Annotated in this window: 227 protein-coding genes, 1 tRNA gene and 4 pseudogenes (2 of these 232 only partly in view); 93 read left to right on the plus strand and 139 right to left on the minus strand. The window is 65.7% G+C overall.

Annotated elements, in window-relative coordinates:
* The 8 genes from addA to ahcY all read right to left on the minus strand — a co-directional run.
* On the minus strand, positions 1 to 1819 hold the 5' portion of the coding sequence (addA, locus tag MU856_RS12310) for a double-strand break repair helicase AddA (RefSeq protein WP_263587679.1). The gene continues 1649 nt to the left of window position 1, outside the view; the window shows 1819 of its 3468 coding nt (coding positions 1-1819); its start codon is at positions 1817 to 1819; its stop codon lies off the left edge, out of view.
* Positions 1816 to 4776 (minus strand): double-strand break repair protein AddB, encoded by a 2961-nt coding sequence (addB, locus tag MU856_RS12315; protein ID WP_263587680.1) that lies wholly within the window; start codon positions 4774 to 4776, stop codon positions 1816 to 1818. Before addB ends, addA begins: the two co-directional genes overlap by 4 nt.
* 124 nt (positions 4777 to 4900) lie before the next feature.
* Positions 4901 to 5620: a nucleotidyltransferase family protein gene (locus MU856_RS12320; protein WP_186402609.1), complete on the minus strand. Its 720-nt coding sequence runs from the start codon at positions 5618 to 5620 to the stop codon at positions 4901 to 4903.
* Between the two features lie 4 nt (positions 5621 to 5624).
* Positions 5625 to 6617 (minus strand): aminoglycoside phosphotransferase family protein, encoded by a 993-nt coding sequence (locus tag MU856_RS12325; protein WP_263587681.1) that lies wholly within the window; start codon positions 6615 to 6617, stop codon positions 5625 to 5627.
* Positions 6602 to 7051 (minus strand): tRNA (adenosine(37)-N6)-threonylcarbamoyltransferase complex ATPase subunit type 1 TsaE, encoded by a 450-nt coding sequence (tsaE, locus tag MU856_RS12330; RefSeq protein WP_062900655.1) that lies wholly within the window; start codon positions 7049 to 7051, stop codon positions 6602 to 6604. The genes MU856_RS12325 and tsaE overlap by 16 nt, the downstream gene beginning before the upstream one ends.
* A complete protein-coding gene (locus MU856_RS12335; RefSeq protein ID WP_409372277.1) occupies positions 7048 to 9396 on the minus strand; it encodes a PAS-domain containing protein in 2349 nt (782 codons plus the stop codon). The genes tsaE and MU856_RS12335 overlap by 4 nt, the downstream gene beginning before the upstream one ends.
* A 188-nt stretch (positions 9397 to 9584) precedes the next feature.
* Positions 9585 to 12662: a TonB-dependent receptor domain-containing protein gene (locus tag MU856_RS12340; RefSeq protein ID WP_263587682.1), complete on the minus strand. Its 3078-nt coding sequence runs from the start codon at positions 12660 to 12662 to the stop codon at positions 9585 to 9587.
* 158 nt (positions 12663 to 12820) lie between these two features.
* Positions 12821 to 14257 (minus strand): adenosylhomocysteinase, encoded by a 1437-nt coding sequence (gene ahcY, locus MU856_RS12345; protein ID WP_409372288.1) that lies wholly within the window; start codon positions 14255 to 14257, stop codon positions 12821 to 12823.
* A 432-nt stretch (positions 14258 to 14689) separates the two neighbouring features.
* Here ahcY and MU856_RS12350 point away from each other — a divergent pair, with 432 nt between their 5' ends.
* Positions 14690 to 15085: a hypothetical protein gene (locus tag MU856_RS12350; RefSeq protein ID WP_062900658.1), complete on the plus strand. Its 396-nt coding sequence runs from the start codon at positions 14690 to 14692 to the stop codon at positions 15083 to 15085.
* 25 nt (positions 15086 to 15110) lie between these two features.
* On the opposite strand, the gene MU856_RS12355 is transcribed toward MU856_RS12350, so the two are convergent.
* Complete coding sequence (locus MU856_RS12355) at positions 15111 to 15725, minus strand: YqgE/AlgH family protein (RefSeq protein ID WP_186402606.1); 615 nt, start codon at positions 15723 to 15725, stop codon at positions 15111 to 15113.
* A gap of 112 nt (positions 15726 to 15837) precedes the next feature.
* Between MU856_RS12355 and MU856_RS12360 the strand changes: the two genes are divergently transcribed.
* The 3 genes from MU856_RS12360 (at position 15838) to MU856_RS12370 (ending at position 18660) form a co-directional block, all read left to right on the plus strand.
* A complete protein-coding gene (locus tag MU856_RS12360) occupies positions 15838 to 16320 on the plus strand; it encodes a peroxiredoxin (protein ID WP_003040485.1) in 483 nt (160 codons plus the stop codon).
* Between the two features lie 85 nt (positions 16321 to 16405).
* Entirely contained in the window at positions 16406 to 17890 is a 1485-nt protein-coding gene (locus MU856_RS12365) for an AMP nucleosidase (RefSeq protein ID WP_003040488.1), read from the plus strand.
* Positions 17887 to 18660, plus strand: a complete 774-nt coding sequence (locus tag MU856_RS12370) for an SDR family NAD(P)-dependent oxidoreductase (RefSeq protein WP_062900659.1) — start codon at positions 17887 to 17889, stop codon at positions 18658 to 18660. Before MU856_RS12365 ends, MU856_RS12370 begins: the two co-directional genes overlap by 4 nt.
* 6 nt (positions 18661 to 18666) lie before the next feature.
* Here MU856_RS12370 and MU856_RS12375 read toward each other — a convergent pair whose 3' ends face one another.
* Complete coding sequence (locus tag MU856_RS12375; protein ID WP_062900660.1) at positions 18667 to 19149, minus strand: SRPBCC family protein; 483 nt, start codon at positions 19147 to 19149, stop codon at positions 18667 to 18669.
* A 48-nt stretch (positions 19150 to 19197) separates the two neighbouring features.
* Here MU856_RS12375 and MU856_RS12380 point away from each other — a divergent pair, with 48 nt between their 5' ends.
* Complete coding sequence (locus MU856_RS12380; RefSeq protein ID WP_062900661.1) at positions 19198 to 19524, plus strand: ArsR/SmtB family transcription factor; 327 nt, start codon at positions 19198 to 19200, stop codon at positions 19522 to 19524.
* A 46-nt stretch (positions 19525 to 19570) separates the two neighbouring features.
* Here the strand turns inward: MU856_RS12380 and MU856_RS12385 are convergent, their stop codons facing one another.
* Positions 19571 to 20677, minus strand: a complete 1107-nt coding sequence (locus MU856_RS12385) for a fatty acid desaturase family protein (RefSeq protein ID WP_263587683.1) — start codon at positions 20675 to 20677, stop codon at positions 19571 to 19573.
* Positions 20678 to 20795: 118 nt separating this feature from the next.
* Between MU856_RS12385 and MU856_RS12390 the strand changes: the two genes are divergently transcribed.
* The 4 genes from MU856_RS12390 (at position 20796) to MU856_RS12405 (ending at position 25640) form a co-directional block, all read left to right on the plus strand.
* Positions 20796 to 21965, plus strand: a complete 1170-nt coding sequence (locus MU856_RS12390) for a hypothetical protein (protein ID WP_062900663.1) — start codon at positions 20796 to 20798, stop codon at positions 21963 to 21965.
* Between the two features lie 80 nt (positions 21966 to 22045).
* Positions 22046 to 23482, plus strand: coding sequence for a DUF1800 domain-containing protein (locus MU856_RS12395; RefSeq protein ID WP_263587684.1), 1437 nt, complete (start codon positions 22046 to 22048; stop codon positions 23480 to 23482).
* Positions 23483 to 23485: 3 nt separating this feature from the next.
* Positions 23486 to 24619, plus strand: a complete 1134-nt coding sequence (locus MU856_RS12400; protein ID WP_062900665.1) for a DUF1501 domain-containing protein — start codon at positions 23486 to 23488, stop codon at positions 24617 to 24619.
* A gap of 94 nt (positions 24620 to 24713) precedes the next feature.
* Positions 24714 to 25640, plus strand: a complete 927-nt coding sequence (locus MU856_RS12405; RefSeq protein ID WP_263587685.1) for a class II glutamine amidotransferase — start codon at positions 24714 to 24716, stop codon at positions 25638 to 25640.
* Positions 25641 to 25643: 3 nt separating this feature from the next.
* Here the strand turns inward: MU856_RS12405 and MU856_RS12410 are convergent, their stop codons facing one another.
* The 8 genes from MU856_RS12410 to MU856_RS12445 all read right to left on the minus strand — a co-directional run bounded on the left by MU856_RS12410 (position 25644) and on the right by MU856_RS12445 (position 33495).
* Positions 25644 to 26636 (minus strand): cyclic nucleotide-binding domain-containing protein, encoded by a 993-nt coding sequence (locus MU856_RS12410; RefSeq protein ID WP_186402600.1) that lies wholly within the window; start codon positions 26634 to 26636, stop codon positions 25644 to 25646.
* Positions 26633 to 27403 (minus strand): exodeoxyribonuclease III, encoded by a 771-nt coding sequence (gene xth, locus MU856_RS12415; protein WP_062900668.1) that lies wholly within the window; start codon positions 27401 to 27403, stop codon positions 26633 to 26635. Before xth ends, MU856_RS12410 begins: the two co-directional genes overlap by 4 nt.
* 39 nt (positions 27404 to 27442) lie before the next feature.
* On the minus strand, positions 27443 to 27784 hold the full coding sequence (gene erpA / locus MU856_RS12420) for an iron-sulfur cluster insertion protein ErpA (protein WP_040589381.1): 342 nt from the start codon (positions 27782 to 27784) through the stop codon (positions 27443 to 27445).
* Positions 27785 to 27874: 90 nt separating this feature from the next.
* Positions 27875 to 28504: a M23 family metallopeptidase gene (locus tag MU856_RS12425; RefSeq protein ID WP_003040511.1), complete on the minus strand. Its 630-nt coding sequence runs from the start codon at positions 28502 to 28504 to the stop codon at positions 27875 to 27877.
* Positions 28505 to 28688: 184 nt separating this feature from the next.
* Entirely contained in the window at positions 28689 to 29480 is a 792-nt protein-coding gene (locus tag MU856_RS12430; protein ID WP_263587686.1) for a ferritin-like domain-containing protein, read from the minus strand.
* Positions 29480 to 29947: a peroxiredoxin gene (locus tag MU856_RS12435; RefSeq protein ID WP_186402598.1), complete on the minus strand. Its 468-nt coding sequence runs from the start codon at positions 29945 to 29947 to the stop codon at positions 29480 to 29482. The genes MU856_RS12430 and MU856_RS12435 overlap by 1 nt, the downstream gene beginning before the upstream one ends.
* Complete coding sequence (locus tag MU856_RS12440) at positions 29944 to 32646, minus strand: bifunctional [glutamine synthetase] adenylyltransferase/[glutamine synthetase]-adenylyl-L-tyrosine phosphorylase (protein ID WP_062900671.1); 2703 nt, start codon at positions 32644 to 32646, stop codon at positions 29944 to 29946. The genes MU856_RS12435 and MU856_RS12440 overlap by 4 nt, the downstream gene beginning before the upstream one ends.
* A gap of 54 nt (positions 32647 to 32700) precedes the next feature.
* Positions 32701 to 33495, minus strand: coding sequence for a response regulator (locus MU856_RS12445; RefSeq protein ID WP_062900672.1), 795 nt, complete (start codon positions 33493 to 33495; stop codon positions 32701 to 32703).
* A gap of 211 nt (positions 33496 to 33706) precedes the next feature.
* On the opposite strand from MU856_RS12445, the gene MU856_RS12450 reads away from it, so the two are divergent.
* A complete protein-coding gene (locus MU856_RS12450) occupies positions 33707 to 33877 on the plus strand; it encodes a NepR family anti-sigma factor (protein ID WP_156000915.1) in 171 nt (56 codons plus the stop codon).
* Between the two features lie 4 nt (positions 33878 to 33881).
* On the opposite strand, the gene tgt is transcribed toward MU856_RS12450, so the two are convergent.
* The 8 genes from tgt to MU856_RS12490 form a co-directional block, all read right to left on the minus strand.
* Positions 33882 to 35006, minus strand: coding sequence for a tRNA guanosine(34) transglycosylase Tgt (gene tgt / locus MU856_RS12455; RefSeq protein ID WP_062900673.1), 1125 nt, complete (start codon positions 35004 to 35006; stop codon positions 33882 to 33884).
* Positions 35007 to 35095: 89 nt separating this feature from the next.
* Positions 35096 to 35584, minus strand: coding sequence for a hemerythrin domain-containing protein (locus MU856_RS12460; protein WP_003040526.1), 489 nt, complete (start codon positions 35582 to 35584; stop codon positions 35096 to 35098).
* 64 nt (positions 35585 to 35648) lie between these two features.
* A complete protein-coding gene (locus MU856_RS12465; protein WP_263587687.1) occupies positions 35649 to 37832 on the minus strand; it encodes a putative bifunctional diguanylate cyclase/phosphodiesterase in 2184 nt (727 codons plus the stop codon).
* A 104-nt stretch (positions 37833 to 37936) separates the two neighbouring features.
* Positions 37937 to 38962: a tRNA preQ1(34) S-adenosylmethionine ribosyltransferase-isomerase QueA gene (gene queA / locus MU856_RS12470; RefSeq protein WP_186402595.1), complete on the minus strand. Its 1026-nt coding sequence runs from the start codon at positions 38960 to 38962 to the stop codon at positions 37937 to 37939.
* 25 nt (positions 38963 to 38987) lie between these two features.
* On the minus strand, positions 38988 to 39734 hold the full coding sequence (locus tag MU856_RS12475) for a peptidylprolyl isomerase (RefSeq protein ID WP_263587688.1): 747 nt from the start codon (positions 39732 to 39734) through the stop codon (positions 38988 to 38990).
* 98 nt (positions 39735 to 39832) lie between these two features.
* Positions 39833 to 40339, minus strand: coding sequence for a pantetheine-phosphate adenylyltransferase (gene coaD / locus MU856_RS12480; RefSeq protein ID WP_003040543.1), 507 nt, complete (start codon positions 40337 to 40339; stop codon positions 39833 to 39835).
* The gene (locus MU856_RS12485) at positions 40339 to 41238 is read right to left on the minus strand and encodes a polyprenyl synthetase family protein (protein WP_062900676.1); all 900 of its coding nucleotides are present in this window, start codon (positions 41236 to 41238) and stop codon (positions 40339 to 40341) included. Before MU856_RS12485 ends, coaD begins: the two co-directional genes overlap by 1 nt.
* Before the next feature lie 27 nt (positions 41239 to 41265).
* Positions 41266 to 41529, minus strand: coding sequence for an exodeoxyribonuclease VII small subunit (locus tag MU856_RS12490; protein WP_058813173.1), 264 nt, complete (start codon positions 41527 to 41529; stop codon positions 41266 to 41268).
* A 73-nt stretch (positions 41530 to 41602) separates the two neighbouring features.
* Between MU856_RS12490 and MU856_RS12495 the strand changes: the two genes are divergently transcribed.
* The 5 genes from MU856_RS12495 (at position 41603) to MU856_RS12515 (ending at position 46319) form a co-directional block, all read left to right on the plus strand.
* Positions 41603 to 42274, plus strand: a complete 672-nt coding sequence (locus MU856_RS12495; protein ID WP_263587689.1) for a hypothetical protein — start codon at positions 41603 to 41605, stop codon at positions 42272 to 42274.
* On the plus strand, positions 42271 to 42684 hold the full coding sequence (locus MU856_RS12500; protein ID WP_062900678.1) for a DUF2177 family protein: 414 nt from the start codon (positions 42271 to 42273) through the stop codon (positions 42682 to 42684). The genes MU856_RS12495 and MU856_RS12500 overlap by 4 nt, the downstream gene beginning before the upstream one ends.
* A 132-nt stretch (positions 42685 to 42816) precedes the next feature.
* Positions 42817 to 43113: a hypothetical protein gene (locus tag MU856_RS12505; RefSeq protein ID WP_263587690.1), complete on the plus strand. Its 297-nt coding sequence runs from the start codon at positions 42817 to 42819 to the stop codon at positions 43111 to 43113.
* A gap of 83 nt (positions 43114 to 43196) precedes the next feature.
* Positions 43197 to 45452 carry a phosphoribosylformylglycinamidine synthase subunit PurL gene (purL, locus tag MU856_RS12510; protein WP_186402593.1) on the plus strand — a complete coding sequence of 752 codons (2256 nt, stop codon included), beginning with the start codon at positions 43197 to 43199 and terminating at the stop codon, positions 45450 to 45452.
* A 126-nt stretch (positions 45453 to 45578) separates the two neighbouring features.
* Positions 45579 to 46319: a DUF72 domain-containing protein gene (locus MU856_RS12515; protein ID WP_186402592.1), complete on the plus strand. Its 741-nt coding sequence runs from the start codon at positions 45579 to 45581 to the stop codon at positions 46317 to 46319.
* A 17-nt stretch (positions 46320 to 46336) separates the two neighbouring features.
* On the opposite strand, the gene MU856_RS12520 is transcribed toward MU856_RS12515, so the two are convergent.
* A complete protein-coding gene (locus MU856_RS12520) occupies positions 46337 to 47155 on the minus strand; it encodes a Coq4 family protein (RefSeq protein ID WP_062900682.1) in 819 nt (272 codons plus the stop codon).
* A gap of 151 nt (positions 47156 to 47306) precedes the next feature.
* Between MU856_RS12520 and MU856_RS12525 the strand changes: the two genes are divergently transcribed.
* Positions 47307 to 48560, plus strand: a complete 1254-nt coding sequence (locus tag MU856_RS12525) for a DUF418 domain-containing protein (protein WP_263587691.1) — start codon at positions 47307 to 47309, stop codon at positions 48558 to 48560.
* Here MU856_RS12525 and MU856_RS12530 read toward each other — a convergent pair.
* The 6 genes from MU856_RS12530 to panB form a co-directional block, all read right to left on the minus strand.
* A complete protein-coding gene (locus tag MU856_RS12530) occupies positions 48553 to 48951 on the minus strand; it encodes an Hpt domain-containing protein (RefSeq protein WP_186402590.1) in 399 nt (132 codons plus the stop codon). The two genes, MU856_RS12525 and MU856_RS12530, sit on opposite strands and share 8 nt — an antisense overlap.
* A 116-nt stretch (positions 48952 to 49067) precedes the next feature.
* On the minus strand, positions 49068 to 49307 hold the full coding sequence (locus tag MU856_RS12535) for a sulfurtransferase TusA family protein (protein WP_263587692.1): 240 nt from the start codon (positions 49305 to 49307) through the stop codon (positions 49068 to 49070).
* Positions 49297 to 50673: a ribosome biogenesis GTPase Der gene (gene der, locus MU856_RS12540; protein ID WP_003040578.1), complete on the minus strand. Its 1377-nt coding sequence runs from the start codon at positions 50671 to 50673 to the stop codon at positions 49297 to 49299. The genes MU856_RS12535 and der overlap by 11 nt, the downstream gene beginning before the upstream one ends.
* A 44-nt stretch (positions 50674 to 50717) precedes the next feature.
* Positions 50718 to 52052: a PQQ-binding-like beta-propeller repeat protein gene (locus MU856_RS12545; RefSeq protein ID WP_058813132.1), complete on the minus strand. Its 1335-nt coding sequence runs from the start codon at positions 52050 to 52052 to the stop codon at positions 50718 to 50720.
* Position 52053: 1 nt separating this feature from the next.
* Positions 52054 to 52836: a hypothetical protein gene (locus MU856_RS12550; protein WP_263587693.1), complete on the minus strand. Its 783-nt coding sequence runs from the start codon at positions 52834 to 52836 to the stop codon at positions 52054 to 52056.
* A gap of 124 nt (positions 52837 to 52960) precedes the next feature.
* Entirely contained in the window at positions 52961 to 53827 is an 867-nt protein-coding gene (gene panB, locus MU856_RS12555) for a 3-methyl-2-oxobutanoate hydroxymethyltransferase (protein ID WP_003040587.1), read from the minus strand.
* 127 nt (positions 53828 to 53954) lie between these two features.
* Between panB and MU856_RS12560 the strand changes: the two genes are divergently transcribed.
* The 3 genes from MU856_RS12560 to MU856_RS12570 all read left to right on the plus strand — a co-directional run bounded on the left by MU856_RS12560 (position 53955) and on the right by MU856_RS12570 (position 55083).
* Complete coding sequence (locus MU856_RS12560; RefSeq protein ID WP_062900686.1) at positions 53955 to 54377, plus strand: hypothetical protein; 423 nt, start codon at positions 53955 to 53957, stop codon at positions 54375 to 54377.
* Positions 54378 to 54443: 66 nt separating this feature from the next.
* Positions 54444 to 54869 carry a DUF2178 domain-containing protein gene (locus MU856_RS12565; protein WP_263587694.1) on the plus strand — a complete coding sequence of 142 codons (426 nt, stop codon included), beginning with the start codon at positions 54444 to 54446 and terminating at the stop codon, positions 54867 to 54869.
* Entirely contained in the window at positions 54862 to 55083 is a 222-nt protein-coding gene (locus MU856_RS12570; RefSeq protein WP_040589196.1) for a helix-turn-helix transcriptional regulator, read from the plus strand. Before MU856_RS12565 ends, MU856_RS12570 begins: the two co-directional genes overlap by 8 nt.
* A gap of 80 nt (positions 55084 to 55163) precedes the next feature.
* Here the strand turns inward: MU856_RS12570 and MU856_RS12575 are convergent, their stop codons facing one another.
* From MU856_RS12575 to MU856_RS12590, 4 genes are read right to left on the minus strand one after another with little or no spacing between them, the layout of a single operon-like run.
* On the minus strand, positions 55164 to 56108 hold the full coding sequence (locus tag MU856_RS12575) for an aldo/keto reductase (RefSeq protein ID WP_062900687.1): 945 nt from the start codon (positions 56106 to 56108) through the stop codon (positions 55164 to 55166).
* On the minus strand, positions 56105 to 57178 hold the full coding sequence (locus MU856_RS12580) for a glycerophosphodiester phosphodiesterase (protein WP_062900688.1): 1074 nt from the start codon (positions 57176 to 57178) through the stop codon (positions 56105 to 56107). Before MU856_RS12580 ends, MU856_RS12575 begins: the two co-directional genes overlap by 4 nt.
* Positions 57175 to 57525 carry an ArsC family reductase gene (locus MU856_RS12585; protein ID WP_062900689.1) on the minus strand — a complete coding sequence of 117 codons (351 nt, stop codon included), beginning with the start codon at positions 57523 to 57525 and terminating at the stop codon, positions 57175 to 57177. The genes MU856_RS12580 and MU856_RS12585 overlap by 4 nt, the downstream gene beginning before the upstream one ends.
* Positions 57526 to 57532: 7 nt before the next feature.
* Positions 57533 to 58207, minus strand: a complete 675-nt coding sequence (locus MU856_RS12590) for a cyclic nucleotide-binding domain-containing protein (protein ID WP_062900690.1) — start codon at positions 58205 to 58207, stop codon at positions 57533 to 57535.
* A 257-nt stretch (positions 58208 to 58464) separates the two neighbouring features.
* Here MU856_RS12590 and MU856_RS12595 point away from each other — a divergent pair, with 257 nt between their 5' ends.
* On the plus strand, positions 58465 to 59838 hold the full coding sequence (locus tag MU856_RS12595) for a class II 3-deoxy-7-phosphoheptulonate synthase (RefSeq protein WP_263587695.1): 1374 nt from the start codon (positions 58465 to 58467) through the stop codon (positions 59836 to 59838).
* On the plus strand, positions 59835 to 60005 hold the full coding sequence (locus tag MU856_RS12600; protein ID WP_003040612.1) for a hypothetical protein: 171 nt from the start codon (positions 59835 to 59837) through the stop codon (positions 60003 to 60005). The genes MU856_RS12595 and MU856_RS12600 overlap by 4 nt, the downstream gene beginning before the upstream one ends.
* A 26-nt stretch (positions 60006 to 60031) precedes the next feature.
* On the opposite strand, the gene MU856_RS12605 is transcribed toward MU856_RS12600, so the two are convergent.
* Both MU856_RS12605 and MU856_RS12610 read right to left on the minus strand, forming a co-directional pair.
* Positions 60032 to 61531, minus strand: coding sequence for a M28 family peptidase (locus MU856_RS12605; protein ID WP_234178544.1), 1500 nt, complete (start codon positions 61529 to 61531; stop codon positions 60032 to 60034).
* An 82-nt stretch (positions 61532 to 61613) separates the two neighbouring features.
* Positions 61614 to 62426: an HpcH/HpaI aldolase/citrate lyase family protein gene (locus MU856_RS12610; protein ID WP_062900693.1), complete on the minus strand. Its 813-nt coding sequence runs from the start codon at positions 62424 to 62426 to the stop codon at positions 61614 to 61616.
* A gap of 72 nt (positions 62427 to 62498) precedes the next feature.
* On the opposite strand from MU856_RS12610, the gene MU856_RS12615 reads away from it, so the two are divergent.
* Positions 62499 to 63419, plus strand: coding sequence for an SPFH domain-containing protein (locus tag MU856_RS12615; protein WP_217372657.1), 921 nt, complete (start codon positions 62499 to 62501; stop codon positions 63417 to 63419).
* 1 nt (position 63420) lies between these two features.
* Positions 63421 to 63867, plus strand: coding sequence for an NfeD family protein (locus MU856_RS12620; protein ID WP_217372658.1), 447 nt, complete (start codon positions 63421 to 63423; stop codon positions 63865 to 63867).
* 97 nt (positions 63868 to 63964) lie between these two features.
* Here MU856_RS12620 and MU856_RS12625 read toward each other — a convergent pair whose 3' ends face one another.
* From MU856_RS12625 to MU856_RS12635, 3 genes are all read right to left on the minus strand, one after another.
* Positions 63965 to 64495, minus strand: coding sequence for a GNAT family N-acetyltransferase (locus MU856_RS12625; RefSeq protein ID WP_217372659.1), 531 nt, complete (start codon positions 64493 to 64495; stop codon positions 63965 to 63967).
* Positions 64496 to 64526: 31 nt separating this feature from the next.
* The gene (locus MU856_RS12630) at positions 64527 to 65087 is read right to left on the minus strand and encodes a hypothetical protein (protein WP_062900696.1); all 561 of its coding nucleotides are present in this window, start codon (positions 65085 to 65087) and stop codon (positions 64527 to 64529) included.
* A 148-nt stretch (positions 65088 to 65235) separates the two neighbouring features.
* A complete protein-coding gene (locus MU856_RS12635; protein WP_263587696.1) occupies positions 65236 to 66129 on the minus strand; it encodes a metal-dependent hydrolase in 894 nt (297 codons plus the stop codon).
* 122 nt (positions 66130 to 66251) lie between these two features.
* Between MU856_RS12635 and MU856_RS12640 the strand changes: the two genes are divergently transcribed.
* The 4 genes from MU856_RS12640 to MU856_RS12655 all read left to right on the plus strand — a co-directional run bounded on the left by MU856_RS12640 (position 66252) and on the right by MU856_RS12655 (position 71879).
* The gene (locus MU856_RS12640) at positions 66252 to 66815 is read left to right on the plus strand and encodes a TetR/AcrR family transcriptional regulator (RefSeq protein WP_062764005.1); all 564 of its coding nucleotides are present in this window, start codon (positions 66252 to 66254) and stop codon (positions 66813 to 66815) included.
* Between the two features lie 124 nt (positions 66816 to 66939).
* Positions 66940 to 67590 (plus strand): ATP-dependent Clp protease proteolytic subunit, encoded by a 651-nt coding sequence (locus MU856_RS12645; protein ID WP_003040638.1) that lies wholly within the window; start codon positions 66940 to 66942, stop codon positions 67588 to 67590.
* Positions 67591 to 67757: 167 nt separating this feature from the next.
* Positions 67758 to 69026, plus strand: a complete 1269-nt coding sequence (clpX, locus tag MU856_RS12650; RefSeq protein ID WP_003040640.1) for an ATP-dependent Clp protease ATP-binding subunit ClpX — start codon at positions 67758 to 67760, stop codon at positions 69024 to 69026.
* 282 nt (positions 69027 to 69308) lie between these two features.
* On the plus strand, positions 69309 to 71879 hold the full coding sequence (locus MU856_RS12655) for a TonB-dependent receptor (RefSeq protein ID WP_263587697.1): 2571 nt from the start codon (positions 69309 to 69311) through the stop codon (positions 71877 to 71879).
* Between the two features lie 113 nt (positions 71880 to 71992).
* Here the strand turns inward: MU856_RS12655 and MU856_RS12660 are convergent, their stop codons facing one another.
* The 10 genes from MU856_RS12660 to MU856_RS12705 all read right to left on the minus strand — a co-directional run bounded on the left by MU856_RS12660 (position 71993) and on the right by MU856_RS12705 (position 75614).
* A complete protein-coding gene (locus MU856_RS12660; protein WP_062900699.1) occupies positions 71993 to 72403 on the minus strand; it encodes a SufE family protein in 411 nt (136 codons plus the stop codon).
* A 138-nt stretch (positions 72404 to 72541) separates the two neighbouring features.
* On the minus strand, positions 72542 to 72796 hold the full coding sequence (locus MU856_RS12665; protein ID WP_003040645.1) for a hypothetical protein: 255 nt from the start codon (positions 72794 to 72796) through the stop codon (positions 72542 to 72544).
* Positions 72797 to 72819: 23 nt separating this feature from the next.
* Positions 72820 to 73089, minus strand: coding sequence for a hypothetical protein (locus MU856_RS12670; RefSeq protein ID WP_263587698.1), 270 nt, complete (start codon positions 73087 to 73089; stop codon positions 72820 to 72822).
* Between the two features lie 28 nt (positions 73090 to 73117).
* Complete coding sequence (locus MU856_RS12675) at positions 73118 to 73366, minus strand: hypothetical protein (protein WP_003040649.1); 249 nt, start codon at positions 73364 to 73366, stop codon at positions 73118 to 73120.
* Between the two features lie 16 nt (positions 73367 to 73382).
* Complete coding sequence (locus MU856_RS12680) at positions 73383 to 73703, minus strand: hypothetical protein (protein WP_003040652.1); 321 nt, start codon at positions 73701 to 73703, stop codon at positions 73383 to 73385.
* 11 nt (positions 73704 to 73714) lie between these two features.
* The gene (locus MU856_RS12685) at positions 73715 to 74014 is read right to left on the minus strand and encodes a hypothetical protein (protein WP_003040654.1); all 300 of its coding nucleotides are present in this window, start codon (positions 74012 to 74014) and stop codon (positions 73715 to 73717) included.
* Positions 74015 to 74055: 41 nt separating this feature from the next.
* Entirely contained in the window at positions 74056 to 74436 is a 381-nt protein-coding gene (gene pspC, locus MU856_RS12690; protein WP_003040655.1) for an envelope stress response membrane protein PspC, read from the minus strand.
* Position 74437: 1 nt separating this feature from the next.
* On the minus strand, positions 74438 to 74713 hold the full coding sequence (pspB, locus tag MU856_RS12695; protein WP_003040657.1) for an envelope stress response membrane protein PspB: 276 nt from the start codon (positions 74711 to 74713) through the stop codon (positions 74438 to 74440).
* A 12-nt stretch (positions 74714 to 74725) separates the two neighbouring features.
* Positions 74726 to 75388, minus strand: coding sequence for a phage shock protein PspA (pspA, locus tag MU856_RS12700; RefSeq protein WP_003040658.1), 663 nt, complete (start codon positions 75386 to 75388; stop codon positions 74726 to 74728).
* Between the two features lie 85 nt (positions 75389 to 75473).
* Positions 75474 to 75614, minus strand: a complete 141-nt coding sequence (locus tag MU856_RS12705) for a hypothetical protein (RefSeq protein ID WP_156000919.1) — start codon at positions 75612 to 75614, stop codon at positions 75474 to 75476.
* A gap of 176 nt (positions 75615 to 75790) precedes the next feature.
* Here MU856_RS12705 and pspF point away from each other — a divergent pair, with 176 nt between their 5' ends.
* Positions 75791 to 76834: a phage shock protein operon transcriptional activator gene (gene pspF / locus MU856_RS12710; protein WP_062900701.1), complete on the plus strand. Its 1044-nt coding sequence runs from the start codon at positions 75791 to 75793 to the stop codon at positions 76832 to 76834.
* A 1-nt stretch (position 76835) separates the two neighbouring features.
* Here the strand turns inward: pspF and MU856_RS12715 are convergent, their stop codons facing one another.
* Positions 76836 to 77351, minus strand: a complete 516-nt coding sequence (locus MU856_RS12715) for a hypothetical protein (protein WP_062900702.1) — start codon at positions 77349 to 77351, stop codon at positions 76836 to 76838.
* Between the two features lie 226 nt (positions 77352 to 77577).
* On the opposite strand from MU856_RS12715, the gene rplU reads away from it, so the two are divergent.
* The 3 genes from rplU (at position 77578) to MU856_RS12730 (ending at position 79212) form a co-directional block, all read left to right on the plus strand.
* Entirely contained in the window at positions 77578 to 78048 is a 471-nt protein-coding gene (gene rplU / locus MU856_RS12720) for a 50S ribosomal protein L21 (protein WP_062900703.1), read from the plus strand.
* A gap of 47 nt (positions 78049 to 78095) precedes the next feature.
* Entirely contained in the window at positions 78096 to 78365 is a 270-nt protein-coding gene (gene rpmA / locus MU856_RS12725) for a 50S ribosomal protein L27 (protein WP_003040665.1), read from the plus strand.
* Between the two features lie 250 nt (positions 78366 to 78615).
* Positions 78616 to 79212: a GNAT family N-acetyltransferase gene (locus MU856_RS12730; RefSeq protein WP_003040668.1), complete on the plus strand. Its 597-nt coding sequence runs from the start codon at positions 78616 to 78618 to the stop codon at positions 79210 to 79212.
* An 18-nt stretch (positions 79213 to 79230) separates the two neighbouring features.
* Here MU856_RS12730 and MU856_RS12735 read toward each other — a convergent pair whose 3' ends face one another.
* Both MU856_RS12735 and MU856_RS12740 read right to left on the minus strand, forming a co-directional pair.
* A complete protein-coding gene (locus tag MU856_RS12735; protein WP_062900704.1) occupies positions 79231 to 79713 on the minus strand; it encodes a hypothetical protein in 483 nt (160 codons plus the stop codon).
* Positions 79714 to 79719: 6 nt separating this feature from the next.
* Positions 79720 to 80271, minus strand: a complete 552-nt coding sequence (locus MU856_RS12740) for a copper chaperone PCu(A)C (RefSeq protein ID WP_062900705.1) — start codon at positions 80269 to 80271, stop codon at positions 79720 to 79722.
* 163 nt (positions 80272 to 80434) lie between these two features.
* Between MU856_RS12740 and dnaK the strand changes: the two genes are divergently transcribed.
* Positions 80435 to 82339: a molecular chaperone DnaK gene (gene dnaK, locus MU856_RS12745; RefSeq protein ID WP_062900706.1), complete on the plus strand. Its 1905-nt coding sequence runs from the start codon at positions 80435 to 80437 to the stop codon at positions 82337 to 82339.
* 59 nt (positions 82340 to 82398) lie between these two features.
* Positions 82399 to 83535 (plus strand): molecular chaperone DnaJ, encoded by a 1137-nt coding sequence (gene dnaJ, locus MU856_RS12750; RefSeq protein WP_062900707.1) that lies wholly within the window; start codon positions 82399 to 82401, stop codon positions 83533 to 83535.
* Between the two features lie 118 nt (positions 83536 to 83653).
* Here dnaJ and MU856_RS12755 read toward each other — a convergent pair whose 3' ends face one another.
* On the minus strand, positions 83654 to 85963 hold the full coding sequence (locus MU856_RS12755) for a patatin-like protein (protein WP_062900708.1): 2310 nt from the start codon (positions 85961 to 85963) through the stop codon (positions 83654 to 83656).
* Between the two features lie 179 nt (positions 85964 to 86142).
* Here MU856_RS12755 and MU856_RS12760 point away from each other — a divergent pair, with 179 nt between their 5' ends.
* A complete protein-coding gene (locus MU856_RS12760) occupies positions 86143 to 87636 on the plus strand; it encodes a CpaF family protein (RefSeq protein WP_003040680.1) in 1494 nt (497 codons plus the stop codon).
* A 28-nt stretch (positions 87637 to 87664) separates the two neighbouring features.
* Here the strand turns inward: MU856_RS12760 and MU856_RS12765 are convergent, their stop codons facing one another.
* On the minus strand, positions 87665 to 87850 hold the full coding sequence (locus MU856_RS12765; RefSeq protein WP_217372662.1) for a hypothetical protein: 186 nt from the start codon (positions 87848 to 87850) through the stop codon (positions 87665 to 87667).
* A 55-nt stretch (positions 87851 to 87905) separates the two neighbouring features.
* On the opposite strand from MU856_RS12765, the gene MU856_RS12770 reads away from it, so the two are divergent.
* Complete coding sequence (locus MU856_RS12770; RefSeq protein ID WP_263587699.1) at positions 87906 to 88748, plus strand: class I SAM-dependent methyltransferase; 843 nt, start codon at positions 87906 to 87908, stop codon at positions 88746 to 88748.
* A complete protein-coding gene (gene aat, locus MU856_RS12775; RefSeq protein WP_217373569.1) occupies positions 88745 to 89518 on the plus strand; it encodes a leucyl/phenylalanyl-tRNA--protein transferase in 774 nt (257 codons plus the stop codon). Before MU856_RS12770 ends, aat begins: the two co-directional genes overlap by 4 nt.
* 35 nt (positions 89519 to 89553) lie before the next feature.
* Here aat and MU856_RS12780 read toward each other — a convergent pair.
* The 4 genes and pseudogenes from MU856_RS12780 to MU856_RS12795 all read right to left on the minus strand — a co-directional run.
* Positions 89554 to 89790: pseudogene (locus MU856_RS12780) on the minus strand (DUF2155 domain-containing protein); the annotation flags it as partial.
* A 170-nt stretch (positions 89791 to 89960) separates the two neighbouring features.
* The gene (locus MU856_RS12785) at positions 89961 to 90347 is read right to left on the minus strand and encodes an NADH:ubiquinone oxidoreductase subunit NDUFA12 (protein WP_003040693.1); all 387 of its coding nucleotides are present in this window, start codon (positions 90345 to 90347) and stop codon (positions 89961 to 89963) included.
* 82 nt (positions 90348 to 90429) lie between these two features.
* The gene (locus tag MU856_RS12790; protein WP_062902980.1) at positions 90430 to 90894 is read right to left on the minus strand and encodes a DUF192 domain-containing protein; all 465 of its coding nucleotides are present in this window, start codon (positions 90892 to 90894) and stop codon (positions 90430 to 90432) included.
* Between the two features lie 74 nt (positions 90895 to 90968).
* Positions 90969 to 91541, minus strand: coding sequence for a RecX family transcriptional regulator (locus MU856_RS12795; protein ID WP_186402568.1), 573 nt, complete (start codon positions 91539 to 91541; stop codon positions 90969 to 90971).
* Between the two features lie 182 nt (positions 91542 to 91723).
* Between MU856_RS12795 and MU856_RS12800 the strand changes: the two genes are divergently transcribed.
* The 3 genes from MU856_RS12800 (at position 91724) to MU856_RS12810 (ending at position 96721) form a co-directional block, all read left to right on the plus strand.
* The gene (locus tag MU856_RS12800) at positions 91724 to 93475 is read left to right on the plus strand and encodes a fatty acyl-AMP ligase (protein WP_263587700.1); all 1752 of its coding nucleotides are present in this window, start codon (positions 91724 to 91726) and stop codon (positions 93473 to 93475) included.
* A 106-nt stretch (positions 93476 to 93581) separates the two neighbouring features.
* Positions 93582 to 95936 (plus strand): putative bifunctional diguanylate cyclase/phosphodiesterase, encoded by a 2355-nt coding sequence (locus tag MU856_RS12805; RefSeq protein WP_263587701.1) that lies wholly within the window; start codon positions 93582 to 93584, stop codon positions 95934 to 95936.
* 221 nt (positions 95937 to 96157) lie between these two features.
* Positions 96158 to 96721 carry a CHAP domain-containing protein gene (locus tag MU856_RS12810; protein ID WP_003040706.1) on the plus strand — a complete coding sequence of 188 codons (564 nt, stop codon included), beginning with the start codon at positions 96158 to 96160 and terminating at the stop codon, positions 96719 to 96721.
* A 110-nt stretch (positions 96722 to 96831) separates the two neighbouring features.
* Here MU856_RS12810 and MU856_RS12815 read toward each other — a convergent pair whose 3' ends face one another.
* The gene (locus tag MU856_RS12815; protein ID WP_003040709.1) at positions 96832 to 97101 is read right to left on the minus strand and encodes a DUF3297 family protein; all 270 of its coding nucleotides are present in this window, start codon (positions 97099 to 97101) and stop codon (positions 96832 to 96834) included.
* Between the two features lie 321 nt (positions 97102 to 97422).
* Between MU856_RS12815 and MU856_RS12820 the strand changes: the two genes are divergently transcribed.
* Positions 97423 to 98355 (plus strand): hypothetical protein, encoded by a 933-nt coding sequence (locus MU856_RS12820; protein ID WP_202988365.1) that lies wholly within the window; start codon positions 97423 to 97425, stop codon positions 98353 to 98355.
* A gap of 8 nt (positions 98356 to 98363) precedes the next feature.
* Positions 98364 to 100004: a ShlB/FhaC/HecB family hemolysin secretion/activation protein gene (locus MU856_RS12825; RefSeq protein ID WP_263587702.1), complete on the plus strand. Its 1641-nt coding sequence runs from the start codon at positions 98364 to 98366 to the stop codon at positions 100002 to 100004.
* Positions 100005 to 100013: 9 nt separating this feature from the next.
* Here the strand turns inward: MU856_RS12825 and MU856_RS12830 are convergent, their stop codons facing one another.
* The gene (locus MU856_RS12830) at positions 100014 to 100481 is read right to left on the minus strand and encodes a hemerythrin domain-containing protein (RefSeq protein ID WP_082819801.1); all 468 of its coding nucleotides are present in this window, start codon (positions 100479 to 100481) and stop codon (positions 100014 to 100016) included.
* A gap of 107 nt (positions 100482 to 100588) precedes the next feature.
* Here MU856_RS12830 and MU856_RS12835 point away from each other — a divergent pair.
* Together MU856_RS12835 and MU856_RS12840 are read left to right on the plus strand one after the other, a co-directional pair.
* Positions 100589 to 101370, plus strand: a pseudogene (locus MU856_RS12835) (IS5 family transposase).
* Positions 101371 to 101526: 156 nt separating this feature from the next.
* On the plus strand, positions 101527 to 102255 hold the full coding sequence (locus tag MU856_RS12840) for an enoyl-CoA hydratase/isomerase family protein (protein WP_263587703.1): 729 nt from the start codon (positions 101527 to 101529) through the stop codon (positions 102253 to 102255).
* Positions 102256 to 102480: 225 nt separating this feature from the next.
* Here MU856_RS12840 and MU856_RS12845 read toward each other — a convergent pair whose 3' ends face one another.
* Both MU856_RS12845 and MU856_RS12850 read right to left on the minus strand, forming a co-directional pair.
* On the minus strand, positions 102481 to 102684 hold the full coding sequence (locus MU856_RS12845) for a hypothetical protein (RefSeq protein ID WP_186402564.1): 204 nt from the start codon (positions 102682 to 102684) through the stop codon (positions 102481 to 102483).
* A 127-nt stretch (positions 102685 to 102811) separates the two neighbouring features.
* Complete coding sequence (locus tag MU856_RS12850) at positions 102812 to 103276, minus strand: hypothetical protein (protein WP_263587704.1); 465 nt, start codon at positions 103274 to 103276, stop codon at positions 102812 to 102814.
* 126 nt (positions 103277 to 103402) lie between these two features.
* On the opposite strand from MU856_RS12850, the gene MU856_RS12855 reads away from it, so the two are divergent.
* Positions 103403 to 103897: a GNAT family N-acetyltransferase gene (locus tag MU856_RS12855; protein ID WP_263587705.1), complete on the plus strand. Its 495-nt coding sequence runs from the start codon at positions 103403 to 103405 to the stop codon at positions 103895 to 103897.
* Here the strand turns inward: MU856_RS12855 and MU856_RS12860 are convergent.
* From MU856_RS12860 to MU856_RS12870, 3 genes are all read right to left on the minus strand, one after another.
* Entirely contained in the window at positions 103886 to 105004 is a 1119-nt protein-coding gene (locus MU856_RS12860; protein WP_263587706.1) for a S41 family peptidase, read from the minus strand. The two genes, MU856_RS12855 and MU856_RS12860, sit on opposite strands and share 12 nt — an antisense overlap.
* Positions 105005 to 105109: 105 nt before the next feature.
* Positions 105110 to 105310 (minus strand): hypothetical protein, encoded by a 201-nt coding sequence (locus tag MU856_RS12865; RefSeq protein ID WP_062900721.1) that lies wholly within the window; start codon positions 105308 to 105310, stop codon positions 105110 to 105112.
* A 51-nt stretch (positions 105311 to 105361) separates the two neighbouring features.
* The gene (locus MU856_RS12870) at positions 105362 to 106498 is read right to left on the minus strand and encodes an acyltransferase family protein (RefSeq protein WP_263587707.1); all 1137 of its coding nucleotides are present in this window, start codon (positions 106496 to 106498) and stop codon (positions 105362 to 105364) included.
* A 90-nt stretch (positions 106499 to 106588) separates the two neighbouring features.
* On the opposite strand from MU856_RS12870, the gene MU856_RS12875 reads away from it, so the two are divergent.
* Complete coding sequence (locus MU856_RS12875) at positions 106589 to 107440, plus strand: LytTR family DNA-binding domain-containing protein (protein WP_062900723.1); 852 nt, start codon at positions 106589 to 106591, stop codon at positions 107438 to 107440.
* A 6-nt stretch (positions 107441 to 107446) separates the two neighbouring features.
* On the opposite strand, the gene MU856_RS12880 is transcribed toward MU856_RS12875, so the two are convergent.
* Positions 107447 to 108964 (minus strand): acyl-CoA carboxylase subunit beta, encoded by a 1518-nt coding sequence (locus MU856_RS12880; RefSeq protein WP_263587708.1) that lies wholly within the window; start codon positions 108962 to 108964, stop codon positions 107447 to 107449.
* Positions 108965 to 109034: 70 nt separating this feature from the next.
* Between MU856_RS12880 and MU856_RS12885 the strand changes: the two genes are divergently transcribed.
* From MU856_RS12885 to MU856_RS12900, 4 genes are all read left to right on the plus strand, one after another.
* On the plus strand, positions 109035 to 109538 hold the full coding sequence (locus MU856_RS12885) for a thioredoxin family protein (protein ID WP_263587709.1): 504 nt from the start codon (positions 109035 to 109037) through the stop codon (positions 109536 to 109538).
* The gene (locus tag MU856_RS12890) at positions 109538 to 110317 is read left to right on the plus strand and encodes an SDR family NAD(P)-dependent oxidoreductase (protein WP_062900726.1); all 780 of its coding nucleotides are present in this window, start codon (positions 109538 to 109540) and stop codon (positions 110315 to 110317) included. The genes MU856_RS12885 and MU856_RS12890 overlap by 1 nt, the downstream gene beginning before the upstream one ends.
* Before the next feature lie 112 nt (positions 110318 to 110429).
* Positions 110430 to 112028 carry a S10 family peptidase gene (locus MU856_RS12895; protein ID WP_263587710.1) on the plus strand — a complete coding sequence of 533 codons (1599 nt, stop codon included), beginning with the start codon at positions 110430 to 110432 and terminating at the stop codon, positions 112026 to 112028.
* Between the two features lie 159 nt (positions 112029 to 112187).
* Positions 112188 to 113093, plus strand: coding sequence for a DMT family transporter (locus tag MU856_RS12900; protein WP_263587711.1), 906 nt, complete (start codon positions 112188 to 112190; stop codon positions 113091 to 113093).
* On the opposite strand, the gene MU856_RS12905 is transcribed toward MU856_RS12900, so the two are convergent.
* The gene (locus MU856_RS12905) at positions 113090 to 114046 is read right to left on the minus strand and encodes an L-threonylcarbamoyladenylate synthase (RefSeq protein ID WP_263587712.1); all 957 of its coding nucleotides are present in this window, start codon (positions 114044 to 114046) and stop codon (positions 113090 to 113092) included. The genes MU856_RS12900 and MU856_RS12905 overlap by 4 nt on opposite strands.
* 53 nt (positions 114047 to 114099) lie before the next feature.
* Here MU856_RS12905 and MU856_RS12910 point away from each other — a divergent pair, with 53 nt between their 5' ends.
* The 6 genes from MU856_RS12910 (at position 114100) to MU856_RS12935 (ending at position 122733) form a co-directional block, all read left to right on the plus strand.
* Positions 114100 to 115842, plus strand: a complete 1743-nt coding sequence (locus MU856_RS12910; RefSeq protein WP_263587713.1) for an acyl-CoA dehydrogenase — start codon at positions 114100 to 114102, stop codon at positions 115840 to 115842.
* Between the two features lie 113 nt (positions 115843 to 115955).
* Positions 115956 to 118247, plus strand: coding sequence for an EAL domain-containing protein (locus tag MU856_RS12915; RefSeq protein ID WP_263587714.1), 2292 nt, complete (start codon positions 115956 to 115958; stop codon positions 118245 to 118247).
* 668 nt (positions 118248 to 118915) lie between these two features.
* Positions 118916 to 120871 carry a ribonucleoside-diphosphate reductase subunit alpha gene (locus MU856_RS12920; RefSeq protein ID WP_062900732.1) on the plus strand — a complete coding sequence of 652 codons (1956 nt, stop codon included), beginning with the start codon at positions 118916 to 118918 and terminating at the stop codon, positions 120869 to 120871.
* A 12-nt stretch (positions 120872 to 120883) separates the two neighbouring features.
* Complete coding sequence (locus tag MU856_RS12925; RefSeq protein WP_062900733.1) at positions 120884 to 121273, plus strand: hypothetical protein; 390 nt, start codon at positions 120884 to 120886, stop codon at positions 121271 to 121273.
* 31 nt (positions 121274 to 121304) lie between these two features.
* Positions 121305 to 122366: a ribonucleotide-diphosphate reductase subunit beta gene (locus tag MU856_RS12930; RefSeq protein ID WP_062900734.1), complete on the plus strand. Its 1062-nt coding sequence runs from the start codon at positions 121305 to 121307 to the stop codon at positions 122364 to 122366.
* Positions 122367 to 122502: 136 nt separating this feature from the next.
* Complete coding sequence (locus MU856_RS12935) at positions 122503 to 122733, plus strand: hypothetical protein (protein WP_003038743.1); 231 nt, start codon at positions 122503 to 122505, stop codon at positions 122731 to 122733.
* A gap of 153 nt (positions 122734 to 122886) precedes the next feature.
* Here MU856_RS12935 and MU856_RS12940 read toward each other — a convergent pair whose 3' ends face one another.
* On the minus strand, positions 122887 to 123393 hold the full coding sequence (locus tag MU856_RS12940) for a hypothetical protein (protein WP_234178538.1): 507 nt from the start codon (positions 123391 to 123393) through the stop codon (positions 122887 to 122889).
* Positions 123394 to 123707: 314 nt separating this feature from the next.
* Between MU856_RS12940 and MU856_RS12945 the strand changes: the two genes are divergently transcribed.
* The 5 genes from MU856_RS12945 to MU856_RS12965 all read left to right on the plus strand — a co-directional run bounded on the left by MU856_RS12945 (position 123708) and on the right by MU856_RS12965 (position 125896).
* Positions 123708 to 124277 carry a DUF4440 domain-containing protein gene (locus MU856_RS12945; protein WP_062900737.1) on the plus strand — a complete coding sequence of 190 codons (570 nt, stop codon included), beginning with the start codon at positions 123708 to 123710 and terminating at the stop codon, positions 124275 to 124277.
* Between the two features lie 120 nt (positions 124278 to 124397).
* Positions 124398 to 124547 (plus strand): hypothetical protein, encoded by a 150-nt coding sequence (locus MU856_RS12950; RefSeq protein WP_263587715.1) that lies wholly within the window; start codon positions 124398 to 124400, stop codon positions 124545 to 124547.
* Positions 124548 to 124684: 137 nt separating this feature from the next.
* Positions 124685 to 125137: a hypothetical protein gene (locus tag MU856_RS12955; protein WP_263587716.1), complete on the plus strand. Its 453-nt coding sequence runs from the start codon at positions 124685 to 124687 to the stop codon at positions 125135 to 125137.
* Positions 125138 to 125309: 172 nt separating this feature from the next.
* Positions 125310 to 125558, plus strand: coding sequence for a YdcH family protein (locus MU856_RS12960; protein ID WP_062900739.1), 249 nt, complete (start codon positions 125310 to 125312; stop codon positions 125556 to 125558).
* Positions 125555 to 125896 (plus strand): TraR/DksA family transcriptional regulator, encoded by a 342-nt coding sequence (locus MU856_RS12965; RefSeq protein WP_263587717.1) that lies wholly within the window; start codon positions 125555 to 125557, stop codon positions 125894 to 125896. The genes MU856_RS12960 and MU856_RS12965 overlap by 4 nt, the downstream gene beginning before the upstream one ends.
* 97 nt (positions 125897 to 125993) lie before the next feature.
* Here MU856_RS12965 and MU856_RS12970 read toward each other — a convergent pair whose 3' ends face one another.
* Positions 125994 to 126251 carry a DUF2171 domain-containing protein gene (locus tag MU856_RS12970; RefSeq protein ID WP_062900741.1) on the minus strand — a complete coding sequence of 86 codons (258 nt, stop codon included), beginning with the start codon at positions 126249 to 126251 and terminating at the stop codon, positions 125994 to 125996.
* Positions 126252 to 126405: 154 nt separating this feature from the next.
* Here MU856_RS12970 and MU856_RS12975 point away from each other — a divergent pair, with 154 nt between their 5' ends.
* On the plus strand, positions 126406 to 127080 hold the full coding sequence (locus tag MU856_RS12975; protein ID WP_263587718.1) for a hypothetical protein: 675 nt from the start codon (positions 126406 to 126408) through the stop codon (positions 127078 to 127080).
* On the opposite strand, the pseudogene MU856_RS12980 reads toward MU856_RS12975, so the two are convergent.
* Positions 127077 to 127325 (minus strand): annotated as a pseudogene (locus MU856_RS12980) (thermonuclease family protein); the annotation flags it as partial. The gene MU856_RS12975 and the pseudogene MU856_RS12980 sit on opposite strands and share 4 nt — an antisense overlap.
* Positions 127326 to 127340: 15 nt before the next feature.
* The gene (locus MU856_RS12985; RefSeq protein WP_263587719.1) at positions 127341 to 127706 is read right to left on the minus strand and encodes a hypothetical protein; all 366 of its coding nucleotides are present in this window, start codon (positions 127704 to 127706) and stop codon (positions 127341 to 127343) included.
* Positions 127707 to 127971: 265 nt separating this feature from the next.
* On the opposite strand from MU856_RS12985, the gene MU856_RS12990 reads away from it, so the two are divergent.
* Positions 127972 to 128553: a DsrE family protein gene (locus MU856_RS12990; protein ID WP_186402972.1), complete on the plus strand. Its 582-nt coding sequence runs from the start codon at positions 127972 to 127974 to the stop codon at positions 128551 to 128553.
* 12 nt (positions 128554 to 128565) lie between these two features.
* Here the strand turns inward: MU856_RS12990 and MU856_RS12995 are convergent, their stop codons facing one another.
* The 5 genes from MU856_RS12995 to mnmA form a co-directional block, all read right to left on the minus strand.
* Positions 128566 to 128868: a hypothetical protein gene (locus tag MU856_RS12995; RefSeq protein ID WP_062900747.1), complete on the minus strand. Its 303-nt coding sequence runs from the start codon at positions 128866 to 128868 to the stop codon at positions 128566 to 128568.
* An 88-nt stretch (positions 128869 to 128956) separates the two neighbouring features.
* A complete protein-coding gene (locus MU856_RS13000; RefSeq protein WP_186402971.1) occupies positions 128957 to 129655 on the minus strand; it encodes a DsbA family oxidoreductase in 699 nt (232 codons plus the stop codon).
* A gap of 34 nt (positions 129656 to 129689) precedes the next feature.
* The gene (locus MU856_RS13005; protein ID WP_186402970.1) at positions 129690 to 129830 is read right to left on the minus strand and encodes a hypothetical protein; all 141 of its coding nucleotides are present in this window, start codon (positions 129828 to 129830) and stop codon (positions 129690 to 129692) included.
* A 106-nt stretch (positions 129831 to 129936) separates the two neighbouring features.
* A complete protein-coding gene (locus MU856_RS13010) occupies positions 129937 to 130353 on the minus strand; it encodes a hypothetical protein (RefSeq protein ID WP_062900749.1) in 417 nt (138 codons plus the stop codon).
* Between the two features lie 57 nt (positions 130354 to 130410).
* Positions 130411 to 131553, minus strand: a complete 1143-nt coding sequence (gene mnmA / locus MU856_RS13015; protein WP_412072791.1) for a tRNA 2-thiouridine(34) synthase MnmA — start codon at positions 131551 to 131553, stop codon at positions 130411 to 130413.
* 144 nt (positions 131554 to 131697) lie between these two features.
* On the opposite strand from mnmA, the gene MU856_RS13020 reads away from it, so the two are divergent.
* The 3 genes from MU856_RS13020 to MU856_RS13030 all read left to right on the plus strand — a co-directional run bounded on the left by MU856_RS13020 (position 131698) and on the right by MU856_RS13030 (position 132843).
* Positions 131698 to 132081, plus strand: coding sequence for a hypothetical protein (locus MU856_RS13020; RefSeq protein WP_062769927.1), 384 nt, complete (start codon positions 131698 to 131700; stop codon positions 132079 to 132081).
* Positions 132082 to 132083: 2 nt separating this feature from the next.
* Entirely contained in the window at positions 132084 to 132383 is a 300-nt protein-coding gene (locus MU856_RS13025) for a DUF1153 domain-containing protein (protein WP_003038785.1), read from the plus strand.
* 184 nt (positions 132384 to 132567) lie between these two features.
* Entirely contained in the window at positions 132568 to 132843 is a 276-nt protein-coding gene (locus MU856_RS13030; RefSeq protein ID WP_062900750.1) for a hypothetical protein, read from the plus strand.
* 240 nt (positions 132844 to 133083) lie between these two features.
* Here the strand turns inward: MU856_RS13030 and MU856_RS13035 are convergent, their stop codons facing one another.
* Positions 133084 to 133710, minus strand: coding sequence for a GNAT family N-acetyltransferase (locus tag MU856_RS13035; protein WP_062900751.1), 627 nt, complete (start codon positions 133708 to 133710; stop codon positions 133084 to 133086).
* Positions 133711 to 133890: 180 nt separating this feature from the next.
* On the opposite strand from MU856_RS13035, the gene MU856_RS13040 reads away from it, so the two are divergent.
* Entirely contained in the window at positions 133891 to 134241 is a 351-nt protein-coding gene (locus MU856_RS13040) for a helix-turn-helix domain-containing protein (protein ID WP_186402968.1), read from the plus strand.
* Positions 134242 to 134250: 9 nt separating this feature from the next.
* Here the strand turns inward: MU856_RS13040 and lepA are convergent, their stop codons facing one another.
* The 3 genes from lepA to MU856_RS13055 form a co-directional block, all read right to left on the minus strand.
* Positions 134251 to 136074 carry a translation elongation factor 4 gene (lepA, locus tag MU856_RS13045; RefSeq protein ID WP_263587720.1) on the minus strand — a complete coding sequence of 608 codons (1824 nt, stop codon included), beginning with the start codon at positions 136072 to 136074 and terminating at the stop codon, positions 134251 to 134253.
* A gap of 375 nt (positions 136075 to 136449) precedes the next feature.
* Entirely contained in the window at positions 136450 to 137376 is a 927-nt protein-coding gene (locus MU856_RS13050) for a hypothetical protein (protein WP_062900753.1), read from the minus strand.
* 45 nt (positions 137377 to 137421) lie between these two features.
* Positions 137422 to 138645, minus strand: coding sequence for a TIGR04063 family PEP-CTERM/XrtA system glycosyltransferase (locus MU856_RS13055; protein WP_062902982.1), 1224 nt, complete (start codon positions 138643 to 138645; stop codon positions 137422 to 137424).
* A gap of 104 nt (positions 138646 to 138749) precedes the next feature.
* Between MU856_RS13055 and MU856_RS13060 the strand changes: the two genes are divergently transcribed.
* The 9 genes from MU856_RS13060 to MU856_RS13100 all read left to right on the plus strand — a co-directional run bounded on the left by MU856_RS13060 (position 138750) and on the right by MU856_RS13100 (position 146395).
* Entirely contained in the window at positions 138750 to 138935 is a 186-nt protein-coding gene (locus MU856_RS13060; protein WP_003038799.1) for a hypothetical protein, read from the plus strand.
* Positions 138928 to 140286, plus strand: a complete 1359-nt coding sequence (locus MU856_RS13065) for a putative O-glycosylation ligase, exosortase A system-associated (RefSeq protein ID WP_062900754.1) — start codon at positions 138928 to 138930, stop codon at positions 140284 to 140286. Before MU856_RS13060 ends, MU856_RS13065 begins: the two co-directional genes overlap by 8 nt.
* A complete protein-coding gene (locus MU856_RS13070) occupies positions 140283 to 141410 on the plus strand; it encodes an acyltransferase family protein (RefSeq protein ID WP_062900755.1) in 1128 nt (375 codons plus the stop codon). Before MU856_RS13065 ends, MU856_RS13070 begins: the two co-directional genes overlap by 4 nt.
* Before the next feature lie 58 nt (positions 141411 to 141468).
* Positions 141469 to 142491, plus strand: coding sequence for a DNA topoisomerase IB (locus tag MU856_RS13075; protein ID WP_062900756.1), 1023 nt, complete (start codon positions 141469 to 141471; stop codon positions 142489 to 142491).
* 33 nt (positions 142492 to 142524) lie between these two features.
* A complete protein-coding gene (locus MU856_RS13080; RefSeq protein WP_062900757.1) occupies positions 142525 to 143676 on the plus strand; it encodes a mechanosensitive ion channel family protein in 1152 nt (383 codons plus the stop codon).
* 95 nt (positions 143677 to 143771) lie between these two features.
* Positions 143772 to 144230 (plus strand): MaoC family dehydratase, encoded by a 459-nt coding sequence (locus MU856_RS13085; protein ID WP_082813397.1) that lies wholly within the window; start codon positions 143772 to 143774, stop codon positions 144228 to 144230.
* 70 nt (positions 144231 to 144300) lie between these two features.
* Positions 144301 to 145482, plus strand: a complete 1182-nt coding sequence (locus tag MU856_RS13090) for an acetyl-CoA C-acyltransferase (protein ID WP_003038814.1) — start codon at positions 144301 to 144303, stop codon at positions 145480 to 145482.
* Position 145483: 1 nt separating this feature from the next.
* Entirely contained in the window at positions 145484 to 146068 is a 585-nt protein-coding gene (locus tag MU856_RS13095) for a carboxymuconolactone decarboxylase family protein (protein ID WP_263587721.1), read from the plus strand.
* A 36-nt stretch (positions 146069 to 146104) separates the two neighbouring features.
* A complete protein-coding gene (locus MU856_RS13100) occupies positions 146105 to 146395 on the plus strand; it encodes a putative quinol monooxygenase (RefSeq protein WP_062900759.1) in 291 nt (96 codons plus the stop codon).
* A gap of 619 nt (positions 146396 to 147014) precedes the next feature.
* On the opposite strand, the gene MU856_RS13105 is transcribed toward MU856_RS13100, so the two are convergent.
* Genes MU856_RS13105 through argH form a run of 4 tightly spaced genes read right to left on the minus strand, consistent with a single transcriptional unit; the run spans position 147015 to position 150728 of the window.
* The gene (locus tag MU856_RS13105; protein ID WP_062900761.1) at positions 147015 to 147791 is read right to left on the minus strand and encodes a bifunctional precorrin-2 dehydrogenase/sirohydrochlorin ferrochelatase; all 777 of its coding nucleotides are present in this window, start codon (positions 147789 to 147791) and stop codon (positions 147015 to 147017) included.
* Complete coding sequence (gene lysA, locus MU856_RS13110) at positions 147791 to 149050, minus strand: diaminopimelate decarboxylase (protein ID WP_263587722.1); 1260 nt, start codon at positions 149048 to 149050, stop codon at positions 147791 to 147793. Before lysA ends, MU856_RS13105 begins: the two co-directional genes overlap by 1 nt.
* Positions 149051 to 149066: 16 nt before the next feature.
* On the minus strand, positions 149067 to 149327 hold the full coding sequence (locus MU856_RS13115) for a hypothetical protein (protein ID WP_062900763.1): 261 nt from the start codon (positions 149325 to 149327) through the stop codon (positions 149067 to 149069).
* 3 nt (positions 149328 to 149330) lie between these two features.
* The gene (gene argH, locus MU856_RS13120; protein WP_234178532.1) at positions 149331 to 150728 is read right to left on the minus strand and encodes an argininosuccinate lyase; all 1398 of its coding nucleotides are present in this window, start codon (positions 150726 to 150728) and stop codon (positions 149331 to 149333) included.
* On the opposite strand from argH, the pseudogene MU856_RS13125 reads away from it, so the two are divergent.
* Positions 150700 to 151230, plus strand: a pseudogene (locus tag MU856_RS13125) (TlpA family protein disulfide reductase); the annotation flags it as partial. The gene argH and the pseudogene MU856_RS13125 sit on opposite strands and share 29 nt — an antisense overlap.
* A gap of 156 nt (positions 151231 to 151386) precedes the next feature.
* Here MU856_RS13125 and MU856_RS13130 read toward each other — a convergent pair.
* The 11 genes from MU856_RS13130 to zwf form a co-directional block, all read right to left on the minus strand.
* Positions 151387 to 151725, minus strand: a complete 339-nt coding sequence (locus MU856_RS13130) for a hypothetical protein (RefSeq protein ID WP_082819802.1) — start codon at positions 151723 to 151725, stop codon at positions 151387 to 151389.
* Positions 151726 to 151903: 178 nt separating this feature from the next.
* On the minus strand, positions 151904 to 152905 hold the full coding sequence (locus MU856_RS13135) for an NAD(P)H-dependent glycerol-3-phosphate dehydrogenase (RefSeq protein WP_062900767.1): 1002 nt from the start codon (positions 152903 to 152905) through the stop codon (positions 151904 to 151906).
* A 147-nt stretch (positions 152906 to 153052) separates the two neighbouring features.
* A complete protein-coding gene (locus tag MU856_RS13140) occupies positions 153053 to 153988 on the minus strand; it encodes an alpha/beta fold hydrolase (protein WP_062900768.1) in 936 nt (311 codons plus the stop codon).
* A gap of 33 nt (positions 153989 to 154021) precedes the next feature.
* Entirely contained in the window at positions 154022 to 154864 is an 843-nt protein-coding gene (locus tag MU856_RS13145) for an alpha/beta hydrolase (protein ID WP_062900769.1), read from the minus strand.
* A gap of 2 nt (positions 154865 to 154866) precedes the next feature.
* Positions 154867 to 156315 carry a DUF3336 domain-containing protein gene (locus MU856_RS13150; protein WP_062900770.1) on the minus strand — a complete coding sequence of 483 codons (1449 nt, stop codon included), beginning with the start codon at positions 156313 to 156315 and terminating at the stop codon, positions 154867 to 154869.
* A 147-nt stretch (positions 156316 to 156462) separates the two neighbouring features.
* Positions 156463 to 158022 (minus strand): wax ester/triacylglycerol synthase family O-acyltransferase, encoded by a 1560-nt coding sequence (locus tag MU856_RS13155; RefSeq protein ID WP_234178528.1) that lies wholly within the window; start codon positions 158020 to 158022, stop codon positions 156463 to 156465.
* A 140-nt stretch (positions 158023 to 158162) separates the two neighbouring features.
* On the minus strand, positions 158163 to 160514 hold the full coding sequence (locus MU856_RS13160; protein WP_263587724.1) for a glycerol-3-phosphate 1-O-acyltransferase: 2352 nt from the start codon (positions 160512 to 160514) through the stop codon (positions 158163 to 158165).
* A 109-nt stretch (positions 160515 to 160623) separates the two neighbouring features.
* Positions 160624 to 162162 (minus strand): HAD-IB family hydrolase, encoded by a 1539-nt coding sequence (locus tag MU856_RS13165; protein WP_234178525.1) that lies wholly within the window; start codon positions 162160 to 162162, stop codon positions 160624 to 160626.
* 87 nt (positions 162163 to 162249) lie between these two features.
* Positions 162250 to 162873: a bifunctional 4-hydroxy-2-oxoglutarate aldolase/2-dehydro-3-deoxy-phosphogluconate aldolase gene (eda, locus tag MU856_RS13170; protein WP_186402966.1), complete on the minus strand. Its 624-nt coding sequence runs from the start codon at positions 162871 to 162873 to the stop codon at positions 162250 to 162252.
* 104 nt (positions 162874 to 162977) lie between these two features.
* A complete protein-coding gene (edd, locus tag MU856_RS13175) occupies positions 162978 to 164819 on the minus strand; it encodes a phosphogluconate dehydratase (RefSeq protein ID WP_062900775.1) in 1842 nt (613 codons plus the stop codon).
* Positions 164820 to 164830: 11 nt separating this feature from the next.
* The gene (gene zwf / locus MU856_RS13180; RefSeq protein WP_260834173.1) at positions 164831 to 166234 is read right to left on the minus strand and encodes a glucose-6-phosphate dehydrogenase; all 1404 of its coding nucleotides are present in this window, start codon (positions 166232 to 166234) and stop codon (positions 164831 to 164833) included.
* A gap of 187 nt (positions 166235 to 166421) precedes the next feature.
* On the opposite strand from zwf, the gene glpD reads away from it, so the two are divergent.
* On the plus strand, positions 166422 to 167942 hold the full coding sequence (gene glpD, locus MU856_RS13185) for a glycerol-3-phosphate dehydrogenase (RefSeq protein WP_062900776.1): 1521 nt from the start codon (positions 166422 to 166424) through the stop codon (positions 167940 to 167942).
* Positions 167943 to 167954: 12 nt separating this feature from the next.
* Here glpD and MU856_RS13190 read toward each other — a convergent pair whose 3' ends face one another.
* On the minus strand, positions 167955 to 168701 hold the full coding sequence (locus MU856_RS13190) for an SDR family oxidoreductase (RefSeq protein ID WP_263587725.1): 747 nt from the start codon (positions 168699 to 168701) through the stop codon (positions 167955 to 167957).
* Positions 168702 to 168795: 94 nt separating this feature from the next.
* Here MU856_RS13190 and MU856_RS13195 point away from each other — a divergent pair, with 94 nt between their 5' ends.
* Positions 168796 to 169704 (plus strand): AraC family transcriptional regulator, encoded by a 909-nt coding sequence (locus tag MU856_RS13195; protein WP_062900778.1) that lies wholly within the window; start codon positions 168796 to 168798, stop codon positions 169702 to 169704.
* On the opposite strand, the gene MU856_RS13200 is transcribed toward MU856_RS13195, so the two are convergent.
* From MU856_RS13200 to MU856_RS13225, 6 genes are all read right to left on the minus strand, one after another.
* On the minus strand, positions 169701 to 169829 hold the full coding sequence (locus tag MU856_RS13200; RefSeq protein WP_260834170.1) for a hypothetical protein: 129 nt from the start codon (positions 169827 to 169829) through the stop codon (positions 169701 to 169703). The two genes, MU856_RS13195 and MU856_RS13200, sit on opposite strands and share 4 nt — an antisense overlap.
* Positions 169830 to 169924: 95 nt before the next feature.
* Positions 169925 to 171508 carry an alkyl hydroperoxide reductase subunit F gene (ahpF, locus tag MU856_RS13205; RefSeq protein WP_263587726.1) on the minus strand — a complete coding sequence of 528 codons (1584 nt, stop codon included), beginning with the start codon at positions 171506 to 171508 and terminating at the stop codon, positions 169925 to 169927.
* A 136-nt stretch (positions 171509 to 171644) separates the two neighbouring features.
* Positions 171645 to 172208 carry an alkyl hydroperoxide reductase subunit C gene (ahpC, locus tag MU856_RS13210; protein ID WP_062769850.1) on the minus strand — a complete coding sequence of 188 codons (564 nt, stop codon included), beginning with the start codon at positions 172206 to 172208 and terminating at the stop codon, positions 171645 to 171647.
* 152 nt (positions 172209 to 172360) lie between these two features.
* A complete protein-coding gene (locus tag MU856_RS13215; RefSeq protein ID WP_062900780.1) occupies positions 172361 to 173080 on the minus strand; it encodes an anti-sigma factor family protein in 720 nt (239 codons plus the stop codon).
* A complete protein-coding gene (locus MU856_RS13220) occupies positions 173073 to 173624 on the minus strand; it encodes a sigma-70 family RNA polymerase sigma factor (protein WP_062900781.1) in 552 nt (183 codons plus the stop codon). Before MU856_RS13220 ends, MU856_RS13215 begins: the two co-directional genes overlap by 8 nt.
* A gap of 9 nt (positions 173625 to 173633) precedes the next feature.
* On the minus strand, positions 173634 to 174848 hold the full coding sequence (locus tag MU856_RS13225) for a glycosyltransferase family 4 protein (protein WP_263587727.1): 1215 nt from the start codon (positions 174846 to 174848) through the stop codon (positions 173634 to 173636).
* A gap of 83 nt (positions 174849 to 174931) precedes the next feature.
* Here MU856_RS13225 and MU856_RS13230 point away from each other — a divergent pair, with 83 nt between their 5' ends.
* On the plus strand, positions 174932 to 175258 hold the full coding sequence (locus MU856_RS13230) for a DUF423 domain-containing protein (RefSeq protein ID WP_062900783.1): 327 nt from the start codon (positions 174932 to 174934) through the stop codon (positions 175256 to 175258).
* A gap of 62 nt (positions 175259 to 175320) precedes the next feature.
* On the opposite strand, the gene MU856_RS13235 is transcribed toward MU856_RS13230, so the two are convergent.
* Positions 175321 to 176925 carry a carboxylesterase/lipase family protein gene (locus tag MU856_RS13235; protein WP_263587728.1) on the minus strand — a complete coding sequence of 535 codons (1605 nt, stop codon included), beginning with the start codon at positions 176923 to 176925 and terminating at the stop codon, positions 175321 to 175323.
* A 169-nt stretch (positions 176926 to 177094) separates the two neighbouring features.
* Between MU856_RS13235 and MU856_RS13240 the strand changes: the two genes are divergently transcribed.
* Complete coding sequence (locus MU856_RS13240) at positions 177095 to 178390, plus strand: PA domain-containing protein (RefSeq protein ID WP_263587729.1); 1296 nt, start codon at positions 177095 to 177097, stop codon at positions 178388 to 178390.
* 9 nt (positions 178391 to 178399) lie between these two features.
* Here the strand turns inward: MU856_RS13240 and MU856_RS13245 are convergent, their stop codons facing one another.
* The 8 genes from MU856_RS13245 to MU856_RS13280 all read right to left on the minus strand — a co-directional run bounded on the left by MU856_RS13245 (position 178400) and on the right by MU856_RS13280 (position 189277).
* Positions 178400 to 179725 carry a glycoside hydrolase family 1 protein gene (locus tag MU856_RS13245; protein WP_263587730.1) on the minus strand — a complete coding sequence of 442 codons (1326 nt, stop codon included), beginning with the start codon at positions 179723 to 179725 and terminating at the stop codon, positions 178400 to 178402.
* Positions 179722 to 181386, minus strand: coding sequence for an MFS transporter (locus MU856_RS13250; protein ID WP_062900787.1), 1665 nt, complete (start codon positions 181384 to 181386; stop codon positions 179722 to 179724). Before MU856_RS13250 ends, MU856_RS13245 begins: the two co-directional genes overlap by 4 nt.
* A gap of 70 nt (positions 181387 to 181456) precedes the next feature.
* Positions 181457 to 182356, minus strand: a complete 900-nt coding sequence (locus MU856_RS13255; protein ID WP_062900788.1) for an SDR family NAD(P)-dependent oxidoreductase — start codon at positions 182354 to 182356, stop codon at positions 181457 to 181459.
* A gap of 93 nt (positions 182357 to 182449) precedes the next feature.
* The gene (locus tag MU856_RS13260) at positions 182450 to 183142 is read right to left on the minus strand and encodes a TetR/AcrR family transcriptional regulator (RefSeq protein WP_082820024.1); all 693 of its coding nucleotides are present in this window, start codon (positions 183140 to 183142) and stop codon (positions 182450 to 182452) included.
* 48 nt (positions 183143 to 183190) lie between these two features.
* Positions 183191 to 184750 carry an AMP-binding protein gene (locus MU856_RS13265; RefSeq protein WP_062902985.1) on the minus strand — a complete coding sequence of 520 codons (1560 nt, stop codon included), beginning with the start codon at positions 184748 to 184750 and terminating at the stop codon, positions 183191 to 183193.
* Positions 184747 to 186387 carry a carboxylesterase/lipase family protein gene (locus MU856_RS13270; protein ID WP_062900789.1) on the minus strand — a complete coding sequence of 547 codons (1641 nt, stop codon included), beginning with the start codon at positions 186385 to 186387 and terminating at the stop codon, positions 184747 to 184749. Before MU856_RS13270 ends, MU856_RS13265 begins: the two co-directional genes overlap by 4 nt.
* Before the next feature lie 23 nt (positions 186388 to 186410).
* A complete protein-coding gene (locus MU856_RS13275) occupies positions 186411 to 188711 on the minus strand; it encodes a TonB-dependent receptor (protein ID WP_263587731.1) in 2301 nt (766 codons plus the stop codon).
* 489 nt (positions 188712 to 189200) lie between these two features.
* Positions 189201 to 189277: transfer RNA gene (locus MU856_RS13280), tRNA-Arg, on the minus strand.
* A 72-nt stretch (positions 189278 to 189349) separates the two neighbouring features.
* On the opposite strand from MU856_RS13280, the gene MU856_RS13285 reads away from it, so the two are divergent.
* Positions 189350 to 190096, plus strand: coding sequence for a queuosine precursor transporter (locus tag MU856_RS13285; protein WP_062901866.1), 747 nt, complete (start codon positions 189350 to 189352; stop codon positions 190094 to 190096).
* 5 nt (positions 190097 to 190101) lie between these two features.
* A complete protein-coding gene (locus tag MU856_RS13290) occupies positions 190102 to 190491 on the plus strand; it encodes a hypothetical protein (RefSeq protein WP_263587732.1) in 390 nt (129 codons plus the stop codon).
* Here the strand turns inward: MU856_RS13290 and purQ are convergent.
* Entirely contained in the window at positions 190453 to 191118 is a 666-nt protein-coding gene (purQ, locus tag MU856_RS13295) for a phosphoribosylformylglycinamidine synthase subunit PurQ (RefSeq protein WP_062768115.1), read from the minus strand. The genes MU856_RS13290 and purQ overlap by 39 nt on opposite strands.
* A 22-nt stretch (positions 191119 to 191140) precedes the next feature.
* Positions 191141 to 191371, minus strand: coding sequence for a phosphoribosylformylglycinamidine synthase subunit PurS (gene purS / locus MU856_RS13300; protein ID WP_058812514.1), 231 nt, complete (start codon positions 191369 to 191371; stop codon positions 191141 to 191143).
* Between the two features lie 197 nt (positions 191372 to 191568).
* On the opposite strand from purS, the gene MU856_RS13305 reads away from it, so the two are divergent.
* The 3 genes from MU856_RS13305 (at position 191569) to MU856_RS13315 (ending at position 192960) form a co-directional block, all read left to right on the plus strand.
* A complete protein-coding gene (locus MU856_RS13305; protein ID WP_263587733.1) occupies positions 191569 to 191742 on the plus strand; it encodes a bacterioferritin-associated ferredoxin in 174 nt (57 codons plus the stop codon).
* A 99-nt stretch (positions 191743 to 191841) separates the two neighbouring features.
* The gene (bfr, locus tag MU856_RS13310) at positions 191842 to 192324 is read left to right on the plus strand and encodes a bacterioferritin (protein WP_003049525.1); all 483 of its coding nucleotides are present in this window, start codon (positions 191842 to 191844) and stop codon (positions 192322 to 192324) included.
* A 204-nt stretch (positions 192325 to 192528) separates the two neighbouring features.
* The gene (locus MU856_RS13315; RefSeq protein WP_263587734.1) at positions 192529 to 192960 is read left to right on the plus strand and encodes an addiction module antidote protein; all 432 of its coding nucleotides are present in this window, start codon (positions 192529 to 192531) and stop codon (positions 192958 to 192960) included.
* A gap of 63 nt (positions 192961 to 193023) precedes the next feature.
* On the opposite strand, the gene MU856_RS13320 is transcribed toward MU856_RS13315, so the two are convergent.
* From MU856_RS13320 to MU856_RS13350, 7 genes are read right to left on the minus strand one after another with little or no spacing between them, the layout of a single operon-like run.
* On the minus strand, positions 193024 to 193617 hold the full coding sequence (locus MU856_RS13320) for a VOC family protein (protein WP_058812516.1): 594 nt from the start codon (positions 193615 to 193617) through the stop codon (positions 193024 to 193026).
* 19 nt (positions 193618 to 193636) lie between these two features.
* Positions 193637 to 194260 carry a glutathione S-transferase family protein gene (locus MU856_RS13325; protein ID WP_263587735.1) on the minus strand — a complete coding sequence of 208 codons (624 nt, stop codon included), beginning with the start codon at positions 194258 to 194260 and terminating at the stop codon, positions 193637 to 193639.
* A gap of 42 nt (positions 194261 to 194302) precedes the next feature.
* Positions 194303 to 195217, minus strand: a complete 915-nt coding sequence (locus tag MU856_RS13330; protein WP_263587736.1) for an SMP-30/gluconolactonase/LRE family protein — start codon at positions 195215 to 195217, stop codon at positions 194303 to 194305.
* Entirely contained in the window at positions 195214 to 195861 is a 648-nt protein-coding gene (locus MU856_RS13335) for a carboxymuconolactone decarboxylase family protein (RefSeq protein WP_058812518.1), read from the minus strand. Before MU856_RS13335 ends, MU856_RS13330 begins: the two co-directional genes overlap by 4 nt.
* A 12-nt stretch (positions 195862 to 195873) precedes the next feature.
* On the minus strand, positions 195874 to 196269 hold the full coding sequence (locus MU856_RS13340) for a nuclear transport factor 2 family protein (RefSeq protein ID WP_058812519.1): 396 nt from the start codon (positions 196267 to 196269) through the stop codon (positions 195874 to 195876).
* Between the two features lie 10 nt (positions 196270 to 196279).
* On the minus strand, positions 196280 to 197167 hold the full coding sequence (locus MU856_RS13345) for an SDR family NAD(P)-dependent oxidoreductase (RefSeq protein ID WP_263587737.1): 888 nt from the start codon (positions 197165 to 197167) through the stop codon (positions 196280 to 196282).
* Positions 197164 to 198459, minus strand: coding sequence for a spinster family MFS transporter (locus tag MU856_RS13350; RefSeq protein ID WP_062901859.1), 1296 nt, complete (start codon positions 198457 to 198459; stop codon positions 197164 to 197166). Before MU856_RS13350 ends, MU856_RS13345 begins: the two co-directional genes overlap by 4 nt.
* Positions 198460 to 198563: 104 nt before the next feature.
* Between MU856_RS13350 and MU856_RS13355 the strand changes: the two genes are divergently transcribed.
* Positions 198564 to 199331 (plus strand): SDR family NAD(P)-dependent oxidoreductase, encoded by a 768-nt coding sequence (locus MU856_RS13355; RefSeq protein ID WP_062901858.1) that lies wholly within the window; start codon positions 198564 to 198566, stop codon positions 199329 to 199331.
* A 60-nt stretch (positions 199332 to 199391) separates the two neighbouring features.
* Here the strand turns inward: MU856_RS13355 and MU856_RS13360 are convergent, their stop codons facing one another.
* Genes MU856_RS13360 through MU856_RS13370 form a run of 3 tightly spaced genes read right to left on the minus strand, consistent with a single transcriptional unit; the run spans position 199392 to position 202869 of the window.
* A complete protein-coding gene (locus MU856_RS13360) occupies positions 199392 to 200102 on the minus strand; it encodes a glutathione S-transferase N-terminal domain-containing protein (protein ID WP_003049501.1) in 711 nt (236 codons plus the stop codon).
* Positions 200099 to 200596 (minus strand): nuclear transport factor 2 family protein, encoded by a 498-nt coding sequence (locus MU856_RS13365; RefSeq protein WP_062901857.1) that lies wholly within the window; start codon positions 200594 to 200596, stop codon positions 200099 to 200101. Before MU856_RS13365 ends, MU856_RS13360 begins: the two co-directional genes overlap by 4 nt.
* Positions 200597 to 200625: 29 nt before the next feature.
* On the minus strand, positions 200626 to 202869 hold the full coding sequence (locus tag MU856_RS13370) for a TonB-dependent receptor (protein WP_263587738.1): 2244 nt from the start codon (positions 202867 to 202869) through the stop codon (positions 200626 to 200628).
* Positions 202870 to 202993: 124 nt separating this feature from the next.
* Between MU856_RS13370 and MU856_RS13375 the strand changes: the two genes are divergently transcribed.
* A complete protein-coding gene (locus MU856_RS13375; RefSeq protein ID WP_186402955.1) occupies positions 202994 to 203491 on the plus strand; it encodes a DUF3237 domain-containing protein in 498 nt (165 codons plus the stop codon).
* A gap of 29 nt (positions 203492 to 203520) precedes the next feature.
* Here the strand turns inward: MU856_RS13375 and MU856_RS13380 are convergent, their stop codons facing one another.
* Complete coding sequence (locus tag MU856_RS13380) at positions 203521 to 205086, minus strand: long-chain-fatty-acid--CoA ligase (protein ID WP_217372683.1); 1566 nt, start codon at positions 205084 to 205086, stop codon at positions 203521 to 203523.
* Here MU856_RS13380 and MU856_RS13385 point away from each other — a divergent pair.
* The gene (locus tag MU856_RS13385; RefSeq protein ID WP_409574542.1) at positions 205067 to 206224 is read left to right on the plus strand and encodes a 5-methyltetrahydropteroyltriglutamate--homocysteine methyltransferase; all 1158 of its coding nucleotides are present in this window, start codon (positions 205067 to 205069) and stop codon (positions 206222 to 206224) included. The genes MU856_RS13380 and MU856_RS13385 overlap by 20 nt on opposite strands.
* Before the next feature lie 110 nt (positions 206225 to 206334).
* Here MU856_RS13385 and MU856_RS13390 read toward each other — a convergent pair whose 3' ends face one another.
* From MU856_RS13390 to MU856_RS13415, 6 genes are all read right to left on the minus strand, one after another.
* Entirely contained in the window at positions 206335 to 207027 is a 693-nt protein-coding gene (locus MU856_RS13390) for an alpha/beta fold hydrolase (protein ID WP_263587739.1), read from the minus strand.
* 111 nt (positions 207028 to 207138) lie between these two features.
* Positions 207139 to 208059 (minus strand): NAD(P)-dependent oxidoreductase, encoded by a 921-nt coding sequence (locus MU856_RS13395; protein ID WP_062901851.1) that lies wholly within the window; start codon positions 208057 to 208059, stop codon positions 207139 to 207141.
* Positions 208056 to 209354, minus strand: a complete 1299-nt coding sequence (gene eno, locus MU856_RS13400; RefSeq protein WP_062901850.1) for a phosphopyruvate hydratase — start codon at positions 209352 to 209354, stop codon at positions 208056 to 208058. Before eno ends, MU856_RS13395 begins: the two co-directional genes overlap by 4 nt.
* Positions 209351 to 210331 (minus strand): phosphotransferase family protein, encoded by a 981-nt coding sequence (locus tag MU856_RS13405; RefSeq protein ID WP_263587740.1) that lies wholly within the window; start codon positions 210329 to 210331, stop codon positions 209351 to 209353. The genes eno and MU856_RS13405 overlap by 4 nt, the downstream gene beginning before the upstream one ends.
* Positions 210332 to 211459, minus strand: coding sequence for an alpha/beta hydrolase (locus tag MU856_RS13410; protein WP_062901848.1), 1128 nt, complete (start codon positions 211457 to 211459; stop codon positions 210332 to 210334).
* A 123-nt stretch (positions 211460 to 211582) separates the two neighbouring features.
* Positions 211583 to 213241 carry a long-chain-fatty-acid--CoA ligase gene (locus MU856_RS13415; protein WP_234178514.1) on the minus strand — a complete coding sequence of 553 codons (1659 nt, stop codon included), beginning with the start codon at positions 213239 to 213241 and terminating at the stop codon, positions 211583 to 211585.
* A 127-nt stretch (positions 213242 to 213368) separates the two neighbouring features.
* Between MU856_RS13415 and MU856_RS13420 the strand changes: the two genes are divergently transcribed.
* The gene (locus MU856_RS13420; protein WP_186402950.1) at positions 213369 to 213806 is read left to right on the plus strand and encodes a MarR family winged helix-turn-helix transcriptional regulator; all 438 of its coding nucleotides are present in this window, start codon (positions 213369 to 213371) and stop codon (positions 213804 to 213806) included.
* 2 nt (positions 213807 to 213808) lie between these two features.
* On the opposite strand, the gene MU856_RS13425 is transcribed toward MU856_RS13420, so the two are convergent.
* Together MU856_RS13425 and MU856_RS13430 are read right to left on the minus strand one after the other, a co-directional pair.
* Positions 213809 to 214384: an NADPH-dependent FMN reductase gene (locus tag MU856_RS13425; RefSeq protein ID WP_263587741.1), complete on the minus strand. Its 576-nt coding sequence runs from the start codon at positions 214382 to 214384 to the stop codon at positions 213809 to 213811.
* A gap of 74 nt (positions 214385 to 214458) precedes the next feature.
* Positions 214459 to 214965 carry a MarR family winged helix-turn-helix transcriptional regulator gene (locus MU856_RS13430; RefSeq protein WP_003049460.1) on the minus strand — a complete coding sequence of 169 codons (507 nt, stop codon included), beginning with the start codon at positions 214963 to 214965 and terminating at the stop codon, positions 214459 to 214461.
* A 131-nt stretch (positions 214966 to 215096) separates the two neighbouring features.
* On the opposite strand from MU856_RS13430, the gene leuD reads away from it, so the two are divergent.
* Entirely contained in the window at positions 215097 to 215675 is a 579-nt protein-coding gene (gene leuD, locus MU856_RS13435; protein ID WP_186402948.1) for a 3-isopropylmalate dehydratase small subunit, read from the plus strand.
* Here the strand turns inward: leuD and leuC are convergent.
* Positions 215672 to 217099: a 3-isopropylmalate dehydratase large subunit gene (gene leuC / locus MU856_RS13440; protein WP_263587742.1), complete on the minus strand. Its 1428-nt coding sequence runs from the start codon at positions 217097 to 217099 to the stop codon at positions 215672 to 215674. The two genes, leuD and leuC, sit on opposite strands and share 4 nt — an antisense overlap.
* Positions 217100 to 217506: 407 nt before the next feature.
* Between leuC and MU856_RS13445 the strand changes: the two genes are divergently transcribed.
* The 3 genes from MU856_RS13445 (at position 217507) to MU856_RS13455 (ending at position 222481) form a co-directional block, all read left to right on the plus strand.
* Entirely contained in the window at positions 217507 to 219783 is a 2277-nt protein-coding gene (locus MU856_RS13445; RefSeq protein WP_217372684.1) for a TonB-dependent receptor, read from the plus strand.
* Between the two features lie 76 nt (positions 219784 to 219859).
* A complete protein-coding gene (locus tag MU856_RS13450; protein WP_263587743.1) occupies positions 219860 to 221560 on the plus strand; it encodes a sulfatase-like hydrolase/transferase in 1701 nt (566 codons plus the stop codon).
* 12 nt (positions 221561 to 221572) lie between these two features.
* A complete protein-coding gene (locus tag MU856_RS13455; RefSeq protein ID WP_186402944.1) occupies positions 221573 to 222481 on the plus strand; it encodes an EamA family transporter in 909 nt (302 codons plus the stop codon).
* 1 nt (position 222482) lies between these two features.
* Here MU856_RS13455 and MU856_RS13460 read toward each other — a convergent pair whose 3' ends face one another.
* Together MU856_RS13460 and hutC are read right to left on the minus strand one after the other, a co-directional pair.
* Complete coding sequence (locus MU856_RS13460; RefSeq protein WP_263587744.1) at positions 222483 to 223571, minus strand: alpha/beta fold hydrolase; 1089 nt, start codon at positions 223569 to 223571, stop codon at positions 222483 to 222485.
* A 12-nt stretch (positions 223572 to 223583) separates the two neighbouring features.
* Positions 223584 to 223945, minus strand: partial view of a histidine utilization repressor gene (gene hutC, locus MU856_RS13465; protein ID WP_217372685.1) — the 3' portion only. Its footprint extends 343 nt past the window's final position; 362 of the gene's 705 nt are visible here — the last part of the coding sequence; its start codon lies beyond the right edge, outside the window; it ends in the stop codon at positions 223584 to 223586.

A 223945-nucleotide genomic window follows, 5' to 3' on the forward strand; every position in this document is an offset into this window, starting at 1 on the left:
TCTGAAGCCGCGCGACGATCCGCGCCGCCAGATCGCGGCGCCGGCGTACGAGGATCATGATATCGCCGGGCGCCACGGGGCGGCCATCCTTGCCGTTCGCGATCCAGTCCTGCACCTCGCCCGCGATCGCCTTGGCCAACCGCATCGAGGCAGGATCGGAGGCGGGGGCGCTGCCGTCCCCCTCGTCCCCGCCGTCCTCCGCGGCTGCGGCATCGATCGCCTTGCCGACGGGCAGCGGCGCCCAGAGTTCGACCTGGCCGGCCTGCGCGCTTCGAAACGGACGGTGTGGCGGCTCTTCGCCGTCGAGTCCCATCGCTATCGTCCCGCCGTCGCCGAGCCAGCGGTCGACGACGTCGAGCACCGCGGGCGTCGAGCGATAGTTGGAAACGAGATCGACCTGGCGGAAGGGCTGGCCGCCGATCTCGCCCATCGCGTGGAACATGTCGCGCGCGTTCGCGAACGCCCTGGGGTCGGTGCCCTGAAAGCCGAAGATCGCCTGCTTGCGGTCGCCGACCGTGAACAGCGTCCGCAGCCGGTCGTCCTTCGCGCTGACGCCCGCGAAAAACTCTTCGGCGAGCGACAGGACAATGCCCCACTGGCGCATGTTCGTATCCTGCGCCTCATCGACGAGGATATGGTCGGTGCGCTGATCGAGCTTGAAGCGCACCCATTCGCCGAAGCTGCTGACACGCAGCAGCGTCCCGGCGAGCGTGATGAGATCGTCGAAATCGGCAAGACCCGCATCGCGCTTGGCGAGCGCATAGGCTTCGGCAAAGCGCGCGCCAAGCTTCCACCCCGCCGCAAGATCGTCGGCGACGCGCATCGCGGTCGCCGTCGCGCGCAGCCGCCCGGCGGCATCGACGATGCGCACCGCGCTATCGGCACAATCGGTCATCCGGCCCTTATCGCCCGCAAAATCGGCGCGCAGCTCGCCCTTGCCGGTCAGGAAACAGCCGAGCAGTTCGTCGAGCATCGCGGTGCGCGCCGAGGCCTCGGCGATGAGCCAGCCGACCATCTTGTCCGAACAAGCCTCGCCGGTCTTGGTACCCCACGCCGCCCCGCTGGTCGCGACCGCCTTGATATCGGCGTCGGAAATCGCCCCGCCTGCAATTTCGGCAGCGAGCCACGCATCGGGATCGCCGCCCGGCAGGTCGAACGCCGCGCGCAGATCCTGCGCCGCGGGCGGCAACGCGGCGCGCGGGCCACCGAAGACCGCGGCGCAGCTCGACAGGAAGGCAAGCGCGGATTCCTGCCCCAGCCGCCGCGACAGCATCGCCGCAACCGCCCGCAGCGCCTCGCGGTCGGGATCATGCTCGAGCAGATCGCCGAGTATCTGCCGCTTCAGCGCCGCTGCTTCATCTTCCTCGATAGCGCGAAAGCCGGGAAGCAGCTTTGCCTCGAGCGGAAAGCTGGCGAGCAGGGTCTGGCAGAAGCTGTGGATCGTCTGGACGCGGATCGCGCCGCCGGGGCTGTCGATCACTGTCGCGAACAGCGACCGCGCGCGCGTCATCAGCCCCGGCCGCTCCCAGTCGAGCCCCAGCGCGTGGAGATCGAGCCGCAGATCGCCGTCGCTCATCCGCACCCAGGTCGCGAGCCGTTCGTGGATGCGGTGCGCCATTTCGGCAGCGCCCGCCTTGGTGAAGGTGATGCACAGGATCGCCTGCGGCGAAACGCCGTCCAGCATCAGCCGCAGCACGCGCGCCGACAGCACCTGCGTCTTGCCGGTCCCCGCCGATGCGCCGAGCCAGACATGGCTTTCGGGATCGGCGGCGGCGCCCTGCCGCGGGTCGAGGATGGCGAGGCCGGCGCTCTTGCTCACAGCCCGTCCTCCCCGCGCCCGAACCATTCGTCGCGGCGCATGAGCTGGTCAAAATCGCCATAGCCGCGGCCCTCGCCGGGCAAGAAGGGCGCGTCGCCGAGCAAATAATCGCGCGCCAGCCGGGTCAGCGTGTCGGCGGCATGGTCGATCGCCGCCTCGGCGGTCTTGAGCGTGCTGCGCGGGCCATAGCTGTTCGAAATCCGCCCCGCACCGTCGGCGCGGCGATCGGGACGCAAGCTCCAATATTCGAGCGCCACGACGGGGGCGGCATCGATACCCTCCATCGCCCCTTCGCGCGCAAGCAGGCCGAGCAGCCCGAGCTGATTGTCGAGCCCGTCGGCGGCGGCCTGCGCGCTCGGCGCGCCGACCGATTTATAATCGATGATGGCAAGGCCATCGGGGCCGCGGTCGATGCGGTCGGCCTTGCCATGCAGCGTGATGCCGTCGTCGGTCCGTTCGCCCCGCGCCTCGACTGCGACCGGCTTGCGCTCGGCCTCCCAAACCTGCTCCGCAGCCCAGCGCAGCGCGGGTGCGATACGCGGCAGCCAGAAGGCGCGCGCAAGCCCGTCGAGCGCGGGATCGGCGGCGAGCGCGGCCAGTTCTGCCTCGAACGCGTCGCGCGTGGCGCCGCCGCGCACCCAATCCTCGAACAATTTATGCACTCGCGTGCCGCGCCAGCGCGGATCGGGAGCGGCGCTCAATGGATCGAGCGCCGAAAGGCCGAGCATCCGGTCGGCATAAAAGGCAAAGGGATCGCGCGCGAGCTTGTCGACGCCGGTGACGCTGATCCGGCGCGGACGGTCGGCAGCGGGCGGCTGCGGCGCCGGACGACCGGCGGGCTGCGCGCCGCCCGGCGGCAGGTCGATTTCGGCGGCAAGGCGCGTGAGCGGCACCCCGCCCGGTGCGGGTTCGGGAAGCTCGCCCGCAAGCGCCGCGAGCCGCAGCCAGAAGCGCGAGGCGACGGCGGGATCGCCGCCGCTGCGCTGCGCGCGCGTGACGACGATCTTTCCGCCTCCGAGCGCGCCCACGAAATCATGCGCCGCCATCCCCTGCTGCCGTTCGGGCGCGGCAAGACCGAGCAGACGGCGGATACCGGGCGCGAGCCACGGGTCGGGTTGCGTCGCGGCGGGCCAGCGCCCTTCGTCGAGTCCGCCGAGAATCATCAGGTCGGCCCGCTGCAACCGCGCCTCAAGCAAGCCCCAGATGAACAGGCGCGGATGCCCGCCATAGGGCGGACGCACGCTCGCTTGCCCAAGCAATTGCCCGAGCATCGCGGGAAAATCGGCAGGATCGACAAGCGCCGGCCCGGCGCCGCGCGCCAGCGCCCACTGGTCGAACAGTTCGGCGAGCATCCGGCCCGCCGGCCCCGCCCACACCGCGTCGCCCGCCAGCCATTCGGCAGCGCGCTGCAACGCCGCGAGCAGGTCGGCGGGCGGCGCCGGCCCGGCACCAAAGGGCACGAGCGCGGCGGCGAGTTCGGTCGAAACACGCGTCCACCAGGGCGCCATCTGGACCACAATGGCATGACCGCGCGCCTTGGGATCGGCAGCGCGCGCCGCAATGCGCGCGCTCACCCCGTCCCATCCCGGAAGCAGTCCGGGCTCACGCAGCGTCAGGTCGAGCCGCCGCACCTCGTCGAGCCACATGGTGCGCTCCCCTCCCGCACGCACGAGCGGATGGCCGAGCAGCGCCACCAACGCGACCGGATCGAAGGCGGCAGCCAGGTCGGCAAGCAGCAGCAACAGCGCGCCCGGCGCGGTGCGCGACAGCGGTTGGCCGGCGCTGTCATCGACACTGATGCCCCAGCGCGTCAGCGCGGCGGCGACGCGCTCGGCGAGCGCGCGGTCGGGGGTTAGGAGGGCGGCCGTGCGCCCCGGCGTCTCGATCGCCTCGCGCATCAGCAGGGCGATTCCCTGCGCCTCCTGCCCGTCGTCGGCGAAGACGGCGCCCGACAGGCCGGCAACCGCCGCCGACAGATCGCCCGCCGCCTGCCACTGGGTGCTGTAGTCCGCGGGCGCGAAGAGCAGCGACGCGAAGGGCGTCCGCGCTTCGGGGCCATCGTGCGGCGATGCGGCATCCCATGGCTGCACTTCATCACGAGCAACGCCCATGCGATCGAGCAGCAGCTTCAGATGATATTGCGGATGCGTTTCGAGCGGGCGCCGATCGTCATCCGCATCGGGCCGCGTCGGGCCGAGCGCATCCCATTCATCCGCCGCCATCACCTGATCGAGCCCGGGCAGCACGACCATGCCGCGCGTCATATCGGCCACGGTGCGGAGCAACCGCGCGATGGCAGGAGCAGCGGTGGTAACGCCCGCCGCGACGACGAAGCGCGCCGGCGGCGCCGCACGCCATCCCGCGGCAACGCGATCGAGAAGCAAGTTGCGGCGCGCCGCGCGGTCGATCGCGCCGGTCCTGGCAAGCGTGGCCGGCCATTCATCGACCAGCAGCCGCAGTCGCGATAGCGACGCCCGCCAATGGTCGGCAAAGGCGCCGAGATCGAGGTCGACGAGCGCCGAAACCGGCACCTCTTCATAATGAAGCTGGTCGATCACGCGGCCGAGTCCGTCGGCAAGCTGGAACGCCGCCGCGCCGGTGATTGCCGGTTCGCCCGGCGGCGTATGCCGCTCGATGAGTTCGGCGAGCAGCAGGCGCCGGTGCAGCGGATCGATAGCAGGCGGCAGCGGATCGTCGTCGATCGCATCGAGCGACAGCGCGACCGATTCGTCGAGATCGGTATCGCCGATCACCGCCAGCCGCGGCATGAGAAGCCCCTGCCCGCCCGCGCGGACGAACGCCGCCTGCACCGCGCTGCGCGCCCGATTGCTCGGCAGCAGGATCAGGCCGTGCGCCAATCCCAGCGCGCCGTCGTCGAAGCGCGCGATTACCCCGGCGGCGAGCGCGTCGGCGAAGGCCCGATGAATCGGGATGGAATAGAGGGTGGGTTTGGACATCTCCGTCATTGCGAGCGCAGCGAAGCAATCCAAGGCGGCTTACGCAAGCTCTGGATTGCTTCGCGCAGTTCGTCCCGAGCGCCTGCAAAGCAGTCGAAGGGCTCGAAATGGCTGCGGAAAGGAATCAAACCTCGCTCAGCGCCGCTTCGGTCGGTGCAATGCTGGCGGGGGTGCCGACGTCGAACCATTGCCCCATGTGCGACAGGCCATAAAGCCGCCCCGCCGCGATCGCGCGGTCCCACAACAGGTTCGTCGAAAAGGGCCCTTCGGGTGCGCCAACGAGCAGGCGCGGCGAAATGAGCTGGATTCCGGTATAGACGAAAGGCGCGACACGGCCGGGCTTGCGCCGCGACAGCTTGCCGCCCGGGTCCATGTGAAAATCGCCCTTGCCACCGTGTCCCGTCGCACTCGCCTGACGGATTACGAGGAGCAGCGCATCCATCCGATCGCCGTCCCAGTGGCGCGCCAGATTACGGATGCTGTCCTGCGGCCCGTCGGTCCAGATATTGTCGCTGTTGACGACCAGGATCGGATCGCCCTTGAGCAGCGGCAGCGCCTTGACCATGCCGCCACCGGTTTCGAGCAGTTCGCCGCGCTCGTCCGAAACCGCCAGGGTAAAGGATCGCTTCTGCTTTGCGAGATGCGCCTCGAGCGCGTCGGCGAGATAATGGACGTTGACGACGACATGGCCGATCCCCGCCGCCTCGATCCGGTCGAGGCTATGGTCGATCAGCGGCTTGCCGGCCACGCGCACCAGCGGCTTGGGCCGCGTCGCGGTGAGCGGGCGCATCCGCTTGCCGATCCCCGCAGCCATCACCATCGCGCTTTCGATCGTCGCGCTCATGCCGTCACTCGCTCCACGCCGCCGCGCGCTTGGCGGCGGGCACATTGTCGTCGAACCATTTTTTGACCGGTGCGAGCACCGGATGCGCAAGGTCGCGTTCGAGCAGACCCCACATGCGCGGCTGGAACTGGCGGTATCCGGGCTTGCCGTCGCGCTTCCACAAGCGCACGAAAACGCCCAGGATGCGCGTGTTGCGCTGCGCCGCGAGCGCCCAATAGGCAGCGCGGAACGCCGTGCCCTGTCCCGTCGCAGCGACATAGCGATCGAGCATTGCCGCCTCGACCATCGGGGTCACGTCGCGGCGCGCGTCCTCGAGCACCGAGGCAAGGTCATAGGCGGGATGGCCGACCAGCGCGTCCTGAAAATCGAGCAGGCCGAAATGTGCAATGCCGCTGCGTCCATCGACGAGCATGATATTTTCAGCATGAAAGTCGCGCAGTACGGTGACACGCGGCAAGCCGTCCTGCTCGACGGGCGCCAGCGCCGCCTGCCACGCCGCGCGAAATCCGTCGCGATCGACGGCAAGGTCCAGCGCGGGGCAGTACCAGTCGGTGAACAGCATCACCTCGTCCAGCCATTGTTCGATGCCGTGGACGGGCAGCCCCGGCATCGCGGGGCGCGCGTGCAGATGGACGAGCAGGTCGGTGACCCCGGCGTAGAATTCGGCCTCCGCCGCCGGGCGCGCGTCGAGCGTTTCGCGCAGCCGCACGTCGCCGAAATCCTCGATCAGCAGCAGGCCCCGCGCCAGATCGCGGGCGAGGATCGCGGGCGCGGTCATCCCCTGTTCGCACAGCCATTCGGCGACCGCGATGAAGGGGCGCGGGTCTTCGTGCGGCGGCGGCGCATCCATCAGCACCGCCTGCCGCCCCTCTCCGACAACGCGGAAATAGCGGCGGAACGAGGCATCGCCCGCGAGCGGCAGAATGCGGGCATCGCCCCAGCCATGCGCGGCAAGAAAGGCGGGCGCATGGTCGGGCGGAATCATCTGAGCGGCCATCGCGCTTCCCAAGCGGGCGGCACCGCCGCTGTCAAGACGCGCGCATCGCCCCCTCCCGAAATCGTCAGCGCCAGCGCGTCGGGCCATGCCTGGGCGCCCAATCGTTCGGGCCATTCGATCAGCAGCGCGCCGTCGTAGAGATAATCGTCGAGGCCGAGTTCGATCAGTTCATCCTCTCCGTCGATGCGATAGAGATCGACATGCGCGATCGGCAGATCGACTTCGGGCGGGGCGTAGGGTTGGACGATCGCGAAGGTCGGGCTCGGCGCCTCGCCCGCCAGACCGCGCGCTTTGAGCATCGCGCGCGCCAGCGTCGTCTTGCCCGCGCCGAGGTCGCCCGACAACAGCACGACATCGCCGGGCCTCAGCGCGGCGCCGATGGCGGCACCGATGCGATCGGCGTCTTCGAGATCATAGGCGCAGCTGAAGCTCATCCGCGCGGCAGGGTGACGCGGACCAGCGTGCCCTGTCCCTTTTCGCTGAGCACCTCCATCGTGCCGCCGTGCGCGGCAACGAGCTGGCGCGCGAGCGCGAGGCCGATGCCGCCGGTCTGCGTACCCGCCTGCTGCCCCTTCGTCACCGCGGCGACCGCATCGGGCATGCCGGGGCCGTTGTCCGACACGACGATCTCCACTCCGCGCGCGTCGCCGTCGGCGTGGAGCAGCACGCGCCCGCCGCTGCGCTTGGCCGGGGCAGTAAAGCGGATCGCATTGTCGAGCAGCCCGCCCACGACCCGCGACAGGCGCGGCGCATCGCCTTCGATACTGCCAAGATTGTCGGACAGATTGCCGACGAGTTCGATGTTTTCGGTCTCGGCGAACGGAGCCGCGTCGGCGAGCGCCTTGCCGAGCAGCGCGCGGACGTCGACCGGCGCGCGTTCGACCGCCAGCGTCCCCGCCTCGCCCTGCGCGAGGTCGAGCACATTGTCGATCTGGCGGCCGAGCACCGCGACCGAATCCATGATCGCGTCGACATAGGAGCGCGCGGCAGGCGGAAGTTCGCCCGCATAACCCGCCTGCAGCATCTCGCCGAAGCCGCCGATCGAGGTCAGCGGCGTGCGCAGTTCGTAACTCATCCGCGACAGAAAGGCGGTCTTGACCTTGTCCGCCGCTTCGAGCGCCTCGTTGCGTTCGCGCAGCGCGCCCTCCATCTTCCGGCTGGCGGTGATGTCGAGCATGATGAGCAGCGCATTGCCGTCGGGCAGCGGGATCGAGGCGAAATCGAAATGGCGCCCGTCCTTGAACCGGATTTCGCCCGCGCGCTGCGTCCGCTCGAGCGTCGCGGCGCGGATCACTTCCTGGACGATGCTGATCTGGTTGGGCTTGGCGAGCCGGTCGGCGAGGCCGTTCATCAGCACATCGACGCGCGGATGCGCCGCAAGGGTCGATTCATCGACGCCCCACAGGCGGCGGAAGCGCTGGTTCCACAGATGCAGGCGGCCATCGGGAGCGAAGACCGCGATCGCCTCGAACAGATTGTCGAAGGTTGCGGTGCGCACGCGCAGCAACGTGTCGCGCGTCGAGGCCAGTTGCACCTGCTCGGTGCGATCCTCGGCGATCAGCAGCAGGCCGCCGTCGGGGGTCGGCTGGGCGACGACGTGCAGATGGGTGCCGTCGCGCAGGCGCCATTCCTCCTCGCTCGCGTGCGGCAGCGCGAACCAGTCGACATGCGCCTGCCGCCATTCGGGATAGTCGCGCACCTCGGGCGTCCGGCCGCCCTCACGCCATGCATCGAGCAACCGCGCGAGCGCCCGGCCTTCGGACACATCTTCGGCCGTCACGTCGAACAGCCGGCGAAAGGGCTGGTTCGCAAAGACAAGGCCATGATCGGGGCCGAACTGTGCCACTGCCGCCGACAGCCGGTCGAGCAACTCGCGCTGCGTATCGACGAAGCGGCGGTGCGCGCCGCGCTCGCTCTCCAGCTCCTGAATATCGATCGCATAGCCCGCGATGCCGATGACGCGGCCGCCCTCGGGCGCCAGCGGCACGTCGACGACCCGCATGATCCGGCGCTCGCCCTCGATCGTCACCGGGACGGTGCGCATATGCGCCGAGCCCGCGGCACGCGCCGCTTCGGCCGCGTCAGTCGCGCTGACCCCGGCGATCGGCTCGCACAATTCGGTGCCATCCTCGATCACCCGCGCCGCACTTTTCGCCTCGACCGCGCGGACATAGGCGGTGTTGACGAGCGCGAGGCGAAGATCGGGTTCGCGGAACCACATCGGAAACGGCGCCGCCTCGATCAGTCCCGACAGCGCCTCGAACGCCGCCATCGCCTCGTCGCGCTCGATCCGCGCCTTGGCGAGCGATTGCTGGCCGTCGGTCGCATCGCTGAGCCACAGCAGAACGCTGCCCGGTCCGCCGACCGACTGCGGCGCCGCCACGCCCTGACAGACGATCGTACGGTTGCTGCCCTGCGGACGCAGGCTGAGCGTGAAGGGTTTGGCACCGCGCTGGGCGCCGAGGATCGCCTGGCGCAGCGCTTCGTGCGCCTGCGCGTCGAGCCCGGCGCCGAGTCCGCGAAGCTCGTCGAAACTGCGCGGTCCGGCATCGAGCCCGAGCCAGCGGCCGAGCCGCTCGCTCGCCTCGATGCGCCAGTCGCCGCGCACCACGACGGGCAGATAGGGCGACGCTTCGAGCAGGCTGGCGAGGCGTTCGGTCTGCCCGGCGACGAACGCCGAGCGCCGCTGCATCGCAACCCCGCGCCCGACCGCCCACAGCCCAGCGACCAGCCAGAGCGCGGCGAACAGGCCGAGCGCGAAGAGCAAGCCCGCGCTCATCGGCACGGGCATCGCGCCGATCGAAGCAAGAGGACGACAGGGACGCCGGATATCATCCGTCTGCCCCTATCGACTGCGCAGCCTCTATTCAATCGTCCGCCGCACAGGCACGGCGGAACAGGACGCCGGAAGGCCTCGTCCGGTCGAATAGCCCCCGCACCCCGCGCGGATTGCGCGCCGGTACGCGGTCAGAATTTTGCCGTCGCCGATGCGCGGAAATAGCGTCCCAAAATGCCCGAATAATAGGTGATCGTGCCATTGGCCGCCGGCGCCGGGAACGGCGGTTTTGCGTCGAAGACATTGTCGACGATCAGGCGCAACGAAAACTGCTTCGACACGTCGACGCCGAGCGAGGCGTTGAACAGCCACCACGAGCCGACACCGCTATATTCCAGCGCGTTGGGCGCCGCGTCGGCGTTCCACACACTCTTGCCATAATATTGCGTTTGCCAGAGCAGATTTACCGGGCCGCGATCGACCGTGACATTCGCGGTGAACGAATGTTTGGGATTGCCGATTTCGCCGCGCGCGGTGTCGATATCGCCGGTTCCGACGCGCGTTTCGAGCTTGTCGAGATAGAAGTAATTGAGCGACAGGCCGAGCGCCGTGTCCGCCGCAATCTCGCGCCGATAGGCGATTTCGGCGGTCAGGCCGCGGAAGTCCATCGACGCCGCATTGGCATAGCCGGTGCGCACGAAAGTCACTTGCCCGCCCGGATCGCGGTCGATCTGGCGACAAACCGCCGCCGGATAGGCGACCGCATCATAGCAAGCGTCGAGCGTCTGGCCGGCACCGAGCAATATTATCGCATCGCGCAGCCGGATATCGACCCAGTCGGCGGTGATCGTCAGACCAGGCACGAAGCGCGGGCGGACAATCGCGCCGACGGTCCAGCTGTCGGCGCGCTCGTTCTTGAGTGCGGCATTGCCCGAAACCGAGATCGGCGCCGTGAATCCGACGATGTTCGACGTGAAGGCATCGGGGTTCGCTATCCCCCCGGCAATGCAGTTTGCGCGCCGCTGCGCCGGGTTCGGTCCCGAATTGACGAAGCGGCGATCGCACGGATCATTGGCCGTCGCAAAGGCCAGCGACGTCGAGCTGAAGCTTTCGGTGATCGCGGGCGCGCGCACCGAGCGGGTGAAATTGCCGCGGATCGTCACATCGGCGACCGGCGACAATCGTCCGCCCGCGGTCCACGTCCAGTCGCCCCCCGCTGCCGAATGATCGATATAGCGCGCCGCGCCGTCGAGTTCGAACGCATTGACGAAGCTGTCCATCCCCGGCGTAATGACCGGAATCTTGAGCTCGCCGGAAAATTCATTCGTCGTGAAGCTGCCCCGCACCGGATCGATCGGGATGCTGCGGCCAAACGGCATCCGGAATCCGCCCCCGACATCCTCGCCATAATAATAGGCGCCGGGGTCGAAAGCGGTCTTCTCGTGCCGATGTTCATAGCCGAGCGAGGCGATGACATCGCCGCCGGGCAGCTGGAACAGCGGCCCGTTGACCGACGCGCTGAGCACGAACTGCGAATTGGTCGCGGTCGGATCGGCGATCGTCGTCACATAATCGAGCGCAGCCTGGCTGAAGCGGCCGACACCGAACAGGTCGAGCGGCGCGCAGGTGGCATTTAGCGTCGCGATGTTCGCGTTGCTGTATCCGGGGCGGCAGATGATATTGCCGTTGGCGGCACCGCCGCCGAACACACCCTCATCGACGGCATCGACCGCGTTGAGGAAATTCTGCTGCACCAGCACACGTTCACGCCCACGCGTTTTGGAATGGCCGTAGTTGGCCGAGACATCCCATTTGTAGATCCGGTCGCCGACGCCGAGTTCGCCGTCGAGCCCGGTGACGAAGCGATAGAGTTCGACCGTCGTGTCGGCGCGGCCCGTCGTCAGGTCGGTATTGGCACGGGCCATCAGAAAGCTGTCGGGAGCCGTCGCAAAATCGGGATTGCCGTCGCCGTCGGCATCGATCGGAATCCCGCCGAGCAGACCATAGGCGGCCAGATTGTCACGGATTGTCGCCCGGTCGGCGTCGTTCAGATAGGGATTGTCGAGGCTGAGCACCAGATTGCCGTTCGGCGACGTTCCCGGTCCGGCCAGCGCCGTGTTATACAGCGGCTGGGCCGCGATGTTCGTCCCTTTGCTGTGCGCATACCAGCCCTCGCCGAACCAGCGGACCGTGTCGCTCAGGTCGAAACTGCCGAGCGCGGTTGCGAGATAGCGGTCATTGTTCGTCGAGAGATTGCCATAATCTTTCGTCGCGAAGCCGTTGCCCCCCGAGCTTTCGAACAGGCTGCCCGTGCGCGTCCCGAAGTCGAGCGGGACGAGCCGGCCCGCGTCGTTGAACGTCAGGACATTGCCCGATGCATCGAAAATTCCGCCGAATTCGGGGATGCTGTCGAAGGCAAGCGGTACCCCGCTATTTGTAAAAACGTTGAGCCGCTGATCATAATAGAGCTGTTGCTGAAAGGGTGAGGCCGGATCGGCGGCGGTCGTGAAGAAGGGGCCGGCGGCGCTCGTCAGAAAGCGATCGCCCGTGGCGAGGCCGCGTGCGCGATTCCATTCGCCGCTCAGCGTGATATGGCCCCGCCCGTCAGCAAAATCGGCGCCCCAGATGACGCTGATGCGATAATCCGGCGCGTCGCCGCGCTGCGACACGCCCGCCTGGCCTTTTATTTCAAGCCCGTCGAAATCCCGCTTGAGGATGATGTTGACGGTGCCCGCGATCGCATCGGAGCCATAGATGGGTGCGCCGCCGACCGCGACCGTTTCAATGCGATCGACCAGCGTTTCGGGGATGACGTTAAGGTCAACCTGACTGCCCGGCCCCGCCGGCCCGAATACCGAGGCGGTATTGGACGACACGAAGCGCCGACCGTTCACCAGCGTCAACGTGCGCTGGCTGCCCAGCGAAAAGAAATCGACAAAGGTCTGCCCCGAACCGAACGGCCCCTCCTGCGCACCGACATTGCTGTTGCCGGGAACGCCGAAGGCGGCAATTTCCGACAGCGCCTGCGCGACATTGGTATAGCCGCGGCGGTCGATCTGGTCGGAGGTGGTGACAAGCGTCGGCTGGATCGTGTCCGCATCGGTGCGCGCAATGCGCGACCCGGTGACGATGATCTGTGTACTGCTGTCGGCGTCCGCCGACGCATCCGGCACAACATCCTGCGCCGCAGCCGGCGCGGCGGCCGCCAGAATAGCCAGCGCGGACAGGCCGCCATAAAGCCCTGCTCGCATCGCGCGCACGGTAATCATTCCGGGAACTCCCTCGTTTAAGCGATGCCCCCCGGCTGCACCAAAATCTGAATCGAGCGAGCGTTGCCCCGAACCCCCAAAAGCAAAGGGCCACGCCCCCATCCGGTCTCCGGACGGCAGCGCGACCCTACAGTCTGCTTATGAAAAATTAGTAACGATCAGTAACGATAATGATCGGGCTTGAACGGTCCATCGACCGGCACGCCGATATAATCGGCCTGCTTCTGCGTCAGCGTCGACAGCTTCACCCCCAGCTTTTCGAGGTGCAGCGCTGCGACCTTTTCGTCGAGATGCTTGGGCAGGACATAGACGTCGTTCTTGTAATCGTCGGCCTTGGTAAACAGCTCGATCTGCGCGAGCGTCTGGTTGGTGAAGCTCGACGACATCACGAACGACGGGTGCCCGGTCGCACAGCCGAGGTTCACGAGGCGGCCCTTCGCCAGCACGATGATCTGCTTGCCATCGGGGAATTCGACGAGGTCGGTGCCCGGCTTCACTTCGGTCCACTTGTAATTGGCGAGCCCCGCGATCTGGATTTCGCTGTCGAAGTGGCCGATGTTGCAGACAATCGCCATCGGCTTCATCGCCGCCATATGGTCGGCGGTGATGACGTCGGCGTTGCCGGTCGCGGTGCAGAAGATGTCGGCGCGGGCGACCGCTTCGTCCATCGTGACGACTTCATAGCCTTCCATCGCCGCCTGCAGCGCGCAGATCGGGTCGATTTCGGTAACCAGCACGCGCGCGCCGCCGTTGCGGAGCGAGGCGGCCGAGCCCTTGCCGACGTCGCCAAAGCCCGCAACGCACGCAACCTTGCCGGCCAGCATGACGTCGGTCGCGCGGCGGATTGCATCGACCAGGCTTTCCTTGCAGCCATACAGGTTGTCGAACTTCGACTTGGTGACGCTGTCGTTCACGTTGATCGCCGGGAAGGGCAGCTTGCCTTCCTTGGCCAGCTGGTAAAGGCGGTGGACGCCGGTCGTCGTTTCTTCCGACACGCCCTTGATCGCGCGCACGCTCTTGGTGAGATAGCCCGGCTTGGCGGCAAGGAATTCCTTGAGCGCACGGACGAATTCGACTTCTTCGGCGTTGGTCGGTTCGAACAGCGGCTCGCCCGCTTCGACGCGCGCGCCCCACAGCGCGAACATCGTGGCGTCGCCGCCGTCATCGAGGATCATGTTCGCGGTCTGATCGTCGCCCCAGTCGAAGATCCGGCCGACATAATCCCAATATTCAGCAAGGCTTTCGCCCTTCACCGCGAACACCGGCGTGCCGCCGGCAGCAATCGCGGCAGCGGCATGATCCTGGGTCGAAAAGATGTTGCAAGTCGCCCAGCGCACGTCGGCGCCCAGCGCGATCAGCGTTTCGATCAGCACCGCGGTCTGGATCGTCATGTGCAGCGATCCGGTGATGCGCGCGCCCTTCAGCGGCTGCGCCGCGCCATATTCGGCGCGCAGCGCCATCAGGCCGGGCATTTCGGTTTCGGCGATCGCGATTTCCTTGCGGCCGAAGTCGGCGAGGCCGATGTCGGCAATCACATAGTCGGCGGCGCCGTCCTTGGTCTTCGCCGCCGCGATTGCGGCATTGGCGGCGGTAATGGTGGCATTGGCTGCGGTGGTGGCCACGGGGGAGTCTCCATATTGGCGAGTACGGCCGCAGGCGAGCGGCCCCGAATTGTCGAGCAATTATGTTGCGCGCCCTAACCGAAAGCGCGTCGCCATTCAAATATAAACTTTTCTTTATATCTGCAAGGCGCGGGTCGCAGTCGGACGCGGCGCAGGCACGATTCGTCCGCCGCCAATCGCGAGGCAGCGCAAAATAAAATTCGGGCGCGCGCCAATGTTACAACCCGCGGGGCGCAATTGTGACACGGTCTTGCAACAGCCAACTTCCTAAGAAATTTGCCTTATAATGCGCCTTGCGCTCAGCATAATCCGGCCATGTGACACCAATGTTACATAGCCGGCGATTCATTGACTTTCATCCCGACAAACGAGAAAATAGGTCAAAGTTTTCGGGGAGATACCTAGATGAAAAAAATTCTGCTCAGCCTGGCAGCCCTGGCCGTCGCGTCGCCGGCGATGGCTCAGTCGATCATCGTCACGGGCACCGAGGACAGCGCCTCGACGCCGCTGTCGGTTGCCTTTGAAGAATTGCAGGCGGGTGAAAACAAGGCGGCAGTGGCGAAGCTGACCGACGGCCGGGTCGATGCCCGCGATCCGTCGCGGCTGATCAATTTGGGCACCGCCTATGCCCGGCTTGGCCGCACCGCCGACGCCGCGACCGCCTATCGGTCGGCGATCGACAGCCCGATCCGCTACGACCTCGAGCTTGCGAACGGCGATTTCATGGATTCGCGCTGGGCCGCCCGAACCGCGCTCGCGCGGCTTGGCCAAGGGCGCCCGCTCCTCGCCCTGGCGCACTGACGCAGCGGATCGACGGGCGGCGATCCTACGCTTCGCCGCCCTCCACCGTCAGCAGGCGCGCATCGATGCCGGCTTCGGCAAAGGCCGCCTGCCACCGCTGCGCCGGCGGCGTGTCGAACAGCAACGCGTCGCTGCCGGGCGTCAGATGCCAGGCGTGGCGTACCATTTCCTCTTCGAGCTGCCCCGGTGACCATCCGGCATAGCCGAGCGCGACGAGCCATTGCGACGGCCCGCGCCCCTCGCCGATGGCGCGCAATATGTCGTGCGAGCTCGATATCATCCAGCGCCCCGACACCTGCACCGCGCCCTCGCCCGACCAGTCGCGACTGTGGAGCACGAAACCGCGCGACGGTTCGACCGGTCCGCCCAGAAAGACCGGTTGATCGAGCGGAGCGTCGTGCGCGATATCGAGCTGATCGAGCACCGCACCGACGGTCATGCCGTCGATCGGATCGTCGATGCCGATCCCCATCGCACCATCCTCGTCGTGGCTGATCATCGCGATGACGGAGTGATCGAAACGCGGATCGCCGATGCCGGGCAGGGCGAGCAGCAATTGGCCGGTGAACCAGGTCGGCGCCTTTTCCATCGCCCCATCATGGACTGCCGGGCGCGCACGGTCCAGCGTCTTTGCGGCCATATCGACGAACGGCGGGGTCCATCGTGCAATGCGAACGCTGCGCCGCTTGACTCGCGGCGGCGCACACCCAATGTCTCGCCCGCACAAGACCCCCCAACGAAAGGATGCCAGCATGACCATCACTACCGGAGACTCGCTGCCCGACACCAAGCTGGTGAAGGTCACCGAAGGAGGCCCCGAACAGGTTTCGGCCGCCGATTATTTCAAGGGCCGCAAGGTTGCGCTCTTTTCGGTTCCAGGCGCTTTTACGCCGACCTGTTCGGCCAAGCACCTGCCCGGCTTCGTCGAGAAGGCAGCCGAACTCAAGGCCAAGGGCATCGACGAAATCGTTTGCACCGCGGTCAATGACGCCTTCGTCATGGGCGCCTGGGCGAAGAATGCCGGCGCGACCGACAGCGTGACGATGCTTGCCGATGGCAATGGCGATTTCGCCGAAGCGGTGGGGCTGACCATGGATGGCAAGGCGTTCGGCATGGGCAAGCGCGGCCAGCGTTTCTCGATGGTCGTCAACGATGGCGTCGTCGAGCAGCTCAATGTCGAAGCCCCGGGCGAATTCAAGGTGTCGAGCGCCGACCATATGCTCGAACAGCTTTGAGCGGTTTGCGGATTGAAATGAGGGGCGGCGCGGCGCGGCGCCGCCCCCCTTTCCTTTTGTCATATTTTCGTGCAACAGCGTCGCGATGACATCAGAATCATCGAACGAAAATATCGCCGACCCCACCACCCTTGTCGAAGGGGTCATCGCCGAACTTCAGTCGCGTTTCCGAACGTCGGTCGGCAATCTCAAATCCGCCATCGCCGCCTTCGTCCGTGACGGCACCTTGCCGCCCGCCGACGCCGCCGCGACCGGCCTGTTTGACTATCCGGCGCTGCGCCTCGTCACCAATGGCGAGTTTCGCGAAGGCCAGGGCGGCCACAACCTCGCCTTCGGTCATTTCGAGCGGGCGGGCGAGTTCGTCACGACGGTAACGCGCCCCGATCTGTTCGAGGCTTATCTGCGCGAACAGCTGACCCTGCTCGTCCGCCACTATGAGGTGACGCTGGAGGTGACGCGCACCGGGCAGCAGATCCCCTTCCCCTATGTGCTCGATGCCAGCGACGGGTCGGACATGGGCCGCGTCACTCCGCTCGAACTCGCGCGCCATTTTCCCACCACTGAGCTCGCCGATATCGGCGACGAGCTGGCCGACGGCCTGTTCGGCTTCGACCCCGCGGCGGCGCAGCCGCTCGCGCTGTTCGACGCGCTGCGCACCGATTTCAGCCTCGCGCGCCTGCGCCACTATACCGGCACCGCGCCCGAGCATTTCCAGCGCTATATCCTTTTCACCAACTATCACCGCTATGTCGACGAATTCGTCGCCTGGGCGGGAGCGCAGGTCGGCAAGGGGCGCTACACCGCGCTCGCCGGCGCGGGCGGCCTCTATGTCGACGAGCCGGATATCAATGCCAGCGCGCTCGCGAGCGACAGCGCGTGGCGGCGGCACCAGATGCCCGCCTATCACCTGATTGCCGAGGGCGGCAGCGGCATCACGCTCGTCAACATCGGCGTTGGCCCCTCGAACGCGAAGACGATCTGCGATCACCTCGCGGTGCTGCGGCCCGAGGCGTGGATGATGATCGGCCACTGCGGCGGGCTGCGTCCCAGCCAGCGGATCGGCGACTATGTGCTCGCCCACGCTTATCTGCGCGACGACCATATCCTCGACAGCGTGCTGCCGCCCGAAATTCCGATCCCGCCGATCGCCGAGGTCCAGCAGGCGCTAGCGAGCGCCGCCGAAGCGGTGTCGGGAACCAGCGGCGCCGACCTCAAGAAACGGATGCGCACTGGCACCGTCGTCACCACCGACGATCGCAACTGGGAATTGCGTTTCACCGATTCCGCGCTGCGTTTCTCGCAGTCGCGCGCGATCGGCATCGACATGGAGTCGGCGACCATTGCGGCGCAGGGCTACCGCTTCCGCGTGCCTTACGGCACCTTGCTGTGCGTGTCCGACAAGCCGCTCCACGGCGAACTCAAGCTGCCCGGACAGGCCAACCGTTTCTATGAAGAAGCGATCGCCGCGCATCTCCAGATCGGCATCCGCACCTGCGAATTGATGCACGACGAGGGCGCCAAGCTGCACAGCCGCAAGCTGCGCGCGTTCAACGAGCCGCCGTTCCGGTGACACAGGCAGCCGCCCTCTCGCGCTCCGTCGCGGGCCGCGTCGCAATCGTGACCGGCGCGGCGAGCGGCATGGGGCGGGCGACCGCACTGCTGCTGGCGCGCGAGGGCGCGAAGGTGGCGGTCACCGACCTTGACCCTGCCGCATGCGAGGCGGTTGCCGCGGAAGCCGGCGACGGCGCGCGCGCTTTCGCGCTCGACGTATCTGACGGCGAGGCGATCAAGCGTGTCGTCGCCGACGTCGCGGCGCATTTTGGCGGGATCGACATCCTTATCAACAACGCCGGCGTGTCGAGCTTCTGCCCGCTCGATGCAGGCGACGATTATGACGCAATCTGGCACCGCGCGATCACGGTGATGCTGACCGCGCACCAGCGCATGGTGCGCGCGGCACTCCCATGGCTGCAGCAGAGCGACGCGCCGCGCATCGTCAACATTGCCTCGACCGAGGGACTGGGCGCGACGCCCGGCGACACGCCCTATGTCGCGGCAAAGACGGGCGTGACCGGGCTGACGCGTGGGCTGGCGGTCGATCTGGGCAAGGATGGCATCACCGTCAACTGCATCTGCCCCGGCCCGATCCGCACCGCGATGACCGACAAGGTGCCCGACGCGGACAAGGCGATCTTCGCACGGCGGCGCACCGCGCTGCGCCGCTATGGCGAGCCCGAGGAGGTCGCGCATGTGACGCTGAGCCTCGTCCTGCCCGCGGCGAGCTATATCACCGGCGCGGTGATCCCGGTCGATGGCGGGCTGATGGCGCGCAACGCGTAGACGGTATCAGACATAGAAATCGGCGCGCAGGTTTACGCCGCGTTCGACCCAGAGTTTGAGCGCGCAGAGCATCTGCGTCCAGCCATGGCAATTGCCGTAGCTGCCGTCGAGCGCCGCCTGCGTTTCGCGCCAGCCGCCTTCGGCGATTTCGACCAGCGTGCGGCCGTCGTCGAGCGGCTTGAAGGTCATCGTCACGCGGGTGCGGTAAGCGGCATCTTCCATCGTCCCGCCCTCTACCCCCGGCGCCTGGCCTTCATAGGCTGCCCATTCCAGCACGATCTTCTCATCCTGCACCACCTCGATTACATGGACCGGAAAGGCACCGGGATAATCGTGGAAATCCCACGTCACCACCGCGCCCGTCTCGAGCCGCCCCTGCGCGCCGCCGGTGGTGAAATAGCGCGAAAGCTGCGCGGGATCGGCAACCGCCTCGAACACCTCATGCACCGACTTGGCGATGCGCGCCGCGACCCTGAATTTCAGTTCCATCCTCATTCTCCGCTTGAGTCGCATTTAATTATGTTATAAATTTATAACATGTCAATCCACGACGATTTCGACCGCATCTTCAAGGCGCTCGCGCACGGCGTGCGGCGGCAGATTCTGGACGATCTGAAGGATCAGCCGCTCACGACAGGGGCGCTGTGCGACCATTTCGCCGATCTCGACCGCTGCACGGTGATGCAGCATCTGAAGGTGCTGGAGGAGGCGGGGCTGGTCATCGCCGAACGTCGCGGCCGCGAACGCTGGAACCATCTGAACGCGATGCCGATCCAGGACATTCACGACCGCTGGATCGGCCCGCATGCCGCAGCGGCGGCCGCGCGGCTTGCGCGGTTCAAGCAGGCTGTCGAAACGCAGTAGAAGCGGTCGCCGCCGGCCTTCTTTCAAGGGCCGACGCGGCCGAAGGTCAGCCGGCTGTTCCCTTGGCCGAGCCTGCGACCAGATTCATCACCAGCTTCGGCAGGCTGCGGTAATTGGCGGCATGATATTGCGAATCGCCCGGCAGTGCCGCCTGCAGGCGGCGGTGCGCCTCGGGCAACGCGTGATAGGGAACGCCGGGCAGCAGATGATGCAGCGCGTGATAGCGCAGTCCCACCGGCGCCCACAGCTCGGGAAGCAGGCCGGGCGGCGGGACGTTGACGCTGTCGAGGAACTGCGCGGTTACGGTCAGCACCTCGCCGTCATTTTCCCACAGATGCGCAACGAGCGTGCGGATCTGGTTGAGCACGAGGCTGGCCGCCGCGATGGCGCCGAAAATCAGTAGCGCGCGTAGCGGCACCCAGCCGAACACGCCCCCCGCAATCAGCAGCGTCGACCAGGCCCAGGCCCCGCCTTCCTGCCATGCCCACTGGCGGCGGAAATCGCCTTCGGGCCGGCGGCGACGGAACATCGGGTTGATGATCATCCCCGAATAGCGCTCCATCACCACGCGGCGAAGCGGCGGGATGACGAACGACAGCGGGGTCAGCACCGCAAAGCGGAAAAGCAGCGCCAGCGGCGCAAAGGCGGCCGCGACGACGAACAGCGGCACCGTCCACGGCTTCATCAGCGCCAGCGGCAGATATTCGGGATCTTCGACCGTGCCATATTTGGTGCGGTTATGGTGGAGGCTGTGGATGCCTTCGTAAAGGAAGGAAGGGATAAGCAGCGGGATGCCGACGAGCAGGTTCCACACCAGCCGGAAACCGGAGAGCGCATTTTTGCGGATATGCGTCAGTTCATGGATGAAGCTGCCCGCGCGGTAGAGTGCTACGACGGCGATGAGCGCCGCGGCGAGCATCCATGCGGTCGATGGTGCCAGGATCGCAGCCGCGACACCGGAATAGCCGATGAACGCCGAACCGAGGAAATCGACCCAATAGATGCGCGCGTTCGGATTGACGAGATCGCGCGTCAGCTCCGAGGCCGCGCGGATCATCGCCATATCGTCGGCAATCGCCGATTTGGGGGGCTTGGTGGCCGGGGCCGCGGGGGGAGTCGCGATCCGTTCGGCAGCGGGATTGGTCGTGATCATGCCGGCGTCTTCACCATGATTTCGTGGCAGCATGATGGCCGAATACGGGTCGCCAGCGCCACAGCTATGCCCTAATGCGTCGCCACAAATATAGGCATCGTCATTCAGGAAACCAGCCATGGCCGCACATTCGCAAGGTCCCGTCTCCATCCATCCCGTCAAGGACAAGGCGGACAAGCGCGAATTCGTCGAACTGGCCTTTCGGCTCAACCGCGGCGATCCCGCCTGGGTGCCGCCGCTGAAAAACGAAGCGTTCGACCTGTTGACGCCAGGCAAGAACCCCTGGTTCGAACATGGCAAGGCGCAGCTGTTCCTCGCACGCCGCGACGGCCGCACGGTGGGACGCATTTCGGCGCATGTCGACTTCCTCGCGCTCGAACAGCCGGCGAGCCAGGGCATGGGTCCGGGGACGGGCAATTGGGGGCTGCTGGAGGCCGAGGATGCCGAGGTCGCGCACGCATTGATCGTCAGCGCCGAAGACTGGCTGCGCGGCCAGGGAATGAACCGCGCGCTCGGCCCGCTGTCGATTTCGATCTGGGACGAACCCGGGCTGCTGGTCGAAGGCTTCGACACGCCGCCGACGATCATGCTCGGCCACAACAGCCCGCTCTATCAGGGGTGGATCGAGGCCGAGGGCTATCGCCCGGTCAAGAAGCTGTTCAACTATGCGGTCGACATCGTCGACGGCTTTCCGCCGCTGGTAAACCGCATCGTCGCGGCGGGCGAGAAGAACGAGCGCATCCGCATCCGCCGCGTCGACAAGCGCAAGTTCGATGCCGAGGCGCAGCTGATCATGGGCATTTTGAACGACGCCTGGTCGGACAATTGGGGTTTCGTTCCGCTGACCGACAGCGAAATCGCATATGTCGGCAAGAAGCTGAAGGACATTGTTTTCGAGGATCTGATCCGCGTCGCCGAAGTCGACGGCGAAGCGGTCGCGTTCATGATCGTGCTGCCCGACATCAACGAACTCCTGATCGGGATGGACGGATCGCTGTTCCCCTTCAACTGGGCGCGGCTGCTTTGGTGGCTGCGCAAGCCCAAGAGCAAGCGGCTGCGCGTGCCATTGATGGGCGTGGTCAAGAAGTTGCAGAACAGCCGCATGGCGAGCACCCTCGCCTTCATGATGATCGAATATATCCGCCGCGACGGCGTCGCCAAATATGGCGCCGAGCAGGGCGATATCGGTTGGGTCCTCGACGACAATCAGGGGATGAACGCGGTCGCCGACGCCATCAACGCGACGGTCAACCGCGTGTATCAGCTTTACGACAAGCCGCTGTCCTGACGCGGCGGGCCGCCATTCTGCTGGCATGATTTTGCGACAAAGGGCGGGCAGCTTCGGGGTCTGAACCCGAAGGATGCGCAATGCCCAGCCTTTATCTTGCCGCCAACCGCTTCGGCCTCGGCCGCCGCTTCGACGATCCCGCGACCGACGATCCGCAGGCCTGGCTGCTGCGACAACTTGACGACTATGACCCGGTTCCCGCACCGATCGCCGCCTTGCCCGGCCGCGCCGCCATCGCCGCCGCCTATGTAGAATATCAGGACGACCGGCGAGCGATACGCCGCAATGCGCCGGATGATGTCGCCCGGAAGGACGGCACAGGCGCGGCGATGGACCCCGAACTGCAACGCCTGTCGCGCTCCGCAATCCGCACCCATTATGTCGATGCGGCCGCCGCGCGGCTTGCCAATGCGGTCGCGACGGCAACGCCCTTCCCCGAACGGCTCGTCCACTTCTGGTCCAACCATTTCGCCGTGTCGGCCGACAAGCTGCCGGTGATCGGTTTTGCCGGCAATTACGAGTTCGAGGCGATCCGCCCGCACATAATGGGCAAATTTTCGGACCTGCTGATCGCGGCGGTGCGGCACCCCGCCATGCTGCTCTATCTCGATCAGGCGCAAAGTTTCGGGCCCGACAGTCCGGTGTCCGATCGCATCCGCGCGCGAGGCCGGCGGCAGGCGCCGGGGCTCAACGAAAATCTGGCGCGCGAGATCATGGAATTGCACACGCTGGGGGTGCGTACCGGCTATACGCAGGCCGACGTCACTGCCTTTGCCAAGGTGCTGACCGGGCTGACCGTCGCCGGGCTTGGCCGCGGCGCCGGGCAGCGGCTGATGCCTGCGGGCGCGGCCGACGGCGACACCGTCTTTATCGCACCGCTGCACGAACCCGGCGCGCAGTCGATCATGGGCAAACGCTACGCGCAGGGTGGCGCGGACCAGGCCGAGGCGGTGCTGCTCGACCTTGCGCGGCATCCGGCGACCGCGCGGCACATCGCCACCAAACTGGCCCGGCATTTTTCCGGCGACACACCGGCCCCCGCGCTCGTCGCGCGGCTCGAGGCCGATTTCCTTCGGACCGGCGGCGACCTGACCTCGCTCTACGGCACGCTCGTCGCCGCGCCCGAGGCATGGGCGGCCGAACCCGCGATGTTCAAATCGCCGTGGGACTGGACCGTATCGGTGATGCGAAGCCTGAAACTGCCGGCGCTTGGCGACCGGCAGAATGTCCCGGCGCTGTTCACCCAGCTCGGCCAGCCGATCTGGCGCCCCGGATCGCCCGCCGGCTATGACGATCTGGTCGCGACCTGGGCCGGATCGGCGGCGATGATGCAGCGCGTCGAGCTCGCCAGCCGGATCGCCGGTCGCATCGGCGACCGCGTCGATGCCCGCCAGCTCGCGCCGCTGATCCTTGCCGACGCCTTGACGACGCAAACCGCGCAGGCGGTCGCCCGCGCCGACAGCCCCGGCCAGGCGCTCGCGCTGCTCTATGCCAGCCCGGCCTTTCTGCGGAGATAGACGATGACCCTCTCGCGCCGCCATATGCTCATTAGCGGACTGACCATTGCCGCCGCCGGAGCGGTCCCGCGCTTTGCCTATGCCGCCGCGGCGACGCCGCGCCGGCTGGTGTTCGTGATCCAGCGCGGCGCCGCCGACGGCCTTGCGATCGTCGCACCGACGGGTGATCCCGCCTATGCCGCGGCGCGCGGCGCGCTCGCCGAAGAGGCCGGCGGCGCGAGCCTCAACGGCCTGTTCACGCTGCACCCGGCGCTTGCCGCCGGCGCCGATCTCTATCGCGCCAAGCAGGCGCATTTCGCGCACGCCGTCGCCACCGCCTATCGCGACCGGTCGCATTTCGATGGTCAGAATGTGCTCGAAGGCGGCGGCTCGCGCCCGTATGAAAAGAGCGACGGCTGGGTCGGGCGACTGCTGACGCTGCTGCCCGCCGCCGAGCGCGAGGCGCTCGCTATCGCGCCGGCGGTGCCACTGGCGCTGCGCGGCAGCGCCCCCGTCGCCACCTACGCCCCTAGCCGCCTGCCGCAGGCCGACGCCGATCTGATCGCGCGGCTGTCGGCGCTCTATGCCGGCGACGCACTGTTGCACCCGCTGTGGGACAGCGCGGTCAAGACACAGGAGCTGGCGGGCGACATCGGCGGCAACAATGGCCGCAATGGTGCCGATCTCGGCAAGCTCGCGGCATCATTGATGCTTCCTGCCGACGGGGCGCGGGCGATGATGATCGAAACCGGCGGCTGGGACACGCACAGCGGTCAGCGCGGGCGGCTGACGGCCCAGCTTCGCGGGCTCGACCAGCTGGTCGGCGCGCTGCAGGTCGGGCTTGGCCCGGCGTGGAACGACACGCTGGTCGTGGTCGCGACCGAATTCGGGCGCACGGTTGCGGTCAACGGCACCGGCGGCACCGACCATGGCACCGGATCGGCGGCGATGTTCTTCGGCGGTGCGCTGGCGGGCGGGGGGCCGGTCGCAGGCGGAATGGTCTCGGCCGACTGGCCGGGGCTGAGCGTCGCGAACCGCCTCGACGGCCGCGACCTCAAACCGACGCGCAGCCTCGAAAGCGTGATCGGCGCCGCGATCGCGCATCACTATGCGCTTGATCCCGCGCGGGTGATGCGGACGCTCTATCCCGACGCCTGAGACTATGGTGCCATCGCGACGGACCCGGCTGACGGCCTTTCATAACGGACCGAATGGTGTAGGCTGAACGCGAAGCAGCGGGCGGGGACCGATCATGTGCCGTGCGATGATGTATCTGGGCGAACCGGTGCAGCTCGACGATCTATTGTTCAAGCCCGACTCCAGCCTCGTCAATCAGGCCTATATGCCGCGCATGTTGCACATGCTGAATCTCGCCGGGTTCGGGATGATGGCGTGGGATTCGACCAGTTTCGTGCCCGATGTGCCGCACCGTTACCGATCCTCCTCGCTGCCAATTTTCGACGGCAATCTGAAATCGCTGGCGATCAAGACGCGCGCCGAATGTGTGATCGCACATGTCCGCGGGGTGCCCTATTCGACCAGCGTCAAGGTGAGCGAACAGAATACCCACCCCTTTCATTTTCCCGGCGCCGCGGTGGCGATGGCGCATAATGGCGACATCTATCGCATCGGCAATCTCAAGCGCACGCTGGCGGAGGCAATCGCGCCCGACTTGCTCGCGCAGATCTCGGGATCGACCGACAGCGAATGGGTCTATGCGCTGCTGCTATCGCAGCTGGGCGACTGGCGCGCCGAGCCCGCGCCCGATGAACTGGTGGCCGCGGTCCAGCGGACGGTGGATCTGGTCGAGGCGGCGCGGCGCCGGCACGGCATCGCCATCTCATCGAGCTGCAATCTCTTTCTGACCACCGGCCGCCAGATATTGGGGCTGCGCCACTGTTTCGATTTCGGCCATTACCGCACCGGATCGCCCGACCAGCTCCACGAAGCCAATATGAACTTCCTGTCGATGTGGTTCACCACCGGGCGCGACTACGGTTTGCACGATGGCGAGTGGCAAATGGTCGGCGGCGAAGAGGAACCGCGCGCGATCATCATCGCATCCGAACCGCTTTCGTCGAACAGCGCGACATGGATGCCGGTGCCCGAATATGCGATGGTCCACGCGGTTATGGACGGAAAGCGGCCCGATTTCCGGGTGATCCCGCTGGAGCGCTAGCGCCTAAGCGGCGACGGAATGTCCGCGGCGCATCGCCACGATCCGGGCCTCGACCTGATCGAGCGTATCGAGCGCGGTCACGAGATCGGCGTTGACCGACGTACCGAGCTCGCGCGCTAGGCTGTCGCCGGTCGCCAGCAGTTCGGAAAAGATCGCGTGATCGAAAGCCAGCAGCGTGGTCTGCTCGCTGCTACGCAGCACCCGGTCGTGCGGGCTGTCCAACAGCGCGGGGGCCAGCCCGACGAGTTGCCCCGGTCCGGTCACGGTGAGCTGGTAAATGCCCGCGCGATGCGGCAGCGCGCTGCGCACCGCGCCGCGCACGACAAGCCAGATGCACGCGGGATCGCCGCCCGGCGCGGCCAGATCGCGATCGGCGGCCACATCGACACGGCGACCGGCATTCCAGAAAGCGAGCCGCTGGGCCGCGCTCATCGCCGCGCAGCAGGGCAGCCGCGCCAGAAAGGCTTCGGCGGCGAAATCATCTTCGGCGACAGGCGGGAGCGCGCGCTGCGGGCGGGCGGCAAAACTGTCCGGCCAGCGCTCGAGGAGCGCGGCAATGTCGCCGGTCTTCCCCTGGATGCGCTGCGCGATCGCACGGCCGAGGGCCGCCTGCAATTGCAGCGATGCCGGCCGAAGCTGCGCCAGCGCGGCGCGAAATTGTTCGGCCGGCAGGTGCCAGGTCGCCACCGGCCCGCGCGCGATGCCCATCGCCGACCGCCGAAGATCGCGGCCGATCAGCGCCATGTCGCCGATCACCTCGCCCGGCCCGGCCTGGGCCAGCGTGGCGAGCCCGCCACCGGGCAGCCGTTTGCCGATTTCGACGCGGCCGTCCGCGATCAGATAGAGACCGTCGGCGCGCTCGTTCTGGATCAGGATCGCCTCGCCGTCGGCGAAGTGGCGCGGCGCAAAGGCGGTCGCAAGTTCGTCGCGTTCGGCGTCACCCAGTCCGGCGAAGAGCGGGACGTCCGCCAGTTGATCGGCGGACAGCGGCGTCATGCAAAGGTGGCCCAGGTTGGCGCGTGGTCGCTCGCCTTTTCGCGGCCGCGATACGCCTTGTCGACCTGCGCATCGATCAGGCGGTCGGCCATCGCGGGGCTTAGCAGCAGATGGTCGATGCGGAAACCATGGTCGCGCTGCCACCCGCCGGCCTGATAATCCCAGAAGGTCCAGACATGCCCGGCCGGATGGCGGCTGCGGATCGCATCGGTCCAGCCATCGCCGAGAATTCGGAACCACGCGTCGCGCGATTCGGGCTGCATGAGCGCATCGTCCGCCATGCCGCGCACGTCCCACACATCGTCATCGTGTGGGATGACATTATAGTCGCCTGCCAGGATCGCGGGAATTTCGCTTGCGAGCAGCGCCTTCGCGCGTTCGCGCAGCCGGGCCATCCAGCGCAGCTTGTAATCGAATTTGGGGCCGGGATGCGGATTGCCGTTGGGAAGATAGATCGCCCCGATGCGGACGCCGAAAACATCCGCCTCCAGATAACGTGACTGTTCGTCCTCGGCCTCGCCGGCGAGTCCGCGCTGCACTTCGACCGGATCGGTCCCCTTGGCGAGGATTGCGACGCCGTTGAAGCCTTTTTGCCCGTGATAGAGGAAGCCGTAGCCCGCCGCCTCGATCTCCTTGGTCGGCATCGTTTCGTCGCTCGATTTCAGTTCCTGCAGGCAGACGACATCGGGCTGCGTTTCATCGAGCCATTCGACAAGACGCGGCATCCGCGCCTTGATCCCGTTGATGTTGAAGGTGGCGACTTTCATCGCCCCGCTATGGCAGGAAGCGCGCCGCTTAGAAAGGCGTCAGATCGAGAAGCTGGAGCCGCAACCGCAGCCCGAGGCGGCGTTGGGATTTTCGACCTTGAACGAAGATCCGCCGAGCGAATCGACAAAATCGACGATGCAGCCGCGCAACAGATCGAGGCTGATCGAATCGACCACCAGCTTGACCCCGTCGGTTTCGGTGACGCGGTCATCGGCGTCGATGCTTTCAGCCAGACCGAAGCGATAGGTGAAGCCCGAACAGCCGCCGCCGTCGACTGCAAGGCGCAGTGCAGGTTCCACGCCGCCCTTGCGTTCGGCGATCCAGCGGACGCGCGCCGCAGCGGCGGGAGACAGGGTGATATCGTCGATCTGCGTGGCCATCCTGTGAAGATAGGATTGCTAGCCCCAAAAGAAAAGGGCGCCCCGGCCGCTGGCCTGGGGACGCCCCTCCTCTCCGACCCAGAGAAACTGTTACTCGGGACCGCCCATGGCCAGCTTGTCGCCGGTGAGCGCCGCGATCGTCATCGAATCCGACCGCACGAACGGCATCGGGTTGACCGGTTCGCCGTCGATGCGGACTTCGTAATGGAGATGGTTGCCGGTCGAGCGGCCGGTCGAACCGACATAGCCGATGACATCGCCCTTCTTCACCTGCTGCCCGGGCTGCACGACGAAGGACGACATATGGCCGTAGCGCGTCTCGATCGCGTTGCCATGTTCGATTTCGACATAATTGCCGTAGCCGCCGAGGCGCTGGGCGCGGCCGACAATGCCGTCGGCGGTGGCGTAGATGGGGGTGCCATAAGGCGCCGGAATGTCGACGCCATTGTGACGCGCGAGCTTGCCGGTAATCGGGTGGACGCGCATGCCATACGAAGACGAGAGCGACATCTGCTCGATCGGACGGCGCGACGGGATCGCGATGCCAATATTGGCCGTCAGCCCCGTGTCGAGACGCTTCCACGCCTGAAAAATCGCATAGGCTTCGCTGTCGTCGCGCTGCGTCGGTGCCCCCGGGACGCTGTCCTCATCGGGTTCGTCGGGGACGACGATGCCCGCGTCGCTGCTGCCTTCGACCGCATGTGCAGCCGGAACAGTCATGCCTGTCAGTGCCAAGGCACCGAAAACAAGACCAAATCGGAACTTTTGCCCCAGAGAAGCGTTTCGCACGTATCGACCCCGCTATCGCCTTGTCGCCGACCCGTTTTACGGCGGTGTCGGCGCCGGTTGTTTCTCGTGGATGGGATTATTCCCTTGCCCGCGATGGTTACTGCGTGGGCGATCCTTACGAAGCAATAACAGCGTAGTATTCTTGCGTTAAACCGGCATCCCGGCGCGCCGAGTCGTTGAACGGCGGCTTCAGCACCCCGCGAAATCGCGATTTCACGAGGGTTTGCCATGTCGGCGCCGGGGCGAATCCCAATTCGTAGCACATCCAGTTGAACCAGACAGTGCCGGCGCTCACATGCCGGATCTCGTCGGTATAAATGCGCTCCAATATCTTTGCCGAAGCCTCGTCGCCTTGGGCGCGGAAGCGCGTGACGGTGGCGGGCGTCACGTCGAGGCCGCGCGCCTCCAGCACCATTGGCACAATCGCCAGCCGCGCGAGCGGATCGTCGGCGGTCGCCGCCGCCGCTTCCCACAGGCCTGCATGGGCGGGCAGCGCGCCATAGTGACTGCCAAGCGTGCGCAGGCGCCGCTCGAGCAGCGCGAAATGCATCGCCTCGTCGGCCGCGACGGCGATCCAGTCATCGACGAAGCCGCGCGGGAAGCGGTCGCCGAAGCGCCCCAACAGATCGACCGCCAGATCGATCGCGACGAATTCGATATGCGCCAGCGCATGGAGCATCGCGATGCGACCCCGCTCGGAGCCGCCCTTGCGGCGGCGCGGCATTTGGTTCGGCGGCAGCAGCGCGGGCTCGGCCGGCCAGGCGGGCTGATCCGGCATCGCCACGTCGCAGCGCTGGGCAAGCGCGCCGCGGCGCCACGCCCGCGCCAACGCCCGCGCCGCGCGGCGCTTGTCGTGCGGGTCCGCCGTCAGCAGGACCGCGCGCGCCGCTTCGCCCAGGCTTTGCATCAGAGCGTCTTTGCCGCCTCCAGCACCGCATCGGCATGGCCCTTCACGCGCACCTTGCGCCATTCGCGGGCGAGCTTGCCATCGGCCCCGAACAGGAAGGTCGAGCGTTCGATTCCCATATAGGTGCGGCCATAATTCTGCTTTTCGACCCAGGTGCCAAAGGCTTCGCACACGCTGCCGTCCTCGTCGGAGGCGAGCCGCACGGTCAGACCATATTTGTCGCGAAACTTGCACAGCTTCGCCGGCGCGTCGCGCGACACCGCGATCACCTGCGCATTCAGATGCGCGAAATCGGGTGCGAGCCGGGTGAAATCCTGCGCCTCGGTGGTGCAGCCCGGCGTATCCGCCTTGGGATAGAAATAGACGACCAGCGGCGCCCCCTTCAGCGCCTTGAGGTCGATCTCTGCGCCGTCGGCATCGGCAAGCGTGCCGGCCGGAATATCGTCTCCGATCGCGAGTGCGCTCATTCGTCCTTCTCCTTCTGGGGCGCGGCGGACCGAATCGCGGCCCACCAGTCGCCGACCTCCTGCCGCGCCGCATCGTGCGCGGCAAGCAGTTGCGGCCAGCCCGGTTCGCCGCAGGCGCTGGCGACCAGTTTGCGCGCCGCCGCGTTGGCGGGGGCGCCTTCGGGCGCGGTCAGTCGCAGCATGACGAGCATCCGCGCAAGCAGCGCATGCGCCGTCCCCATTCCGGTCGGCGCCAATGCCGCTGCTTCCAGGCAGGCGAGCGCGGTCGGGATATGCGGATCGCGACAGCGCCCGCTCGCCAGTTGCTCGGTCTGCATGGCAAATTCCAGATCGACGAGCCCACCGGGGCCGCCCTTGATGTCGAGCGCGCCCTGCGGCGGCTTATGCGCGGCGATCTTATCGCGCATCGTCGCGGCGTCAGCGACGACCGCGGCCCGGTCGCGCGGCGCCGTCAGGACCTTTTCGATCACGCGGCCCACCTCGGCGCGCGCCGCGTCGGAGCCATAGACAGCGCGCGCGCGCAGCAGCGCCATATGCTCCCACGTCCACGCCTCCTCCCGCTGATAGCGGTCGAAGCTGTCGACCGTGACCACCAGCGGCCCTTGCGCGCCCGACGGGCGGAGCCGGACATCGACGTCGTAGAGCTTGCCCGCCGCGGTCGGTACCGACATCGCCGCCGTCACCCGCTGCGCAAGCCGGTTGTAATAGGTCGTGGCGCCGAGCGGCCGCAGCCCGTCCGATTCCGCGAGATGGTCGCCGGTGAACAGATAGATGAGATCGAGGTCGGAGGCATGGGTCAGCGCGCTGCCGCCAAGCCGCCCGAGCGCGAGCACGACCAGTTCGCTGTTCGGAACGCGGCCGTGCGCGACGACGAATTCGGCAACCGTGGCGTCGGCGAGCACCTGCAACGCCGCTTCGGCCAGATCGGCATAACCGCGCGCGACGATCAGCGGGTCGGTCGATCCCGCGATCAGTTGTACGCCATAGGCAAAACGCCGCTCGCCCACCCGGTCGCGCACGCGGTCGAGCAACCGCTCATAATCGAGACCGGCAAGCGTCGGCGCCCATTCGGCGAGCAGTTCGGTCTTGCTGGCCGGTGCCTCGAACGCGCGCGCGTCGATCAGCCCCTCGATCAGCTCGACGCGCGCCGCGAGCGCATCGGAGAGCGCGGGCGCGAGCGCGAGGATGCGCGTCGCGATTTTCGCCAGCGCGGGCTGCGCCGCGAGCAGATGAAAGAAGCCCACCGCACTGGGCAGCCCCCCCACCAGCTTGTCGAAGCGGACGAGCGCCGCGTCGGGATCGGGTGCCGCGCCGAGCGCCCGAACGAGTTCGGGGAGCACCGTCTCCAGCGCCTCGAGTGCTGCCGGGCTGCGCAGCGCGCGCGCCTTGCCGCCGCGCCATTCGGTGATGGTGCGCAGCGCGGCGTCGGGCGGATCGAACCCCGCCGCGGCGAGCGCCCCCGCCAGCTCCCCCTCGCCCATCGGCAGCCCGCGCGCCACCGCGCGTTCGGCCACCAGCCGGTCGTAGACGGCGCCGACATCGGTAACCACAGGTTCGAGCGCGGCGAGCAGCGCGGCGCCGTTGGGCGCTCCGTCGAGCCGCGCCACAGCGTCGAGCGCGACGGGCTGGACCGGCAGGCTGTGCGTTTGCTGATCCTCGATCATCTGCAACCGGTGTTCGATCCGCCGCAGCACCGCATAATGATCGGCAAGCCGCGTCGCGATATCGGCATCGATCCGTCCTGCTCCGGCGAGCGCAGCGAGCGCGTCCACCGTCGCCGGCACGCGCAGCGACGGATCGCGCCCGCCGTAGATGAGCTGGTGAACCTGCGCGAAAAATTCGATCTCGCGAATGCCGCCGCGGCCGCGCTTGAGATCGAAACCCGGGCCGAATGCCTGCCCTTGCGCGAAATGGTCGCGGATGCGGTCGCTCATCGCGCCGATTTCCTTGAGCTGGCGGAAATCGAGGCTGCGCCGCCAGATGAAGGGCTGGATCGCGTCGAGGAAATGCTCCCCGAGCGCGCGGTCGCCCGCCGACGCACGCGAACGGATGAAGGCCGCCTGCTCCCATGCCAGCGCCTCCGACTCATAATAGGATATGGCGGCGCTTTCGGGCAGGACGATCGGCGTCACTTCGGGGTGCGGGCGCAGGCGCAAATCGACGCGCAACACATGGCCATCGGCAGTACGCGCCGACAGGATTTCGACCATCCGCCGCGCGATCCGCACCGCCGCCTCATCGGGGTCGTCGCGCGAGCGGCGCGGCATGGTGTCGGGGTCGAAGATCAGGATCGGGTCGATGTCCGACGAATAGTTGAGTTCGTGGCTGCCGAGCTTGCCGAGCGCAATGACGGCAATCCCGCGCGGCGCCTCTCCGGGGACGCGCTCGGCAAAGGCTGCGGCCAGCGCCGCGTCGCAGGCGGCATCGGCAAAGGCGGAGAGGTGGCGCGTCGTTGCCGCCACATCATGCTCGCCCGACAGATCGCCGAGCGCGAGCAGCAGCGCCGTGCGCCCGCGCCACCGGCGCAGCGCTGGCATGATGTCGTCGTCCGCCGCTGGCAGCGCCACCGGCGGCAGCGCCGCATCGGCCCCATCGGCCAGAAAGCGCGCCACGTCGTCGGGATAAAGCTCCGCGAGCCGCGCGAGAAACGGGGCGTTGGCGGTCAGGCGGTCGAGCGCGGACTGGCGGGCGGCTGTCATCGCCCGCCGCTATCGCCTGCTCAACCGGCGCTCGCAACCCTCACTGACAAAAGGTCAGGCCGGAACGGTGCTTTCGTCAAAGAACAGTACCTGCGAAATCGCGGCGCGGAGCGTGGCCGGCTGATAGGGTTTGGTCAGCAGGAAAGCCGGTTCGGGACGGTCGCCTGTGAGCAGTCGTTCGGGGAAGGCGGTGATGAAGATCACCGGCACGTTCATGCCGGTCAGGATTTCCTGCACCGCCTCGATGCCCGAACTATTGTCGGCGAGCTGAATGTCGGCGAGGACCAGGCCCGGCTTGTGCGTCTGCGCTTCGGCCACCGCCTCGGCGTGGGTGGTCGCCACCGCGACGACGTCGTGCCCCAGATCGCGGACGATCATTTCGATGTCCATCGCGATGATCGGTTCATCCTCGATGATCAGGATGCGCGCGCGCGTCTGGCGTTCGATTTCCTCGGTCGCCTCTGCAATCAGGGCGTTCACGGCATCGGTGTCGCGGCCGATGATCCTCCCTGTATCCTCGGCATCAAAGCCTTCGACCGCGGTGAGCAGCAGCGCCTGGCGTGCGAGCGAGGGGATACGGCGGAGCCGCGCGTCGGCGATCGCGATTTCGGGCGAGGCGCCATCGTCGTTCGCGGCCGCCTGTTCGGCGACGAGGCCGAAATTATCATGGACCATGCGATAGAGCTGGACGCGCAAATCATGATCGAGATCGACTGTGGCCGGGTTGGCCACCAGCGTTTCGAGCAAGCGTGCCACCAGCGCATCGCCCGCCGGCTGGCTTCCGGAAATCGCGCGGCCATAGCGCCGCAGATAGGGAAGATGCGGCGCGATCGCCTGACCCAAGGACATATATTACCTCCACATGCGGACGATGAACCCGCTTGAAAACCCGCAGAATATCGAGGGTCCGGCAAGGAAATGCGTGCGCCCCCGACATAATTTCACTTGATGGGAACGATTTAGCCGCAATTTGGTTTCATAGGGAAGGAACAAACGCGCCATTGCAGTTTGGTGAAGGCGCGGTTAGCAACGGGGCCCATGTCGCAAGGAAGCAACGATAATGACGTCTAAGGCCGGCTCGTCGCCCGAAAAGGCCGCCGGGAAAGACGCCGAGAAAAAGCTCCCCAGAAAGGCGCAGGATGTCAATCTTGCGCTTCGGCGCGCCTATGAGTCGGCGATCGACGAAACGATCCCGCAATCCATGCTCGACCTTCTGAACAAGCTCGACTGATTTTTCAGCGGTGGTATCGCGCCGCGAAATCGCTCTGGAAGGCGGCGAAACAGCCTTCGGCAATGGCGTCGCGCATCGCCTGCATCAACGCCTGATAGAAATGCAGATTATGCTGCGTCATCAGCATGGCGCCCAGCATCTCGCCCGACCGGACGAGATGGTGGAGATAGGCGCGCGACCAGGTCGTGCAGACGGGGCAGTCGCACGACGCATCGAGCGGCCCCAGATCCTCGGCATATTTGGCGTTGCGGATGTTGAGCGGCCCGTCCCAGGTGAAGGCCTGCCCGTTGCGGCCCGAGCGCGTCGGCAGCACGCAATCGAACATGTCGATCCCGCGCGCGACCGCTCCCACCAGATCGTCAGGCTTGCCCACCCCCATCAGATAGCGCGGCTTGTCGGCGGGAAGCTGGCCGGGCGCAAAATCAAGCACCCCGAACATCGCCTCCTGTCCCTCACCGACCGCCAGCCCGCCGATCGCATAGCCGTCGAAACCGATGTCGATTAGCGCCTCGGCCGATCGCGCGCGCAGCTTTTCGTCGAGTGATCCCTGCTGGATCCCGAAAAGCGCCGACCGCGCGGCGTGCGCCTCGCCCGCGTCGAAGCCCACGCGGCTGCGCGCTGCCCAGCGCATCGACCGCTCCATACTCGCCTCGGCGCGCTTGGCATCGACGCCGTTCGGCGGGCATTCGTCGAATGCCATGACGATATCGCTGCCGAGCAGTCGCTGGATTTCCATCGATCGTTCGGGGGTCAGCATGTGCCGCGATCCGTCCAGATGGCTCTTGAACGCCACGCCCTCTTCGCTCTGCTTGGTCAGCGCCGAGAGGCTCATCACCTGATAGCCTCCGCTGTCGGTCAGGATCGGCCGGTCCCAGCCCATGAAATCGTGCAGCCCGCCGAGGCGGGCCATGCGCTCAGCGCCGGGACGCAGCATCAGATGATAGGTGTTGCCAAGAATGATGTCGGCGCCCGTCGCGCGTACTTCGGCCGGGCGCATCGCCTTCACCGTCGCGGCGGTACCCACCGGCATGAAGGCGGGGGTGCGAATATCGCCGCGCTGCATCCGGATCACGCCGGTACGCGCGGCGCCGTCGGTCGCGGCGACCTGAAAAGCGAATCTGTCGGTCATGGCGCGCGCCTATGACGGGGACGGCGCCGAAAGTCGAGGTCAGAGCGCCAAGGACGCCGCAACGCTGTCCGGCAAACAGAGACCTCCGCCTAGGCGCGCTCGTGCTCGCTCGACGGTTCTTCCTCGGCCGCCTTGGCCTTTTCCTTCGGCTTTTCCTTTTCGAAGATGGCGAGCAATTCCTGCTTCTTCGCCTCCGAAAGATCCTTCTCGGCCTCCGGGAACATCTCTTCCTCTTCCTCGTCGATATGATGAAGATAGCGGTCCTTCATCGTGCGAAAGCGGGTGAGCCAGCCGGTCGAGGCAAAATCCATTTCGTAAAGCTCGGTCAGGAAATCCTCGATCTCCTTATGCTCCGACACGCTGTGCTGCGCATCGTCGCGCAGTTCAGGCTTGGCGAGCATCGTCGCATAGAGCGACATTTCCTCCGACGCGGCGTGCGCGGTCACTTCGACGCGGAACGCCTCGAACAAGGTGCGGCGCTCGTCGCTGTCGCCGTGGGTCTCGTCGATGCGCGCCAGCAGGTCGCGGTGGCGGTCGTGGTCGGCCTTCAGCCGCGCGAAAATCTTCGTCTCAGCCATGATGGTCTCCGTTCCGTGAATGGGATCGGAGGTAGAACGACCGACGCGCGGCGCGGTTCCCGGTTCAGGCGGCCTTCCAGTCGCTCGAGGTGCTGAACGCCGGCAGGACGAGCGTATTCGCAGCCTGCTGGCTCACCGCCGCGATCAGATAGGGGGAGACGCGGTGGCGGGTGCAGAGCCCGCCATTGCCGTCGCTGACCATCGATTGTTCGAATTCGATGCCCTGCTGATGATTGATCGAGCGCCGCACCGTCGCCGTCGCGAGCTGGCCTTCGCCGAAGTCGATCACAAATTGCGTCCCGACCGGAACATCCAGAATTCCCTCGATGAAGGCGCCGGTGCGCGACAGGTTGCGGATCACCACCGCGTAGCGATGATTGTCGTGAATCGCATGCACCTTGCGGAACATCTGGAAGCGGTCGTTGCGCTGACGCGCCGGGCCCGACGGCTTGATCGTCCACGCGCCGCCCTCGGTACGCTCCACCAGTTCGGCATTGGCGACCGGTTTGCTGTAGACATAACCCTGGACGTGACTGACGTTGAGTTTGCGGATCAGGTCGAGCTGATCGAGCGATTCGATGCCTTCTGCCGTCGTTTCCATGTCGAGCGCTTCGGCGAGCGCGACGATTGCCGCAATGATCGCCGCATTGCGCGATCCCTTTACGGTCGCACCGCGCACGAAGCTCTGGTCGATCTTGATCTTGTCGAACGGCGCCGATTGCAGATAGCCGAGCGACGAATAGCCGGTTCCGAAATCGTCGAGCGCCAGCCGCACGCCAAGCGCCTTCAGCGCCGTGAACATCCGCGCCGTCTCGCTGGAATCGGCCAGGAATACGCTTTCGGTGATTTCGAGTTCGAGCCGGTCGGCGGGCAGTCCGGCGTTGGACAGCGCGCTGGTGATAATCTTGGGCAGGTCTCCATTGGCGAACTGGATCGCCGACACATTGACCGCGACACGCAAGTCGCCCGGCCAGCGCGCAGCATCCTCGCACGCCTTGCGCAGCACCCATTCGCCGAGCGGCCAGATCAGATTGGCCTCTTCGGCGATCGGGATGAACAGTGCGGGCGAGATCGGGCCGCGGTCGGGATGGTTCCAGCGCAGCAGCGCCTCGACGCCGGTCACCATATTGCTCTTGGCATTGACGACTGGCTGATAGGTCAACTCCATCTGCCCGCGCGCCAGCGCGTCGCGCAGGTCCTCCTCCAGCGCGCGGCGATCCTCGGCCGATTGATGCAGGTCGCTCGAATAGAAGCGGAACCGGCCGCGCCCGTTGCCCTTTGCGGCATAAAGCGCAAGATCGGCGTTGCGCACCAGATCCTCGCTCGACTGTCCATCGAAGGGCGCGATCGCGACCCCGACCGACGCGCCGATGATGCAGCGGCTGCCTTCGACCGAATAGGGCTGCGACAGGCTGCCGATAATGTCGGCGGCCATATCGCCGAGGCGCCCGCGATCCTCGATATCGGGCAGGATGATCTGGAATTCGTCGCCGCCCAACCGGCTGACCATCTCCTTGTCGCCGACGATCTTGAGCAATCGCTCGGCAACCTGCTTGAGCAGCGCATCGCCCGCCGGGTGACCGAGCGTGTCGTTGACCTGCTTGAAGCGGTCGAGGTCGAGCAGCATGATCGCGCAGCTCCGCTGCTGCTGCGAAAAGGCCGCGAGCGTCGTGTCGAGCTTTTTGGAGATGTGAAAACGGTTGGCGAGTCCGGTCAGCGAATCATAGAGCGCGAGCCGCGAAGCATCCTCGGCCGATCGGCGCTGCGCGGTGATGTCGGTGCCGCTGCCGCGATAGCCGCAGAAATTGCCCCGATCGTCATGGTGCGGCCGCCCCGAAATCGCCCACCAGCGATCATCGCCCTCAAAGGCGCTGCGCAGGGGCAGATCGTCGAATTTGGACTGGCGCGTCAGCAGGAACGGCAGCGTGCGCTGCCGATCGCCATGGCTTTCGGGCGGCAGGAACAGATCGGTGAGCGGCGTGCCGAGCAGTTCGCCGCTCGACCGGCCCATCAGGCGCGCGACGGCATCGGTGATATAGGTCAGCCGGCCCTGGGTATCGGTCGACCAGAACCAGCCGCGGCCGCTTTCCTCGTAATTCTGGAGCAGCAGCAGCGCTTCGCGGGTATGCAGATTGGGGATCGCTTCAGCGCCCGAACGCGCGGCGCGCGCGCCGAACTTGCCGAGCAAGCCGCGACTACCCGTCGCAGCGCCCCCATCGACATGTTCCCCGTCCCCGCGAAATGGCATGATTACAACGACACTCGTGCTGGTCCCCACTAGCGGAGATATTTGGGGCCAATGCCTTGCCATAATGTAAATATCCGCTTCCCGGCCGCGGAAAATTGTCCCGTTCAGGGTAGGAGCAAGCTCGAATCGCCGTAGCTGTAGAACCGGTATCCACCGGCAATCGCATGCGCATAGGCCGCCTGCATCGTCTCCAATCCCATCAGCGCACTGACCAACATGAACAAGGTCGATCGCGGCAGGTGGAAGTTCGTCATCAGTCCGTCGATGGCGCGGAAGCGGTAGCCGGGGGTGATGAAGATCGCCGTATCGCCTTCGAAGGGCCGGATTACCCCCTCCTCGCCCGCCGCGCTTTCGAGCAGGCGCAGGCTGGTGGTGCCGACCGCTATGACCCGGTTGCCGCGGGCGCGCACCGCGTTCAGCCGCTCGGCGGTCGCGGAATCGATCACCCCCCATTCGGCGTGCATGACATGATCTTCGGTATCGTCGGCCTTGACCGGCAGAAAGGTGCCCGCGCCGACGTGCAGCGTCAGCGTCTCGCTCTCGATCCCCGCCGCGCCGAGCGCCGCGAGCAGATCGGGCGTGAAGTGCAAGGCCGCGGTCGGCGCGGCGACGGCGCCGTCCTTTTGCGCGAACATCGTCTGATAATCGCTGCGGTCGGCATCGTCCGTGGCGCGCTTGCCCGCAATATAGGGCGGCAGCGGCATCGTGCCCGCGCGTTCGAGCAGCAGCTCGACCGGCTCTTCGCCCGGGAAGAAGAGGATGAAGCTGCCGTCGGCCAGCCGGTCCTCGGCGAGTGCGCCGACGCCTGCGCCGAAATCGACCGTCTCGCCGATGCGCAGCCGCTTGGCGTTGCGGACGAACGCCTGCCAGCGGCGAAGGTCGATCCGCTTGTGGAGCGTGGCGCCGATGCGCGCATCGCCGCGACGCCCTTCGAGCTGGGCGGGAATGACGCGGGTATCGTTGAAGACCAGACAGTCGCCCGGCCGCAGCCATCGTGGCAGGTCGCGCACCCCGGCATCGGTCATCGCACCGCCCACCACGACGAGCATGCGTGCCGCATCGCGCGGACGCGCCGGACGGAGCGCGATGCGCTCGGGCGGCAGATCGAAATCGAATGCGTCGACGCGCATTATCAGGATCGCGCGTGCGGCAAGGTCAGCGCTGGATCGGCGCGTTGAGCTGATCGGCCGTGATATCCGTGGCGGGCTTTGCCGGCTGATCCTCGGTCAGCATCGATGCCGGCGGCATCGGCTTGTTGTCGGCGGCCACCGACACCTGGACCATGCGGGACATCACCGCCGGCGGCTCGCCCTTTTGCACGGCATCGACGAATTGCATGCCCGACACGACGCGGCCGAAGGCGGTGTAATTATGGTCGAGGCTGAAGCGCGGCTGCAGCATGATGAAGAACTGGCTGTTCGCGCTGTCGGGGCTCTGCGCACGCGCCATCGACACGGTACCGCGCAGATGCGGCGTATCGTTGAACTCGGCCTTGAGGTCGGGAAGCTCCGATCCACCCTGCCCCGTCGCGGTCGGATCGCCCGTCTGCGCCATAAAGCCGTCGATCACGCGGTGAAACTTCACCCCGTCGTAAAAGCCGGCCCGCGCAAGCTGCTTGACGCGTTCGACGTGATGCGGCGCGACATCGGGATAAAGCTGCACCACGACGCGGCCGCCGGTCGAAAGGTCGAGGTTGAGCATATATTCGGGATTGCCCAGATATTGCTCGGGCTTGATCGTCGGCGCGGCTTCGGTCGCGGTATCGGTTGCCGGCGCCGCTTCGGTTGCGGGTGCGGCGGCCGCCACGGGGTCCGTCGTCGCCGGGGCCTCCTGCGCCATGGCGGGAAGCGCGAGCCCGAACGCAAGCGCCGTCAGGACCATGGGTCGGATAATCATCTTCATGCTGGGTCAGGCCTCTATCAAAAACTGCTTCGCGCCCCGTTGGCGCGACCTAGCGGGAAAAAGCTGAACGCTCAATGATCGGATTGCCGGCGACGGGATCAGCCCTCGCCCTGGCGAAGTCCGCGTTCGGATATCCGCGCGACGACGGCATCGCGAACGGCGGGGGTAACGAATTTGTGGATGTCGCCGCCGAAGATCGCGATTTCCTTGACCAGCCGCGACGCGATCGGCTGCAGGCTGACGTCGGCCATCAAAAACACGGTTTCGACGCGGTTGTTGAGCTGCTGGTTCATCCCCGCCATCTGATATTCATATTCGAAATCGGCGACGGCGCGCAGCCCGCGGACGATCACCGTCGCCCCCTCGCGCTCGGCAAAGTCCATCAGCAGCGAATTGAAGCCGACGACGCGAATGTCGCCATCGATCCCTTCTACCTCGCGGCGGACCATTGCCAGCCGTTCCTCGTCGTCGAACATCGGCGATTTGGTGATATTGGTCGTCACCCCGATTACCAGCCGATCGACCAGCTTGGCGCCGCGGCGGATGATGTCCATATGGCCGAGCGTGATCGGGTCGAAGGTTCCGGGATAAACCCCAATGCGCATCAACGGTCCCTTTCCACCACAAAGCGCGCGATCGCGCGCAGCAGCGCCGCCTCTTCGCCGAAACCGGCCAGATGCGCAATTGCCTGATCGACGAGCAGCCCGGCCTGTTCGCGCGCGCGGTCGATCCCCATCAGCGTGACGAAGGTCGCCTTGCCCGCATCCGCGTCCTTGTGCAGCGCCTTGCCGGCCAGCGCCTCGTCGCCCTCGACGTCCATGATGTCGTCGGCGATCTGGAACGCGAGGCCGATGTCGCGCGCATAGCCGCGCAGCGGGCGCCGCCCTTCGGCCGGAATACGCGCGAGGATAGCCCCCGCCTCGACCGAAAAGCCGATGAGGGCGCCGGTTTTGAGCTGTTGCAGCCGTGTCACCGTCGGCAGGTCGAAATTCGACGTTTCGGCCATCAGGTCCATCATCTGCCCGCCCGCCATGCCCGCCGGTCCGGCGGCCAGTGCGAGTTCGCGAACAAGCTCGCTGCGCACGAAAGGATCGGCATGCGTCGCCGGATCGATCAGCCATTCGAAGGCGAGCGCATGCAGCGAATCGCCCGCCAGCACCGCGGTCGCATCGTCGAACGCCTTGTGCACGGTCGGCTTGCCGCGCCGCAGATCGTCATCGTCCATGCACGGCAGGTCATCGTGGATCAGCGAATAGACATGCATCGCCTCGACCGCGGCGCCGACGCGCAGGCTGAGCTGACGGTCGACATGGAATAGGTCCGCCGCCGCGCAGACCAGCAGCGGGCGCAGCCGCTTGCCGCCGCCGATCGCAGCATGGCGCATCGCTTCATAGAGGCGCGCGCGCGGGTCTTGCGGGACCGCCAGCAGGCGATCGAACAGCGCGTCGATGCCCGCCGCCACTTCGACCAGCGCATTGCGGAGAAGATCGGAAGAATTCTGCATTGCCCCCTCGGCCAGTGCCACCGCGCCTCAGCCTTCGCCGAAAGGCTTGGTTCCGGCGGGCTGTCCGTCGGCGCCGAGCCCGACCTGCTCGATGCGCGCCTGCGCCGCGGCAAGCCGCGCTTCGCAGTGCGCGCGCAGGGCATGGCCGCGTTCGTACAGCGCCACCGATTCCTCGAGGCTGACATCACCGCTTTCGAGGCGGCGGACGATGGTTTCGAGTTCGCCCATCGCGGCTTCGAAGGACAGCGCCGCAATATCGGCGGCAGCGGCGGTATCGGGGGTATCCGTCATCCCCCAGCTTTGGCCCGCGAAGGGCGCTGCGGTCAAGCTTGACGTCGCCCTTTTCGTCGATAGCATCGCCGTCATGTTCGTCGGCCATTTCGCCCCGGCGCTCGTCGCCGCCACCCGGCCCAGGGCCCCGGGGCTCGGAACGCTGTTCGTGGCGGCGCAACTCGTCGATATCGGCTTCGCCGCGCTGCTGATCCCGGGGGGCGAGGCGATGCGCGTCGTTCCCGGCATCACGGCGATGAACCCGATGGACCTCTATCACATGCCCTACACGCACAGCCTGCTCGGCGCGCTGCTGTGGGGTGCGGCGTTCGGCGCGCTGGTCGGGGCGATTACCCGGCGGCGGGAGGCGGCGTTGCTGACGGCACTGGTCGTCGTTTCGCACTGGTTCGCCGACCTGATCGTCCATATCCCCGACCTCACCCTCTATGGCGCGCCGCCGAAACTCGGGTTCGGGCTGTGGAATTATCCGCTCGCCGAAATGCCGCTCGAGATCGGACTGACCGCCGCAGCGATGATCTATTATGCACGCCGGACCAGCGCGCCGACCGGCAACCGGCGATTGTGGATCCTCGGCGGCTTGCTCGCGGCGGTCCAGGCGGTCGACTGGTTCGGCGCCAAGGCGCCCGACTATTCGATCGAAATCCCGCTGACGATGCTCGCCGCCTATATCGTCCTTGCGCTCGTCGCGGCGTGGGCGGGCGCGAACCGCGCTGTCGTGATGGTGCAGGAGGAGGCCTCGACATGATCCATTACGCGATCGGCTATGTCGCCACCGCGATCCTTTTCGGCCTGCTCGACGCCTTGTGGCTCCGCACGATGGTGCCCGCGGTCTACCGCCCCGAAATCGGTACGTTGCTTATGGACGGATGGCGGCCCGCGCCCGCGCTGATCTTCTACGCCCTCTATATGCTGGGCATCCAGATTTTCGCGGTCGCCCCCGCGATCGAGGCCGGGCGTTGGCAGGTCGCGGCGCAATGGGGGGCGCTGTTCGGCTTCTTCTGCTACATGACCTACGACCTCACCAATCATGCCACGATGAAGATCTGGTCGACCAAGGTGACGCTGCTCGACATCGCCTGGGGCAGCGTCGCGACCGGCCTCGCCGCCGGCGCGGCGGCCTGGATCGTGCTGACCGTCGCGCCGCGCACCACCTGAAACGCAGCCTCCTTTTGCAATCCCGATAAAGTTTTTTGCAATTGCTGCGCCGTGCGCGCGCCGTCATGCTGCGGCGCACAATAAAGAGGGGCTTAAAGGCAAGTTTTGTTCATCAAGACAAGGACTTGCACGATGAAAATTATCCTATTTCCCGCGTTCGCCGCCGCCGCGCTGGCGCCCGCCTTTGTCGCGGCTGCCGAACCGGCGCAGCAGCGTTTCGAACATGCCGGCCATGTATATGCCTATTCGGTGACCGAAACCGACGGCTATCGCATCATCAGCGGGATCGAGGAGAAGAGCGGCAAGCCGTTCAAGCTGCGCGTCGGCACTCACCGCGTGCGCGGCACCGTCGGCACCCAGCAGGTCAATTTCTCGCTGCGCGACGTCGAACCGCTCGGGAAAGCGGCAGTGACGCTCGCCGCGCGCTGAGACACCTCTCCGACCCGGACCCCATGGTGCGAAAAGCATCGTGGGGTCTGTTCGTTTCGCGCGTACATCGCTAAAGGCGCGCCATGACTCAGACAGCAAGCGCGCCCGCCTCCGTCATCACCCCCGAGATCGTCGCCGACCATGGCCTGTCTCCGGAAGAATATGAGCGCGTCCTCGCCGCGCTGGGGCGCGAACCGAACCTTGTCGAACTCGGCATCTTTTCGGTCATGTGGTCCGAGCATTGCAGCTACAAAAGCTCGCGCCTCCACCTCAAGAAACTGCCGACCGAGGCGCCGTGGGTGATCTGCGGCCCCGGCGAAAATGCCGGCGTCATCGACATCGGCGAAGGTCCCGACGGCACGAAGCTCGCGGCGATCTTCAAGATGGAGAGCCACAACCACCCCTCGTACATCGAACCCTATCAGGGCGCGGCGACCGGGGTCGGCGGCATCCTGCGCGACGTCTTCACGATGGGTGCGCGTCCGGTCGCGAACCTCAACGCGCTGCGCTTCGGCCGCCCCGACCATCCGAAGATGAAGCATCTCATCTCGGGCGTCGTCCACGGCATCGGCGGCTACGGCAATTGCGTTGGCGTTCCGACCGTCGGCGGCGAGGTCAATTTCCACAAAGCCTATGACGGCAACATCCTGGTCAACGCGATGACCGTCGGCGTCGCAGAGCAGGACAAGATCTTCTATTCGGCCGCCAGCGGCGTGGGCAATCCGATCGTCTATGTCGGATCGAAAACCGGCCGCGACGGCATCCACGGCGCAACGATGGCGTCGGCCGACTTCGGCGAGGATGCCGAGGAGAAGCGCCCCACGGTGCAGGTCGGCGATCCCTTTACGGAGAAGCTGCTGATCGAGGCATGCCTCGAGCTGATGGCGTCGGACGCGATCGTCGCGATCCAGGACATGGGCGCTGCGGGACTCACCTCCTCGTCGGTCGAAATGGCGTCGAAGGGCGGCGTCGGCCTCCACCTCAAGATGGACGATGTGCCGCAGCGCGAAACCGGCATGACCGCCTATGAAATGATGCTGTCCGAGAGCCAGGAACGCATGCTGATGGTCCTGAAGCCCGGCAAGGAAGAGTTTGCGAAGGCGATCTTCGAGAAATGGGAACTCGACTTCGCGGTTATCGGCACCGTCACCGATACGGGGCGCATGGTGCTGGAACATCATGGCGAGATCGTCTGCGACATCCCGCTCGCCCCGCTCGCCGACGATGCGCCGCTCTATGACCGGCCGCACGTTCCGACGCCGAAGCAGCCCGACCTGACCGACGTCCCCGAAACCGCCGATGTCGCGGCCGACCTCAAGACGCTCATGGGATCGCCCGACATCGCAAGCCGCCGCTGGATCTACGAACAATATGACAGCCAGGTCGGCGGCGACACGGTGCAGATCGGCGGCGACGCAGCGCTCGTCCGCATCCATGGCACGGGCCGCGCGCTCGCGATGAGCACCGACTGCACCCCGCGCTATTGCTATGCCGACCCGGTCGAGGGCGGCAAGCAGGCGGTCGCCGAAACCTGGCGCAACATCAGCGCGGTCGGCGCGACCCCGCTCGCGATCACCAACTGCCTCAACTTCGCCAATCCGCAGCGCCCCGAGATCATGGGGCAAATCACCGGGTGCCTCGACGGCATGGGCCAGGCGTGCCGCGCGCTCGACTATCCGATCGTCTCGGGCAATGTCAGCCTCTATAACGAGAGCAAGGCGACCGGCGGCGGCAGCGCGATCCTGCCCACCCCCGCGATCGGCGGCGTCGGCGTGATCGACGATCTGTCGAAGGCCGTCGGCATCGGCTTCAAGCGCACCGGCGATATCGTGCTCGCGGTCGGCGAGCGCGCCGGCCACCTCGGCCAGTCGGTCTGGCTGCGCGAAATCCTCGGTCGCGAGGAAGGCCCGCCGCCGCCGGTCGACCTGCGCGCCGAAAAGCGCACCGGCGATTTCATCCGCCACTCAATCAACGCCGGCTGGATCACCGCCTGCCACGATGTGTCGGACGGCGGCGTCGCGGTTGCACTCGCCGAAATGGCCCTGAAATCAGGCATTGGCGTGCTCGTCAGCGAGGAACAGCCCTTCGGTATTGCCGAAAGCTTTTTCGGCGAGGATCAGGGCCTCTATCTCGTCACCGTCTGCGACACCTGCCTCGCCGACTTCCTCGACGCTGCGAACCGCGCCGACGTGCCGGTCGATCCGCTTGGTCGGACGATCAAGGACCGCATCGTCTTCGAACTGCCCGAGAGCGATTTTTCGGTGACGCTCGCCGAGCTACGCGAGGCGCATGAGGGCTTTTTCCCGGCGCTGATGGGGGCTGACGCAGCGCTTGCCTAGGTCGTCATTGCGAGCGTAGCGAAGCAATCTCCGGCGACCGGTCGTGCGAGACGATGGCTGGGGATTGCCGCGTCGCTTCGCTCCTCGCAATGACGACGCTCCATTTTGCGCGGAGGTGACCGACTCATGACCATCCACATCGGCATCGGCGGCTGGACCTACGAACCGTGGCGGGGCACCTTCTATCCGCCGAAACATCCGCAAAAGCGCGAGCTCGACTATGCCGGGCAGCATCTGACCGCGATCGAAATCAACGGCACCTATTATGGCAGCCAGAAGCCCGAAAGCTTCGCCAATTGGGCGGCCGCGGTCCCCGACGGGTTCAAATTCAGCGTCAAGGCGTCACGCTTCTGCACCAATCGCAAGCAGCTCGCCGATGGCGCGGCGTCGGTCGAGAAATTTCTGACGCAGGGACTGACGCGCCTTGGCGACCGGCTCGGGCCGATATTGTGGCAGTTCATGGCGACCAAGACCTTCGATCGCGATGATTTCGCGCGCTTCCTCGACCTGCTGCCCGAAAGCCAGGACGGGCTACCGCTGCGCCACGCACTCGAGGTGCGGCACGAGAGCTTTCGCGACGCCGCCTTCGTCGACCTGGCGCGCGAGCGCAACATGGCGATCGTCTTCGCCGACAGCGACGAATTCCCGTGCATCGACGAGGCGACGGCGGACTTCAGCTATGCGCGGCTGCAGCGCAGCCGCGACGATGTCGCGACGGGCTACGACGAGGCGGCGCTCGACCATTGGGAGGCGCGCGCGAAGGCTTGGGCGGCCGGCGAGCGCGACGCTTATGTCTTCTTTATCGCGGGCGCCAAGGTGCGCAATCCTGCAGCGGCGCAGGCCCTGATCGCCCGATTGGGCGGCTGAGCAAGAGCAAGCGGCGTTCAGGCCGCCTGCGCGAGTTCGGGCTGCGTCGCCGCTTCGGCGGCCTCTTTGGTACCGAGCAGGTCATAGGGATCGACCCCATCGGCGCGCATCATCGCGTGGACCTGCTTGTAGATTTTCGGCTCGGCGATCCCCAGACGCTGGCGCGCCGCGTCGATCGGTTCGGCCAGCAGCGCCTCGATATTCTGAAAGGCGATCTGCTGTGCGACGCGGCCGATACGCTGGCCTTCGCGGACCGCACCGTAGATCGGGTAGCGGCTGCCGAAACCCTTGCGGATCTCGCGCGCGCCCGCCCAGGCGATGAACAGTGTTCCCCAGCTTGGCGTCTGGCTGTACGAGAAGGCAAGCACGCATTGTTCGCCCAGCGCGTCGCGGCCATAGCCGGTCAGGATGTGGAAGAGGTCGTGCGTGTCGCGCAGCCGGTCGCCATAAAGCTCCACCATATCGTCGAAGCGCGGCTTGGTGCGGCGGAACTTCATCGATTCATCGACAAGTCCCTGCGCGGTCAGCCCTTCGCGTTCCATGAAATCGACATAGACGCGACCGACGCTGCCTTCGGGCAATTTGCGCAGCGCGTCATGATCGTCGAGCATCGCCGGCAGATAGGGGCGATCGGCTAGGACCTTCTGACCTTCCGCGGTCGCAAAGAAACGCGCGACCGACCGTTTGAACCGATTGTCGCGCAGCGCGTCGAGAATGTGAAACACCTGTTCGGTGTCCTCCTTGTCGGCGATCAGCTTGCGGAAATGGTGCAGCGCCTTCAGCGGGCGAAAGCCGGTGTCGGTGCGGTCGGGGTGGATCAGCGGGATAGCGGTCATAGCGTATCTCTTGCGGTTGGGGCCGTGAAGTCTCGATCTAGTCACTACTGACACAAATGTCAATATATCGTGAATGGCCGGTATGTGCGGGCCGGACAAGCCGCTGGACGCGGCCGTCGGCCTCGGCGATAGACGTGTTGGGGGACGAAGCATGACCGACCGGTACGAAAGCCTCGACGCGATTCGCGGCGTTGCGGTGATGGGCATATTGGCAATGAACATCGTCGCCTTTGCGATGCCGATGAGCGCCTATTTCAACCCCGCCGCGGGCGGCGCGCCGGGCAGGGCGGACCTTGCCGCATGGGCGTTCAATTTCGTCTTCGTCGATTCGAAGATGCGCGGCCTGTTCTCGATGCTCTTCGGGGCGAGCACGCTGCTGGTGATCGAGCGCGCCGAGGCGGCGGGCCGCAGCGCGGCGGCGACGCATTATGCGCGGATGCTGTGGCTCGGCCTCTTTGGCCTCGCGCATTTCTATTTCATCTGGTTCGGCGACATATTGTCGCTTTATGCCGTCTGCGGCCTGCTGCTCTTCCTGTTCCGCGGTCTGTCGGTGCGCGCGCTGCTTTGGTGGGCGGCGGGCTTCCTGCTGGTCGCGATGGCGCTGATGGGATCGATGTGGCTGTCGATGACGCTGCTCGAAGCGGGGCAATTGCCCGGCACTGCGGCCGCCGAGGCGCGGGAACAGATGGCGCAATTCAACGCGATGATGGGTCCGGACTCGCCCGACTATGCCAGGGATGTCGCCCATTATCTGGGAAGCTACGGCGCGATCGCGGGGATGCGGTTCGGCGCGGGTGCGCTCGAACCGCTGACACAGGTGATGCTGTTCCTTTGGGAAAGCATGGCGCTGATGCTGATCGGCATGGCGCTGTTCAGGGCGCGGATGCTGACGGGCGAATGGGTCGCCGCGCGCTATCGCAAATGGGCGATCGCGGCCTTCCTGTCATCCGCGCCGCCGCTCGCGCTGCTGGCCTGGCATAGCGCAGCCACGGGTTTCGGTACCGTCACGGTGTTCGGTGCGGCACTCGTCTGGTCGACCCCGTTCGATTTCGTGATGACGGTCGGCTGGGCCGCGCTCATCATGCTGCTCATCAGGACCGCGGCATCGCCTGCGCTGCGCGCCCGGCTTGCGGCCACCGGACGCATGGCCTTCACCAACTATCTCGCGACGTCGGTGGTGATGACGACGATCTTCTACGGCTATGGGCTGGCGCTGTTCGACAGCGTGCCGCGCGCGGCGCTCTACCTCTTCTGCTTCGCCATGTGGGCGGCGATGCTGCTGTGGTCGAAGCCCTGGCTTGAGCGTTTCGAATATGGCCCGCTCGAATGGCTTTGGCGCAGCCTGTCGCGCTGGCAGCGACAACCGATGCGGCGTGCGCTGGCCGAAGGTCCAGCGCTTAGCTGACGGCGCGGCCGAAAGTCGGGCGGCGCTGGACGAGCGGGTTCGCTTCGCGTTCGAGCGCGGTCAGCGTTTCCTCGAACAGCGGGCGCAGTTCGACGACGCGCGGCAGATATTCTTCCGGGCTGACCTGCGCCTCGACGCAGTGGCGCGCGAACATTTCGATATCTTCGGCCAGCGCGCCGAGCCGTTCGGCGCCGAACTGGCGCGCCTCGCTCTTGAGCGTATGGGCAGGCATGACGAGGCCGCCGGCGCTGCGCGCGCGCATCGCCTCTTCGATCGCGGCGACCGACTTGATGCCGTCCTCGCGAAAATAGCCCAGAATCCGCACGAATGCCGCCCCCAACTGGGTGCGAGTCGCGCGAAATTCACTCCAATCGACCAGGATCTCGTCCAATTTTCCGTCCCTCGGTGTTCAGTCTGGTCCGTGGTCCCGTCCTGCACATGCACCGAAGTCGGTAAAAAAGAGGTTACGCGCGCAAAGCGGACACCGCCGAATCGCCCCGAAACGGGTCAGTCGCGCCGGACGCGCCAACGCGCGGCGTCGCTCATCGTCCCGGCGTCATCGATCCGCCAGCCCTGTTCGGCGGCAAGCGCCGCAACTTCGCGCGCGGCGTTGGGGTCGTCGGCGATCAGCACGACATCCTGAGCGGCGCGCATCGCGCGGGCGAGCCGCAACGCCGGCCAGGGGCAGCGCATGCCGCGCGCATCGACGGTCAGCGCCGCCGATGTGCCCGCAGCGTTATTCGTCATAGGGGTTGCGCGTGTTGCGGAAATTGATGCGGATCGGCACGCCTTGGAACCCCAGTTCCTTGCGCATCCCGTTGACCAGATAGCGCTGGTAGCTGGCGGGCAGGGAATCGGTCCGGCTTCCGAAGATGATGAAGGTCGGCGGACGCGTACGCGCCTGCGTCATGTAGCGCAGCTTGATCCGCTTGCCGCCCGGCGCCGGCGGCGGATTGGCGTCTACCGCGCGTTCGAACCAGCGGTTGAGCTTCGCGGTCGAGACACGGTTGGTCCAGATCGCGCGCTGTTCAAAGGCGACGCGGACCAGCGTGTCGATCCCCTTCCCCGTTGCGCCCGAAATGCTGAGCAGCGGCACGCCCTTGATCTGGCTGAGCCCGTCGTCGAGCGCCGCACGGACGCCGTTGAACAGCGACGACGGGTCTTCGGCGACGTCCCATTTGTTGAGCGCGATGATCAGCGCACGCCCTTCCTCCAGCACGCGGTCGGCGATGCGCAGATCCTGCGCCTCCAGCCCCTTTGTGGCGTCAAGAAGCAGCACGACGACCTCGGCGAAATCGACCGCGTGCAGCGCGTCGGCCACCGACAGCTTTTCCAGCTTGTCCTGAACCTTCGCCCGCTTGCGCATCCCCGCGGTGTCAAAAAGCTGGATCGGATGGACCTCGCCATCCTTTTCCCATTGCCAGTCGACGCGGATAGAATCGCGCGTGATCCCGGCCTCGGGTCCGGTAATCAGTCGGTCTTCACCGATCATCCGGTTGATGAGCGTCGATTTGCCCGCATTGGGCCGCCCGACGATCGCGAGCTTGAGCGGGCCGAGCGGCGCATCCTCGTCCGCATCTTCGCCGACCGCCTCTTCGTCGGCGTCCATGAAGGGTTCGACGATCGGGCGCAGCGCGTCGAACAGATCGACCAGTCCCTCGCCATGCTCGGCACTGAGTGCAATCGGCGATTCGAAGCCGAGCGAATAGGCCTCCATCAGCCCCGCCTCGCCCTGCTTGCCTTCGGCCTTGTTGGCGCACAGGATGATCGGCGTGTCTTCGCTGCGCAGCCAGCGCGCAATTTCTTCGTCAAGCGGGGTCACGCCCGCGCGCGCGTCGATCATGAACAGCGCCGCATCGGCTTCGCGCACCGCCTTTTCGGTTTGCACGCGCATCCGGCCGGGCAGCGTGGCCGCGTCTTGATCCTCGAACCCCGCGGTATCGACGATCAGAAATTCCAGGCCGAGCAGCTTGCCATCGCCCTCGCGCCGGTCGCGCGTCACGCCTGGCTGGTCGTCGACCAGCGCCAAGCGCTTGCCGACCAGCCGGTTGAACAGCGTCGATTTGCCGACATTGGGTCGGCCGACAATGGCGATCGTCGCGGATCGCGCCATGCGTCTATCCTATCTTCGCGGCGGGCCAACCCGGCCGCGCCCTGTTATTGCCAGGCGGTGATCGTGCCGTCGTCCGCCAGGATATAGAGCCGGTTGTTCGCAACCACGGGTGGCTGCGACAAGGGCGACTTGAACTCGGTGGTCGCGAGCGTCGAACCGTCGGTCGGCGAAAATTCGACGAGCTGTCCCTCGCTGTTCACCGCGATCAGGCGTCCGCCGGCCAGAATCGGGCCGGTCCAGCGGATCGGATCCTTTTTCTTCTTTTCGGTTTCGACGCGATAGCGCGCGAGCTGCTGGATCCAGCGGACCTTGCCCGAACCGCGCGCGACGCACAGCAGCTTGCCGTCGTCGGTCATCGCATAGACCCACTCGCCGACGACATAGGGCGTCGAGATACCGGCGATCGAGATTTCCCAGATGCGCTGCCCGGTGAGCAGGTCATAGCTCGCCATACGGCCGCCCTGGCCGAGCGCGAAAACGCGGCCGCGGTCGATCACCGGGTCGGCATCGACGTCGGTCAGCGTCGAAACCGACAGCGCCATCGAGGTGCGCGCGAGCGCGTCTTCCCACAGGTCGCGGCCGTTTTCGTAACGATAGGCCTGAACCTCACCCGACGAAAAGCCGGCGACGATCGTCCCCTGCCCGGCCGCGGGCGATGCCGCGCCGAACACGCTGCCGGGCTCGAGCGACGCGGTCGCCTGCCACTGCACCGCGCCGTCGCCGGCATTGAGCGCGAAAATCTGGTTGTCCTGCGTGATCACATAGACGCCGCCGAAGGCAACCGTCGGCGCGCCGCGCAGCGGCCCCGCGGGTTTGACCTTCCACAACAGCTTGCCATCCTCGGCGTTCAGCGCGGCGACGTCGCCGACGCCGCTCGTCGCATAGACGACATTGCCGTCGACCGACGCGCCGCCGCCGAACAGCGAATTTTCGAAATCCTTGCCCGTGCTGCCGATCGACACGCTCCACAGCTTCGCGCCGGTATCGGCGGCGAAGGCCGACACGACGGCATCGGTATCGACGGCGAACAGCCGGTTGTTCGAAATTACCGGGGCCGCGGCGAGCCGCTGCTTCTTGGTGCTACCCGCGATCGACGCTTCCCACGCTTTGGTACGCGCGGCGCCGAGCGCGGGATGCCCCATCGACTTGGACGCATTGCCGCCCGATTGTGCCCAATCGGCGTTGAGCACCGGATCGGGCAACACCACCGCAATCTCGGCGGTTGTCGGATCGACCTTGATGCTGTTGTCGTTCGACAGGATCGAAACGCGCTCGCCGACCGTCGGGGTGCGCGGGCCGCCCTTGCCCTTGAACGCGCCGCAGCCCGCAAGCGGCAGCGCGAGCATCATGGCGCAAATCACATATTGGCGTTTCCGCATCTTATTTGGCTTCCTCACTCTTGGCGGCGGCCGCTGCGCCCGGGGCGGCACCGCCTTGCTGGTCCTTTGTCGTGTCCTCGGCGACGCTTTCCGCCGCGCGATCCTCGACCGCATCGACGCCGAGCATCCCCGCCATCTGCACCGTCCGCGACTGCAGCGATTTGAAGGTGGCGGGCGCCTTGGCGATACGCGCATAGAGCGCGCCGGCCTTGTCATATTGGCCGAGGTGATAATAAGCCGCGGCCGTCAGCTCGGCCGCGCTGCCGAACCAGCTCGATACCGGGTCGGTCGCATCGACGAGCGGCTTCATCCGCGCGATCACCGCCTCAGGCTTCATCGTATCGAATTCGAGCGCGGTCTGGCGAACCAGCGCCATATCACGCATCGACTGGTCGAGCTTGGCGTCGCCCGCGACCTGCGCGAGCAGCGCGGCGGCGGCTTTCAGGTCTCCGTCCTTCGCCTTCATGTTCGACTGTTCGATCAGCGCGGCGGCGCGATAGGCGGCATTGCCTTCGCCTGCCAGCGTCTTGAGATCGGCGGTCGCCGCCGTCGGCTGCGCCGCAGCCTTGTCGAAAGCAGCCAGCAGCTGTTCGGCCTTTTCGCCGCGCGCCACCGTCTGACGGTGCTCCCAATAGAGATAGCCGCCGAACACCAGCAACGCCGCGATCGCCGCGCCGACGATCCAGCGGCCGTAGCGCTGCATGATGGAGCTGAGCTGATCCTTGCGGACGGCCTCGTCGACTTCCTGCAGGAAGGCCGCATTGTTCGTCGGGCTCAGGGCCAATCAATCCTCCATAACTCGTTCGCGAGCGATGCCCGCTTCGGGTTCGCCGGCCGTTCCTTAGCGGTCATGCCGAAAAAGGCCAAGCGATTCACTTGACCCCTGCAGGCACCCGTCCGGGGCGCCATCAACCCTTGTAGATTTGATCGTCGGTCGGGAATGAACGGGACCTGACCTGCTGGGCATATTCCTTCACTGCGCCGTCGATCACACCCGCCATATCCTGGTACCGCTTCACGAATTTGGGGACGCGTTCGAACATGCCGAGCATGTCGTCGGTGACGAGCACCTGCCCGTCGCATTGCGCCGAGGCACCGATACCGATCGTCGGACAGGCAACCTTGCCGGTAATCTCGATCGCGATCGATTCGAGCACGCCTTCGATAACGATCGAAAAGGCACCGGCCTGCGCGACAGCGACCGCATCCTCGACGATCGTGCGCGCTTCCTCGTCGCTTTTGCCGCGCACGCCATAGCCGCCGAGGATGTTTACTGCCTGCGGCGTCAGCCCGACATGCCCCATCACCGGAATTCCGCGCTGGGTCAGAAATTCGATCGTCGGGGCGAGCACCTTGCCGCCCTCGACCTTCACCGCCGCCGCGCCGGTTTCCTTGAGCAGGCGTGAGGCATTGGCGAAGGCCTGTTCGGGGCTCGCCTCATAGCTGCCGAAGGGCATGTCGACGATCACCGCGGCATGATAGCTGCCGCGCACCACCGCGGCGCCGTGCAACGCCATCATCTCCATCGTCACCGCGACAGTATGCGGCAGGCCATAGATCACCTGCGCCAGCGAATCGCCGACAAGCAGCATGTCGCAATGCGGGTCGAGCAGCTGCGCCTGCCGCACCGTATAGGCGGTCAGCATCACCAAAGGCTCGCCGCCGCCCTTGCGCTGGCGAATGCGCGGCACCGTCAGGCGCTTCATCGGCTGCGGCGTCGGATTGGCGCGGCTGGTGGAGGTGTCGAGGGTGAGCGTTTTTGGGAGCGTGGACATGGGGCGCGGGTTTAGCGGCTTATGCTGCGCTGCGAAAGGCCGCAAAGCGGAGCGATGTCCGCAAAGATTGACTCCATGTCAAAAATTATTTACATAGAGTCGCATATTATGAACATGGAGACGCCAAATGTCGTTCCGCGAAAAAATTCACTGGGTGACGCTGGTCACGATGATCGCCGCCTTCGGCTGGTATTTTCTTGCCTATCCGTGGGGGATCGCAGCGAGCCCGGCGGGCCTTTGGGCGAGTGCGGGGATGCTGCTGCCGGTCACCGTCGCGATCATCATCGCGATGACGATCGCATCGGCCTGGATGGCGATCCGCACCCCGGCCGAGGCCAACCTCAAGGAAGACGAGCGCGACCGTTCGATCCATTATCGCGGCACCCATTATGCCTATTATCCGCTCGTCGTCGGCGTGTGGGTCAGCATCTTCGCCCTGTTCTGGAACGCGGGGCCGGCGGTGCAGCTCAACCTGCTGCTTGCGACGGTCGTCCTCGCCGAACTGACGCGGATCGGCGTCCAGCTTTACCTCTATCGCCGGGGCTATTGACCCATGCCCCGCGCGACCCTTGAAACGGCGCTGCAGCTTGCCGGCGCAGGTACCGGAGACTTGTCCATGAATTTCCGCGAAAAGTCGGCGTGGCTGAACGTCTTGGCCATGCTTGCCGCCTATAGTCTCTATTTCGGACTCATCATCGCTGGGCATCCGGCCGGGCGCGAAGTTTTCCCCATGCTGTGGCTGTTCGGCTCGATCGCCTTGGCGCACGCGGCCATCGTCATCGTCGGCACCATCATCCTGTCCGCGCGGGCGCCGAAGTCGGAGCGAGTCCGTGCTGATGAGCGCGACCGCGCGATCCGCCGTCGCGGCGCCACGATCGCCTATTATGTCCTGCTGGCGGGGATGATGGTCGTTGGCGTCTATCTGCCCTTTGTGGAGCAGGGCGTGCCGCTCGCGAACACAGGCCTGTTCGCAATCGTTCTCGCCGAACTGGTGAACAGCGCGGTCGTCCTCATCAGCTATCGCCGGGGTTGGCATGGCTAGGCTGCCTTTCTCCAACGACATCCGCACCTTGCGCTTCCTCGCGGGAGAAATGACGCAGGCCGAACTCGGCGAGCGCGTCGGCGTGACCCGCCAGACGATCGCCGCGATCGAACAAGGCAAATATTCGCCCTCGCTCGAAGTCGCCTTCCGTATCGCGCGCACCTTCGGCAAGCCGCTCGAACAGGTGTTCGGGTGGGACGAGGAAAGCGGCTGATCCGATGCGCGGCCGCGCTGGCCCGGCTCGTCTCTCCCCGGGGGCCGGCCGGGCCGAAACGGCCGCGTGCGCGGCGAACCTTATGCGGTGCCGCGCCCCGCTTCGTTCAGCGCCGCCAATTGCAAGTCGGTCAGCGTGACCGTCTCGCTGTCCATGATCTCGTCGAGTTGCGCGACCGAGGTGGCGCTCGCGATCGGCGCGGTGACGCCCGGCTGCGCGGCGACCCAGGCGAGCGCGATCTGCGACAGGGTGGCGCCGGTTTCGGCAGCGATCGCGTCCATTGCGGCGAGCACCGCCGGCCCCTTGCCCTCCAGATAGGCTTTGGCGCGCGCGCCGCGCGGGCTCTTGCCGAGATCCTCGGCGCTGCGATATTTTCCTGACAAATAGCCCGACGCGAGGCTGAAATAGGTGACGACGCCCAGCCCTTCGGCGATGCAAAGCTGTTGCAGCGCGCCTTCATATTGATCGCGGTCGAGCAGGTTCAGTTCGGGTTGCATCGCGGTGAAACGCGGCAGGCCCCCGGCGTCGGCGACGCGCAGCGCCTCGGCCAGCCGCTCGGCACTATAATTGGATGCCCCGATCGCGCGCACCGTCCCCGCATCGACCAGTTCGCCGAACGCGCCGAGCACTTCGTCCAACGGCACATCGGGGTCGTCCTTGTGCGCGAAGTAGAGGTCGATCGTATCGACGCCGAGCCGATCGAGCGAGCCTTTCACCGCTTCGCGGATGCGATCGGGCTTCAGCCCGCCGGGCATCATGCCGACCTTGGTGGCGATCAGCACATGGTCGCGCGCGCCGCTATCCTTCAGCCACGCACCCATCATGCTTTCGGATTCGCCGCCCTTGTGCCCCGGCACCCACGCCGAATAGACATCGGCGGTGTCGATCATCCCGCCGCCGCGCTCGACGAAGCGGTCGAGGATCGCGAAACTTGCGGCCCGATCGGCGGTCATCCCGAAGACATTGCCGCCCAGCACGAAGGGACGGACCGACAGGCCGCTCTGGCCAAGGGGACGCTGCGTCATTGCGATACTCCTGCATGGACCACCGGCACCGCTTCGCGCGAATTGTCGCTGAACAGGCCGTCGATCCCGGTCTTCAGATAGGTGCGGATCTCGTCCGCCAGATCGCCGTGGCCGGCGGGGTTGATGCCGCTCTTGTCGCCAAGCGGCAGGAAATAATTCTCGCGGCGAAAGGTCCACGGATGGACCTTCAGTCCGGCGGCATGGGCATCGCGCACCAGATGGGTCGGATCGCCGAGCGTGCCGAGCGCAGTCCGCGGGATGATCATTGTCTTGTTGGGTCCGATCCCGTCGGCATAGGCGGCAATCGCCTTCAGCCCCGCAGGCGTCGCCATCGCGGCGTAGCGTTGCTGCGCATGGTCGGCCGGACCGCCCTCGCCGTCCATGAGCTGGATCAGCGGCAGGTCGCTTTTCGCCCGGATCGCTTTCAGATTGCCGACCTCGAAACTCTGGATGAACACCGGCGCGCTGCGGCCATGATAGCCATAGCGCGCCAGCATGGCGAGCAGCGGCGCTTCGTGCGGCAGGCCGATGCTGGCGAAATAGCTCGGATGCTTGGTTTCGGGATAGACGCCGACCGGATGCTCGCGCCCCTTGTTGACCCGCACGAGCAGGTCGAGGATCTCGGCAAAGGTCGGGATCTGGTAGCGCCCGTCAAATTCAGTCGCGCGCAGTTGTGGCAGCCGCTCCTTCGCACGCAGCGTCTTGAGCTCGGCCAGCGTGAAATCCTCGGTGAACCAGCCGGTCACATCCTGGCCGTCAATCTGCTTCGTCGTCTTGCGCGCGGCGAATTCGGGGTGGTCGGCGACGTCGGTCGTCTCCGAAATCTGATTCTCATGCCGCGCGACGAGCACGCCGTCCTTGGTCAGTACCAGATCGGGCTCGATGAAATCGGCGCCCTGTTCGATCGCGAGTTCATAGCTTGCGAGCGTATGTTCGGGCCGTTCGCCCGACGCCCCGCGATGCGCGATGACGATCGCGGGCTTTCCGTCGAGGGTGGGCTGCGCCGCCATCGGTTCAGCCCCGCAGCCGGCGAGCGCGAGCAGCGCCAGCGCGGCGCGCCAGGCCTTCATGCCGCAAAGCGCTGTTGCCAGTCACCGGCGGAAAATCCCACACTATACGCGCCGTCCGCATCGACGAGCGGGCGCCGTATCATCGCCGGCTGATCGAGCATCAGCGCCTTCGCCTTCGCCGCATCGATCCCCGCCTTGTCGGCATCGGGCAGCTTGCGGAAGGTCGTCCCGCTCTTGTTGAGGAGCTTTTCCCAGCCGAGCGCATCGACCCAGCGATCGAGCAAGGCGGGATCGAGCCCGTCCTTGCGATAATCGTGAAACGCATAAGCCACGCCCCGCTCGTCGAGCCAGCGCCGCGCCTTCTTCACCGTGTCGCAGTTCGGAATGCCATAGAGAGTCAGTGCCATGCCGCCGTCATAGCGACGGCGCCTCGGCAATGCGAGCGTTTGCGCTTGCCAATTTTCCGCGCAGCGCCCGGGCAAAGCCTTCGTGCAATGCCGCGGCGATGTCGGGATTGGCGGCAAGATAGTCGCGTAGCACCGCGGCGGGGATGAACCACAGCCTGGCGTTGGTCGATAGCGTCACCGTCCCCGTCGCCTGCGCGCCGTCGAGCACAGTCGCCTCGCCGATCAGCGCGCCGTCGCTCACCGCGCCGACCTCGACCCCGTCGCGCAGCACCGACGCCGCGCCCTGGCTCAGATAGAAAAGGCTGGGTGCCGCCTGATTTTCGCGGATCAGCACCTCGCCCTGCCGCGCCGAAATCCAGTGCCCCTGATCGATCAGCCCGCGCGCCGCCGTCGCGCTCAACCGGTCGAAATGACGGGCGCGAAGCTGCTCCTCCTCGGACGAGAAGCGGATGCTCAGATTGCGCAGCCAGTCGCGCCAGCCGAACGCGATATTGGCGAGGATGATCGCGAGCAGCAGCAGACCCGCGACCAGCGCCTGCCCCGCGACGAGCGCCAGCGGCAGGGCGACGAGCGCGGCGAGCGCCAGCCCGGCGCGCACATATTCGATGCGCACCGCAAAGCTCGCCGCAAGCAGGATGAACAGGGCCAGATAGCCAAGAAGGGCCGGATCGAAATTCGCCATAGCCAATCGTTTTACAGCGGTCCCTGTGCTTAGATTGCTAGGGACCAAATCTTACCGATTACCGAAGACGGACGCGCGACCCGTAAAAGCGTCCTGATTTGCGAAAGAAACTAACAGTTTTTTGCAATGAAGAAAAGCATAGGTGCGCGAAAGCCACCATCATGCTAATTTTATCGCCCGCGCTTGCTTTGGCGGGGCAATCGCGCCAAGGCACCCGGCGAATCGATTTTGACGCAGAAAACGTAAGAAGACCGCATATGACGCACCAATGGCAACCGCAAAGCTGGCGCTCGCACGAAGCCCGTCAGCTGCCGACCTACACCAACGAAGCCGCGCTTGCGGCCGCCGAGCGTGAGCTTGCCGGATATCCGCCGCTCGTCTTTGCCGGCGAGGCGCGCGAGCTGACCAGCGAGCTGGGCCGCGTTGCGGAAGGCAAGGCGTTTCTACTTCAGGGCGGCGACTGCGCCGAGAGCTTTGCCGAATTCCATCCGAACAATATCCGCGATACCTTCCGCGTCCTGTTGCAGATGGCGGTGGTGCTGACCTTCGCGTCGAAGATGCCCGTCGTGAAGGTCGGCCGCATGGCGGGCCAGTTCGCCAAGCCGCGCTCGGCCGACATGGAAGAAGTGGGCGGCGTCGAACTGCCAAGCTACCGCGGCGACATCATCAACGACATCGCTTTCGAAGCCGCAGGCCGCGCCCCCGATCCGCAGCGGATGATCCGCGCGTACAACCAGTCGGCGGCGACGCTCAACCTGCTGCGCGCCTTTGCGAACGGCGGCTATGCCAATCTGCATCAGGTCAACGCCTGGACGCATGATTTCATGGACCGCAGCCCGTGGGCGAAGAAATATCAGGAGACCGCCGCGCGCATTTCCGAAGCGCTCGCCTTCATGGAAGCGTGCGGCGTGACGCCCGAAACGGTGCCGCAGATCAAGGGCACGAGCTTCTACACCAGCCACGAGGCACTGCTGCTTCCCTATGAGCAGGCGCTGACCCGGCAGGACAGCCTGACCGGCGGCTGGTACGACACGTCGGGCCATATGCTATGGGTTGGCGACCGCACCCGCTTCGAAGGGTCGGCGCATATCGAATATCTGCGCGGCATCGGCAATCCGGTCGGCATGAAATGCGGCCCCAGCCTCGACCCCGACGTGCTGCGGCGCCTGCTCGATACGCTGAATCCCCAGCATGTCCCCGGGCGCATAACGCTGATCACCCGCTATGGCCACGACAAGATCGAAGCGCATCTGCCGGCGCTGGTGCGCGCGGTGAAGGCGTCGGGGCACCCGGTCGTCTGGTCGTGCGATCCGATGCACGGCAATGTCATCAAGACGGGCAATGGCTACAAGACGCGTCCGTTCGAGCGCATCCTCGCCGAAGTGCGCGGCTTCTTCGCGGTCCACCGCGCGGAAGGCACGCATGGCGGCGGCATCCATATCGAGATGACCGGCCAGAATGTTACCGAATGCACCGGCGGCGCGATGGACGTGACGCAGATGGATCTCGCTGACCGTTACCACACGCACTGCGACCCGCGCTTGAACGCCGGGCAGAGCCTCGAACTCGCCTTCCTGCTCGCAGAAATGCTCAATCAGGAAATGACCGACCGGGCGAAGCAGGCCGCATGAGCGAACGCCGCATCATCGTGCAGAAGGAAGTGATCCGCAACGGGGTCGGCTTCGGCAGCGCGCTGGCGATGGCGATCAGCTTCACCACGCACAAATCGGTGCTGTGGGCGATCATCCACGGCATCTTCAGCTGGTTTTACGTCGCCTATTTCGTGCTGACCCGCTGACCAGCGCGCGGCGGCGGGGCCTGAACCTAGTCCGCCGTTCCCGGCCAGCGTTTCGTGTCGGCGAAGGCGCGGCCCAGCGCGACGTGCAGATCCGCATCCTCGGCGGCGCCGCCGAGCGGCACCTTGTCCGAAAATTCGTCGGCCGGACGATGATAGTCGCTGCCGAGAAACGCCTCGAGCAGTTTCATGTCCGAAAAACTGCCGCCGACCATCAGCGAGGTGACGCCCTTGGCGCCGAGCGCCCAGCCATCCTGCCGCTGGACGAAGGCATCGGCCTCGCCGTCGCTGTCGATCGTCCGGCCGAGTGACGTCGCAACGTTGCGCACCATCGCGTCATAGGCGGGCTTGCCGCGTCCGATCGTCGCGACCGGCGTGCCGCGCGGCGAAATGGCGATAGTGTCGATGTTGAGCGCGACAGTGATGCCGGACAGCGGCACGACCGGATGGTCGGCGAACCAGCGGGCGCCAAGCAGCCCCTTCTCTTCCGACGTGGTCGCGAGGAAATAGATGTCGCGGTCGGGACGCGGCCCCCCTGCAAGACGCTTGGCCACCTCGATCAGCACCGCGATCCCGCTCGCATTGTCTACCGCGCCGTTGCAGATGCGATCGGCGGCGCCTTCGGGCCGGCAGATGCCGAGATGGTCCCAATGGCCGAGGAACAGCACTGCCTTGCCGTCGGGCTTCGCGCCCGGCAGCTTGGCGACGATATTGTTGCTGGCAAAATTGCGCACCGCGGCGGTCGCAGTGAAATCGCCCGTCACCGGCAGCAGCGTGCCGCGATAATCGCCCGCCTCGGCTGCTGCGCGCAGCGCCACGCCGTTCTTCCCCGCCTTGGCGAGCATGGCATCGAGCGCCGCCGGAGCGATATAGCCGCTGATCGTCGGCCCTGCCGGCGCCGACCCCATGCGCACGCTCTTGGCGCCCAGGCTCTCGCGAATCTCGTTCCACGGCATCGAATCCGGCGCGACGATCAATACGCCCGCCGCGCCCGCGTCGGCGAGCATCTGGCGCCGCTCACGGTAGCGCGGCAGCTTGTCGCCGAAGGGCGGCGTATCGAACAGCATGACCGCGACCTTGCCCGCTACATCGGCGTTGACCCGGCCGTCCGCATCGACGCCATAGCCGACGAAGACGAGCGGCGTATCGGCCAGCGCCACCGACGCCTCGCTGCCGGTGACGATGATACCCTCGTCGCCGATCGCGAAGGGTTGGCCGGTCACCTTGAACCGCGCGCTTCCGCCCGTCGTCTGCGTTTCAACGAAAGGAACCGGCTGCAGCCAGGGCGTGTCGCTGCCCGGCACCGCCTGCAATCCAGCCTTTGCCCATTCGCCGACAATATAGGCGATGGTGCGGTCCTCGCCCTCGGCACCCGGACCGCGGCCCTCGAAGGCATCGCTCGCAAGAACGCGGATATGCTGCGCCAGATCGGCTTCGGCGACGGGCGTATTGCCCTTCGCATAGGCGGCGGGCGTGACGGCAAGCAGGGCGGCGGCCGCAACGGCGGCGCGAAATGGCGACAATGTCATGGATGTGCCCGATGGCATGGCCATGCCGAAGCGGCAAGGCGCGTTTGTCGAACGATGAACAGCATCGACGGAAAGCAGGCCGCTATTGCGCCCGCGCCCGCGCCAGCAGCGCCTTCGCCGCCGCGACGTGCATATCTTCGATCATATGGCCCGCGTGCCGCTGCGCCCCGCCGGTTGCTGCGGCGACCAGCGCTTCGGCAGAGGCTATCTCGCGCGCCGACGGGGCGAAGGCGCGGTTGCACGGATCGACCTGCGACGGGTGGATCAGCGTCTTGCCGTCGAAACCGAGCCGCCGCCCCTCGCGCGCTTCGGCCGCAAAGCCCTCCGCGTCGTCGATCGCATTATAGACCCCGTCGAAGCACCAAACGCCGCCTGCGCGCGCCGCGAGCACAATCGCCTGGATCGCATGGCCCATCGCGCCGCGATCCATGCCGTCGGGCAGCTTGAGCTCATAGGCCAGATCGTTGAGCCCGGCGATCAGCCCCTGCACCGCGGCATCGGCGGCGATTCCCTGCGCCGCATAGATGGCGGTCGGCGTTTCGATCATCGCGAGCAGTGGTAGCCCCAGAGCGCGCAGCGGGTCGAGGTCCGAGAGCGCGTCGACCTTTGGCAGCACCACCGCGTCGAGCACGAGGCCGTCCAGCGCCGCGAGATCTTCCGCCTGCTCGGCGCTGCCACTGGCGTTGACGCGCACGGCCACGCGCTTGCCCGCAAAGCCCGCCGTCACCGCGGCGCGCATCGCCGCGCGTGCCTCTGCCTTGCGCTCCGCGGGCACCGCATCCTCCAGGTCGATGATCAGCATATCGGCGGCGAGCCCGCCCGCCTTTTCGAGCGCACGGGCGTTGGAGCCGGGCACATAGAGGAGCGAGCGCGGGGCGAAGGCGGCATGGGTCATGCGCTTTTCTGTGGCGCAGCTGGACCATTGCCGCAATAAGGAAGCGGGATTGCGATCGAATTTGCAAAGGGGATGATCATGTATTTCGCACTTGCACTGGTGGTGCTGGCGCTGGTGTTTCTGATCTGGGCGCTGACGCCGGTGCGGCAGGGTTTCGCCTATACGATCGAACGCTTCGGCCGCTACACGCACACCGCGCAGCCGGGCCTCAACTTCATCATGCCGATCTTCGACCGCGTCGGTCGCAAGGTGAACATGATGGAGCAGGTGCTCGACATTCCGGGGCAGGAAATCATCACCAAGGACAATGCGATGGTCGCGGTCGACGGCGTCGTCTTCTTCCAGGTGCTCGACGCCGCGAAGGCGGCCTATGAGGTCAGCGACCTGTACCTCTCGATCATGAACCTGACGACGACCAACCTGCGCACCGTCATGGGGTCGATGGACCTCGACGAGACGCTGTCGAAGCGCGACGAGATCAACGCGCGCCTGCTGCATGTCGTCGACGATGCGACGACGCCATGGGGGGTGAAGATCACCCGCGTCGAGATCAAAGACATCCGCCCGCCGGCCGACATTTCGAACGCGATGGCGCGCCAGATGAAGGCCGAGCGCGAAAAGCGCGCCGCGATCCTCGAAGCCGAAGGGCTGCGCGCCTCCGAAATCCTGCGCGCCGAGGGCGAGAAGCAGGGCCAGATCCTGCAGGCCGAAGGGCGGCGCGAAGCCGCCTTCCGCGACGCCGAAGCGCGCGAGCGCGAGGCCGAAGCCGAAGCCAAAGCGACGCAGATGGTCAGCGACGCGATCGCGAGCGGCAATGCGCAGGCCATCAACTATTTCATCGCGCAAAAATATGTCGAGGCGGTAAGTCAGTTCGCGACCAGCCCCAACGCCAAGACGATCCTGTTCCCGGTCGAGGCGACGCAGCTCATCGGCACGCTGGGCGGCATCGGCGAACTCGCGCGCGACGCGCTCGAACGCAAGACGGAGGCCTGACATGCCCGACTGGCTGGCCAGCATGGAACCGCACTGGATTTGGCTGTCGGTCGGCGTCCTGCTCGCCGCGGCCGAGATTGTCGCGCCGGGATTTTTCCTGATCTGGATCGGCGCCGCGGCGATCGTCACTGGGGTCATCGCGTGGATCGCGCCGATCGGCGTACCGATTCAGCTCGGCATCTTCGCAGTGCTGGCGGTGATCATCCTCTATGGCGCGCGCAAATGGCTGCGCGACAATCCGATCGTCTCGACCGACCCGCTGCTCAACCAGCGCGGCGGCCGTCTCGTCGGTGAGGTGCTGACGGTGACGACGGCGATCGAAGACGGCCGCGGCCGCGCCCGGGTTGGCGATGGCGAATGGCCGGTGCGCGGACCCAACGCCGCCGAAGGGGCCAAGGTCCGCGTCGTCAGCGCCGACGGCGGCGTGCTGGTGGTCGAGGCGGTTTGATCCAAATCGTCATTGCGAGGAGCCGAAGGCAACGCGGCAATCCAGTGTAGCGCAAACCTCTCTGGATTGCTTCGCTCCGCTCGCGATGACGACCGATTCAACCACCCCGCGGCCGCGAATAAATCCCCACCACATGCCCCAGCGCGTCACTGTCGCCGATGCGGCGAAAGCCCAGTTTTTCGGCGACACGCTCTGATGCAGCATTGCCCGGATCGATGATGCAGCGCACCTCGGGCGCGTCGAGCGTCGCGTCGGCCCAGCCGAGCGCCGCGCTCATCGCCTCGGTCGCTAGCCCGCCGCCCCAATGGTCGGCATCGAACGCCCAGCCCGCCTCGGGTAGATCCTCAAGTTCGGGGATGCCGCGGCAGAAATAGGAAAGCCCGCCCATGCCGATCAGCGCATTGCTGTCGCGGTCGGCGAACACCCAATAGCCAAAGCCCATCACTGGCCACAGCCCGGCAGAGCTCAAAAATTTACCCCAGCTCACGTCGGGCGCACGCGGTTCGCCGCCGATGAAGCGCGTGACGCGCGGATCGGCCCACATCGCGATATGGACAGGCTTGTCCGAAAAATGCGGCGGGCGCAGGCGCAGCCGCGCGGTTTCGATCGTGGGAGGCGAGGTGATCATCGTGCCGACATGCCCAGCGCGGCGGGCATGGTCAATCGGGGTCGAAGAAATGGTCGAACAGGTCGTGCAACACGGCCTTGCCGTCGACCTGCGGCCGGACGCGCAGCACCGCCAGCGTATCGACGCGTGCCAGCACGTCGCAATGGTTCAGCACGAGATGATAGGCGGCGCGGTCCCTGAAATCGTGAAACAGGAGCATCGCGTCGGGTTTGCAGTGGACGATCGCCTGCAACAGGCAGGCGACACGAAAGCGCCCGTCGATCAGTACCGCGTCAGGGCTGCCGGTCAGGTGGCGCCAGATATGCGTGTGATAGCGCGGCCAATCGCGCAGGCGCGCCGGGTCGGTGGGCCGGCCCTCCGCATCGACCGGACCGATTTCGGGCTGATAGGGCGTGTAGCCCTCCGCCTCTTCGCCCAGTCGGCGCGCGATGGCGGCGAGCCGCTCGCGATCGCCGTCGACCGCCACGATCCGCCGGGCCTGCCGCGCGGCGACGAGCGTCGCCTCGCCGCATCCGAATTCGAGCAGCGATTGGCGTCCGGCGAGTTGCAGTTCGAGCTGCACGAGCTCGGTCGCGGTCCAGATCGATGGCATGAACGGTCCCCTGTTCTCCCCCCGCAGGAGATATGGGACTTCGCCGCAGCCGTCCAGCTATGGAACACCCCCACGAAGGCAGAGACCCGGAGAGGGAGAGAGAGGCCTCTCCGGCCGCCCGCCTTCGCGGGGGGGCCGGGCCGCGGCCTCAGGCCGCGGCCGTTGCCAGCTCGGGCGCACCCGACGAATGCGACGGCATCACCGCATCGGAATAATCGCTCTCGAATTTCTTGATGAGTTGGCGGTCGTCATGGTTCCAAGGGTGAAAGCCCGGCATGAAATAGGCCAGCCAGGGCAGAAAGCTTTTGCGCAGGATGCCCGGATAGCCGAGCATGAACCACCAGATGCGCGCGCTGACGCGCCAGCCGGTCAGCCCGTCCTGCTGCAAGAGCGCCTTCATGCCCCGGATGCGCTTGGGCCAGAAGCGCGCGGTGATCGCGACCATCATCAGCGACTTCGCCTTCCAGCGCCGCCAGCGGCTCCAGTCGCGCGTCGCGTGGAGCCAGGTGTCGTAAGCGACGCCCTTATGCTCGATTTCCTCGATCGCGTGCCATTTCCACAGCGCCGCCCATTCGGGCTCGGTGCCGTCGTACATCGCGGAATCCTTGAGCATGATCGCCGCCATCATCGCGGTATAATGTTCGAGCGCGATCGTCGCCATCAGGTTGACGATGGGCGGGCGCGTCTTGATGAGTTCCATCACATTGTCGACATCGGCCTCTAGCTCCGACAGGTCGTAGCCCGCCTCCGCCGCCTTGCGATTGAAGACGACATGTTCGCGGCTGTGAATGACTTCCTGCTGGGTGAAGGCGCGGATTTCGCGCGCCAGCTTTTCGGGCACGCCGTCGCGGTGCGCCTTCACCGCCTCGATGAACATCGCCTCGCCTTTCGGAAAGGTGACCGACAAAGCGGTATGAAAAACCGAGGCGATCGGGTCGCCGTTCATCCACCAGCGCCCCTGCCGGTCGTCGCGGCCGAAGCGGCGATCGCGCGGGGTGATCGACAAATCCTGCGGCGTCGGCGTGCGGGAAAGGCTGGACATATGGTTCTCACCGTCGAAAAGGGGGCTCAGGGCGTGGGGACGCCCGACGGGGCAAGAAATAGGAATTACTTACAGTGGTGTCAATAGTAAAGAAACGGCTCAGCCCGGAGGAAAGCCGGTCGGTGGCGCTCGAGGCCGCGCGGCTGATCCTGATCGAGATGGGGCCGCAGGCGGTGACGTTGAAAGCCGTGGCATCGCGCATCGACCGCACTCACGCCAATCTGCTCCACCATTTCGGCAGCGCCGCCGGTCTGCAAAAGGCGCTCGCCGCCTATCTCGCCGAAACGGTGTGCGACACGATTGCTGCGAAGATGACGTCGTCGCCGCCGGGCGAACGCAATGTGCGCGAGATCGTCGACCTTGCCTTCGACGCCTTCGACAGCGGCGGCGCCGGGGCGCTCGCCACCTGGATGGCGGCGACGGGCAATGAGGACGCGCTCGACCCGATCCTCGATGCCATCCACCGCCTGATCGACGGAACGGCGCCCGACGCGCACGAAAAGCGGCTGATGCACGAAGACACGTTGGCGCTCGTGCTGATGGCGATGGGCGATGCCCAGCTTGGCGGCCCGATGGCCGAAGCGCTGGGCCTGCCCCGCGATACCGCGCGCACGCTCGCGACCGAACTCATCACCGGCCGCATCGCCGCCTTCTGGACCGAACAGGGCGGCAAGCCCCCGCAATAGCGGGGCGCGCCGGCACGCGATATTTGCCCCCTTGAATCCCTTACGCCACGCGCCGATGTAAGGCGCCGAGGGGCAGCCCGCCGGTTCGCGGCGGGCATCCCGGATACTGAAGGACGAAATTTCCATGATCGACCCGCTCGCCGCCCTTGTTCCCGTCGTCGTCGAACAGACGAGCCGCGGCGAACGCAGCTTTGACATCTTCTCGCGCCTGCTGCGCGAACGGATCGTCTTCGTGACGGGCGAGGTCGAGGACAATATGGCGTCGCTGATCGTCGCGCAGCTTCTGTTCCTCGAATCGGAAAATCCGAAGAAGGACATCTATATGTACATCAACTCGCCGGGCGGCGTCGTCACGGCGGGCATGGCGATCCACGACACGATGCAATATATCCGCCCCCGCGTCGGCACCGTGTGCATCGGCCAGGCGGCGTCGATGGGCAGCTTCCTGCTCGCCGCCGGCGAACCCGGCATGCGCGTCGCGCTGTCGAACGCCCGCATCATGGTCCACCAGCCCTCGGGCGGCGCGCGCGGCATGGCGTCGGACATCGAAATCCAGGCCAAGGAAATCCTGCGTATCCGCAAGCGGATGAACGACCTCTATGCGCAATATACGGGCAAGCCCTTGAAAGACATCGAAAAGGCGATGGATCGCGACACTTTCCTCGAAGCCGAGGAAGCGCGCGCATTCGGGATCGTCGATCATGTCTACGACCGCCGCCCCGCGCTCCCCGGCGACGAGGCGCCCAAGGAAATCAGCGAAGGTCCGACGCCCTGACGCCGGCCAGCCCGCTTTCGGTAACCGCGTTTGTTGACGCCCCCGTTCGCGGGCCGTCGTCAGGTTGGACATGTCCCAATGTCACCTAATTGCCATATTGTAATTGGGTGATCGCGGGCTAGGATGAAGGACGGCAGCGCCCTTTTGCGGCTGCCAGAGGAAGATTTATGACGAAATTGAGCGGCTCGGACAGCAAGAGCACTCTTTACTGCTCCTTCTGCGGCAAGTCGCAGCATGAAGTCCGCAAGCTGATTGCCGGCCCCACCGTGTTCATCTGCGATGAATGCGTCGAACTGTGCAACGACATCATCCGCGAGGAAATCAAGGGCGGGGTCGCCGCGCGCAAGGATGGCGCGGTGCCGACGCCGCTCGAAATCTGCCAGCACCTCGACAATTATGTGATCGGCCAGAACACCGCCAAGCGCGTGCTGTCGGTCGCGGTCCACAACCATTACAAGCGCCTCGCCAATTCGGGCCGCGGCGATGATGTCGAACTGGCGAAGTCGAACATCCTGCTCGTCGGCCCGACGGGCAGCGGCAAGACGCTGCTCGCGCAGACGCTGGCGCGCTTCCTCGACGTGCCTTTCACCATGGCCGATGCGACGACCCTCACCGAAGCCGGCTATGTCGGCGAGGATGTCGAGAATATCATCCTCAAGCTGCTCCAAGCGTCCGACTATAATGTCGAAAAGGCGCAGCGCGGCATCGTCTATATCGACGAAATCGACAAGATCAGCCGCAAGGCCGAGAATCCCTCGATCACGCGCGACGTGTCGGGCGAAGGCGTGCAGCAGGCGCTGCTCAAGCTGATGGAAGGCACCACCGCGAGCGTGCCGCCGCAGGGCGGGCGCAAGCATCCGCAGCAGGAATTCCTGCAGGTCGACACGACCAACATCCTGTTCATCGCGGGCGGCGCCTTTGCCGGCCTCGAAAAGATCATCGGCGACCGCCTGCAGGGCAAGTCGATCGGTTTCGGCGCCCATGTCGCCGGCCCCGACGAACGCCGCGCGGGCGAGGTGCTCAAGAATATCGAGCCTGAAGATCTCCTCAAGTTCGGCCTGATCCCCGAATTCGTCGGCCGCCTGCCGGTGATCGCGACTCTCGAGGATCTCGACATCGACGCGCTGGTCAAGATTCTGGGCGAGCCCAAGAATGCGCTGATCAAGCAGTATAAGAAGCTGTTCGATCTCGAAGAGGTCGCGCTGACCTTCACCGACGACGCGCTGGTCGCGGTCGCCAAAAAGGCGATCGAACGCAAGACCGGCGCGCGCGGGCTGCGCTCGATCGTCGAGGCGATTCTGCTCGACACCATGTTCGACCTGCCCGACCTGACCGACGTGATCGAAATCGTCGTCGACAAGGATGTCGTCGAGGGCCGCAAGGCGCCGGTGCGCGTCTATGCCGACAAGGCGAAGGAAGCGGGCGACGCCGCCTGAGTCGAGTCGCGGCGCGCACCTGCGCCGCGGTTTCGCTCCCGCCAATGTTGCATTGCAGCAACAGTTGCACGAAAAAACGCAGCGCCGCCTGTCGATTATTCTGCGGCAGCGACGGAAATTCGCGCTTTTTTGACCTTTCCCCGCGCCTGGGCGATGGCGCGGCTTGCACTGTCACATTTGCTGTCACAATCGTGCCACATGCGGGCTTCAGGGGCGCTCGCAGGTCAAGCGCGCCCCAAGCCGCGCGCCTGCCGAATGCCACAATCAAGGGGACAACCTGTCATGAATTTCCGCAACACGCTCGCCGCTGGCGCCGCGCTGCTTCCGCTTGCGCTGCTTTCCACGCCGGCCTTTGCCCAGTCGACGGGCTCGGTCGATTTCGAAAACGAGATCGTCGTCACCGGCACCTCGGCGCAGGACGTCGCCGGCATCCAATCGCCCGATACGTCGAAGGCGAAGTCGGTTCTGGGTCAGGAAGTGATCGCGCGTCAGAACCCCGGTCAGACCATTCTCGACACCATCAACCTGGTCCCGGGGGTCGTCTTCACCAACAATGACGCTTATGGTTCGTCGGGCGGTCAGCTGACCATCCGCGGCTTTTCGGCCGACCGCATCAGCCTGACCTTCGACGGCGTTCCGCTGAACGACTCGGGCAACTATGCCATCTATTCGAACCAGCAGCTCGATCCCGAACTGATCGAACAGGTCAACGTCAACCTCGGTTCGACCGACGTCGACAGCCCGACCGCCGCGGCAACCGGCTCGACCGTCAACTACCGCACGATGACCCCGACCGAAGAATTCGGTGTCAAGGTCTCGGGTTCGGCGGGCGAATACAGCTTCTTCCGCGTTTTCGGCCTGATCAACACCGGCGAATTCACGCCGTTCGGCACGCGCGCCTTCGTCTCGGCTTCGAGCGCATCGAACGACAATCCGTTCAACAACTATGGCCGCATCCGCAAGAAGCAGTTCAACGGCCGCATCTGGCAGCCGATCGGCAGCAACGGCGACTTCATATCGGTGGCCGGTCACTATAACGAGAACCGCAACAACTTCTTCGGTTCGCTGCCGCTGCGCCTCGACGCCAACCGCGTTGTCGGTTCAGGTTCGGGCAACCGCTTCCCGATGAACAACGACGAGCGCGAATATAACATCAACTATCCGTGCACCACGACTGCAACTGTCACGCCTGGCGCTGCCGATTCGGCGTCGTCGTGCGGTACCGAGTTTGACCGTCGCTATAACCCGTCGAACACGGGTAACATCCGCGGCGCGTCGAAGTTCACGCTTTCGGAAGGCGTAACCCTCACCGTCGATCCCAGCTACCAGTATGTGAAGGCCAATGGCGGCGGAACCGTCAATGCGCGCGAACGGCTCAACAATGGTCTCGCTGGCTACATCGGCGGCCGTCCTTACTTCGGCATGGACCTCAACGGCGACGGCGACCTGCTCGACGAAGTTGCGGTGCTCGCACCCAGCCAGACGCAGACCCATCGTTATGGCGTAATCGCTAACCTGCGATGGGACATTGCAGAGGGTCACACGGTTCGCATCGGCTACACCTTCGACCGCGCGCGTCACCGTCAGACGGGACAAGTCGGTTTCCTGCAGATCAATGGCGAGCCGATCGATGTGTTCCCGGTCAACGACGGCGCAACCGACGTTACCGGCGGCGTTCTCCAGAAGCGCGACCGTCTCTCCTATGCAACGCTCAACCAGATTTCCGGCGAGTATCGCGGGGAGTTTATGGATGGCAGCCTGGTTACGACGCTCGGCATTCGCGCGCCGTTCTTCCGGCGTAATCTGAACAACTATTGCTTCACGACGAGCGACTCGGGCTTCGTCGACTGCTTCGGTCAGGGCGACCCGCGCAACGCGACATATGCAGCTGCGAACCCGGCGATTCAGGGCCCGCAGCAGCGTGTGCTCAAGTATGACGACATTCTTCCGAACGTCGGCCTGCTGTTCAAGCCGAGCAACCGGATCTCGGTGTTCGCGAACTATTCGAAGGGCCTGCAGGTTCCGGGCACGGACTCGCTGTACAACGCGTTCTTCTTTGCACCGAACACAGCCTCGGCGCGTCCGAACCCCGAAAAATCGGACAACTTCGACCTGGGCGTTCGCTATCGCACCGGTCAGGTTCAGGCGCAGCTTTCGGGCTGGTTCACGAAGTACAGCGATCGTCTCGCTTCGGCCTATGATCCCGTCACCGAACGCAACGTCTACCGTAACCTTGGTCGTGTCGACAAATATGGCATCGACGGCAGCGTTGCCTTCCAGCCGGTCCCGGAACTGGCTCTCTACGCCTTTGGCTCGTGGATGAAGTCGGAGATCAAGGACAATGTCCAGGCTGGCAGCTGCACCGCGGTCAATACTGCCATCGGTTGCGCCGCGATCGGCGATCCTCTGTTCGCCCAGACTGCCGGCAAGCGTGAATCGGGTTCGCCCGAATATACTTTCGGCGGCTCGGTCCGCGGAACGCTGGGGCCGGTCGAACTGGGTATCACCGGCAAGCGCACGGGCGGCCGGTTTATCTATGACACCAATCTGCCGATCTATGCGGGTACGCAGGCTGCACCGACGATTGTCTATCCAGCGAAAACCAACGCCTATTGGCTGGTCAACCTCGATGCGCGCCTGAGCCTGGAGTTCCTGGGTCTGAACGACAAGACCTTCTTCCAGCTCAACGTCTACAACCTGTTCGACAATCTCTATGTCGGCTCGTACACGACCAGCCTGAATCAGGGCGGCGTTCTGGGTTCGGGCCTCGTGACCGCCAACCCGGGCTCGGTTCCCTTCGCCCAGATCGGCGCACCGCGCACGATCAGCGGCACGCTGACCGTCGGCTTCTAAGTCCCCGGCAGTATGCGAAAATTAGGGCGCGGGAGGAAACTCCCGCGCCCTTTTTCGTGCTTGTCAGAAGGACGGGCCGACCTCGATGGCGATCGATAGTTGAATCGGGATGCTCAGGCGCCGGCGATGCGCCGCGCCGTGTCCTGGACCAAGGCAATCATGTTGGGGACGCCCTGCGTGCGGTTTGACGACAGCTGGCGGGTCAGGTCGAACGGGGCGAGCGCGGCGGCGATGTCCATCGCGGCGACCTCTGCCGCGGGCTTGTCCTGCACCGCGGCGAGTACGAGCGCGACGATCCCCTTGGTGATCGCGGCATTGCTGTCGGCAAGGAAGTGCAATCGGTCGCCGTCATGCGGCAGCGGGTAGACCCAGACGCTCGCCGAGCAGCCGCGGACCAGCGTCGCGTCGGTCTTGAGCGGATCGGGCATCGGCTCCAGTTCGCGACCGAGATCGATCAGCAGGCGATAACGATCGTCGCCGTCGAGGAAGTCATATTCTTCGAAAATGTCGTCGAGGCTGCGCATGGTCGCGGCCGTGGCAGAAAGCGCGTTGGAAGGAAAGCCTCTCTCACGGCGTCATTGCGAGCGTGGCGAAGCCATCCGGAGGAAGCGTGGGCCGCCCTGGGTCGCTTCGCTACGCTCGCAATGACGGAGGCAGGCTGATCAAAGATCGACCCCCGCCGCAATGGCTTCGAGCTTGCGCAGCCGTTCCTTGAGGTCGGCGATCTCGATCCGCGAACCGGCGTTCGGCACCGCAGGGTCCTGGCCGACGCTGTGGCAGATGGCGAGTTCTTCGCGCTTGAGCTGGATCCAGTCGCGCCAGCCGCGCAGCGCGGCGAGGCTGACTATGCCGAGAGCGGACAGCGCCACTGCGGCGGTGACAAGATTGGTTGCGAGGTCAGAAGTGATGGCGGCCATGACAGGGCTCCTTCTTCGTCACATCAGGGGTGCGAACGATCGCGCAGCTTCTCGATTTCCTCGTCGAGGCTGACGGCGCGATTATTGTCGGTGGCGATCCGTTCGAGCACCTGGATGCGCTCTTTCAATTGACGGATTTCGGCTTGCAGCGCCTTGGTCTCGGCATCCTGATTCGCGTTGCCGACGAAATACTCGTTGCCGCGGCGGTCGCGGTGGAAGCCATATTTCGCCCGGACAATGCTGCCGATCGTCACGATCAGCACGATGCCGATGACCATTTCAAAGGGGTTCATGGGGAGCGATCCTTTCGGTCTTGTCTTGTCAGTTCAGCGGGGCTTCGCGCAGCTTCTCGATCTCGTCGGCGACGTCGATTCCCTTGTCGGTAACGATGCGTTCGAGGACGCGGACGCGCGCTTCCAGCCGCTCGGTCTGCGCCGCATATTGCGCGGCCTTTTCGGCGGTGAGTTCGGACTGCTTCTCGATCATCTTCTGCTGGTGCTTGGACCAGATGGCGAAGCCGCCGAGGAGAAAGGGGGCAAGCGGGATCAGGATCCAGATGGTATCGCTCATGACGGCTGCTCCTTCCTCAGTTCGCCGGACGCCGCAGCGCCTCGATCTCGCGCTCCAGCCGGTGGCCTTCGTCGGTGACGATGCGTTCGACCACCGCCAGGCGATCCTTGACCGATCCGAGTTCGGCGCGAAGCTGGGCATTTTCCTGGCTGATCAGCTTGACGCGTTCCATCGCCTCGTCGCTGGTCTTGGGATAGATCGCCTTGCCCCAGCTGTTTTCGAGGGGATAGCCGTGCTTGATGCGCAGCCAGGTGGTGAAAATCCAGCCGCCGATTGCCGCGAGGCCGATGATCGCCGCGACCGGCGCGATTGCTTCCTTCAGGATGATGAAGTCCATGGTTATTCCCCTCAGCGCAGGCTGTCTATCTGACTGGCGAGCTGCGCCGCCTGTCCGTTGGTGTCGGTCGCAATGCGTTCGAGAACCGAGATGCGTTCCTCCAGCCGGACGATCTTGCCGGCGAGCTTGGCATTGTCGCTTTCGAGCAGTGCGATTTTTCGATCAGCGTCGGCGTCGGTTCGATGAACCGTGCCGCCCCATTCATTTTCAACCGGATAGCCGTGTTTGGCGCGGATCCAGGTGGTGAACATCCAGCCGGCCATCGAGATGCCGATGATGGCGAGGACGAAAGCGGGACCACCGAAATTCATGTTTCAACTCCCTGTTGCCATGGTTCCGGGCGTCGCCGGGATCAGCGCAGTGCGTCGATCTCGTCGGCGAGGCGGCGGTTGTGGCTCGTGTAGTAAAGTTCGATGTCGGCAAGCCGGCGATCGATGTCGCGGAAGCGCGAGCGGATGTCGCGGGTGGAGGCGCTGGGGTTCGAGCGCACGCCCTGCCAGAATTTCGCCTCTTCCTGCGAGCCATAGAGCGCGAAGGGCTTCGGCTGCGCCATCCAGGCAACGAGCCAATAGGCGATCAGCGTCCAGGGGAAGCCCCCCATTAGCGTCAGCAGCACCGCGCCGACGCGGACCCACAGGGCGTCGATCCCGCTATAGTCGGCGATGCCCGCACAGACGCCGCTCCATTTGGCGTTCTGTTTGTCGAGATAGAATTTCGTGCGGCTAGCGGACATCTCAGTTCCTCCTGCTGATGTTTTCAAGCTGCGCCAGATCTTCATCGCTGCGAACCGCGGGGCGGAAATCGGGATGGTCGGCGCTGATGATCCGTTCGACGGTATGCAGGCGGGCTTCGAGACGGCGCGCCGTGTCATACATTTCGTCGAGCAGCTGTTCATCCTCTCCGGTCAATGTCTTGGCCTGCTTCCACTTGGTTATGTAGTGGAGGATCAGCCAGGGCAGACCGAGGAAGAGCGTGCCGATGACGATCGGGACAATGATCACTTCTTCCATCGGTCCGGCTCCTTAGTTCTTGCCCTGCGCGGCTTTCAGCGCGGCGAGTTCGTCGGCAACCTTGTCGGCCGCCTGCAGCTCGGCGATTTCTTCGTCGAGCGACTTTTTGTAGCCGAGGCCCAGCGCGTCGGCACGGCCTTCGGCTTCGTCGACGCGGCGTTCGAGCGTTTCGAAGCGCGAGAAGGCGTCCTGGACGCGGTCGCCATTGGTCATTTCGCGCAGGCGATAGCGGTTTTCGGCGCTTTCGAGGCGATTGACGACGCTCGACTGACGCGCGCGCGCTTCGCTGAGCTTCTTCTGCAACTTGGTGATGTCGGCTTCATAGCCCTTGAGCGCATCGTCGAGCACGGCGATTTCGGCCTTCAGCTTTTCGGCCATGTCGCCGGCCTTCTGCTTTTCGACCAGCGCGGCGGTGGCCAGGTCTTCGCGATCTTTCGACAGCGCCAGTTCGGCCTTTTCCTTCCAGCTGTCCTGAAGGCTTTCCAGCTTCGCGATGTGGCGACGCATTTCCTTCTGGTCGGCGATGGTGCGGGCGGCCGAGGCGCGGACTTCGACGAGGGTTTCGTTCATCTCGAAGATGATCTGGCGGATCATCTTTTCGGGATCTTCGGCCCGGTCAAGCAGATCGGTGACGTTGGCGGCGATGATGTCGCGGGTTCGTGAAAAAATACCCATGGTCTATGCTCCTGTCGAAATTCGTCGAAAATGGCTGGTGCCGGGGCGGGGCAAGGGGGGAGAGTGCCCCGGCACCAGTTTTCGGTCAGGCCACGAGGCTGACCGCCGGGGTTGCAGCAGCGACGTCGTAAACGACCTGCGGATGGTCGATCACCCCGACAAGGATGGCCAGCGCACCGACCGCGCTGAGCGCGAAAGTGGCAGTCTGGGCAAACAGCGTCTTCATGATCGTTCCTTCCTGTTTTTCGCTGCACCGGAGCTTTCTGCGCCGGTTCGCAAATATCGATGCATGAGGCGTGCCAATTGCCGAAAGCGGCGGAAAGGCGCCCAAATTCACACGGAATCACCCCGTCCGAACAAAATGACTTGCCAATCAGCGGGAAATTTTGCCAATGATTGGGAATGGAGCGCGAAACGCAGTTCATCGGCCAGTCGGTCGCCTTTCAGGATGCGGTCGAACGCGCGAGCCAGGCGGCGACGCTTGACCGTCCGGTGCTGGTGATCGGCGAGCGCGGCACCGGCAAGGAACTGATCGCCGAACGCCTGCACCGCCTGTCGGCGCGCTGGGACCGGCCCTATGTGATCATGAATTGCGCCGCGATGCCCGAGACGCTGATCGAAAGCGAATTGTTCGGGCATGAGGCGGGGGCCTTTACCGGCGCGACGAAGACGCGCGCGGGGCGCTTCGAGGAGGCCGACGGCGGCACCTTGTTCCTCGACGAGCTCGCGACAATGTCGATGGGCGCGCAGGAGCGGCTGCTCCGCGCGGTCGAATATGGCGAGGTGACGCGCGTCGGTTCGTCGCGGCCGATCCGCGTCGACGTCCGCATCGTCGCCGCGACCAACGAGCATCTGCCCGCGCTGGTCGATGAAAACCGCTTTCGCGCCGACCTGCTCGACCGGCTGTCTTTCGAGGTCATCACCCTGCCCCCGTTGCGCGCGCGCGAAGGCGATATCGAGGTGCTCGCCACCTATTTCGGACAGCGCATGGCCGCGGTGCTCGGCTGGGACGAATGGCCGGGCTTCGGCCCGCGCGCGCTCGCGGCGATGGAGGGCCACGACTGGCCGGGCAATGTCCGCGAACTCCGCAACGTCATCGAGCGCGCCATCTATCGCTGGGCCGACCCGACGCGTCCGGTCGACACGCTGAGCTTCGACCCCTTCGCCAGCCCGTGGCAGCCCGCAGTGCGCAACACGCAGGCGAAAGCCGACGCGGCGCCCCCTGCCCCCTCCGCGCCCGGTGACGATAGCGCAATGGCAACCCCGGCCCCGCCCACCGGCGGCGCCGTCAGCGATCTGCGCGCGGCGGTCGATGCCTATGAACGGCAAATCCTGTCGGACACGATGGCGCGCTGCCGGTTCAACCAGAAGGTCGCCGCCGAAGCGCTGGGTCTGAGCTATGACCAGATCCGCCACGCGCTGAAAAAGCACGGGCTCAACAACTGAGCTATTGCCCAGGCAGCCGCCGCTCGAGCGCGGCCAGGACATCGTCCTGCGCCGCCAGCATCGCCGCGAGCTTGTCGCGCAGCGCATAGATTTCGGGCAGGCCGTCGACCGATTCGGCGATGCTGCGTTCAAGATAGAGGCGGTCGATGTCCGCTAGCGCGTCGGTCAACGGCGCGCGCGCCGCCTGAAGGCGCGAGATCGCCTGTTGCGCCACGACCCAGCTTTCGCTGGAAATCGCCGCGCCGCCCGCTGCGGTGACGGCCGCCTCGGTCGGCGCCCGTTCGCGCGCGAAGGCCTGCTGCGCGCCCGCCGCGTCCGATTCCCACCGCGCCAGCCGCCCGGTCAGATCGGTCGGCAGCGGCCCCGGCGGCGGCACGACGACAGACGGCGGCGCGACGTCGAAACGTCCCTCGACCGGACGTTTCGCCAGCGAAGGATAGTCGCCGCCCTGTGCAGCGGCGCAGGCCGACAGCGGGATTGCGGCCATCAGCGGCAGGATTGCAAGGATTGGCTTCATCGCCGCCCCTGATATGGGCGCAGACGCATCGCAGCAAGCCGAATCGGAGGAGCGGCGCCGCGCGCCCCGAACCGCCCCTTTCGCGATGAAAAGCGCGGAAATATGCGGTTGACAGCATCGCCGTTCGCCGCTAGTGGCGCTGACTTTCCCGCATGCCGGAAAAATCGGTCGCTTCGGCGGCTGACCGGGAGCGCGGGTGTTTTAGTTTCTGATTGGATGGAAGACCATGTTCGCAATCGTGCGCACGGGCGGCAAGCAGTATCGCGTCGCCGCTGGAGACAAGATCGCCGTCGAGAAGATCGAAGGCGCGGCCGGTGACACCGTGTCGCTGGGTGACGTTCTGCTGGCCGGTGACGGCGGCGATGTGAAGGATGCGAAGGGTCTGACCGTTTCGGCCGAGATCATCGCCCAGACCCGCGGCGAAAAGGTCATCGTCTTCAAGAAGCGCCGCCGGCACAATTATCGCCGCCGCAACGGCCATCGTCAGTCGCTGACGCTGCTGCGCATCACCGCGATCGGCGAAGCCAAGAAGGCCGCTCCCAAGAAGGAAGCGGCGCCGAAGGCCGAAGAAGCCGCCGCTGCGCCCGCGCCCGAAAAGAAGGCTGCTGCGCCGAAGAAGGCCGCTGCGCCCAAGGCCGAAGCTGCCGCCGAAAAGAAGCCCGCTGCCAAGAAGGCGGCCCCCAAGAAGGACGCCTGAGCGCGATCACGCGGCTCGGCTGAAGAACGAAACAAGGAGTTTAGGTCATGGCACATAAGAAAGCAGGCGGTTCGTCGCGCAACGGTCGCGACTCGCAGGCCAAGCGCCTTGGCGTGAAGAAGTTCGGCGGTCAGGAAGTGATCGGCGGCAACATCATCGTGCGCCAGCGCGGCACCAAGGTGTACCCGGGCGTCAACGTCGGCATCGGCAAGGACCACACGCTGTTCGCGACCGCGGACGGCCGCGTCCGATTCCACGATGGCAAGCTTGGCCGCAAATATGTGTCGGTCGACGCCATGGCGGAAGCCGCCGAATAAGGACGATCTTCCAGGGTCGTCCACCAAGGGACGACCCGGAACGGTCCTTTCCGCCCAGGCGGGAACAAAGTTCGAAAAGAGGGAGACGGGTCGCCCCCGGTCTCCCTTTTTTCTTGCCCGGGATCCGGACCAACCCGGTCCCTTTGAATTTCCGGCGCGAAAACAGGGCCATCCATCTCCCTCGCATATCGACTGTCGTCAAAGCGTCACCATCTGGCGCCACGGCGACAGGCAAATGGGAGTGACGAAAATGTTTGCGCGTACCGAAAGACTGTTGCTGCGGCCCGGCTGGCTCGAAGATGCCCCCGCACTCGCCCGTGCAATCGGCGAGGAAGCGGTGGTGCGCAACCTGGCGCGGGCGCCCTGGCCCTATGGCATGGACGAGGCGCAGGACTTCCTCGGCCGTCCGGTCGATCCGGCGCAGCCGAGCTTCCTGATTTTCGCGCGCACCGGCGGCGCCCCGCGCCTCGTCGGCGGCTGCGGCATCGCGCCGAGCCCCGAAGGTCCGCTCGAAATGGGCTATTGGATCGCCCGCCCCTATTGGGGCCTTGGCTTTGCGACCGAAGCGGGTCGCCAGCTCGTCCGGATCGCGCGCGCGATGCAATTGCCGAAGCTGACCGCGGGGCATTTCCTCGACAACCCGGCCTCGGGCGCGGTGCTTCGCAAGCTGGGCTTCCGTCCCACGGGGCAGATCGCGCAGCGCTACAGCGTCGCGCGCGGCCGCGACGTTGCGTGTGCGCTGTTCGAAGAGGGCGAGGGTGACGGCAGCGATGTCGTCACCCCGATGCGCGGCCGTATCGACAGCGACGCCGATTTTCGCGAACAGTTCCGGCTGATCGCTGCCTGACGCCGCGCGGCGCGGCACCTATGCCGCCGCCCCGCCGTCCGCGAAGGGCAGGATCGCGCGATAGGCCTCTACCCCCGGCGCGCCGGCGATCGTCGCGCCTTGGGTAAGCAGCCAGTAATGGCGCACGATCTCTGCCTGCTGTTCGAGCCCGTAGCGTGCAAGCGGCCAGCCCGGCTTGACGCTGTAACCATAGCTCGCGAAGGGATGGCGCATCAGCACCAGATACCAGCGCCCGCGCGTCTGCGCCTGCCACACATGCGTCATTTCGTGGACGAACAGGCCCTTCAGCGACCGCGACGCGGCGGCGAAATCGTCGCAGTATAAATCGCCGTGCGGGTGGAAATGCAGCGACCCCATCGGCGCCATCACGACGCGGCGCGGCTGGAAGAATATCCATTTGCGATGGCATATGCGCACCCGGTCATAGGCGATCGCATCGCCGAAGACCGACCGGGCCAGCGCAATTTCGCCCGCCGTCAGGGGCCGCGACGGCCTTGCCACGAGTGCTTACTTCTTCGCCGCGTCCGTGTTGGCCGCGCCATGGTCCATCGAGCCATGCTCCATCCCGGCCATCGCACCCGTCGGCGCGTCGCCGCTGCCGTCGGCGCTCGCGCCCGGCGCCGGCTTGATCGGCAGGTCGAAGAGGATGCGGTCATTGTTATAATTGGTGAAGACGAACTGCATCGGCAGCTTGCCGGCGCGCACCGCGGCGCCGTTGATGTGCCAGATCATCAGATGCTTGCCGCCGGGCTTGAATTCCAGCTCGCCCTTCGCGGGGACGGTCGCCGTGGTCAGCGGCTTCATCGTCACCACGCCATTTTCCTTGACGCTTTCGTGCATTTCGACGCGCTGCGCGAGGTCGGCGGTCACCGCGACCAGTTCGACATCCTGCGGACCGCCCTTGATCGTGAAGTAGCCCGCGGCGGGGCTGTCGGGGGTCGCGCCCATCTGAATATAGCCGGCGACCACCGCGAGCTGCGGGTCGCTGCCGATTTTACCGTTGCAGCCGGTGAGGGCGAGGGCGCTGGCTGCAAGGGCGGCGATGGCGAAAGGCTTCATGATGCGGGACTCCCGAAATGCGTCGATTTTCGATCCACAGTAAGCGGTCAAAACCCTTGTGCCAAGGATTAGCGCACCTATATCGCGCCCATCAAACCCGCAAGGGAACCCATGTGCGGCGCGCCTCTTTAGGGCGCCGGAAAATGATAAGGACGTTGAGACTATGGCCAAAGTGATCGGGATCGACCTCGGCACCACGAACAGCTGTGTCGCGGTGATGGAAGGCGGCAAGCCCAAGGTTATCGAAAATGTGGAAGGCACGCGGACGACCCCGTCGATCGTCGCCTTCGCCAAGGATGGCGAGCGCCTGATCGGCCAGCCGGCAAAGCGCCAGGCCGTCACCAATCCCGAAAACACCATTTTTGCGGTGAAGCGCCTGATCGGCCGCCGCTTTGACGACCCCATGACCAAGAAGGACATGGAACTCGTCCCCTACACCATCGTCAAGGGCGCCAACGGCGACGCGTGGGTCAAGGCGGGCGGCGAAGATTATTCGCCGTCGCAGATCAGCGCTTTCATCCTTCAGAAGATGAAGGAAACCGCCGAAGCCTATCTGGGCGAAAAGGTCGAGCAGGCGGTGATCACCGTTCCGGCTTACTTCAACGACGCGCAGCGCCAGGCGACCAAGGACGCCGGCAAGATCGCCGGCCTTGAAGTGCTGCGCATCATCAACGAGCCGACCGCGGCCGCGCTCGCCTATGGTCTCGACAAGAGCGAGAACAAGACCATTGCGGTCTATGACCTTGGCGGCGGCACCTTCGACATCTCGGTGCTCGAAGTGGGCGACGGCGTGTTCGAGGTGAAGTCGACCAACGGCGACACCTTCCTGGGCGGCGAGGATTTCGACAGCAAGATCGTCGAATATCTGGCCGACGGCTTCAAGAAGGACGAAGGCATCGACCTGCGCGGCGACAAGCTGGCGCTTCAGCGGCTGAAGGAAGCCGCCGAAAAGGCGAAGATCGAACTGTCATCGGCCGCGACGACCGAGGTCAACCTGCCCTTCATCACCGCCGACGCCAACGGGCCGAAGCACCTCGTCAAGACGATCACCCGCTCCGATCTGGAAAAGCTGGTCGAAGAGCTGATCAAGCGGACCCTCGAACCGTGCAAGAAGGCGATCAAGGACGCAGGCGTTTCGGCTAGCCAGATCGACGAAGTCGTGCTGGTCGGCGGCATGACCCGCATGCCGCGCGTGCGCGAAGTCGTGAAGGATTTCTTCGGCAAGGAACCGCACACCGGCGTCAACCCCGATGAAGTCGTCGCGATCGGCGCGGCGATCCAGGCGGGCGTGCTGCAGGGCGACGTCAAGGACGTGCTGCTGCTCGACGTGACCCCGCTGAGCCTCGGCATCGAGACGCTGGGCGGCGTGTTCACGCGCATGATCGACCGCAACACGACGATCCCGACTAAAAAGAGCCAGGTCTATTCGACCGCCGACGACAATCAGTCGGCGGTGACGATCCGCGTGTTCCAAGGCGAGCGCGAAATGGCCGCCGACAACAAGATGCTCGGCCAGTTCGATCTGGTCGGCATCCCGCCGGCGCCGCGCGGCGTGCCGCAGATCGAGGTGACCTTCGACATCGACGCCAACGGTATCGTCAACGTCAGCGCGAAGGACAAGGGCACCGGCAAGGAACAGCAGATCAAGATCCAGGCTTCGGGCGGACTTTCGGATGCTGACATCGACCAGATGGTCAAGGACGCCGAACAGTTCGCCGAAGAGGACAAGAAGCGCCGTGAGGCAGCCGAGGCGAAGAACAACGCCGAAAGTCTGATCCACACGACCGAGCGCCAGATCGCCGAGCATGGCGACAAGATCGACGCCGGGCTGAAGTCGGAAATCGAAGCGGCGATCGCCGAAGCCAAGACGGCCGTCGAAGGCGGGGACAGCGCTGCGATGACCGAAAAGGCGCAGGCGCTGGCGCAGGTCGCGATGAAGCTGGGCCAGGCGATCTACGAAAAGGAACAGCAGGCCGCGGCATCGCCCGCCGCCGATGCTGACGAGAAGAAGGCCGACGACGATGTCGTCGATGCCGAATTCTCCGAAGTCGAAGACGACAAGAAGTAAGCATGAAACTCTCCCCGTCGCGCTTCCCGGCGCGGCGGGGCAGAGGGGGCCGATAGACTATGTCGCTCGACATCGATTATTACGAACTGCTCGAATGCGAGCGCGGCGCCGACGACGCGACGCTGAAAGCCAGCTACCGCAAGCTCGCCATGAAATACCACCCCGACAAGAATCCGGGGTGCGGCGACAGCGAAGCGCGGTTCAAGGCAATCAACGAAGCCTATGATTGCCTCAAAGACCCGCAAAAGCGGGCAGCCTACGACCGCTTCGGCAAGGCGGCGTTCCAGAATGGCGGCGGCCCGGGCGGCGGCTTCGGTGGCGGCGCCGAATTCGGCGATATCGGCGACATTTTCGAATCGATCTTCGGGTCGGCTTTCGGCGGCGGTCGGCAGCAGCAGCGCGGCCCCGCGCGCGGCGCCGACCTGCGCTACGACATGGAAATCCGGCTCGAAGACGCTTTTGCCGGCTGCAGCCGCGAGATTCAGGTCGATGTCGCTGCGCGCTGCGACGTCTGCGACGGGTCGGGCGCGAAGCCCGGCACCGCGACGCACCGCTGCACCACCTGCAACGGCCACGGCAAGGTCCGCGCGCAGCAGGGCTTTTTCATGGTCGAGCGCACCTGCCCGCACTGCCAGGGATCGGGCGAGGTCATCACCGACCCGTGCGGCACCTGTCACGGCGAAGGCCGTGTCGACCGGCGCAAGACGCTGACCGTCGAAATCCCGCCCGGCGTCGATGAAGGCACGCGCATCCGCCTGCAGGGCGAAGGCGAAAGCGGCGCGCGCGGCGCAGCGGCTGGTGACCTCTACATCTTCCTCCACATGGCGCGGCACAAGCTGTTCGAACGCGAAGGCACGACGTTGTTCACGCGCGCGCCGATCAGCTTCACCACCGCCGCGCTCGGCGGCTGCATCACCATCCCCGGCCTCGACGGGCGCAAGCATGACATCAGCATTCCCGCGGGCATCCAGTCGGGCAAGCAGCTTCGTCAGCGCGGCGCCGGGATGCCCGTGCTCAACGGTCGCGGCCACGGGGACCTGGTGGTTCAGATCGACGTCGAAACCCCGACGCGGCTGAATGCCAAGCAGAAGGAATTGCTGCAGGCGTTCCGCGAAACCGAGACCGGCGAAGAATGCCCGGCAAGCCAGGGCTTTTTCGGACGGCTCAAGGAAATGTGGGACGATCTGACGGATTAGGCTTCCATACTTCTCACCTCGTCATTGCGAGGAGCGCCGCGACGAAGCAATCTCCAGCCATCGTCCTACCACCTCGATAGCTGCGGATTGCTTCGCTTCGCTCGCAATGACGGGTGAGTTACCCAATCTGGCCCCGCAATTCGGCAATCAGCGCCGCGACCTTGGGTAAGCGCGGTTCCTCTTCATCGAGGATCGCGTAGAAAGCCCGGCGTTTGAGCGCCGCCAGTTCGTCGGTGCGCAGCGCACCCTCGCCGCCGACGCTCGACGCGACGATGTCGATCAGCCGGTCGGCACCGTGGAGCCGCCCCCACAGATAGTCATTCTCGCGATAGGCGCGGCTGAAGAAGGCGCCGAAGCTGTTGAACTCGATCCCCTTGAGCATCGACGCCGCGCCGCCGGTGCGGATCGCGGTCGCGTCCGACGGCGAGATGCGGTCGATCTTGATGGGATCGAATTCGTCGAACCCCTCGCCCTGCAACAGCGGCAGGGTGGCAATGTCGTAAAAAGGATAGCCGAGATAGGCGAGCAGCATCGTGCGCCGGTCGTCCTTGGGCAGGCTGCCGAGCGCGGCGGCGATCAATATATCGGCATCGGCATCGACGCTGACCAGATCGCGCCGTTCGGCGATCGCGTCGATCCACTGCGCCGCGCTGGCGTCGGCGGGCACGTCGAGCCGCTCGAGCCACTGGTCGCCCTCGCGTTCGAGATAGAGGCCGAGCGCGGTGTAGATCGCGCCGCGCATCGTCTCGCACGCCGGATCGGGCGCATCGCGCTTTGCCTCGACCGCGGCGTCGAGTTCGCGCGCGAGGAAGCGCAGACGCCGGATGCGAAAGCCAAGGTCGTGGGTGCGGAAAAAGGCAATCGCGTCGGTGCTCGCGCCCGAACCGCGCTTGCCCGAAATGCGGTCGAGCCCGCGGCTGCGGATTTCGTCCCACACGGCGTCGCGCCGGTTGCGCTGATGGATGTCGCCCTCGGGCGGTGCCAGCCGGTCGATCAGCGCGACCAGCTCCTCGACCACCGCCGAGAGCTTGAGGTGGCCATAGGGCGCATAGGCGAAGCCGGCGCGCGCCGCCGCCTCGGCCTGCGCCTTTGCGCGCCAGCGGTCGAGCCGCGCCGGGGTCGGGGTGTTGAGGAAGAAGGTCGTGCCGAACAGCGCCGCCACCTGCTCCTCGACCTCGACCTTCATCGCATCGACGACGCGCTGCATGCGGCGGATGCGCCGCGACATATTCTCGATCGCCTCGACGCTGTCGCGGATCGGCTGTTCGCGCGGAATTTCGGACAGCGCGCCGAGGATGGTCGAAAAAAAGCCCGGCGGGCGGCGCGCTTCGCCCTCGCCTGCCTCGCCAGGCTTGCCGAAGCTGATCGAGCGATAATCGGGCTTGGGATCGATATAGACGAAGCGCCGGTCGATCTCGCGCCGCGCCGGCCGCTGCTTGAGCGCCGCGATCGCCGGACGGAACGGCGCGTTTGCGAGCACCGACCCGTCGATGAGCACCCGGTCGGAGGGGTCGGCCTCGCTCCCCGTCGGAAGCTGGACGCGGACGAAATCGGCGCGCGCCGGCCAGGCGATGCCGCGCTTTTCGAGCACGCTGTCGAGTTCGCGCAGCGTGAAGGGCGGAAAGGCGCCGGGAAAGCTGGCGGTCGCGCGCGCCGCGGCAGCGAGGCCGGGGACGTCGTCGAGCCGCTTGCCCGCGCGGCCGTCCTGCCGGAAATGCATGATCAGCCGGTGTTCCTGCTCGGTCACGCGCGGCGGACTGTTGAGCGCGAGCGGCATGCTGTGCCCCGCATAGTCGGTCACCGAGACGAACAGGTCGACCGGCTGACCCGCCGGCAGCAGCGGCCGCCCCTGCGGCCCCGACGCCATCGCATCGAAGGCATCGAGCAGCAGGCCGGAGAAAATCTGTCCGCCGAAGGGCGGTTCGAACCAGCGCGCGCGCACGAAGCGCGACAGCTTGGCGCGCACCTCGTCCTGCGCGCCCTCGCCCACCGTGCGGTCGATGACATTGCCGCGCCGCTTCATCGCCCAGCCGGCGATCGGCACCGCCCAGAATTTGGTTGCCGCCGACAACGGCCGCGCATCCGGGTCGATCAGCCGGTCGACATCGGCATCGTCGAGCCATAATTCGGTGAGCGGGTCGAGCGACTGGCCGGTCGCCATCGCCCGCGCGAGGAAAATGCCGTTGATGCCGCCCGCGCTGGCGCCCGCGATGATGTCGGCCAGGACGCGCAGCTTGATCCCGCTGCGCGCCGCGAGCGCGACCAGCAATTCGCCATAGGCATCGACCGCCGCCGGTTCCGCCTCGTCATGAAAGGTGCGCGACGCCGCCGCGAGCCGCCACACTTCCTTGGTGATGCCGTGCATGTAGACGGCAAGGCTGATGCCGCCGTAGCAGATCAGGGCAAAGCGTAATTCCTTCTCGCGCATCGGCGACCTGATAGCGCGCTTCCGCACGCCGCGTCACCCCTTGCCGGTCGGTTCCCGAAAAGCCGGGCGGCGCATTAGGACAATATCAAAGTTTCCGATTTATTCACCGTGTCGAATGGGGGTTTGGCCATCAAATGTGGCCGATTTCCCAGTCTGTAGAGTCGAAGCAGGAAGAAGCGATGAGTGCATTCGGACGCCGTCCCGGAACCGCAGGCCGCCCCGCCTTTGGCGTGGCCAAGCCGATGCAGGCTGGCCCCGGCATGGCCGGCGGCGCGCAATTTCCTGCGATCGACACGCCGGCCGCCGAGGCACCCCCGCCGCCGTCGAACCTGAGCCCCGAAATGGAGGCGATGGAGCGGCTGAACCAGCGGTCGACCGCCGAGGCGATGGAGCCCGAAAAGGCGCAGGGCTTCGAAGCCAGCGTCCACAAAATCAAGGAACAGGTGCTGCCGCGCCTGCTCGAACGCGTCGATCCCGAGGCCGCGGCGACGCTGTCGAAGGACGAGCTGACCGAGGAATTCCGCCCGATCATCCTCGAAGTGCTCGCCGAGCTGCGCATCACGCTCAACCGCCGCGAGCAATTCGCGCTCGAAAAGGTGCTCGTCGACGAATTGCTCGGCTTCGGCCCGCTCGAAGAGCTGCTCTCCGACCCCGACATCAGCGACATCATGGTCAACGGCCCGTATCAGACCTATGTCGAGCGCAAGGGCCAGCTCGTCATCGCGCCGATCCAGTTCCGCGACGAACAGCATCTTTTCCAGATCGCCCAGCGCATCTGTAACCAGGTCGGCCGCCGCGTCGACCAGACAACGCCGCTCGCCGACGCCCGTCTGAAGGACGGCAGCCGCGTCAACGTGATCGTGCCGCCGCTCTCGCTTCGCGGCACCGCGATCTCGATTCGTAAATTCTCGGCCAAGCCGATCACGCTCGACATGCTCTGTCAGTGGGGCGCCATGAGCCAGAAGATGTGCACCGCGCTGAAGATCGCAGGCGCGAGCCGGTTCAACATCGTCATCTCGGGCGGTACGGGTTCGGGTAAGACGACGATGCTCAACGCCCTGTCGAAGATGATCGACCCCGGCGAGCGCGTGCTGACCATCGAGGATGCCGCCGAATTGCGGCTGCAGCAGCCGCACTGGCTGCCGCTCGAAACGCGCCCGGCGAACCTCGAGGGCAATGGCGCCATTCACATGGGCGATCTCGTCAAGAACGCGCTGCGTATGCGTCCCGACCGCATTATCATGGGCGAGGTCCGCGGCGCGGAGTGTTTCGACCTCCTCGCCGCGATGAACACCGGTCACGACGGGTCGATGTGTACGCTGCACTCGAACAGCCCGCGCGAATGCCTTGGCCGTATGGAAAATATGGTGCTGATGGGCGACATCAAGATTCCGAAGGAAGCGATCTCGAAACAGATCGCCGACTCGGTCGACCTGATCGTCCAGATCAAGCGTCTGCGCGATGGCTCGCGCCGCGTCACCAACGTGACCGAGGTAATCGGCATGGAAGGCGACGTCATCGTCACCCAGGAATTGTTCAAGTTCGAATATTTGGACGAGGACAAGGACGGAAAGATCATCGGCGAATATCGCTCGATGGGCCTGCGTCCCTATACGCTGGAAAAGGCGCGCCAGTACGGCTTCGATCAGCCGTACCTCGAGGCCTGCCTGTAAGATCCGCCTGCGGGGGGGGAGGTGACGCTTAGGGCTTGAGCGCCAGCGCCGCCGCCACGATCGCGACCGCTACGCTCACCAGCGCGATGCCGCGCCACGGCATGAAACCGACGTTGTCGACGTCGCGGCGATTGCGGCGGCGCCACTCGGCGAGTTCGGCGACACCGAACAGGATCGCAGCAGTTGCGCTCACCGACAGCATCGACACTTGCATTGACGCTCAACCCTTCGCAAACAGGGGATCTTCCCCCCAGTGACGAGGTGCCGATATGCGTTCGCTTCCGATTATTGCAACCGCTCTTCTTGCCGCCACCGCTCCGGCGTTCGCGATGGCCGATCCGCACGCCGGACATGGCGATCATGGCGCACACGGTGCCGCGCCGGACGGCGCGATCGCCGCAGCGGTGGCGGCGCCGACCCGCACCCCCCCCAACGTCGCGCGCGACGCGGCGCGCCATCCCGCCGAAACGCTGGCCTTCTTCGGCGTGAAGCCGGGCGATACGGTCGTCGAGCTGTGGCCGGGCGGCGGCTGGTATACCGAGATTCTGGCGCCGCTGACCCAAAGCGGTGGAGGCACGCTCTATGCCGCGGCGCCGTGGGAGCGCGGGCTGAATACGGTCCGCAAATGGCAGGAGGCCAAGCCCGACGCCTATGGCGCGGTCAAGCTCGCCGAATTTCCTGCAACCGGTGCCGGACCCAAAGTGCCCGACGGCAGCGCCGACGTGGTGCTGACCTTTCGCAACGTCCACAACTGGCGCTTCGGCGGCATGGACAAGACCGCCGAAGCATTCCAGCAAATCTATGCGATGCTGAAGCCCGGCGGCGTACTCGGCGTCGTCGACCACCGCCTGCCCGAGGCGATGGATTCGGCACTCGAGGAAAAGAGCGGCTATATGAAGCGCTCGTCGGTCGTCGCCTTTGCCGAAGCCGCCGGCTTCACGCTGGCGGGCGAAAGCGAGGTCAACGCCAACCCCCGGGACACGCACGATTATGAAAAGGGCGTGTGGAGCCTGCCGCCGACGCTGACCAACAAGGATATCGACCGCGAAAAATATGTCGCGATCGGCGAATCGGACCGCATGACGCTGAAGTTCGTGAAGCCGGCAAGCTGAGCAAGCCGCTCGAAACGATCGACCCCGCGCTGCTGCTCAGCGCCTATGCGCAGGGGATATTCCCGATGGCCGACGGGGCGGACGACCCGTCGGTCCATTGGGTCGAACCGCGGCTGCGCGCGATCCTGCCGCTCGATGGCTTTCACCTGTCGCGCAGCCTGCGCAAGCTGCTGCTCGCCGACCGTTTCCGCGTCACCACCGACACCGCCTTTCCCGCGATGACGGCGCTGTGCGCCGAAGCCGCCGACGACCGGCCGACGACGTGGATCAACCCGGTGATCCGTGCGAGCTACGAACGATTGTTCCGCATGGGCCATGCCCATAGCGTCGAATGCTGGTACGACGGGGAGTTGGTCGGCGGCCTCTATGGCGTGTCGCTGGGGCGCGCCTTTTTCGGCGAGTCGATGGTCAGCCGGATGCGCGACGCCTCGAAAATCGCGCTCGCGCATCTCGTCGCGCGGCTCAGTGCCGGGGGCTTCGAGCTGCTCGATTGCCAGTTCATGACGCCGCACCTCGCCAGCCTGGGCGCGATCGAAATGCCCCAGGCCGCCTATCTCGCGCGGCTTTACTCGGTGCTGTCGGGGGCCGGCGATGCGGCCTTGGGCGCCGCCGCGGGAGCGGCCGGAGCCGGAGTACCCTCGCCGCCATTCCCGGCGGGCGACTGGTCGGCGCTCGATGCCTTGGGCGCCGATACTGCCTTGGGTGCGGAGCGCGCGACGGGTTCGCCGCCCGGATATGTCATCGCACAGCTTTTGACGAAGACATCATAGATCGGGTGCTGGATCACATTGCGCTCGGGGCGTTCCTTGAACACCCAGCCCGAAAAGACGCGATACCATTTATTGTCGCGCTGATCCTGCACCGACAATTGCACGAAGGCGCCGGTTTCGGGGGGATCTTCCCACGGCGCCGTCTGTTCGCAGGCGCGCAGGCGAACGATCGCGCGGCCGACACGCGCGGTATCGCCCGGCTTCATCGTCAGATCCTGCACCAGCCCGTTGCGCTTGTTGAGCAGGCCCACCACTGCAACGCGTTCGGCCATCGGGGTCGCGCCTTCGATCCCGCCGACTTCCTGCGGCACGGTTTCGGACTTGGCGATCTGCGGGATGTTGCTCGTCGTCTTGGTCTGGTTGCCGCGATCGCAGCCGGCCAGCGTCGTCGCCGCGAGCAGCGCGATCAGCGCGGAACGGAAAAGCGGCGTCGCCACGGCGCTCAGTCGGCGCCGGGCCGCCAGGCCTCGTAATCGCCAGTCGCGGCGGCGCGATGCCCGCCGCGTTCGAGCGCGCCGGCGGGGCGATAGGCACCCAGGCTGCCGGTCAGATTTGCAGTCGGCTCGGCGAGCCAGGGGCGTGGCGCGGGCAGCACGTCGGACGGCAGTTCGTCGAAGGTGCCATGCAGCCAGCCGTGCCATTCGGGCGGCACGCGGCTCGCGTCGTTCGATCCCTTGTAGAGCACCCAGCGGCGCTTGCCGTCGCGCGACCGGAAATAGCGGTTGCCAAGGCCGTCCTCGCCTACCTGCTCGCCATTTTTCCAGCTGCTCAGCAGCGTGCCGACGGTCGCGCCGTCCCACCAGGTGAAAATCTTGCCCAAGATGCTCATGGCGGTGGCGTTTACAGGCAAGCGTGCGGGCTTCGCAAGCGGTCTTTGGCGAAAAGCGGCGCCATTAGCGCCTGCCCCGCCCCTACTTTGCGTCCTGCCACGTCACCTTGGCGCTTTCATCGATCCCCAGCTTCGCCGCGGTACCGCCCGCCAGCTCGAGCACCGCCGCCACTTCGCCGCCGCTGACGACGGGATCGAGCGATTCGGGGATGGCGTTTTCGGCGATCCGGTCGATGCTGCCGTCGGCGCGCACGAAGATCATGTCGAGCGGGATCAGCGTGTCCTTCATCCAGAAATTGGCGATCTTCGGCTTGGCGAACGGAAACAGCATGCCGCCATCGGCGGGCAGCGACGTGCGGAACATCAGCCCCTTTTCCTGTTCGGCCTCGGTTCGCGCGACCTCGACGCGAAAGCGGTGGGTGGTGCCCGCCATCGCGATGATCAGCGGCACCGTCGCCTCGGCGCCGGCTTCGGCCTCGGCGCCCTTGTCGCAGCCCGCGACGGGTAGCGCGAGCGCCAGGATGAGGGCGGTCAGCATGGCTCGCATCGGCATCTCCTTGTCGACTTTCTGGTCGCCTTCTTGTCGTCGGTCTCGGGGTACCGGACGTTCAGCGCCGCTGCCTAATCGAGCGCCGCCTCGGCGTCCAGCGCGGCCAGCGCCGCCGCGTCCCCCGGCGGGACAGCGAGGATGCGCCGCGCGAGCGCCGGCGAATGGCCGGCGCGCGCGAAGGCGGCCATCTGGCGCTCGCGCTGCGCGGGATCGTCGAGCGGCTGGCGCGCGAACGGACCGAAGCGGCGGCGACGCGCAAATCCGAGGGCTGAAGCCATCGCCGCGCCCTCGGCGGCGTCGATCGCCTCGCCCGCATCCGCTTCGTCGATGCCGTCGACGAAAAGCTGCGCGCGCACGCGCCGCGCGCCCAGCCCGCGCCGCGTCATCGCGGCGCCGCGCATCGCGGCGTATTGCCGGTCATCAAGGTAGCGCAGCCGCTCCATACGGTCGGCGATCGCGTCGCAAGCGGCACGCGGATCGGCCGCATCGGTCCATTCGGCCTCGCGCTGCTTGCGCCCCAGATAGCGCAGCAATTTCGCCCGGCTGGTGGCGAATCGCGCCACATAGGCGAGCGCCAATTCGTCGAGTCGCGATGCGTCGAGCGGCTTTTTGCTTCGGTCGGACGGAGTGCGGCGGTTGGCCATATGCCATGTTTATGCCACAGTCGGGTCCGATTGAGAACGATCAGAGCCCCTATGCCCGGCGGAAAGCCCGGAAAAATGGGCGATTATGTTCAAACAGTCAGGGATCGCGCACGCTCATCATGGCACCGGAAGATGACATGCTTGTTGCCGCATCCCCCGTTTCCCGGGATTCGACACCCCTTATGACCGAAAATTCCGCTCCTGCGGTGGAGGCGCTTGTCCCCACCCCGACCGAATGCGCCCAGCCGCGCCGCTTTTCGAACTTCGCCACCGTCGGCGAAGCGCTCGACTATGCCGCCGCGGGTACGCGCGGGCTCAATTTTCACGATCCGCGCGGGCGCCTGATCCGCCCCTATCCCTATAGCGAGCTCAAGGCCGATGCGCTCGAGGCTGCCTATCGCCTCGTGGCGGCGGGGGTACAGCCCGGCGACCGCATCGCGCTGGTCGCCGAAACCGGCGCCGAATTTGCCGCGCTGTTCTTCGGCACCATCTATGCCGGCGCCTGGCCGGTGCCGCTGCCGCTGCCGACCAGCTTCGGCGGGCGCGATTCCTATGTCGGACAGCTTGTCGTCCAGCTCACGAGCTGCGACCCCAAGATGCTGTTCTTCCCGCCGGAAATCGCCGCCATGGCGACCGAAGCCGCCGAACAGCGCGGCGTCCAGCCGATGGACTGGAGCGAATTTGCGGCGCGCCCGGCCCCCGTCGCGGACCTGCCGGAACAGAAGCCCGACGAAACCTGCTATCTGCAATATAGCAGTGGCTCGACGCGCTTCCCGCACGGGGTCGCCGTCACCCATGCGGCACTGCTCAACAATCTCGCGGCGCACGCGCACGGAATGGAATTGCAGGACAGCGACCGCTGCATTTCGTGGCTGCCCTGGTATCACGACATGGGGCTCGTCGGCTGCTTCCTGTCGCCGGTCGCGAACCAGGTCTCGGTCGACTATCTGAAGACCGAGGATTTCGCCCGCCGTCCGCTCGCCTGGCTCGATCTCATCAGCCGGAACAGCGGCACGACGCTCAGCTATTCGCCGACCTTCGGCTACGACATCTGCGCGCGCCGTATTTCCAGTCAGACGCATGTCGCCGACCGCTTCGACCTGTCGCGTTGGCGCGTCGCCGGCAACGGCGCCGACATGATCCGCCCCGACGTGATGCAAAGCTTCGTCGACGCCTTCGCCGACGCGGGTTTCAAGGCGAGCGCTTTTCTGCCGAGCTACGGCCTCGCCGAAGCGACGCTGGCGGTCAGCATCATGCCGCCGGGCGAGGGGATCGTCGTCGAACTGGTCGAGGAAACCGAATTGTCGGGGGCCAGCGGCGACGCCGGACGTCCGACCCGCTACCGCGCGATCGTCAATTGCGGCCGCGCGGTGCGCGACATGACGATCGAGGTTCGCGACGAGGACGGCAATATCCTTCCCGACCAGACCGTCGGCAAGGTGTGGTGCACCGGCCCGTCGCTGATGACCGGCTATTATCGCGATCCCGAATCGACCGCCGCCTGCATGAAGGACGGCTGGCTCGATACCGGCGATATGGGTTATCTGTCAGATGGTTACATCTATATCGTCGGCCGCGCCAAGGACATGATCATCATCAACGGCAAGAATCACTGGCCGCAGGATATCGAATGGGCGGTCGAACAATTGCCGGGCTTCAAGTCGGGCGACATCGCCGCCTTCGCGATCACCACGCCGGGCGGTGAAGAGACGCCGGCGGTGCTCGTCCAATGCCGCACCAGCGACGAAAAGGAACGCGCGGCGCTGCACGAAACGATCCGCGACCGGGTCCGCGCGATCACCGGCATGAACTGCCTCGTCGAGCTGATCCCGCCGCGCACGCTGCCGCGAACCAGCTCGGGCAAGCTCAGCCGCTCGAAGGCGCGCGCGCAATATCTGGCGGGCGAGATCCAGCCCTTCCGGATCGCCGCCTGAGCCGAACGGTGCGCAGCGCCAATTCTGTTCCGCTTCGGTACAGAAAATGCGACGAAGCGAAGCGCGCGGTTACTTTCGGGTAACCCGCTTTCGCTATGCAAGCGGCGTGAAAAGCCTGTTTAGCGACCAGATTTCGGACGATGATCTTCCGCTGCGCACCCTGTTGGGCCTGACCCGGCAGGACGAAGCGGTCGGCGACCTGCGCCAGCTCCAGATCGCGCCGCTGCGCGGCCGGGGCGCACTGCGCCTCCTTCTCAACGGGGGTATGGCGCTGGTCGCGGGGTTCACCATGATGATGGAAACGGCGTGGCCGGTCGTCGTCGGGTGGCTTCTCGTCACGCTCGCCTTTTCGATATGGTCGTTCCGCACCTTCGACAGGTTGCCGCTCGACGATCCCAAATTCGCGACCGCGGCAGAGTTTCGCCTTTGTCATCGCCATGCGCTGTATTCGGCGCTGCTCTGGGGCGGCGCCTTCTGGTTGCAGGGTCTGACGCCCACGCTCGACCACGTCCTTTCGCTGTGGACGATCGCGCTGCTGCTGATGCTCGCGCTGACGATGGTCGCGCACAGCATGCCGCTGACCTGCATTCTCTATATCGCGCCCGTCACGCTTTCGGCCTCGCTCGCGACCGCGGCGGCAGGCGCGCCGCAGCTGACCGGCGTGACGATGGTTGCGGGGCTGCTCCTCGCCACCTTCTGCCTTCGCTTTGCGCAGACGCACATCCGTATCCGCCGGGCCGAAACGGTGCTGCACGAAAAGTCCGAGACGGTCAGCCTGCTGCTGCGCGAGTTCGAGGACACCTCGGCCGACTGGCTGTGGCAGACCGACAATTCGCGCCGGCTGGTCCATGTATCGCCGCGCCTTGCCTATGCGCTCGGCGGCAGCGCCGAGGCACTCGAAGGCATTCCGCTGCTTCGGGCGCTGTCGGGCGACGCATGGGAAAGCGCGACCTTTCCCAAGGCGCTGCACGACATGGCCGAACGGATGAAGCGACGCGAAAGCTTTTCAAACCTGATCGTCCCCGTGACGATCGCCGGCAAGCGCCGCTGGTGGGAATTGTCGGCATCGCCGCGCCTCGACGAGAGCGGCAAGTTCCTCGGCTTCCGCGGCGTCGGATCAGACGTCACCGAACAACATGCCACCGCCGAACAGATTGCCAAGATGGCGCGCTTCGACAATCTGACAGGCCTGCCCAACCGGCTGAGCCTGCACGAAGACCTGGCGCGCGCACTGACCCACGCGCTCGAGGCGAAATCACGCTGTGCAATGATGATGATCGACCTCGATCGCTTCAAGGCGGTGAACGATACGCTCGGCCATCCGGTCGGCGACAAATTGCTCGCGCAGGTCGCCGCGCGGCTCAAGAGCATGATGGAACAGGGCATGACCTGCGGCCGCCTGGGCGGCGACGAATTCGCGGTCGTGCTTCACAATATCGTCTCGTCCAAGGAGATCGAGGATCTGGCGCGGCGGATCATCGCGACGATCAGCCGGCCCTATGTGGTCGACAATCACCAGCTCTTCGTCGGCGCCAGCGTCGGCTATGCGATCGGGCCGCAGGACGGCAATACGGTCGAAACGCTGACCCGCAACGCCGACCTTGCACTCTACAAGTCGAAGGACAAGGGCGGCAATGTCGTCGCCGCCTATGTCGCCTCGCTTCACGCCCAGGCCGAGGAACGGCGCGTGATGGAGCAGGAATTGCGCGGCGCGCTCGATCGCAAGGAGTTCGAACTCTACTACCAGCCCGTCGTCACCGCCGAGGACGGCACGCTCAACGGCTTTGAGGCCCTGATCCGCTGGACCAACCAGAAACTCGGCAGCGTATCGCCCGGCCGCTTCATTCCGCTGGCCGAGGACAGCCGCCTGATCGGCCCGATCGGCGAATGGGTGCTGCGCACCGCCTGCGCCGAAGCGATGCGCTGGCCGTTGAATCTGAAGATCGCGATCAACGTGTCGGCCGAACAGCTCACCGATCCCAATTTCGCCTCGGTTGTCGTCTCCGCGCTCGCGCAGAGCGGCCTGCCTCCACAGCGGCTCGAGATCGAAGTGACCGAAAGCGTCTTTTTGCGCGACGGCGGCGGCGCAGCGCAGCTGCTCGACCAACTCATCGGCCTCGGCGTCCGGCTGTCGCTCGACGATTTCGGCACCGGCTATTCATCGCTCGGCTATCTGCGCAAGACGCAATTCTCGACCATCAAGGTCGACCGCAGCTTCGTCGTCGGCGCCGCAAAGGGCAGCATCGAATCGATCGCGATCATCCGCGCCGTCGTCGCGCTCGCCGACAGCCTCGGCATGTCTACGACCGCAGAAGGCGCCGAAACCGAAGTCGAGGTCGACACGCTACGCACGCTCGGGTGCAGCAATATCCAAGGCTATTATTATGGCCGTCCGATGCCGGCAACTGACGTGCTGACGCTGTTCCGGCCGCCCGAATCGATCGCGACCGCGGCGGCCTGAGCGCCCTCGGTTCACCGCTTCCGCATCGGTCCGCCGCGGCGCCGAAATGCCCGTTCGGCGACGAAGCGAAGAGCCTGAGCGACGAATTGCACGGCTTAACAAAAGGTTCCCCCACCCACCGCACCAACGGCGCAACTCACCGCTAGACGGGTGGTGGTTGCGAAAGCCTGTGGCAGAGACGCTGCAACGCTTGAAGACAAGCCAATGGGGGGTCGCCTTTCATGCTTCATCGCCGCTTTCTGGGTGCATTTGCGTTGTGTGCTTCGCTGCTCGTCAGCCTTCCTGCCGCCGCGCAGAGCTATCTCCAGTGCGTCCCCTTCGCCCGTTCGGAATCGGGTGTCGAAATCCGCGGCAATGCCAAGACCTGGTGGTCGCAGGCGGCCGGTGAATATAAGCGTGGCCACGAACCCCGGAAGGGTGCCGTCATGGCATTCGCCGCGACCCGCGGCATGCCGCTGGGCCATGTCGCCGTCGTGAAAAAGGTCATCAGCGACCGCGAAATCCTGATCGACCATGCCAATTGGTCGCCGATCAACGGCCGCCGCGGCCAGATCGAGCGCAACGTCCGCGTCGTCGACGTCAGCGACGCTGGCGACTGGAGCGCGGTGCGCGTCTGGTATGCGCCGATCGGCGATCTCGGCCTGCGCGCCAACCCGGTGCAGGGCTTCATCTATCCCGACAGCGACAGCGCGCCCGACAGCTCGACCTTCGACGCACCGGTGTGGGCGAGCAACAATTGGAAGCCGGGCAACGGCCTCGACGTCGTCGCCGCTTCGCTGCGCTGAGTTGAACTGAGCAAAGTCTAACCGCTAATCGTCATTGCAAGCGCAGCGAAGCAATCTCCAGATCGACAGCCGGAGATTGCTTCGCTGCGCTTGCAATGGCGAAAGGCCGTTCAGTCGTCCGACGCGTCGTCGCTCTCGGCCCCGGCATCTTCGAACCAGGCTTCGACCGGGCCCGACAGCTTGATCGTCATCGGCTGGCCGAAACGATCCTTCGACTTGCCCGCCGCGACGCGGATCCAGCCTTCCGAGATCGAATATTCCTCGACGTCGGTACGTTCCTGGCCCTTGAACCGGATGCCGATGCCGCGTTGCAGCACCTCCATGTCGAAATGGGGCGAGCGGGGGTTGGTCGACAGGCGGTCGGGGGGCGTATCGGTCATCTGAAATCTCCGTTTTCTGGCCGCTGCCGCTAGGCGAGCCAGCCTCGCAAATCAAGCGCCGCGGCGCCCTGCCATGCCGCCGCGCCTTGCGTGCCATAGCGGAACAGAGCGCTACCCCGCGCCGCGCGCGCAACGTCCCGTCGCGAAATAGAGGGTTAATGCCCGATATTTCCGAAACCGGCCGAATGGCGCGCATTTGCTTGGCCCAAGCGGCAACATGCGCGCCGAAATCCGAATTAACCATCGGAAAAGACGAAACTTTTTTCGGGGAGGCGGCGTCTTCTGGACAGGGACGATATCCACGCGTGAAGGAGAACGTCCATGGTTTCGACGCGTCTTGATCGTCGCATTTCCTTGCTCATCGCCCTGCCCGTCTGTCTGGCGCTCGGCGCCTGCGAATCGTCGGGAAGCTACCGCGTCGGCGCGGTCGGCCCGGCCGGACCGACCGGCGCTGCCGGCCCGCAAGGCCCCGAAGGGCCCGCCGGACCGCAAGGCCCCGCTGGCCCCGCCGGCCCCGCCGGCGGCGCGCTCGGCCTTGGGGATGCGGGCGCGCTGGCTGTCGGCGGTCTGGTCGGGCCGGGCGGTATCGCGGGCACCGGCCTGCTTGCCAACACCGGCGACCCTGCGAACGTCAATCCGGTGATCGGCGGCGTGCTCGTCAAATCGGGCGGCCTCGTCAATGTCGTCGCCGACAAGACGTTGCTCCTCGCCAATGCGGTCGACAGCAAATTGCCCGGCGGCACCAACCTCGTCGGCACGGTCGTCGGCGTGGTCAAGAGCACCGGCGTCGCGCTCGTCCAGACGGGCAACGGCCAGCAATATCTGCTCGACGGCCTTGCCGCCGCGCCCGGCGAACTTGTCACCGCGACGATCGGCAAAGCCACCGCGATCGGGTCGCCCGACGCCTCGCCGCTGATCGGGGCGAGCATCCTGTCGCCCGGCCAGACCAACGGATCGCTGCTGACCGTCGGGGTCGGGTCGAACGGCAACCTCGTGACGCTGCAACCCGGCGGCAGCGGCAATCTGCTCGGAGGTCTTGGCGGCGCGGTGCCGGGGACCGGCACACCGGGCAGCGGGGCGGGCAATCTGGTCGGCACGCTGACCAGCACGGTCGGCACCACCGTCGGCGGCGTAGTCGGTCAGGCAGGCGGTCAGGCCGGGGGTTCAGGCACCGAAAAAGGCGGTCTGGTCTCGGGCGTCACCCAGGGTGTCGGCGGCCTCCTCGGCGGGTTGAAGCCGCCGCGCGGGGATTGATCGCGATCATGCGCAGCCCGAACCGGTGCGGCGCCGCGGCGTTGGCAGCAGCGATGCTCCTGCCCGCCGCGGCGTCCGCCGCCCAATCGTCGACCACCCCGCTCGAACCGGGGCGCCCGCCGCTGTCCCCGACCAGCGACCGGCCTTTCCCGCTTCCCGATCCCCAGATCGCAGCGCCGTCGCCGGCACGCACGGCGCCGCAGGGGCGCCCCGACATCGCGATCCGCAAAGTCCGCTTCATCGGGGCAGGCGTTCCCGCCAATGTCGCCAAGGCAGCCGAGCGCTATATCGGCCGCCCCGCCTCGACCGAAAATCTGAAGCGCCTCGCCGCCGCGATGACGCGCGCCTACAACCGGTCGAGCGTCGCGCTGTTCACGCTCGTCATCCCCGAACAGGATTTTGCGGACGGCGTCGTCACCGTCGCCTCGGCCGAGGGGCATATAAGCCGCGTGACGATCAGCGGCGATGCGAAGGGCGGCCCCGCCCCGCTAATCGCGCGCATGGCCGCACCACTGCCAGGGCAAGCCCCATTGCCGCGCGCCCGGTTCGAACGCGCGCTCGGCACTATCGCCGACATTCCGGGCACCAAGGTCACCCCGACGCTGGCGCTCGGCGACAGCCCCGGCGCGGTGGCGCTCGATCTGGCGGTCGACGCCAGCCGCCCGACGCTCGGCGTCGGCTTCACGACGCGGTCGAGCCCCTATGTCCGCGACGGCATCGTCGAGGCGACCGCGCGCGGCTACAGCCTCCTGCGCAGCGGCGACGAGAGCCAGCTCGGCGGCGCGGCGGCGGTCGATTTCAAATCGCTGCTCTATATCACCGCGCGCCATTCGACGCCGCTGGGCGCCGCGGGCACGCGCGCCGAGCTGTCGGTCGCGGCGCTGCGCACCCGGCCGCGTGCGCTCGCCATCGACGGCAAGGCGTGGAGCGGCGGGCTGGCGGTCACCCACCCGCTGATCCGCAGCACGCGGCGCACGCTCACCCTGTCGGGGCGGCTCGACTATCTCGATTCGCGCAACGCCCTGTTCGGCACCACTCTCGCGGCGGAGAAAAGCTGGACCGCGAGCGGCGCGCTGGCCTTTCGCCTGACCGAGGACCGCAGCGTCGTCGGCGCCCACCTCGGCGTCTCGCGCGGCCTCGACATTGCGGGCGCGCACGTCGATCCGGCGGTGGGGGAAGCGGGGTTCCTCCATGCCGACGCAGCGGTCGAGGCGAATCAGGCGGTCGGCAAGCGCGTCGTGCTGCGCGCGGCCGCCACCGGACGCTGGACGCGGGACCGCCTGCCGGCGGCACAGCGCTTCAGCGTCGGCGGCGCCAGCTTCGGGCGCGCCTTCGACGACGGGCTGGTTAGCGGCGACCGCGGCTATGCAGGCTTCGGAGAACTGGCGCTGCGCCCGCTGGCGAAGGGCGCGCTGGCGAAGAGCGAGGTCTATGCCTTCGCCGACTATGCCGATGTGACGCTGCTCGCGCGCCCCACGACATCGCGCAGCCGGTTCGATCTGGGAAGCTGGGGCGGCGGGGTGCGCCTGTCCTACCGCGACAATGCGACGATCGGGGTCGAGTTCGCCGATGCGTGGAACCAGCCCACCCCCGGCTTCGATCAGGGTTGGCGCGTCGCGCTCGCCTGGAAAGTGTCGATCCGCCCCTGACCGGCGCTCTCAGGCCGTGCGGCGCCCACGCTCGCGGGGTGGCGGCGCCTCGGCCTTGAACAGCGTTTCGGCCACCGGGTAAAGCTCGCTTTCCTCGCGCGCGATCCGGTCGCCCAGCGCGGTGAGGATCGCGCGCGTTTCGCCGCAGAAGCCAGGCCAGTCGGCCTCAACGCGCAATTGGGTCCAATAGCTGTCATAGGCCTCGAACGCCTCGGCGATATGGCCCATCTCGTCGACGAAGCGCGCGGCAAGTTCGGCAAGCACCGGCTCGCTCTTCGCCTGCAACCGCGGATATAGCGCCCAATCCTCGCACTTCAGATGGCGCACCAGCGTGTCGCGAAACATGCCGCGCACCGCGGCCAGCTCGGTCGGCCGCGGCGGGCGCCGCGCTGCAACAAATTCGATCATGAAACCCGACAGGGTGACGAGCGCCGCATGTTCGGCGCGCAATCGGCGCATTTCCTGCGTCAAAGGCATGAACCACCCTCCAGTCGAGCGGTCCCTCGCTTGTCTAGGCCGTGTTGACAAAAGGGATTCCCAAGCCCGCCTCCTTCTGATTCAAGACTGCTTTTTGAGGAGCAGTCATGGGTCGCGGGGATTTGTCGGATGCGGAGTGGGAACTGATCGGGCCACTGCTGCCGCCTGAGCGCGGCCGTTGGGCGCGGCCCGCGGGCGATAACCGGCTCTTCCTCAATGGAATGCTTCACGTGCTGCGGGTCGGCTGCCCCTGGCGCGACATGCACGAGCGGTACGGCAAATGGAACTCGGTCTATGTGCGCTTCCGCCGCTGGGCCGAACAGGGTGTCTGGGATGCCTTGCTGCAAACGCTGGTCGAATTGGGTCTAACCGACGACTGGCAACACATGATCGACAGCACCAGCGTTCGCGGCCACGTCTCGGCAGCGGGCGGAAAAGGGGGGCTTGTGCGAACGCTCTTGGTCGATCACGCGGCGGCTTTACGAGCAAGATCCACGCCCGCTGCGACAATCAAGGACTGCCTGTCGGCTTCATCCTGACCGGCGGCGAGGCCTCTGATTACACGGCCGCCGAACCGCTGATGGCGATCCCCGTCGCCACACCCAAGGCGCTGCTCGCGGACAAGGGCTATGATGGTAATCGCTTCCGCGACAGCCTGCTCGTCCGGGGCATCCTGCCGATCATCCCGCCCCGCTCGAACCGCAAGGTGCCAGAGCATCCCGACTATCGACGCTACCGGGACCGCAACCGCGTCGAGCGAATGTTCGGCAAGCTCAAACAGCAACGACGGATCGCCACCCGATACGACAAGACACTTCTCTCGTTCGAGAGCTTCCTCAACCTCGCCGCCTCGCGCCTATGGCTGAAGTCTTTTGTCAACACGACCTAAATAGCGCCGCATGCTGAAAAGAGCGTTAAGCACGCGCCGCCATGCGCCCACCGGGTCCGCCGCCGCGAGCGGCGCCGTCGGCGTCGTCGTCGGCACCGACTGGACTTGCCCACAGCGACCGCCCATGCTGGCGCGAAACGGGATGGAGATCGGGTGATGACGGATCTGGTATTGCGCGCCGACGAAGGCGGGATCGCGACGCTGACGCTCAATCGAGCCGACAAGCGCAATGCGCTGAACCTCGCGCTATGGGCTGAACTCGACGCGCATATTTCGAACCTCGCGGCCGCGGGCGATGCGATCGGAGCGGTCATTTTGCGCGCGAACGGGCCGGTTTTCTGCGCCGGCAACGACCTCAAGGAACGCGGGGTCGAAGCGCCGCGGCTGCATTATCAGGCGTCGATCGTCACCCGCCTCGCCGAGCTGCCGCAACCGGTGATCGTCGCGGTGCAGGGCGGCTGCTTTACCGGCGGGCTCGAACTGGCGCTGGCCGGCGACATCATCATCGCGGCGGAAAGCGCGCATTTCGCCGATACGCACGGCAAGTTCGGGCTCGTCCCCATCTGGGGGATGAGCCAGCGCCTGCCGCGCCGCGTGGGCGAATGGAAGGCGCGGGAGATGAGCTTCACCGGGCTGCCGGTCGACGGGTACGAGGCGGCCCGCATCGGCCTCGCCAATCATTGCGTCGCCGACGAGCGGCTCGACCTTGTCGCCCGCACCCTCGCCGAAGCCATCGCCGCCCAGTCGCGCCACAGCCTCCTCGCCTACAAGCGGCTGTACCGCGAACAAGCCGACCTTCCCCTCGCCGCCGGCCTCGCGCACGAAGTGTTCAACAGCGCCGGCGTTGCGCCGGACGTCGCCGAAAGGGTGGCGCGGCAGTTCTGACGGTCGCGGGGTGGCAGTTTGGGGTGGGAGCGGACGTTAGTTTATGAGATACAGCACGATTGAAACGGGTACGCTAATCAGGACCGAAATGCGTAAAATTGCGACGATCCAAGCTGCCGCGCGGCCATGGCGGTCGTCCACATGCTCAATGGCCGTTTGCGCAAGATCTACGATCAAGATTTCCATATCGACATTACCGGGGCCAAACATGTCTGCAATCGGTCGTCAGGCGCCGCTCCGAAGCCAAGGCGTCGTTGCAGTAATCTCCGCCATCGCGGCGCCTTCTGTGCCGAACATCCCGGATTGATATCCGGACGACCAGTAGGTCCCGGCGATCTGATCGAACGCTTCAAAAACCTCTTCATACTCGAAAAAGCCATCTGTCCGTTTGTAGACGCGCACCTTCCTCTCACCGTTCGGACTGATCATTTCGTGAATTAGGTCCATGCGGCCCCTCTTCGCATTGGGGTGTAAGTTCCGCAATCGGTTGCTTCCGGTCGTGCTGTCCATTTCGGCGACGAACGGCTGAAATGGGGAGGGGAGCGGACATCCAAAATCATTCACGGGATCTCAGATATTTAACAGTGTCAATGCAGCGGTCGGTCGGGGCGCGGGAGAAAAAATCTTCTCCGAATTTAGACATCCATTCTGACTTGCTATCGGGAAGTGCATTCAGGAGGTCGCGTATCTTCCGAAAAAAGTTCCGGTCGACCTCGCCCTCGATGATCTCCGATCCAGTGATAGTCGATGGAAAGTTCGCCGTTGGCATGAAGGTCACAAGGCCGCCGAATTTGAACCGCTTTGATGGTGGACGCAGACGCTCGAGATCTTCCTCGAAAACCACTATCAGGTCACCCTCGACTCTGCGTTTCTGCGTGCTTCCTCCAAGCATTCTGCTCAACCGGGGAGAAAACATCTTCAACGTTTGGCCGCGCTCGAAGACGAGACAGTCAAAGTGCTCAAACGAGACTACCTCTAATCCGCTTTGAATAGCGAGCTGGGCGGTAAGCTTCCGCTGCATTACTCTTTTCCCCAATTCTGCCGGTCGGCCTTATGGGGCGCTGAGTGAACGTCCGCAATCGGTCGTTTCCAGACATCCCCGCCCCCGAAAATTGACAACCGCTCTACTGCCCGACAAAGCGCCGGCATGACCCTTGCCATACGCTCCGCCACCCGCGCCGACCTGCCGTTGATCGCCGACTTGATTCGCGCGCTCGCCGACTATGAAAAGCTAGCCCACGAAGTCCGCTTCGATGACGCAACGCTCGGTGCCAAGCTGTTCGCCGAACGCCCTTATGCCGAAGTAGTGATCGGCGAGGTCGATGGCGTGGCGCAAGGTTTCGCGCTCTTCTTCCACAATTTTTCGACCTTCGAGGGCAAGCCGGGCATCTATCTTGAAGATTTGTTCGTCCGTCCCGAAGCGCGCGGCGCCGGACTCGGCAAGGCGCTGCTCGCGCATCTGGCGCAGCTTTGCGTGGAACGCGACTGCGCGCGTCTCGAATGGTCGGTGCTCGACTGGAACGCCCCCGCCATCGGCTTCTACCATAGCCTTGGTGCGCGGATGATGGACGAATGGACGGTAATGCGCGTCGACGGCGACGCGCTTCCCGCCCTCGCCCGCGCTGCGCCCTCAGCCGCCTGACGTACCGGGACGGCGGCGCCGCTCCATCGGCCAGCTCGGCATGTGCGCGTCGGACAGGCGCTTCGCCTCGCCCGGCGCGATCCCCAATTCGGTCAGCGCGCGCTCCAGCGCCGCCGCAGCCGGAACCGCGATATCGGGCTGCACCCCTGCGCCTTCCCAATCCTTGCCCGTCGCCGGATCATAGGTCCGCCCGACCGGGATGAAGGCGGTAAAACCACCGCCCAGTTCTTCGCCGCGCCCGAAATGATTGGCGCCGCCGGTCGGCGCGCCGATCAGCACCCCGCGCCCGCTCGCCTTCATCGCCAGCGCGAAATGTTCGGCCGCCGACGCGCTCGCGCCGGACGTAAGCACATAGACTTTCGCCTGCGTCAGCCGCGGGTCGCCGTTCGGCATCGCCCAATGTTCGCGCGTCACCATGGCCGGGTCGCCTACGACCGGCCGCATCGAGGAAATGCCGTCAATCGGCGAGCCGCCTTCGGCGTCGACCGATGCGCGCGTTGCCATCGCGACGAGCCGCGTCGGCTTGGCGAACAGCCAGGGAAAGATGACGTCCATCTGCTCGATCCCGCCGCCATTGTGCGACCTTATGTCGAAGATGATCGCCTTGGCGTCGGCGTGATCGGCCATGAACTGCGCCGCCGCCTGCGTGACCGCCGCGTCGTCCGGAAAGACGTTGAAGCGGATGAAGGCGATGCCCGGCGCGATCCAGCCGGGCTGTTCGATCGCGGGCTTTTGCGGGCGCGGCGCGGCGGGCGTTCCGGGCGCCGCATCCGCGCCCTCGGGCGGCTTCACGCGCAGATGCCCGTCGGGCGACACGCCCTGCACCGCCGCGCCCAGCGCCTCGGCGAGCGCCGCGCCGGTCAGGGGGGCATAGCGCCCCGCCGCAATCCCGGCGCGCAGGGCAGCGGCGTAACGCTTGCCGATATCGGGATAGACATAATTGGCTTGGAGCTGCGCGGCATAATGTTCGGCGACGACGTCGGACGGCACCGCCGCACCGGCATCGGCCGCCATCGCGGCGGGTATAGGCAGCATTAGTGCCGCGGGGCTCGCCGCGAGCAACAGCAGGGACAGGGGAAAACGGCCAAGCATCATATCGGTCTCCATCGAAAGGATATTCGGCGCGACCGGTCCCCGTCCGGCGCCGCGCCGTCCTACGAAGCTGTATCATATCTGCAATACAGATCAACTACAATTGTAGTCGATGGATGATCAGGCGCGTTTGCGCCCCACCCAGATCAGCACGACGCCCAGCACCGCCAGGACTGCGCCGTTGCGCGTCCACACGATGTCGCCCAGCATGAAACTGCTCGCGGGCCAGCGCACGATGTCGAGTCCCTGCAATATCCACAGCAAGCCCATCAGCACCATCGCGACCCCGACGATCGCCGCCAATCCTCTAACGATCTGCATGTCAGCCTCCCCTTTTTCTTGCAGGGAAGCTGACACAAAGCCGCGCCGCTGTCACGCGCGGCGCTGAAGCCCGATCAGCGGCCGCAGCCAGTCGATCCGCCGTCCGCCGAGATAAAAGGCCCAGCATCCCGCGACCGTCGCCGCGACGAGGATCAGGAAGGCCGGCAACGCCGCGACCTGCCCCTGCAACAGCCACCAGCCCACGACGACGATGATCGTCTGATGGATGATGTAAAAGGGGAACACCGCCTCGGCGAGCATGGCGCGCCTTGGATGGTCGCGGTTCGCAAAGCGGTCGGCAATCCCGACCAGCGCGACAATCGTCGCCCAGCCCTGCACCAGTCGCACGACCATGAAGATCGTCACGATTCCCGCCGGGGCCGGGCCTTCGTCCGGCGCGCTCCACATCGCCCAGGTGATATAGCCATAGGCGGCGACCGCGAGCAGCGCCGCCGCCGGCCAGCGGCGCGCGACGCTTTCGAAAAGCACCGGCCGCTCGCGAAGTAGCCAGCCGATAAAGAAGGGAACCAGGTAATGGAGATGGTTCGGCCCGCCGTCGACCAGCGCGTGCGTCTCGCGATAGCCAGGAAAGGTGAACAGGATGGCGAGCCATATAGCGAGCGGCGCAATCAGCAACCCCCAGCCGCCAAACAACCTCGCCGCACCATCGGCGATCTTGGCCCGCGCCCGATCGGGCACCAGCACAAGAGCCGCGACCGCGAGCAGCGTGTAAGCGAACAGATAAACGACGAACCACAGATGCTGCCACGTCGGCAGCATGATCCCGTCGAGCGTTCCGAAGAGGAAATAGTCGTGGACCCAGAAGTAGCCGAAATCATGCGCATAACCATGCTGGGTCGCCAACTCGATCCACGGCTGCACCGGAATGACTACGATGATCCCGAAGGCGAGCGGGATCAGCAGCCGTGCGCTACGCGACCGCAGGAATGCCCCCGCGCCGCCGAGCTTGGCGAACAGCGCGGCGCTGGCATAACCCGACACGAGGAACAGCAGCGGCAATCGCCAACTGTTCGTCGCCATCATCGGGATTTGCACCCAGTCCATCGGATGCGGCGTTTTGACATGCCACCCCCAAGGCACGAAATACATCCCGATATGATAGAGGATGAGCAACGCGAACGCGCCGATGCGCAACCAGTCCATCCCATAATGCCGTGTCGTCACCATACCCAAATCTCCTTTGCCGGGCCCCGCCGCAGCCGCTAATCGGGATGGCGGCAGCCGGGCGACGGCGGCGGGACGAATTGCGGAGCCGATGTGACGGAGAAGGACGGGCGAGGGACGAGCGGCGGCGCGACCGGGACGAGCGGTTTCGGCCCGCGCGCGCTGACCTTGCTCGCCTTCGGGGCGCTGCTTGCCTACGGACTCATCCGTATCACCTCGAACGTCTATTCCTATCTTGCCGACCGCCGCGCGGCGGGCGTCGATGTGACCGCGGCGACCGCATGGACTTACGAAAGCACCAGTCTGCTCGCCTGGGCGTTGATGATGATCGTCTGCTGGTTCAGCGTCCGCACCGTCCGCCCACCGCGCTTCGGCTGGCGCACGGCGGTCGCGATCCATGCCGCGCTCGCCTTTCCTGTGTCGCTCGCGCATATCGCGCTGATGGTCGGCTTTCGCATGCTCGCGTGGCGGCTATCGGGTGGCACCTATCATTTCGAATCGCCCGACGGGACGCCGGTCTTCTATGAATTGCGCAAGGATCTGGCGACTTATGCCGAGCTGATCCTGCTCATGTTCCTGATGCAGTGGCTGATCGACCGTTACGCAATGCCGCCGGTCGCAATCGTCGCGCCGACGACGCTCGCGGTCGGCGACGGATCGGTAACGCACCACTTGCCGGTCGCCGAGATCGAGCATGTCACCGCAGCGGGCAATTATGTCGAGATCGCATGGCGTGGCCAGCGCCTGCTCCACCGCGCGACATTGAGCGCGATCGAAGCCGAACTGGCCCACGCGGGTTTCGTCCGCATCCACCGCGGACGCATCGTCCGCAAACAGGCGGTCCGGCGCGTCGTCACACATAAGAGCGGCGATTTCGAGGTCGAGATGGAAAGCGGCGAGATGCTCCGCGGCAGCCGGCGGTTTCGGGAGAAGCTGGAGGGCTGAAACGCCTTAATCGAGCACCCGCCACGCCAGCTCGGCGAACTCGCAAAGCAGCGGCCGCGTATCCCTGGGATCGATGATGTCCTCGACCCCGAATTTCTCAGCGGTGCGGAACGGCGAGCGGACGCGGTTGAGCCGTTCGCGGATCGCTTCCAGATGCGCCGCTGGATCCTCCGCCGCCTCGAGCTCGCTCTTGTACGCGACCTCGACCCCGCCCTCGATCGGCAGGCTGCCCCAGTCGCCCGAGGGCCACGCAAAGCGGTACTGGAAGCGCTCGGCGTTCGACATCGCGCTGCCCGCGATGCCATAGGCCCGCCGCACCACAACCGACGCCAGCGGCACGCTCGCGCGGTAGATTGCGTTCATCGCCTGCACGCCATAGCGGATCGTCCCCGTCCGCTCGGCCTCGCCGCCGATCATGAAGCCCGGATTGTCGACCAGATGGACGATCGGCAGCCGGAACTGGTCGGCGAGCTTCACGAAGCGCTCGGCCTTCTCGCTCGTCTTGGCGTCCCACGATCCGCCCAGATAGGTGGGATCGCTCGCCAGCACCGCGACCGGATAACCGTCCAATCGCGCAAATGCGGTGATCACCGCCCGCCCCCAACGCGCGCCCATTTCGAAGAAGCTGCCCTGGTCGAACACCGCTCCCGCGATGCGCCGCATCGAATAGACCTGCTTTGCCTCGCGCGGAACGACCGACAGCAGCGCCTCGTCGCGTCGGACGACCGGGTCGCTGCACGGCGTCCGCGCCGCGCGCTCATGGATCGACGACGGCAGGTAGGACAGGAACCAGCGCGCCCGCGCAAAGGCCTCGGCCTCCGACGCCACCTCGTCGTCGACGACGCCGTTGCGCGTATGGACGTCGACCCCGCCCAGCTCCTCGCGGTCGAGCGTGTCGCCGATCGCTGCGGCAACCGCGGGGCCCGCCGCGAATAATTGCGACAGCCCGCGTACCATCACGCTGTAGTGGCTCGCGACGACGCGCGCCGCACCCAGTCCTGCGGTCGGCCCCAGCGCCAGCGCGACGACCGGCACGGTATCGAGATTGGCGATGATCTCGTCCCAGCCGGGTACGTGCGGGATATAGGTATAGCCCATATCCTCCAGCGTCTTCACCGACCCGCCGCCGCCGGTGCCGTCGATCATGCGGATCAGCGGCAGGCGATATTCGTGCGCCATCGCCTCGCACTGGATGAACTTGCGGTGCAGCGCCGCATCGGCCGCGCCGCCGCGCACGGTGAAATCGTCGGCACTCGCGACCACCGGCCGCCCGTCGATATTGGCCCGCCCGAAGATGAAATTGGACGCGGCGAGGTCTTCAAGGGTGCCGTCGGGGCCATAAGCCCCCCGCCCCGCGATCTTGCCGATCTCGCGAAAGCTGCCCGGATCGACGATCGCCGCGAGCCGCGCGCGCGCGTCCATCTTGCCGCGGCTGTGCTGGCGCGCGACCTTCTCTTCGCCGCCCATCTTTTCGGCCATCGCGCGCCGCGCGGAAAGCTCGTCGACTTCCTTTTTCCAGCTCATACCGATCAGGCTAGCTTACGTTGACGGAAACGTCATTCCGATTCTTCGCGCGCGCTGCTACCGTCGCGCGATGACCCGCTGCTTCGCCCTCGCGCTTGCCGCCGCGCTCGCTCTGACATCCCCTCTTTCCGCCGCAGCGGCGCCGCGCGCGATGCCCGGTTTTGCCGAACCCTACAAGACCGACGCTTTCGATCCCGACGACGATCCGATGGCCGCCATCGACGCCGCGCTCGCTGCCGCCAGAGCAGCGGGCAAGCACGTGCTGCTCGTCATGGGGACGGGCACCTGCCACGACAGCGCGTGGCTCGCCAATCTGCTCGCGACAGATCGGTTCGCCCCGGTGCGGAGCCGCTATATCGTCGTGTTCGCCGATGTCGGGATGCCGCACGCCGGCCTCGTCCGGCATCCCGAGGTTCCGGCGCGCTTCCGCTTCAAGATCAAGGGCACCCCGACCGTCGCGGTCCTCGACGGCGACGGCCGCGTGCTCAACCGCAAGGCGGCGCCCAGATGGCGCAACGCCGCGAGCCGCAGCGACTACGACATCTATAACGAACTTATGGGAGAGGAAAACTGATGGCGGATATGAACCTTGGCGGTCGCACCGCGCTCGTTACCGGGGCATCGCGGGGGATCGGACGCGGCATCGCGCTGGCGCTCGCCGGGGCGGGCGCCGACGTTGCGGTCAACTACACCCGCGACGCGGACGCCGCCGCCGAAACCGTCGCGGCGATCCAGGCGCTCGGCCGCAAGGCCAAGGCCTATCAGGCGTCGGTCACCGACGAGGCGGCGAGTGCCGCGATGGTCGCTGCGATCGAGGATGATTTCGGCCCGATGTCGATCCTCATCAACAATGCCGGCATCGCCAGCCGCGGCCGGACGGTCGCCGACACCGACGCCGCCGAGGTCGAAAAACTCCTTGCCGTCCACGCGGTCGGCGCGCACCGGCTGAGCCGCCTCGCGCTGCCGCAGCTTCGCCAGCATGCGCGCAGCGACGTGATCGTCATTTCCAGCGTCGCCACGCTCCAGCACAGCGCCAACAGCGCGCCCTACACCATGGCCAAGGTCGCGGGCGAAGCGCTCGCCCTCGCGCTTGCCAAGGAAGAACTGCGGAACGGCGTGCGCGTCAATATTGTCGCTCCGGGCCTGACGATCAGCGACATGGGCGAACGACTGGCGCAGGCGATCACGGGTAATCCGGACATTCACCATCTCGACGCCAAATTCCCCTTCGGCCGCGTGTCCGATCCCTCCGACGTCGCTGCGGCGGTGCTCTGGTTCGTCAGCGATGCCAACCCCTATTGCTCGGGTCAGAAACTCAACATCGACGGCGCGGGGCAGGCGACTTTCCGATAGGCCCTTCTCGTCATTGCGAGCGGCGGAGCCACGTGGCAATCGAGAGTAGTGCAAATCACCCTGGATTGCTTCGCTCCGCTCGCAATGACGACCTAATGCAGAGATCGACCGTATGAAATTCATGGCCGCCGCCGCGCTCGCGCTCACCCTCGCCGGCTGTACCACGGCGCAGTCGCGCGAACCGCGCGCAGCCGCCGAGAGTCCCGCCCCCGACGAACCGATGTTCACCCCCACCGAGGTCGAAAGCCGCGGTTCGGTGACGGTCGGCAGCGTCACCATCCCCTATCGCGCCGTCGCGGGCACGCTGATCGTCCACCCCAGGGGCTGGGACGACACCGTCGCCATCGAACGCAAGAGCGACAAGGATGCAGCCGCCGAGGTTCCGGCGTCCGAAGCCTCGATGTTTTACACGGCCTATTTCAAGGAGGGCGCGCCCGCCGAAACGCGGCCGATCACCTTTCTGTTCAACGGCGGGCCCGGATCGCCGACCTTGTGGCTCCACATGGGCGCCTATGGCCCCCAGCGCGTCGAAACCCCCGATCTTGCTCATGGCAGCGCGCCCTATCGCACCGTTCCCAACGAGCACAGCCTGCTCGATGTCTCCGACCTCGTCTTTATCGATGCCCCCGGCACCGGCTTCAGCCGCGTCGCCGGCAAGGACAAGGAAAAGGCATGGTTCGGCGTCGATCAGGATATCCACGCCTTCACGGTCTTCGTCCGCGATTTCCTGTCGAAATACGGCCGCTGGAAATCGCCCAAATATCTTTACGGCGAAAGCTATGGGACGATGCGCGCCGCCGGGATGACGCTGGCGCTGCAATGGCAGGACATCGACCTCAACGGTGTGATCCTGCTTTCGGACATTTTGAACTGGGATCTCGTTCCCGACGATCCGCAAGTCAATCCGGGGGTGGACCTTCCCTATATCGTCTCGCTGCCGACCTATGCCGCGACCGCCTGGTATCACAAGCGCGCGGGCGCGGGACGCGAGCTCGCGCCGTTTTTGAAAGAGGTCGAGGCCTTTGCGACCGGCGACTATGCGATCGCGCTGCTCAAGGGCAATAACCTGCCCGATGCCGAACGACAGTCGATGGCGGCCAGGCTCCACGGATATACCGGCCTCCCGGTCGACTATCTGCTCAAGACCAATTTGCGCATCGAATATGGCGCGCTGCAAAAGGAGCTGCTCGCCGACAAGAGCGAAACCACCGGCACGCTCGACACCCGATTCACCGGGGCGACGCTTGATCCCTTGAGCAAGACCGCATCCTACGATCCGCAGGGCAGCGCGATAGGCGCCGCCTACACCGCCGCGTTCAACGACTATGCCCGCGGCACCCTGGGCTACGGCGCAGGCAAGCATTATGAGGGCGGGCTCGATGTCTATGGCAGCTGGGATTACAAGCATAAGCCGCCCGGCGCCGGCCAGCCGCTGATCGCGCTCCCCAACGTGCTCCCCGACCTCGCGGTCGCGATGAAGCAGAATCCGAAGCTGAAGCTGCTGGTAACGGGCGGCTATTTCGACATTTCGACACCCTATTTCGCTGGCCGCTACGAACTCGCGCACCTTCCAGTGCCCAAGGAATTGCAGGCGAACATCGCCTATAAATATTACCCTTCGGGCCACATGGTTTACGTGAACCCCGCGCTGCTCGGCGAGATGCACGACGACGCCGCGGCCTTCATCCGCGGGACCGATGGGGTCGATTAGAAAGCGCCGCTCGACTTATTCAGCTCGTCATTGCGAGGAGCCGAAGGCGACGCGGCAATCTGCAGCTATCAGCCTTGCGCAAGGCCGATAGCTGGAGATTGCTTCGCCCGCTCGCAATGACGATTCCAACCCATGTCATCCGGCCTTACAGCACCATCCATGCGCCCCGATTCGCCCTCGCCCGTCATCCCCTTCCTGATCGCCTGCGCGGGGATCGCGACCTTTTCGGCGATGGATGTGCTGATGAAGGGGCTGTCGATCGACATCGGCGCCTATAATGCCGTGCTCTGGCGGACCGGCGCCGGCACCCTGTTCAGCGGCCTTCTCTACCTCGCCTCTCGACCGGCCGCCTGGCCCGATACCGCGACGATGAAGATCCACGCGGTGCGCGCGCTGTTCGTCGCGGGGATGGCAATCACCTTCTTCTGGGCGCTCGCGCGGTTGCCGATGGCCGAAGCGATCGCCCTTGCCTTCGTGGCGCCGCTGATGACGCTCTACATGGCGGCGATCTTCTTGGGAGAGAAGATCGGCCCGCGATCGATCGCCGCTTCGTTGCTCGGGCTGGTCGGCGTCGTGGTCATCGCCGCGGGCAAGCTCGGACAGGGGCAATATGAGGCGGAGGCGTTGCTCGCGGTCGGTGCGGTGTTCCTGTCGGCGATCTTCTATGCCTACAACCTCATCCTCGCGCGGCGGCAGGCCAAGATGGCCGAACCGATGGAAATCGCCTTCTACCAGAATCTGTTCGTCACCCTGTTCCTCGGCCTCGGCGCGCCGTGGTTCGCATTGCCGCCGGGCAGCGCCCATGCGCCGCACATCGTCGGCGCCGCGATTCTCGCGACGATCTCGCTGCTGCTCCTGAGCTGGGCCTATGCCCGCGCCGAGGCGCAGATCCTTGCGACGACCGAATATACCGGCTTCCTCTGGGCGATGATGTTCGGCTGGTATTTCTACGCCGAACCGGTGACGCTGCCGACCATCGCCGGCGCGCTGCTGATCGTCGCCGCCTGCCTGATCGTCGCGCGCAAGACCCCGCAGCTTGATCCGATCGAGCCGGCGGCTGCCTAGACCGCCGCGCGCGCGAGCCGGTCGTTGATCGCCGCGCCCAGCCCTTCGGCCGGAATCGCCGCCACCGCGATGCGCGGCTTCGCGCTCGCCGCCCCCGCGTGCAGCGCATCGAACAGATGCGCCGCAGCCTCGGTCAGGTCGCCCGCCGCGCTCAGATTATAGTCGCCGGCCAGCGCGCCGAAGCCGATGCCATATTCGTCCGCCGCGAAGTCGTGCGCGCCTATCCGCACCGGCTTGCCTGGCGCATAATGGCTGGCGAGCATCCCCGGCGCGACGATCTCCGATCCCGCAACGCCCGTCACCGGCAGGCCGCTCGCCGCGCACAGCATCGCGGCGGTCACCGGCCCCGGCCGCAGCATCTCGACCGCGCCGTCCTTCACCCGCGCGATCGTCGATTCGACCCCGGCGCGCGTCGCGCCGTCGTCGATCACCAGCGCGACCCGGCCGTCGAGGCTCGCGAGCACATGCTCCGCCTTGGTCGGGCTCACGCGGCCGCTCGCATTGGCGCTCGGCGCGGCGAGCGGCGCGCCAGTCGCGGCGAGCAATCCGTGCATCGCGCGGTGTTCCGGCACGCGCAGCGCGATGGTATCGAGCCCCGCCGTCGCGATACGCGCCACCGGACAATCGGCCGTGCGCGGCACCACCAGCGTCAGCGGCCCCGGCCAGAACGCCGCCGCGAGCGCCCGCTCGGTCGCGCCGAACACGCCCAATCGCTCGGCCGCCGCCAAGTCGGAGACATGGACGATCAGCGGGTTGAAATCGGGGCGCCCCTTCGCGGCATAGATGCGCGCGACGGCTTGCGGGTTGCGCGCGTCGGCGGCAAGCCCATAGACGGTCTCGGTCGGCACCGCGACCGGCCGCCCTGCCGCGACAAGCTCCGCAGCGCGCGCAATGGCATCGGCCCCGTAGGGCGCGACCTTTGTTGCCACACTCTCGTTTTGACGCTCGGCCATGCCGCGCTATAGCGCCGGGCGCAACGGAATCACCCCCAAAAGCGGGAAACCCCATGACCTATACGGCGCCGACCACCGAACAGCTCTTTGTCCTCCAGCATATCGCGCGCATCGATGCGATGGCGCAGCACGACCGCTTTGCCGCGGCGACTCCCGACATGGTCGAGGCGATCGTCACCGGCATCGGCGACTTCGCGGCCGAGGTCTATGCGCCGCTCAACCGCGTCGGCGACGCCCAGAACCCGATATGGCAGGACGGCAAGGTCACGATGCCCCCGGGCTTCAAGGAAGCCTATAAGCAGTTCGTCGAGGCCGGCTGGGGCAGCATCGACGGCCCCGCCGCCTATGGCGGACAGGATCTGCCCTTCACCCTCGCGACGGTGATCATTGAAGCGCTGGGCAGCGCCGACATGGGCTTCACCCTTTGCAACATCCTGACCCCCGGCGCGATCCACGCGCTGATGGCCTATGGTACCGAGGAGCAGCGCCAGACCTGGCTGCCTAAGCTCGTCACCGGCGAATGGAACGGGACGATGAACCTGACCGAGCCTGCCGCGGGCAGCGACGTCGGCGCGCTGCGCTCGACCGCGGAAAAGGTTACCGAAGGCCCCAATGCGGGCCTCTACAAGATCAAGGGCCAGAAAATCTTCATCACCTTCGGCGAGCATGACCTCACCGACAATATCGTCCACCTCGTTCTCGCCCGCACACCCGGTGCGCCCGAAGGAACGCGCGGCATCTCGCTCTTCCTCGTGCCCAAATACCGCCTCGACGACGCCGGCAACCCTACCATCTCGAACGGCGTCCATTGCGCCTCGATCGAGCACAAGCTCGGCATCCACGGCTCGCCCACAGCGGTGATGGTCTATGGCGAAGGTGAGGATTGCCTAGGCGAGATCGTCGGCGACGAGATGGGCGGTATGAAGGCGATGTTCGTGATGATGAACAACGCGCGCCTGATGGTCGGCTGCCAGGGCGTCCAGATCGCCGAGCGCGCGACGCAGCAGGCGCAGCGCTACGCCGCCGAGCGCGTCCAGTCATCGCTCGCAGGCAGCGCCGACCGCACCCCAGTCACGATCGAGCACCACCCCGACGTCAAGCGCATGCTGTGGCGGATGCGCGCCCAGACCGAGGCGGCGCGCGCGCTCATCTATTATGCGTCGGCACAGACCGATTTCGGCAAACTCGGCGACGAAGCCGCCGCGCTGCGCGCCGAAGTCCTCATTCCGCTGGCAAAGGCGCACGCAACCGACATCGGCTGCGAGGTCGCCAGCCTCGGCGTGCAGGTGCATGGCGGCATGGGCTTCATCGAGGAAACCGGCGCCGCGCAGCATTATCGCGACGCGCGCATCGCGCCGATCTATGAAGGCACCAACGGCATCCAGGCCGCCGACCTCGTCGGGCGCAAGCTCGGGATGGCGGGCGGCGAAGGCGTGCGCAGCCTGCTCGCCGACATCACGCACGGCGCCGCCGGCCATCCCGAACTCGCCGACCTTGCCGCGGCATGCACCGCGGTCACCGACTGGCTCGAACAGGCGAACGCGCCCGACCGGCTCGCGGGCAGCTACCCCTATCTCACCATGCTCGCGACCGCGGCCTGCGGCTGGCTGATGGCCGTCGAGCAGCAGGGCGCGCGCGCCGCGCTCGACGCGGGCGATGGCGATACCGCCTTCCTCGAAGCGAAAATCGCCTCGACGCGCTTTTATCTGCAACAGATCGTCCCCGCGGCAACCGGCCTCGCGCCCTCGGCGCTTGCCGGCGACGCCGCGCTGGGGCCGCTGCCGCGCCTTGGATGACGCCGGAAAAGCCGCGCCGCTTACCGCGATCGGGCGGCGCGGTTTCCCGGCATGATTAACGCGATGCTAACCAGGTTCAGTTAATGCCAACGGGTCATTTTGGAGACCCGTGCGTGCCAGTTAAGGTCAAGAGCCTTTTCATCAGTTGGCGAACGATCGCGCTGGCGCTGTTGCTCAGCGTGGCCGCGGGCCTGTCGTCGATCGCCGAACCGATCGATCGCATTATCGAAAGCGCGGTAGGCCGCGTTGCCTGGCGCCCGGTGTCGGGGGACATCGTCATCGTCGCGCTTGACGACAAGACGCTTGAGCGCATGGGAAAGAACGATTTTTCGATGGCCCAACATGCGCGGGTCGTCGATGGGGTCAATCGTGCCGGTGCGAAGCGGCTTTTCGTCGATTTCCTTTTCGATCGCCGCGGCGCGGATCGCGATTTTCCGACAATGACCGCCGCGATCCGCCGAATGGGCTCGCGAGCGGTACTCGCGGTCGAAGCCAAGTCGGCCGATCTCGGCGACTCACAGCTCACCCGCTTTCCAAGCCCCGCGTTCGGGACGGCGGCACAACTCGCCTGCATCGGCTGGGAATACGAATTCTGGCAAGTCTGGCGCTTGCCGACGGCGCTGAACGTCAACGGTCGTGACATTCCGACCTTTTCCTCGCTGCTCGCGAATGTTCGCAATCCCGGGGTCGGCACCTATGCCCTCGATCTGTCGTACAACACTGACACAATCAGGACATATAGCGCAATCGACGTCATTTCCGGACAAGTTGGCGCCCGCGAGCTGGCGGGCAAGGACGTCATCTTCGCAGCAACCGCAACCGCGTATCAGGATACCCATTACCTCCCTGGCCACGACAAGATACCCGGCGCCTTCATCCATCTGATCGGCGGCGAAACGCTGAAGCGCGGCCAGCCGATTGATATCGGCTGGATACCCGCGCTCGCGCTGACCGCCGCCGCGTTGATCGGTGCGCTTGCGTTCCGGCGAACCCGCCATTTCAACTGGATCGCCGTTGCCACCGGACTCGGCCTGATCGTCGTCAAAGTCGCGCTCATGCCGATGCTCGTTACCGTGTCGATCGGCTCCAGCCTGTTCCTGATTGCCACGATCAGCACCAACGTCGCCCGCGCCAGCCGCCGCAAATCGGCGCAGCATGAAAATCCCGTTTCGGGCTTGCCCAATTTCGAGGCGCTGCGGACACAGGCATCCTATGGCAGTGCGACCGTCATTGCGGCCAAAGTCGTCAATTTCGAAGACCTTGCGGCCTTCATCCCGGGCGAAGGGCTGAGCAAGCTCGTCGAGCAGGTCACCCGCCGGCTTCAGCTCGCGTCGCAGGACACCACCCTCTATCACGATCTCGACGGCACCTTCGCATGGCTTGTCCCCTATTATCAGCACAGCCAGATCGAAACGCAGCTCATGGGACTCGCGGCGCTGTTCAACGCGCCGCTGACCATCGACGAGTTGAAGGTCGACGTGTCGATGGCGTTCGGGGTCAATGACGAGTTCGAAGGCTCGAACGCGCAGCGGCTCGCCGCCGCGCTGGTCGCCGCCGAAAAATCGATCCGCAGCCGCGTGCTGTGGACCAAATATACGCCGCAGCAAAAGGACGATGCCGGCTGGCAGCTCAGCTTCCACTCGCAGCTCGAGGATGCACTCAACGCGGGCGACATCTGGGTCGCCTTCCAGCCGCAATACCGGATCGCGACGCGGCAGCTCGTCGGCGTCGAGGCGCTCGTGCGCTGGACGCATCCGACGCGCGGGCCGATCTCGCCCGACGAATTCATCGTTCAGGCCGAAAAGAGCCAGGACATCTATCGCCTGACCCTGTTCGTCATGGACCAGGCGATCCGTTCGGCGGCGCAGTTGCAGAAACTCGGCACTGAAATTCACATGTCGGTTAATCTGTCGGCGACCCTGCTCGATCACAAGGATCTCGTCTCGACGATCCGCGTCATGCTCAGCGCGCATCATCTGCCGCCCGAACGGCTGACCATCGAAATCACCGAAACCGCACAGATCGAAAACAGCCTCCAGGCCCGCCAGACGCTGGCGCAAATCCGCCGCGCCGGCATGCGCCTGTCGATCGACGACTATGGCACGGGGCAGTCAAACCTCGAATATCTGACCGAAATCGAGGCTGACGAAATCAAGATCGACAAGCGATTCGTGATGACCATGCGCGATTCGCAGCGCAACCTCGAAGTGGTCAAATCGACGATCGATCTCGCCCACCGCCTGGGCGCCACCGCGGTCGCCGAAGGCATCGAAGATGCGCAAACGATGGCGCTTCTCGATCAGCTTGGCTGCGATATCGGCCAGGGCTATCTGCTTGGCAAACCACAGCTAATTGGCGACCTGCTCGCCAGCCTCTCCCCCCCCTCCGACAGCCGCCGCGCCTAAGGTGCCAGATTGGCAGGGAATTTATAGTTAAGACTCGATTTACCATGTCGATTAAGGTATATGCTCCGTTAACTGTTCTTCGTGGGCAGTACCGACAGGAGATCTGACATGGGTTGGTTTTGGCGTTTCCTGGGCGGCGGCGGCACCGGCAACGGTGGTGCGCAGGCCTGACCCGCACTAGGAATTTAAAGATTGGGCCTCGGCATCGCCGGGGCCTTTTCTTTTGGGGCGAAGCTCTCCTTCCGAAGCACCGCGATATCTTGTGCCGCCGCTCCGATTTTTTGCGACAGCGATGCTCTTTCGCCACATATGGCCGAACCCCGCGGAAACGCTGGCGATCACCCCCTGAGGCGTGCTTTTCCATCGACGAGTTGAATCAAATCAGCGACGAACCGAGTCCCTAATCTGTCATTTACTCTCTTGCATCGTCGCGCCGACGTGGCACTATAGATGGTGGGTAGACCACGGGGGCACCCCAAGAATTAGTATGCGGCCGAAAGTGGCGGATTTCCGCGCTCCATCCCATATGGGGGCGGGAAGCAGCTTTTTGCGTCCGAAAATAAGTGCCACCCGGCGGTCGAATGGTGCTAGGCTGGGGCTTCGCCCTGAGTCGAACAAGACGGGAACAGACTGCGCCGCTGCGCGGTCGGAAAACGGGGCATTGAAACATGGATTTTCGCGAGACCGAACGGGTGGAGACAAGCGACGTGGCGACGGTGGAACTGACAAAGAATGACGCTCCGGCAGCGCCCGAATCGGGTGCCGAATCAAAGGCTGCGGCACCCGCCGCAAAGCTCAACGATTCGTCGGAGCCCAAGGTGCATGCGCGCCGATTCGAGGTCGTCACTGATTCGTCGCGCGATTCGCTGCTGACCGATTTCGGCAAGGAAACCTTGCAGGACCGTTATCTGCTCCCCGGCGAATCCTATCAGGATCTCTTTGCCCGCGTCGCCTCGGCCTATGCCGATGATGCCGAGCATGCGCAGCGCCTCTACGACTATATCTCGAAGCTGTGGTTCATGCCCGCGACCCCCGTTCTTTCGAACGGCGGCACCGGCCGCGGCCTGCCGATCAGCTGCTACCTCAATTCGGTCGACGACAGCCTCGAAGGGATCGTCGGCACTTGGAACGAGAATGTCTGGCTCGCGTCGCGCGGCGGCGGCATCGGCACCTATTGGGGCGCGGTGCGCGGCATCGGTGAACCCGTGGGCCTCAACGGCAAGACCAGCGGTATCATCCCCTTCGTCCGCGTGATGGACTCGCTCACCCTCGCCATCTCGCAGGGCAGCCTTCGCCGCGGATCGGCCGCCTGCTATCTCGACATCTCGCACCCCGAGATCGAGGAGTTCCTCGAGGTCCGCAAGCCGTCGGGCGACTTCAACCGCAAGGCGCTGAACCTCCACCACGGCGTCCTCATCACCGACGAATTCATGGAAGCGGTGCGCGACGGCAAGGAATTCAACCTCCGCTCGCCCAAGGACCAGAGCGTCCGCGGCACCGTCGACGCGCGCAGCCTGTTCCAGAAGCTCGTCGAGACGCGCCTCGCGACGGGCGAGCCCTACATCATCTTCATCGACCAGGTGAACCGCATGATGCCCAAGCATCATCGCGATCTCGGGCTCAAGGTGTCGACCTCGAACCTCTGCTCGGAAATCACGCTGCCGACGGGCCGCGACCATCTCGGCAACGATCGCACCGCGGTCTGCTGCCTCTCGTCGCTCAACCTCGAAACCTGGGACGAGTGGAACGGCGACAAGCGCTTCATCGAAGATGTCATGCGCATGCTCGACAATGTCCTCCAAGACTATATCGACCGCGCGCCGCCCGAAATGGCGCGCGCCAAATATAGCGCCAGCCGCGAACGCTCGGTCGGCCTCGGCGTCATGGGCTTCCACAGCTTCCTCCAGGCGCGCGGCCTGCCGTTCGAGGGGGCGATGGCGAAGTCGTCGAACCTGCGTATCTTCAAGCATATCCGCGCGCAGGTCGATCAGGCGTCGATGCTGCTCGCCAACGAGCGCGGCCCCTGCCCCGACGCCGCCGACCAGGGCGTGATGGAGCGTTTTTCGTGCAAGATGGCGATCGCGCCGACCGCGTCGATCAGCATCATCTGCGGCGGCACCAGCGCGTGTATCGAGCCGATCCCGGCGAACATCTACACGCATAAGACGCTCTCGGGCAGCTTCTCGATCCGCAACCCGCACCTCGAAGCCCTGCTCGTCGACAAGGCGAAGAACAGCGACAATATCTGGAACTCGATCCTCGAGCGCGGCGGCAGCGTCCAGCACCTCGACTTCCTGACGCAGGACGAAAAGGATGTGTTCAAGACGAGCTTCGAGATCGACCAGCGCTGGCTGCTCGAACTCGCCGCCGACCGCACGCCCTATATCGACCAGGCGGCGTCGCTGAACCTGTTCATCCCGGCGGACGTCGAGAAATGGGATCTGCTCATGCTCCACTACCGCGCGTGGGAACTCGGCATCAAATCGCTCTATTATCTCCGCTCGAAATCGGTCCAGCGCGCCGGCTTCGCGGGCGGGGTCGAGGCCGACAACACGCCCGAGGCGGCGAAGTTCGAGCTTTCGGCCGAGAGCACCGATTATGACGAGTGTCTGGCCTGCCAATAAGGATCTAACCCCATGAACAAGAATGCGGGTTGTACCCTCGCGGCGGTCGGAGCAGCGATCATTCTACTGCTCGTCTTCCTGATCGGCTATCCGCAGTATCGCGTCTATTCGCAACGCCTGGCGGGCGAGGCGGCGCTAGCCGAGGCGCAATCCTCGCGCCAAGTCGCAATACTTGAAGCTCGCGCAAAAAAGGAAAGCGCCATCTCGCTCGCCGATGCTGAGGTTATTCGTGCCAAGGGCGCCGCTCAGGCTAACGCTATCCTGCAGAACAGCCTTGGTGGCCCCGAGGGGTATCTGCGCTACCTTCAAATTCAGGCGCTCGAAGGGACCAAGGCCAGCCTGATCTATGTTCCGACCGAGGCGGGTTTGCCCGTCACCGAGTCACGTCGTCTTGACCAATAATCACAAGCCATTCTGATCCGAGGAAACGCCGATGCCATTGCTCGAAGCCCGCAAAACCTACAAGCCCTTCGAATATCCCTGGGCCTATGATTTCTGGAAGCGCCAGCAGCAGATCCACTGGATGCCCGAGGAAGTGCCGCTGGGCGAGGATTGCCGCGACTGGGCGCAGAAGATCAGCGACCATGAACGCAATCTGCTCACCCAGATCTTCCGCTTCTTCACCCAGGCCGATGTCGAGGTGCAGGATTGCTACCACGACAAGTACGGCCGCGTGTTCAAGCCGACCGAGGTCAAGATGATGCTGACCGCGTTCAGCAACATGGAAACCGTTCACATCGCCGCTTATTCGCACCTGCTCGACACGATCGGCATGCCCGAAAGCGAATATGGCATGTTCCTCGAATATGACGAGATGCGCGCCAAGCACGACTATCTCGGCACCTTCGGCGTCGACAGCGACGAGGATATTGCGCGCACGCTCGCGATGTTCGGCGGCTTTACCGAGGGGCTGCAGCTGTTCGCCAGCTTCGCGATGCTGATGAACTTCCCGCGCTTCAACAAGATGAAGGGCATGGGCCAGATCGTCAGCTGGTCGGTGCGCGACGAAAGCCTGCACTGCGAAGGCATCACGCGCCTGTTCCACGCCTTCGTCAAGGAACGCGACTGCCTGACCAAGACGGTGAAGGAAGACATCATCGATTGCTGCCAGAAGACCGTGCGGCTCGAGGATGCGTTCATCGACCTTGCCTTCGAACAGGGCCCGGTTCCCGGCATGACGCCCAAAGAGATCAAGCGCTACATCCGCTACATCGCCGACTGGCGCCTGGGACAGCTCGGTTTCCAGCCGATCTACATGATCGACGAACACCCGCTGCCCTGGCTCGCCCCGCTGCTGAACGGCGTCGAGCATGCCAATTTCTTCGAAACGCGCGCCACCGAATATTCGAAGGCCGCGACGCGCGGCGACTGGAACACCGTGTGGACCAGCTTCGACAGCCGCAAGAAGGCCAAGGCGAACGACGACCCGGCTGCCGCGAGCAGTGACGATGGCGGCGACGACATGTTCAAACAGGCCGGCATCGCCGCGGAGTAACCAACGAACCCCTCTCCTTCAGAGCCTGCCCCGGCGCAGGCCGGGGGGAAGAGCAGCGAAGCTTGCCGGCTTGCCGGCTTGACGAAGCGGGGTGGGCCACACGGCCCGAAACGATGATCGAAAAGAGAAGTCGCAAATGACCGACAAGAAAAAACTGAAATTGCTGATCCTCAGCCAGCCGCAACGCGCCTGCCTGGAGGGTCTGTCGAACCGCCGCCCCCAACTCCCCACCGACCCCGTCCGCGACGAACTCGTCGAGCTGGGTCTGGTGGCGCAACAGGGCGCGAAATGGACGCTGACCCCGACGGGCAAGAAGGTGCTGGCGGCGGGGTCGAACCGGCGGAACAAGGGCGGGTTTTCGGTTTGATCCGAAACCTGCGACGGTTATTGCGGCAGACATGACATTATAGCCGACGCAATGGCCCATGGATGCCGGATCAAGTCCGGAATGACGATGGGGAGGAAGCCAGACCGCTTAGCGTCTTCGTGTGAAATCCGAAAGGCCCGCCCCCGGCCACCCTCAATTCACCGTGACCCCGCTCGGCACCGCTTTCACCCCCGCCGCCGCGAACAGCACGCCACCGCGCACCGCTTCGGGGGAGCCTTCGAGCAGCGGCAGCTTCACCAGCTCGCGCGTTGTCTCGCTGTCGTCGTCTACGACCAGCCGCAGCGAGGCGATGCCGATGTCACTGCGTTCAACAACCACATCGCGGATTGTCGCCAGAGGCCACGACAGGCTGTTGCCGCGATAGAGGCGCATACCGTCGTGAAAGATCCAGGCGTCGCGCTGGCGCCACAGGCGGAAACAGGTCGACAGGCCGATCGCCGCGGCGATCATCGCCGTCGTCGCCACCGCATCGCCGAAGACCAGGTTCCGCAGCATCGCGCCCATGCCGTCGCCGCGCACCGGCTCCGCCTGCCCCAGCGCCAGCGCCGCCAATATCAGCGCGCAAACGATCGCCCCCGCCAGCAGCGGTTTGGGCTTCAGCCGCGCGATCACGACGATCCTTCTGTCCCCATTGCTCATCAATCGCACAAATAGGGACAGCTGCGCCCCGACGCCAGCCCCGCCAGCGCAACCCCGCCGCTTCCCGTTTCCACGCCCCCGGCCCCGTGATCCCAGGCGAAGGCCGGGGCACACAGCAACAGTCCCACCCGATCCTCCCTTTGGCGAAGCCATGGGGAGGTGGCAGCCCGCAAGGGCTGACGGAGCAGCCGCTGGCGCTGCGCGCCGTCTGCGATTCTCCATCGCTGCGCGGCAGGGGGGATCGCGTACACGCCGCTTGCGCCCCGCCGAGTCCAGCCGTATTATACAAACAACACAGCAAGGAGCTTCGCCCCATGTCCCTCGCCCTTCTCCTCGCCGCCGCACTGGCGCCCGCGCCGCAGGCCCCACCTGCACCCCCGCCCGCCGTCGCTGCGCAGTCCGCGCCGATGCCGACCGGCGCCGCGCTCGACGCGGCGATTGCGGCAAACGATGCGCGGCTGTTCTGGGCGGTGTTCGAAGGCTGCGATCCCGCCGCGCTGCCCGATCTGCTCACCCCGGATTACCGGATGCTCCACGACAAGGACGGGCTGGCTATCGCCGACCGCGCCGATTTCGTCGCGGGGATGGAGAAAAATTGCGCCGCACGCGCGCCCGGCGGTGCGCAGGCGGGCTATCGCAACCGCCGCCTGCTCGTCCCCGGATCGCGCGTCATCCGCGCGCTCGGCGACTGGGGCGCACTCGAAGAGGCGGCGCATGTCTTCTTCGAATGGAATGCCAAGGACGCGCGCTGGGACATGGTCGGCGGCGCGCGCTACATGCACGTCTGGCAATGGATGCCCGCCGAAGGCCGCTTCCGCCTGTCGGAAAGCCTGAGCTACGACCACGGCGCGGCTGCCCCCTATCCCCCGACCGCGGCCGACTGATCCGTCGTTCTTCCGAATCCGGGACCGCGCGCCGCCAGCCGGTCCGCCCCGCCCGCGGGGTGAGCGGTGCGCAGGCGGGCCGCCGCCATGCTATGCTGCGCGCCTGAAAGGAGAAAGCCCATGCAACCCGTGAACGAAGGCGACCGTCGCAAGGAACTCGGCACTCTCCTCCGCCAGATCGCGGCGCATCCCGAACGCGACTGGAGCGCGGCTCGGCGGCGGATCGCGACGCTCAACAAGCTGATCGCCCGGCGGCCCACCCCCGCCTGATCGCTCCGTCGCGCGCGCCGGTCGATCCGCCGCCCGTGCGGCAACGAACGCCCGGCGCGCCGGTTTGTCGTCGGCAAGGCCGTCCATCTCCCCTTCCCCCTCCGGGCGGCCTTGATCGGACAATAAGGAGAAACCCGATGCGCAAGACCGTTATGACGCTCGCCGCTAGTGCCGCGATCGTCGCCGTTCCCGCCGTCGCGCAGGTCGGCCTTGGCGGCGCGGCCAATGTCAACGCGGGCGCCGCACTCGATCCCGCGACCACCGTCGGCGGCGTGACCGACCGCGTCGGCCAGACGGTCGCCAGCGTCGATGGCGCCGCGAACGATGCGGTCGATTCGGCGAAGCTGACGCTCGCAACGCGCGAACAGGTGCGCGCCGGTGCACAGGTGACCGACGCCAAGGGCGCGAGCCTCGGCACGGTGCAGGGTATCGACGGCGACAATGCGATCGTCGTCGACGGCGGCAAGCTCTACAATGTCCCGCTTTCGGCGCTCTACAGCCAGGCCGACAGCGTGACCGGGCCGCTGGTGACGAAGCTGCCCAAGGCCGATCTGTCGGTCCGCGCGGCGGGTGCCGCAGAAGCGCGCTGAAACGCTGTCGGCCTTTCGGGGCCACAATCGATGATCGCCGTCCCGTGGGTCGCGGGACGGCGACCGGAACGGAGCCGGGCGATGTGCCCCGGCTCCGTTTTTGACTCAGCGCAATGCACGCCGGCGCATTGGGGGTAAGATCGGCGGATTATCGAAGCAGGAGGAAGGCCCCATGTCGCATACCCCCCACGAACTGGCCGACGCATTTCCCGACGATGCCGCGGCAATCCACCGGCTCAAGGAAAGCGACGCACATTTTGCGGCGCTGGCGGAGCACTACCATGTCGTCAACCGCGCCATCCACCGCGCCGAGAGCGAAGTCGAGCCGGTGTCCGACGAACATGCCGAGGAACTGAAGCGGCAGCGGCTGGCGCTGCTCGACGAGATCGCCGCGATCATCGCGGCGGAGCAGACGACATGAGCCGCGGCGGTGACAGCTTCGCCTCGGTGCGCACCGGGCTGATCCTGCGCCTCGCCGACCTCAGAGCGCGCGGGGCGCGGGTCGCCGCCGACCTTACCGCGCCGATCAGCGCCGACGCCGAAGATGCAGCGATCGAGCGCGAGGATGACGATGCGCTGGCGAGCGAGGATGCGCTGCTGGCGCGCCAAGTCGCGGCGGTGACGGCGGCAATCGCCCGCATCGACGAAGGGAGCTACGGCATCTGCACCAGCTGCGGCAAGGATATCGGCGAGGAACGGCTCGCCGCCAAGCCCGAGGCGGCGCTCTGCATCGAATGCGCGCGCAAGCTTTCGGCCTGATGCGCACATGAAATGGCCCGCCCGGAGGCAGCTGGGCGGGCCAGTTTCGGTGCCGGGCGCCCGATTGCGTCCCGGCCATCTGTTATCGGGGTGTCGGTCAATCCGCCTCTTCGAACAAATCGGCCGCATTGGCGGCGGTCGCCGACAGGCGCACCGTATCGCCTTCGACCGCGGCGACGAGGCCGGCGGGCAGATAATGGTGCCCGGCGCCTTCGCCATCTTCGGCCTGGGGGCTGTCGGCCTTGGTCAGCTTGATGCGTTCGCCATCGACATGATCAACGGTACCGACATGGACGCCGTCGGCGCCGATGACGGCCATATGTTCCTTGATAGCGCTATGATCGTGTTCGGCCATGGTTCTTCTCCTTGCCGCGCCGTCGCCAGCTGATCCGGCGGCCGCGACGGGGATGATACGCATGGGGCGCCGAGTCGGGTCCATCGGCTTGGACGAAGCGCTCCGAAACCGCGCCGGCTTTCCAAGCGGCGACACGCGGGCTAGCCTGGCCGCCATGCGCTTCCCCCTTCTCCTCGCTGTTTTCGCCTGCCTCGCCACGCCGCTTCCCGCCGCCGCCTGCTCGCCCGCGCCAGGCTATGCGGTGCCGACCAACATGGAACTGACCGCCGAAGCCGAGTTGGTCCTCCTCGCCACCGTCACCGGCGGCATCCCGATGGACGCGGCCGGCGCCCCCGACAACATGCGCCTCGACATCCGGCCGATCGCGGCGCTCAAGGGCAATCTTGCCGACGCGCCGAAGACGCTTCCGATCGCGCTCGCCACCGGCCGCTTCGCCACGCTCAGCAATCCCTACGAGCTCCAGCACGCCCATCCGCTCGCCTATATCGGCGGCTGCGTCCGCTACATGGTGCCGCTCGGCTCGCGCCTGCTTTTCTTCCTTGACCGCCACGATGGAGAATGGGGGCCGGCGGGCGGCCCCTTCTCGCGCTGGGCCGAAGATGTGCCCGGCGACGACGCGCCGTGGCTTACCGCGGTGCGCTTTTACCTCGAGGTGATGGCGCTGCCTGAAGCCGAGCGCGCGGCGGCGCTGACCGATCGCCGCGATACGCTGCGCGCGCGCCGCGACGACCCCGTCGCGCAATTGCTGGCCGACGATCTCGACGCGCAGCTTGCAGGACCGAACAAGCCGCTGCGCGAGGCCTTACCCCCTGCGCCCGGCGGCGACTAGCACCACGGGCGCCGATACCCTTCCCACGGCCGCGCCAGCCCCGCATCGATGAGCACGCTGCCCACGCTCACCCCGTCGCGGGTGGCGATGCGCAGCTTGCGCCCGTAACGATCGCTGTCGCGTCCGTTTTCTTCGAGCCGGAAGGCCCCGGAATTGAGCCAATCGCGCAGCCGCTCGGTCGCCTGCGTCCCCAAACGCGCCTCCTGCGCGCAACGCGGCGGATGCGTCTCCGGGGTGTCGATGTCGGCGAGGCGGTATTTCTAGCCCTCGAACCAGAAGGTGTCGCCATCGACGACGCAATTGCGCCCGCCTCCGGTATGACAAAATCCGAAATGCGCCGAATGCGGTTCCGGCGCGGCAGTGGGCCATGACAGCTCGGCGTGGGCCGGCGCGGATGCCTGCATCTGCAAGCCGCCAAAGTTCCCGCAAAGGCTCCGGCTGCCGCCACCAGCACCCACATCCCCCCAGATCGGCGGGCGCGGATACGGCGACGACACGAAGCGGAACGGATATCTGTCGGGTGCGGCATGCAGGCGAATTTGCCAGCGCAGGCATACCAAAGTAATGACGAGTGCGGTCCGAACCGCCAGCGACGACCGGCAGACGCCGCCACTGCGGCGCCACATTGATCAGGATCAATGCCGCCGCGCCGCCGCTCATTCATGTCAGGGCTTCCGAACCACCAAGGAGCCCCAGACATGACCGATCCCTTGACCCAAACCCCCGTTCTTCTTTTCGCGCTGATGATGGTGAGCTTCATCGTCGTCGTCGGCGGCCTCGCGACGGCGGATATGATGCGCAAACGACGCGATTGACGGGCTCGCGGGCTGGTGCAGCCTGAAGCGGAACGGTAGGCTGCGCCATCAATCCCGATCCGAGAGGAACCTCACGATGTCACCGTCCCGCCCGCTCGCGCTTGCCTTCGCTGTTGCCGGCCTTGCCCTTCTGTCGCCGTTGCATGCCGCTGATATGGGTAAGGCGTCGCCCGACCCGATGGCATCTTTTCATAGCGGTACGGCCATCCCGGCGTTCGGCAAGGTCGCAAGTGTCACCGACGCCGATATGCGCATTCCCGCCGGAACCGAATTTCACATCGCGTTCGACGTTGCCACGGCGAAAGAGGCGACACTCAATCGCACGCTGGAATCGGCCGCCCGCTTTCTCAACATGCAGGTCGAAGCCGGGGTACTGGCGGAACGCATCCATCTCGCAATTGTCGTGCATGGCCCCGCAACCTTCGATGTGGCGGGCGCCGAAGCCTATGGGCGTAAGTATCCCAGCGCGGAAAATCCCAACGCCGCGCTTGTCGATGCCCTGATCAAGGCCGGTGTCCGTATTATCGTGTGCGGCCAAAGCGCGGCGGGACAGGGCGTCAAAAAGACCGATCTGCTCCCGGGCGTCGAACTGGCATTATCGGCGATGACCGCCCACGCGCTGCTTCAGCAGCAGGGCTATACGCTCAATCCCTTTTAGTACCGCCGATATTCAGGGAGCGCCGCGCGGTTCGTCGTCTTCTACCCCGCCCGGTCCCAATTCGTCATCCTCGTCATCGTCGCTGCGTTCGCCGCGATAGGCGTCCATGTCGATGCGGCCCGATCGTTCCATCTGCCGCATATGATCGACCAGATCCTGCGCGTCGTCGCCCTCGTCGCGCGCGGGCACTTTCCGGCTGTCTTCGAGGGGACGCGCCTGCCGCGCCGCCGCGGCGACAGTTTGCGCCTGTGCGGGTTCGTCATCCTGTTCGCGGTTGACCATTTCGGGGGCATCTTCGTCGGGGGAAGCGGGCATCGAACCATCTCCTTGATTGCGCCTATCGGCCCCAATAGCCTGTGCGGCGGGAATGGATCGAAAACGCCCGTGCGGCGGGGACAGTTCCTCAGGCGGCGCTCGCCAGAACCTTGTTTTCGATGACCCGAATGAAGGCTTCGGGATCCTGTGCACCAGGGATCAGCATGCGGCCGCCAAGGATGAAGGCCGGAACGCCGGTGACATTATTGTCTGCCCAATAAGCCTCTTCCATCCGCACCATCTCGGCATAGTCGTCGCCGTCCAGAATCGCGGCGGCGCGAGCCGCGTCGAGTCCGACCGAGGCCGCGACATCGATCAGGACGGCGGGATCGCCGACGTCGCGATTGTCGGTGAAATGGGCGCGGAACAGCGCGAGTTTCAGCGCGGTCTGAACGCCGGTCGCTGCCGCCTGATCGGACTCTTCCAACGCTCCGGCCCAGGTGAGCAAACGATGCGCATCGAAGCTGTTGCGCATCCGAAAACCCGGCCCCCGATTGAATGCAAAGCCGAGGTCGGCCGCAATCGCCGCCAGTCGCCCGCTATTGGCCCGGCTCTGTGCTTGGGTAATCCCGTATTTCCGGATGACGTGTTCGACCGCGTCTTCGCCCTCGGGGGGCATGTGCGGATTGAGTTCGAAAGGGTGCCATTGGACACGGAAGGCCAACCGTCCCTCAAAATGCGCCATGACCTTCTGAAACTTCAGCCAGCCGATAATGCACCAGGGGCACATCACGTCGGACACGATATCAACGCTGAGGCGCGGCAATTCTGTTCGGGTCACGGTCATTCTCCTGAACCGTGCCGCCAGCCTGCCCGATCGGTCAGCCCCCGGTACGGCGTTCCTTGCCCGACCGCCGGTCGCCCTGACGGCGCTCGGGGCCATTGTAGTCGGGATCGTCCGCGACGCGCCGATCGCTCTGGCGCCGGTCCGAACGGTCCCGCTTGTCGTCATCGGATGTCATGTGCGGCCCCTTTCACACAGGAAACAGAAGCGCGACCCGATATTAATTTACGCATAAACCGGCCCGCAACACAACAGGACCGAATTTCTCGTTACCGATCAGCTCATTATGACGAAATCTCGACCCCCGAAGCCGCAGCCGAGGCGCGCGAGAGCATATAATAGGCCGTGATCATCAGGCCGACCGACAAGGCTTCGATAATCATCGCCTGCACGATGCCGCCATTGACCATGTCGCCGCTCGCCACCCCGATCAGGCGGCCGACTAGCGCAGTGCCGTAAAGCGCAGCGGGAACCAGCAGCGCGCGCGACCAGCCGCGCAGCAGCCCCCCGAGCGCCGCGCCACCGGCGGCCACGAGGAAAAAGGCCGACATGTCGGCACGCACCGTGTTCGCGGCGACGCCATCGGCAATGATTCCGAAGGTTTCGGTAAAGCTGGCAGGGTTCAACACGCCGCGAATGCCGACGATGAAAAAGAGCAGCGCCCAGAGCAGGACCGCGCCGCGCAACACCCAATTGACCATGATCGTCTCTCCCCTTGCTTAGCGCCGAAGCTGCGGCATCGGGACAGAAAGTGCAATCTATTCCGTCGGCTCGGCCGCGAAGCTTTCCTCTATCCAGCCGCCGCCGAGTACGCGCGTGGGTTCGGCTGCATCATAGAGCACCGCCGCCTGGCCGGGCGCAACGCCATATTCGGGCGCGGCGAAGACCAGCCGGTCGCCGTTCATCTGCGCCGGCACGGGCTTCGCCATGCTGCGCACCTTTGCCAGAACCGGGCGACGATCGACCTCGGCAAGCCAGTTCGCTTCGCCGATCCGCGCGCCTGCGACGGCCAGCGCGCGGCGCGGCCCCACGATGACGCGCTTTGTCGCCGCATCGAGGCGTATGACATAAAGCGGTTCGGTCTGCCCGCCGATGTCGATGCCGCGGCGTTGGCCGACCGTATAATGGATAAGCCCCTTGTGTGCGCCCAGCACCGTGCCGTCGATATGCACGATCTCGCCGCGATCTTCCGCCTCCGGACGCAGCTTGCGCACCAGCGTCGCATAGTCGCCGTCGGGGACGAAACAGATATCCTGGCTGTCGGGTTTGCCCGCGACGCCAAGGCCGAGATCTCGGGCGATTTCGCGCACCACGCTCTTTTCGAGCCCGCCGAGCGGGAAACGCAGAAAGTCGAGCTGCTCCTGCGTGGTGGCGAAGAGGAAATAGCTTTGGTCGCGGGCGGGATCGACCGCCCGGTGCAGCTCGGCTCCGGCCGACCCCATGATGCGGCGGACATAATGGCCGGTCGCAAGGCAATCGGCACCCAGATCTCGCGCGAGCTGGAAAAGATCGGTGAATTTCACACCCATGTTGCAACGGACGCACGGGATCGGAGTCCGGCCCGCGAGATATTCGTCGGCGAACTGATCGATCACCGTATCGCGGAAGCGGCTTTCATGGTCGTGGACATAATGGGCGAAGCCAAGCCGGTCGGCGACCGCGCGGGCGTCACGAATATCCTGCCCCGCGCAGCAAGCCCCGACGCGCTTGGCCTTGGCGCCATGGTCGTAAAGTTGCAGCGTCACGCCGATCACCTCGGCGCCCGACCGCGCGGCAAGCGCGGCGACGACGCTCGAATCGACTCCGCCCGACATCGCGACCATGATTCGCCGATCCTTTAACGGACCGGCGAGCTGGAAGTCGGCCTGGGCGAGGCCCGCGGGTGAAATTACGGTTGCCATGATGCGCGCCATCTAGGGAGCGATCAGGCAAAATGCCAGCTTTTCCGCGGCGGGTGTCAAGATATTGACGCGAGTTAAGCTTCGCTAACAAGCGATGAAATGGGCATTTACTGGACCTTAGGCCGCACGCGCTAGACAGGCAGCATGAACTTGCTTCCCTCCGACCTTCCGCATCCAGCCGATGCGACGAGCCTGTCGAAGCCCGGCTTCGACATTTTGCTCGCGGTGTCGCGGGCGCGGCAGGCAGCGCTTCCGACCGTTCGCTTGCTGCGCGAGCGCGAGACCGACGAATCGCATGCCGCAGCGGTCGGCGCGGTGCGCGAAATGCTGGGCGGCGGGGTGCAGGCACTGGACGACGGAATGCTTCGTCCCGCGCGCTTCTTCGACTTGTCCGACGAAGCGAACGGGCTGCCCGAAACTGTGAACAGCGCGTTTACCAGAGGGTTTCAGCCGATGTTGAACCCCTCTTCTATAAAAGCACGGACGTCGGCTTTGCCGATCCCCCACGACGAAGATTTTATGGAATGAGCATGATCGAGAATCAGAAAATCCGGCCCGCCCAGGTCATCGGCCCCCTTGGGGAACCGCTGACGCTGGACAGTCTGCCGCCTGCGAACACCACGCGCTGGGTCGTTCGCCGCAAGGCGGAAGTGGTTGCAGCCGTCAATGGCGGCCTGTTGACCGTGGACGAAGCGTGCGAGCGCTATTCGCTGACGCTCGAGGAGTTTGCCGGCTGGCAGCGGTCGATCGACCGCAGCGGCATGCCGGGCCTGCGCGTCACGCGTATCCAGCACTACCGCGATCTTTACGAGCGCCAGCAGCGCTTCTGATCGCATCGCGTGCGATACATGATGAAGGGGGCGCCTGCGGGCGCCCCCTTTTTTGCGTCGGAGCGGGACAGGAGCGGCGTGGAATCAAAAAATAGCATTGCGAAAGCATAGGCTTGCAAATTTTGTTGCAACCGATGCCAGCGGCGCGGCGTTGCCCCCCCTGTAACAAGGGAGAACTGTTATAATGCGCAAGATTGCTCTTACCCTCACCGCCGCTTCGGCTCTCGCGCTCGGCGCTTGCCAGAGCCCCGCCGCCGACAGTGTCGAGGATCAGGCCGAATCGCGGGCCGACGCCATTGATGATCAGGCCGACACCATGCCCGATGGCCCCGCCAAGGAAGCCATGGAAAACAAGGCCGACCGGGTCGAAGAAATGGGCGAGGAAAAAGCCAACGCGATGGACGACAATGGCGAGGTTGCCCCGTCCGAAACCGGCGTCGGCGACACGCAGAAGAAGTAAGACTGTCCCCGACCTGCGCCCCCCGCGGGTCACGGACAGCCTGGAAAGGGCGCCAGCGCATGCCGCTGGCGCCCTTTCGCTTGTTCGCGACATAAAAGATTGGCCCCTGTGACGCCGGTCACGGTGACGTCATGGCAGCGCCGCTAGAGCGATGTGCGTGGGACACGGGAGCTCCGACACCCGCGTTCTTCACCTTCCCGCCGCCGGTCGCGACCCCCGGCGGCGGGGAGGACCACCGGCCTATCCGGCACCGAGCTGCTTCAGCACATCCTGAACCCCGCGTGCGTCCGCGTCGCTGCGCAGCGCCTCCAGCGCCGCCGCGACGTCGATCACATATTCGGCGACGCCGCGCGATTCCTCCTTGCGCGTGCCGCCCATCGCCTTGATCAGCCCCAGTGCGGCGTGATTTTCGGACAGGATATTGACGTCGAGCGTCGTCAACCCTTCGGCGAGACAATCGACGAGCAGCGCCGCGGTCATCATCCGGGCGAGGCCCTGGCCGTGAAAGGCGTCGAGGATTGCGATCGAATATTCGCCGACACGCATCTCGCCCCCGCCGGCCCCTGCCTTGTGCCGGACGGCATGAACCGCACCGATCGCCGGTTCGCCCTCGCATTCGGTGCAAATCGCGCCCCAGGCGATATGGTCGTGGCCATCGACATCGACCAGCCGCTCGATCACCGCATCGGGCATGGCCGGCGCAGGCGAAAAGAAGCGCAGATAGCGCGATTCGGCCGAGAGTTTCTGGATTCCGGCGCGGAGCAGGCCGGCGTCGTCGGGCCGGATCGTCCGCAGGCATACCGCGGTTCCGTCGTTGAGCACGCTGTGCACGACGATGTCGTCGATCGGCCTTGCGGGAGCGTGCACGCTTCGTCCTTTCCCGGCTGTCGTCGGTGTTCGGCAAGCTATCGCCGCCCGGGCCGAAAGACAATCGCTCCTGCCGGAGGGTGCAGCCCCTTATTTTTGCGTGAGAAGTTGAAAGTAGCCGGTGGCGGGCTTTGATATTCGGGGCGGCCAAAAAGCAAAAAAGGCCGGGTCGTGTATATTATGGATCTCAATCCCCTCAAAACGTCGGGGGCGGCAGCCTTTCCCGAAACGCTTGGCGGGCGGCTGGCGCAGTTGCGCAAGGCGCGGCAGCTGACGCAGCGGGATATTGCCCGCCAGCTTGGCGTTGCGGTGACGTCGGTCTGCTATTGGGAGCAGGACCGGTCGCGCCCCAAGCCGGCGCGGCTGCGCCGGCTCGCCGATGTGCTCGGCACCCCGCTTGCAGACCTGAACGGCCTCGGCGGTCCGCCTCAGTCGGCGCATCTTGGCCAGTTGGTCGCGCAGGCGCGCCGCGAGATCGCCGAGGCCGCCGGCACGACGCCGGCGAAGGTCAAGATCATCATCGAGATGTAGCGCGCACCCTCAGGCGTCGTCGCCCATTCGCAGCGCCGCGATGAACGCCTCCTGCGGGATGTTGACGTTGCCATATTCGCGCATCCGCTTCTTGCCCTCCTTCTGCTTTTCGAGGAGCTTTTTCTTGCGGGTCGCGTCGCCGCCATAGCATTTGGCGGTGACGTCCTTGCGCAGCGCCGCGATGGTTTCGCGCGCGATCACCTTGCCGCCGATCGCCGCCTGGATCGGGATCTTGAACATGTGGCGCGGGATCAGATCCTTGAGCCGCTCGCACATCCCGCGCCCGCGTGCCTCGGCGCTGCCCCGGTGGACGATCATGCTGAGCGCATCGACCGGCTCATTGTTGACGAGGATGCTCATCTTGACGAGATCGCCGGGGCGGTGGCCGATCTGGTGATAGTCGAACGAGGCATAGCCGCGGCTGATGCTCTTCAACCGGTCGTAGAAATCGAACACGACTTCGTTGAGCGGCAGTTCATAGGTGATCTGTGCGCGGCCGCCGACATAGGTCAGATTCTTCTGGATGCCGCGGCGGTCCTGACAGAGCTTGAGGATCGAACCCAGATATTCGTCGGGGACATAGATAACCGCCTCGATCCACGGCTCCTCGATTTCCTCGATCCGGTTCGGATCGGGCATGTCGGCCGGATTGTGGAGCTCCATCTCGGTGGGGCCGCCTTCCTTCGACCGGGTGAGCTTGAGCTTGTAGACCACCGACGGCGCCGTGGTGATCAGGTCGAGGTCATATTCGCGGGTCAGCCGCTCCTGAATGATCTCGAGGTGGAGAAGACCCAGAAAACCGCAGCGAAAGCCGAAGCCCAATGCGGCGCTCGTCTCCATTTCGAAGCTGAACGACGCATCGTTGAGCCGCAGCTTCTGGATGCTTTCGCGCAGCTTCTCGAAATCATTGGCATCGGTCGGGAAGAGGCCGCAGAAGACGACCGGCTGAACCTCCTTGAACCCCGGTAGCGGCGCCGCGGCGGGCCTTTTGGCGTCGGTGACCGTATCGCCGACACGCGCCTGCGCAACGTCCTTAATCTGTGCGGTGATGAAACCGATCTCGCCCGGGCCGATCTCGACAAGGTCGGTCCGCTTCGGGGTGAAACAGCCGACGCGGTCGATCAGATGGGTCGTCCCCGCCTGCATGAACTTGATCTGCTGACCCTTTTTCAGCACCCCGTCGACGACGCGGACGAGAATCACGACGCCGAGATAAGGGTCGTACCAGCTGTCGACGAGCATCGCGACGAGCGGCGCCGCGGCATCGCCCTTCGGCGGCGGAATCCTGGCGACGATGGCTTCGAGCGTTTCTTCGATGCCGATCCCCGACTTGGCGCTGGCCAGCACCGCATCGTCGGCGGGCAGGCCGATGATATCCTCGATCTCCGCCTTCACCTTGTCGGTGTCGGCGGCGGGCAGGTCGATCTTGTTGATGACCGGCACGATTTCATGGTCATGCTCGATCGACTGATAGACGTTGGCGAGTGTCTGCGCCTCGACCCCCTGCGCCGCGTCGACGACGAGCAGCGCGCCCTCGCACGCCGCCAGGCTGCGCGAGACTTCATAGGCGAAGTCGACGTGGCCGGGCGTGTCCATCAGATTGAGCTGATAGGTTTCGCCGTCGTGCGCCTTGTACGTCAGGCGCACCGTCTGCGCCTTGATCGTGATCCCGCGCTCCTTCTCGATGTCCATATTGTCGAGAACCTGCGCCGACATTTCGCGCGCGGTCAGCCCGCCAGTGAACTGGATCAGCCGGTCGGCGAGCGTCGACTTGCCATGGTCGATATGCGCGATGATCGAGAAATTACGGATATGCGAGAGAGGAGTCGTCATCGCGCGCCGTTAGCAGGGGAATTGCGCGCTGTCAGCACCGCCGCGCAGCCGCGCGCAGCCACCGGCGCGAAAGGCGCAGAAAAGCGTGTAACTTCACACGCGATTGCAGCGCTCGCAGCGTCCCGAAGGCGCCGCAGGACCGGGCGATGCCCGCGGCGCGGTGCCATTCGAAAAATGGCGGAAAATTGCGCCTACTTCACGCGCGATTGCACCGGGCAGGCCGTTTCGGGGCGGAGACGCTGCGGCAGTGCGTAGGGCGCGAAGCCGCAGCCGCCGCGATGGTCGCGCAGGAAAGGATGGCACGGAAGGCATGCGGCGAGGCTGACACGCCGGAACAATGCAGGAAAGCGATTTCAGGCCGCCGGGTGCGGCGGTTCAGCCCGTCGTGCCGCGGTTCAGGCGGTGCAAAGTGCTGAGCGCGGCTTCGAGCGCGAAGTCGATTTCTTCGTCGGCATCTTCGTTGGCGGCGACATCGGGCACCGGGACTGCGGCGGTTGCCGTCCTGGTTTCGCGGCGCCGGGCGAGCCCTGCCTCGAAGCGCGCAACCATCGCGCCGAGCGATTTGTCGGCGGGATCGGGCATCGCCGGTCCAGCAATCTTCGCGGGCTGAAGCCAGGGTTCGTCACCGGGTGTTTCAACCTCGACGGGCGCAAGATCGGCGAGGATCAGTTCATCCTCTTCGTCCGGCGCAGCGTCGGCTGCGGGCGGCGTGTAGGGTGCCACGGCCGCTTCGACGATCTCGACAGCGTCCACATCCTCGACGACATCGGCACCGGCGAGCGCGTCGGGTTCATATTCAAGAAGATAGTCCGCCGCGACCTCGGGCGCCGCATCGACCGGCCCCAGCCCCTGTTCGGGAAGGTCGCGTCCGGCGCGCAGCGGCGCGCGCGGCAGATCATCGGGGTGGAGGTCGGCGCGGCGGCGCACCGGAATATCATCGTCGACAGCCTCCTGGCGGCGGCGCAGACGGCGCCCGAGCGCGGCAAGGCCCGACGCCTCGGGCTCGGCGATCAGCAGCGCGACAAAGGCCGCAACCAGCGCGGCGACAAGCGCCATGCCAAGCGCCAGCGCGAGACGGGCGCCATTGCCGACCGGCGGCACGAACAGGTCCGACAGACGGTCGAGATAGAGATTCCAGCCAATGCCGAATACCCAGGCCATCGGCATGATCGCGGCGAAGAGGAAGGTCAGCGCCGCGGCGCCGATGACCGCCGGCATCGCCGGGCGTAGCGCGCGCATCCAGGCGGCGGCGCGGGCCTTGCGATGCGAAACCTTGTCGGAGCCGTCGGCGCTATCGTCCATATCGTCCAAATCCGTCGCTCCCGAAGAGGAGCCTGTCCTATATCATCAAGCCGCGAGCGATGCAGCGCCGCGGCGCAACAATCTCTGGTAAACGGGCTCGTAACGCAAAATGTTTGACGACCAGTTACGATCGGCCTCGACGAACGCCCGCGCGGTCCGGCGGCGTTCATCCCAGATGTCGCGATCGCGCAGCAGCCCGGCAAGGGCCGCGGCGATTGCCGGTGGGTCGTCGGGCGCGAACAGCGTGCCCGTGACGCCGTCGGCGATCAGTTCACGGTGGCCGCCGACATCGGATGCGGCGACGAGCTTGCCCTGCGCCATTGCCTCAAGCGGTTTCAGCGGCGTGACGAGATCGGTAAGCCGCATCTTCTTGCGCGGATAGGCCAGGATGTCGATCAGCGAATAATAGCGCTCGACCGCCTGGTGCGGCACCCGTCCGACGAACAGGATGCGGTCGGCGACGGGCGACGCCGCGGCCTGGGCCTTGAGCGCCGCCTCCATCGGCCCGCCGCCGACGAGCAGCAGCCGCGCGCCGGGTTCGGCAGCGACGAGCGCGGGCATCGCGGCGATCAGATCGTCGATCCCCTCATAATCATAGAAGCTGCCGATGAAGCCGATCACCGCGTCGCCCGGCATGAGGCCGAGGTCGGCGGCGAGCGCATCGTCGCGCGGCGGCGGGTCGCCGAACAGGTCAAGGTCGACGCCGTTGGGCGACACGACGATCTTGGCGGGATCCACCCCGCGCGCGATGAGGTCGCCGCGCAGCCCTTCGCAGATCACCGCGACGGCGTCGGCGGCGCGGACGGCATGACTTTCGAGCTGACGGGTCAGAAAATAGCGCGCGCTGCCCTCGCGGCCCGTGCCGTTACCGACCGCGGCATCCTCCCAGAAGGCGCGAATTTCGTAGATCACCGGAATTCCGAGCCGTTTGCCGACGCGCAGCGCCGCGAGCCCGTCGAGGACCGGTGAGTGGGCGTGGAGCAGATCGGGGCGCCATTCGTCGACCAGCGCCGCGACGCGGTCCGCCAGCGCGCCGATTTCGCGCCATTCGCGCCACGGCGAGCGCGCGGGCGCGATCGGCGGCGTGCGATAGAAGGTCAGCCCGTCGACTGTTTCGACGGGCGGTCCGGGGTCGGGATGGCGGACCCCCGTCACCCCAGCGACCGCCCACCCCTTCGCCGCCTGCGCCTTCATCAGCGCCCGGGTACGAAAGGTGTAGCCGCTGTGCGCCGGCAGGCTATGGTCAAGGACGTGCAGGATCCGGGTCATCGGCCAAGCCTTTGCCATACAAGCCTTAACGCCGCGTCAACCCCGATCGGGTAATGCCGCCGAAACGGGCCTGCGGGCCGGAGGGGAAGCCAGGTGCGCAGCAGATGATCGACAATTTTGCGATTGCCCTGACGCATGTGCTGATGGCGATCGCCCTCTGGCGCCTGCTGCACCGCGACGACCTCGACCGTGAGGTCGGCCCGCGCATGCTGTGGCAGCAACAGCGCGACGCCGAACGCATGGCGGCGATGGCGGCCGAGGCCGCGGAGGATCGCCGATCCGATGCGTGACCTTGCCTTCGTCGCCTTTCTGTTCGCCTTCATCGGGGTCGGCTTTCGCAAGCCGTTCCTGTTCGTGCTGTGCTTTTGCTACATCGACATCGTCGCACCGCAGCGGCTCAGCTATTTCCTGATCAATTCGATTCCGATCTCGCTGATCGTCTTCATCCTCGCGATCATCGGCTGGCTCGCCTTCGACGACAAGCGCGACACGCGCTGGTCGGGGCGGCAGACGTTGATGCTAATCCTGCTCTTTTATTGCTGGATGACGACGATGAGCGCCGACTTTCCGGTCGAGGCGCTCGATAAATGGGGATGGGTTTGGAAGGCGCTGGTCTGGGCGATCTTCCTGCCGCTGACGCTGCGCACGAAGCTGCGCATCGAATCGCTGTTGCTCTTCATGCTGCTGTCGGCCGCGACGATCGCGATCGCGGGCGGGATCAAGACCGCGGCGGGCGGCGGCGGCTATGGCGAACTGCAACTGCTGCTGTCCGAAAATTACGGCCTGTACGAAGGCAGCACCATGTCGACGGTCGCGGTGTCGATCATCCCCGCGATCCTGTGGTTCCGCCGCCACGGCACCGTCTTTCCGCCCGACTGGCGCGTCTCGCTGTTCTGCTTCGCGCTCTGCTTTGCCTGCATGCTGCTGCCGGTCGGGACGCAGGCGCGCACGGGGCTGATCTGCCTCGGCGTGCTCGCGCTGCTGTCGCTGCGCGCAGTCAAGCACCGGCTGCTATATATCATGGGGGCGGTGCTGCTCGTCGCCGCGGCGATCCCCTTCCTGCCGCAAAGCTATACCCAGCGCATGGAAACGCTGCAGGATTATCGCACCGACCAGTCGGCATCGACGCGCGTCGCGGTTTGGGCGTGGACGTGGGACTATGCGAAGGACCATCCGTTCGGCGGCGGGTTCGAGGCCTATATGCAGAACCGTCTGCGCGTCGAAACCACCGGGTCGAACGCCGATGCGGGTCGTCCGGGCGCGGGCGATCCGGTGATCCATGACGAACAGTCGCGCGCCTATCATTCGGCCTATTTCGAAATGCTGGGCGAACAGGGCTATCCCGGCACGCTGCTGTGGCTGCTGCTCCACATCACCGGCATCGTCCAGATGGAGCGGGTGCGCCGCCGTTACCTCAAGACACGCCGCGCCGAGGAGCAATGGATCGCGCCGCTCGCGACCGCGCTCCAGCACGGCCATATCGTCTATATGGTCGGGTCGCTGTTCGTCGGAATCGCGTTCCAGCCTTTCATCTACATGATGCTGGCGCTCGAAATCGGGCTGTCGACCTATTGCCGCCGCCGCGAGCAGGAATCGGGACGCAACTGGATGCGGCCGCGCGCGCAGGGATTTGCCGCATGATCGCGGCGCAAAAGCCCCGCATGCTGCCGACGCTGACCGGGGTGCGCGGCTTTGCGGCGCTCGCGGTGCTGTTCTATCATATCCGGGGCGGCATGGCGGGCTATCTGCACGGCGCGGTCATCGACGGTTTCGCGCACGGCTATCTTGCGGTCGATCTCTTCTTCGTCCTGTCGGGCTTCGTGCTGTGGTGGAATTACGGTCCGGCGTTCGTTGCCGAGGGGACGCGCGCCGCGCCGCGCTTTCTGGTCCGCCGCATCGCGCGTATCTTTCCGCTGCATCTCGCGATCCTGGCGGCGATGGCGCTGTTCGCGGTCGCGCTGCTCGCCAGCGGGCGCGATCCGGGGCCGCATTACGGCTTTGCCACGCTGCCCGCGCACGCGCTGCTGGTCCAGAATTGGGGCTTCACCGCCGATCTGCGCTGGAACGACCCGGCCTGGTCGATCTCGACCGAATGGGCGGCCTATCTGCTGCTCGCCGCGACCGGCGGCTGGGCGGCGCGATTGCCCGCGGGGCGGTGGAGCTTTCCGCTCTTCGCGCTGCTGCTCGCGGCAGCGCTCGGCGGCTGGTTCGCCGCGACGGGGCGCGCGGGGATCGGCGACGATATCGCGGCGACCGGCCTCGTCCGCTGCCTCGCCGAATTCTTCCTCGGGGTCGCGCTCTGCCAGTGGTGGACGGCGCAGCGCGCGCGCGGCGACGGGAGCCGGGTCATATATGCGACCGCGGCGATCTTCGCGCTGCTCGCGGCGCTGATCCTGTTCGCCGGCCTGCCCCAGCCTGCGGCGATCCCGCTGGCGATGGCGGCGGTCGTCATCACCGCGCTCCAGGCGTCGCTCGCACCGCATCCGCTGCTGTCGGGACGGCTCGCCCAGTGGCTCGGCGACATCAGCTACGCTGTCTATCTGTCGCACTTCTTCCTGTGGATCCTGTTCAAGCTGGTCCTTGTCGACGATCCGGCGATGGTCGCGCCGATAAAGATCGCCGCCTTCGTCGCGCTGACGCTCGCCGTCTCACACCTGCTCCACCGCTGGCTGGAAGTCCCGGCGCGGCGGATCGTCCAGCGCGGCGGCGACGCTCTCTTGTCGCGGCTGGCGGCCGGGCGGCAGGCGCAAACCCGCCAAAGCTGACGCCTGCCCGCTGCGCCGGCGGAGGGAACCATCGCCCGGCCAGGACGCTTAACAAGGCATGCCGTCGCCGCGTGCCGCCCCCCGCCTGATCCATGTCGACGACAGCCTGCCCGGCATCCGCCGCGAACGGGCCGCATCGGGCTGGCGCTATCGCGACGCCGCGGGCAAGGTGATCCGCGACCGCGCCGAGATCGAGCGCCTCAACGCGATCGCGCTGCCCCCCGCCTATGAGGATGCCTGGTTCTGCCCGGCCGCGAACGGGCATATCCTTGCGACCGGCTATGACGCGCGCGGGCGCAAGCAATATCGCTACCACCCCGATTTCCGGGCCGCGCGCGAGGCGGACAAATATGATCGCTGCGCCAGCTTCGGCCAGGCCCTGCCGCTGCTCCGCGCGCGGCTGGAAAGCGATTTGCGCCGCCGATCGCTGTGCGCGGATCGCGTCGTCGCGGCCGTCGTCCGCCTGCTCGACCTCGCCGCGCTGCGCGTCGGCAACGAACAATATGTCGCCGCAAACAAGAGCTTCGGCGCGACGACGCTGCGCCGGCGTCACGCGCGACTGGAGGGGCAGCGCCTCCGGCTCCGCTACCGCGCCAAGGGCGGCGCGCGGCGCGAGGTGACGATCAGCGACCGCAGCCTGGCGACCCTGGTGCGCCGGTTGCAGGACCTGCCCGGCCAGCATCTTTTCCAATATGAGGATGCGGATGGCCCGTGCGCGGTCGGGTCCGACGAGGTCAACGCCTATATCCGCGAGGCGATGGGCGCCGATTTCAGCGCCAAGCATTTCCGCACCTGGTGGGCGAGCGTCGAGGCGTTCGCCTGTCTGTACGACGCCGAAGAGCCACCCTCGCTCAAGGCGATGCTGACGCGCGTCTCCGACCGGCTCGGCAACACGCCCGCCGTTGCGCGGCGCGCCTATGTCCACCCGGCGATGATCGCCGCTGCGCAGGATCGCGGAGATTTTGCCGCGGTCGCGGGGCGCCTGCCGCGCGCGACCAAATATCTTTCGCGTTACGAACGCGGATTTTTGACCTATCTGGAGCGCGCGCCCGATGCCGGCGCGCTGCTCCGTTCCGCCTGACCGACCGACCAGACCAAGAGGACCGACGTGACTTTGCCTTTCCTTGCCACCGCGACCGCCAACCCCGCCGCGCAGATCCGCGCCTGGTGGACCAGCAGCGTCGCGTGGGTCGATACGCACTGGCTGCAGATCGGCATCGCGATCGGCGCCGGGCTCCTCATCTATTTTGCGCTGTCGCTGATCCGCGGTTTCGCGCTCAAGAAAGCGCAGTCGGCGCCGGGGCAATTCACGCTGACCGACATTGTCGGGCGGGTGATCCACAAGACCAAGTCGCTGGTGCTGGCGATCGTCTCGGTCCGACTGGTCGCGGCATCGGCCAATCCGCCGGTCGTCGTCCTGCATATCATCCAGTTGGTCTTCACCGTCGCGGTGGTGCTGCAAGTCGCGATCTGGGCGCGCGAGATCGTCCTCGGGCTGATCCAGCGCCGCGCCGCCGATGGGCATAACGAGACGCTGGTCAACGCGATGGGCATCATCCGCCTGCTCATCAGCATCGCGCTGTTCGCGGTCGCGGCGATCGTCATCCTCGACAATATGGGGGTCAATGTCACCGGCCTGATCGCCGGCCTGGGCATCGGCGGCATCGCGATCGGCCTTGCCGCGCAGGGCATTTTTTCCGACCTGTTCGCGTCGCTGTCGATCATCTTCGACCGGCCTTTCCGCGTCGGCGAAGCGATCAAATATGACAATAGCGTCGCGACCGTCGAGCGCATCGGGCTGAAAAGCACGCATCTGCGGTCGGTCAACGGCGAGCTGCTGGTCATTTCCAACACCAATTTGCTATCGAAGGAAATCACCAACTATGCCCATCTCGAACGCCGCCGCGTCCAGTTCGCGATCGGTGTAATCTATCAGACCACGCCCGCGATGCTGCGCGCGCTGCCCGACCTGCTGAAGGCGCAGGTCGAAGCCGAGGGGCATGAGTTCATCCGGTCGAGTTTCATCGGCTTCGGCGCCTCTAGCCTCGACTTCGAACTGGTCGCCGACATTCCGAGCGCAGACTATAACGAGGTCATCGCGGCTCGCACCGCGATCGGCATCCGCGTCTTCGAAGAGATGACCAACGCCGGCTACGACTTCGCCTATCCGACGCAGACGACCTTCACCGCGGCGCCCGACGGGACGATGATTCTCCCCTATGCCGAAAGCGTCACGATGAAGACGCCGAAGTCCGCACAGTCCTGACGCTACGGCGCCGTAGCGCAAAGCCCTAGGCTCTTGTGCTACCCCGCCCCGCGGGCCTAGAACGCGCCCCTCGACAGACATAGAGGGGATAAAGGATGAGCGCGATGACGCCGCAGGAAATGAAGGAACTGGTCGGCAAGCCGCTCGGCACGTCGGAATGGGTGCTGGTCGATCAGGAGATGATCAACAAGTTCGCCGACGCGACCGGCGATCATCAGTTCATCCATATCGACGAAGAAAAGGCTAAGCTGACGCCCTTCGGCGGCACCATCGCGCACGGCTTTCTGACCCTCTCTCTTTTCCCCATGTTGATGGCCAAATCCGACTGCCCGCGCCCCGCAGGCGTCAAGATGGGCGTCAACTATGGCGGCAACAAAGTGCGCTTCCTTGCCCCCGTGCGCTCGGGCAAGCGCGTGCGCGGCCATTTCAAGCTGCTCGAGCTCGACGAAAAGCGTCCGGGCCAGTGGCAGCAGACGCTGGAATTCACGGTTGAGATCGAGGGCGAAGAAAAGCCCGCGCTGATGGCCGAATGGATCAGCCAGTTCTTCGTCTGACATATAAACCGGCATTCCGGCCGAACCTCCCCCGAAAAGACAACCGGAACCAAGCAGAAGGAAGTTTATCATGCGTGACGCCGTCATCGTTTCCACCGCCCGCACCCCGCTGACCAAGGCGGCGCGCGGATCGTTCAACAACACGACCTCGCCGACGCTGGGCGCCTATTCGGTCGCCGCCGCGGTCGAACGCGCCGGGGTTGAAGGAGGCGAGATCGACGACGTCCTGTTCGGCGCCGCAATGCAGCAGGGATCGCAGACGATGAACGTCGCGCGCCTGATCGGCCTGCGCGCCGGCCTGCCCGTCACCGTCCCCGGCATGTCGATCGACCGCCAGTGCTCGTCGGGCCTGATGACGATTGCGACCGCCGCGAAGCAGATCATCGTCGACCGCCAGGACATTTGCGTCGCCGGCGGCGTCGAAAGCATCTCGAAAGTCAGCGGCAGCGGCAAGACCTTCTTCGAGGCCGACCAGGAACTGCTGGCGATGCACAAAGACATCTACATGCCGATGATCGGCACGGCAGAAGTCGTTGCAAAGCGTTACAATATCAGCCGTGAAGCGCAGGACGAATATTCGCTCCAGTCGCAGCAGCGCACCGCCGCGGCCCAGGCCGCTGGCAAGTTCGACGACGAAATCGTCCCCTGCAAGGCGACGATGGCGGTGGTGAACAAGGAAACGAAGGAAGTCACCTTCAAGGATGTCGTCGCCGACAAGGACGAGTGCAACCGTCCCGACACCACGCTCGAAGGTCTGCAGAGCCTGAAGCCGGTGATGGGCGAAGGCCACACGATCACGGCAGGCAACGCCAGCCAGCTTTCGGATGGCTCGTCGGCCTGCGTCGTCATGGAGGCCAAGGTCGCCGAAAAGCGCGGGCTTCAACCGCTGGGCCGCTATGTCGGCATGGCCGTTGCCGGCACCGAGCCCGACGAAATGGGCATCGGCCCCGTTTTCGCCATCCCGAAGCTGCTCGAACGCTTCGAGCTCAAGATGGACGACATCGGCCTTTGGGAACTCAACGAAGCCTTTGCCGTGCAGGTGCTCTACTGCCGCGACAAGCTCGGCATTCCGAACGACCTGCTCAACGTCAACGGCGGTTCGATCTCGATCGGCCACCCCTTCGGCATGACCGGCGCGCGCTGCGTCGGCCACGCGCTGCTCGAAGGCAAGCGCCGCGGCGTCAAATATGCCGTCGTCACCATGTGCATCGGTGGCGGCCAGGGCGCAGCAGGCCTGTTCGAGGTCTTCTGATTTGCGGCTGAAAGCTCCGCGTGTCGAGCCGGTCGATCTCGACCGGCTCGATGCCGACCAGCGCGCGGCGCTTGAACCCTTTCTTGCCTCCGATGGCGGCAAGGTGGGCGGCGGCAGAATCCTCAATATCTTCCGCACGCTGGCGCAGGCGCCCAAGGCGCTGACCGCTTTCCTCGGCTGGGGCAATTATATCCTGTCGAAGCGCAATGCGCTTACCCCGCGGGATCGCGAGTTCGTCATCCTGCGCACCGGTTATAATTGCCGGTCGGGCTATGAATGGACGCAGCATAAGCGCATCGGACTCGACTGCGGCCTGACCGAAGACGAGATCGAGCGGATCAAGGCCGGACCCGACGCTGCGGTCTGGAGCGATATCGACCGCGCGATGCTGCGCGCGACCGACGAGTTGACCGCGAACCATTTCGTTGCCGACGCGACCTGGGCGGCGCTGGCGCCGCTCGGCGACAAGGGACGCATGGATCTGGTGATGACCGTCGGTCAGTACACACAGGTTTCGATGATGCTTAACAGCTTCGGCATCCAGGTCGAGGCGGGCTGGGAGGTCGATCCCGACCTGCACGCCTAACCATTTGAGCCTGACTATTTTCTGGGGAGAGACGATATGAGCGGAATCGGCATTATCGCCACGCTGCGCGTGCAGCCGGGCAAGGAAGCGGAATTCGAAGGCGTGTTTGCGGAGCTGGCCCCCGCGGTGCGCGCGAACGAGAAGGGTAACAGCTTCTACAAGCTCTTCCGTACCGCGGAAGCCGGCGTTTACAAGGTGCTCGAATGCTATGACGACGAGGCCGCGGTCGCCGCGCACCGCGCGTCGGACCATTTCCGCACCCTCGGCGCGAAACTCGGCCCCTGCCTCGCCGGAGCACCTGAAATCGAAAGCCTGCCGGGGGTCTGATCGCTCAGGGTCAGAGCGTCAGCCATCGTTCGCAATCGTCCCTGACCCGCGCATCGGCGTCGCGCCGGCCGAGCTCGAGCGCCGCCGTTCGCCCCCTTATCGTCTGCGACAGCAGCGAGCGCGGCGATGGCGCTGGCGCGCGCCCGCGGAACCGGATGGCTGACCGCCATATGGTCGGCGATGTCGCGGGCATTGTCGGTCAGGCGGATTGCGCAGCGGAGCAACGCTTTGGGGGGCGTCAGCGTCGGCCGGCTGGCGATCGTGCCCCACCGCGCGGCGTCGCGCCGGCGGCGGCGCGAACTTCGGGGCGCGGATCGGCGTCGGCCATCGCAGCGGCGTGCAGGGTGGCCGGTTCGAGCGCGACATGGCGTGCGATCCGGGCCGACGCAGAGACAGTACACCGCGTCAGCGCGCGGACAGTTGCAGCCGACCGTCGCGATGGTCACGGCGATGTCAAAGACCGACCCGTCGGCCGTCGATCCGTACAGGCCCGCCGCGGTGTCGAGCAGCGGGAGCGCGTCGATGGCAATGGGCGGAAATTCCATAACCTCTCCTGGCTGAAACGGCGGCGACGATGCCGCCGGCGACAGGGCTAGGAAGGCGACTGAGCGAAGCCCAATTAGCTTCGCGTAATCGCCGATGCGAGCCAGAGCGACAGGCCGGGGGGCGGATCGGCGGGCGGCGTTTCGGTGCAGTGTCGCACCGCATCGGCTCGCGCGCGGGCCAGGATCGCGGGCGGAGTCGCAGCGGGGTGGAAGATATGATCGGCCTCGCCCAGCAGGCGCGCCGCGCGCAGCGTCAGATCGTCGGGATCGTCGCTGGCGAGCGCGATCATTTCAAGGCGCGCGGGCGCCGCCAGATGATCGGCGGCGAGCCAGGCAGCGACAGCGCCTTGGTCCGGCCCGGCAACCGGATCTAGCGCGCCGCCGGGCGCAAGCGCGGCATCGATGGCGCGGCGGCGGTCGGCGGCATCGGGCCAGCGCGCTTTCATCGCACCGCGCGCCGCGAACAGGGCGGCGGCGAGATTGCCGAGGGTGGCGGGCAGCAACGCCTCAATCCGCTGGCGCACCGCCTTGGCAAGCCCGGCGGACGCGCCGCCGGTGCCGACCGCGATCGTCACCGGCGCGCGATCAACGATCGCGGGGGTGGTGAAATCGCAAAGATCGGGCCGGTCGACGACATTGACGAGGAGGCCGCGCGCGCGCAGCTCCGCCGCCGCTTCTTCAGCTCCCTCGTCCAGCGCAACAAAGGCGATCGCCGCGCCGTCTTCCCACTGCGGCACGATCCGCCCGCCGGCGCGCGCAATCAGCCGCGCCTTCGCATCCGCAGCCTCCCCCTCCCCGACCAGCACGACCGTGCGGCCTGCAAGGTTCAGGAAGAGAGGAAACTGGCGCATCAGTCGATCCAGTCGGGGACGCGTTCGGCCGCCATGATCGTACCGGCGGCGATGCGATCGGCGACGACGATATAGCGGTCGCCGTCGACGAGCACTTCGGGAACCAGGCTGCGGCTGTTGTAGGTCGATGCCATCGTCGCGCCATAGGCGCCCGCGGTACGGAAAACGGCGAGATCGCCCGCCGCAACCTTGTCGATCACGCGGTCGCGCGCGAAGGTGTCGCCGGTTTCGCACACCGGGCCGACGATCGAGGCGGTCATCGTCTCGCCGCTCGGACGCACTGCCTGGAAATCGTGCCACGCATCGTAGAGCGCCGGACGTGCCAGATCGTTCATGGCTGCGTCGACGATGACGAAATCGCTCTGCGCTCCCGGCTTGACCCACAGCACTTCGGTGAGCAGCACGCCCGCGTTGCCGGCGATGACGCGCCCGGGTTCGAACATCAAGGTGACGTCCCAGTCGCGGGTGACGCGCGCGACCATCGCGCCATAATCGGCGGGGCTCGGCGGGTTGTCGCCCTCCTTGTAAGGAACCCCGAGCCCGCCGCCGAGATCGACATGGGTGATGTCGTGTCCCGCCGCTCGCAGATCGGCGATCAGCCGCCCGACGCGGACGAACGCCGCCTCGAGCGGGTCGAGGCTGGTGAGCTGACTGCCGATATGGAGTGCAATGCCGCGCAGCTTGAGGCCAGGTAGCCGCGCAAGGCGGTCGAATATTTCGGGCGCGACGTCGATGCCGACGCCGAACTTGTTTTCGGCCTTGCCGGTCGAGATCTTGGCGTGGGTGCCCGCATCGACGTCGGGATTGACGCGCAGCACTGCCTGCGCGGTCATTTCCTTTCGTGCGGCGATCTCTGCGAGCGCGACACCTTCGGGTTCATGTTCGATGTTGAACTGGCCGATGCCGCGGTCGAGACCGAGCGCCAGTTCGGCCCGCGTCTTTCCGACGCCCGAAAAGACGATATCTTCGGGCGCTATCCCCGACGCGATCGCGCGTTCGAGCTCGCCGCCCGACACGACGTCGGCGCCATAGCCCTGCCGCGCGAGGACACGCAGCACGCCGAGGTTGGGGTTGCACTTGATCGCAAAGGCAATGTGCTTGCGCGGAATGTCGGCAAGCGCGTCGCGAAACACCTGCGCATGGCGTTCAAGCGTCGCGCGCGAATAGACATAGACGGGGGTGCCGATTTCCTCGGCAATGCGCGGCAAGGCGATGTCTTCGGCGTAGAGAACGCCGTCACGATAAGCAAAATGATCCATGGAAAAGGTCCTGAACTCAGCCCGGAGGCGGCAAGTCGAAATCGTCGGGTTCGCGCTTTTCGGATCGTTTAAGAAGGTCGTCGCTGCGCGCGGGCCGGGCCTGCGCGTCAGGCGTCGTGAGCTCCTCCGTGGTCGGCTGGCGCTGTGCCCCGATGGGTAGCGCGGGCGGGGCCGAACCCGCCACCGGCTTCAGATCTTCCTTCTTGCCGCACGCGCCAAGCGCCACGAGCGCAGCGCCCGAGGCGGCCAGCAAAATCGTCGTGCGGATCTTTGCCATCACCTAAATCTCCAGCGCCGCGCGCGCCGCGGCAACAGCCTGCCTTACCCGTTCGGGCGCGGTGCCGCCATAGCTCATGCGGCTGGCGACCGACGCCTCGACGGTCAGCGCCGCGAGCGCGGCGGGCGTGACCGCGGCATGGATCGCCGCCGCTTCGTCCGCCGGAAGCGCCGACAGTTCAACGCCGAGCTCTTCTGATCGTTTCACGCAGGCACCGACGATATGGTGCGCGTCGCGGAACGGCACCCCCGCCTCGCGCACCAGCCAGTCGGCCAGATCGGTCGCGGTCGAAAAGCCCGATGCGGCGAGCGCGCGCATCCGGTCGGTGCGAAAGGCCAGCGCGTCGACCATGCCGGTCATCGCGGCGAGCGAAAGCGCTAGCGCGTCGAAGGCACCGAAGACCGTTTCCTTATCGTCCTGCAAATCCTTCGAATAGGTGAGCGGCAGCCCTTTCACGATCACCGAAAGCCGCTGGAACGCACCGAGCAGCAGGCCTGCGCGGCCGCGCACCAGTTCGGCGGCATCGGGATTGCGCTTTTGCGGCATGATCGAGCTGCCGGTCGACCAGGCGTCGGGCAGACTGACGAAACCGAAGGGCTGGCTGGCCCAGATCACGATCTCTTCGGCGAGGCGCGAGAGGTGAATCGCGGCAATCGAGGCGGCGGCACAAAATTCGAGCGCGAAATCGCGGTCCGATACGGCATCGATACTGTTCGCCATCGGCCGGTCGAAACCGAGCGCCGCCGCGGTCGCCGGACGGTCGAGCGGGAAGCTGGTGCCCGCAAGCGCCGCGGCGCCGAGCGGCGATTCGTTGAGCCGCGCGCGCGCATCGCGGAAACGGCCGCGATCGCGGCCGAACATTTCGACATAGGCGAGCAGATGGTGGCCGAGCGTCACCGGCTGTGCGACCTGCAAATGGGTGAAGCCGGGCATGATGCTGTCCGCATGTTCATCGGCGCGCGCGAGCAGGGCGCCCTGAAGCGCCTTCAGGCCGGAATCGATACGGTCGCAAGCGGTGCGCACCCAGAGCCGAAAATCGGTCGCGACCTGATCGTTGCGCGAGCGCGCAGTGTGGAGCCGCCCGGCGGCTTCGCCGACCAGTTCCTTGAGGCGCGATTCGACCGTCATGTGAATATCTTCGAGCGCAAGATCGACCGGCACACCGTTCGCGGCGAACTCGTCGGCGATCTGCGCCAGCCCGCGATCGATGGTCGCCGCGTCGGCGGCGGCAATGATCCCCTGCGCGCCGAGCATCGCGGCATGCGCGCGGCTGGCGGCGACATCCTCTTCCCAAAGACGTTTGTCGACGGGGATCGAGGCGTTTATCTCTTGCATGATCGCCGCAGGTCCGCCACCGAAGCGGCCGCCCCACATGCTGTTGCTATCGGGAGTATTCGCCATCCGCCGCGTTCCAAATCTTCGTCTTGCCGTGCTGGCCCTGCTGATCGCCGGTTCCTTCGCGGGGTGCGATAGGCAAAAGGAGGCCTCGGAGCAAGCAGGCGCGGGGCAAGCAAAAATTTCGCCCGGCGAAGCGGCGCATGGCCGCGACCCCGCCACCTTTCAGCATGTCGTCGAGCGCGGCAACGCCGGCAAGGCCGGACCGGCCGCCGTCTTTCGCGGCCCCGACGACGCACCGGTGACCGTCGCGTCGTTTCGCGGCAAGCCGCTGCTGGTCAATCTGTGGGCGACCTGGTGTGCGCCCTGCGTCGCCGAAATGCCGACGCTCGATGCGCTTGCCGCGCAAAAGGCAGGCAAGCTGACGGTCGTCGCGGTGGCGCAGGATCTGCAAGGCGCTTCGGTCGTCGATCCCTGGTTCCAGAAGGCGGGGCTGAAGGCGCTGCAACCCTATCTCGATCCGCAGAACACTTTGTTGGACGCAGCGAATACCGCGCTGCCGACGAGCATCCTCTACGATGCGAACGGGCGCGAACTGTGGCGCGTGGTGGGCGCCATCGACTGGCAGGGCGAGGAAGCGAAGGCGCTGCTGGCGGAAGGCGGAGTGTAGAATGAAGACGGCGGACGCATAGCGCCCGCCGCCTTTTGAAACTCATTTCGACGATCAGCCTTCGATCGAGACGCGCCCCACAGGGTAGCCCTTCTTGCGCATCACCTTGGTATAATCCTTGTCGGCGTCGACGACTTCGGTCGCCCACTCGTCCCATGCATCCCAGCGATCCTCGCGATCGGTTGCGCGGCCCAAGTCACTCTTGAGCTCCTTTTCAGCCTCCAGAATATCGGTGCGATAATTGTACCAATATTTATTATAGACACCCGCAATCGGCACGCTGCGAACCGGTGGGCGATCGAAACCCGGCGGAATCGACCCATAGGGAACCGTCGCCATTGCAGCACCGGCGGGAAGAGCCATAAGCGCCGCCAAAGTCGTCCTTTTTTTCATCGTTCGTCTCCTTGGTGGACCCTGCTGGTCAGGAGAAAGAACGAAAGAGAACCGGCTTTTCTTCACGGACCGACGAGGATTCGACACGCCTTACGGCGGAACCGTCCACGGCCGTCCCCGCAGGCAAGGCGGCGCTTTCATCCGACGCCGAAGCTGACGGCGGCATCGACGATTGCCCCTACCCCGGATGCGCCTCGTCACCGACGCTCGATTTGAGCAGCCCGCGGAACACATCCTGCGCGGTCCGTTTGCCCTGCGTCACGTCGAAGACGTCGCGCGCGATCGGCATCGCGATGCCGTGACGGTCGGCGAGCGCCATCACCGTGGGGGCGCTTTTGACGCCTTCGGCGACCATGTGCATGTCGGCGATGATCGCGTCGATATGGCGCCCCTTGCCGAGTTCGACCCCGACGTGGCGGTTGCGCGACAGCGGGCTGGTGCAGGTCGCGATCAGGTCGCCCATGCCCGTCAGACCGGCGAAGGTTTCCGGGCGCCCGCCCATCGCGACGCCGAGCCGGGTGATTTCGGCCAGCCCGCGCGTCATCAGCCCGGCGCGCGTATTGTCGCCCGCGCCGAGCCCGTCGCCCATGCCGACCGCAATCGCGATGATATTCTTGAGCACCCCGCCGAGTTCGCAACCGAGCAGATCGGTGTTGGTATAGACGCGGAACAGCCCCGAATGGAAAAGCGGGTGCAGTGCGCGCACGACGATTTCATCCTCCATCGACAGCACGCTCGCCGCCGCCTGGCCGCTCATGATCTCACGCGCGAGATTGGGGCCGGTGAGCACGCCGACGGGGTGGCCGGGCAGCACCTCCTCGATCACCTCGGTCATCCGCTTGCCCGTCGCGAGTTCGAGCCCCTTGGTCAGGCTGATCACCGGCACCCAGGGACGCAGATGATCGCGCGCCTCCTCGAGCACCGCGCGAAAGCTGTGCGACGGCACGCCCATGACGAGGACGTCGGCGCCCGCCACAGCTTCGCCGAGATCGGCCGTCGCGCGCAGCGCCGCGGGCAGGCGGATGCCGGGCAGATATTTGCGGTTTTCCTGATCGCGGTTGATGCCATCGACCATTTCGGCGTCGCGCGCCCACAAGGTGATCGGCGCGTTGCGCGATACCGTCGCGGCGACCGTCGTCCCCCAGCTCCCCCCGCCGAGCAGGCCCACTTTCAGGCGCATAGCCCCTCCTTCTCCCTGCCCGTCATTGCGAGCGAAGCGACGCAATCCAGTGCTGGCTCGAGCCAGTCTGGATTGCTTCACCCGGCTTTGCCGGGTTCGCAATGACGCATGGTTTGACCAGCGGATCAAGTCCGACGTAATCGGCGGCTAATCGAGCGGCCCGAGAAAATCCTTCATCAGCGCGGCGGTGGCCTTCGGATCCTCGACCATCGGGACATGGCCGACATGATCGAGGACATGCGCGCGGCTGTTTGCGATACCCGCTTCGAGCACGGGGACGCAGCTGATGTCGATCAGCCGGTCGTGGCGGCCCCAGATGATCAGCGTCGGCACCGTCACCTCGCCGAGCCGGTCGTTGAGCGGGCGGTCGCGCATCTCGGTCGCAATGACCCAGAAGGCGGTGTCGAGCTGATCGCGATATTTGAGCGCGTCGGCATAGAGCACCGGCTTCAATCGCGACGGCACGAAGGGCGGTTTGTGGACGACCATCGCGACGAGGCGGTCGGCATCCTCGATACCGGCCAGGACGAGCGGGTTATAATCCTCGTTCGCCGCCTGTTTCTGAAGGTCGCTCTCGTTCGCGCCCGCCACCCCGGCATTGTCGATCAGGATCAGGCTGGCGAGCGCATCGGGAAAGTCGAGCGCGTAGCGCAGCGCGATCCAGCCGCCCATGCTATTGCCCGCGATATGCGGCTGCCGCAGTCCGAGCGCATCGACGAATGCCTTCAGCCGCGCGGTCTGCGCTTCGATGTCATACGCAAGATCGGGGTTGCGTTCATTCTCGCCAAAACCGGGGAGATCGGGTGCGACGACGTAATAGTCGCGCGTCAGAAAGGGCGCGAGAAAGGACCAATTATCCTTGTCGCCCGAAAAGCCATGGACGAGCAGCAGCGTAGGCTTGGCGGGATCGCCGCCCTCCAGATAGGGCCAGGCGCGGCCGTCGACGGTAACGCTTTTCTGCACCGTGCCGCCGCGCCGGCGGAGCAGCGCGCGACCGATCGCGACCAGGCGGCCGGGGAATACGAAATAGAAGATCGCCAGAGCGATCAGCGGAGCAAAAAGCAGAATGAGGAGGAGCTTCATGACGTGCGGAATTTCCCTGTCGATCCGTTGGCTTCAGGCTGACACATGCGCATCGAACCAGCCGATCAGATCGTCCAGCACCGCATCGCGTTCGGGCTCGTTATAGATTTCGTGGAACAGGCCGGGATAGATTTCGAGCCGCTTGTCGGTCGATGCGACATGGTCGAACAGATAGTGCGAGCCCGCCACCGAGGCGAGGCTGTCATGGTCGCCATGCTGGAGCAGGATCGGCAGCGTGATTTTCGGTGCGCATGCCTGCGCAACCGCCATCGCGTCCATGAATTCCTTGCCGAGCCGCGCGCCGATCTTTCCCGTATAGACAAGCGGATCGGCAAGATAGGCGGTGACCACCGCCGGATCGCGGCTGACCCCGTTGGGATCGAGCGCCAATACGCCGAGGCGCGGAAAAAAGCGTGACAGAAAGCGGCTGATCCAGACGGTGAAGCGCGAAGGCGGCGTACCGGGGACAATCGCCGGGCCGGACAGTGCGGCGGCGACAAAGGCGTCCTGCCGATCGATCAGGAACAGCGTCGCGATCAGGCCGCCCATGCTGTGTCCGAGCAGCAGGCGCGGCGCGCCCGGATGGTTGACCTCGACGAGCGTGAGCAATTCGGCCATGCCGTCGGTGAAAGCCGAGAAGCGCGGCACATAGCCCCCCTCGCCATCCGACTTGCCATGGCCCCAATGGTCGACCGCATAGACGGCATAGCCGGCGTCGGTCAGCCGTTTTGCCACATGGGCGTAACGCCCGGCGTGCTCGGCATAGCCGTGCGCGAGGAGCACCACGGCCTTGGGCGCCGCAGCAGGAAGCCAATGGGTGACGTGCAGCGTCGCGCCCGCGCCCGCCGATCCCGGCGGCAGCATCACGCCCGCCATGCTCACCGGACCGGCTTTTTCAGCGCCGCGCTGCGGTGGCCGGGGCCGTCGTCGCCGCCCTTGTCGATGCGCGCCAGGATGGCGTCGAGCGCGCGGCTTATCGCGGTCTGGGTGCGCACCATCTCGATCTTCGGCCAGGCGGTGCGCATGCCGGTGTCGATCAGCTCGTCGATGTCCTCCTGCGACAGATCGGACAATATCTTTGTGGGCGACCAGAATTTGGGCGGCCGGATGATGTTGATGTCGCCGGTATATTCCTGATTGATCAGCGAGCGCGCCATATTGGCGAGGCTGTTGAGCGGCGGCACCAGTTCGAGGGGCTTCTGGAATATCACCATATTGGCGTTGAGCCATGCCTTGAAGGTCGCCATCGAGGCATGCTGAATGGCCTCTATCGGCGCCATCTGCTTGCGCGTGTCGGTCGCGAAAGGCAGCGCGAGCGGGTTCGCCTGGCTGACGATATGATGGTTGACGCCGTAGAGGCGTTCGAGCCGCTTGGTCGGGATGTCGTGCGTCACCGACCCGTCGACCCAGCGCCGGTCGGGCTGATAGGGCACGCGCTTGCCCGCTTCGTCGCGCGCCATCAGCATCACCGGCGGAAAGACGCCCGGCACCGCGCACGAGGCGAGCACCGCTTCGCGGATCAGCACATTGGGCGCGGTGATCGCGTTGAGCAGGCGGCCGTTCTGATATTTTTCGGCGGGCGCGACTGACACGTTGAGATGTCGGCCGCTGACCTCATAGGCTTCCTGAAAGGTCAGGTCGGGGATGAGCTCGGCGAGGCGCGCGGCGACCTCGTCAGGGGCGAGGCGGCGCACTTCGGGATCGCGGTCGGCGCTGGCAAGCTTGTCGCTGGCCAGGAAGGCGCCGACCTCGGCATCCTTGCGCGTGCAGACGACCGCGGCGACGATCGAACCGCCGCTCGATCCCGCGAGGATCGTCGGCAGCACGCCCTCCTCCCACAGCGCTTTCACGACGCCGACATGGAAATAGAGAAAGCTGCCCGACCCCGACAGCAGCAGCGCCGAGCGGCCGTAGCAATGCTGGGCGCGGCGGAAGAAATCGCGCTTTTCGTCGCGCGGGATGCTGCGCGCCGCGGCGATCTTGCCCAGCGCGGAGACGACCTCTGCCACATAATCCTCGATCAGCCTTTTGGTGCCGAAGCGCGCCTTTTGATACAAGCGTTCGTGGCCCATGCCGTCGATATTGCCGTGAATGCCTTCGTTGAGGACGAAGAGCAGCCCCTTCACATCGCCCGCCGCCGACAGCTTGCGCAGCCGTTCGAGGCGGGCGCGGATCGCGCGATAGTCGAAATGCTTGCTTTCGTCGGCGTCGCGCCACGCCTGCATCCCCGATTTGCCGTCGGCGGCAATCGCCGCTCTGATCCAGGCGGCATAGTCGGGCGCCTTCGCCAGATCGGCGTCCACGCTGAGCGTCGGGGAAAAGATCATTCGGTGGTCCTGCACTATTTCTATTTTCAGTGATTCTTGCGGGTTACGTTGCCTTTGGCAACTGTTTTGACGCCAGCTTCCACACCTTCGTCATCCCGGACTTGATCCGGGATCCATTGACCCGGCGCCGCGCGAATGGACCCCGGATCAAGTCCGGGGTGACGAAGGAGGTGATGCCTTCTTCCGCTTCGTCGGCGTTTTTGGTTTCGCTTTCGCCTTGGGTGTCGTTTTGGATGAAGTCTTTGTCTTCGAAGCGGGCTTTTCTGCAGGCTTCGGTTTGACCGCCGCCTTTTCGGGCTTAGGCTGCGCGGCGAGCAGGTCGGCGAAACTTTCGTCGATGCACGTGCGAAAGAAGGCGATGTCGGGCATGATCGCGCGTTCGGAGATGATCGAGAAGCCGACCTGACCGTTATAGCTGGGGGTCGCGATGAACAGCCCCATATTGTTGGCGAGCGGGCCTGCGCCGTATTGCTGCACAAGCTGCGCCCCCGCGAGATAGAGCGGCACCTGCGCGCCCGGGACGTTCGAGATGAAAAGATTGGTGCCGCGCACCGCGAAGCGCTCGCTCGTCAGGATGCGCGCAACCGCCGCCATCGTCGCGCCCGGAATATGCTGCGACAGGTCGGTCATGATCCGCGCGCTGACGCCCGCCTTCGCCTCCTTCGCCTCCACCGTATAGTCACGGATCGCCGCGAGCCGCTTCAGCGGGTCGGCAATGTCGGTGCGCAGCGGCACGCTCATCGCGGTCACCTGATTGCCGGGACTGTCGGCCTTGCCGCCCTTGCCGCGCCGGTTGATCGGGGCGACCGCGACGACGCTTTCCTTGGGCAGTTCGCCATGCGCCTGAAGATATTTGCGCAGCGCGCCCGCGCAGGTCGCAAGGATGACGTCGTTGACCGTCGCGCCGGGCACCTTTGCCCGCACCTTCGCGATATCGGCGAGCGCAACCCGGGTCGCGTCGAACATCTTGTGCGGGCCGACGGGTGCGTTGAAGCGCGTTTCGGGGACGCCCGCGGTCATCCCCTGATCGCTGAGCATCGACTTGCGCGCCGCGGTCATCAGCGAGGGCGACACCTTGAGCAGCGCGTTCATGAATTTGACCGGCGATTGCATCGACGCGGTCCAGGCGCGCGTGGCGACCTCCGCGCTCGACGGCGCGCGCCCGAGATCCTCCACCGGCGCGCCGGGGATTGCCGGAGTCCCCTTGGCGTCGATGTCGCTCATCGCGATGAAGGCATGCGCGCCCGATGCGCCGTCGACCGCGGCGTGATGGACGCGGTGGAGCATCGCGAAGCTGCCCTTCGGGATGCCGGGGATACGGTCGAGCCCCTCGATGATGTAAATGTCCCAAAGCGGCCGGTTCATATCCATCGGCTTCGAGAAATAGCGCGCGACCGCGATGCAGAATTGCCGCCAGTCGCCGGGTTCGGGCAGGCGCGCGTGGCTCATATGCGCTTCGATGTCGAAATGTTCGTCCTCGACCCAATAGGGGTGGTCGAGATCGAGCGGCAGCCGGTGGAGCCGGCGCTTGAACAGCGGCGATGTGTCGACGCGCGACTGGACGTGCGCGATGATATCCTTGAACCGCACGAAGCCGCCTGGCGCCGTCGACGGATCGTAGATGTAGATACCCATGATATGCGTCAGATTGTTCGCGGTCTGGGTATAGAGGAACTGGGCGTCCTGGGCGCTGAGTTGCTTAAGCATGCGAACCTCCATCCAACATCGATGATCCCGTCCTTGCGAGCGGAGCGAAGCAATCTCCCGTCACCGGCCGGGCGCTGGGACAAAGGCGAGCGATTGCCGCATCGCCTGCGGCTCCTCGCCATGACGAACGCGGTGTCATGTCATTCTCCCGTCCCCGGCAATCGGTCGGCGAGCGCGAGCGTGGCCAGCCGCATCGATTCCATGACGTTGGCGAGCCCGCGGAGTTCCACGAGCAGTGCGCGGCGCGCGCGCAATCCGTCAGGGGTCGCGGTTTCCGCCAGCCCCATATGGCGCATCTGCGACAGGGCGTTGGCGAAGAGCAATTTTCCGATCGACGCTTCGCTGCTGATCCGGCGCAAGAGCCAGGCCTGCCGCCCCTCGATCAGCGCGGCGTCGAGCAGCGCCTTTTTATCGACCGGATCGCCGGGGCGCGCGCGCGCCAGAATGTCGGCAACGACCGAATAGGCCTCGGCAAAGGGTAGCAGGATCGCATGGCCGACCATCGGCTGACAGCGGCGAATGAGCTGCGCAACGCCGCGGTCGCCGCTCGCCAGTCGCTTGGCCCAGGCAGGGTCGATGCGCGCAAGTTCAGCCTCCAGCGCGGCCAGATGTTCGCCGCGCGGCGGGTAGAAGAATTCGAATTTGAACAGATCGCGCAGCCGGTCGATCCGCGCCCAGAAGGCGGCGGTCGAATCCTTGCTGTCGGCATCGCGCAGCTCGAACAGCGCCAGCTCGATCATCGCGCGGTCGAGGAAATGATGCGCGATGATGTTGCGATAATAGCTCGCCATCGGATGCTTGGCGGGGTCGATCGAATAGACGGTCTCGCTGCCGGCCTCGAACCGCGTGAGCAGGCCGCCCTCGACGAGCGTGTCGAGCGTCGCCGCGAGCGCCGCGGCGTCGCCGCCTTCGAGCTCGCGGCTGAGGCGGATGCCGCGCTCGCGCGCCCAGGCGGTGATGCGCGCGATCGTCGCGATCATCTCTGCCTCGGTCACGCCGCGCGGCGCGGTGCCGAGCAGGATGAGGCACATGACCGAGGTGACGGTAAGCGGGGTGACGCGGTTCGCCTCGACCGCGACGGCGAAGGCGATACGCTCCAGCGCGCGCCGGTCGTCGGGGGCTGGCGCCTCCGGAATGACGACGGGCTCGCCGATGTCGAGACGGATGCGCCCCGACGGTTCCTTGAGGCTCTTCATATAGCCGATGAACCAGGCGAGGCTTTCGGGTTTCTTGGTCCGCCCGGTCTGTTCGGCGGCATATTCCTCGACATCGCGGATCAGGTCGAAACTGGTGACGAAGGGCACGAAATGTACCCCCTGCGTCCCGGTCGCATGCGCGGCGTCGAGGACATATTTCATCAGGCCATATTTGGGCGGCATCAGCTTGCCAAGGCGCGAGCGCGTCCCTTCGAAGGCCCAGGACAGCGGGAAGCGCTTGGCGAGCAGCCAGGCGATATAGTGGCGCAGCACCAGCTTGTAGACCGGCTGATCCTGAAAGCTGCGGCGAATGAAAATCATTCCCGAGCGGCGGAAGAATTGGCCCATGATCGCGAAGTCGAGGTTGGCGCCGCCAAAGCTGTGCAGCATCGGCAGGTCATTTTCATAGGCGAGGCGGCTGGGGGTCGCGCCGTCGATATAGGTTTTGTGTGTGAACAGGATCGCGGTCGGATGTTCGCGCAGCACCGAGCGCAGCTTTGCAAGCTCGGCCGCGTCGACCTCCATCTCGGGCGCATAGCCGCCGAACATCATCCGGTCGAGCCGCGCGCGCAGGTCGAGGAACAGCGCACTGGGGGTCGCGATGACCTCCTTCATCAGCGGGCGCGCCTCGCGGTAGAGATCCGCGACGGGACGGCCGAGCTGGCCGGCAAGATCGGCAAGCGCGGCGCGGAATTTGGGGTTGGTGCGCAGCGAGTCGGCAACGAAGCGCGGCACCTTGTAGCGGCTGCCGCGGATGCCGCGTTCGGCGACGTCGAGCGCGAGCCCCGCCTGCCGCGCGACGAAGCCGGCAAATTCGCTGCTTCCCTCCTCGCAGCCGTCACCGCCGCCGGTCTGCGCGAGATAGCGTGCCTTCAGCTCTGTCTGTGTTGCCGCTTCGCCGACCAGGATCTGCGCCCGGCGCCGGTCGCGCCACAGGATGAACCGCGCGCGCAGCGGCCCCGGACGGCGCGGGTCGCCGAAGATCAGATGCCGGAATTTCAGCGCGCGATCGCGCTCGAAACCGGGGATGCGCCACGCGACGCGCAGCGGCACCACCGTACGCGCAGGGTCGCCCGCCAGCCGCGCCTTGAGCGCATCGAGGTCAAGGGCATGATCGTCATCGGCGATCGCGAGGCTGACCCAAATCGGCGCGCCCTCCCCGCCCGGATCGACCGAGGTCGCGTGGATCCAGTCGAGCAATATCTGCCGCTCGATCCGGTTGTGCGCGTCAATGATGTAGAGCCGGTCGGCCAGCTGCTCCGCGACGAATTCGCTGCGGGGCGTGCCGTCGGCCATGGCCTTAAACCACCGTCATTGCGAGGAGCGTAGTGACGCGGCAATCCAGCGCGGCGTAACCCGCCCTGGATTGCTTCGCTTCGCTCGCAATGACGAGGTGAAACATGGGCTAGGCCTTCTTTACCTTTCGGGGCGTCGGCTTTTTCTTGGCGGCAGGCTTCTTGGTAGCCGCTTTCTTCGGCGCCTTTTCGGGGTTTGCCGCTGGCGCCGCCTCCTTCGCAACCGATTCCGCGACAGTCTCCTCGGGCTGGCCGAGGGTGCGCAGGAACATGTTGCGCACGTCGCGGACATGGGTGTTCAGCGTCTTCACCTGCCATTCGGACGTATCGACGGGCGGCAGGACGGTGACGCGCACCGTCGCGGGGCGCATCACGAATTCGTTTTTCGGCGCGACGTCGGTCGCATTGTGGATGACGATCGGGACGATCGGCACGCCCGCCTGCATGGCGAGGTGGAAGGCGCCCTTCTTGAAGGGTTCGAGCTTCGGGGTCAGGCTGCGCGTTCCCTCGGGCGCGATGCAGATCGACTTGCCTTCCTTCTGAATGGCTTCGACCAGCGGTTCCATAGCCTTGATCGCGCTTTTGCCGTCGGCGCGGTCGACGAAGACGGTGCCGCCCCATTCCATCAGCTTCCCCAAGATGGGAATTTCCTTGATCTCCTTCTTCCCCACCCCGCCCATGTCGCGGCGGATGAGCTTGGCAAGGATCATGACGTCCGCCTTGCTCTGGTGGTTGAAGATGAAAATGCACGGGCGCGACGACCAGAGGTGGCGTTCGTCCTCGACCTCGAGCTCGACGCCGGTGATCGCGGTCGCGAAGTCGCCGAACAGCCCCATCGAGAAATTGACCGCCTCGCGCTGTGAACGCGTCAGCGCCCAGATCGGCAGGCCAGCCGCGAAGGCGCCGATCAGCGAGCCGGTGGCGTAGATGGTGCGCGTATAGTCGACCCACGACGGCGTGCCGCGGCTCGCGAAGCGCTGCACCGGCCAGCCCCGCTCGTCGGCGATCGCCTTCAATTTCATATTGGGATTGAGCGGCCGCGGCTTGCCGACGCGTTCGAGCAGTTCGATGTCGTCGTCGCTGTCCGAATAGAAATAGCTCTGATCGAGGTCGAAGCCATAGTCTGCGGCAAGCTCCTCGGCGGCAAGCACCTTGCCTTCGCCGAAGCAGAGCGGGCGGATGATGTCGCCGGTGAACACGCCATCTTCGATTTCATAGGCGGAGCATTTGATGTCGGATATGCCGAGGTCGCGCGCGGTCGGTTCGATCTGGTAGATCGTCGCCGACGAGATGATCGCGACGCGGTGCCCCTTGGCCTGATGCGCCTCGATGATCGCGCGCGTCTCGGGATAGATTTTGCGCGCGATATGCTTCTTGTAGAGTTCTTCGCCGAACTGGACGAAGCTTTCCTCCTCGACGCCCTTCATGAATTTGGCGGCGCCGCTCATCAGCCCCGAAAAGCCGATCGCGCCCAGACTGTGCTGCGCGATGACATTCGCGGTCTCGGCGATTTCCTCGACCGACATTTCGCGGCGCTGCAGCTTTTCGCGCAGCATCGCCGTCGCCGAATAGCCTGCGATGATCGTTCCGTCGAAATCGAAGAGCGCGGCGATATGCGATCCGGGTTCGGACGCGAGAACTTCTTCCAAATGCGGCTGCGGCCTTGGCACGCGCATCTCCCCCACTGGCGGCTGTACCGCCTTATCCCTGCACGATGACAGGTAAAATGGGGTTAATCAATGGCGCGAAAGCGCCGACGCCTCGCGCGCGAGTGTCTCGATCCGGGCCGGATCGAGCGGCCCCGCGGGGACGACCCAGCTGCCGCCGACGCACAGCACCGCGTCCAGCGCGAGCCATTCGGGTGCGGTCGCGGCGGTGATGCCGCCGGTGGGGCAGAAGCGCGCCTGCCCGAACGGCCCCGCGAGCGCCTTGAGCGCAGGGATGCCGCCGCTTGTCGCGGCCGGGAAGAATTTGAAATGCGAGAGGCCAAGATCCATGCCGCGCATGATGTCGCCGGCATTGGCGGTGCCGGGGAGGAAGGGAATGCCGCTCGCGACCGCCGCCTTGCCGAGATTGTCGGTCAGCCCCGGCGAAACGATGAATTCGGCGCCCGCATGGATCGCGCCCGCCAGCATCGCGGGATCAAGGACGGTCCCGGCGCCGACGACCGCGCCCGGCACCGCCTTCATCGCCGCGATCGCAGCGAACGCGGCAGGGGTGCGCAGCGTGACCTCGAGCACCGGCAGGCCGCCCGCGACGAGCGCCTCGGCCATCGGGACGGCGTCCTCGACGCGGTCGATGACGATTACCGGGATGACGGGGGCTAGCGCCATGATCTGGTCGATGGACTTGTCGGACATCTTCTAACTCCGTTCGCCCTGAGCTTGTCGAAGGGCTGTTCTATTCCGAATCCGTTGAAAGGAAGAGCGGTCCTTCGACAAGCTCAGGACAAACGGTTTTCGCATCAGACGACGGTTTCCATCGCCGCGAGCATCGCCGACCCGCCCTTTTCGGCTTCGTCGGCGTGGTGACGGAACAGCGCAAACAGCTCGCGCCCGACGCCGAGTGCGGGCGGCGGGGCGATGGCGGGCGACCGCGCGGCCCATTCAGCGGGATCAACGAGCGCCGTCACCTCGCCGTTTACCGCGCAGACGCGCACCATGTCGCCGTCCTGCAGACAGGCAAGCGGGCCGCTGACCCCGTCGGGGCCGGGCAGCGCCTCGGGCGAGAGGTGGATCACCGCAGGCACCTTGCCGCTCGCCCCCGACATGCGGCCATCGGTGAGCAGCGCGACGCGGTAGCCGCGGTCCTGCAGCACGCCGAGCGCCGGGGTGAGCTTGTGGAGTTCGGGCATGCCGTTGGCGCGCGGCCCCTGGAAGCGCACGACGACGACGCAGTCGCGGTCGAGTTCGCCCGCCTTGAATGCAGCGAGCACCTGATCCTGATCGTCGAAGAGGCGCGCCGGGGCTTCGATCGTCCAGCGATTCGGGGCAACCGCGCTCGTCTTGATGATCGCGCGGCCGAGATTGCCCGACAGCAGCCGCATGCCCCCGTCGGACGAAAAAGGAGCGGAAACGGGACGCAACATCGTTTCGTCGCGCGACGTCTCGGGTGCGGCCTCCCAATGAAGCGCATCGTCGACCAGCACCGGCTGTCCCGAATAGTCGGCCATTGACCCGCCCACCGTGAGCACATCGCCGTGGAGCAGTCCGGCGCCGAGCAGTTCGCGCACGACATAGCCGATCCCGCCCGCGGCGTGGAAATTGTTCACGTCGCCCGCGCCATTCGGATAGACGCGCGCGAGCAGCGGCACGGCGCGGCTCAGCTCGTCGAAATCCTGCCAGTCGATGATGATCCCCGCCGCCCGCGCGATGGCCGGCAGGTGGATGGCATGATTGGTCGAACCGCCGGTCGCGAGCAGGCCGATCGCGGCATTGACGATTGCCTTTTCATCGACGCAGCGCGCGAGCGGGCGATAGTCGTCGCCGGTCCAGCCGATTTCGGTCAGCCGGTGCGTCGCGGCACGCGTCAGTTCCTGCCGCAGCTTGGTGCCCGGATTGACGAAGGCGCTGCCGGGAATGTGCAGCCCCATCAATTCCATCATCATCTGGTTGGAATTGGCGGTGCCATAGAAGGTACAGGTGCCTGCGCCATGATAGCTGGCCGCCTCCGCCTCGAGCAGCGCGTCGCGGCCGACCTTGCCCTCGGCATACAGCTGACGGACGCGGACCTTTTCCTTGTTCGCGAGGCCCGACGGCATCGGCCCGGCCGGAATGAGGATCGTGGGCAGATGGCCGAAACGCAGCGCGCCGATGAGCAGGCCGGGAACGATCTTGTCGCAGATGCCGAGCAGCAGCGCGCCCTCGAACATCGCGTGGCTGAGAGCGATCGCGGTGCCCTGCGCGATATTGTCGCGGCTGAACAGCGACAGGTCCATGCCCGCCTGTCCCTGCGTCACCCCGTCGCACATCGCGGGAACGCCGCCCGCGACCTGCGCGGTGGCGCCGGCTTCGCGCGCGAAAATCTTTATCTGTTCGGGGTAGCGGCCATAGGGCTGATGCGCCGACAGCATGTCGTTATAGGCGGTGACGATGCCGATATTCATCTCGGCGCCCGCGCGGATCGCGGGCTTGTCCTCGCCCGACGCCGCGAAGCCATGCGCAAGGTTGCCGCACGACAGATTGCCGCGATTGGTTCCGGCCTCGCGCTGCCGCTGCATCAGATCGAGGTAGGCGGCGCGGCGCGGCGCGCTACGGCGGGTGATGCGGTCGGTGACGGCGGCGATCGTGGGGTGGAGATCAGTCATGGCTATTCCCGTCAATCATGCCAGCTCGCTCCGTCGCGTTCGATGAGCGCGATCGCGCTCGACGGGCCCCAGCTTCCCGCGGTGTAGGTCTGCGGCGCCAGATCGACCGATGCCCAGGCGTCGCGGATCGAATCGATCCATTCCCACTGCGCCTCGACCTCGTCGCGGCGCACGAACAGCGTCTGATCGCCCTCGATGAAGTCGAGCAACAGCCGTTCGTAGGCGATGCGCCGCCGCTCGCCCTCGAAACTGTGCGAGAGCGACACGTCGAGCGTGACCTCTTTGAGCTTTACCCCGTCGCGGTCGAGTCCCGGCTGCTTCGCCATCACCTTGACCCGGATATTCTCTTCGGGCTGCAGGTTGATGATCATGCTGTTGGCGTCGAGCCCCCCCGCGCCGACGCGCGCGAAGATATTATGCGGCACCGGCTTGAACTGGATCAGCACTTCCGACTTGCGCTGCGGCATCCGTTTGCCGGTGCGCAGGTAAAAGGGCACGCCCTTCCAGCGCCAATTGTCGATATAGGCCTTGAGCGCAACGAAGGTTTCGGTGTTCGACGGATGGCCCAGCTCGTCGGCATAGCCCGCGACCGCGCCGCCGTTCACCGCGCCGCTCGTGTACTGACCCTTGACGCTGTGCGCCTTGACATCGTCGGCGCGCATCTTGCGCAAGGACCGCAGCAGCTTGACCTTTTCGTCGCGCACCGCGGTCGCCGAGACGCTCGCCGGCGGCTCCATCGCGATGATCGCGAGGAGCTGGAGCATATGGTTCTGCACCATATCCTTCAATGCACCGACGCCGTCATAATAGGACACCCGGCCTTCGAGGCCGACGGTTTCCGCCACGGTGATCTGGACGTGGTCGATCGCTTGCGCGTTCCACAAAGGTTCGAACAGCATATTCGCGAAACGCAGCGCGAGCAGGTTCTGGACCGTTTCCTTGCCCAGATAATGATCGATGCGGAAAACGCGATCCTCGGCAAAGGCGCTGCCGACCTGTTCGTTGACCGCACGCGACGAGGCGAGATCGTGGCCGATCGGCTTTTCCATCGCGATCCGGCATTCGGCGCAGGCAATCCCGGCCGCGGCGAGCCCCTGCGCGATCGGGCCGAACATCGATGGCGGGGTCGACAGATAGGCGCCGATCGGGCGGCTCATCCGGTCACCGAGCATTTCGGCGAGCCGGTCGTACCCCGTCGCTGCACCGGCATCGACCGCGCAATAGTCGATCCGCTCGAGGAAAGCGGCAATCACCGCTTCGTCGATGCGATCGCCCGCGAGGTGATCGTCGAGCGCGGCGCGTACCATCGCGTGCGCCCCTGCCCGATCCATCTGCGAGCGGCCCGAGGCGACGATCGTCATCGCATCGTCGAGCAGCCCGTCCATGTGCAGATTGTAGAGCGAGGGGAAGAGCATGCGATGGGCAAGATCCCCCGTCGCCCCGAACAGCACCAATGTTTCGACTTTGACGCTCACAAATATCCCCTTGGATAACGGACAGGGACGCTGGCGAAAGCCCCTGGCGATTGCAACGCGCATACGTAAGCCGCATAGCTTTGCATCGCCATTGGCAAGCCGCCCGCATCTGGCATAGGAACGCGCCATGACCGACGCGCCCATCCCCTATGATGTCATCGTGATTGGCGGCGGCGTCAATGGGGCCGGCGTCGCGCGCGATGCCGCGGGGCGCGGCGCGCGCGTGCTGCTGATCGAACAGGGCGATCTGGCGCAGGGCACCTCCTCGGCCTCGACCAAGCTGATCCACGGCGGGCTGCGCTATCTGGAGCATTATGAATTCGGCCTGGTGCGCGAAGCGCTGGCCGAGCGCGAGATATTGTGGGGCATCGCACCGCACATCATCTGGCCGATGCGCTTTGTCCTCCCCTATCGCGACGGGCTGCGGCCGCGCTGGCTGCTGCGGCTCGGCCTGTTTCTCTACGACCATATCGGCGGGCGCCGGAAATTGCCGCCAACGCGGTCGATCGACCTGGCGCGGCATCCGGCGGGCGCGCCGCTGCAGCCGCAATATGCCAAGGGTTTCGAATATTCGGATGGCTGGGTCGACGATGCGCGGCTGGTGATGCTGAACGCGCGCGACGCCGCCGACCGCGGGGCGCGGATCAAGACGCGCACCCGCGCCGACCTGATGCGGGTCGAGGACGGGCTATGGGTGGTCGAGGCGACGGGCGCGAACGGCCAAGCCTATCGCTTTACCGGCCGCAGCCTTGTCAATGCCGCCGGCCCCGCCGTGCTTGATCTGCTGCGCCGCGCCGCCGCGCCGCCCGATTATCAGATGCGGCTGGTGCGCGGATCGCACATCGTGGTGCGCAAGCTGTTCGACCATGATTTCGCCTATTTCTTCCAGCTTCCCGACGGCCGCATCTTTTTCGCCATCCCCTATGAGCGCGATTTCACGCTGATCGGGACGACCGACCAGGATCATGAGGGATCGCTGGCCGACGTGCATGCAAGTGCCGAGGAAATCGCCTATCTGTGCGAGGGAGCGAACCAGTATTTCGCCGCGCAGATCGGCCCCGACGATGTCGTGTGGACCTATTCGGGGGTGCGGCCGCTGGTCGAGGACGGATCGGGCAAGCCCGAGGCGGCAACGCGCGGATACCGCATCGACCTCGACATGGAGGAAGGCGCGCCGCTGCTCACCATCTATGGCGGCAAGATCACCAGCTATCGCCATGTCGCCGAACATGCGATCGACGATCTGGCGGCGCATGTCGCCGCGCTGACCGGCGCGCGCTGGACCGCCAGCGCGCCGCTGCCCGGCGGCGATTTTCGGACCGACGGCGCGGCGACGCTGAAGGCCGACTATCGGCTAGCCCACCCCTTCCTCTCCGCCGCGACGGTCGACCGCATCGTCAAGGCGTATGGCACCGACGCGCGGGCATGGCTCGGCACAGCCCAAAGCTGGGACGATCTGGGAGGCGAGATCGCGCACGGACTGTCGGCCGCCGAAATCCGTTGGATGATCGACCGCGAATGGGCGCAGACGAGCGACGACATATTGTGGCGGCGCAGCAAGCTGGGGCTGCACTTCACCGCCGAGGACATCAAGCGGCTCGACGCCTTTCTGGACGGCATCGCCGTCAAGCCCGCGCTGCCCGAGTAATCGCCCGCCCGCCTATGCCGCCGCGGCGATCGCCAGCGCATCGGCGCCCGCCGGAAAATGGCTGCGTCCCGTCTGGTCGTGCACCGCGTCCCACACCGCCGTGGCGACGTCGGCCTCGGTCGTGAAGAGCGCGGGTTGCGCCATGCCCGCAAGGATCGGCGCGGCATGGTTGCCATAGGGTTCGGGCAGCACGTCGGCGAGCGCGACATCGGTGTTCGCGCTAAAGGCGGTGGTCGGACCATAGCCCGGCTCGACGAGTTTCACCCCGATACCCAGCGGTTCGAGTTCGTGCGCGAGGCTGCCGGTGAAACCCTGGATCGCGGTCTTGCTGCCCGTATAGGCGGCTGCATAAGGGAAGGAGGCAAGCGTCGCCGACGAAGTGACGTTGACGATCGTTCCCGACCGGCGTTCGCGCATCTGCGGGATCACCGCCTGCGTCATGGCGATAGTGCCGAGGCTGTTGGTGGCATAGACGTCGCGGATGCGCCGCAGCGGCGCATGTTCGAGCGCGCCGAACAGGCCGATCCCCGCATTGTTGACCAGAACGTCGATCGGCCCGGCGGCGGCGATGGCGGCGGCGATGCTGTCGTCATCGGTCACATCGAGCGGCAGCAGGCGAAGCCGCGCCGAAGGTTCGAGCGGCGCGGCGGCCGGGTTGCGCATCGTCGCGATCACGGTCCAGCCGCCAGCATGAAAATGGCGCGCGGTTTCGAGGCCATAGCCCGACGAGCAGCCGGTGATCAGAATCCGTTTCATCATTCTTCCTTTCATCAGGGTGATGGAAAGGATCTAGTCAGCAGAAGAGATACTATCTATAATGTAAAATCCGCATTTCTTTACCAATAGTCCTGATATGGCCGATCCGCTCTCCGATCTCATCGCGCTGCTGCGCCCCAGCACGGTCTTCGCGAAAGGGATTGGCGGACGCGGGCAGTGGGCGGTGCGCTATTCATCCTTCGGCGACCCGAGCTTTTGCACGGTGCTGCAAGGTCACTGCCGACTGACGGTCGATGGCGCCGATCCGGTCACGCTGATTGCCGGCGATTTCGTGCTGTTGCCTGAGACGCCCGGCTTTACCATTTCGGCCATCGACGCAGGGGCTACGTGCGATCCGGTCACGATCGATCCCCATGACACCACCGCCTTTTCGGGCGATATGCGGCATGGCGAGCCCGACGGTGAGCCCGACGTCCGGATGCTCGGCGGCTATTTCGCCTTTGCTTCGCCCGACGCCGGCCTGCTGGTATCGCAGCTTCCCGCCCTGATCCATTTGCACGGGGCCGAGCGGCTGGCGGCGCTAGTGCAGATGGTGCGCAGCGAAGCGGGCGGCGACAGGCCGGGGCGCGATCTGGTGCTCGCGCGGCTGGTCGAGATACTGCTGGTCGAGGCGCTGCGGGCCGCGGGCGGTGACGAGGCGCCGCCGGGGATGCTGCGCGGCCTAGGCGACCCGCGGCTGGCGAGCGCGATCCGCTGCATCCACGATGCCCCCGCGCACGCTTGGACGGTCGCGGCGCTTGCGCAGGAAGCGGCGCTGTCGCGATCGGCCTTTTTCGACCGTTTCGCGCGCACCGTCGGCGTGCCGCCGATGGAATATGTGCAAAGCTGGCGCATGAGCCTGGCCAAGGACATGTTGCGCCGCCGCGCGGGCAAGATCGACGAAATCGCCGAGCGTGTGGGCTATGGGTCGGCGAGCGCGTTCAGCACCGCCTTTGCGCGCGCGGTGGGCGTGCCGCCGCGGCGCTTTGCGATGACGGCCGGCTAGCGCGGTTTGCGCGTCGGCTTTGCGGCCTTGCGCGCCGCTTGCTCGCGCAGCCTGTTCTCGCGCTCGGCCAGTTCCTCGAAACGGCAGAGCGGAATCGGTGCGGGCGGCTTCTTCTTGTCGGTCATTCTTCTCTCGTCACCCCGGACCTGGTCCGGGGTCCATGCGAGTTTGCGCCGCGAATGGATGCCGGATCAAGTCCGGCATGACGAAAATATGGCGCTCACGCCGCTTCGACGTCCACATCCGCGGGCAGGCGGATCATGTAATCGAAGGCCGACAGCGCCGCCTTAGATCCTTCGCCCATCGCGATAACGATCTGCTTGTAGGGCACGGTCGTGCAATCGCCCGCGGCGAAGATGCCGCGCTGGCTCGTCTCGCCGCGATGGTCGACCTCGATTTCGCCGTGGCGCGACAGGGTAACGCTGTCCTTGAGCCATTCGGTGTTCGGCACGAGGCCGATCTGAACGAAGATGCCTTCGAGTTCGACGTGGTGCGGCGCGTCCGAATTGCGGTCCTTATAGGCAAGCCCTGTCACCTTTTCGCCGTCGCCGAGCACTTCGGTGGTCAGCGCCGAGGTAATGATCCGGACATTGGGCAGGCTCGCGAGCTTGCGCTGGAGGACGGCGTCGGCGCGGAGCTGGCTGTCATATTCGATCAGCGTGACGTGCGCGACGATGCCGGCAAGATCGATCGCCGCCTCGACGCCCGAATTGCCGCCGCCGATCACCGCGACGCGCTTGCCCTGGTAGAGCGGGCCGTCGCAGTGCGGGCAATAGGCGACGCCCTTGTTGCGATAGGCATCCTCGCCCGGCACGCCGAGCTGGCGCCAGCGCGCGCCGGTCGAGAGGATAACGGTGCGCGCCTTGAGCGACGCGGCGTTCGCCAGCACGATTTCGTGCAGGCCCCCTTCGGCCTTCGCCGGGATCAGTTTCTCGGCGCGCTGCAGGTTCATGATGTCGACGTCATAATCTTTGACGTGGCTCTCGAGCTGCGCAACGAGCTTCGGCCCTTCGGTGTGCTGGACCGAGATGAAATTCTCGATTGCCATGGTGTCGAGCACCTGACCGCCGAAGCGTTCGGTGGCGATGCCGGTGCGGATACCCTTGCGCGCCGCGTAGATCGCAGCCGCGGCGCCCGCGGGGCCACCGCCGACGACGAGCACGTCGAACGCCTCCTTAGCGCCGATCTTTTCCGCCGCCTTCGCTTCGGCGCCGGTGTCGAGCTTGGCGAGGATCTGTTCGAGCTCCATGCGGCCCTGACCGAAATTCTGCCCATTCAGGAAGATCGTCGGCACGGCCATGATCTTGCGCTCCTCGACCTCGGCCTGGAACAGCCCGCCGTCGATCGCGGTGTGGGTGATGCGCGGGTTGACCACGCTCATCAGGTTCAATGCCTGCACGATGTCGGGGCAATTCTGGCACGACAGCGAGAAATAGGTTTCGAAGTGGAAGTCGCCATCGAGCTCCGCCACTTGCCCGAGCACCTCGGCGCTCACCTTCGGCGGGTGGCCGCCGACCTGGAGCAGCGCGAGAACGAGCGAGGTGAATTCATGGCCGAGCGGGATGCCCGCGAAGCGCACCGCGACACGGGCGTCGCTCGCGCGGCGGATCAGGAAGCTGGGCCGACGCGCATCGTCGTCGGTGCGCGTCACGCTGACCTTGTCCGACAGCGCGGCGATATCGTTGAGGAGCGCCGCCAGCTCGGCCGACTTCGCATCGTCGCCGAGCGACGAGAGCAGTTCGATCGGTTCACGAAGGTTCGTGAGGAGGCCCTGAAGCTGCTGCTTCATATTGGCGTCGAGCATGGGGAGAGTTCCTGCCTGGTTTCAAAGAAAATCCGTGTGCTCCCGCGAAGGCGGGAGCCCAGCGCTGTAGAGCGCAAGTGTAGCGACCTAACGCTCTGGGTCCCCGCCTTCGCGGGGACACACGGACGATTACACCTTAGATCTTGCCGACGAGGTCGAGCGAGGGCGCGAGCGTTTCGGCGCCTTCTTCCCACTTTGCGGGGCAGACTTCGCCGGGGTGGCTGACCCAATATTGCAGCGCCTTGATCTTGCGGAGCAGTTCGGCGGCGTTGCGGCCCACGCCTTCGGGAGTGATTTCCAGAAGCTGGATTTCACCCTGCGGGTCGAGCACGAAGGTGCCGCGGTCGGCAAGGCCGACGCCCTGGCGCAGAACTTCGAAATTGTTCGACAGATTGTGGTTCTGGTCGCCGACCATATAGTAATTGATCTTGCCGATCGCCGGCGAGGTGTCGTGCCATGCCTTGTGGCAGAAATGCGTGTCGGTCGACACCGCGAACACTTCGACACCCATATTTTGCAGCGTCGGATAGATGTCGGCGAGGTCTTCGAGCTCGGTCGGGCAGACGAAGGTGAAGTCGGCCGGATAGAAGAAGAAGACGGCCCACTTGCCCTTGACGGTTTCGTCGCTGATTTCGACGAACTTGCCGTCCTTGTACGCGGTCGCGTTAAAGGGCTTGATGGTGGTGTTGAGCACGGACATGGAGAGCCTCCTTTTGTTTGTGGAGCCCTCCCCTAGCGATTTATGTTGCAGTGCGGAAATTGGAAATCCGCGCGGCCATGATCGATTTTATCGATCAAAAAGGTCTTGAATTGTCAATCTTTCGAACACATGTCGCGCCGCTTGCATCACTGTCAGGACCAGCTGCGCGCCAGCTTCTCCGCCGTCGCGTCGATCGCGCCCGGCCCCGTATTGCCGACCAGCGCATAGGACATGTCGCCGCGGCGCCAATAGGCCACCGATTGCGCGCCTTCTCGCACCGCGTCGGGGCGTTCGGGCGCCCCCGAACGCTGGTGCAGCGCAAAGAGCGACAGCGGATCGCCCGCCTGAGTGCGCACCGCAACGAGCAGGGCCGGGCCGCGCTCGGTCGGGAAAAGCTGAACGTCGGTGATCTTCCAGCTCTTCGGCACGCTGGGGATCGCGATATTGGTGCTACTCGCAATCTCGCGCGCGTCGTAATGGGGCGTTTCGGCCTGCGAATCGAGCCCGGCGCGCATCATCGCGATGCGGTGCGACGAGATCGCATAATCGACGTAGGCGGGCGGTCCCTGGGTTGCGACGAACAGCAGCGCGACAACCGCCGCGGCGACCGAGGTACCGCCGACCGACATCCAGCGACCCCAGCGCCGCACCGGCTCTGCCAGATCGCGGCCGAGCGCCGCGACCGCGGCGGGCATCGCGCGCTTGTCCTGCGCCAGAAGCTGCAAGGCGCTGCGCGCGCCGAGATCGCCCATCACGCGTGCGGCGAGGTCGGGGTGACGGCGCAGATGATCCTCGACGGCGAAACGCCCTTCGACATCGAGTTGCCCGTCGACATAGGCGGCGAGTTCGCTTTCGTTCGGCCCGTCAGTCATCCTGTCCTCCAACCAGTCGCAGCGGCGCGGCGCGGCGCCGTCCGTCTGTGTCCTCGCGTCCATTTTCGAGATCGCGGAGCGCCGCGCGCGCGCGCGCAACGCGCGACATCACCGTTCCGATCGGGACGGCCAGAAGGTCGGCGCATTGCTGATAGCTGAGGCCTTCGACCGCGGTCAGGTGCAGCACCGCGCGATGATGGTCGGGAAGCGCGGCGAAACTGTGCGCAATCTCGCGCAGCCGCGCATGATGTTCCTGAGCCGCGTCGGCCTGCGTCGCCAGCGTATCGGCGAAACGATCGTTGCGCCGCGCCTCGGCCGCGCGGCGCCGCGTGCCCGATACGAAGACATTGTGGACGATCGCGAGCAGCCAGCCCCGGCGGTTGCCCTCGGCCCGAAAGGTGTCGCGCCGTTCGATCGCGCGCAGCAGCGCATCCTGCACCACATCGTCGGCATCCTGATCGTCGCGCGCGAGCGCGCGCGCATAGCGCCGCATCGCGGCGAGATCGCCGTCGATATCGGGGTCGGCGTCGCGGCCCTTGCGCATCGAAACTCCTCAGGCGACTCTCGCCAGCGCCGCGATAGTAGCGGTTCCGGCGAGCCGGCCATAGAGCGCCGCGACCCCGGCGAGAATATCGTCCCAGCAATAGCGGTCCGCGGCCGCCGCAGCAGCGCGGCGCAGCACCGCGAGCTGCGCGGGTTCGTCGATAAGCTGCGCGATCGCATCGGCATAGGCCGCGGCGTCGTGCGGCGGGACCAGCAGGCCGGTGCCGCCATGCACGATCAGCGACGAGGCGCTGGGAACGTCGGCCGACACCACCCCGATCCCCGATGCCATCGCCTCCAGATTGACGTTGCCGAAAGCCTCGGTCACGCTGGGATTGACCAATATGTCGGCGCTCGCCACCGCGCAGCCAAGGTCGGCGCCGGCCAGATGGCCGAGGAAGGCGACATTGGGCAGTCGCCGCGCGAGCCAGTCGCGCGCCGGTCCTTCGCCGACGATCATCGGGCGCACATTATAGCCGCGCGCGCGGAGCGCCTCGATCGCGTCGGCAAAGACGCCGAGCCCCTTTTCGAGCACGAGCCGCCCGAAGAAGAGCGGCACCACATCGCCGGGCGCATAGCCGAGCCGGGCGCGAAAGGCGTTGCTGCGCAGCGCGGGATGAAAGGCGGTGCGGTCGACCCCGCGCGACCAGATCGACACATTGTCGCGGCCGTAGAGCGCCGCGAATTCGTCGAGGATCGGCGCCGTCGGCAGAAGGATATGGTCGGCATCGCCGTAGAAGCGCCGCAGATAGGCCTCCATCGGCCGGCGCAGAAAGCCGAGATGATAATATTCGGGGTAGGTTTCGAAGCGCGTGTGGAGGCTCGCGACTACCGGAATGCCGGCGGCCCGCGCATATTTTTGCGCCTGGCGGCCCAAGATATCGGGCGCCGAGAGATGGACGATATCCGGGGCAAATGCCTCAAGGTCGGCGCGGGCAGCGCCCGTGAAGCCAAGCGCGAGGCGATATTCGGGGCGCCCCGGGATGCTTGCAGAGCGCACCGAGACAATATCGCCGACCGATTCGAACGCCTTCGTCGGCGCGGTCGGCGAATAGATGCGGACCGCCATGCCCGCGCGATCGAGCAGATAGGCGACGATGCGGTTGAGCGCCCGATTGGCCCCGTCGCGCACGCAGTCGTAATTGCCCGAGAAGAGCGCGATGCGCAGCGGCCGGCCGGCGGGCGAACGCCCCGCGACCCGGCCCGATTCCAGATCATGCTTCATGCCCCGTTTACGCCCCCGCGGCGCGGCTTATTCCATCGGCGCGCTCGGCGCGCTAAGATTATGGCTACAAAGGAGTGACGGAGATGATCGGACTGTTCGCGGCGATTTCGGCGGCACTGGCGGTCGCGGCGGGTGCCTTCGGGGCGCATGGCGCGGCGGGACCGCAGGAGGCCGACTGGCTGCGCACCGGCGGCCTGTATCAACTGGTCCACGCTGTTGCGGCGCTCGCGATCATGGGGACCGCACGCGGCCCGGCGATCATGCTGCTGATCGGCGGCGGACTTTTCGCCGTCACCCTCTATGCGATGGCGCTCGGCGGGCCGCGCTGGCTGGGCGCCGTCACGCCCGTGGGCGGCACCCTGCTGATCGCCGGCTGGCTGTGGGCCGCGTGGTTCTACTGGCGCGGCTGATGCGTGCCTGTATCGGCGCTTCGATCGAGGGGCGAGCCGCAGCCCCCCCTTCGGCTATGGCGCTAGGGTATGAACCATTGCAGCCCTTCGGCACGATGGCGCTGCATGCGGTCTTCGTGAAATTCGAAGGTGCCGGGAAAGGGATTGCGTTCGAGTAGCGGACGATCGGCGAAGCGCATGGCATATTCCTGGCCGCCGTAGGGACGCCAGCGGACTGCCGACGGCGCGACCGGCTTTGCGGTCGCGGCAAAGCTGGTCCAATAGTCGATCATCTGCTCCGCGAGCCGCACCTCGGCCGGTCCCTCCGCCGCAGGCCAGTTGCGCGACCCCGCGACCGGACGCCCGGCAATGCCGAAGACGAACGGTAGCTCGCTCGCATGAAAGGCGCAAAGATCGCGCGCGCGGGCGGCCGGGTAGCAATGATCGAAGACGTAAAGATAAGCCGGCGCTCCGGCCGCGGTCTGCGCGCGGACCAGACGTTCGGTTGCCCATCCGTAGATGGTGTCGCGCGTCGCGGCGAGCATGCTCTCCGTCCCGCCCGACGCCGGATACAGCTTGAGATAGGCGGCGGCGAGATCGCCGTAACGCTTCGCGGCCGCCGCCGCATAGTCCGCCGGGTCGCCCGGTATGGCCGGCACGAGCCGCCGCTGCGATCGCAACTCGCCGCTGTTGAAGCCGGCGAGCAGCGGCACCTTCATCTGCGCGCTGCGGTCGAGGATGTTGACGAGCTGGTCGGGGACGACCACGCCATCGACGACCGGCTGCGCGGGGAAACGGGCGCGCACCGCCGCCGCCAGCAAAGCATCGGGATCGACGGCGCGCAGCGCGGCGATGTCGGCAGCGCCCAGCGCTTCGCCCAAAGCCTGCCCGCTCGCTTCGGCGGATGGCAGACCGAACGCCGCTTCGCGCAGGCGCGGCATCGCGCGCATATTGGTGCTCTGGACGATCGCCTTGGCGAACAAGCCGCGGGCTCGCGGGCTGGCGAGAAGATAGGAGACGCTGAGCCCCCCGGCCGATTCTCCCATCGCAGTCACATTGGCAGGATCGCCGCCGAAGGCCGCAATATTGCGCTGCACCCAGCGGAGCGCCGCCATCTGGTCGAGCAGGCCGTAGTTGCCTGAGACATTCTGAGGCGATTCGGCGCTTAGCCCCGGGTGCGCAAACCAGCCGAAGACGCCGAGGCGATAGTTGATCGACACGAAGACGATCCCGCGTCGGGCGAATTCGCGTCCGTCGTACATCAGGCTCGCGCTGCCGCCAAATTGCAGCGACCCGCCGTGAATCCACACGATCACCGGCGCCTTCTTCGCCCCCGCCGGCGCCCAGATGTTGAGCGTCAGGCAATCCTCGCTCGGGGGGCGGGGCGCTTCGAAATAGACGCTGTCGGCGGGATAGGCGGGCTGGACGCAGTCGGGTCCGAACTCGGCCGCCTGTCGCAGGCCCGACCAGGATGGCGGCGCTTCGGGCGGCTGCCACCGCCGCTCGCCCACGGGCGGCGCGGCATAAGGCAAGCCGCGGAATATGCGCACATTGTCCTGCCATGTGCCGGCGACGCGTCCTTCGCCGACGGTCGCCGTCGGCGCTTCGCGGGGGGCGGGTGCGGCCCCCGACAGACCAAGGACGGCGCACAGGCCGATGACGATCTTTCCAAGCGGCGACAGGCCCATCAGCGCATTTCCTCTTCCCGGCGGCGATGCTTGCCATCGTCCACCCGAGTATCTACGCTCACTTGTGAGTGAATATCAAGCCGCCAGCCGGCATTGACCGGCACGGGCGCCGCGTCACAATGTCCCGCGGTCTGAAAACAGCGGCGGGAACAGCCGCAAGGGAGAGCCGATGACCGATCCGACGAGGCGCCATTTCATCACCGCCGCGACCGCCCTTCCCGTCGCCGCCAGCGCCGCGAGCGCGGGCGCCGCGATGACCGACACGATCGCGAGCGACCTTGCCGCCTATATCGGTTTCGGCAACAAGCGCGCAGGCGGCGCCGGCGACAATGCGTGCGGCCACTGGCTCGCCGATCAGCTCACGCGCGCCGGCTACGCGGTTGAAAAGCCGGCCATCTCTGTTCCCCATTTCGAGGCCGGAGCGTGCGACATGGTCGTCGGCGACACCCGCGCCGCGCTGATGCCGCAGCCGATCGTGACACCGACCGCCGCCGGGGGCGTGACGGGGCCACTGGTGCGCGTCGATGCGCAGGGCCGCGCCGACGCGCCGTTGGCAGGCGCGATCGCGCTCGTCGACCTGCCCTATGGCCGCTGGTCGTCGGCGCTCGCCAAACCGATTCGCGCGCCCGTCGAGACCGCCTTCGCGGCGGGCGCCAGGGCGGCGGTGATCGTCACCAACGGGCCGACGGGCAAGATCATCGCGCTCAATGCCGATGGCCGAGCGCCGATGTTCGCGGGTCCGGTCGGTCTGCTCGCGCCTGCCGACGCCGCACCTTTTTGGGAGGCAGCGATGCGCCATGCCGCGGCGACTGTTTGCCTGACCGGCGAGGGCGGGCGGCGGGCCGCCTTCAATGTCATCGGGCGCCTCGACCGCGGCAAGGCGAAGTGGGTGGTCGTATCGACGCCGCGTTCGGGCTGGACCGACTGTGCGGGCGAGCGCGGCGGCGGCATTGCCGCATGGCTGGACCTGGCCCGCGGCATCCCGGCGCTGCTCCCCGACCACAACCTCGCTTTCCTGTGCAACAGCGGCCATGAATATGAAAATCTGGGCGCCGAGGAGGCGCTGAAAGCGGTGGCCCCCAAGCCCGACGCGACGCATTTCTGGCTCCACCTTGGCGCCAACCTCGCGGCGCGTGACTGGCACGAAGGCCTGTTCGGCCTCGCCCCGCTGGCTGGTACCGATTCGCAGCGCTATCTGGTCGTCAGCCCATCGCTGCTTGCGACCGCGCGGCGCCTGTTCGCGGGCTTTGCCGGACTTGAAAGCCCTTACCCCAGCGACAAATTGTCGGCCGGCGAACTCACCGCGATCATCGCCGCAGGCTACACCTCGGTCGCAGGCATTTTCGGCGTCCATCGTTTCCATCATGTCGAAGGCGACGATGCGCGCTGCGTCGATGCGGGTGCGGTCGCGGCGACGACCGCCGCCTTCCGGAAGCTGCTCCTTGCCGCGGCCGCGCCAAGATAGTGTAGGATTCTAGATCCGGTTCGCGCGTACGATCGCGCCGAAGTGATGCGCGCTGGGTCGCGGGGCGCGGACGAAAGTGTCGCGATCGACCGCGGCCAGCCCGAAGGGCACCGAATAGCCCGACGTCCATTCGAAATTGTCGAGCAGCGACCAGTAGATATAGCTGTGGACGGCAATGCCTTCGTCGAGACAGGCGCGGACGCCGTCGAGCGCCGCATCGATGAAGGCCACGCGGCGCGCATCGTCGGCGACGGCGACCCCGCTTTCGGTGACATAGATGGGCTTGCCGATCGTCCGGTGCGCCCAGCGGATCGTATTCGCCAAGGCCTGCGGATAAAATTCATAACCCGACAGCGTCTTTTCGGCGTCCTTCGGGGGCGGCACCATGCCCTTTTCGTCGAAGACGAGCCGCGTGTAGCATTGCACCCCGAAGAAGTCGGCGTGGTCGCGGGCGACATCGATCCAGTTGCCGTAGAGCCGCCGCTCATAATCGGCGACGAGCGACGGCGCGCCCGCCGACTGGATATCCTGAGTCGTAAGCGCGATGCCGACCGGAAGTTCGGGCCGCGCTGCCTTGATCGCCGCATAGGCCCGACGATGCGCCTCCTGCATCAGCGGGGTCGTAACCGCAGGATCGGCGAAGGCGAGGCGCGAGAATTTGGGCGATCCGGTTGCGGCGACCGCGGCCGCCTGCGCCGCCCGTTGCAGCTCCGCACCGGCGTCCGACTGGGGGAACAGCGACACGAGCAGGCCGATATTGGCTTCGTTGAAGGTGGTGACGAGATGCATCAGCCCGCCGAGCCGCTCGGCGACCCTGGCGCAATAGCGCGCGAAGAGCTGCGGCGCGTCGGCGACCTCGAACCCGCCACGCTTCGCGAACCACAGCGGCACGGTGAAGTGGCTCAGCGTCACGACGGGGGCCAGCCCCCGCGCGCGGCAGGCAGTCAGCACCCGGGCATAATGGTCGAGTTCGGCGTTCGAGAAATGCCCCTCGCTCGGCTCGATTCGCGCCCATTCGATACCGAGCCGATAGCAGTTCAGCCCCAATTGCTGCGCGAGCGCGAAATCCTGATCGTAGCGGTGATAGCTGTCGCACGCGTCGCCCGACCGCTCCTTGAACAGCGTCGGTTCGATATTCTCGGCAAGCCAGGCGTCGCTGTTGGTGTTGTTCCCTTCGCTCTGATGCGCCGAGATAGCCGCGCCCCACAGAAAGCCCTTCGGCGCGGGCTTGCGCCGCGCCGACGCCGGGGCGTTGCCAAGCAGCACCGGCGCGGCGGCGGCGCCGACCGCCCCCTGGATCAGCGCACGGCGCGCAATGGCATCGCCCCCGCTCATGCCTCGATGTCGCGCTTGTAGGTTTCGGGCAGGAACAGGATGCCGACGACCGCGGTCACCGCCGCAATGATGACTGCATACCACAGCCCCTGATAGATATTGCCCGTCGCCGCGACCATCGCGAAGCCGATCGTCGGCATGAAGCCGCCGATCCAGCCGTTGCCGATGTGATAGGGCAGCGACAGCGAACTGTAACGGATGCGCGCCGGGAACAGCTCGACGAGCAGTGCGGCGAGCGGGCCATAGACCATCGTCGCGAGCAGTCCGAAGACGCAGAGGATCAGAATCACCTTCGTCTTGTTGACCTGCGCCGGATCGGCTTTGTCGGGATAGCCCGCCGCATCGAGCGCCGTTTTCGCCTCGCGCCCGAAGGCGGCGACCACCGCCGCCCGAGCATCCTTGTCGAGCCCCACCGGGTCGGCGACGGCGATCACGCGGTCGCCGACGCGCACCGACGCGGCGCTTCCCGCCGGCGCATCGCGGTTGGCATAGTTGATGCCGTTCTTTGCCAGATAGGATTTGGCGATGTCGCAACTCGATTGGTCAAAGCTGTTCTTGCCGATCGGGTCGAACTGGAACGAGCATTCGCCGGCATCGGCCACGACCGTGACCGGCGCGCGCTCGACCGCCGCGGCCATCGCAGGGTTCGCGGCGACAACGAGCGCCTTGTAGAGCGGAAAATAGACGAACACCGCGATCACGCAGGCGGTCATCATGATCGGTTTGCGGCCGATACGGTCACTGAGCCAGCCGAAGAAGACGAAACTTGGAATGATGATGAGGAGCGCCGTCGCGACCAGGAAATTGGCGGTCGCGCCGTCCACCCGCGCGATACGTTCGAGGTAGAAGAGCGGATAGAGGTGCGCGGCAAAGCCGATCACCGCCTGCCCCGCCACCGCCCCGAACAGCGCAATGAGCACGATCTTCAAATTGCGCCATTCGCCAAAGGCCTCTTTCAACGGCGCCTTCGACGTCGCGCCGGCCGCCTTCATCCGTTGGAACACCGGGCTTTCCTCAAGCTGCAGGCGTATCCACAGCGCGACCGACAGCAGCACGATCGAAAAGATGAAGGGAAGCCGCCAGCCCCAGGCGTTGAAGGTATCGGCATCCATGAACAATCGCAGCGACACGACAAAGGTCGACGCCAGGATCAGCCCGATCATCGCCGTCGTCTGGATGAAGCTGGTGTAGAGGCCGCGTTTTCCGGGCGGGGCATGTTCGGCGATATAGACGGCGGCGCCGCCATATTCGCCGCCGATCGCCAGTCCCTGCAGCAGACGCAGCAGCATCAGGATGATCGGTGCCGCGACCCCGATCGTATCATAGCCGGGCAGAAAGCCGACCGCGAAGGTCGACAGTCCCATGATCGCCATGGTGACGAGGAAGGTATTCTTGCGGCCGACGATGTCGCCGACGCGGCCGAACACGAGCGCGCCGAACGGCCGCACCGCAAACCCCGCAGCAAACGCCATCAGCGCAAGGATGAAGCCCGTCGTTTCGTTCACCCCCGAAAAGAAGTGATGCGAAAGCGCCGTGGCGAGCAGGCCATAGAGATAGAAGTCATACCATTCGAACACTGTCCCCAGCGACGAAGCAGCGATCACCAGCTTCTCATTCTGGCCCTTGCCCGCTTCGGGCGCGGCCTGGCTGTCGGTCGTCATATCCTTCTCCCTTCATCCCGGCAGCGACGGCGGGCTCTTGACCGGCCCGTCCGCCACGCCCCGGGGATTGTCAGCGTTGCACCGCCATCGTCGGCGCCGTGAAACCCGCATTCGCCAGTTCGCGCTCGGCCTGCGTGAAGCCATAGGCCGGCACGACCTCGCCGCGGCGATCGGTGATGCGGTCCCATTCCGAAACCACGCGCGCGGCCGCATCCTCGCCGCGGCCCACGAACAGCCCGTCGGTCAGCGTGACATGCGCGCTCGCGAAATGCCCGGCCCCCGCACAGAGGATGGCGCGCGTCGGCGCGGTATCGCCGACCAGCGCGAGCAGCCCGGGGCTCACCGCCTCGGGCGCCAGCCGCGCCAACGCTTCCGGCGCGAGTACGCCGTCGGTCATCGCCGTCGCAGCGGTCGGCGCCAGACAATTGACCCGGATATTGTGCCGTTCGCCTTCGAGCGCGAGCGTCTGCATCAGGCCGACGAGTGCCATCTTGGCAGCGCCGTAATTGGCCTGGCCGAAATTGCCGTAGAGCCCCGACGAAGAGGTCGTCATCACGATGCGTCCGAAGCGTCGCTCGCGCATCTGGTCCCACACTGCCTTCGAACAGATGGCGGCGCCCATCAGATGGACGTCGATGACCAGACGGAAATCGTCGATGTCCATCTTCGCAAAGCTCTTGTCGCGCAGGATGCCGGCATTGTTGATCAATATGTCGATCCCGCCACATGCCGCGGTCACATCATCAACCATCGCCGCGACCTCAGCGGTGTCGGTAACCGAAGCGGGCGCCGCGATCGCTTGCCCGCCCGATGCGACGATCTCGCCCGTCACGGCTTCGGCGGCGGCGGCGTCGCGATCGTTGACGACAACGCGCGCGCCATGGCCTGCCAGCATCAGTGCGTGGGCGCGGCCCAGCCCGCCGCCCGCCCCGGTCACGATCGCTACCCGGTCCTGCAAGTCCTTCTTCATCGCCGCCCTCTCGCTTTCAAATCATAACTCACTTGTGAGTGAATTTACGCTGGTGCGCTGTCAGCCGCGGTAGACACGCAGCGCACGCTGGCTTTAACCCCTGTCCCGCTTTCGCTGCTCGCAAATTTCGCGGAAACCCGCCGCCATGAAGCGCGCCATCCGGTGCTTTACCGCTTCATAATCGTCCGACAGGCACAGGCCGTGCGACAATTTGTCGATACGCCCGGTCCGCGCGAGCGTGAGCATCAGCGCGCCGGTCACGAAGTGATAGCCCCAGAAAATATCTTCCTCGGCCGCGTCGGGCAGCGCCTTTTTCAATATGTCGATCAGCCGCAGGACCACGGGATCGAAATATTTGTCCATGAATTCCGCGCCTTCGGGGCTGTTCGACGCCTGCGCACCAAAGGCCCCGTAATTCTTCCACCCCTCGCCGCCCTGGATGTAGAGGTCGAGGTCTGTGTCGAGAAAGGCGTGCAGCGCACCTTCGACCGTCGGCTTGCCGGCGGCGGCGCGCTCATAATCGTCGAGCGCCTGCATCCGCCGATCGATCGTAACGACGGCGCGGCGCGCGAAAACGGCATCGAACAGCGTCTGCTTGTCGTCGAAATAATAGTTCAGCAGCGTGTGGTGCACGCCAACCTGCTTTGCGACATCCTTCAGCGTGACACCGTGAAAGCCATGCTTCGAAAACAGAAGTTCGGCGACGTCGAGAATCTGCTCCATCATTTCGGCGCGCTGTTCCGCCTTCGATGGCCGCTTTGCCGCAGTCTTTGCCTTCGACGCCAAATTCACTTCCTTCCGGGGCTTCGTTCAATCGGGTGCGACCGCGTGGGCCTACACCTGTCCATATTCCGCCCGCAATTGCATTTTGTCGATCTTGCCCGTCGGTGCGAGCGGCATCGCGGCCAGACGCACGACGGCATCGGGAACCCACCAGGATGCGACGCGGCCATCGAGCGAACCCAGCAGATCGGCATCGCTGATCGCATCGTCGCAGGTTTCGACGAGCAGGATCGGCCGCTCGCCCCATTTGGGATCGCTGCGTCCGATCACCGCGGCGAGCGACACTTGTGGCAGCCCCGCGACGATCGCCTCGATCTCGGCGGGATTGATCCACTCGCCGCCCGATTTGATCAGATCCTTGGCGCGCCCGGTAATGGTCAGATTGCCCCCGGCGTCGATCCGCGCGAGGTCGCCGGTGTCGAACCAGCCGTCGGCATCGGTCGCCGGCTCGCTCTGCCCGAAATAGCGTTCCACGACCGAACCGCCGCGCACGCGCAAATGCCCCTCGGCACCGCGCTGCTCGGCGAGCGCCCGTCCGTTACCGTCGGTGAGCAGCAGGTCGATGCCCATCGCGGGGCGCCCCGACAGATCCGGTCGCCGTGCCGGGTCGCCCGGCAGCGCCGCCGTCCCCAGCGGCGACAACTCCGTCATGCCCCAGCTCGTCTGCACCTCGACACCCAGCCGCCGTTCGATCCGGTCCATCAGCGCCGGCGGCATCGACGACCCGCCGACCAGGATACGCTCAAGCGTCGGCACCTCGCCGCCCTCGGCCTCCAGATGCTCGACTAGCCCCAGCCACACCGTCGGCACGCCGACCGCCGCGGTAACGCCTTCGGCCCGGATCAGCCGGGCAAGATGCGCGCCGTCGCTGTGCCGTCCGGGCAGCACCAGCTTGGCGCCGACGGCCGGTGCGGTGAAGGGAATTCCCCACGCATTGGCATGGAACATCGGCACGACGGGCATCACCGCATCGCGCGCGGTAATGCCGAGAACGTCGGCCTGAAGCTGGCGCATCGTGTGAAGATAGCAACCACGATGCGTGTAGGTGACGCCCTTTGGCGCGCCCGTGCTGCCCGATGTAAAGCACAGCCCCGACGGGGTATTCTCGTCGAAATCGCCCCACGGCACATCGGCGGCCGCGCCAATGATATGCGGTTCGAGCGCATCCTCCCCTTCGGCCTCGTCGAGCAAAAGAATGCGCGGCGGCGCGCCGAGGCCGCGCGTCGCATCGCGCGCCAGACCCAGAAGGTCGGCGCTCGCCAGCAGCACCGACGCTTCCGACTGGCGCAGCATCGACCCGAGCTGCGCCGGGGTCAGGCGCGGGTTGAGCGTGTGACAGATCGCGCCCATCCCCATGATGCCGTACCACGCCTCGACATGGCCCTGCGTATTCCAGGCCAGCGTCGCGACGCGCGCGCCCATTGCGATCCCGAGCGCCGCCAGCGCCGCTGAAACGCGCAGCGCACGGTCCCGCAGAACCGCATAGGCAATGCGCCGCACGCCGCCGTCCAGTCCCGCCGACACCACTTCGGCGCCGGGATGCCATTTCGCGGCATGGGAGAGGAATTTGTCGAGCGTCAGGGCATAGGACTGCATCGAACCGTCGATCATTGGCACCCCTCGGCCTTCGGCGACAACGGCGGCGCGATGATGCCGACGTTCCAGTTCCACGCTATATCGCCGGCCGCGCGGCGGCGGCAGACCACCGCCTCGTGCAGCGCCGCGGTGCCGGGGAAGAGATTGTGGCCAGCGCGCGGTGTATCCGCGAAATGCAGAAAGCCGCGATCGTCGGTATAGTCGGGCCAGTCCGGCCAACCCTTGGCCTGGGGCTTGCCGGTGGCGGCGAAGCTCGCCCAATAATCGCCCATCGCTTCGCTGAGCTTGCGCTCGGCCAGCGTGTCGGGAATTTTCGGCCACAGCGGCGGGGTCCGCGACGCGGTGCCGAATACATAGGGCAGTTCGGAGGCGTGAAAGGCGTGGAGATTCCACTCCTGGGTCGCGGGATAGCCATGATCGAAGAGATAGAAATAGGCTCCCTTCCCCGCCGCCGCCTGGTCGGAAACCAGCCGCTCGGCGGTCCAGCCGTACATCGCATCGCGCGTCGCCGCGAGCATGCTTTCGTCGATGTTCTTGGCCGGATAGCGCGCGAGGAACATGTCGGCGAACTCGCCATAGCCAGCGCGAACCGCCGCCTGATAAGCGGCCGCATCGGCCGGCGGCTTCGGCAAGAGAAAGCGCAGCGACCGGATTTCGCCGCTGTTGAAACCCGCCAATATCGGCACCGGCGCCTGTTCACCGCGATCGAAGCTGTCGACGAGCTGGCGCGGCACCGTCTTGCCGTCGATCGCCGGAAAGGGGAAATAGCCCGTCGTCGGCACCTTGTCGGCGATCGTCTCGGCGGGCAGCGCCCGCAGCGCCGCAAGATCGGTCGCCCCAAGCTTGGCGGCCAGATCACTCCCCTGCTCTTCGGCCGGAACCATGCCGTTGACCCGGTCGCGCAGTGCGGGTGCCGACACCATATAGGCGCTCTGTGCCACCGCCTTGGCGAACAGGCCGCGCGCAGCGGGTGCCGTCATCAGATACATCACGCTGAGCGCACCGGCCGATTCGCCCGCGACGGTGACATTCGCCGCATTGCCCCCGAAGGCGCCGATGTTGCGCTTCACCCATTGCAGCGCCGCAATCTGGTCGAGCAGGCCGTAATTGCCCGACACATGATCGGGCGCCTCGGCGCTGAGCGCCGGGTGCGCGAAATAGCCGAACATGCCGAGCCGGTAGTTGATCGTCACCACGACAATCCCGCGCCGCGCCAGCGCGCTGCCGTCATAAATCGGTTCGGCACCCGATCCCGCCATCAGCGATCCGCCGTGTATCCAAACGAACACCGGCGCATTTTTCGCATTTTCGGGCGCCCAGACGTTGAGCGACAGGCAATCCTCGCTCATCGCGGGCAAGCTTCCCGCATAGATATTCCCGGCGCGCGGCTTGGGCTGCATGCACGCGGCACCGAACTGACTTGCGTCACGCACCCCGTCCCAGTCCGCCGCCGCCACCGGGGGGCGCCAGCGGCGCTCCCCGACGGGGGCCTGGGCATAGGGAATGCCGCGGAATATGCGGACGTCGCGTTCCACTACGCCGCGCACGCTGCCCGCGGGGGCCGCGACCAGCGGATCGGCATCCGCCGCCGCCGCGATCGGGGCCGGGAGAAGAAGCGAGAGCGCGAGCGCGCAGATCCGCAAGCGGGGCATGATGTCTCTCCTGCTCCGGCCGATCAGAAGCGATAGTCCGCGCGAACGCCGACGGTGCGCGGGCGCATCCGGGCGTAGCGACCGTCGAGGAAGGCTTCGGGATGGACGTAGGTGATCGAACTGTCGTTGAAGAGATTTTCGACATAGGCGGTCAGCCCGAGCGCGCCGAGCTTGACCCCCGCGTAAAGGTTCACGTTGGTCCAGGCCTCGGTATAATCGAAGGTCGGGCTGACCACATTGGGCTTGCCCGGCACGTTCGGGAACTGGTTGGGGAATGACCCCGCATGCGACACGTTCACCGCGCCGAAGCCGCTGTTGCTGCCGGCCATCTGGAAATCATAGCGCAGCGTTGCCGAGCCCTGGAAATGGGGCGAGGCCAGCCGGGTGCCGACTTCGGCGCCCGAAATGGCCGCCTCGACCGCCGTCAGCTTGGTAACCTTCGCCTCATTGAACGATCCGTTGACCGCGAGGCTGAGGCCCTGGATGGGCCGCGCCATGATCTCGAACTCCAGACCATAGCTTTCGGCGCCCCCGATATTGGTCGCGAACTGGATCGAATCCGACACGCGGTTCGCCTGGACCTGGATATTCTTCCAGTCGATATAGTAGGCGGCCAGATTGGCGGTCAGATCGCCGCCCAGCCACCGGCCCTTTAGTCCGGCCTCATAGTTGGTCACGCTGTCCGAACGGGCGCCGCTGGGGATGACGATATCATTGGGGTCGATCGTGCTCACCAGCCCAGCGCGCGCATTGACCACCGGGGTGCGGAAGCCGGTCGACACCGTGACATAGGTCGTCAGATCCTCGCTCGGCTTCCACGACGCGCTCGCCTTCCACGACAGGCGGTCGTCCGAAACCTTCAGCCCCTCGGCATAGGGGATCGAGGTGATCGCGAGCGGCGGCACATAAAAGCCGCACGCCGCCGGGAAGGACAGGCAATAGGCGATGGTCAGGTAATTGCTATTGTAGCCGCCGCCGCGGGTGAAGCTTTGCACTTGCGTATTGCCGTAGCGCAGCCCGCCGGTGATCCAGAATTTGTCGCTGAACTTGTAGGTCAGCTCGCCGAAGCCCGCGACCTCGTTCTGGTCGGTATAGCTGTTGAAGCGCTGATAATATTCGTCCGGCAGCCCGACGATATTCTTCGCTGCTAGATATTCGGGGCTCGACCGGTAGGCGAAATCGACGCTCCGGCGCTTGTCATAATAGAAGAAGCCCGCAACCCACTGGAACGGCCCGTCGCCGCGCGAGACGAGCCGCGTTTCCTGAACGAACAGATCGTCATAACCATAGGCGTCGAGCGCGAAGGGGAAGGCCTGCGCATAGGTGCCGGCCAGGTCGACATAGAAGGACGCATCATAGGTCGACAGCGTCGTCGAACTGATCAGCTCGGCGAAATCAAACTCGTAATTGACCGTGAGATTATAGTTGGTGAGCTTGCCCTGAAACAGGTCGGGCCGGTCCGAATTGCGCACGAACTTGCCAAGCGTTGGGTTGATCAGGCCCGAATCGGCGGGCTTGCTGTTCTCATAGGAAATGAGCAGCTTCACCTTCATCCGGTCGCTCGGCCGCATCAGCAGGATCGCGCGGCCGCCATAGGCTTCAAGGCTGTTCGAATCCTTGATCCCGGTGCCGATATTGTCGACCCAGCCGTCTTCGTTGCGATAATAGCCGGTGATGCGAAGACCCATTTCGTCCTGCATGATCGGCACGTTGACCATCGCATTATAGCGCTGGCGCAGCGAACTCGATCCCGTCAGCCCCAGATCGACGCTCGCCGATGCGGCAAAAGCGTTGAGGTCGGGGCTCTTCGTAATGATCCGCATCGCACCCGCCAGCGAGTTCGATCCGAACAGCGTCCCCTGCGGCCCGCGCAGAAACTCGACGCGCTCGACGTCGTAGAGATTGGGATCGAGGATGGTCGAATTGCCGTTCGCCGAGATCGGCAGTTCGTCGACATATATGGCAACCGCACTCTGCAGCCCCGCCGAATAGCCGTTGGTGTTGATGCCGCGGGCAGTGAAATTGTTGAAATTCTGCGTCGGACGGTTGACGACGATGCCGGGCGTATTCTGCGCGATACCTTCATAACCGACGATGCCCAGATCGTCGAGCTCGCGCTGGCCGAACGCCGTGACGCTGAGCGGCACGTCTTGCAGACGTTCGCTACGGCGCGTCGCGGTGACGATGATATCTTCGCTGGGCCGCGCGCCGTCCCGTGCCGCCTCGTCGGCGGGCGGCGGCGCGTCGGACGACTGGGCCTGGGCAGCAACGGGTAGCGCGAACAGGGCGACCGCCGAAGCGGACACGAGCAACGGTGCCTTCATGAAACCTCTCCCTCCTGGACGACCTTATCGAAGCCGTCTCTGCCCCGGATTTATGACCGCGGCCCGCTTCGATGTCAACACTCACTCACATGTGCGTGAATAAATGAAATGCCGCACGGGTGAAGCGGGCGAGCGCCGTTGCGATGCCTGGATATCTCGAACGGGGTAGGAAGCGAACGTTGCCACTTTCCCTAACCGCTCACCCTGAGCTTGTCGAAGGGTGGCCTGTGAACACCCTTCGACAAGCTCAGGGTGAGCGGAAATGTGGCGCCGCATAGTCCTCGCTTCTCGTCATGCTGAACTTGTTTCAGCATCCTTGGACGGAGCTTTCGTCCGGCGCAGCGCAAAAGGAAATGGCGGACCATGGATCCTGAAACAAGTTCAGGATGACGATGCCGTGAATGTCGCGCTTCGGTCGTTTCCGGTGGGAGCGAAAATGTCGTAGCCGAACGCCAGCGGCAATGTCGCACCATAAAGAGCAACGGAAAATGGCGCGCCCGGCAGGATTCGAACCTGCGACCACCCGCTTAGAAGGCGGGTGCTCTATCCAGCTGAGCTACGGGCGCGTGCACCAAGGCTGTGGATCGCGCGAATAGCGTGGTTTGCGAGGGCTGCAAAGCCGGTTAAGCAATGCGTCGATGACCGAGTCTCCGCCGCCCGCCCATCCCGTGCACGTCCGCGCCGCCAGCGTGCACCAGTTCCGCTATTATGATCTGGTGATGGCGGCCTTTGTCGCGATCCTGCTGCTCAGCAACATCATCGGGGCATCGAAACCGAGCTATGTCACCCTGCCCTGGGGCACCGAATGGGCCTTTGGCGCGGGCGTGCTCTTCTTTCCGATCAGCTATATCATCGGCGACGTCCTGACCGAGGTTTATGGCTATGCGCGGGCGCGCCGGGTGATCTGGACCGGGTTCGCCGCGCTCGTCTTCATGGCGTTCATGGCATGGGTCGTCGTCGCGCTGCCGCCGGCGCGCGACTGGCCGGGGCAAGCGGCCTATGAATTCGTGTTCGGCAACAGCTGGCGCATCGTCATCGCCTCGATGACCGCCTTCTGGGTCGGCGAATTCGCCAACAGCTATGTCCTCGCGCGCATGAAGCTGTGGACCGGGGGCCGGCATCTGTGGATGCGCACCATCGGTTCGACGATCGTCGGCCAAGGGCTCGACAGCCTGATCTTCTACCCGCTCGCCTTTTACGGACTCGCCGGCTGGCCTCCCGAGCAGCTTTATCAGGTCGTGCTGTCGCAATGGTTCATCAAGACCGCCTGGGAGGCGGCGCTGACCCCCGTCACCTATCTGGTGGTCGGCACGCTCAAGCGCCGCGAGGGCGTCGACGTGTTTGACGAGGGAACCGATTTTACCCCCTTCCGCGCCAAGGTCTGATCCGCGTGACGCTGACCCTGCTCGCCGCGCTGTTCGAGGAGCACAAGCTGTCGATCGTCGCCTCGGTCGGGCTCGGCAAGGACGCGCTGCATATCTATTTCGGGCTGGCGCTGTTTCTGGCGGTGCGGCTGATCTGGCGGCGGCGCGGTGGCGGACTGATCGCCTGGGTTGCGGTACTTGTCATGGCGTGCGGCGGCGAATGGCTCGACCTTCAGGCCGAGATCGGCCGCTCGGCGATCCAGCCCGACGCCGCGCACTGGCACGATATCTGGAACACGATGTTCTGGCCGACGGCGCTGTTGATCGTCGGACGCTGGCTGGGGCCGCGCGCCGATGCGCCAGCGCCGGCGGCTATATCAGGCGAGAACGCCGAGCGCAGCTTCGAACAGGCGTAGCCCATCGGTGCCACCATGCGCGCGGTCGATCGCGCGTTCGGGATGCGGCATCATGCCGAGGACATTGCCCGCATCGTTGAGCACGCCTGCGATGGCGCGTGCCGAGCCGTTGACGCTGTCGGCATAGCGAAAGGCCACGCGCCCCTCGCCCTCGATACGGTCGAGCGTGTCGGCGTCGGCGAAATAATTGCCGTCATGATGGGCGACCGGAATATGGATTGTCTCGTCCGCGCGATAGGCGGCGGTGAACAGCGACTGGCTGTTGGCGACAGTCAGCGGCACCGTGCGGCAGACGAAATTGAGGCCCGCGTTGCGCATCAGCGCGCCCGGCAGCAACTGCGCCTCGGTCAGCACCTGAAAGCCGTTACACACGCCCAGCACCGGCACGCCGCGCGCCGCAGCGTCGGCGACGGCGCGCAGGATCGGCGACCGCGCCGCCATCGCGCCCGAGCGCAGATAATCGCCATAGGAGAAGCCGCCAGGCAGCGCGATGAAATCGGTGCCGTCCGGAAGCGCCGTCTCGCGGTGCCAAACCATCGCGGGCTTGACGCCGGTCACGGTTTCGAGCGCGACGGCCATGTCGCGATCGCAGTTGGAGCCGGGAAAGACGATTACGGCGGTCTTCATGAGCAAGGCTCCTTCGCGGTGGTCAGGCGCGTTCGATGCGGTAGTTTTCGATCACCGTGTTGGCGAGCAGCTTTGCGCACATCGCGTCGAGATCGGCATCGCTGGTGCCGTCGGCGACGTCGAGTTCGATGAAGCGGCCGGCGCGCACATCGGCCACGCCGCCGAAGCCCAGCCCTTCGAGCGCATGATGGATCGCCTTGCCCTGCGGGTCGAGCACCCCGGGCTTGAGCGTCACATAGACATTCACTTTCATGGGCGCGTACCTTCATGTTTCGGCCGGGCGGGTTCGGGCCGGGGAGGATGGGCGCGCCTATGCCCGCGAATCGCCGCGCGGGCAAGGGGCCAGCGCGGCAAATCGGCCGCATCAGGGAAATGCGAACCGCTCGCAACTTTCCTGTTGCGAATCCCTCGCACTATCCCTAGATCAGCCTTGTTGAGAAGGATTCGCACATGGTCGTCTGTGTCTGCAACGCAATAAGGGAACGCGATTTGCGCGACGTCGCAAAGGACGGCGAGTTGCGCTGCGCCAAGGCCGCCTATGCGCAACTGGGTCGCAAACCCAAATGCGGTCAATGCCTGCCTTTCGCTCGCAATATCATCAGCGACATCACGGCGACCGCCTGAATTTTTCCAAGATTTCCGCCACTTTTCAGCTTGGCTTGAACGGGTCGGGGGGCCTATAATCCTGTCTTCTCACCCCACCCGACAAGGACAGGACGGACAATGAAGGGCGACCCCAAGGTCATCGATTTTCTCAACGAAGCGCTCAAGAACGAGCTGACGGCGATCAACCAATATTGGCTGCACTATCGCATGCTCGACAATTGGGGCGTCGCGCGACTTGCGCATTTCGAGCGCGAGGAATCGATCGACGAGATGAAGCACGCCGACAAGCTGGCCGACCGCATCCTCTTTCTGGGCGGCCTGCCCAATTTCCAGCTGCTCGGACGGCTGCGCGTCGGCGAAACGGTCGAAGAGATCCTCAAGGCCGACCTCGCGCTCGAGGAAGAAGCGATCCCGCTGCTCAAGGACGCGATCGCGCATAGCGAAAGCGTGCGCGACTATGTCAGCCGCGATCTGTTCGCCGACATTCTGGAAAGCGAAGAGCATCATGTCGACGAGCTGGAGAAGCAGTTCGAGATGATCGAGCGCATGGGAATGGAAAATTACGTCCAGCTCCAGTCGAAGCCCGCCGGCGACGACTGACGCCGGAACGACAAAAATCCACGGATTTTTTGGGGGCGCCTGCGGGCGCCTCATTTTTTGCTTGTTTTTGCGAATGATTATCAATAGCTCTGTTTACGCAGTCCCCTCCTGCCGGCTGCTGCGGCCCTGCGGCAGCCGGCATCTTTTTCGGACGGACCAGGCTGCATGCCGATGCGCCGCGGATTTGGGCCATCGATGGGAGGAATGATGGAAGCCAGCACGCTTGTCCGCCGCCTGACCGAACAGCCGTTCGTACGCGAACTGCCGGTCGATGCGGCGCAGGCGGTCCTCGCGCTGCGCTATTGCGTGCTGTGCCATCGCAGCGAGCGCGACCCGATGCCCGAACTCGAACGGCGCTGGGGCAACATCCTCGCGGCGCGCCGCTACCGTCTCGTCGTGGAGGCGATCGTTCATTGCTGGCCCGACCCCTTCGCGGTCGCCCCGCCCTGCTGCCCGCGCGCCAGCTTCGACGAAGCGTTGCTCGCGGCGCTGGTCGGTGCCGCCGGTCGCGACGACCGCGCGGCGTTCGACTGGCTCAGCGCCGAAATGCTGGGCGGCGACGCGCGCGAAACGCTGTTCGTCGCGCTCGGCAATTTCCTCCGCGCCAAGGCGCCGCGCCGCGCGCCGAATGCCTAAGATTCGCCAACAAAGAGAGCCCGGCACAGCGGCCGGGCCCGAGGAGTGTTTCGCGGTTTCGGCCTATTCGGCGGGGACCGGCTTGCGCGCGGTGATCATGCCTTCGACCTTCGTTCCGTCCGCACGGACCGGGTCATGCGCGACGTCGCTGTCGTCGAACACCTTGGTCCAGGCCGCAAATTCGAGGCAAACGCCGTCGGGGTCGAAGAAATAGACCGAACGGACGAACACATCGTCGTTCATCTCGTCCGACGATTGCGTCGGCGAATTGTCGTGGTTCAGGATCTTGGTGACCTTGACGCCCTTTTCGACGAGGCGGTCGTAATATTCATCGAAGCGCTCGGCGGGCACGTTGATCGCGATATGGTTCATCGATCCGTGCGCCGACATGAAATTGCCCTGCGTCGGCAGCGCTTCGGGCGCCGAGATTCCCGGCACCGCTTCGGGCGCACCGTCGAACCAGAAAAAGGCCAGGCTGTCGCCATTGCCGATATCGAAGAAGAAATGCTGGCCGCGATTGCCGGGAAGGTCGATCGTCTTGGTCAGCGGCATGCCCAGAATGTCGCGGTAGAATTCCACCGTCCTGGCCATGTCCTTGCACACGAGCGCGAGGTGGTTGACCCCGCAAAATTCGAATTCCTTGTTCGCTTCTGCCATCGTCCGTCTCCTTTGCGTCTCAGTTCGGATTGGCGCCGGGGCGGGCCTTCATGCCCTGGTACCAGCGCAGGATATTCCTGTTGTCGGGGTCGAGCGGTTGACCGACGCTCGCGCCGAAATCGAGGAAAGCGAAGAGCATGATGTCGGCGAGCGTCAGGCGGTCGCCGGCGATGAACGCGCGATCGGCGATCAGCGGATCGAGCCATTTGAGCCCGTCCTGTGCCATCGCCTTCAGCCCCGCCGCGGCTTCGGGCAGACAGCGCATGCGCGGTTCGAACAGCGGCAGTCCCTCCGCAAAGCGAAAGCCGTTGGTCAGTGGTTCGCAAATCTTGAGGTCGACGCGCCGCGTCCACATCCGCGTCGCCGCGCGCTCCTCGGCCGTCGTGCCGATCAGCGCCGGATCGGGGAAGCGCTCCTCGAGATATTCGCAGATCGCGGTAATCTCGGTCAGTACCCTTCCGTCGTCGAGCTCGAGCGCCGGGGTCTGCCCCGCCGGGTTCACGCTGCTGTTATAGGGGGGGCGCCGGTTTTCACCGCCGCGCAGGTCAACCTCGACCTCGGGCAGGCTGATCCCCTTTTCCGCCATGAACAGTTTCACGACACGGGGATTGGGGCCGACGCTATTATAGAATTTCATGGCCATCCTCTCAGTATCCTTCTAGCAGCTTCCGGCATAACCGTCAACTTAATTGACGAATATGCCGGAGCGCGGCCAGCGGACGCGGTAGAGCGTCCCGGTGGTCGACGCGGTGATATAGGCGTCGCGCCGATCGGCGCCGCCAAACGCAATGTTGGTCACGCCGATATCGGGGAGCGGCAGAAACTCCGACCCGCCGCCATCGGGATCGAAGATGGTGATGCCGCCTTCGACCATTGTGCCGACGCAGATGCGGCCGCTTTCCTCGACCGCAAGGCTGTCGAGCAGGCGGAAGGCGGGCGGCGTGCCGACGAACCGGCCCGGCGCCCACGGCGGCGGCGGCGCGAGCTGGCCCGGTGCCACCACCTCCATCGCCCAGACGCGCGCGGTCATGGTCTCGCTGACATAGAGCGTCTTGCTGTCGGGGGAGAGGCCGATGCCGTTCGGACCGATCATCTCGGCGCGCTGGCGCGTGATCGAGGAGCCGTCGATGCGGGCATGATAGATGGCGCCATGATCGCGCCCGCTGCCGCGCACCTGACCATGGTCGGTGAACCAGAAGCCGCCCTCGCGATCGAAGACGATGTCGTTCGGCCCCTTCAGCCGCTCGCCCTCGAAACTGTCGTAGAGCGTCGTCACCGCCCCGCTGGCGAGGTCGACCCGCTGGATCGAGCCGCAGGCGGCGTCGTGCGCGGCATGACCGGGAAAGAGCAGCGGCCCCCCCCGGGTCCACTGGAACCCGCCATTGTTGCAGACATAGGCAGCACCATCGGGGCCGATCGCCACGCCATTGGGCCCGCCGCCAAGCTCGGCCACGACCGACAGGCTTCCGTCCGGGGCGACGCGGGTCAGCGTGCCGCGCGCAATCTCTACAAGCAGCACCGACCCGTCGGGCATCGGCACCGGCCCTTCGGGAAAGCGCAGGCCGGTGGCGACGACCTCGGGCGCGCCGAAGTCGCTCATTCGGGTTTCGACCGCGGCGCGCTCAGGAAGTCGGCGGCATCGAAGCCTTCGGGGGCCGCGACCTCGACGATCGGATCTTCGCGCGCGTCGAACTCCATGCGCAGCGCGCGGGTGATGACCGCGTGCATGTCATAGAGGCAGGTGATGTAGGTGAATTCGAAAATCTGCTCGTCGTTCCAGAAGGTCTTGAGCTTGTCGAACACCGCCGTCGGGACGCGGCCGTTCGCCTGGCTGAGGCAATCGGCATAGGCAAGGACGGCGCGTTCCTGATCGTTATAGCAATCGGCGACCTGCCAATGGGCGATCGATGCGATCTTCTCTTCGCTGACCCCCAGGCCGCGCAGCGACTTGCAATGCTGCGAAAAGACAAACTGGCTGCCCTTCACCCAGCCCGCGCGCGTCTGCCCAAGCTCGCGCAGCACCGGGTCGATCGAACGCGCCGGATTGCGATAGACCGCGAAACCGTCGACCGCATGTTTGAAGATGTCGGGCGACAGCGCATAGACGGTCCACCAATCGCCCGGCGTGCCGGTCGCGGTGCCGGGTTCGGCCACCGGGTCGCGGTCGCCGAACAGGCGCTGATAATAAGCGAGAACGATCTCGTCGGTCACTTCGGACCGGGGCACCTGGCGCAAGACGGGCATGAAACGGACTCCTCAGGCGTTGGCAAATTTGCGGAATTCGGCGACGTGCGCGCTGTCGAAATATTCGTCGAGGCGCGTGATCCGGCCGTTTTCTACCTCGCAGATGATGGCGCACGGCAGGCGCACCGGGCCGTCGTCGTGAACGCGGCGCCCCTTCAGCACATGCTGCTGGACAAAACCTCCCGGAAAGGTGGTCAGGCGGCGGTCGGCATATTCGCGGTCCTTGATGCGCGCGACCATCCCGGTCAGCGTCTGCGCCGTCTGCGCCGGGGTCACGATCAGTTCGTCGGTATTGTGCCATATCTCGGCATCGGGCGTGAAACTGTTCTGCATCGTTTCGATATCGCCCTGCTCGATCGCGTCGAAGAAGCGCGTCGCCATGGCGCGAATGTCGTCCTGTTCGTTCATCAGTCTCTCCTCAAATCCGCGCGCCGAACATGCGGCCGCCATTGGCCGCGATCAGCCCGTCGATATCGTCGCCCTTGTAATCCGGATCGGCGGATTCGCCGAAGGCGGTCAGCATGTCGCGCGTCACCAGTTCGGCCATCGCCTTCCATTCGGGATGGGTGAATATCCAATAGTCGCCATTCTCGATCGCCCGGACAACCCGCGCGCCGATCTTCGCCGGGTCCATCCCGCCCGCAAGCACGCCCTGCATGGCCTGGCTGGTCGCGGCCGCGCGGCCGACCTCGACCTGCGCCGGGCGCAGATCGCGCGTCGTTTCGACAATGCGCGTCGCCGACATCCCCGGCATCAGGACCGAAATATCGACGCAGGTGCCCGCAAGCTCGTTGCGCAGCGCCATCGCGATGCCGAGCGTGGCATATTTCGAACTGATATAGGCGACCGAGATCGGCGGCGGCACGATCGCAACCATCGACGATGTGATGACGAGGTGGCTCGCCTCGCCCGATGCCTTCATCGCACCGAGGAAGGTGCGGCAGGCATATAGATGCGCATGGGCGTTGACGGCATAGTTCCAGCGCCAGACGTCGGTGTCATAATCCTCGAACGGCCCCGAACCGCCGCCCACACCGGCATTGCTGAACAGGATGCGTACCGGGCCGAAAGCCTGCGCGGCGGCACCGGCATCGGCCCAGCTTGCCTCGTCGGACACGTCGAGCTGCAACCCGATCGCCTCGGCCCCCGCGGCGCGCAGGCTTTCCGCCGCGGCTTCCGCCCCCGCTCCGTCAATATCGGCGAGGACAAGCCGCGCGCCCCTGTCCGCCAGCGCCCGCGCCGTCGCGAGACCAAGCCCGCTGGCGCCGCCGGTGACGAACGCCGTCTTGCCTGCAACATCGGTCATTCAGCGAAATCCTGATCGAGGTGGCGCGTCATCGCGAACTGGGCCAGCCCTGCGGCGACCGCAAAGGGAAGGATGGCAAGCAAGGCCCAGCGCAAGCTTTCATCACCATAGGCCGGTTTGAGGTAATCGCTCACCACGCCGATGAACAGCGGACCGAGGCCGAGGCCGACGATGTTGAACATCAGCATCAGCACCGCCGCGGCCGTCGCGCGGCTGCGCGGCGGGGTCAGATTCTGCACCAGCGCCAGCGCCGGGGCGACATAGGCGGTGCAGGCCGCCATCGGGATCAGCAACAGCGCAAGCGACACTTGCCAGCTATCGACGAGGAGCGCCGCGGCGAAGCTCGGGATCAGGACGGCGGTGGCCAGAGCGGGAATCGATCCATAGGCGCGCGGCGATCGCTTCGCGACGTGGCTGACCAGCCAGCCGCCGCCGAGGATGCCGATCCCGAAGGTAATGCCGGCGGCGGGCGCGAACCAGGTCGCCATCGCATCGAGCGGCATGCCCTGGGTGCGCATCAGGAAGGCCGGGATCCAGTTGAGCATGCCATAGCTGACGAAGGCGGCAAGGCCGCTGCCGACCATCACCATGCGCAGCGACCGGCGGCGCACGAACATCGCAAGGCTCTGCCGAAAGGGCAGCGCTTCGTCGGCCGTCTGCTGCTTGTCCATGGCGCCGCGCGCGGGTTCGCGGACCAGCCAGATCAAGAGCGGCGCAACAAGGATACCGACGACGCCGATGACCAGGAAGGCATTGCGCCAGCCTATGTTGGCCGCCGCCCAGGCGCCGAAGGCGGCGCCGACGAACACGCCGAACGGACCGTTCAGCGTGAACAGGCCGATCGCCAGCGGCCGGCGATCGGGCGGGTAATAATCGGCGATCACCGACAGCGACGGGGCGGTGCCCCCCGCCTCGCCCGCGCCGACGCCGAAGCGCATCAGCGCCAGTTGCCAGAAGTTCGACACCATGCCGCATGCGGCGGTGAAGCCGCTCCACACCACGCAGGCGATACCGATCAGCTTCACCCGGTTCCACCGGTCGGCGATCATCGCGACCGGGACGCCCATCGCCGCATAGAAGAGCGCGAAGGCAAGGCCGGTGAGCAAGCCGAACTGCGTATCGCTGAACTGCATATCGGCGCGGATCGGTTCGACGAGCACCGACAGCAGCTGGCGGTCGACGAAGTTGATCGTGCCGACCATGAAAAGCATCGCGAGCGCAAAATTGCGGCGGACGGCGATCGAACGGTCGGCCGGCGCGGCGCCCGCATCAAGGGCGGTGGCTTGCGTCATGGCTCTCCCCAAACATGTGATTCTTTTCGGGTCAAAATACTTAGGTATTTAAGTTTATCTGTCAATGTGCTTTACGGTAAGGCGACATCGAACGGGAGAGAGCAATGGATATCAAGGGCAAAACCGCCATCGTTACCGGCGCCGCGAGCGGCATCGGCCGCGCCACCGCCGTCGCGCTTGCCGAGCGCGGCGCCGCCGCGATCGCACTTGTCGACGTCAACGAAATCGACCTGCGCGAAACGGCGGGTCGCGTCGAGGCGGCGGGCGCGCGAGCGACGGTCCACCGCCTCGACCTGTCCGACATCGCCGCGACCGAAGCCTGGTTCGCGGCGCATGGCGACGTCGACATTCTCCACAACAATGCCGGGGTCGTATCGGGACTGCCGCAATTTCCCGACGTCGACGCGGCGCGCATCCGCTGGATCATCGACGTCAATGTGACCTCGCTGATCGCCGCGACGCAGATCGCCGTGCAGGCGATGCGCCGCCGCGGCGGCGGGGTGATCGTCAACACCGTGTCGACCGTCGCGCTCGGCACCGGATTTTACGATACGATGTATGCGACGACCAAAGCGGCGGTGATGATGTTCACCCGCTGCTGCGCGCCGCTGAAGGCCGAATGCAACGTCCGCGTCGCGGGGATGCTGCCGGGCCTTGTCGATACACCGATCCTCGACACCACGGGCGCGGGCGGCAAATCGGAGTGGATGGAGCAAGTGCTAGCCAATAATGAAGCCTGCGAACCCAGGGATATCGCCGGCGGCGTCATCGCGCTGATCGAGGATGACGGTTTGGCCGGGGGCGACTGGCTCGCGGTGCGGCGGCTCGCCGGAAAGATCGAATATCAGTGGGGTCATGCCGATACCGTCTGATCCACGCTCGTCATTGCGGGCGAAGCCGCGTCGCTTCGCTCTTCGCAATGGCGCAGGAGGTCAGCGCGTCGGCGCGGCGAGCATATTCTTGCCGAACAGGTTCGACCATTGCTCCTCGGTCAGCACGGGCCGCGCGCTCGCAAGGTTGGCGGCATTCTTGACGTCGGTTCCGGCAATCACCGCCGGCCGCTCGCCCACGCGCGCGAACCAGTCGGCAACGGCAGGATAATCGTCGAGCGTCAGCCCGATCAGCTGCACCGCGCGCGCCCAGGGCCAGGCCGCCATGTCGGCGATGCTATATTCCTCGGCCAGATAGTCTGCCTCGGACAGGCGTCCGTTCAGAACGTGCAGCAGGCGAACTGTCTCGTTCCGGTAGCGCTCGGTCGGGTAGGTCTGGCCTTCGGGTGCGTAGCGGATGAAATGATGCGCCTGCCCCTGCATCGGCCCGAAGCTGGCCATCTGCCACATCAGCCATTGCTGCGCCTGGCTGCGACGGCGCGGATTTTCGGGCAGGAACTTGCCGCTCTTTTCGGCAAGATAAAGCAGGATCGCGCCGCTTTCGAAGACAGGCAGCGGCGCCCCGCCGCCGATCGGTTCATGGTCGACGATCGCGGGCAGGCGTCCGTTGGGGTTGATGCGCCGAAAGTCGGGGGTGAGATGATCGCCCGCGAGCACATCCATCTTGAGCAGGCGGTGCGGCAAGCCCGTCTCTTCAAGCATGATCGAAACCTTGTGCCCGTTGGGCGTGGGGGTGAAATAAACCTCGATCATGCAATTCCTCTTTCGGCAAAACGGGCGCGGGCGGCGGCAAATGCGGCGTCGAAGGCAGGCTTCCCCGCCGGGTAGCCCGCAACGGTGAGCGTGACACCTGCGATCCGCCATCGCCCGTCGCGGATCAGATGGTGGGTGTAATGACCGACAAGGTCGCCCATCAGCGCGGCGCCATCGACGGTAATGAAGTGCGCCGCATCGACGATTCCCGTCACCACGGCGCGATCGCCCTCGATCTCGGCGCGCACATTGTGCAGCCGGTGCGCGGTAGCGTCGAAACCCTCGAGCGCGCGGCAGCGGCGCGTCCATTCATCGGCATCGATCGTCGCGACGATCGACCCGATCGCGCCATAGTCGATCGCGATCCGGTCGGCGAACAGCGCTCGATACGCGCCCCAGTCGCGCGCATCGAGCGCGGTGGCATAAGCGGTCACGACCGCCACCGCCGCTTCCCGGTCAAGGAAAGCGTCGATAGCGGTCGCGTCGGTCGGCATTCTAGTGGGACTGCCAGCTAGCGGGACTGCTAGAATTTGAAGCCGGCTTCGATCGACAGGTTGCGCGGCGGTTCGAGATAGAGAATCGCGCGCGGAACCGCGGTGATCGGCGCCGGCAGGTTGAACGCGCTGCCCGTCGTCAGCTCGTTGGTCAGATTCTTGCCGACGAAGGCCAGGAACCAGCGCTCGTCCGCATCCGAAAGCTGCACGCGCAGGTCGAGCTTCACATAGCCTTTCTGGATGCCGAAAATCGGGCTCTGATTGTCCGAGTCGAAATATTTCGAGCGGCCCGCGGCGACGCCCGTAATGTCGAGCTTCAGATCATCGCCCAGCGGCACGCGGCCGTGCGCCGAGACATTGCCGGTCCATTTTGACGTGTAGGCGAGACGATAGCCGGCAAGATTGTTGGTCGCCGGCGTGCAGGTGCTCGGCTGCGACGCAAGGCAGGCAGCCCCCGGATAATCATCATATTTGATGTCCTGATAGGCACCCGATGCGGTGATATCGAGGTTGGGCGACAGATAGAGCGCCAACGATCCTTCGATGCCCTTCGACGTCGCGCTCGCGGCGTTGCCGGTCAGATAGCTGGAGGTTGCCGGCTGATAGACCGAAACCTGCAGATTCTTGAACTGGGTGTCATAGACCGAGACGTTGGCGACGACCTTGCCGTCGAACAGCGTCGATTTGACGCCCGCTTCATAGTTGGTCGAGCGCTCGGGCTTGAACGCGAAGGTCGCGTTCGTCGTGCCGAGGGTATTCGACACGAAGCCGCCCGACTTCGACCCGCGGCCATAGGTCGCGTAGAGCATGATGCGCGGTGCGACGTCGAACTGCACCGTCACCGACGGATCGACATTGCCTTCGCTGAGCGAACCGACCGCGCTGGAGATCGGACGGATCGCAAACGGGCCATAGACCAGCCGCGAGGCGAAATCGGCGTCCTTGCTCGTGTGGCTGTAACGCAGGCTGCCGATCACGCGGAAGGTGTCGGCCAGGTTCAGCGTACCCTGTCCGAAGACCGACCAGCTGTCCGACGTCTGGTTGAAGCGGCTGTCGATGCGGCCGAAATAGGGCGAACCGAACAGGTTGGCGATATTGAAGCCCTGCAGCTGGTCGAGCCGGTATTTGCCATGGTCGTAATAAGCGCCGACGATGAAATCGAAGGTGCGGCCGGTCGGCGACAACAGGCGAATTTCCTGGGAGAATTGCTCGAAGCGTTCGGGGAAGCTGTTGTATACCGAATTGTTGGTAAACGCGCCGCCGCCGCCCGGAATCGTCTGATCGAAGCCGTTGACGATATTGGCGTTGAACCAGCTGTAACCGGTCACCGACGTCAGCGTATAGTCGCCTATCGCGATGTTGCCGGTGCCCGATATCATGACCGATTTGGTCTTGGTCCCTTCATCGCCGAGCGCCGACTTGTCGAGATAGCGGGTAAGGTGCGGATCCTGCGCGCTGGTCAGCGGGCTCGACACGGTAATGCCGCCCACGACATCGCGGTTCGCATATTCGACCTTCGCGGTGTAATCGAAATTGGCCGACGGTTCCCATTTCATCGTCAGGCGGAGAAGCTGCTGCTTGATCTCCGGATCGTCATGGTCGGTCGCGAGGTTGCGGATATAGCCCTGCTGGTTGAGCACCTTCATCGCGAGGCGCGCGCTCAGCGTGTCGGTCAGCGGCCCCGACAGATAGCCCGAAAAGTCGGTGCCCTTGAAATCGAAGTTATAATTGGCGGTCAGCTTGCCTTCGAACTGGTCGGTCGGCCCCGCCGACACGACGCTGACCGCGCCGGCCGCGGTGTTCTTGCCGAAAAGGGCGCCCTGCGGACCGCGCAGCACCTCGACGCGCGCGAGGTCGAAGAAGGGTGCCTGCGCCTGACGCGACCGGCCGGCGTAGACGCCGTCGACATAGAGCGAGACCGACTGGTCGAACGCGAAGTTCGCCGGCGGCGAGCCGAAGCCGCGAATGTAGATCACGTCATTGCCCGCGGTCGACTGGACGAAGACGTTCGGCGTGTAATTCATCACCGCCTTGATGTCGTTCGAGTTGAAATCGTCGAGCCGCTGGCCGCTGACGACCTCCATCGAGATCGGAACATCCTGGATGTTCTGGGCGCGCTTTTGCGCCGTCACGATGATTTCATTGCCGCTGACGCTTGCTTCCGCGGACGTATCGGCGCCATCGTCGGCAGTCTGCGCCATCGCCGGCGCGGCGGTAGCCAGCATCGCAAGCGTCGCGACGCCAGCGAGCAGATTCGAATGTCGAGCCTTCATCTTCACCCTCCCATAAAGCCTAGTGCAACGGTACCGGTTTCTCCGTCCGATCCGTCAATCTGATTGACCCTTAGTATACTAATGGTTTTATGCTTGTCCAGAGTTTCAAGAGAGGATTCCCATTATGACCGACGAAAATCGCCAGAGCGCGCTTGCGAGCCGCCCCTTGTGCACCGTGGAGTTCGAGGTCGGCGGCGGCCTGATCGGGATCGGCGCGTCGCCTTTCGGCGACCAGCGGCTCGGCTATATCACCGGCGGACGATTTTTCGGACCGCGAATCAACGGCATCGTTCTGCCGGGTGGCGGCAATTGGTCGCGCGGCGGGCGGCTGGGCGAAGCGGCGTCGGTCGGCACCTTTGATGCGCGCGCGGTGTGGCAGACCGACGACGGCGCGCTCATCTACCTCAGCTATACGGGGCGCAGCCTGATTCCCGACGACGTCCGCACCGCCTTCGCCGACCCTGCCGCGCCCCATGTCGATCCTGCGCGCTATTATCTGCGAATCGCGCCCGTGTTCGAGACCGCGAGTCCCCGATACGACTGGCTCAACGGTCTGCTCGCCGTCGGAGTCGGCGAGCGCACCGACTTCGGCGTGCGCCATGTGATCCACGAGATATTGTGAGGCGAAATGCCTGAGGCAGTGCCCCGCCCCTAGCCCACGGCTCGGTCGCGGCCTTCCCAATAGGGCGCGCGAAGTTCGCGGCGCAGCACCTTGCCCGAGGGATTGCGCGGCAGCGCGTCGATCGTCTCGACGCTCTTCGGCGCCTTGTAGGCAGCGATGCGCTCGCGCGCCCATGCGATGACATCGGCGGGATCGACCGTGGCGCCGGGCGCGGGGACGACCAGCGCCTTGACCGCCTCGCCCCATTTGTCGTCGGGCACGCCGATGACCGCGACATCGACGACACCAGGGCAGCCCATGATCGCGCTTTCGACCTCGGCCGGATAGACATTCTCGCCGCCCGACACGATCATGTCCTTGATCCGGTCGTGGACGAAGTAGAAACCGTCGGCGTCACGATAGCCGACATCGCCGGTGTGCAGCCAGCCGCCGATCACGGTTTCGGCGGTCGCCTCGGCGCGGTTCCAATATTCCTTCATCACGATGTCGCCGCGGATCGCGATCTCGCCGATCTCGCCGTCACCGAGCGGCCGCCCCTCGCCATCAAGGATCGCCATCTCGGTCTGCGGCCAGGGCTGACCGCATGAGGTGAGTTTGCCGGGCAGGTCGTGCGCGGCGGGCGAAAGGTAGGAGCCGCCGCCCGAGCTTTCGGTCATGCCGTAGAATTGCACGAAATCGCAGCCGAAGGTCGCGCGCGCGCGGCGCAGCACATCCTCCGCGATTGGCGAGGCGCCATAAGCGATCGACCGCAACGCCGAATAGTCGCCTGTCGCTGCGGCGGGCTGTTGCAGCATCATCTGGATCATCGCGGGCGCGAGGAAGGCGTGCGCAACGCGTTCCTCCGTCAGCATCCGCACCGCATCGTCCGCGACGAAATCCTTGACCAGCACCAGCCGCCCGCCCTGCGCCAGCCCCGAAAAGCTGACATTGGTGCCGGCGACGTGGAACAGCGGCATCACGATCATCACCGTTTCGTCCTCGCCATAGGCGAAGCCATCGACCTCGGTCGCCATTTCGAGGAAGCGGCGGTAATTCTTGTTGGCGAGCACGACGCCCTTGGGCCGCCCGGTGGTGCCGCTCGTATAGAGCTGCAACACATCGTCGGCGAGTTGCGGCGCGTCGGTGGGCGGGGTCGCGGCCGCATCGCCGAGCCAGGCGTCGAAGCTTTCGAAGTCGGGGTGCGCGCCATAAAGCGCCACCAACCGCGGCTTTTCGGCAAACCCGGCGACCGCGGCCAGCGCGGTGTCGAAGAAATCCTCGCCCACGAAGAGCAGCTTCGGCGCCGCGTCGCCCAAAATGAAACCGATCTCGCCCGCGGCGAGGCGGCAGTTGATCGGCGCCAAGCAGGCGCGCGCACGCGCGGTGCCGAAGAAGAGCGGATACCAGGCGTCGTGGTTCTTGGTCAGCACCGACACCCGGTCGCCAGGCCCCACCCCCGACGCCAGCAGCGCGTTCGCGACCCGGTTCGACTGCGCATCAAGCGCGGCAAAACTCGTTTCGCGATCTCCATATTTGACCGCGACCGCCTGCCCACGCGCGCGCGCCTGCGCCGCCGGAATATCGGCCAGCGTCCGAATGGCCTCCAGATCGATCATTTCGCTCTCCCATCGTCACTTTGATCTTGAATTAGATAGAATACTAAGCAAATACTTGGCCAGCAAAAAAGCGAGAGGATCCGCCTTGTTCGATCACCCCATCCTGCCGACAACGATCGTCGGAAGCTACCCCCAACCCGATTGGCTGATCGACCGCGAACGATTGAAGGCCAGCCTGCCGCCACGCGTGCGTGCCGAGACTTTGTGGCGCATCCCCGAACCCTGGCTGGCGGATGCGCAGGAAGCCGCGACCTTGATGGCGATCCGCGATCAGGAAGAGCTGGGCATCGACATCGTCGGCGACGGCGAGATGCGCCGCGAAAGCTATTCGAACCGGCTCGCGACCGCGCTGTCGGGGATCGACACCGAACAGCATGGCACCGCGATCGACCGCACCGGCAACGCCAATCCGGTGCCGCTCGTCTCGGGCCCGATCCGCCGCGTGGCGCCGATCGAGGCGCAGGACGCCGCCTTTCTCCGTCGCCATTCGACCAAGCCGGTCAAGCTGACCCTGCCCGGCCCCTTCACCATGACCCAGCAGGCCGAGAACGCCTATTATCCCGACCTCAGATCGCTCGCGATGGATTATGCCGATGCGGTCAATGCCGAGGTGAAGGATCTGTTCGCCACCGGCGTCGATGTCGTCCAACTCGACGAACCCTATCTGCAGGCGCGCGCCGCCGAGGCGAACGCCTATGCGATCGAGGCGATCAACCGCGCGCTCGATGGCGTCGGCGGCACGACCGCGCTGCATATCTGCTTCGGCTATGCGATGGTGCACCACAGCGCGGGGGCGACGGGGCCGAAGCCGAAGGCCTATGACTTCCTCGCCGAACTCGAAGCGTCGGCGATCGACGTGATTTCGATCGAGGCGGCGCAGCCGGGGCTCGACCCCGCGATCCTCGCCGAACTGCCGACCAAGACGATCATGTACGGGGTGCTCGACCTGTCGACGCCCGATGTGGAAACGCCCGAAATCGTCGCGGGCCGCATCCGCGAGGCGCTGCGCTATGTTGACGCCGAACGGCTGTGGATCGCGCCTGATTGCGGGATGAAATATCACAGCCGCGACCATAGCCAGGCCAAGCTAAAGGCGATGGTCGACGGGGCGGCGCTGGTACGGGCGGAGTTGAAATAGCCTATCCCATCGTCATTGCGAGGAGCGGAGCGACGAAGCAATCTCCAGCTACCGGCCTTGTGCGAGACCGATGGCTGGAGATTGCTTCGCTTCGCTCGCAATGACGACCGTTATGCGTCGATGAAATCCGCCAACAACGGCACCACCAACTCCGGTGCCTCGACCATCGGCAGATGCCCTGCCCCCCCGATCACCTCCAGCCGCGCGCCCGGAATCGCGTCCAATATCTCGTCATGCTGCGCGCGGCTGGTGATGCCGTCCTTGTCGCCCCAGATCAGCAGGGTCGGCACCGCAATCTCGCCCAGGCGCGGGCGGCTGTCGATGCGCGCCATGATCGCGCGCTGCTGCGCGAGGAAAGTGTCGGCGCCGGTATCCGCCGCCATCTGCCGCGCGATGCCGAGCAGGCGCGCGTCGCCGCGCTTTTCTTCCGGAAACAGGATCGGGATGCGCTCCTCGACGACCTGATCGAACCGGCCGCTTGTCACGAGGTCGATATAGCCCTGCCGCCGCGCCGTCTGCGCTGGACCATCGGCGGAGGCGAGCGTCGAGATCAGCGCCAGCTTCGCAACCCGCCCGGGCGCCCGGCGCATCACCTCGAAGGCGATGAAGCCGCCCATGGCGTGTGCGACCAGCGCGAATTTCGGCGGCGCATTGTCGAGCAGCCGCTGCGCGAAGCCCGCGATCGTATCGTCGCTGCGGTTATCGGCGACGATGACCTCGCGGTCGGTCCAGGCGTCAAGGAGCGGTTGCCACACGGCTTCGGTCAAAAGCTGGCCGGTGATGAGGACGATCGGAAGCGTCATGGGGTCAATCCTAAAGCGTCGTCATTCCGAGGAACCGAAGGCGACGCGGCAATCCAGAGCAGGCGTAAACCGCACTGGATTGCTTCGCTCCGCTCGCAATGACGAAATGTTTCATACCACCTGATGCAGCAGCGCTTCGCCCGCCCCCAGCCGACGGCAATTCTCATGCGCCACCGTCAGGCTGCGCACGAGCGTCTCGGGCGTAAGCCATGCGACATGCGGCGCGAGCACCGCATTGGGCAGGCCGAGCAGCGGATTCCCGCGCGGCAACGGCTCCTCCGCAAACACGTCGAGCCCCGCGCCGCGCAGATGGTCCGCGGTCAGCGCCGCGACCAGCCGATCCTCGTCGACCAGTTCGCCGCGCGCGGTGTTCACCAGTATCGCGCCCTGCTTCATCGCGAACGGGTCGATGCTGGCGCGCGTCTCTTCGGTCAGCGGCATGTGCAGCGAGACGATATCGCTCTCCGCGAGCAACTGGCCAAGCGGCAGAAATTCATAAGGCCCGTCGCGCTCGCGCCGCGCCGTATAGACCACCCGCGCCCCCAGCGCGGCGAGCACCGGCGCGAGCAGTTGCGCCGAATTGCCGAACCCGACGAGCCCCACGGTGCGCCCGCCGACCTCGCCCACCGAATCGAGTTCGGACGGATCGGCGGTCCAGCCTTCACCGGCGCGGGTCCGCGCGTCGAAGAAGCAGGTGCGGCGCAGCACGGCCATCATCAGCGACAGCGCCATTTCGGCGACCGCCTGGCTGTTGGTGCCCGGCATGTTGCACACCGCGACACCATGCTCGCGCGCCGCGTCGAGCGCGATCGTGTTCACGCCCACGCCGAGCTTCTGGATCAGCTTGAGCCTGGGCGCCGAAGCGATGAAGTCGGCCGTTACGGGGGTCAGCACATGGAGCAGCGCGGTGATCTCGCCAGCCACCGCGTCGAGCGGTGCGGCTTCGTCGACATGCGTCACGACGCCCGCGCCGAAGATGGCATCGACCGCCGCGCGAAAGCCGGGGCTTGGGCGGGCGTGGAGAACGATCATGCCGCGACCCGCCCGATCGACCCCGCAAAGGCCGAGAAGCCGGCAAATTCGGCATCGGCGCCCATCGCTTCCTCGATCCGCAGCATCTCGTTCCACTTCGCCATCCGTTCGGAGCGGGTAAAGCTGCCGACCTTCAATTGCCCCGCGTCCCAGCCGGTGGCCAGATGCGCGATCGTGACATCCTCGCTCTCGCCCGAGCGTGCCGAGACGATCGCGCCCCAGCCGCGCGCGACCGCGGCATCGAGCGCGGCCTTCGCTTCGGTGACGGTGCCGATCTGGTTCACCTTGATTAGCGCCGCATTGCACACCGCTGCATCGCCCGCGCGCTCGACGCGCGCCGCATTGGTGACGAGCACATCGTCGCCGATGATTTGCACCCGGTCGCCGATAGCTGCGGTGACCGCCGCCATCGCGGTCCAGTCATCCTGCCCCGCCGGGTCTTCGATCGACAGGATCGGATAGCGTCCCGCCCATTCGACGATGCGCGCCGCCATGTCCTCGCTCGTCAATCGCCCCTCGTCGAGCGCGAGGCTGTAGCCCGAGGCATCGCCGAGTTCGTTCGCCGCAATGTCGAGCGAGATGAAGACGTCTTCGCCCGCGCGGTGCCCGCTGGCCTCGATCGCCTTGGTCAGCGTGCCCAGCGCATCCTCGTTCGAGGCGAAATTCGGCCACCAGCCGCCTTCGTCGGCGACCCCCGACAGCGGCCCCTTGGCTTCCATCAACTTGCCCGCGGCGCGATACACATCGTCGGTGATTTCGAGTGCGCGACGAAAGCTGCCCGCCGCGGGGCACATGATCATGAAATCCTGCACGTCGGTGCGCCGCCCGGCGTGGGCGCCGCCGCCGAAAATCTGGATCTCGGGCAGCGGGATGCGGACTTTGCGGTCCCCGGCGAGGTAGCGCCACAGCGGCAGCCGCGCGTCGGCGGCCGCCGCGTGCAGCACCGCCATCGACACCGCAACGACGGCGTTCGCCCCCAGCCGCGCCTTGTTCGGGGTGCCGTCGAGATCGCACAGCGCCTTGTCGACCGCCGCCTGGTCGCCCGCATCCATGCCGATCAGCGCGGGCGCGATCTCGGCCCCGATCCCGGCGACCGCGCCATTGACGCCATAGCCGCCGAAGGCCGGGCCGCCGTCGCGCAGGTCGATCGCCTCATGCGCGCCGCGCGAGGCACCGGCGGGCGCAATGGCGCGGCCAACCGCGCCCGATTCGAGGATAACTTCCGCCTCGACCGTGGGGCGGCCACGCGAATCCCAAAGCTGGCGGCCGGCAACCGAAGCGATAGGCGACGTCATTCCTTGGTCCTTTTCCAGTTTGCGACGAGCGCATCGATGGGCGTCGGCGCGAGCAGCAACGCACGCGCCTGATCGCGCACGATTTGTTTGTGATGGCGGTCGGTCAGATAGGGCGCGGGCGATTTGCCCTCGACCCGCGCGAGCAGCAACGCGGCGGTCAGTTTGCCGGCGCGCAGCGCCAGCGCGTCGGCGTCTTCCCAATCGATGCCGGCGCGATAGGTCTCGACCAGCGCCGCCGCGGCCTCGCCGAGCCGTTCGTTCCCCAGCCACACCGCCTTCAGCAGCAGATGCGTGGTGCAAAAGGCAAGGTCGAAGGCCGGGTCGCCATAGACTGCACATTCGGCGTCAAGGAACACCGGCCCGTCTGCACCGACGAGAATATTCTTGGGGCTGACGTCGCCGTGAACGAGCGCCACCTTGCGCGACGAGAGGTCGTCGGCGAGCGCGTAGAGCGCCGGCGCGCACTCCGCATCCTTTTGCGCAACGAACAGCAGAAAGGGATCGACGCGCAGCGCGCGGAACATCGCATCGGTCGGAAAGGCGTCGCGGTCGGCGGCGCTGTTCGCGGTCGCGGCGTGGACCGCCACGATGCCGCGACCGACAGCCGCCGCGAACCCCGGATCGATACGGCCCGCGATCAATTCATCCTTCCACACCGGACAATCCGGCAGGAAGCGCATCGCGAAGCCGTGGCCGGGCAATTCGGCCAGCACCTCGGGCACTAGATGCGGATCGACGCCGCGCGCCCGGCGCAGCCAGCGCACCTCGCTCGCGCCGCGTTCGACCGGTGCGTGCCAATCGGCGGCGACACGCAATTGCTCGAGCGGCCGCTTGACCACGATCGGCCCCGCCGGGCCGTCGACCCGCCACACGTCGCAGGACACGCCGCCGGTCAATGGCTCGAGGACGACCTCGCCCTCGCCCGCCAGCCCGGCCGCGCGCAATCCCGCAATGATGTCGGCGGTCGCCGTGTCCACTTACAGCTTCTCCCGGATCCAGCTGCTGACCAGATCGGCGGCATTTTGCCGTTCTTCGATCGAATCCTCGAAATAATGCGCGCCGGGGATCAGTTCGAGCCTTTTGTCCGCGGTGCCGAGGAAGTCGAAGATCTTGCGCGCATCGCTGGGGAAGACGCCGGTGTCGGCGAGCCCCTGCACCACCAGCGCGGGGGTGTCGTGCTTGGCGAGGTGCGGCTGCCCCTGGCACGGCGATGTTTCGAGGCTCCACATGTTGAGCCAGGTCTTGATCGTATTGGCGCGGCCGATGCTGGGGGTGCGGTTGGCGATTGCCGGGTCGCCGCGATAGCACCAGTTGGGCTTGCGGTCCGACGGGTCGATCGCCGGATCGACGCAGCGGATGTCGCCCCAGCAGCGGAACATCGGAAAGATACGGTCGGGGATTCCGGCCGCATTGAGCCGCGCGAGTTCGGCCTTTGCCCAATCGGTGATGCGCTGGTTGCGCGCGCGCTGGCCGGCGCGATATTTTTCGATGAAAGCGTCCGAATAGGGCGGGCCATTGTCGGGATTGAACGGGTCGAGCTCGGGATCGGTCAGCGTCGGATCATTTTCGTCGATCACCGACGCGTCCATCCAGTCGGTCAGCACTTCGGGACGTCCCTGGTGGGCGTTGAAGCTGATATAGAGATTGCCCTTGATGAGCTGCGCCAGCGCATCCTGACCGATTGACGGCAGCCGGTCGGTCAAGGTCGGCGCGATCGCTTCGGCCTGATAGGCGCCCATCAGCGAGCCGCCGCCCGAATTGCCGAGGATCACGATCTGTTCGACCCCGGCCTCTTCTTTCAGCCACTTCATTCCGACCCCGATGTCGAGGATGGCATGTTCGAGCAGGAATTGGTCCTCGAACCCGCGATAGCGCGTATTCCAGCCGAGAAAGCCAAAACCGGCGCGGGCAAAATAGGGCGCGATATAATGTTCGGAAAAATCGACATTATAATGGGTGGCGATGATCGCGACCTTGGGCCGCTTGCCCGCCTCGGTCCAATATATGCCCTGACAGGGATGGCCGCCCGCCTGAATCCGCGGCGCGGTCGGCGACGTGCGGCCGATGAATTGTGCGTCCAGTCCTGCAATCCCGTTCGGGTCCATCAGTCTCTCTCCTGCCTGTTATATCTCATAATCGTCATCCCGGACTTGATCAGGGATCCATTTAACCAGCGTCGAGAGAATGGATCCCGGATCAAGTCCGGGATGACGAGCGTGGGAAACATATTAACGGCTCACCTCGAAGGGCAGTTCATACCCCTCCAGCCCGGCGCGGATCGCCTTCTTGTCGATCTTGCCCGTGGGGCCGAGCGGGATGGCGTCGACGAACACTATGTCGTCGGGCATCCACCATCTGGCGATCTTGCCGTCCAGATAGGCGCGGATTTCGTCGGCCCCCGCGTGCACGCCCGGCTTGAGCTCGCATAGCAGGATCGGCCGTTCGTCCCATTTGGGATGCGCGATGCCGACGACCGCGGCGATGGCGACCGCGGGATGGCCGGTCGCGATATTCTCTATCTCGATCGAACTGATCCACTCGCCGCCCGATTTGACGACATCCTTGGCGCGGTCGGTAATCTGCATATAGCCTTCGCCGTCGATCGTGCTGACATCGCCGGTATCGAAAAAGCCCTCATCGTCGAGCACATCGCCGCCTTCCCCGCCGAAATAGCCGCGCGCGATCGTCGGCCCCTTGATCATCAGCCGCCCCGGCGTCTTGCCATCGTGCGGCAGGCGGTGGCCGGCATCATCGACCAGCTTCATCTCCAGCCCGCACAGCAACCGCCCCTGCTTGAGCTTATACGCCATCTGCGCGTCGTCCCCCTTCGCCGCGACCGAGGCATTAGGGACCGACACCGTGCCGAGCGGGGACGTTTCGGTCATCCCCCACCCCTGGATGACATCGACGCCATAATCGTCGCGGAAGGTGCGGATCAGCGATTCGGGGCACGCCGACCCGCCGATCGTGACGCGTTCCAGCGTCGTGAAGCGCTTGCCATTTTCCTGCAAATATTGGAGCAGCATCTGCCACACCGTCGGCACCGCGGCCGAATAGGTCACGCCCTCCTCCTCGATCAGATTATAGATGGATTCGCCGTCCATCCGCTGTCCGGGCAGCACCAGCTTCGCGCCGACCGCGGGCGCCGAATAGACGACGCCCCACGCATTGGCATGATACATCGGCACGACGAGCAGCACCGTGTCGCGCGCCGACAACGCCAGCGCATCGCGCTGCAGCGTCATCAGCATGTGGATATAGTTGGAGCGGTGCGAATAGAGCACGCCCTTGGGATTGCCCGTCGTCCCGCTGGTGTAGCACAGGCCGCAGGCGCTGTTTTCGTCGAACCCGCCCCCGTCATGTTCGGCGGGATAGCCCGCGATCCAGTCGTCGAACGCCAGCGCGGGATAGGGTGTTTGCGGCAGCGCAGCGCGATCGCAGAAAAAGATCACCTGCTCGATCGACGGCACCTGTGCCAGCAATTCGCCGACCAGATCGGCCACCGCCGGATCGGCGATCAGCAACCGGTCGGCGGCATGATTGGCGATATAGGCGATCTGCTCCATGAACAGCCGCGGATTGAGCGTGTGAAGCACCGCCCCCATCCCCGCCGCGCCATACCAGGCGGCCAGGTGCCGCGCGCCATTCCACCCCATCGTCGCAACGCGGTCGCCCGGCTTGATCCCGGCGGCCACCAGCGCGTTCGATACCCGCTTCGCATCGGCGTGGATTGCGGCATAGGTCGATCGGGTGACGCGCCCTTCGGCGTCGCGCGACACGACTTCGCGCGCGCCGTGCCAGGCCGCCGCATGGTCGAAAATCCGGTCGACCGTCAGCGGGACATTCTGCATCAATCCGTCCATCGGCGGCGCCTCTTCCTCGCTCATTCCAAAAACATAGTATACTAAGCATTTTGTCTCTACACGCTCAGCCGCGCCTTGCCTAGCCCCCGCGCTTCTTCTAGCGTGCGCACCATCGGCGTGCCGCCGAAAACGGGGAATATCGCGTCACTCCATGCGCACCAACCAGCTTATCATCGCTCTTTTCCAACGCTTCTGCTGGCTCGACGAAGGGCTGCAGGCACGGCTGCACGATCGCGGCTGGCCTGACATCAGCCGCCCGCAATCGATGGTGATGACGAATATCGTCAGCGGTATCGTGCGCCCGTCGGACATCGCGCGCAATCTGGGCGTCTCGCGGCAGGCGATTCACAGCACGATCAACCAGATGGTCAAGCTGGGCATGGTCGAACTGGCGCCCGATCCCGAAGACCGGCGGCACATGATCGTCTCGCTCACCGAAACGGGCGCCCGGATGCGTCAGGACGCGCAGCGCGCGATGGATCAGCTCGCCGACCAGCTGGCCGATCGGCTTGGCCACGACCGCTTCGACGCCTTGCTCGCGACGCTCGAGGCCGACTGGGGCGACAACAAGGAACGCCGCCCGGCCTAGGGTCAGGAGGCGAGCGCGGCCGCCACCTTGGCGAGCCGCATCGCCGTCATGTCGACCAGCGATGCGGGCAGCGCGTCCTTCAACGCGCCGCTCTCGTCGAAAGCGGCATGCGCGTTGGGGATCAGCACCTGTTCAGGAATCACGAGCGTCTGCACCGTCGACAGGATCTGGCGCAGATGGATCAGGCCGCGCAACCCGCCGAACGGGCTGACCGAGGCCGACATGATCGCCGCCGCCTTGCCGCGATAGGCGACGAGCGCGACAAGCCGCTCGTCGCCCGTCGGCCGCGACGCCCAGTCGATCGCATTTTTGAGCAGCGGCGGCACCGAGCCATTATATTCGGGCGAGACAAATAACAGCCCGTCCTGCGCCGCAAAGACACGCTTCAACCGCTCGGCATCGGCGGGAAAGGCGCCGGATTCGATCGCGGCCGAATAGAGCGGCAGGTCGTAGCCGGCGAGATCCACGTCGGTGACCTCAGCCCCTTGCGCCTCGAGCGCGCGAATGGCGAGCCTGCCCAGCGCCCGGTTGAACGATCCTTCGCGCGTGCTTCCGACGACAACGGCAATTTTCGGCAATTTACCCTCCCCGCAATAATGATTAGAATACTAACCTATTATCGCGGACGTCCGCAAGCCCGTTGCGAAAGGGGTCAGGCCTTGATGTCGGACAGCGTCGACAGCTTGGCGGTTTCGTCGGCCAGATTCTCGATCACGCGGCGCATGAGCGCCTGCAGCGTTTCAACCTCTTCATCGGTCATGCCGCGGGTCGCGATTTCATGGACCTCGGCATTCATCGGCGCGAGGATCAGCTCGAGCTTGCGCGCGTGCGGGGTCAGATGGATGAAGGTCTTGCGCCGGTCGTCCGACGTCTTCTTGCGCGTGATGAAGCCCGCCTTCTCAAGCCCCTTGAGCGCGACCACCGTCGTCGGTTCGCGCATGCCGACACGCTCGCTCAGTTCGCGCTGGGTGATGCCGTCCTCGCGCCACAGCTGACGCAGGAACCGCCATTGCCCCGCCGACACATCATAGGTCAGCGTTCCGCGCTCGAGCAGCCGCGAAAAGGAGCGGAAGACGATGCGCGCCAGATAGCCGATGCTGTTTTCGGGATTGGTGTAATATTCGGCCGGATGCCGAAACGTCTGGGTCTTCTTCGCCAATTCTCTTCCCCTTTTCCCGAACCTTAGGGGCCTATGATTTGCCCGGCAATATGCTTCGATATACCAATATCATTGGACAGGGAGGGGCAACCCATATACTTAGCTTTCTAAGTTATGGAAAGGATAATCGGATGTTCGACCGGCTGACCGCCGTGGCGGCGCCGCTGCCGATCGCCAACGTCGATACCGACATGGTCATTCCGGCGCGCTTCATGAAGGCCCTGTCACGCACCGGACTGGGGCGGCATCTGTTCCAGGAATTGCGCTACACGCCCGATGGCTTGGAGCGTGAGGATTTCGTCCTGAACCGCGGCGCAACCCGCGGCGCGCAGATATTGATCGCCGACCGCAATTTCGGCTGCGGCTCGTCGCGCGAACATGCGGTATGGGCGCTCCGCGACTTCGGTATCCGCTGCGTGATCGCGCCGAGCTTCGGCGATATTTTTTCGAACAATGCGCGCAAAAACGGCCTGCTGCTGATCCGGCTGCCCGCCGCAATCTGCGACCGGCTGCGCGACGAGGTCGCGCTCGCGCAATTCGCGCCGATGACCGTCGACCTGGTCGAGCAGCGCCTCACCCTGGCGTCGGGTGAAGGCATCGATTTTGCCATCGACCCCGACGATCGCCGCACGCTGCTGGACGGACGCGACGACATCGCGCGCACCTTGCGGCACGAGGCCGCGATCACCCGTTTCGAAACGGCGGCCTAGCCCGTTCCTTCATCGGTCAGGATCGCCGGATCGGCGATGCAACCGGCAATCGCGCTCGCCGCCGCGAGCGCGGGGCTCATCAGGTGGGTGCGGCCGCCGCGCCCCTGCCGATTCTCGAAATTGCGGTTCGACGTCGCGGCGCAGCGTTCGCCGGGCAAAAGGCGGTCCGCGTTCATCCCGACGCACATCGAACAGCCGGGCTCGCGCCAGTGGAAGCCCGCTGCGCGCAGGATGCGGTCGATCCCTTCCGCCTCGGCCTGTCGCTTGACCAGCCCCGACCCCGGCACGACCATGGCGCGCACATGATCCGCGACCCGGCGCCCCTCGACCACCGCCGCGACGACGCGCAGATCTTCGATGCGGCTGTTGGTACAGCTTCCGATGAAAACGCGATCGATCGGGGTCCCGGCGATCGGGCGGCCCGGCGTCAGGCCCATATAGGCGAGCGCGCGCTCGGCAACCGCGCGCGCATCGGGATCGGCCAGGCAAGCCGGATCGGGTATGACGCCGTCGATCGCAATCACCTGCGACGGATTGGTGCCCCAACTGACCATCGGCCCGACCGCGTCGGCATCAATGCGCAATTCGCGGTCGAAGACGGCCCCGGCATCGGTCGGCAAGGCGCGCCAGCGCGCCAGTGCCGCGGTCCAGGCATCGCCCTTCGGCACCGCCGGCCGATCCGCGAGATAGGCGAAGGTCGTGTCGTCGGGCGCGATCAATCCGGCGCGCGCGCCCATTTCGATGCTGAGATTGCACAGCGTCATCCGCGCTTCCATCGACAGCGCCCCGATCGCGCTGCCCGCATATTCGATGACATGCCCCGTCGCCCCGTCGACGCCAATCGCCGCGAGCAGATGCAGCGCCAGATCCTTTGCCTGGACATGGGGACGCAGCACGCCGTCGACGGTGATCCGCATGTTGCGCGAACGGCGCTGGCGGATCGTCTGCGTCGCCAGCACATGTTCGACTTCAGAGGTGCCGATGCCGAAGGCGAGCGCGCCGAACGCGCCGTGCGTCGACGTGTGGCTGTCGCCGCACACGATCGTCATGCCGGGCTGCGAGCGCCCCTGTTCGGGGCCGACGACATGGACGATGCCGCCGCGCGGGTCGCCCATGGCGAAATTCTCGATGCCGTGCCGCGCCGTGTTGCTGACCAGCGCCTCGAGCTGCGCGCGCGCTTCGATATCGGCCACTCCGGCGGGCCCGGCGGCCTGTCCTTCGGTCGGGACATTATGATCCGACAGCGCGAGCGCCCGCTCGGGCCGGCGGACCCCCCGCCCCGCCTCCTCGAGCGCGGCGAAGGCCTGCGGCGACGTCACTTCGTGCAGCAGGTGCAGATCGACATAGAGCAGGGTTTCACCATCGTCCTCGGCAACGGCGTGGGCGTCCCATATCTTGTCGTAAAGCGTGCGCGGGCCGGTCATCGATGCGGCGCCCGCACCGCGCCCGGATTCTCGAAAGACGTCACCCTGTCCTTGCTCCCCGCCGGGTAGATCCTCACTACCGCCATTTACTTAGGATTCTAACTTATATGGTGAGCGAGCACGTCAAATCAAGCGGTTTTGCGTGGCAGCCGCATGTCACAGAATCATAATACTTAGTCGTTGAAGTATTTTTCAATCCTGCTAAGCATGCGGTGGGAACGGAGGATAGAGTCGCTCCACCGGCACGATATTCGGGCACAAGACGATGCCCGGCGCCGGCGGCAAAATGGGCAATCTGCCACAGCATCACCCCGTTTCATGGACTGACAAGGCCGGATGCGAACCCGCATTTCCGCCGCGCTGGCGCGCGCGGGATCGGGATCGGTGCGGCCACCATGTGGGAGGATATGATGACGACGCGCTTGTTCCTGCTTTCGACCGCCATGGTCGCGGTTGGCACCACACCGACGGCGGCGCATGCCCAGACCGGCGAAACCGCCGCGGCGGAAGAAGTCGCCACCGGCGCCGAAGACAATAGCTATGGCGACATCGTCGTCACCGCACAGCGCCGCAGCGAAAGCGTGCAGAATGTCCCGATCGCGATTTCCGCCTTCAATGCCGAGATGGTCGAAGCGAGCGGCAGCACCAATATCACCAGCCTCAACGGCCTCGCGCCCAATGTGGTGCTGCAGACGCAGGGCCTCGTCGCCAATGTGCCGATGATCTCGATCCGCGGCATGAGCACCGCCGATCCCGATCCCAACGCCGACCCCAAGGTCAGCACGATCATCGACGGCGTCTATATTCCCTTCGTGTCGAGCACGATGCTCGACCTGTTCGACGTCGAACGGATCGAGGTGCTGAAGGGACCGCAGGGCGTGCTGTTCGGCAAGAACAACCTTGCCGGCACGATCAACGTCATCACCGCGCGCCCGACCGACGATTTCGGAGGCGAAGCGCGCGTCAGCCTGGGATCCTACGGGCTCAAGCAGTTCCGCGGCAAGCTCAACAGCGGCCGCTTCGCCGATGGCGCGCTGGCCGCCAAAATCTCGGTCAATTTCCGCGACTATGACGGCTACAGCCGCAACGTCATCACCGGCAACCGTCTTAACGGCGCCAATGTGAAGGCGGTGCGCGGCGCGCTCAATTATGATCATGGCGGGCCGTTCGATTCGACGCTGATCGTCGACTGGCTGAAGCAAAAGACGACCGGTCCGGCGCCGCACGTCCTCGACAATGGCGATCCCAATTGGGATCTGCTGCCCGACGCGGTGAAGACCGACGTGCGCAAGGCGGCGGTGCTGTTCGATCCCTATGCCAACACCGAAAGCTATGGCGGATCCTGGTCGTCGAACCTCGACGTGGGCTGGGGCACGATCAGTTCGGTTCTCGGCTATCGTCACCTCACCTATATCACCCGCGGCGACTTCGACGGGCTGATCAATCCGGCGCCGCAGCTCGACGTGACCCGCGACTTTTCGGGCGAATCCAAAAGCGCAGAGCTGCGCTACGTGTCGCCGGCCGGCGAGCCCGTCGATTTCGTCGTCGGCCTCTATTATCAGGCCGACAAATGGCGTCAGTTCAACACGGTGCTCGCCACCCCGACCACGACGACGCTCGCGCAGCTTCATCAGGACACGCAGAGCTATGCGATGTTCGCGCTCGTCAACGCCCATCCGGTCGAGGGGCTGACGCTGTCGCTCGGCGGGCGCTACAGCCACGACCGCAAGAAATATGACATCGCCTCGCAGGTGTTCGTCAACGGCAACCAGGCCTCGTCCTTCACGAGCAGCCTGAAGGCGTCATGGGCCGAATTCACGCCGCGCCTGACCGCCGAATATCGCTTCTCGCCCGCCGCCATGGTCTACGCCAACTATTCGCAAGGGTATAAATCGGGCGGATTCAACTCGCGCGGGACGATCCCCGAGAATATCGGTCCCTATAACCCCGAACGCGTCAACGCGTTCGAAATCGGCGCCAAGACCGACTTGTTCGACCGGTTGCTGCGCTTCAACGTGTCGGGCTTCATCAACAAGTATCGCGATCTGCAAAGCTCGGTGACGAAGATGGGAGCGGTACGGGCGGAGAATATCACGACCAACATCGCTGCCGCCAAAATATCGGGCTTCGAAGTCGAAACGCTGCTGCGCCCCGCCGCCAATTTCACCATCGGCGCGAACCTTGCCTATCTGCATGCGCGCTATACCGATTTCTGCGCGGACACAAACGGGGTCTTCACCAACGGCGCACCCGAACCCGGCCAGTGCGGGCCGGCGGTCCCGATCCTGATCAACGGGGTGCCGAACGGAACCTTCGCCGTCCCGACCGATTCGAGCGGCCTCGACCTCGCCAATGCACCCAAATGGAGCGGCAGCCTGTCGGTCGATTATGCCATTCCGATGTCGTTCGGCGCGATCAAGCTGCACAGCGACGCGCGCTATTCGTCGCGCTTCAACACCTGGGGCCGCAGCAACCTTCCCGGCTATTACCGGGACGAGGTGGTGCTGCTCAACGCCAGCATCGCGGTCGCGGGACAGGACGACAAATGGAAGGTGACGCTCTACGGCACCAACCTGACCGATCAGGAGGTGATTTCGGGCGCCACCAACGCCGGCGCGACCCCGATCTCGCAATTCTATCAGCCGCCGCGCGAATTCGGGGTGGACCTGTCGTTCAAATTCTGACGCAATCCGTCCGCGGCGCTTCCTTGCCGAAGCGCCGCGGATCGCATTTCGGGACTGCTGGCCAAGGGAGATTGAGATGGCTTGGGATTTGAACCGCCGCACGTTCGTCGGGGGAATGGGGGCGCTCGCCGCCGCGGGTCTCTCGATGCCGACCTATGCGAAGAACGGCAAGAAGCTCAACGTCCTGATGATCGTCACCGATCAGGAACAGAGCGTCGCCAGCTATCCCGAGGGCCTGCTCGAAAAGCTCCCCGCGCACCGCGAACTGATGGAACGCGGGATGCTCGTCGAAAATTATCATGTGCACACGACCCCCTGCACCCCGTCGCGCTCGACGATCTTTCAGGCGCACCATACGCAGCAGACGGGCCTGTTCCTCAACAGCGACAACGCCCCCTATCCGGTGGCGGCGGAAACCATGCCGACGCTCGGCCACATGATGCAGGCGGCGGGCTATTACACCAGCTACAAGGGCAAATGGCATCTCAGCCGGATCAATTACGAACGCAACTGGACGCGGATTCCGGGCGGCATCTATCCGACGACCGAAAATGCCATGGAGAAATACGGCTTCCACGATTACGGCTTCGACGGCGAGGAAGTCGGGCTGACATGGGATGGCTACAAGGCCGACATGTATGTCGCGGGCGACGCGGCGCGCGCGATCTTCGACTATGCGCGCAACGACAAGGCTGGCGGCAAGCCGTGGTTCCAGGTCGTCGGTCTGGTCAATCCGCACGACATCATGTTCTATGACGCGACGGGCAAGCAGGCCGAAAGCCGCCCCGATCCGAACATATTGGGGCCGCTGCGCCGCGAACCCGGCGATCCGATCTACGAGGTCGACAACAAGTTCGACCTGCCCGAAAGCTTCAGCAAGGACGATCTGTCGACGAAGCCCGAGGCGCATCGCGCGATCGTACGGCTGAACGACGTCTTCTACGGCAAGATGGCGCACGACGATCTCGCCTCGTGGCACCGCTTCAACAATTATTACTATAACTGCCTGCGCGACGTCGATCGTCGGCTCGGCCAGTTGCTCTGGGCGCTCAAGGAAAGCGGCCAGATCGACAATACGATCATCATCTACACCAGCGACCATGGCGAGCGCGCCGCCGCGCACGGGATGCGCCAGAAGGGCGCGACCATGTACCGCGAAGAAACCAATATCCCGATGATCATCGCCCACCCCGATTTCCCCGGTGGGCGGTCGACCAAGGGGCTGATGGGCGCGATCGACATCGCTCCGACGCTGATGACGCTCGCCGGCTTGTCCGCCGACCAACAGCAGAACCGTTTCCCCGGCCTGCCCGGCGTCGACGTGTCGGCGCTGCTCGGATCGCCGACGCTGCCAACGCAGCGCGACAGGACGGGCCACCTCTTCAACTATGCGGTCGTCCATTATTGGGAGCCGACCAAGGACCGCGCCGCCAATCTGCCGAGCGGCGAGCCCGATTACAGCAAGCAATATGACCTGTCGAAGCGCCGCCTGCACCGCGGCGTTCACGATGGCCGCTACAAATTCGCGCGCTATTTCGCGCCGGCGCATCATCACACGCCGACCGACTGGAAGACGCTGGCCGCGATGAACGATCTCGAGCTATACGACACCCACGCCGACCCGGGCGAGATCGTCAATCTGGCGTACGATCCCAAGCAGAAGGCGAATGTGCTGCGGCTCAACAAGATGGTCAACGCGCTGGTCGCGCGCGAGGTGGGCGAAGATGACGGCCGCGAATATCCGGGACCGACGGAGATGTATAATCAGCCTGCCTGACGCCGCCGCCGCATGAACCCCATCTGGCTTCCCGCCTCGCTGTTCGGCGGGCTCTTTCAGGCGTGGCGCACTGCGCTGCAGCAGCGGCTGCGCGCCGAACTGAGCATCAGCGGCGCGGGGCTGGTCCGCTATCTCTACGGCCTCCCCTTCGCGCTCGCCTTTGCGGCCGCCTGGCTCGGCGCGCGCCATGCGGCGCTGCCACCGCTCGGCCTCGCCTTCGCCGGTCTGTCGGCGGTCGGCGCGGTGACCCAGATGGCGGGGACGATCCTGCTCATCACCGCCTTCGGCCACCGGGGCTTCGTCGTCGGCACCGCCTTTTCCAAGACCGAAGCGGTGCAGGCGGCGCTCGTCACCGCATTGTTCCTCGGCGAACATCTGCCGCTGCTTGCCTGGGCGGGTATCGTTGCAGGGGTCGCCGGGGTACTGATCCTCGCGCTTGCGGGACGCGGGCTGACGCTGCGCGAAATTGCGGGCTCGCTCGGTCAGCCGGCGGCGTTGTTCGGGCTCGGCGCGGGGTCGATGTTCGCCTGCGCCGCGGTCGCGATAAAGCTCGCCACTACCGAGCTGCAGGGCGTCGATACGGTGGGATCGGCGCTCGTCACCCTCGTCGTGGTGATGGCGATGCAAAGCGCGCTGCATCTTGCGTGGATCATCGCGCGCGACCGCGACACGCTCGCCGCGGTCGGCCGGACGTGGCGCTCCTCGGCGCAGGTCGGGCTGCTGTCGGCGCTCGGATCGGCGTGCTGGTACACCGGCTTCGCCGCCGCCCCCGCGGCACTGGTCCGCGTCGTCGGGCAAGTCGAGGTGGTGTTCACCATCGCCTTTGCGCATTTCTATCTGCGCGAGCCCGTCCGCTGGCACGAGACGCTGGGGCTGCTGCTGGTTGTCGGCGGCGTGATCCTCGCGCTGCTGTCGACATAATTCAGCGCAGCGGCGGCAATCCGTCCATGATCGCGGTCAGCGCGAGCGCATTTTCGCGCTCCATCGCGCTGTGTCCCGCATTGGTGACGACGTAAGTGGCGGGCTCGCGCCCCGCGTCGCGCAGCGCCGCGACCAGCCGCGACGCCTGCGTCAGCGGACACACCTCATCGAAACGGCCGTGGACGATATGCACGGGGATGGACGCGAGCGTAGACGCGCCGCCGATCAGATGACCGGGCTCCAGAAACAGGTCGTTTGCAAAGAAATGCGCCTCGATCTGCGCAAAGCATAGCGCGAAGTTGGCGTCGCCGAACTTGCCGGTCGCGCCATGTTCGGGAATCAGGTTGGAAATCTTCCCTTCCCACAGCGACCAGACGAGCGCGGCATGCAGCTGCCGCTCGCGTTCGGCGTCGGTCTGCGGCACCATGTCGAAGATCGCCTTGTACGACGCCATCACATCGCGACGTTCGGCGACCGACAGCACGCCGAGCAGTTCGGCCCATTCGTCAGGATAGTTGATATAGGCGCCGGGCGCGGTCAGCGCATAGGGCGCCTCGTGCCAGGTCGCAGCATTGCCCTGATACAGATAGTCAAGATCCTCGGCCGATCCCAGAAAGATGCCGCGCAGGATCAGGCTGGCGCAATGCTGCGGAAAGGCGATGGCATAGGCCATCGCCAGCGTGCTGCCCCAGCTGCCCCCGAACACATGCATCGGCCCTGCGATGTCCAGCGCATCGCGCAGCCGGTTGATGTCGTCGATCAGGTGCGGCGTATCATTGTGGCGCAGCGCCGCGGCGGGGCCAGCGGCGGCGACATTGGGCTCGCTCTTGCCGCAGCCGCGCTGGTCGAACAGGATGATGCGATATCGCGCCGGATCGAAAAAACGCGCCATCTCGGGCGAGCAGGCGCCGCCCGGCCCGCCGTGAAGAACCATCACCGGCTCGCCGCCCGCGGCGCCATATTCCTCCCAATAGATGCGGTGCCCCGCCTCGGCATCGACGTCCAGCCAGCCGCTGCGCCGCGGCTCCGCCGCCGGATAACGCCAGCCGTCGCCGATCTTGCTGCTGGTTTCGAGACGCGAAAAATCCATGACCATTCCTCTTCAGGGCCGAAAATGCGCGACGAGCGCGTAGCGGTCGCCCGGATAGACCTGCCGCGCATAGGTGATGCGCTCGGCGCCGCGCCACGTCCAGCGTTCGAGCGCCATGCAGGCCGCGCCCGCCGCGATGCCGAGCGCGACCAGTTCCTTCGCCCCGGCGTTGACCGCGGTGATGCGATGCTCGGCCTCGGTCCAGGGAACATGCGCGAGCAGCCACGATCCCGGCGGCTCGACCGCGAAATCGACCTCGGCCGCGCCGGGCACCGCCGCCAGATTGATAAGGCGCCTCTCGAGCGCATAGGGCCGCCCGCCGGCATGGTGGCGGCACTCGATCGCGAGCACGGAGCCGCCGTCGATCTGGAGCA

Source organism: Sphingopyxis sp. GC21, assembly GCF_025727575.1.
Taxonomy (GTDB): domain Bacteria; phylum Pseudomonadota; class Alphaproteobacteria; order Sphingomonadales; family Sphingomonadaceae; genus Sphingopyxis; species Sphingopyxis terrae_A.

Coding starts and splice junctions, on each gene's coding strand:
- eno (WP_062901850.1), bottom strand. CDS start 209,354: ATGACGTCGCCTATCGCTTCGGTTGCCGGCCGCCAGCTTTGGGATTCG.
- MU856_RS13330 (WP_263587736.1), bottom strand. CDS start 195,217: ATGAGCGACTTCGGCGCGCCCGAGGTCGTCGCCACCGGCCTGCGCTTT.
- MU856_RS12955 (WP_263587716.1), top strand. CDS start 124,685: ATGCGCAAGACCGTTATGACGCTCGCCGCTAGTGCCGCGATCGTCGCC.
- MU856_RS13150 (WP_062900770.1), bottom strand. CDS start 156,315: ATGATCTTTTCCCCGACGCTCAGCGTGGACGCCGATCTGGCGAAGGCG.
- MU856_RS13030 (WP_062900750.1), top strand. CDS start 132,568: ATGCGCAAGATTGCTCTTACCCTCACCGCCGCTTCGGCTCTCGCGCTC.
- MU856_RS12685 (WP_003040654.1), bottom strand. CDS start 74,014: ATGAATTTCGGTGGTCCCGCTTTCGTCCTCGCCATCATCGGCATCTCG.
- ahpC (WP_062769850.1), bottom strand. CDS start 172,208: ATGTCCGTGCTCAACACCACCATCAAGCCCTTTAACGCGACCGCGTAC.
- MU856_RS13380 (WP_217372683.1), bottom strand. CDS start 205,086: ATGATCGATCTGGAGGCCATTCGGACGCTGGCCGATATTCCGGCGGCG.
- MU856_RS13335 (WP_058812518.1), bottom strand. CDS start 195,861: ATGCCCGTCTTGCGCCAGGTGCCCCGGTCCGAAGTGACCGACGAGATC.
- pspC (WP_003040655.1), bottom strand. CDS start 74,436: ATGTCCGCTAGCCGCACGAAATTCTATCTCGACAAACAGAACGCCAAA.
- MU856_RS12355 (WP_186402606.1), bottom strand. CDS start 15,725: ATGGCCGCAAAGACGCTGGACCGTGCGCGCCCGGCAGTCCATGATGGG.
- MU856_RS12390 (WP_062900663.1), top strand. CDS start 20,796: ATGGCCGCACATTCGCAAGGTCCCGTCTCCATCCATCCCGTCAAGGAC.
- MU856_RS12960 (WP_062900739.1), top strand. CDS start 125,310: ATGTCGCATACCCCCCACGAACTGGCCGACGCATTTCCCGACGATGCC.
- MU856_RS12890 (WP_062900726.1), top strand. CDS start 109,538: ATGGCGGATATGAACCTTGGCGGTCGCACCGCGCTCGTTACCGGGGCA.
- MU856_RS12595 (WP_263587695.1), top strand. CDS start 58,465: ATGACGCACCAATGGCAACCGCAAAGCTGGCGCTCGCACGAAGCCCGT.
- MU856_RS12675 (WP_003040649.1), bottom strand. CDS start 73,366: ATGAGCGATACCATCTGGATCCTGATCCCGCTTGCCCCCTTTCTCCTC.
- rplU (WP_062900703.1), top strand. CDS start 77,578: ATGTTCGCAATCGTGCGCACGGGCGGCAAGCAGTATCGCGTCGCCGCT.
- MU856_RS12970 (WP_062900741.1), bottom strand. CDS start 126,251: ATGGCCGAACACGATCATAGCGCTATCAAGGAACATATGGCCGTCATC.
- MU856_RS12485 (WP_062900676.1), bottom strand. CDS start 41,238: ATGCAGAATTCTTCCGATCTTCTCCGCAATGCGCTGGTCGAAGTGGCG.
- MU856_RS13340 (WP_058812519.1), bottom strand. CDS start 196,269: ATGAACGAACAGGACGACATTCGCGCCATGGCGACGCGCTTCTTCGAC.
- MU856_RS12405 (WP_263587685.1), top strand. CDS start 24,714: ATGTGCCGTGCGATGATGTATCTGGGCGAACCGGTGCAGCTCGACGAT.
- MU856_RS12505 (WP_263587690.1), top strand. CDS start 42,817: ATGAAAATTATCCTATTTCCCGCGTTCGCCGCCGCCGCGCTGGCGCCC.
- MU856_RS12880 (WP_263587708.1), bottom strand. CDS start 108,964: ATGAGCTGGAAAAAGGAAGTCGACGAGCTTTCCGCGCGGCGCGCGATG.
- MU856_RS12765 (WP_217372662.1), bottom strand. CDS start 87,850: ATGCAAGTGTCGATGCTGTCGGTGAGCGCAACTGCTGCGATCCTGTTC.
- MU856_RS13445 (WP_217372684.1), top strand. CDS start 217,507: ATGATGACGACGCGCTTGTTCCTGCTTTCGACCGCCATGGTCGCGGTT.
- MU856_RS13050 (WP_062900753.1), bottom strand. CDS start 137,376: ATGGACGATAGCGCCGACGGCTCCGACAAGGTTTCGCATCGCAAGGCC.
- MU856_RS12620 (WP_217372658.1), top strand. CDS start 63,421: ATGCCCGACTGGCTGGCCAGCATGGAACCGCACTGGATTTGGCTGTCG.
- purS (WP_058812514.1), bottom strand. CDS start 191,371: ATGAAAGTGAATGTCTATGTGACGCTCAAGCCCGGGGTGCTCGACCCG.
- MU856_RS12400 (WP_062900665.1), top strand. CDS start 23,486: ATGACCCTCTCGCGCCGCCATATGCTCATTAGCGGACTGACCATTGCC.
- MU856_RS13230 (WP_062900783.1), top strand. CDS start 174,932: ATGATCGGACTGTTCGCGGCGATTTCGGCGGCACTGGCGGTCGCGGCG.
- tgt (WP_062900673.1), bottom strand. CDS start 35,006: ATGACCGACAGATTCGCTTTTCAGGTCGCCGCGACCGACGGCGCCGCG.
- MU856_RS12715 (WP_062900702.1), bottom strand. CDS start 77,351: ATGAAGCCAATCCTTGCAATCCTGCCGCTGATGGCCGCAATCCCGCTG.
- MU856_RS12925 (WP_062900733.1), top strand. CDS start 120,884: ATGAACAAGAATGCGGGTTGTACCCTCGCGGCGGTCGGAGCAGCGATC.
- der (WP_003040578.1), bottom strand. CDS start 50,673: ATGGCGCGATCCGCGACGATCGCCATTGTCGGCCGACCCAATGTCGGC.
- MU856_RS12340 (WP_263587682.1), bottom strand. CDS start 12,662: ATGATTACCGTGCGCGCGATGCGAGCAGGGCTTTATGGCGGCCTGTCC.
- pspB (WP_003040657.1), bottom strand. CDS start 74,713: ATGGAAGAAGTGATCATTGTCCCGATCGTCATCGGCACGCTCTTCCTC.
- ahpF (WP_263587726.1), bottom strand. CDS start 171,508: ATGCTCGACGCCAATATGAAGCAGCAGCTTCAGGGCCTCCTCACGAAC.
- MU856_RS12380 (WP_062900661.1), top strand. CDS start 19,198: ATGTCAATCCACGACGATTTCGACCGCATCTTCAAGGCGCTCGCGCAC.
- MU856_RS12825 (WP_263587702.1), top strand. CDS start 98,364: ATGCGCAGCCCGAACCGGTGCGGCGCCGCGGCGTTGGCAGCAGCGATG.
- MU856_RS13000 (WP_186402971.1), bottom strand. CDS start 129,655: ATGACCGTGACCCGAACAGAATTGCCGCGCCTCAGCGTTGATATCGTG.
- panB (WP_003040587.1), bottom strand. CDS start 53,827: ATGTCCACGCTCCCAAAAACGCTCACCCTCGACACCTCCACCAGCCGC.
- MU856_RS12870 (WP_263587707.1), bottom strand. CDS start 106,498: ATGGTGACGACACGGCATTATGGGATGGACTGGTTGCGCATCGGCGCG.
- MU856_RS12820 (WP_202988365.1), top strand. CDS start 97,423: ATGGTTTCGACGCGTCTTGATCGTCGCATTTCCTTGCTCATCGCCCTG.
- MU856_RS12475 (WP_263587688.1), bottom strand. CDS start 39,734: ATGAAGATGATTATCCGACCCATGGTCCTGACGGCGCTTGCGTTCGGG.
- MU856_RS12435 (WP_186402598.1), bottom strand. CDS start 29,947: ATGAGCGCACTCGCGATCGGAGACGATATTCCGGCCGGCACGCTTGCC.
- MU856_RS13200 (WP_260834170.1), bottom strand. CDS start 169,829: ATGACCGACAAGAAGAAGCCGCCCGCACCGATTCCGCTCTGCCGTTTC.
- MU856_RS12740 (WP_062900705.1), bottom strand. CDS start 80,271: ATGAAGCCTTTCGCCATCGCCGCCCTTGCAGCCAGCGCCCTCGCCCTC.
- MU856_RS13360 (WP_003049501.1), bottom strand. CDS start 200,102: ATGATCGAGGTTTATTTCACCCCCACGCCCAACGGGCACAAGGTTTCG.
- MU856_RS12395 (WP_263587684.1), top strand. CDS start 22,046: ATGCCCAGCCTTTATCTTGCCGCCAACCGCTTCGGCCTCGGCCGCCGC.
- MU856_RS12630 (WP_062900696.1), bottom strand. CDS start 65,087: ATGCCATCGATCTGGACCGCGACCGAGCTCGTGCAGCTCGAACTGCAA.
- MU856_RS13135 (WP_062900767.1), bottom strand. CDS start 152,905: ATGCGCCTGAAAGTGGGCCTGCTCGGCGGGGGGAGCTGGGGGACGACG.
- MU856_RS12585 (WP_062900689.1), bottom strand. CDS start 57,525: ATGGCACTGACTCTCTATGGCATTCCGAACTGCGACACGGTGAAGAAG.
- addB (WP_263587680.1), bottom strand. CDS start 4,776: ATGTCCAAACCCACCCTCTATTCCATCCCGATTCATCGGGCCTTCGCC.
- MU856_RS12680 (WP_003040652.1), bottom strand. CDS start 73,703: ATGGACTTCATCATCCTGAAGGAAGCAATCGCGCCGGTCGCGGCGATC.
- MU856_RS12410 (WP_186402600.1), bottom strand. CDS start 26,636: ATGACGCCGCTGTCCGCCGATCAACTGGCGGACGTCCCGCTCTTCGCC.
- MU856_RS13130 (WP_082819802.1), bottom strand. CDS start 151,725: ATGAAAAAAAGGACGACTTTGGCGGCGCTTATGGCTCTTCCCGCCGGT.
- MU856_RS13020 (WP_062769927.1), top strand. CDS start 131,698: ATGAACTTGCTTCCCTCCGACCTTCCGCATCCAGCCGATGCGACGAGC.
- argH (WP_234178532.1), bottom strand. CDS start 150,728: ATGGCGAATACTCCCGATAGCAACAGCATGTGGGGCGGCCGCTTCGGT.
- MU856_RS13265 (WP_062902985.1), bottom strand. CDS start 184,750: ATGATCGACGGTTCGATGCAGTCCTATGCCCTGACGCTCGACAAATTC.
- MU856_RS12975 (WP_263587718.1), top strand. CDS start 126,406: ATGCGCTTCCCCCTTCTCCTCGCTGTTTTCGCCTGCCTCGCCACGCCG.
- MU856_RS13255 (WP_062900788.1), bottom strand. CDS start 182,356: ATGAAGAAGGACTTGCAGGACCGGGTAGCGATCGTGACCGGGGCGGGC.
- MU856_RS13115 (WP_062900763.1), bottom strand. CDS start 149,327: ATGGCAAAGATCCGCACGACGATTTTGCTGGCCGCCTCGGGCGCTGCG.
- MU856_RS12665 (WP_003040645.1), bottom strand. CDS start 72,796: ATGGCCGCCATCACTTCTGACCTCGCAACCAATCTTGTCACCGCCGCA.
- MU856_RS12500 (WP_062900678.1), top strand. CDS start 42,271: ATGATCCATTACGCGATCGGCTATGTCGCCACCGCGATCCTTTTCGGC.
- MU856_RS13225 (WP_263587727.1), bottom strand. CDS start 174,848: ATGAAGCATGATCTGGAATCGGGCCGGGTCGCGGGGCGTTCGCCCGCC.
- MU856_RS12430 (WP_263587686.1), bottom strand. CDS start 29,480: ATGCAAAGCCTGGGCGAAGCGGCGCGCGCGGTCCTGCTGACGGCGGAC.
- MU856_RS12920 (WP_062900732.1), top strand. CDS start 118,916: ATGGATTTTCGCGAGACCGAACGGGTGGAGACAAGCGACGTGGCGACG.
- MU856_RS13155 (WP_234178528.1), bottom strand. CDS start 158,022: ATGCTTAAGCAACTCAGCGCCCAGGACGCCCAGTTCCTCTATACCCAG.
- MU856_RS13415 (WP_234178514.1), bottom strand. CDS start 213,241: ATGAGCGAGGAAGAGGCGCCGCCGATGGACGGATTGATGCAGAATGTC.
- MU856_RS12445 (WP_062900672.1), bottom strand. CDS start 33,495: ATGTCCTTGGGTCAGGCGATCGCGCCGCATCTTCCCTATCTGCGGCGC.
- MU856_RS13450 (WP_263587743.1), top strand. CDS start 219,860: ATGGCTTGGGATTTGAACCGCCGCACGTTCGTCGGGGGAATGGGGGCG.
- leuC (WP_263587742.1), bottom strand. CDS start 217,099: ATGACCGGCCCGCGCACGCTTTACGACAAGATATGGGACGCCCACGCC.
- MU856_RS12600 (WP_003040612.1), top strand. CDS start 59,835: ATGAGCGAACGCCGCATCATCGTGCAGAAGGAAGTGATCCGCAACGGG.
- dnaK (WP_062900706.1), top strand. CDS start 80,435: ATGGCCAAAGTGATCGGGATCGACCTCGGCACCACGAACAGCTGTGTC.
- MU856_RS12360 (WP_003040485.1), top strand. CDS start 15,838: ATGACCATCACTACCGGAGACTCGCTGCCCGACACCAAGCTGGTGAAG.
- MU856_RS12850 (WP_263587704.1), bottom strand. CDS start 103,276: ATGCAGCGGAAGCTTACCGCCCAGCTCGCTATTCAAAGCGGATTAGAG.
- MU856_RS13315 (WP_263587734.1), top strand. CDS start 192,529: ATGATGGAAGCCAGCACGCTTGTCCGCCGCCTGACCGAACAGCCGTTC.
- MU856_RS12375 (WP_062900660.1), bottom strand. CDS start 19,149: ATGGAACTGAAATTCAGGGTCGCGGCGCGCATCGCCAAGTCGGTGCAT.
- MU856_RS12460 (WP_003040526.1), bottom strand. CDS start 35,584: ATGGCTGAGACGAAGATTTTCGCGCGGCTGAAGGCCGACCACGACCGC.
- MU856_RS12625 (WP_217372659.1), bottom strand. CDS start 64,495: ATGATCACCTCGCCTCCCACGATCGAAACCGCGCGGCTGCGCCTGCGC.
- xth (WP_062900668.1), bottom strand. CDS start 27,403: ATGAAAGTCGCCACCTTCAACATCAACGGGATCAAGGCGCGGATGCCG.
- MU856_RS12385 (WP_263587683.1), bottom strand. CDS start 20,677: ATGATCACGACCAATCCCGCTGCCGAACGGATCGCGACTCCCCCCGCG.
- MU856_RS13385 (WP_409574542.1), top strand. CDS start 205,067: ATGGCCTCCAGATCGATCATTTCGCTCTCCCATCGTCACTTTGATCTT.
- MU856_RS13100 (WP_062900759.1), top strand. CDS start 146,105: ATGAGCGGAATCGGCATTATCGCCACGCTGCGCGTGCAGCCGGGCAAG.
- MU856_RS12795 (WP_186402568.1), bottom strand. CDS start 91,541: ATGGCCAACCGCCGCACTCCGTCCGACCGAAGCAAAAAGCCGCTCGAC.
- MU856_RS13160 (WP_263587724.1), bottom strand. CDS start 160,514: ATGGCCGACGGCACGCCCCGCAGCGAATTCGTCGCGGAGCAGCTGGCC.
- MU856_RS13065 (WP_062900754.1), top strand. CDS start 138,928: ATGCGTGACCTTGCCTTCGTCGCCTTTCTGTTCGCCTTCATCGGGGTC.
- MU856_RS13285 (WP_062901866.1), top strand. CDS start 189,350: ATGACCGAGTCTCCGCCGCCCGCCCATCCCGTGCACGTCCGCGCCGCC.
- dnaJ (WP_062900707.1), top strand. CDS start 82,399: ATGTCGCTCGACATCGATTATTACGAACTGCTCGAATGCGAGCGCGGC.
- MU856_RS13395 (WP_062901851.1), bottom strand. CDS start 208,059: ATGATCGTTCTCCACGCCCGCCCAAGCCCCGGCTTTCGCGCGGCGGTC.
- lysA (WP_263587722.1), bottom strand. CDS start 149,050: ATGGATCATTTTGCTTATCGTGACGGCGTTCTCTACGCCGAAGACATC.
- MU856_RS13270 (WP_062900789.1), bottom strand. CDS start 186,387: ATGCCCCGCTTGCGGATCTGCGCGCTCGCGCTCTCGCTTCTTCTCCCG.
- MU856_RS13240 (WP_263587729.1), top strand. CDS start 177,095: ATGACCGATCCGACGAGGCGCCATTTCATCACCGCCGCGACCGCCCTT.
- MU856_RS12545 (WP_058813132.1), bottom strand. CDS start 52,052: ATGCGGAAACGCCAATATGTGATTTGCGCCATGATGCTCGCGCTGCCG.
- MU856_RS12705 (WP_156000919.1), bottom strand. CDS start 75,614: ATGAAGACGCTGTTTGCCCAGACTGCCACTTTCGCGCTCAGCGCGGTC.
- eda (WP_186402966.1), bottom strand. CDS start 162,873: ATGTCCGACAAGTCCATCGACCAGATCATGGCGCTAGCCCCCGTCATC.
- coaD (WP_003040543.1), bottom strand. CDS start 40,339: ATGCGCATTGGGGTTTATCCCGGAACCTTCGACCCGATCACGCTCGGC.
- MU856_RS13235 (WP_263587728.1), bottom strand. CDS start 176,925: ATGGGCCTGTCGCCGCTTGGAAAGATCGTCATCGGCCTGTGCGCCGTC.
- MU856_RS12860 (WP_263587706.1), bottom strand. CDS start 105,004: ATGGAGACCGATATGATGCTTGGCCGTTTTCCCCTGTCCCTGCTGTTG.
- MU856_RS13040 (WP_186402968.1), top strand. CDS start 133,891: ATGGATCTCAATCCCCTCAAAACGTCGGGGGCGGCAGCCTTTCCCGAA.
- MU856_RS13455 (WP_186402944.1), top strand. CDS start 221,573: ATGAACCCCATCTGGCTTCCCGCCTCGCTGTTCGGCGGGCTCTTTCAG.
- MU856_RS12490 (WP_058813173.1), bottom strand. CDS start 41,529: ATGACGGATACCCCCGATACCGCCGCTGCCGCCGATATTGCGGCGCTG.
- MU856_RS13245 (WP_263587730.1), bottom strand. CDS start 179,725: ATGAGCGGGGGCGATGCCATTGCGCGCCGTGCGCTGATCCAGGGGGCG.
- MU856_RS12645 (WP_003040638.1), top strand. CDS start 66,940: ATGATCGACCCGCTCGCCGCCCTTGTTCCCGTCGTCGTCGAACAGACG.
- MU856_RS13305 (WP_263587733.1), top strand. CDS start 191,569: ATGGTCGTCTGTGTCTGCAACGCAATAAGGGAACGCGATTTGCGCGAC.
- MU856_RS13075 (WP_062900756.1), top strand. CDS start 141,469: ATGCCGTCGCCGCGTGCCGCCCCCCGCCTGATCCATGTCGACGACAGC.
- MU856_RS13420 (WP_186402950.1), top strand. CDS start 213,369: ATGCGCACCAACCAGCTTATCATCGCTCTTTTCCAACGCTTCTGCTGG.
- MU856_RS12580 (WP_062900688.1), bottom strand. CDS start 57,178: ATGAAGGCCTGGCGCGCCGCGCTGGCGCTGCTCGCGCTCGCCGGCTGC.
- MU856_RS12985 (WP_263587719.1), bottom strand. CDS start 127,706: ATGTGGCGCCGCAGTGGCGGCGTCTGCCGGTCGTCGCTGGCGGTTCGG.
- MU856_RS12440 (WP_062900671.1), bottom strand. CDS start 32,646: ATGACAGCCGCCCGCCAGTCCGCGCTCGACCGCCTGACCGCCAACGCC.
- MU856_RS13320 (WP_058812516.1), bottom strand. CDS start 193,617: ATGGCAGAAGCGAACAAGGAATTCGAATTTTGCGGGGTCAACCACCTC.
- MU856_RS12320 (WP_186402609.1), bottom strand. CDS start 5,620: ATGAGCGCGACGATCGAAAGCGCGATGGTGATGGCTGCGGGGATCGGC.
- MU856_RS13275 (WP_263587731.1), bottom strand. CDS start 188,711: ATGAAGGCACCGTTGCTCGTGTCCGCTTCGGCGGTCGCCCTGTTCGCG.
- MU856_RS12515 (WP_186402592.1), top strand. CDS start 45,579: ATGACCATCCACATCGGCATCGGCGGCTGGACCTACGAACCGTGGCGG.
- edd (WP_062900775.1), bottom strand. CDS start 164,819: ATGACTGATCTCCACCCCACGATCGCCGCCGTCACCGACCGCATCACC.
- mnmA (WP_412072791.1), bottom strand. CDS start 131,553: ATGGCAACCGTAATTTCACCCGCGGGCCTCGCCCAGGCCGACTTCCAG.
- pspA (WP_003040658.1), bottom strand. CDS start 75,388: ATGGGTATTTTTTCACGAACCCGCGACATCATCGCCGCCAACGTCACC.
- MU856_RS12670 (WP_263587698.1), bottom strand. CDS start 73,089: ATGAACCCCTTTGAAATGGTCATCGGCATCGTGCTGATCGTGACGATC.
- MU856_RS12815 (WP_003040709.1), bottom strand. CDS start 97,101: ATGACCGATACGCCCCCCGACCGCCTGTCGACCAACCCCCGCTCGCCC.
- purQ (WP_062768115.1), bottom strand. CDS start 191,118: ATGAAGACCGCCGTAATCGTCTTTCCCGGCTCCAACTGCGATCGCGAC.
- MU856_RS12885 (WP_263587709.1), top strand. CDS start 109,035: ATGACCCGCTGCTTCGCCCTCGCGCTTGCCGCCGCGCTCGCTCTGACA.
- MU856_RS12800 (WP_263587700.1), top strand. CDS start 91,724: ATGACCGAAAATTCCGCTCCTGCGGTGGAGGCGCTTGTCCCCACCCCG.
- MU856_RS12760 (WP_003040680.1), top strand. CDS start 86,143: ATGAGTGCATTCGGACGCCGTCCCGGAACCGCAGGCCGCCCCGCCTTT.
- MU856_RS13090 (WP_003038814.1), top strand. CDS start 144,301: ATGCGTGACGCCGTCATCGTTTCCACCGCCCGCACCCCGCTGACCAAG.
- MU856_RS13190 (WP_263587725.1), bottom strand. CDS start 168,701: ATGATGAAACGGATTCTGATCACCGGCTGCTCGTCGGGCTATGGCCTC.
- MU856_RS12635 (WP_263587696.1), bottom strand. CDS start 66,129: ATGTCCAGCCTTTCCCGCACGCCGACGCCGCAGGATTTGTCGATCACC.
- MU856_RS12615 (WP_217372657.1), top strand. CDS start 62,499: ATGATCATGTATTTCGCACTTGCACTGGTGGTGCTGGCGCTGGTGTTT.
- MU856_RS12965 (WP_263587717.1), top strand. CDS start 125,555: ATGAGCCGCGGCGGTGACAGCTTCGCCTCGGTGCGCACCGGGCTGATC.
- MU856_RS12350 (WP_062900658.1), top strand. CDS start 14,690: ATGAAAAAAATTCTGCTCAGCCTGGCAGCCCTGGCCGTCGCGTCGCCG.
- pspF (WP_062900701.1), top strand. CDS start 75,791: ATGGAGCGCGAAACGCAGTTCATCGGCCAGTCGGTCGCCTTTCAGGAT.
- MU856_RS13070 (WP_062900755.1), top strand. CDS start 140,283: ATGATCGCGGCGCAAAAGCCCCGCATGCTGCCGACGCTGACCGGGGTG.
- MU856_RS12895 (WP_263587710.1), top strand. CDS start 110,430: ATGAAATTCATGGCCGCCGCCGCGCTCGCGCTCACCCTCGCCGGCTGT.
- MU856_RS12770 (WP_263587699.1), top strand. CDS start 87,906: ATGCGTTCGCTTCCGATTATTGCAACCGCTCTTCTTGCCGCCACCGCT.
- MU856_RS13350 (WP_062901859.1), bottom strand. CDS start 198,459: ATGACGCAAGCCACCGCCCTTGATGCGGGCGCCGCGCCGGCCGACCGT.
- MU856_RS12465 (WP_263587687.1), bottom strand. CDS start 37,832: ATGCCATTTCGCGGGGACGGGGAACATGTCGATGGGGGCGCTGCGACG.
- MU856_RS13370 (WP_263587738.1), bottom strand. CDS start 202,869: ATGAAGGCTCGACATTCGAATCTGCTCGCTGGCGTCGCGACGCTTGCG.
- MU856_RS12855 (WP_263587705.1), top strand. CDS start 103,403: ATGACCCTTGCCATACGCTCCGCCACCCGCGCCGACCTGCCGTTGATC.
- MU856_RS12865 (WP_062900721.1), bottom strand. CDS start 105,310: ATGCAGATCGTTAGAGGATTGGCGGCGATCGTCGGGGTCGCGATGGTG.
- MU856_RS12990 (WP_186402972.1), top strand. CDS start 127,972: ATGTCACCGTCCCGCCCGCTCGCGCTTGCCTTCGCTGTTGCCGGCCTT.
- MU856_RS13025 (WP_003038785.1), top strand. CDS start 132,084: ATGATCGAGAATCAGAAAATCCGGCCCGCCCAGGTCATCGGCCCCCTT.
- MU856_RS13140 (WP_062900768.1), bottom strand. CDS start 153,988: ATGAAGCTCCTCCTCATTCTGCTTTTTGCTCCGCTGATCGCTCTGGCG.
- MU856_RS13410 (WP_062901848.1), bottom strand. CDS start 211,459: ATGGACCCGAACGGGATTGCAGGACTGGACGCACAATTCATCGGCCGC.
- MU856_RS12910 (WP_263587713.1), top strand. CDS start 114,100: ATGACCTATACGGCGCCGACCACCGAACAGCTCTTTGTCCTCCAGCAT.
- MU856_RS12810 (WP_003040706.1), top strand. CDS start 96,158: ATGCTTCATCGCCGCTTTCTGGGTGCATTTGCGTTGTGTGCTTCGCTG.
- MU856_RS13195 (WP_062900778.1), top strand. CDS start 168,796: ATGGCCGATCCGCTCTCCGATCTCATCGCGCTGCTGCGCCCCAGCACG.
- rpmA (WP_003040665.1), top strand. CDS start 78,096: ATGGCACATAAGAAAGCAGGCGGTTCGTCGCGCAACGGTCGCGACTCG.
- MU856_RS13345 (WP_263587737.1), bottom strand. CDS start 197,167: ATGACCGATGTTGCAGGCAAGACGGCGTTCGTCACCGGCGGCGCCAGC.
- MU856_RS13105 (WP_062900761.1), bottom strand. CDS start 147,791: ATGCGCCAGTTTCCTCTCTTCCTGAACCTTGCAGGCCGCACGGTCGTG.
- MU856_RS12785 (WP_003040693.1), bottom strand. CDS start 90,347: ATGAGCATCTTGGGCAAGATTTTCACCTGGTGGGACGGCGCGACCGTC.
- MU856_RS13145 (WP_062900769.1), bottom strand. CDS start 154,864: ATGGCGGGCGTGATGCTGCCGCCGGGATCGGCGGGCGCGGGCGCGACG.
- bfr (WP_003049525.1), top strand. CDS start 191,842: ATGAAGGGCGACCCCAAGGTCATCGATTTTCTCAACGAAGCGCTCAAG.
- MU856_RS13365 (WP_062901857.1), bottom strand. CDS start 200,596: ATGCCGACCGACGCGACCGCTATCGACGCTTTCCTTGACCGGGAAGCG.
- clpX (WP_003040640.1), top strand. CDS start 67,758: ATGACGAAATTGAGCGGCTCGGACAGCAAGAGCACTCTTTACTGCTCC.
- MU856_RS13060 (WP_003038799.1), top strand. CDS start 138,750: ATGATCGACAATTTTGCGATTGCCCTGACGCATGTGCTGATGGCGATC.
- MU856_RS12830 (WP_082819801.1), bottom strand. CDS start 100,481: ATGCCTTTGACGCAGGAAATGCGCCGATTGCGCGCCGAACATGCGGCG.
- MU856_RS13250 (WP_062900787.1), bottom strand. CDS start 181,386: ATGACGACCGACAGCCAGGCCGCGCCCGAAGCGGGCAAGGGCCAGAAT.
- queA (WP_186402595.1), bottom strand. CDS start 38,962: ATGCGCGTCGACGCATTCGATTTCGATCTGCCGCCCGAGCGCATCGCG.
- MU856_RS12450 (WP_156000915.1), top strand. CDS start 33,707: ATGACGTCTAAGGCCGGCTCGTCGCCCGAAAAGGCCGCCGGGAAAGAC.
- MU856_RS12525 (WP_263587691.1), top strand. CDS start 47,307: ATGACCGACCGGTACGAAAGCCTCGACGCGATTCGCGGCGTTGCGGTG.
- MU856_RS12365 (WP_003040488.1), top strand. CDS start 16,406: ATGACATCAGAATCATCGAACGAAAATATCGCCGACCCCACCACCCTT.
- MU856_RS12840 (WP_263587703.1), top strand. CDS start 101,527: ATGACGGATCTGGTATTGCGCGCCGACGAAGGCGGGATCGCGACGCTG.
- MU856_RS12845 (WP_186402564.1), bottom strand. CDS start 102,684: ATGATCAGTCCGAACGGTGAGAGGAAGGTGCGCGTCTACAAACGGACA.
- MU856_RS12590 (WP_062900690.1), bottom strand. CDS start 58,207: ATGGCGAATTTCGATCCGGCCCTTCTTGGCTATCTGGCCCTGTTCATC.
- MU856_RS12560 (WP_062900686.1), top strand. CDS start 53,955: ATGTCGTTCCGCGAAAAAATTCACTGGGTGACGCTGGTCACGATGATC.
- MU856_RS12605 (WP_234178544.1), bottom strand. CDS start 61,531: ATGACATTGTCGCCATTTCGCGCCGCCGTTGCGGCCGCCGCCCTGCTT.
- MU856_RS12730 (WP_003040668.1), top strand. CDS start 78,616: ATGTTTGCGCGTACCGAAAGACTGTTGCTGCGGCCCGGCTGGCTCGAA.
- MU856_RS13010 (WP_062900749.1), bottom strand. CDS start 130,353: ATGGTCAATTGGGTGTTGCGCGGCGCGGTCCTGCTCTGGGCGCTGCTC.
- MU856_RS13005 (WP_186402970.1), bottom strand. CDS start 129,830: ATGACATCCGATGACGACAAGCGGGACCGTTCGGACCGGCGCCAGAGC.
- MU856_RS13055 (WP_062902982.1), bottom strand. CDS start 138,645: ATGACCCGGATCCTGCACGTCCTTGACCATAGCCTGCCGGCGCACAGC.
- leuD (WP_186402948.1), top strand. CDS start 215,097: ATGTTCGACCGGCTGACCGCCGTGGCGGCGCCGCTGCCGATCGCCAAC.
- MU856_RS12325 (WP_263587681.1), bottom strand. CDS start 6,617: ATGGCCGCTCAGATGATTCCGCCCGACCATGCGCCCGCCTTTCTTGCC.
- MU856_RS12905 (WP_263587712.1), bottom strand. CDS start 114,046: ATGGCCGAGCGTCAAAACGAGAGTGTGGCAACAAAGGTCGCGCCCTAC.
- MU856_RS12930 (WP_062900734.1), top strand. CDS start 121,305: ATGCCATTGCTCGAAGCCCGCAAAACCTACAAGCCCTTCGAATATCCC.
- MU856_RS12755 (WP_062900708.1), bottom strand. CDS start 85,963: ATGCGCGAGAAGGAATTACGCTTTGCCCTGATCTGCTACGGCGGCATC.
- lepA (WP_263587720.1), bottom strand. CDS start 136,074: ATGACGACTCCTCTCTCGCATATCCGTAATTTCTCGATCATCGCGCAT.
- MU856_RS12950 (WP_263587715.1), top strand. CDS start 124,398: ATGCAACCCGTGAACGAAGGCGACCGTCGCAAGGAACTCGGCACTCTC.
- MU856_RS12565 (WP_263587694.1), top strand. CDS start 54,444: ATGAATTTCCGCGAAAAGTCGGCGTGGCTGAACGTCTTGGCCATGCTT.
- MU856_RS12945 (WP_062900737.1), top strand. CDS start 123,708: ATGTCCCTCGCCCTTCTCCTCGCCGCCGCACTGGCGCCCGCGCCGCAG.
- MU856_RS12995 (WP_062900747.1), bottom strand. CDS start 128,868: ATGCCCGCTTCCCCCGACGAAGATGCCCCCGAAATGGTCAACCGCGAA.
- MU856_RS13375 (WP_186402955.1), top strand. CDS start 202,994: ATGACCGACGAAAATCGCCAGAGCGCGCTTGCGAGCCGCCCCTTGTGC.
- glpD (WP_062900776.1), top strand. CDS start 166,422: ATGACCGACGCGCCCATCCCCTATGATGTCATCGTGATTGGCGGCGGC.
- MU856_RS12520 (WP_062900682.1), bottom strand. CDS start 47,155: ATGACCGCTATCCCGCTGATCCACCCCGACCGCACCGACACCGGCTTT.
- MU856_RS12335 (WP_409372277.1), bottom strand. CDS start 9,396: ATGAGCGCGGGCTTGCTCTTCGCGCTCGGCCTGTTCGCCGCGCTCTGG.
- MU856_RS12790 (WP_062902980.1), bottom strand. CDS start 90,894: ATGCGAGCCATGCTGACCGCCCTCATCCTGGCGCTCGCGCTACCCGTC.
- zwf (WP_260834173.1), bottom strand. CDS start 166,234: ATGCTCTTCCCCTCGCTCTACAATCTGCACATGGACGGGCTGCTCGAC.
- MU856_RS13215 (WP_062900780.1), bottom strand. CDS start 173,080: ATGACTGACGGGCCGAACGAAAGCGAACTCGCCGCCTATGTCGACGGG.
- MU856_RS13220 (WP_062900781.1), bottom strand. CDS start 173,624: ATGCGCAAGGGCCGCGACGCCGACCCCGATATCGACGGCGATCTCGCC.
- MU856_RS13325 (WP_263587735.1), bottom strand. CDS start 194,260: ATGGCCATGAAATTCTATAATAGCGTCGGCCCCAATCCCCGTGTCGTG.
- erpA (WP_040589381.1), bottom strand. CDS start 27,784: ATGGCCACGCAGATCGACGATATCACCCTGTCTCCCGCCGCTGCGGCG.
- tsaE (WP_062900655.1), bottom strand. CDS start 7,051: ATGAGCTTCAGCTGCGCCTATGATCTCGAAGACGCCGATCGCATCGGT.
- MU856_RS12660 (WP_062900699.1), bottom strand. CDS start 72,403: ATGCGCAGCCTCGACGACATTTTCGAAGAATATGACTTCCTCGACGGC.
- MU856_RS12610 (WP_062900693.1), bottom strand. CDS start 62,426: ATGACCCATGCCGCCTTCGCCCCGCGCTCGCTCCTCTATGTGCCCGGC.
- MU856_RS12535 (WP_263587692.1), bottom strand. CDS start 49,307: ATGACGAATAACGCTGCGGGCACATCGGCGGCGCTGACCGTCGATGCG.
- MU856_RS13460 (WP_263587744.1), bottom strand. CDS start 223,571: ATGGATTTTTCGCGTCTCGAAACCAGCAGCAAGATCGGCGACGGCTGG.
- MU856_RS12940 (WP_234178538.1), bottom strand. CDS start 123,393: ATGAGCAATGGGGACAGAAGGATCGTCGTGATCGCGCGGCTGAAGCCC.
- MU856_RS12570 (WP_040589196.1), top strand. CDS start 54,862: ATGGCTAGGCTGCCTTTCTCCAACGACATCCGCACCTTGCGCTTCCTC.
- MU856_RS13390 (WP_263587739.1), bottom strand. CDS start 207,027: ATGACGCTTCCGATCGTCCTCATCACCGGCCAGCTTTTGACCGAAGCC.
- MU856_RS12575 (WP_062900687.1), bottom strand. CDS start 56,108: ATGACGCAGCGTCCCCTTGGCCAGAGCGGCCTGTCGGTCCGTCCCTTC.
- MU856_RS12655 (WP_263587697.1), top strand. CDS start 69,309: ATGAATTTCCGCAACACGCTCGCCGCTGGCGCCGCGCTGCTTCCGCTT.
- MU856_RS13085 (WP_082813397.1), top strand. CDS start 143,772: ATGAGCGCGATGACGCCGCAGGAAATGAAGGAACTGGTCGGCAAGCCG.
- MU856_RS13355 (WP_062901858.1), top strand. CDS start 198,564: ATGGATATCAAGGGCAAAACCGCCATCGTTACCGGCGCCGCGAGCGGC.
- MU856_RS12900 (WP_263587711.1), top strand. CDS start 112,188: ATGCGCCCCGATTCGCCCTCGCCCGTCATCCCCTTCCTGATCGCCTGC.
- MU856_RS12495 (WP_263587689.1), top strand. CDS start 41,603: ATGTTCGTCGGCCATTTCGCCCCGGCGCTCGTCGCCGCCACCCGGCCC.
- MU856_RS12935 (WP_003038743.1), top strand. CDS start 122,503: ATGACCGACAAGAAAAAACTGAAATTGCTGATCCTCAGCCAGCCGCAA.
- purL (WP_186402593.1), top strand. CDS start 43,197: ATGACTCAGACAGCAAGCGCGCCCGCCTCCGTCATCACCCCCGAGATC.
- MU856_RS12425 (WP_003040511.1), bottom strand. CDS start 28,504: ATGACTGTTCCGGCTGCACATGCGGTCGAAGGCAGCAGCGACGCGGGC.